The sequence below is a fragment of the Massilia sp. CMS3.1 genome (assembly GCF_051262535.1).
Lineage (GTDB): Bacteria > Pseudomonadota > Gammaproteobacteria > Burkholderiales > Burkholderiaceae_D > Telluria.
Genome location: NZ_JBIMES010000008.1, coordinates 1 through 227,598, shown reverse-complemented (window position 1 = coordinate 227,598; position 227,598 = coordinate 1). Strand labels below are relative to the sequence as shown.

General features: G+C 63.2%; 211 protein-coding genes, 2 tRNA genes and 2 pseudogenes (1 of these 215 only partly in view). 73 read left to right on the top strand and 142 right to left on the bottom strand.

The window, feature by feature from the left end:
• On the top strand, window positions 1-975 hold the 3' portion of the coding sequence (locus ACHAC9_RS15070) for an ATPase domain-containing protein (RefSeq protein ID WP_435760837.1). It extends 516 nt beyond the left edge of the window; 975 of the gene's 1,491 nt are visible here — the last part of the coding sequence; the start codon falls outside the window, past its left edge; it ends in the stop codon at window positions 973-975.
• Window positions 976-1,058: 83 nt separating this feature from the next.
• On the opposite strand, the gene ACHAC9_RS15065 is transcribed toward ACHAC9_RS15070, so the two are convergent.
• Both ACHAC9_RS15065 and ACHAC9_RS15060 read right to left on the bottom strand, forming a co-directional pair.
• Window positions 1,059-3,464, bottom strand: coding sequence for a PAS domain-containing protein (locus ACHAC9_RS15065; RefSeq protein WP_435760836.1), 2,406 nt, complete (start codon window positions 3,462-3,464; stop codon window positions 1,059-1,061).
• Window positions 3,465-3,743: 279 nt separating this feature from the next.
• A pseudogene (locus ACHAC9_RS15060) lies at window positions 3,744-3,911 on the bottom strand (cryptochrome/photolyase family protein); the annotation flags it as partial.
• 63 nt (window positions 3,912-3,974) lie between these two features.
• On the opposite strand from ACHAC9_RS15060, the gene ACHAC9_RS15055 reads away from it, so the two are divergent.
• The 6 genes from ACHAC9_RS15055 to ACHAC9_RS15030 all read left to right on the top strand — a co-directional run bounded on the left by ACHAC9_RS15055 (window position 3,975) and on the right by ACHAC9_RS15030 (window position 10,980).
• Window positions 3,975-4,667, top strand: a complete 693-nt coding sequence (locus tag ACHAC9_RS15055; RefSeq protein WP_435760835.1) for an SDR family NAD(P)-dependent oxidoreductase — start codon at window positions 3,975-3,977, stop codon at window positions 4,665-4,667.
• Between the two features lie 73 nt (window positions 4,668-4,740).
• Window positions 4,741-4,914: a DUF2256 domain-containing protein gene (locus ACHAC9_RS15050; protein WP_435760834.1), complete on the top strand. Its 174-nt coding sequence runs from the start codon at window positions 4,741-4,743 to the stop codon at window positions 4,912-4,914.
• Window positions 4,915-5,132: 218 nt separating this feature from the next.
• Window positions 5,133-7,610, top strand: coding sequence for a heavy metal translocating P-type ATPase (locus ACHAC9_RS15045; protein ID WP_435760894.1), 2,478 nt, complete (start codon window positions 5,133-5,135; stop codon window positions 7,608-7,610).
• The gene (gene cueR, locus ACHAC9_RS15040; RefSeq protein WP_435760833.1) at window positions 7,607-8,044 is read left to right on the top strand and encodes a Cu(I)-responsive transcriptional regulator; all 438 of its coding nucleotides are present in this window, start codon (window positions 7,607-7,609) and stop codon (window positions 8,042-8,044) included. The genes ACHAC9_RS15045 and cueR overlap by 4 nt, the downstream gene beginning before the upstream one ends.
• Before the next feature lie 105 nt (window positions 8,045-8,149).
• On the top strand, window positions 8,150-9,973 hold the full coding sequence (locus tag ACHAC9_RS15035) for a hypothetical protein (RefSeq protein ID WP_435760832.1): 1,824 nt from the start codon (window positions 8,150-8,152) through the stop codon (window positions 9,971-9,973).
• Between the two features lie 122 nt (window positions 9,974-10,095).
• Window positions 10,096-10,980, top strand: coding sequence for an alpha/beta fold hydrolase (locus ACHAC9_RS15030; RefSeq protein WP_435760831.1), 885 nt, complete (start codon window positions 10,096-10,098; stop codon window positions 10,978-10,980).
• Between the two features lie 95 nt (window positions 10,981-11,075).
• Here ACHAC9_RS15030 and katG read toward each other — a convergent pair whose 3' ends face one another.
• The 3 genes from katG to ACHAC9_RS15015 form a co-directional block, all read right to left on the bottom strand.
• Window positions 11,076-13,325, bottom strand: a complete 2,250-nt coding sequence (gene katG / locus ACHAC9_RS15025) for a catalase/peroxidase HPI (RefSeq protein WP_435760830.1) — start codon at window positions 13,323-13,325, stop codon at window positions 11,076-11,078.
• 214 nt (window positions 13,326-13,539) lie between these two features.
• Window positions 13,540-14,466, bottom strand: a complete 927-nt coding sequence (locus ACHAC9_RS15020; RefSeq protein WP_435760828.1) for an ornithine cyclodeaminase family protein — start codon at window positions 14,464-14,466, stop codon at window positions 13,540-13,542.
• A 7-nt stretch (window positions 14,467-14,473) separates the two neighbouring features.
• The gene (locus tag ACHAC9_RS15015; RefSeq protein ID WP_435760893.1) at window positions 14,474-15,706 is read right to left on the bottom strand and encodes a glutamate carboxypeptidase; all 1,233 of its coding nucleotides are present in this window, start codon (window positions 15,704-15,706) and stop codon (window positions 14,474-14,476) included.
• A gap of 423 nt (window positions 15,707-16,129) precedes the next feature.
• Between ACHAC9_RS15015 and ACHAC9_RS15010 the strand changes: the two genes are divergently transcribed.
• Entirely contained in the window at window positions 16,130-17,710 is a 1,581-nt protein-coding gene (locus ACHAC9_RS15010) for an isocitrate lyase (protein ID WP_435760827.1), read from the top strand.
• Between the two features lie 99 nt (window positions 17,711-17,809).
• Here the strand turns inward: ACHAC9_RS15010 and ACHAC9_RS15005 are convergent, their stop codons facing one another.
• Genes ACHAC9_RS15005 through ACHAC9_RS14990 form a run of 4 tightly spaced genes read right to left on the bottom strand, consistent with a single transcriptional unit; the run spans window position 17,810 to window position 21,559 of the window.
• On the bottom strand, window positions 17,810-18,850 hold the full coding sequence (locus tag ACHAC9_RS15005) for a glycosyltransferase family 2 protein (RefSeq protein WP_435760826.1): 1,041 nt from the start codon (window positions 18,848-18,850) through the stop codon (window positions 17,810-17,812).
• Window positions 18,847-19,248, bottom strand: coding sequence for a GtrA family protein (locus tag ACHAC9_RS15000; RefSeq protein WP_435760825.1), 402 nt, complete (start codon window positions 19,246-19,248; stop codon window positions 18,847-18,849). Before ACHAC9_RS15000 ends, ACHAC9_RS15005 begins: the two co-directional genes overlap by 4 nt.
• A 2-nt stretch (window positions 19,249-19,250) precedes the next feature.
• On the bottom strand, window positions 19,251-20,009 hold the full coding sequence (locus tag ACHAC9_RS14995) for a class I SAM-dependent methyltransferase (RefSeq protein ID WP_435760823.1): 759 nt from the start codon (window positions 20,007-20,009) through the stop codon (window positions 19,251-19,253).
• Window positions 20,010-20,017: 8 nt separating this feature from the next.
• Complete coding sequence (locus tag ACHAC9_RS14990; RefSeq protein ID WP_435760822.1) at window positions 20,018-21,559, bottom strand: hypothetical protein; 1,542 nt, start codon at window positions 21,557-21,559, stop codon at window positions 20,018-20,020.
• A gap of 196 nt (window positions 21,560-21,755) precedes the next feature.
• Here ACHAC9_RS14990 and ACHAC9_RS14985 point away from each other — a divergent pair, with 196 nt between their 5' ends.
• From ACHAC9_RS14985 to ACHAC9_RS14975, 3 genes are all read left to right on the top strand, one after another.
• Entirely contained in the window at window positions 21,756-22,217 is a 462-nt protein-coding gene (locus tag ACHAC9_RS14985) for a hypothetical protein (RefSeq protein ID WP_435760821.1), read from the top strand.
• Window positions 22,218-22,252: 35 nt separating this feature from the next.
• A complete protein-coding gene (locus ACHAC9_RS14980) occupies window positions 22,253-23,206 on the top strand; it encodes a CapA family protein (protein ID WP_435760892.1) in 954 nt (317 codons plus the stop codon).
• A gap of 176 nt (window positions 23,207-23,382) precedes the next feature.
• Window positions 23,383-25,683, top strand: coding sequence for a putative bifunctional diguanylate cyclase/phosphodiesterase (locus ACHAC9_RS14975; protein WP_435760819.1), 2,301 nt, complete (start codon window positions 23,383-23,385; stop codon window positions 25,681-25,683).
• 6 nt (window positions 25,684-25,689) lie between these two features.
• On the opposite strand, the gene ACHAC9_RS14970 is transcribed toward ACHAC9_RS14975, so the two are convergent.
• Entirely contained in the window at window positions 25,690-28,617 is a 2,928-nt protein-coding gene (locus ACHAC9_RS14970; protein WP_435760818.1) for an EAL domain-containing protein, read from the bottom strand.
• 171 nt (window positions 28,618-28,788) lie between these two features.
• Here ACHAC9_RS14970 and ACHAC9_RS14965 point away from each other — a divergent pair, with 171 nt between their 5' ends.
• Window positions 28,789-28,992, top strand: a complete 204-nt coding sequence (locus ACHAC9_RS14965; protein ID WP_435760817.1) for a hypothetical protein — start codon at window positions 28,789-28,791, stop codon at window positions 28,990-28,992.
• A 2-nt stretch (window positions 28,993-28,994) separates the two neighbouring features.
• On the opposite strand, the gene ACHAC9_RS14960 is transcribed toward ACHAC9_RS14965, so the two are convergent.
• Window positions 28,995-30,092, bottom strand: coding sequence for a diguanylate cyclase (locus tag ACHAC9_RS14960; protein WP_435760816.1), 1,098 nt, complete (start codon window positions 30,090-30,092; stop codon window positions 28,995-28,997).
• Window positions 30,093-30,401: 309 nt separating this feature from the next.
• Here ACHAC9_RS14960 and ACHAC9_RS14955 point away from each other — a divergent pair, with 309 nt between their 5' ends.
• Window positions 30,402-31,079, top strand: a complete 678-nt coding sequence (locus ACHAC9_RS14955) for a type 1 glutamine amidotransferase domain-containing protein (protein WP_435760814.1) — start codon at window positions 30,402-30,404, stop codon at window positions 31,077-31,079.
• A gap of 74 nt (window positions 31,080-31,153) precedes the next feature.
• Here ACHAC9_RS14955 and ACHAC9_RS14950 read toward each other — a convergent pair whose 3' ends face one another.
• The 4 genes from ACHAC9_RS14950 to ACHAC9_RS14935 form a co-directional block, all read right to left on the bottom strand.
• Complete coding sequence (locus tag ACHAC9_RS14950; RefSeq protein WP_435760813.1) at window positions 31,154-32,305, bottom strand: branched-chain amino acid ABC transporter substrate-binding protein; 1,152 nt, start codon at window positions 32,303-32,305, stop codon at window positions 31,154-31,156.
• Window positions 32,306-32,372: 67 nt separating this feature from the next.
• Window positions 32,373-33,632 (bottom strand): PQQ-dependent sugar dehydrogenase, encoded by a 1,260-nt coding sequence (locus ACHAC9_RS14945; protein ID WP_435760890.1) that lies wholly within the window; start codon window positions 33,630-33,632, stop codon window positions 32,373-32,375.
• Between the two features lie 29 nt (window positions 33,633-33,661).
• Window positions 33,662-34,126 carry a DUF2231 domain-containing protein gene (locus ACHAC9_RS14940; protein WP_435760811.1) on the bottom strand — a complete coding sequence of 155 codons (465 nt, stop codon included), beginning with the start codon at window positions 34,124-34,126 and terminating at the stop codon, window positions 33,662-33,664.
• Between the two features lie 118 nt (window positions 34,127-34,244).
• Entirely contained in the window at window positions 34,245-35,336 is a 1,092-nt protein-coding gene (locus ACHAC9_RS14935; RefSeq protein ID WP_435760809.1) for an alkene reductase, read from the bottom strand.
• Window positions 35,337-35,510: 174 nt separating this feature from the next.
• On the opposite strand from ACHAC9_RS14935, the gene ACHAC9_RS14930 reads away from it, so the two are divergent.
• From ACHAC9_RS14930 to ACHAC9_RS14905, 6 genes are all read left to right on the top strand, one after another.
• A complete protein-coding gene (locus ACHAC9_RS14930) occupies window positions 35,511-36,458 on the top strand; it encodes a LysR family transcriptional regulator (protein ID WP_435760808.1) in 948 nt (315 codons plus the stop codon).
• 203 nt (window positions 36,459-36,661) lie between these two features.
• Complete coding sequence (locus ACHAC9_RS14925; RefSeq protein WP_435760806.1) at window positions 36,662-37,072, top strand: hypothetical protein; 411 nt, start codon at window positions 36,662-36,664, stop codon at window positions 37,070-37,072.
• A 248-nt stretch (window positions 37,073-37,320) separates the two neighbouring features.
• Window positions 37,321-37,635, top strand: coding sequence for an EthD family reductase (locus ACHAC9_RS14920; protein ID WP_435760804.1), 315 nt, complete (start codon window positions 37,321-37,323; stop codon window positions 37,633-37,635).
• Window positions 37,636-37,802: 167 nt separating this feature from the next.
• Window positions 37,803-39,263, top strand: coding sequence for an ATPase domain-containing protein (locus ACHAC9_RS14915; RefSeq protein WP_435760802.1), 1,461 nt, complete (start codon window positions 37,803-37,805; stop codon window positions 39,261-39,263).
• Window positions 39,264-39,276: 13 nt separating this feature from the next.
• On the top strand, window positions 39,277-39,639 hold the full coding sequence (locus ACHAC9_RS14910) for a response regulator (protein ID WP_435760801.1): 363 nt from the start codon (window positions 39,277-39,279) through the stop codon (window positions 39,637-39,639).
• 115 nt (window positions 39,640-39,754) lie between these two features.
• A complete protein-coding gene (locus ACHAC9_RS14905) occupies window positions 39,755-40,654 on the top strand; it encodes a CAP domain-containing protein (protein WP_435760800.1) in 900 nt (299 codons plus the stop codon).
• Between the two features lie 58 nt (window positions 40,655-40,712).
• Here the strand turns inward: ACHAC9_RS14905 and ACHAC9_RS14900 are convergent, their stop codons facing one another.
• Both ACHAC9_RS14900 and ACHAC9_RS14895 read right to left on the bottom strand, forming a co-directional pair.
• Window positions 40,713-42,773, bottom strand: a complete 2,061-nt coding sequence (locus ACHAC9_RS14900) for a M13 family metallopeptidase (RefSeq protein WP_435760799.1) — start codon at window positions 42,771-42,773, stop codon at window positions 40,713-40,715.
• A gap of 124 nt (window positions 42,774-42,897) precedes the next feature.
• The gene (locus ACHAC9_RS14895) at window positions 42,898-43,098 is read right to left on the bottom strand and encodes a DUF2905 domain-containing protein (protein WP_435760797.1); all 201 of its coding nucleotides are present in this window, start codon (window positions 43,096-43,098) and stop codon (window positions 42,898-42,900) included.
• Window positions 43,099-43,554: 456 nt separating this feature from the next.
• On the opposite strand from ACHAC9_RS14895, the gene ACHAC9_RS14890 reads away from it, so the two are divergent.
• The 4 genes from ACHAC9_RS14890 (at window position 43,555) to ACHAC9_RS14875 (ending at window position 47,010) form a co-directional block, all read left to right on the top strand.
• Window positions 43,555-44,064, top strand: coding sequence for a host attachment protein (locus tag ACHAC9_RS14890; RefSeq protein ID WP_435760796.1), 510 nt, complete (start codon window positions 43,555-43,557; stop codon window positions 44,062-44,064).
• Between the two features lie 153 nt (window positions 44,065-44,217).
• Window positions 44,218-44,796, top strand: a complete 579-nt coding sequence (locus tag ACHAC9_RS14885; RefSeq protein ID WP_435760795.1) for a lipocalin family protein — start codon at window positions 44,218-44,220, stop codon at window positions 44,794-44,796.
• 183 nt (window positions 44,797-44,979) lie between these two features.
• Window positions 44,980-46,602, top strand: coding sequence for a methyl-accepting chemotaxis protein (locus tag ACHAC9_RS14880; RefSeq protein ID WP_435760794.1), 1,623 nt, complete (start codon window positions 44,980-44,982; stop codon window positions 46,600-46,602).
• 69 nt (window positions 46,603-46,671) lie between these two features.
• Entirely contained in the window at window positions 46,672-47,010 is a 339-nt protein-coding gene (locus ACHAC9_RS14875; protein WP_435760793.1) for a zinc ribbon domain-containing protein YjdM, read from the top strand.
• 78 nt (window positions 47,011-47,088) lie between these two features.
• Here the strand turns inward: ACHAC9_RS14875 and ACHAC9_RS14870 are convergent, their stop codons facing one another.
• Together ACHAC9_RS14870 and ACHAC9_RS14865 are read right to left on the bottom strand one after the other, a co-directional pair.
• Window positions 47,089-47,634: a hypothetical protein gene (locus ACHAC9_RS14870; RefSeq protein WP_435760792.1), complete on the bottom strand. Its 546-nt coding sequence runs from the start codon at window positions 47,632-47,634 to the stop codon at window positions 47,089-47,091.
• Between the two features lie 131 nt (window positions 47,635-47,765).
• A complete protein-coding gene (locus ACHAC9_RS14865; RefSeq protein ID WP_435760791.1) occupies window positions 47,766-49,007 on the bottom strand; it encodes a serine hydrolase domain-containing protein in 1,242 nt (413 codons plus the stop codon).
• Window positions 49,008-49,170: 163 nt separating this feature from the next.
• On the opposite strand from ACHAC9_RS14865, the gene ACHAC9_RS14860 reads away from it, so the two are divergent.
• The gene (locus ACHAC9_RS14860) at window positions 49,171-50,157 is read left to right on the top strand and encodes an LLM class flavin-dependent oxidoreductase (RefSeq protein ID WP_435760790.1); all 987 of its coding nucleotides are present in this window, start codon (window positions 49,171-49,173) and stop codon (window positions 50,155-50,157) included.
• 302 nt (window positions 50,158-50,459) lie between these two features.
• Here ACHAC9_RS14860 and ACHAC9_RS14855 read toward each other — a convergent pair whose 3' ends face one another.
• On the bottom strand, window positions 50,460-51,638 hold the full coding sequence (locus ACHAC9_RS14855) for a PQQ-dependent sugar dehydrogenase (protein WP_435760789.1): 1,179 nt from the start codon (window positions 51,636-51,638) through the stop codon (window positions 50,460-50,462).
• Window positions 51,639-51,757: 119 nt separating this feature from the next.
• Here ACHAC9_RS14855 and ACHAC9_RS14850 point away from each other — a divergent pair, with 119 nt between their 5' ends.
• The 5 genes from ACHAC9_RS14850 (at window position 51,758) to ACHAC9_RS14830 (ending at window position 55,415) form a co-directional block, all read left to right on the top strand.
• Window positions 51,758-52,294 (top strand): DUF882 domain-containing protein, encoded by a 537-nt coding sequence (locus ACHAC9_RS14850; protein WP_435760787.1) that lies wholly within the window; start codon window positions 51,758-51,760, stop codon window positions 52,292-52,294.
• A gap of 5 nt (window positions 52,295-52,299) precedes the next feature.
• The gene (locus tag ACHAC9_RS14845) at window positions 52,300-53,112 is read left to right on the top strand and encodes a hypothetical protein (protein ID WP_435760785.1); all 813 of its coding nucleotides are present in this window, start codon (window positions 52,300-52,302) and stop codon (window positions 53,110-53,112) included.
• On the top strand, window positions 53,109-53,411 hold the full coding sequence (locus ACHAC9_RS14840) for a hypothetical protein (RefSeq protein ID WP_435760783.1): 303 nt from the start codon (window positions 53,109-53,111) through the stop codon (window positions 53,409-53,411). The genes ACHAC9_RS14845 and ACHAC9_RS14840 overlap by 4 nt, the downstream gene beginning before the upstream one ends.
• 94 nt (window positions 53,412-53,505) lie before the next feature.
• Window positions 53,506-54,957 carry a PQQ-dependent sugar dehydrogenase gene (locus ACHAC9_RS14835; protein ID WP_435760782.1) on the top strand — a complete coding sequence of 484 codons (1,452 nt, stop codon included), beginning with the start codon at window positions 53,506-53,508 and terminating at the stop codon, window positions 54,955-54,957.
• Window positions 54,958-54,971: 14 nt separating this feature from the next.
• On the top strand, window positions 54,972-55,415 hold the full coding sequence (locus ACHAC9_RS14830; protein ID WP_435760781.1) for a thioesterase family protein: 444 nt from the start codon (window positions 54,972-54,974) through the stop codon (window positions 55,413-55,415).
• Between the two features lie 58 nt (window positions 55,416-55,473).
• On the opposite strand, the gene ACHAC9_RS14825 is transcribed toward ACHAC9_RS14830, so the two are convergent.
• The 4 genes from ACHAC9_RS14825 to ACHAC9_RS14810 all read right to left on the bottom strand — a co-directional run bounded on the left by ACHAC9_RS14825 (window position 55,474) and on the right by ACHAC9_RS14810 (window position 58,919).
• Window positions 55,474-56,280 (bottom strand): hypothetical protein, encoded by an 807-nt coding sequence (locus ACHAC9_RS14825; protein WP_435760779.1) that lies wholly within the window; start codon window positions 56,278-56,280, stop codon window positions 55,474-55,476.
• Window positions 56,270-57,004, bottom strand: a complete 735-nt coding sequence (locus tag ACHAC9_RS14820; RefSeq protein WP_435760778.1) for a hypothetical protein — start codon at window positions 57,002-57,004, stop codon at window positions 56,270-56,272. The genes ACHAC9_RS14825 and ACHAC9_RS14820 overlap by 11 nt, the downstream gene beginning before the upstream one ends.
• The gene (locus ACHAC9_RS14815; protein ID WP_435760777.1) at window positions 57,004-58,167 is read right to left on the bottom strand and encodes an exo-alpha-sialidase; all 1,164 of its coding nucleotides are present in this window, start codon (window positions 58,165-58,167) and stop codon (window positions 57,004-57,006) included. The genes ACHAC9_RS14820 and ACHAC9_RS14815 overlap by 1 nt, the downstream gene beginning before the upstream one ends.
• 254 nt (window positions 58,168-58,421) lie before the next feature.
• Window positions 58,422-58,919 (bottom strand): DUF3016 domain-containing protein, encoded by a 498-nt coding sequence (locus tag ACHAC9_RS14810; RefSeq protein ID WP_435760776.1) that lies wholly within the window; start codon window positions 58,917-58,919, stop codon window positions 58,422-58,424.
• A gap of 74 nt (window positions 58,920-58,993) precedes the next feature.
• On the opposite strand from ACHAC9_RS14810, the gene ACHAC9_RS14805 reads away from it, so the two are divergent.
• Together ACHAC9_RS14805 and ACHAC9_RS14800 are read left to right on the top strand one after the other, a co-directional pair.
• Complete coding sequence (locus tag ACHAC9_RS14805; protein WP_435760774.1) at window positions 58,994-59,701, top strand: endonuclease; 708 nt, start codon at window positions 58,994-58,996, stop codon at window positions 59,699-59,701.
• Window positions 59,702-59,864: 163 nt separating this feature from the next.
• Complete coding sequence (locus ACHAC9_RS14800) at window positions 59,865-61,367, top strand: HD domain-containing phosphohydrolase (RefSeq protein ID WP_435760772.1); 1,503 nt, start codon at window positions 59,865-59,867, stop codon at window positions 61,365-61,367.
• Between the two features lie 4 nt (window positions 61,368-61,371).
• Here the strand turns inward: ACHAC9_RS14800 and ACHAC9_RS14795 are convergent, their stop codons facing one another.
• Complete coding sequence (locus tag ACHAC9_RS14795) at window positions 61,372-63,315, bottom strand: GAF domain-containing sensor histidine kinase (protein WP_435760771.1); 1,944 nt, start codon at window positions 63,313-63,315, stop codon at window positions 61,372-61,374.
• Window positions 63,316-63,426: 111 nt separating this feature from the next.
• Window positions 63,427-63,930, bottom strand: a complete 504-nt coding sequence (locus ACHAC9_RS14790; RefSeq protein ID WP_435760769.1) for a hypothetical protein — start codon at window positions 63,928-63,930, stop codon at window positions 63,427-63,429.
• A 544-nt stretch (window positions 63,931-64,474) separates the two neighbouring features.
• Between ACHAC9_RS14790 and ACHAC9_RS14785 the strand changes: the two genes are divergently transcribed.
• Window positions 64,475-64,852, top strand: a complete 378-nt coding sequence (locus ACHAC9_RS14785) for a hypothetical protein (RefSeq protein WP_435760768.1) — start codon at window positions 64,475-64,477, stop codon at window positions 64,850-64,852.
• Here the strand turns inward: ACHAC9_RS14785 and queC are convergent.
• Entirely contained in the window at window positions 64,849-65,556 is a 708-nt protein-coding gene (queC, locus tag ACHAC9_RS14780) for a 7-cyano-7-deazaguanine synthase QueC (protein WP_435760766.1), read from the bottom strand. The two genes, ACHAC9_RS14785 and queC, sit on opposite strands and share 4 nt — an antisense overlap.
• Before the next feature lie 155 nt (window positions 65,557-65,711).
• Here queC and ACHAC9_RS14775 point away from each other — a divergent pair, with 155 nt between their 5' ends.
• Window positions 65,712-67,619, top strand: coding sequence for an autotransporter assembly complex protein TamA (locus ACHAC9_RS14775; protein ID WP_435760764.1), 1,908 nt, complete (start codon window positions 65,712-65,714; stop codon window positions 67,617-67,619).
• Window positions 67,619-72,052, top strand: coding sequence for a translocation/assembly module TamB domain-containing protein (locus ACHAC9_RS14770; RefSeq protein WP_435760762.1), 4,434 nt, complete (start codon window positions 67,619-67,621; stop codon window positions 72,050-72,052). The genes ACHAC9_RS14775 and ACHAC9_RS14770 overlap by 1 nt, the downstream gene beginning before the upstream one ends.
• Before the next feature lie 48 nt (window positions 72,053-72,100).
• Here the strand turns inward: ACHAC9_RS14770 and ACHAC9_RS14765 are convergent, their stop codons facing one another.
• Window positions 72,101-72,271 carry a hypothetical protein gene (locus tag ACHAC9_RS14765; RefSeq protein WP_435760761.1) on the bottom strand — a complete coding sequence of 57 codons (171 nt, stop codon included), beginning with the start codon at window positions 72,269-72,271 and terminating at the stop codon, window positions 72,101-72,103.
• A gap of 37 nt (window positions 72,272-72,308) precedes the next feature.
• Between ACHAC9_RS14765 and ACHAC9_RS14760 the strand changes: the two genes are divergently transcribed.
• Window positions 72,309-72,887, top strand: coding sequence for a hypothetical protein (locus ACHAC9_RS14760; protein WP_435760760.1), 579 nt, complete (start codon window positions 72,309-72,311; stop codon window positions 72,885-72,887).
• A gap of 39 nt (window positions 72,888-72,926) precedes the next feature.
• On the opposite strand, the gene ACHAC9_RS14755 is transcribed toward ACHAC9_RS14760, so the two are convergent.
• The 5 genes from ACHAC9_RS14755 to ACHAC9_RS14735 form a co-directional block, all read right to left on the bottom strand.
• On the bottom strand, window positions 72,927-75,749 hold the full coding sequence (locus ACHAC9_RS14755; protein ID WP_435760759.1) for an ATP-binding protein: 2,823 nt from the start codon (window positions 75,747-75,749) through the stop codon (window positions 72,927-72,929).
• A gap of 6 nt (window positions 75,750-75,755) precedes the next feature.
• Complete coding sequence (locus tag ACHAC9_RS14750) at window positions 75,756-76,460, bottom strand: hypothetical protein (protein ID WP_435760758.1); 705 nt, start codon at window positions 76,458-76,460, stop codon at window positions 75,756-75,758.
• Entirely contained in the window at window positions 76,453-77,823 is a 1,371-nt protein-coding gene (locus ACHAC9_RS14745; protein ID WP_435760756.1) for a hypothetical protein, read from the bottom strand. Before ACHAC9_RS14745 ends, ACHAC9_RS14750 begins: the two co-directional genes overlap by 8 nt.
• A 131-nt stretch (window positions 77,824-77,954) precedes the next feature.
• Window positions 77,955-78,698 (bottom strand): DUF3108 domain-containing protein, encoded by a 744-nt coding sequence (locus tag ACHAC9_RS14740; RefSeq protein ID WP_435760755.1) that lies wholly within the window; start codon window positions 78,696-78,698, stop codon window positions 77,955-77,957.
• Between the two features lie 2 nt (window positions 78,699-78,700).
• A complete protein-coding gene (locus ACHAC9_RS14735; RefSeq protein WP_435760754.1) occupies window positions 78,701-79,807 on the bottom strand; it encodes a DUF3108 domain-containing protein in 1,107 nt (368 codons plus the stop codon).
• A 112-nt stretch (window positions 79,808-79,919) separates the two neighbouring features.
• On the opposite strand from ACHAC9_RS14735, the gene ACHAC9_RS14730 reads away from it, so the two are divergent.
• Both ACHAC9_RS14730 and ACHAC9_RS14725 read left to right on the top strand, forming a co-directional pair.
• Window positions 79,920-80,645 carry a PhaM family polyhydroxyalkanoate granule multifunctional regulatory protein gene (locus tag ACHAC9_RS14730; protein WP_435760752.1) on the top strand — a complete coding sequence of 242 codons (726 nt, stop codon included), beginning with the start codon at window positions 79,920-79,922 and terminating at the stop codon, window positions 80,643-80,645.
• 130 nt (window positions 80,646-80,775) lie between these two features.
• Window positions 80,776-84,111: a patatin-like phospholipase family protein gene (locus tag ACHAC9_RS14725; protein WP_435760751.1), complete on the top strand. Its 3,336-nt coding sequence runs from the start codon at window positions 80,776-80,778 to the stop codon at window positions 84,109-84,111.
• Here the strand turns inward: ACHAC9_RS14725 and ACHAC9_RS14720 are convergent.
• The 5 genes from ACHAC9_RS14720 to ACHAC9_RS14700 form a co-directional block, all read right to left on the bottom strand.
• Window positions 84,108-85,781 carry a tetratricopeptide repeat protein gene (locus tag ACHAC9_RS14720; RefSeq protein WP_435760749.1) on the bottom strand — a complete coding sequence of 558 codons (1,674 nt, stop codon included), beginning with the start codon at window positions 85,779-85,781 and terminating at the stop codon, window positions 84,108-84,110. The genes ACHAC9_RS14725 and ACHAC9_RS14720 overlap by 4 nt on opposite strands.
• Window positions 85,778-86,485 (bottom strand): sensor histidine kinase, encoded by a 708-nt coding sequence (locus ACHAC9_RS14715; protein ID WP_435760748.1) that lies wholly within the window; start codon window positions 86,483-86,485, stop codon window positions 85,778-85,780. The genes ACHAC9_RS14720 and ACHAC9_RS14715 overlap by 4 nt, the downstream gene beginning before the upstream one ends.
• Before the next feature lie 122 nt (window positions 86,486-86,607).
• The gene (mnmC, locus tag ACHAC9_RS14710; RefSeq protein WP_435760747.1) at window positions 86,608-88,260 is read right to left on the bottom strand and encodes an FAD-dependent 5-carboxymethylaminomethyl-2-thiouridine(34) oxidoreductase MnmC; all 1,653 of its coding nucleotides are present in this window, start codon (window positions 88,258-88,260) and stop codon (window positions 86,608-86,610) included.
• On the bottom strand, window positions 88,233-88,799 hold the full coding sequence (locus ACHAC9_RS14705; RefSeq protein WP_435760746.1) for a DNA-3-methyladenine glycosylase I: 567 nt from the start codon (window positions 88,797-88,799) through the stop codon (window positions 88,233-88,235). The genes mnmC and ACHAC9_RS14705 overlap by 28 nt, the downstream gene beginning before the upstream one ends.
• A 139-nt stretch (window positions 88,800-88,938) precedes the next feature.
• Window positions 88,939-89,694, bottom strand: a complete 756-nt coding sequence (locus ACHAC9_RS14700) for a DUF4142 domain-containing protein (RefSeq protein ID WP_435760744.1) — start codon at window positions 89,692-89,694, stop codon at window positions 88,939-88,941.
• A 316-nt stretch (window positions 89,695-90,010) separates the two neighbouring features.
• Between ACHAC9_RS14700 and ACHAC9_RS14695 the strand changes: the two genes are divergently transcribed.
• On the top strand, window positions 90,011-90,292 hold the full coding sequence (locus ACHAC9_RS14695; RefSeq protein ID WP_435760742.1) for a hypothetical protein: 282 nt from the start codon (window positions 90,011-90,013) through the stop codon (window positions 90,290-90,292).
• Window positions 90,293-90,300: 8 nt separating this feature from the next.
• On the opposite strand, the gene ACHAC9_RS14690 is transcribed toward ACHAC9_RS14695, so the two are convergent.
• On the bottom strand, window positions 90,301-92,745 hold the full coding sequence (locus ACHAC9_RS14690; RefSeq protein ID WP_435760741.1) for a sensor domain-containing protein: 2,445 nt from the start codon (window positions 92,743-92,745) through the stop codon (window positions 90,301-90,303).
• 349 nt (window positions 92,746-93,094) lie between these two features.
• On the opposite strand from ACHAC9_RS14690, the gene ACHAC9_RS14685 reads away from it, so the two are divergent.
• The 3 genes from ACHAC9_RS14685 to ACHAC9_RS14675 all read left to right on the top strand — a co-directional run bounded on the left by ACHAC9_RS14685 (window position 93,095) and on the right by ACHAC9_RS14675 (window position 97,911).
• On the top strand, window positions 93,095-93,427 hold the full coding sequence (locus ACHAC9_RS14685; RefSeq protein ID WP_435760740.1) for a hypothetical protein: 333 nt from the start codon (window positions 93,095-93,097) through the stop codon (window positions 93,425-93,427).
• Window positions 93,428-93,628: 201 nt separating this feature from the next.
• On the top strand, window positions 93,629-95,632 hold the full coding sequence (locus ACHAC9_RS14680) for an MHYT domain-containing protein (RefSeq protein WP_435760739.1): 2,004 nt from the start codon (window positions 93,629-93,631) through the stop codon (window positions 95,630-95,632).
• Between the two features lie 323 nt (window positions 95,633-95,955).
• On the top strand, window positions 95,956-97,911 hold the full coding sequence (locus ACHAC9_RS14675) for a PKD domain-containing protein (RefSeq protein WP_435760738.1): 1,956 nt from the start codon (window positions 95,956-95,958) through the stop codon (window positions 97,909-97,911).
• Between the two features lie 66 nt (window positions 97,912-97,977).
• Here the strand turns inward: ACHAC9_RS14675 and ACHAC9_RS14670 are convergent, their stop codons facing one another.
• From ACHAC9_RS14670 to ubiE, 19 genes are all read right to left on the bottom strand, one after another.
• On the bottom strand, window positions 97,978-98,751 hold the full coding sequence (locus ACHAC9_RS14670) for an enoyl-CoA hydratase (protein ID WP_435760737.1): 774 nt from the start codon (window positions 98,749-98,751) through the stop codon (window positions 97,978-97,980).
• Window positions 98,752-98,901: 150 nt separating this feature from the next.
• Window positions 98,902-100,098, bottom strand: coding sequence for an acetyl-CoA C-acyltransferase (locus tag ACHAC9_RS14665; RefSeq protein WP_435760736.1), 1,197 nt, complete (start codon window positions 100,096-100,098; stop codon window positions 98,902-98,904).
• Between the two features lie 30 nt (window positions 100,099-100,128).
• Entirely contained in the window at window positions 100,129-102,525 is a 2,397-nt protein-coding gene (locus tag ACHAC9_RS14660; RefSeq protein WP_435760734.1) for a 3-hydroxyacyl-CoA dehydrogenase/enoyl-CoA hydratase family protein, read from the bottom strand.
• Window positions 102,526-102,543: 18 nt separating this feature from the next.
• Window positions 102,544-104,334 carry an acyl-CoA dehydrogenase C-terminal domain-containing protein gene (locus tag ACHAC9_RS14655; RefSeq protein WP_435760732.1) on the bottom strand — a complete coding sequence of 597 codons (1,791 nt, stop codon included), beginning with the start codon at window positions 104,332-104,334 and terminating at the stop codon, window positions 102,544-102,546.
• A gap of 55 nt (window positions 104,335-104,389) precedes the next feature.
• Window positions 104,390-104,992 carry a TetR/AcrR family transcriptional regulator gene (locus ACHAC9_RS14650; RefSeq protein ID WP_435760731.1) on the bottom strand — a complete coding sequence of 201 codons (603 nt, stop codon included), beginning with the start codon at window positions 104,990-104,992 and terminating at the stop codon, window positions 104,390-104,392.
• 282 nt (window positions 104,993-105,274) lie between these two features.
• The gene (locus ACHAC9_RS14645) at window positions 105,275-105,661 is read right to left on the bottom strand and encodes an RNA-binding S4 domain-containing protein (protein WP_435760729.1); all 387 of its coding nucleotides are present in this window, start codon (window positions 105,659-105,661) and stop codon (window positions 105,275-105,277) included.
• Window positions 105,662-105,674: 13 nt separating this feature from the next.
• A complete protein-coding gene (clsB, locus tag ACHAC9_RS14640; RefSeq protein WP_435760727.1) occupies window positions 105,675-106,835 on the bottom strand; it encodes a cardiolipin synthase ClsB in 1,161 nt (386 codons plus the stop codon).
• A 4-nt stretch (window positions 106,836-106,839) separates the two neighbouring features.
• Entirely contained in the window at window positions 106,840-107,658 is an 819-nt protein-coding gene (locus tag ACHAC9_RS14635; RefSeq protein WP_435760726.1) for an endonuclease/exonuclease/phosphatase family protein, read from the bottom strand.
• A gap of 101 nt (window positions 107,659-107,759) precedes the next feature.
• On the bottom strand, window positions 107,760-107,963 hold the full coding sequence (locus ACHAC9_RS14630; protein WP_435760724.1) for a hypothetical protein: 204 nt from the start codon (window positions 107,961-107,963) through the stop codon (window positions 107,760-107,762).
• A gap of 537 nt (window positions 107,964-108,500) precedes the next feature.
• Window positions 108,501-109,418, bottom strand: coding sequence for a serine O-acetyltransferase EpsC (gene epsC, locus ACHAC9_RS14625; RefSeq protein ID WP_435760723.1), 918 nt, complete (start codon window positions 109,416-109,418; stop codon window positions 108,501-108,503).
• 159 nt (window positions 109,419-109,577) lie between these two features.
• Complete coding sequence (gene nudB / locus ACHAC9_RS14620; RefSeq protein ID WP_435760721.1) at window positions 109,578-110,024, bottom strand: dihydroneopterin triphosphate diphosphatase; 447 nt, start codon at window positions 110,022-110,024, stop codon at window positions 109,578-109,580.
• Between the two features lie 96 nt (window positions 110,025-110,120).
• A complete protein-coding gene (gene aspS / locus ACHAC9_RS14615; RefSeq protein ID WP_435760719.1) occupies window positions 110,121-111,914 on the bottom strand; it encodes an aspartate--tRNA ligase in 1,794 nt (597 codons plus the stop codon).
• 100 nt (window positions 111,915-112,014) lie between these two features.
• Complete coding sequence (locus ACHAC9_RS14610; RefSeq protein WP_435760717.1) at window positions 112,015-112,602, bottom strand: DUF502 domain-containing protein; 588 nt, start codon at window positions 112,600-112,602, stop codon at window positions 112,015-112,017.
• A gap of 52 nt (window positions 112,603-112,654) precedes the next feature.
• Window positions 112,655-113,017 (bottom strand): FmdB family zinc ribbon protein, encoded by a 363-nt coding sequence (locus tag ACHAC9_RS14605; protein WP_435760715.1) that lies wholly within the window; start codon window positions 113,015-113,017, stop codon window positions 112,655-112,657.
• A 362-nt stretch (window positions 113,018-113,379) separates the two neighbouring features.
• Window positions 113,380-113,982 (bottom strand): methyltransferase domain-containing protein, encoded by a 603-nt coding sequence (locus ACHAC9_RS14600; protein WP_435760714.1) that lies wholly within the window; start codon window positions 113,980-113,982, stop codon window positions 113,380-113,382.
• A gap of 1 nt (window position 113,983) precedes the next feature.
• The gene (ubiB, locus tag ACHAC9_RS14595) at window positions 113,984-115,552 is read right to left on the bottom strand and encodes a ubiquinone biosynthesis regulatory protein kinase UbiB (RefSeq protein WP_435760713.1); all 1,569 of its coding nucleotides are present in this window, start codon (window positions 115,550-115,552) and stop codon (window positions 113,984-113,986) included.
• Window positions 115,552-116,247, bottom strand: coding sequence for a ubiquinone biosynthesis accessory factor UbiJ (locus ACHAC9_RS14590; protein ID WP_435760712.1), 696 nt, complete (start codon window positions 116,245-116,247; stop codon window positions 115,552-115,554). The genes ubiB and ACHAC9_RS14590 overlap by 1 nt, the downstream gene beginning before the upstream one ends.
• A gap of 120 nt (window positions 116,248-116,367) precedes the next feature.
• Window positions 116,368-117,348 carry a Tim44 domain-containing protein gene (locus ACHAC9_RS14585; RefSeq protein WP_435760711.1) on the bottom strand — a complete coding sequence of 327 codons (981 nt, stop codon included), beginning with the start codon at window positions 117,346-117,348 and terminating at the stop codon, window positions 116,368-116,370.
• 6 nt (window positions 117,349-117,354) lie between these two features.
• Window positions 117,355-118,089 carry a bifunctional demethylmenaquinone methyltransferase/2-methoxy-6-polyprenyl-1,4-benzoquinol methylase UbiE gene (gene ubiE / locus ACHAC9_RS14580; protein WP_435760710.1) on the bottom strand — a complete coding sequence of 245 codons (735 nt, stop codon included), beginning with the start codon at window positions 118,087-118,089 and terminating at the stop codon, window positions 117,355-117,357.
• A gap of 160 nt (window positions 118,090-118,249) precedes the next feature.
• Here ubiE and ACHAC9_RS14575 point away from each other — a divergent pair, with 160 nt between their 5' ends.
• The 5 genes from ACHAC9_RS14575 to ACHAC9_RS14555 all read left to right on the top strand — a co-directional run bounded on the left by ACHAC9_RS14575 (window position 118,250) and on the right by ACHAC9_RS14555 (window position 124,810).
• Window positions 118,250-120,460, top strand: a complete 2,211-nt coding sequence (locus ACHAC9_RS14575) for a response regulator (RefSeq protein WP_435760709.1) — start codon at window positions 118,250-118,252, stop codon at window positions 120,458-120,460.
• 133 nt (window positions 120,461-120,593) lie between these two features.
• Window positions 120,594-122,546 (top strand): M13 family metallopeptidase, encoded by a 1,953-nt coding sequence (locus ACHAC9_RS14570; RefSeq protein ID WP_435760708.1) that lies wholly within the window; start codon window positions 120,594-120,596, stop codon window positions 122,544-122,546.
• 40 nt (window positions 122,547-122,586) lie between these two features.
• A complete protein-coding gene (locus ACHAC9_RS14565) occupies window positions 122,587-123,684 on the top strand; it encodes a sensor histidine kinase (protein WP_435760707.1) in 1,098 nt (365 codons plus the stop codon).
• The gene (locus ACHAC9_RS14560; protein ID WP_435760706.1) at window positions 123,672-124,388 is read left to right on the top strand and encodes a LytR/AlgR family response regulator transcription factor; all 717 of its coding nucleotides are present in this window, start codon (window positions 123,672-123,674) and stop codon (window positions 124,386-124,388) included. Before ACHAC9_RS14565 ends, ACHAC9_RS14560 begins: the two co-directional genes overlap by 13 nt.
• 218 nt (window positions 124,389-124,606) lie before the next feature.
• Window positions 124,607-124,810: a cold-shock protein gene (locus ACHAC9_RS14555; protein WP_435760705.1), complete on the top strand. Its 204-nt coding sequence runs from the start codon at window positions 124,607-124,609 to the stop codon at window positions 124,808-124,810.
• A 127-nt stretch (window positions 124,811-124,937) separates the two neighbouring features.
• Here the strand turns inward: ACHAC9_RS14555 and ACHAC9_RS14550 are convergent, their stop codons facing one another.
• The 4 genes from ACHAC9_RS14550 to ACHAC9_RS14535 all read right to left on the bottom strand — a co-directional run bounded on the left by ACHAC9_RS14550 (window position 124,938) and on the right by ACHAC9_RS14535 (window position 130,524).
• Window positions 124,938-125,363: a gamma-butyrobetaine hydroxylase-like domain-containing protein gene (locus ACHAC9_RS14550; RefSeq protein WP_435760704.1), complete on the bottom strand. Its 426-nt coding sequence runs from the start codon at window positions 125,361-125,363 to the stop codon at window positions 124,938-124,940.
• A 9-nt stretch (window positions 125,364-125,372) separates the two neighbouring features.
• On the bottom strand, window positions 125,373-125,804 hold the full coding sequence (locus ACHAC9_RS14545; protein ID WP_435760703.1) for an HIT family protein: 432 nt from the start codon (window positions 125,802-125,804) through the stop codon (window positions 125,373-125,375).
• Window positions 125,801-129,811, bottom strand: coding sequence for a DUF3683 domain-containing protein (locus ACHAC9_RS14540; protein WP_435760702.1), 4,011 nt, complete (start codon window positions 129,809-129,811; stop codon window positions 125,801-125,803). The genes ACHAC9_RS14545 and ACHAC9_RS14540 overlap by 4 nt, the downstream gene beginning before the upstream one ends.
• Before the next feature lie 209 nt (window positions 129,812-130,020).
• Window positions 130,021-130,524, bottom strand: a complete 504-nt coding sequence (locus tag ACHAC9_RS14535) for a YqaA family protein (RefSeq protein WP_435760701.1) — start codon at window positions 130,522-130,524, stop codon at window positions 130,021-130,023.
• A 184-nt stretch (window positions 130,525-130,708) separates the two neighbouring features.
• On the opposite strand from ACHAC9_RS14535, the gene ilvA reads away from it, so the two are divergent.
• The 5 genes from ilvA to rapZ all read left to right on the top strand — a co-directional run bounded on the left by ilvA (window position 130,709) and on the right by rapZ (window position 135,871).
• Window positions 130,709-132,241 (top strand): threonine ammonia-lyase, biosynthetic, encoded by a 1,533-nt coding sequence (gene ilvA / locus ACHAC9_RS14530; protein WP_435760700.1) that lies wholly within the window; start codon window positions 130,709-130,711, stop codon window positions 132,239-132,241.
• A 123-nt stretch (window positions 132,242-132,364) separates the two neighbouring features.
• Entirely contained in the window at window positions 132,365-133,195 is an 831-nt protein-coding gene (gene queF, locus ACHAC9_RS14525; protein WP_435760699.1) for an NADPH-dependent 7-cyano-7-deazaguanine reductase QueF, read from the top strand.
• A gap of 341 nt (window positions 133,196-133,536) precedes the next feature.
• On the top strand, window positions 133,537-134,019 hold the full coding sequence (locus tag ACHAC9_RS14520) for a PTS sugar transporter subunit IIA (protein ID WP_435760698.1): 483 nt from the start codon (window positions 133,537-133,539) through the stop codon (window positions 134,017-134,019).
• A gap of 9 nt (window positions 134,020-134,028) precedes the next feature.
• Window positions 134,029-134,964 (top strand): HPr(Ser) kinase/phosphatase, encoded by a 936-nt coding sequence (hprK, locus tag ACHAC9_RS14515; protein ID WP_056345175.1) that lies wholly within the window; start codon window positions 134,029-134,031, stop codon window positions 134,962-134,964.
• Between the two features lie 46 nt (window positions 134,965-135,010).
• Window positions 135,011-135,871, top strand: a complete 861-nt coding sequence (rapZ, locus tag ACHAC9_RS14510) for an RNase adapter RapZ (protein ID WP_435760697.1) — start codon at window positions 135,011-135,013, stop codon at window positions 135,869-135,871.
• A gap of 30 nt (window positions 135,872-135,901) precedes the next feature.
• Here rapZ and ACHAC9_RS14505 read toward each other — a convergent pair whose 3' ends face one another.
• On the bottom strand, window positions 135,902-136,783 hold the full coding sequence (locus ACHAC9_RS14505) for a LysR family transcriptional regulator (protein WP_435760696.1): 882 nt from the start codon (window positions 136,781-136,783) through the stop codon (window positions 135,902-135,904).
• Window positions 136,784-136,914: 131 nt separating this feature from the next.
• On the opposite strand from ACHAC9_RS14505, the gene ACHAC9_RS14500 reads away from it, so the two are divergent.
• Complete coding sequence (locus ACHAC9_RS14500; RefSeq protein WP_435760695.1) at window positions 136,915-138,030, top strand: NADH:flavin oxidoreductase; 1,116 nt, start codon at window positions 136,915-136,917, stop codon at window positions 138,028-138,030.
• Between the two features lie 11 nt (window positions 138,031-138,041).
• Here ACHAC9_RS14500 and ACHAC9_RS14495 read toward each other — a convergent pair whose 3' ends face one another.
• From ACHAC9_RS14495 to ACHAC9_RS14460, 8 genes are all read right to left on the bottom strand, one after another.
• On the bottom strand, window positions 138,042-139,127 hold the full coding sequence (locus ACHAC9_RS14495) for an enoyl-CoA hydratase/isomerase family protein (protein ID WP_435760888.1): 1,086 nt from the start codon (window positions 139,125-139,127) through the stop codon (window positions 138,042-138,044).
• A 122-nt stretch (window positions 139,128-139,249) separates the two neighbouring features.
• Complete coding sequence (gene hpf / locus ACHAC9_RS14490) at window positions 139,250-139,606, bottom strand: ribosome hibernation-promoting factor, HPF/YfiA family (RefSeq protein WP_435760694.1); 357 nt, start codon at window positions 139,604-139,606, stop codon at window positions 139,250-139,252.
• A gap of 62 nt (window positions 139,607-139,668) precedes the next feature.
• On the bottom strand, window positions 139,669-141,135 hold the full coding sequence (locus ACHAC9_RS14485; RefSeq protein WP_435760693.1) for an RNA polymerase factor sigma-54: 1,467 nt from the start codon (window positions 141,133-141,135) through the stop codon (window positions 139,669-139,671).
• A gap of 15 nt (window positions 141,136-141,150) precedes the next feature.
• Entirely contained in the window at window positions 141,151-141,918 is a 768-nt protein-coding gene (gene lptB, locus ACHAC9_RS14480; protein WP_435760692.1) for an LPS export ABC transporter ATP-binding protein, read from the bottom strand.
• On the bottom strand, window positions 141,915-142,496 hold the full coding sequence (gene lptA / locus ACHAC9_RS14475; protein ID WP_435760691.1) for a lipopolysaccharide transport periplasmic protein LptA: 582 nt from the start codon (window positions 142,494-142,496) through the stop codon (window positions 141,915-141,917). Before lptA ends, lptB begins: the two co-directional genes overlap by 4 nt.
• A gap of 15 nt (window positions 142,497-142,511) precedes the next feature.
• Entirely contained in the window at window positions 142,512-143,114 is a 603-nt protein-coding gene (gene lptC / locus ACHAC9_RS14470) for an LPS export ABC transporter periplasmic protein LptC (RefSeq protein WP_435760690.1), read from the bottom strand.
• 25 nt (window positions 143,115-143,139) lie between these two features.
• Window positions 143,140-143,670, bottom strand: coding sequence for a KdsC family phosphatase (locus ACHAC9_RS14465; protein WP_435760689.1), 531 nt, complete (start codon window positions 143,668-143,670; stop codon window positions 143,140-143,142).
• Window positions 143,670-144,692, bottom strand: coding sequence for a KpsF/GutQ family sugar-phosphate isomerase (locus ACHAC9_RS14460; protein ID WP_435760688.1), 1,023 nt, complete (start codon window positions 144,690-144,692; stop codon window positions 143,670-143,672). Before ACHAC9_RS14460 ends, ACHAC9_RS14465 begins: the two co-directional genes overlap by 1 nt.
• 74 nt (window positions 144,693-144,766) lie before the next feature.
• On the opposite strand from ACHAC9_RS14460, the gene ACHAC9_RS14455 reads away from it, so the two are divergent.
• On the top strand, window positions 144,767-146,746 hold the full coding sequence (locus ACHAC9_RS14455; protein ID WP_435760687.1) for a cation:proton antiporter domain-containing protein: 1,980 nt from the start codon (window positions 144,767-144,769) through the stop codon (window positions 146,744-146,746).
• An 8-nt stretch (window positions 146,747-146,754) separates the two neighbouring features.
• On the opposite strand, the gene ACHAC9_RS14450 is transcribed toward ACHAC9_RS14455, so the two are convergent.
• The 6 genes from ACHAC9_RS14450 to ychF all read right to left on the bottom strand — a co-directional run bounded on the left by ACHAC9_RS14450 (window position 146,755) and on the right by ychF (window position 153,927).
• Complete coding sequence (locus ACHAC9_RS14450) at window positions 146,755-147,126, bottom strand: hypothetical protein (RefSeq protein WP_435760686.1); 372 nt, start codon at window positions 147,124-147,126, stop codon at window positions 146,755-146,757.
• A 607-nt stretch (window positions 147,127-147,733) separates the two neighbouring features.
• Window positions 147,734-148,855, bottom strand: a complete 1,122-nt coding sequence (locus tag ACHAC9_RS14445; RefSeq protein WP_435760685.1) for a DUF484 family protein — start codon at window positions 148,853-148,855, stop codon at window positions 147,734-147,736.
• A 98-nt stretch (window positions 148,856-148,953) separates the two neighbouring features.
• Window positions 148,954-149,799, bottom strand: a complete 846-nt coding sequence (locus tag ACHAC9_RS14440; protein ID WP_435760684.1) for an MOSC domain-containing protein — start codon at window positions 149,797-149,799, stop codon at window positions 148,954-148,956.
• 126 nt (window positions 149,800-149,925) lie between these two features.
• On the bottom strand, window positions 149,926-151,905 hold the full coding sequence (locus ACHAC9_RS14435) for a PhoX family protein (protein ID WP_435760887.1): 1,980 nt from the start codon (window positions 151,903-151,905) through the stop codon (window positions 149,926-149,928).
• A gap of 159 nt (window positions 151,906-152,064) precedes the next feature.
• On the bottom strand, window positions 152,065-152,685 hold the full coding sequence (locus ACHAC9_RS14430) for a DVUA0089 family protein (protein WP_435760683.1): 621 nt from the start codon (window positions 152,683-152,685) through the stop codon (window positions 152,065-152,067).
• A gap of 150 nt (window positions 152,686-152,835) precedes the next feature.
• Entirely contained in the window at window positions 152,836-153,927 is a 1,092-nt protein-coding gene (gene ychF, locus ACHAC9_RS14425; protein ID WP_435760682.1) for a redox-regulated ATPase YchF, read from the bottom strand.
• Between the two features lie 280 nt (window positions 153,928-154,207).
• Here ychF and ACHAC9_RS14420 point away from each other — a divergent pair, with 280 nt between their 5' ends.
• Entirely contained in the window at window positions 154,208-154,882 is a 675-nt protein-coding gene (locus ACHAC9_RS14420; RefSeq protein WP_435760681.1) for a PEP-CTERM sorting domain-containing protein, read from the top strand.
• 66 nt (window positions 154,883-154,948) lie between these two features.
• Here the strand turns inward: ACHAC9_RS14420 and ACHAC9_RS14415 are convergent, their stop codons facing one another.
• On the bottom strand, window positions 154,949-156,046 hold the full coding sequence (locus tag ACHAC9_RS14415; protein ID WP_435760680.1) for a patatin-like phospholipase family protein: 1,098 nt from the start codon (window positions 156,044-156,046) through the stop codon (window positions 154,949-154,951).
• On the opposite strand from ACHAC9_RS14415, the gene ACHAC9_RS14410 reads away from it, so the two are divergent.
• Window positions 156,045-156,494: a hypothetical protein gene (locus ACHAC9_RS14410; RefSeq protein ID WP_435760679.1), complete on the top strand. Its 450-nt coding sequence runs from the start codon at window positions 156,045-156,047 to the stop codon at window positions 156,492-156,494. The genes ACHAC9_RS14415 and ACHAC9_RS14410 overlap by 2 nt on opposite strands.
• Before the next feature lie 20 nt (window positions 156,495-156,514).
• On the opposite strand, the gene pth is transcribed toward ACHAC9_RS14410, so the two are convergent.
• The 7 genes from pth to ACHAC9_RS14375 form a co-directional block, all read right to left on the bottom strand.
• Window positions 156,515-157,099, bottom strand: a complete 585-nt coding sequence (gene pth, locus ACHAC9_RS14405; RefSeq protein ID WP_435760678.1) for an aminoacyl-tRNA hydrolase — start codon at window positions 157,097-157,099, stop codon at window positions 156,515-156,517.
• Between the two features lie 116 nt (window positions 157,100-157,215).
• Window positions 157,216-157,830 (bottom strand): 50S ribosomal protein L25/general stress protein Ctc, encoded by a 615-nt coding sequence (locus ACHAC9_RS14400; RefSeq protein WP_435760677.1) that lies wholly within the window; start codon window positions 157,828-157,830, stop codon window positions 157,216-157,218.
• Window positions 157,831-158,023: 193 nt separating this feature from the next.
• Complete coding sequence (locus ACHAC9_RS14395) at window positions 158,024-158,974, bottom strand: ribose-phosphate pyrophosphokinase (protein ID WP_435760676.1); 951 nt, start codon at window positions 158,972-158,974, stop codon at window positions 158,024-158,026.
• Between the two features lie 148 nt (window positions 158,975-159,122).
• A tRNA-Gln gene (locus tag ACHAC9_RS14390) sits at window positions 159,123-159,199 on the bottom strand.
• Between the two features lie 82 nt (window positions 159,200-159,281).
• The gene (gene ispE / locus ACHAC9_RS14385; protein WP_435760675.1) at window positions 159,282-160,163 is read right to left on the bottom strand and encodes a 4-(cytidine 5'-diphospho)-2-C-methyl-D-erythritol kinase; all 882 of its coding nucleotides are present in this window, start codon (window positions 160,161-160,163) and stop codon (window positions 159,282-159,284) included.
• Window positions 160,164-160,775 carry an outer membrane lipoprotein LolB gene (locus ACHAC9_RS14380; RefSeq protein ID WP_435760674.1) on the bottom strand — a complete coding sequence of 204 codons (612 nt, stop codon included), beginning with the start codon at window positions 160,773-160,775 and terminating at the stop codon, window positions 160,164-160,166.
• Between the two features lie 64 nt (window positions 160,776-160,839).
• Window positions 160,840-162,645, bottom strand: coding sequence for a tetratricopeptide repeat protein (locus ACHAC9_RS14375; protein WP_435760673.1), 1,806 nt, complete (start codon window positions 162,643-162,645; stop codon window positions 160,840-160,842).
• A 97-nt stretch (window positions 162,646-162,742) separates the two neighbouring features.
• Here ACHAC9_RS14375 and mutM point away from each other — a divergent pair, with 97 nt between their 5' ends.
• The 3 genes from mutM to mutY are packed head-to-tail and all read left to right on the top strand — an operon-like array spanning window position 162,743 to window position 166,621.
• Window positions 162,743-163,576: a bifunctional DNA-formamidopyrimidine glycosylase/DNA-(apurinic or apyrimidinic site) lyase gene (gene mutM / locus ACHAC9_RS14370; RefSeq protein WP_435760672.1), complete on the top strand. Its 834-nt coding sequence runs from the start codon at window positions 162,743-162,745 to the stop codon at window positions 163,574-163,576.
• Window positions 163,577-163,601: 25 nt separating this feature from the next.
• Window positions 163,602-165,521 (top strand): dynamin family protein, encoded by a 1,920-nt coding sequence (locus ACHAC9_RS14365; protein WP_435760671.1) that lies wholly within the window; start codon window positions 163,602-163,604, stop codon window positions 165,519-165,521.
• Window positions 165,518-166,621 carry an A/G-specific adenine glycosylase gene (mutY, locus tag ACHAC9_RS14360; protein ID WP_435760670.1) on the top strand — a complete coding sequence of 368 codons (1,104 nt, stop codon included), beginning with the start codon at window positions 165,518-165,520 and terminating at the stop codon, window positions 166,619-166,621. The genes ACHAC9_RS14365 and mutY overlap by 4 nt, the downstream gene beginning before the upstream one ends.
• Window positions 166,622-166,680: 59 nt before the next feature.
• On the opposite strand, the gene ACHAC9_RS14355 is transcribed toward mutY, so the two are convergent.
• The 8 genes from ACHAC9_RS14355 to ACHAC9_RS14320 form a co-directional block, all read right to left on the bottom strand.
• Window positions 166,681-167,820: a deoxyguanosinetriphosphate triphosphohydrolase gene (locus tag ACHAC9_RS14355; protein WP_435760669.1), complete on the bottom strand. Its 1,140-nt coding sequence runs from the start codon at window positions 167,818-167,820 to the stop codon at window positions 166,681-166,683.
• Window positions 167,821-167,830: 10 nt separating this feature from the next.
• A complete protein-coding gene (gene aroKB / locus ACHAC9_RS14350) occupies window positions 167,831-169,444 on the bottom strand; it encodes a bifunctional shikimate kinase/3-dehydroquinate synthase AroKB (protein ID WP_435760885.1) in 1,614 nt (537 codons plus the stop codon).
• Between the two features lie 34 nt (window positions 169,445-169,478).
• On the bottom strand, window positions 169,479-171,578 hold the full coding sequence (locus tag ACHAC9_RS14345; protein WP_435760668.1) for an Ig-like domain-containing protein: 2,100 nt from the start codon (window positions 171,576-171,578) through the stop codon (window positions 169,479-169,481).
• A gap of 149 nt (window positions 171,579-171,727) precedes the next feature.
• A complete protein-coding gene (gene pilQ / locus ACHAC9_RS14340; protein WP_435760667.1) occupies window positions 171,728-173,908 on the bottom strand; it encodes a type IV pilus secretin PilQ in 2,181 nt (726 codons plus the stop codon).
• On the bottom strand, window positions 173,905-174,441 hold the full coding sequence (locus ACHAC9_RS14335) for a pilus assembly protein PilP (protein WP_435760666.1): 537 nt from the start codon (window positions 174,439-174,441) through the stop codon (window positions 173,905-173,907). Before ACHAC9_RS14335 ends, pilQ begins: the two co-directional genes overlap by 4 nt.
• Window positions 174,438-175,112, bottom strand: a complete 675-nt coding sequence (locus ACHAC9_RS14330; protein ID WP_435760665.1) for a type 4a pilus biogenesis protein PilO — start codon at window positions 175,110-175,112, stop codon at window positions 174,438-174,440. The genes ACHAC9_RS14335 and ACHAC9_RS14330 overlap by 4 nt, the downstream gene beginning before the upstream one ends.
• Window positions 175,109-175,744 carry a PilN domain-containing protein gene (locus tag ACHAC9_RS14325; protein WP_435760664.1) on the bottom strand — a complete coding sequence of 212 codons (636 nt, stop codon included), beginning with the start codon at window positions 175,742-175,744 and terminating at the stop codon, window positions 175,109-175,111. The genes ACHAC9_RS14330 and ACHAC9_RS14325 overlap by 4 nt, the downstream gene beginning before the upstream one ends.
• A complete protein-coding gene (locus ACHAC9_RS14320; protein WP_435760663.1) occupies window positions 175,744-176,808 on the bottom strand; it encodes a pilus assembly protein PilM in 1,065 nt (354 codons plus the stop codon). Before ACHAC9_RS14320 ends, ACHAC9_RS14325 begins: the two co-directional genes overlap by 1 nt.
• A gap of 324 nt (window positions 176,809-177,132) precedes the next feature.
• Between ACHAC9_RS14320 and ACHAC9_RS14315 the strand changes: the two genes are divergently transcribed.
• Window positions 177,133-179,409: a penicillin-binding protein 1A gene (locus ACHAC9_RS14315; RefSeq protein ID WP_435760884.1), complete on the top strand. Its 2,277-nt coding sequence runs from the start codon at window positions 177,133-177,135 to the stop codon at window positions 179,407-179,409.
• Window positions 179,410-179,472: 63 nt separating this feature from the next.
• Here the strand turns inward: ACHAC9_RS14315 and cyaY are convergent, their stop codons facing one another.
• A complete protein-coding gene (cyaY, locus tag ACHAC9_RS14310; RefSeq protein WP_435760662.1) occupies window positions 179,473-179,802 on the bottom strand; it encodes an iron donor protein CyaY in 330 nt (109 codons plus the stop codon).
• 27 nt (window positions 179,803-179,829) lie between these two features.
• On the opposite strand from cyaY, the gene lptM reads away from it, so the two are divergent.
• Both lptM and lysA read left to right on the top strand, forming a co-directional pair.
• Window positions 179,830-180,063: an LPS translocon maturation chaperone LptM gene (lptM, locus tag ACHAC9_RS14305; protein ID WP_435760661.1), complete on the top strand. Its 234-nt coding sequence runs from the start codon at window positions 179,830-179,832 to the stop codon at window positions 180,061-180,063.
• 7 nt (window positions 180,064-180,070) lie between these two features.
• A complete protein-coding gene (lysA, locus tag ACHAC9_RS14300; protein ID WP_435760660.1) occupies window positions 180,071-181,348 on the top strand; it encodes a diaminopimelate decarboxylase in 1,278 nt (425 codons plus the stop codon).
• Between the two features lie 101 nt (window positions 181,349-181,449).
• Here lysA and ACHAC9_RS14295 read toward each other — a convergent pair whose 3' ends face one another.
• Both ACHAC9_RS14295 and ACHAC9_RS14290 read right to left on the bottom strand, forming a co-directional pair.
• Window positions 181,450-181,911, bottom strand: coding sequence for a hypothetical protein (locus ACHAC9_RS14295; protein WP_435760659.1), 462 nt, complete (start codon window positions 181,909-181,911; stop codon window positions 181,450-181,452).
• 11 nt (window positions 181,912-181,922) lie between these two features.
• A complete protein-coding gene (locus ACHAC9_RS14290; protein ID WP_435760658.1) occupies window positions 181,923-182,447 on the bottom strand; it encodes a lysozyme in 525 nt (174 codons plus the stop codon).
• A gap of 118 nt (window positions 182,448-182,565) precedes the next feature.
• Between ACHAC9_RS14290 and ACHAC9_RS14285 the strand changes: the two genes are divergently transcribed.
• Window positions 182,566-183,057, top strand: coding sequence for an Hcp family type VI secretion system effector (locus ACHAC9_RS14285; protein ID WP_435760657.1), 492 nt, complete (start codon window positions 182,566-182,568; stop codon window positions 183,055-183,057).
• Between the two features lie 257 nt (window positions 183,058-183,314).
• Window positions 183,315-183,466: pseudogene (locus ACHAC9_RS14280) on the top strand (diaminopimelate decarboxylase); the annotation flags it as partial.
• Window positions 183,467-183,539: 73 nt separating this feature from the next.
• Here the strand turns inward: ACHAC9_RS14280 and ACHAC9_RS14275 are convergent.
• The 6 genes from ACHAC9_RS14275 to ACHAC9_RS14250 form a co-directional block, all read right to left on the bottom strand.
• On the bottom strand, window positions 183,540-183,986 hold the full coding sequence (locus ACHAC9_RS14275; protein WP_435760656.1) for an RcnB family protein: 447 nt from the start codon (window positions 183,984-183,986) through the stop codon (window positions 183,540-183,542).
• A 131-nt stretch (window positions 183,987-184,117) separates the two neighbouring features.
• Entirely contained in the window at window positions 184,118-184,741 is a 624-nt protein-coding gene (locus ACHAC9_RS14270) for a sulfite oxidase heme-binding subunit YedZ (RefSeq protein ID WP_435760655.1), read from the bottom strand.
• 3 nt (window positions 184,742-184,744) lie between these two features.
• Window positions 184,745-185,725, bottom strand: coding sequence for a protein-methionine-sulfoxide reductase catalytic subunit MsrP (msrP, locus tag ACHAC9_RS14265; protein WP_435760654.1), 981 nt, complete (start codon window positions 185,723-185,725; stop codon window positions 184,745-184,747).
• A 70-nt stretch (window positions 185,726-185,795) separates the two neighbouring features.
• The gene (gene ccsB / locus ACHAC9_RS14260) at window positions 185,796-186,956 is read right to left on the bottom strand and encodes a c-type cytochrome biogenesis protein CcsB (RefSeq protein ID WP_435760653.1); all 1,161 of its coding nucleotides are present in this window, start codon (window positions 186,954-186,956) and stop codon (window positions 185,796-185,798) included.
• Window positions 186,957-186,996: 40 nt separating this feature from the next.
• Window positions 186,997-189,087: a cytochrome c biogenesis protein ResB gene (locus ACHAC9_RS14255; RefSeq protein ID WP_435760652.1), complete on the bottom strand. Its 2,091-nt coding sequence runs from the start codon at window positions 189,085-189,087 to the stop codon at window positions 186,997-186,999.
• A gap of 100 nt (window positions 189,088-189,187) precedes the next feature.
• Window positions 189,188-189,865: a c-type cytochrome gene (locus ACHAC9_RS14250; RefSeq protein WP_435760651.1), complete on the bottom strand. Its 678-nt coding sequence runs from the start codon at window positions 189,863-189,865 to the stop codon at window positions 189,188-189,190.
• A 129-nt stretch (window positions 189,866-189,994) separates the two neighbouring features.
• On the opposite strand from ACHAC9_RS14250, the gene yihA reads away from it, so the two are divergent.
• Together yihA and hemB are read left to right on the top strand one after the other, a co-directional pair.
• Complete coding sequence (gene yihA / locus ACHAC9_RS14245) at window positions 189,995-190,759, top strand: ribosome biogenesis GTP-binding protein YihA/YsxC (RefSeq protein WP_435760650.1); 765 nt, start codon at window positions 189,995-189,997, stop codon at window positions 190,757-190,759.
• A 14-nt stretch (window positions 190,760-190,773) separates the two neighbouring features.
• A complete protein-coding gene (hemB, locus tag ACHAC9_RS14240) occupies window positions 190,774-191,787 on the top strand; it encodes a porphobilinogen synthase (protein WP_435760649.1) in 1,014 nt (337 codons plus the stop codon).
• A 70-nt stretch (window positions 191,788-191,857) separates the two neighbouring features.
• Here the strand turns inward: hemB and ACHAC9_RS14235 are convergent, their stop codons facing one another.
• From ACHAC9_RS14235 to ACHAC9_RS14210, 6 genes are all read right to left on the bottom strand, one after another.
• A complete protein-coding gene (locus tag ACHAC9_RS14235; protein WP_435760648.1) occupies window positions 191,858-193,561 on the bottom strand; it encodes a tyrosinase family protein in 1,704 nt (567 codons plus the stop codon).
• 121 nt (window positions 193,562-193,682) lie between these two features.
• A complete protein-coding gene (locus ACHAC9_RS14230) occupies window positions 193,683-194,513 on the bottom strand; it encodes a hypothetical protein (RefSeq protein ID WP_435760647.1) in 831 nt (276 codons plus the stop codon).
• Between the two features lie 215 nt (window positions 194,514-194,728).
• Window positions 194,729-197,881 carry an efflux RND transporter permease subunit gene (locus ACHAC9_RS14225; protein ID WP_435760646.1) on the bottom strand — a complete coding sequence of 1,051 codons (3,153 nt, stop codon included), beginning with the start codon at window positions 197,879-197,881 and terminating at the stop codon, window positions 194,729-194,731.
• The gene (locus ACHAC9_RS14220) at window positions 197,878-199,044 is read right to left on the bottom strand and encodes an efflux RND transporter periplasmic adaptor subunit (protein WP_435760645.1); all 1,167 of its coding nucleotides are present in this window, start codon (window positions 199,042-199,044) and stop codon (window positions 197,878-197,880) included. Before ACHAC9_RS14220 ends, ACHAC9_RS14225 begins: the two co-directional genes overlap by 4 nt.
• Before the next feature lie 81 nt (window positions 199,045-199,125).
• On the bottom strand, window positions 199,126-200,484 hold the full coding sequence (locus tag ACHAC9_RS14215) for an ATP-binding protein (RefSeq protein ID WP_435760644.1): 1,359 nt from the start codon (window positions 200,482-200,484) through the stop codon (window positions 199,126-199,128).
• On the bottom strand, window positions 200,481-201,209 hold the full coding sequence (locus ACHAC9_RS14210; protein ID WP_435760643.1) for a response regulator: 729 nt from the start codon (window positions 201,207-201,209) through the stop codon (window positions 200,481-200,483). The genes ACHAC9_RS14215 and ACHAC9_RS14210 overlap by 4 nt, the downstream gene beginning before the upstream one ends.
• A gap of 211 nt (window positions 201,210-201,420) precedes the next feature.
• Between ACHAC9_RS14210 and ACHAC9_RS14205 the strand changes: the two genes are divergently transcribed.
• Window positions 201,421-201,963 carry a Spy/CpxP family protein refolding chaperone gene (locus ACHAC9_RS14205; protein ID WP_435760642.1) on the top strand — a complete coding sequence of 181 codons (543 nt, stop codon included), beginning with the start codon at window positions 201,421-201,423 and terminating at the stop codon, window positions 201,961-201,963.
• Window positions 201,964-202,033: 70 nt separating this feature from the next.
• Here the strand turns inward: ACHAC9_RS14205 and dsbD are convergent, their stop codons facing one another.
• From dsbD to ACHAC9_RS14055, 30 genes are all read right to left on the bottom strand, one after another.
• Window positions 202,034-203,914 carry a protein-disulfide reductase DsbD gene (gene dsbD / locus ACHAC9_RS14200; RefSeq protein WP_435760641.1) on the bottom strand — a complete coding sequence of 627 codons (1,881 nt, stop codon included), beginning with the start codon at window positions 203,912-203,914 and terminating at the stop codon, window positions 202,034-202,036.
• Window positions 203,915-204,060: 146 nt separating this feature from the next.
• Window positions 204,061-204,456, bottom strand: a complete 396-nt coding sequence (gene rplQ, locus ACHAC9_RS14195; protein WP_091877231.1) for a 50S ribosomal protein L17 — start codon at window positions 204,454-204,456, stop codon at window positions 204,061-204,063.
• A 124-nt stretch (window positions 204,457-204,580) separates the two neighbouring features.
• Window positions 204,581-205,558, bottom strand: coding sequence for a DNA-directed RNA polymerase subunit alpha (locus ACHAC9_RS14190; RefSeq protein ID WP_026354946.1), 978 nt, complete (start codon window positions 205,556-205,558; stop codon window positions 204,581-204,583).
• A gap of 120 nt (window positions 205,559-205,678) precedes the next feature.
• Window positions 205,679-206,302, bottom strand: coding sequence for a 30S ribosomal protein S4 (rpsD, locus tag ACHAC9_RS14185; protein ID WP_435760640.1), 624 nt, complete (start codon window positions 206,300-206,302; stop codon window positions 205,679-205,681).
• A 326-nt stretch (window positions 206,303-206,628) separates the two neighbouring features.
• On the bottom strand, window positions 206,629-207,033 hold the full coding sequence (rpsK, locus tag ACHAC9_RS14180; protein WP_005663404.1) for a 30S ribosomal protein S11: 405 nt from the start codon (window positions 207,031-207,033) through the stop codon (window positions 206,629-206,631).
• A 14-nt stretch (window positions 207,034-207,047) separates the two neighbouring features.
• Entirely contained in the window at window positions 207,048-207,413 is a 366-nt protein-coding gene (gene rpsM, locus ACHAC9_RS14175; RefSeq protein ID WP_056337616.1) for a 30S ribosomal protein S13, read from the bottom strand.
• 12 nt (window positions 207,414-207,425) lie between these two features.
• Window positions 207,426-207,539, bottom strand: a complete 114-nt coding sequence (gene rpmJ / locus ACHAC9_RS14170) for a 50S ribosomal protein L36 (RefSeq protein ID WP_005663407.1) — start codon at window positions 207,537-207,539, stop codon at window positions 207,426-207,428.
• A 36-nt stretch (window positions 207,540-207,575) separates the two neighbouring features.
• Complete coding sequence (gene infA, locus ACHAC9_RS14165) at window positions 207,576-207,794, bottom strand: translation initiation factor IF-1 (protein ID WP_005663428.1); 219 nt, start codon at window positions 207,792-207,794, stop codon at window positions 207,576-207,578.
• A gap of 22 nt (window positions 207,795-207,816) precedes the next feature.
• Window positions 207,817-209,151 (bottom strand): preprotein translocase subunit SecY, encoded by a 1,335-nt coding sequence (secY, locus tag ACHAC9_RS14160; protein ID WP_435760639.1) that lies wholly within the window; start codon window positions 209,149-209,151, stop codon window positions 207,817-207,819.
• Window positions 209,152-209,179: 28 nt separating this feature from the next.
• Complete coding sequence (rplO, locus tag ACHAC9_RS14155) at window positions 209,180-209,611, bottom strand: 50S ribosomal protein L15 (RefSeq protein ID WP_435760638.1); 432 nt, start codon at window positions 209,609-209,611, stop codon at window positions 209,180-209,182.
• A 29-nt stretch (window positions 209,612-209,640) separates the two neighbouring features.
• Window positions 209,641-209,820: a 50S ribosomal protein L30 gene (gene rpmD, locus ACHAC9_RS14150; protein ID WP_073222594.1), complete on the bottom strand. Its 180-nt coding sequence runs from the start codon at window positions 209,818-209,820 to the stop codon at window positions 209,641-209,643.
• 10 nt (window positions 209,821-209,830) lie between these two features.
• On the bottom strand, window positions 209,831-210,349 hold the full coding sequence (rpsE, locus tag ACHAC9_RS14145) for a 30S ribosomal protein S5 (RefSeq protein ID WP_435760637.1): 519 nt from the start codon (window positions 210,347-210,349) through the stop codon (window positions 209,831-209,833).
• A gap of 12 nt (window positions 210,350-210,361) precedes the next feature.
• On the bottom strand, window positions 210,362-210,724 hold the full coding sequence (rplR, locus tag ACHAC9_RS14140; protein WP_379724223.1) for a 50S ribosomal protein L18: 363 nt from the start codon (window positions 210,722-210,724) through the stop codon (window positions 210,362-210,364).
• Window positions 210,725-210,736: 12 nt separating this feature from the next.
• Window positions 210,737-211,270, bottom strand: coding sequence for a 50S ribosomal protein L6 (gene rplF / locus ACHAC9_RS14135; protein ID WP_435760636.1), 534 nt, complete (start codon window positions 211,268-211,270; stop codon window positions 210,737-210,739).
• Window positions 211,271-211,280: 10 nt separating this feature from the next.
• The gene (gene rpsH / locus ACHAC9_RS14130) at window positions 211,281-211,676 is read right to left on the bottom strand and encodes a 30S ribosomal protein S8 (protein WP_192056827.1); all 396 of its coding nucleotides are present in this window, start codon (window positions 211,674-211,676) and stop codon (window positions 211,281-211,283) included.
• A gap of 14 nt (window positions 211,677-211,690) precedes the next feature.
• Window positions 211,691-211,996, bottom strand: a complete 306-nt coding sequence (gene rpsN / locus ACHAC9_RS14125; RefSeq protein WP_435760635.1) for a 30S ribosomal protein S14 — start codon at window positions 211,994-211,996, stop codon at window positions 211,691-211,693.
• Window positions 211,997-212,002: 6 nt separating this feature from the next.
• On the bottom strand, window positions 212,003-212,542 hold the full coding sequence (gene rplE, locus ACHAC9_RS14120) for a 50S ribosomal protein L5 (protein WP_435760634.1): 540 nt from the start codon (window positions 212,540-212,542) through the stop codon (window positions 212,003-212,005).
• A gap of 4 nt (window positions 212,543-212,546) precedes the next feature.
• Complete coding sequence (gene rplX / locus ACHAC9_RS14115) at window positions 212,547-212,861, bottom strand: 50S ribosomal protein L24 (protein ID WP_379724236.1); 315 nt, start codon at window positions 212,859-212,861, stop codon at window positions 212,547-212,549.
• Window positions 212,862-212,870: 9 nt separating this feature from the next.
• The gene (gene rplN, locus ACHAC9_RS14110; RefSeq protein WP_182990707.1) at window positions 212,871-213,239 is read right to left on the bottom strand and encodes a 50S ribosomal protein L14; all 369 of its coding nucleotides are present in this window, start codon (window positions 213,237-213,239) and stop codon (window positions 212,871-212,873) included.
• A 231-nt stretch (window positions 213,240-213,470) separates the two neighbouring features.
• Window positions 213,471-213,743, bottom strand: coding sequence for a 30S ribosomal protein S17 (gene rpsQ, locus ACHAC9_RS14105; RefSeq protein WP_435760633.1), 273 nt, complete (start codon window positions 213,741-213,743; stop codon window positions 213,471-213,473).
• Window positions 213,740-213,931: a 50S ribosomal protein L29 gene (rpmC, locus tag ACHAC9_RS14100; protein WP_379724242.1), complete on the bottom strand. Its 192-nt coding sequence runs from the start codon at window positions 213,929-213,931 to the stop codon at window positions 213,740-213,742. Before rpmC ends, rpsQ begins: the two co-directional genes overlap by 4 nt.
• A 12-nt stretch (window positions 213,932-213,943) precedes the next feature.
• On the bottom strand, window positions 213,944-214,363 hold the full coding sequence (rplP, locus tag ACHAC9_RS14095; protein WP_435760632.1) for a 50S ribosomal protein L16: 420 nt from the start codon (window positions 214,361-214,363) through the stop codon (window positions 213,944-213,946).
• 2 nt (window positions 214,364-214,365) lie between these two features.
• Window positions 214,366-215,196 carry a 30S ribosomal protein S3 gene (rpsC, locus tag ACHAC9_RS14090; RefSeq protein ID WP_435760631.1) on the bottom strand — a complete coding sequence of 277 codons (831 nt, stop codon included), beginning with the start codon at window positions 215,194-215,196 and terminating at the stop codon, window positions 214,366-214,368.
• An 11-nt stretch (window positions 215,197-215,207) separates the two neighbouring features.
• The gene (gene rplV / locus ACHAC9_RS14085; protein ID WP_183555278.1) at window positions 215,208-215,540 is read right to left on the bottom strand and encodes a 50S ribosomal protein L22; all 333 of its coding nucleotides are present in this window, start codon (window positions 215,538-215,540) and stop codon (window positions 215,208-215,210) included.
• Window positions 215,537-215,812, bottom strand: coding sequence for a 30S ribosomal protein S19 (gene rpsS, locus ACHAC9_RS14080; protein ID WP_056337578.1), 276 nt, complete (start codon window positions 215,810-215,812; stop codon window positions 215,537-215,539). Before rpsS ends, rplV begins: the two co-directional genes overlap by 4 nt.
• Before the next feature lie 10 nt (window positions 215,813-215,822).
• Window positions 215,823-216,650: a 50S ribosomal protein L2 gene (rplB, locus tag ACHAC9_RS14075; RefSeq protein WP_435760630.1), complete on the bottom strand. Its 828-nt coding sequence runs from the start codon at window positions 216,648-216,650 to the stop codon at window positions 215,823-215,825.
• Entirely contained in the window at window positions 216,650-216,967 is a 318-nt protein-coding gene (gene rplW / locus ACHAC9_RS14070) for a 50S ribosomal protein L23 (RefSeq protein ID WP_182990702.1), read from the bottom strand. The genes rplB and rplW overlap by 1 nt, the downstream gene beginning before the upstream one ends.
• Window positions 216,964-217,584: a 50S ribosomal protein L4 gene (rplD, locus tag ACHAC9_RS14065; RefSeq protein ID WP_379724252.1), complete on the bottom strand. Its 621-nt coding sequence runs from the start codon at window positions 217,582-217,584 to the stop codon at window positions 216,964-216,966. Before rplD ends, rplW begins: the two co-directional genes overlap by 4 nt.
• 2 nt (window positions 217,585-217,586) lie before the next feature.
• Window positions 217,587-218,243 (bottom strand): 50S ribosomal protein L3, encoded by a 657-nt coding sequence (gene rplC, locus ACHAC9_RS14060; protein WP_435760629.1) that lies wholly within the window; start codon window positions 218,241-218,243, stop codon window positions 217,587-217,589.
• Window positions 218,244-218,520: 277 nt separating this feature from the next.
• Window positions 218,521-218,597: transfer RNA gene (locus ACHAC9_RS14055), tRNA-Val, on the bottom strand.
• 183 nt (window positions 218,598-218,780) lie between these two features.
• Between ACHAC9_RS14055 and ACHAC9_RS14050 the strand changes: the two genes are divergently transcribed.
• From ACHAC9_RS14050 to ACHAC9_RS14020, 7 genes are all read left to right on the top strand, one after another.
• Window positions 218,781-219,356, top strand: a complete 576-nt coding sequence (locus ACHAC9_RS14050) for a TerD family protein (protein ID WP_435760628.1) — start codon at window positions 218,781-218,783, stop codon at window positions 219,354-219,356.
• Between the two features lie 75 nt (window positions 219,357-219,431).
• Complete coding sequence (locus ACHAC9_RS14045; RefSeq protein WP_435760627.1) at window positions 219,432-220,451, top strand: ATP-grasp domain-containing protein; 1,020 nt, start codon at window positions 219,432-219,434, stop codon at window positions 220,449-220,451.
• Complete coding sequence (locus ACHAC9_RS14040; protein WP_435760626.1) at window positions 220,448-221,629, top strand: phosphoribosyltransferase domain-containing protein; 1,182 nt, start codon at window positions 220,448-220,450, stop codon at window positions 221,627-221,629. Before ACHAC9_RS14045 ends, ACHAC9_RS14040 begins: the two co-directional genes overlap by 4 nt.
• The gene (locus tag ACHAC9_RS14035; RefSeq protein ID WP_435760625.1) at window positions 221,604-222,359 is read left to right on the top strand and encodes a hypothetical protein; all 756 of its coding nucleotides are present in this window, start codon (window positions 221,604-221,606) and stop codon (window positions 222,357-222,359) included. Before ACHAC9_RS14040 ends, ACHAC9_RS14035 begins: the two co-directional genes overlap by 26 nt.
• Window positions 222,356-223,441, top strand: a complete 1,086-nt coding sequence (locus ACHAC9_RS14030; RefSeq protein WP_435760624.1) for a cysteine protease StiP family protein — start codon at window positions 222,356-222,358, stop codon at window positions 223,439-223,441. The genes ACHAC9_RS14035 and ACHAC9_RS14030 overlap by 4 nt, the downstream gene beginning before the upstream one ends.
• The gene (locus ACHAC9_RS14025) at window positions 223,434-224,342 is read left to right on the top strand and encodes an HpcH/HpaI aldolase/citrate lyase family protein (protein ID WP_435760623.1); all 909 of its coding nucleotides are present in this window, start codon (window positions 223,434-223,436) and stop codon (window positions 224,340-224,342) included. The genes ACHAC9_RS14030 and ACHAC9_RS14025 overlap by 8 nt, the downstream gene beginning before the upstream one ends.
• Window positions 224,339-225,625, top strand: coding sequence for a TerD family protein (locus tag ACHAC9_RS14020; protein WP_435760622.1), 1,287 nt, complete (start codon window positions 224,339-224,341; stop codon window positions 225,623-225,625). Before ACHAC9_RS14025 ends, ACHAC9_RS14020 begins: the two co-directional genes overlap by 4 nt.
• A gap of 30 nt (window positions 225,626-225,655) precedes the next feature.
• Here the strand turns inward: ACHAC9_RS14020 and ACHAC9_RS14015 are convergent, their stop codons facing one another.
• The 4 genes from ACHAC9_RS14015 to rpsJ form a co-directional block, all read right to left on the bottom strand.
• The gene (locus ACHAC9_RS14015) at window positions 225,656-225,934 is read right to left on the bottom strand and encodes a hypothetical protein (RefSeq protein ID WP_435760621.1); all 279 of its coding nucleotides are present in this window, start codon (window positions 225,932-225,934) and stop codon (window positions 225,656-225,658) included.
• Between the two features lie 15 nt (window positions 225,935-225,949).
• Complete coding sequence (locus ACHAC9_RS14010; protein WP_435760620.1) at window positions 225,950-226,327, bottom strand: hypothetical protein; 378 nt, start codon at window positions 226,325-226,327, stop codon at window positions 225,950-225,952.
• A gap of 180 nt (window positions 226,328-226,507) precedes the next feature.
• Entirely contained in the window at window positions 226,508-226,822 is a 315-nt protein-coding gene (locus ACHAC9_RS14005; protein ID WP_435760619.1) for a hypothetical protein, read from the bottom strand.
• A 280-nt stretch (window positions 226,823-227,102) separates the two neighbouring features.
• Window positions 227,103-227,417, bottom strand: a complete 315-nt coding sequence (gene rpsJ / locus ACHAC9_RS14000; RefSeq protein ID WP_259210908.1) for a 30S ribosomal protein S10 — start codon at window positions 227,415-227,417, stop codon at window positions 227,103-227,105.
• Between the last annotated feature and the right edge of the window lie 181 nt (window positions 227,418-227,598).

Genomic DNA, 227,598 nt, shown 5'->3' with positions numbered 1-227,598 from the left:
CAGCCTGAAGCGGAGTCCGGACCCGTATTTACGGTGGCCGATGGGATCATCTGGCTATCGCAATTGGCACAGGGCGACTCCATGGTGCGCAAGATACAGCTTGTGAAGATGCGTGGCGTAGCACAAAAGCTGGGGACGCACACCTTCCGCCTGGACGACAGCGGGGTCCTGGTTTTTCCACGTGCAGTGCTTCAGGCACCCGAAACAGAGCGGCCGAGTTTCACGACCGGGCATCGACTGGCGCTCGGCGTGCCCGAGCTCGACACGATGATGGGGGGAGGCATTCCCGCCGGCTATTCCGTGCTGCTGGTGGGCCCGTCCGGTTCCGGAAAAACGGTCCTGACCACGGAATTCCTCGCTGAAGGCGTACGGCTCGGCGAAAACGGCGTCATCGCAGCATTTGAGAAAAGCCCGAACCAGCTCTTGAGCCACAAACTTGCTCAACTGGTCGAAGGGGGCAGTGTCGGCATCATTAATACACGTACCCTTGACTTGTCGCTCGACGAAATCCTGCACGACCTGGTCGAGATGATCAAAGAGAAAAATGCGACGCGTGTCGTGATCGATTCTTTGTCGGGCTTCGAGCTCGCGCTATCGCCTATCTTCCGAGACAATTTTCGCGAATCTTTATACCGGCTGGTAGCAGTGCTGACCGGGATGGGGGCGACGGTACTCATGACCGCAGAATTGGAAGACCGCTATACGGTGCTGAGGTTCAGTTCATATGGGAACGCGTTTCTTGCCGACGCGATTATCATGCAGCGCTATGTCGAGTTGAGCGGACAGTTCAAGCGCGTCATTTCGGTGGTCAAAGTACGCGGCAGCGAACATAGCAAGGATGTGCGTTTCTTCGACATTGAGGGCGACACTGTCAAGATTGGCGGACGCCTGACTGGATATAGTGGAATTCTGTCGGGCCAGCCGATCCGACGAAAGCGTGCCGAACGGGTCAAAAAGAAGCTGACATTGTCCTGATTTACCGTAGCATCGCTGAGCTGGCAAAACCAGGGCATGCCGCGTCTGTTCCAGGCAGACGCGCACATTGTGAATAGTTCCGATCAGGAAGGTCCCACGCCGCTGGACTGGCGTGCAGCAGTGAAATCTGCAAATAAACTTTCAATGACCTGCATGTCGACGGGCTTGAGAAGGTGCCGATCGAAGCCAGCTTCCTGTGACAGGGCGCGGTCTTGTTCGCCACCCCAGCCGGTCAGTGCGACAAGCGTCATGTTAGCCAGGCTTGGAATTTGGCGTAGTGCCTTTGCGACTTCGTATCCATTCATACCTGGCATACCAATGTCGAGCAACGCGATATCAGGTTGGAAATCACGCGCAAGCTGGACCGCAGCATGTCCATTGTGTACAACTTCCGTGACGTGGCCTGAAACCTGCAACAGCATCGAAAGAATCTCGGCAGCGTCGACATTATCGTCAGCAACCATGATTTTCAGGGGTTTCGCTTCAGGCACCTCTGGTAGCATCTCCTTCAGGGTCAATGGTACGGGCGCGTCATTTACCACTCCCAGCCGGATTGTAAATGTACTTCCTCCACCCTGGCCTGCGCTGGTCGCAGATGCGGTTCCACCGTGTAATTCGACGAGCTGCCGAACGAGCGATAGTCCGATACCCAAGCCGCCCTGGGAACGTTCGAAGTCATGCCCGACCTGGCGAAATAAGCCGAAGATGGCGTCGATCGACTCAGGCGCGATGCCGATGCCGTTATCGGTCACAGAGACAACCACTTCCTCCTCGTCTCGCGTGACATCGAGTGCAATCACACCACCTTCGGGCGTGTATTTCGCGGCGTTGTTGAGCAAGTTGCTGATGACCTGAGAAATTCGTCCAGGATCGACGCAGACATGGATCGCTTCATCAGGAACGGTAACGATCAAGCGGTGCGCCAATGTATTGATAAGTGGCGAGCTGGTCTCAACGGCCATATTCACCAGATCGCCGACGTTCACATATTGCTTTCGCAGCTCGATTTTCCCGTTCGTAATGCGTGCGATATCGAGAAGATCATTTACCAAATGAACCATCTGATTGACCTGGCGATCGAGCATGTCTCGAATCTGGTTGACGGTCGCGACGTTTTCTTCTTGCATGCGCATCAACTGGAGGCCATGGCGGATCGGGGCCAGAGGATTGCGCAGCTCATGTGCCAGGGTGGCGAGGAATTCCGATTTTCGGCGATCCGCCTCGGACAGGTTGGCGGCCAGACACCGGAGTTCCTCCTCGCGGTCCTTGCCGGCAGTGATATCGGCTACCGTGCCGATGATGCGAAGAGGCTCGCCGTCCAGGCTCGACTGACGGTTGCCGAAAAATGCCACCCAGCGTAATTCGCCGTCGGTTCGCTTGATGCGACATTCGAAATGGAGATGCGCCCCGGTTTCGATCGTCGTGGCAATGGCATGACCGAAATCGGCAATGTGGTCCGGGTGGATGAAATCGGTGAGAAAGCGCCGTGCGCTGACGGGGGGCGCGTCCGGTGAAATGCCAAATATTTCATAGGGCCGTGCGTTTTCCCATACGACATGATCGGTAACGGGATACCACAGCCATAAACCAAGCTTGGCGGACTCGGTCGCGAGTCGAACACGTTCTTCATTATCATGACGGACAGCCTGGGCCGTCTTGAGATCGTCAATATCTGAATGAACGCCCACCCACTCGATGATATTGTCATCGGCAGCCCTGATGGGAACGGCACGTATGCTCATGTGGCGGAACTGGCCATCTGCCCGACGCAAACGGTGTTCAATTTCGTACATGGCGCCCGAGGCAATTCCGCTATGCCACAACGTGGCCGTTCTCTCCCTGTCATCGGGATGCACCGAGTCCAGCCACCCGAGGTCTGTCATCGATTCGAACAGTTGACCCGTGAACGCAGTCCAGCCTGGCTGCTCGACGTCGAATTTCCCTGTTCCTGAAGTGTTCCACACGATAGCCGCGGTTGCTGTGACAAGCGAACGAAAGCGCTCTTCGCTAACGCGCACCTTTTCATTTGCAAAACGGGCTTCAGTGATATCGCGTGATGTCGAAAGAATCTTCGTCACCTCGCCGGTGTGTCCAACAATGGGAGAAACGGTAACATCCCACCAACGCGGAGACCCTTTTGCAGTCGGACACGCGAGGCTCAAATGGTAGTGGCGCCCACCTCTTGCCGCAGCCACGGCTGCATTAATGGCATTCCTGTTTTCCTCTGTCCACAAGGTTGCCCAACTCACGCCCTTGATTGTCAGGAAGTCGTCAATCTCCATTGCGCACTGACCATTGCGATTCATTGCAAGAATATGGCCATGCGCATCCAGCAACTTGACGCAATCCGGGCTGCCTTCGAAGACCCCTCTGCCCAGTTCGGCGAGTTCGAACGTGATGCTGCCGGAGCGGGGATCGACAACAATGTCAGGAATGCTAGAAATGATGGCTCCTTCGGTTACTCGCGGGCGGCTATGGCGAATTCTCAATCCAGACTACTCGGACCATCGCTCACATCTACGCTGAAAGATGATTATTGTTAAGAAAAATTGAGGCGTGTCCCCGTAAGTATACATCATCAGCACAAAGAAAAATTTCCCAGGGGAACGAACTACTGGGACAATTGTGTCCTCACGTTGCCAATGTCGCAGGTGTCTGCTGGATCGCTCCCGCCAAGTACTTGACCGGAAAATAAATGTGAATTTTGGCAAACAGAACCGGATGCGGTGCAAGGCGGCGAGTGCTCCGCAGTGCGAGCACTGCGAGCCCCGTCGGTACACCATGCCAATGCGTGTATTCCTTGCCAAGGCGGCGTGTTGCGACGAAAAAATCCCAGTACAGCACGTTGAACGGACAGGCACGCTCGCGAATGCGGCTTTTTTATCGTAATGACAACCTTTGCAATAATCGCTCATCCGGTCGATGTAGGCGGCACTGTGTGCCGACCTGGCTCCGGTACACTCAACTCCCAATCCGATTAACAGGAGCGTTACATCATGATGAGCAGTCTTCCGAACCAGTTTCACGCATTGGTGATAGGAGCCTCGGGTACAATCGGAGCGGCCTTTGTCGACTTGCTCAGCAGTTCGCCGCGCTGCGCATCCGTGCGTGGCCTGCACCGCCACTCGACGCCCTGCCTCGACTTCACTGACGAAAATAGCATCGCTCAGGCAGCCCAGGCCCTCGGTAGCGACCGTTACCACCTGATCATCAATGCCGCAGGCGTGCTGCACAGCGACGCCTTCATGCCGGAGAAACGCCTGGCTGACCTGACTTACATGCAAATGCAGGCAACGTTTCAGGCGAATACCTTCGGTCCGGCGATGGTGATGCGCCATTTCGTCGCACTGCTGGACAGCGAGCGCGCCATCATGGCCATGTTGTCGGCAAAGGTGGGCAGCATCGGCGACAACCGGCTGGGCGGCTGGTACAGCTATCGCGCGTCCAAGGCCGCTCTCAACATGATGGTCAAAACAGCCGCAATCGAAGTCGCACGCAGCCAGAAAAACAGTGTGCTCGTTGCACTGCACCCGGGGACTGTCAGCTCACGCCTGTCGCAACCATTTCGGGGCGAAACCATCGGGCGCCCCGCACGTGACGCCGCCATCGACATGCTGGACGTTATCGATGCGCTGATGCCTGCCGACAGCGGCTCATTCCGGTCCTACAACGGCAGCGAATTGCCTTGGTAATTTTTCCGCCAATACAAGGCGGCCATCCAGCAGGAATGACCGCCTTGCGCATCACGGCTGTACAATTATTGCCATGAAAATGCGCAAGAAATCCGAGCTTCCATCCAAGAAATGCGCGCACTGCTCGCTTCCTTTTACCTGGCGCAAAAAGTGGGAACGCGACTGGGACCAGGTGAAATACTGCTCGGAACGCTGCCGCCGCGCCTCCAAGCCGGCAGTAGCAGAATGCCGAAATAACAAGTACTGAAACATCCTTTTGTAGTTCGTTCGATTCCGCCCTGGGCCAATAACGAACAGTGTTCACTGGACGCCAACCATCACAGGTTGAGGCCATCTCCGGTTCACCCTGCGACAGCTTCTGCTTGACCTTCCTACGATGGCAAGGTGTACGGTGAGAGCATATCGAGCACAATGAACAGGGATCACAGCGTGAATATCTCAAGCAAACAGCTATCCGGTGCCGGCATGCCGGTCATGAGCCTGCCGATCGAGGGCATGAGCTGCGCGTCCTGCGTCGGGCGGGTCGAAGCGGCGCTTCGGAAAGTAGAGGGCGTCGGCAGCGTCACGGTCAACCTCGCTACAGAACGGGCCGACGTCCGGGCCAGCGGCGACGGTGCGGTCGATCGCGCAGCCCTGGTCGAGGCAATCGTGAAGGCCGGTTACGATGTTCCTGCGCAGACCGTCGAGCTCTCTGTCGAGGGCATGACCTGCGCGTCCTGCGTCGGACGGGTCGAGCGTGCGCTCCAGGGCGTACCCGGCGTGGTCCAGGCCACGGTCAACCTGGCAACCGAACGCGCGACCGTGCGCGGCGTGGCTGCGCTTGACGCGCTGCTGGCGGCGATCGACAAGGCCGGCTATGAAGCCCGGCTGCTCGACGCTGTTGCAGGTCCCCTCGACGATGACGCCGCGCTCAGGAAGGAGGCGGAGCGGCTGGCGCTCAAGCGCGATGTGTTGCTCGCAACGGCGCTGGCCCTGCCGGTCTTCATCCTTGAAATGGGCGCTCACCTGGTGCCGGCCATGCACCACTGGGTCATTGAACACATCGGACAAGGACGGAGCTGGACGCTCCAGTTCGTACTGACCACGCTGGTGCTGATGGTTCCTGGCCGTCGCTTCTACACCACGGGTTTTCCGGCACTGCTGCGGCTCGCGCCGGACATGAATTCGCTCGTCGCGGTGGGCACGCTGGCAGCGTACGGGTACTCGGTCGTCGCCACCTTCTCCCCTGCCCTGCTGCCGTCCGGCACGGTCAACGTCTATTACGAGGCGGCCGCCGTCATCGTTGCGCTGATCCTGCTCGGACGGTTCCTGGAAGCCCAGGCAAAAGGCCGTACCTCACAAGCCATTGGGAGACTGGTGGGCCTGCAGGCAAAGGTGGCCCACGTGGTGCAGGGCGGACGCACAAGCGATATTCCGATCGGCGATGTCGCCGCCGGCGACCTGGTCGAGGTGCGGCCGGGCGAGCGCATCCCGGTCGACGGCGCGGTGCTCGAGGGGGACAGCTGGGTCGATGAATCCATGATCAGCGGAGAACCTGTACCGGTCAGGAAAACACAGGGCAGCGCGGTGGTCGGCGGGACCGTCAACCAGAAGGGCGCCCTTACCCTGCGCGCCACGGCCGTCGGCGGACATACCGTGCTCGCGCAGATCATCCGCCTGGTCGAGCAGGCGCAGGGCGCCAAGCTGCCGATCCAGGCGGTCGTCGACAAGATCACCATGTGGTTCGTTCCGGCGGTAATGCTTGCCGCGCTCATCACCTTCCTCGTCTGGCTTGCAGTCAAGCCCTCGCCGGCGCTGAGCTTTGCCCTGGTCAATGCCGTGGCGGTACTGATTATCGCCTGTCCCTGTGCGATGGGACTGGCGACGCCCACTTCCATCATGGTCGGGACCGGACGCGGTGCGGAGCTGGGCGTGCTGTTTCGCAAGGGCGAAGCCCTGCAGCTCCTGAAGGACGCCAGGGTCGTGGCAGTGGACAAGACCGGTACGCTGACCGAGGGACGGCCGGCGCTGACCGACCTCGATGTGGCTGCCGGATTCGAACGCACGCGCGTATTGGCAATGATTGCAGCGGCGGAATCGCGCTCCGAGCATCCGATTGCCCGCGCAATCGTCGAGGCCGCGCAGCGGGAGGGTATCGATCTGCCTGCGATCACCGGATTCGACTCCGTGACCGGCATGGGTGTGCGCGCCATGGTGGACGGCGCACGTGTGGAAGTGGGGGCTGACCGGTACATGCGCTCGCTTGGCCTGGATGTCGATCGTTTCAAGCATACGGCCGAGAAGCTGGGCCGGGAAGGCAAGTCCCCGCTGTATGCCGCGATCGATGGGCGCCTGGCCGCCATCGTTGCCGTGGCCGATCCGATCAAGGCGGCAACGCCGGCCGCCATCGCTGCCCTCCACCAGCTTGGCTTGAAGGTGGCAATGATTACCGGCGATAACGAGCGCACTGCAAGGGCAATCGCGGCCAGCCTCGGTATCGACGAGGTCATCGCCGAGGTGCTGCCCGAGGGGAAAGTAAAGACGATCAGGCGGCTCCGGGCCGAATATGGTTCCGTTGCGTTTGTTGGCGACGGCATCAATGACGCGCCGGCGCTGGCCGAGGCCGACGTTGGCCTGGCGATCGGCACCGGTACCGATGTCGCGATGGAAGCGGCGGACGTCGTGCTGATGTCGGGCAGCCTGCAGGGCGTCCCGAATGCGATCGCGCTATCGAAGGCCACCATCGGCAACATCCGGCAAAACCTGTTCTGGGCCTTCGCCTACAACGCCGCGCTCATTCCGGTCGCCGCGGGCGTGCTCTATCCGGCCTACGGCCTGCTGTTGTCGCCGGTTTTCGCTGCCGGCGCGATGGCATTGTCCAGCGTATTCGTGCTGGGTAACGCACTGCGCCTGCGCAGCTTTGCCCCCCCTTGCGTCACGCATGAAGCAGGAGGCCGGACATGAACATTGGTGAAGCATCGAAAGCGTCGGGCGTCTCGGCGAAGATGATTCGCTACTACGAGGAGATCGCACTCATTCCGCCCGCGGCGCGCAACACATCAGGCTACCGGACCTATGCCAGCAACGACGTGCATCGCTTGCGCTTCATCCGGCGCGCGCGCGACCTTGGCTTCTCAGTGGCGGAAATCGGTGAACTGCTCGGCTTGTGGAACGACCGGTCGCGCCAGAGCGCCGACGTGAAACGCCTGGCCCAGGCCCATATCGTGGAACTGCAGGACAGAATCCGGCATCTTCGCGAGATGGCGGACACCCTGCAGGAGCTGATCGGTTGTTGCGCCGGCGACGAACGGCCGGACTGTCCCATCCTGGCAACGCTGGGAGATCCTGCGGAAGACCCACGCCATCGCGAGGACAGAGAATTCGCGAAGAAAGCTTGATCTCGCGCAATCCAAAAGCTCGCCTACGAAACTGGGAATCCTGACCTACACTCCAATGACGATATCCGCATTAGCCACCATGGCAGCGATGCCGGGGGAAGCGTCATGAGACCGCGATTCGTATTGCTTTGCGCTGCCACTGGCGCAGCGTCCGTCCTCCTTGCCGTGCAGTCCACGCAGGCCCAGCGCGAGGCCAAGGCCGAACCCAGGCCCACCGCATTCGACCCGCTGTTTGCCGCAGGCAGCACGTGCTCACCGGCGCGGACGGGACGCCCATCCCTGCTCGACAACCTGGTGCTGGCGCAGGCGGAAACCCGGCCATTCCAGCCGGGCCAGCAAGTGTCCGGCACGGCGCCGCCGGCCAAGGCCGGGCCACCTCCACTGTATGACGACCTTGGCACCCTGCACGTGCCGATCACGACCAGGAATCCCAAGGCGCAGACCTTCTTCGACCAGGGTATGCGGCTGACCTTTGCGTTCAACCATGCCGAAGCGGCGCGCGCGTTCCGCGCCGCGCAGGCACTCGATGCGAGCTGCGCCATGTGCTACTGGGGCGAAGCCCTGGTGTTGGGCCCCAACATCAATGCGCCGATGTTCCCCGAGGCGGTCGCGCCGGCCGTCCAGGCCGCTGCCAGCGCAATGCGCCTTGCGAAGGGCGCCACGCCGGCCGAGCAGGCCCTGATCCGGGCCGTCTCCCGCCGCTACAGCGCCGCCCCGGGCGCCGAGCGGGCCGCGCTGGACAAGGCCTATGCCGACGCCATGACCGAGGCGGCGCATGCCCACCCCAACAACGACACCATCCAGGTGCTGTTCGCCGAAGCGCTGATGGACCTGGCGCCCTGGGATTACTGGGCCGCCGCCGGCACCCAGCCGAAGAACCGAACGCTTGAAGCGGTCGACGCACTCGAGCGCGTCCTCGAGCGCAACCCCAGTCATCCCGGCGCCGCGCACTATTACATCCACACGATGGAAGCCTCGGCCCAGCCCGACAAGGCCCTGCCCGCCGCGCGCGTGCTGGCGCGCCAGATCCCCGGGGCCGGGCATATCGTGCACATGCCTTCCCACATTTATTACCGGCTCGGCATGTACCGGGAAGCGCTGCAGTCGAATGTGGAAGCAGTCGCCATCGACGAAAAGTATTTCTCCGCGTCTCCCAGCGATCCCGTCTACCGCGGCGCCTACTACCCGCACAACATCCACTTCGTGATGGTGTCCGCGCTGATGGGCGGGGATGGCAAGACGACCCTGGATGCCGCAGGCAAGCTCGACAAGGCGGTCGGCGCCGATGTCGTCAAGGCCATCGGCGCGCTGCAACCGGTCAAGTCGGCGCCCTACTTCGCCCACGTCCAGTTCAGCAGTCCGGACGTGCTCGTGTCACTGCCCGACCCCGGCTCCGACTTCGTGCTGGTCAAGGCGATGTGGCACTACGCGCGCGCCATCGGCTACGTCCGCAAGGGCGCCCTTGATAGCGCGAACCGCGAGGTGGCCGCCATCGACCGCATCGAGCGCAGCGCCGACTTCAAGCCGCTCACCGACTGGGCCATACCGGGGCGCGAGATCGTCCAGACCGCAGAAGCGGTGGCGCGCGGCCGCGTCGCCGACCTGCAGGGCAAGCTGCCGGAGGCGATTGCCGCCTACCGCGAAGCCGTGGCGATCCAGGATGCCCTCCCCTACATGGAACCGCCCTACTGGTATTACCCGGTACGCCAGTCTCTCGGCGTGGCGCTGCTGCGCGCCGGCCAGCTCGACAAGGCCGAGCAGGTCTTCCGCACCTCGCTGGCGCGCACCCCGAGCAACGGCTGGGCGCTACGCGGGCTGATGGAGGTGTACCGCGTCCGTGGCGATACCGCCGCGCTGGCGGCCGCCCGGCAGCGCTTTGCGAAAACCTGGCTGGGCAAGCCGGATGGACCGGCCTTGTCGTCGCTCTAGCCCGCGATGCAAGCTGGCTTGCTGTTTTTTCGTACCGGTTGTGGCTTCCTAACGGACGCAGCCATTGCGCCGGCTGCGGTAGGCTGCAAGCTTAAGCACACTGTGTGCTGGGAGGATCGATCATGCACCACATCCGTCGCGGCGCCGGCAGGCCTTTGCTCCTGATTCACGGCCTCGGCGGCCATTGGCAGAGCTGGAATCCCATTCTGGACAGTCTCGCGGCGAGCCGCGAAGTCATCGCCGTAGACCTGCCCGGCTTTGGCCAGACGCCCAGGCTGGCTGGCGAGACCTCAATCCGCACGCTTGCGAACGAGGTCGCCAACTTCCTCCATGTTCATGGAGTGACCGGCATCGATGCAGTCGGCAGTTCGATGGGCGCGCGGCTGGTGCTGGAGCTGGCGCGCCGCGGTGGGATCGTGGGCGGTGTGGTATCGCTCAATCCAGGCGGTTTCTGGCGGGGGTGGGAGCGTCATGCGTTTTTCAGCTCGATCTACCTGTCGATCCGGCTGCTGCGGCTGCTGCGCCCGGTATTGCCGGCTGTCTGCGCCAGCCCGCTTGGTCGCGCCTTGTTGCTTGCACAATTTTCCGCCCGGCCGACCAAGCTGGCACCGGAGGTCGTGAGCGATGAATTGTGCAGCTATGTCGCGTCACACGCTTTCGACGAACTTCTGGCCCAGCTCGCCTACGGAGAAGAACAGCAAGGGGCAGCGCGCAACACCATCGCGCATCCGCTCGTCATTGGCTGGGGAAAACGTGACCGGGTCTGCTTCCCACGTCAGGCCGCGCGCGCGCTAGCCTTGTTCCCGGATGCGCAGCTGCACTGGTTCGATCGTTGCGGCCATTTTCCGCACTGGGATGCCCCTGCACAGACCGTGCAATTGATTCTGAGCGCCCTTGGCGGTGAGCGCGGCAAGGTTGCCGACGCTCTCTCGCACGCGGACGACAGGCCCGATCGCGCATTTTCTCCAGGCCTGCACTTGCCGCACTCCACGGACCCGGCCTGGTAGCCTGTTCATAGCGCCGTGGTTTAAACAAAAACGCCAACCCATGCAGGTTGGCGTTTTTTGCGTTGAAGGACACGGTTGTCGGGAGCAGCGCTCCGTTACGCGAGGTCGAAACGGTCGAGGTTCATCACCTTCGTCCAGGCGGCGCCGAAATCCTCGACAAACTTGTTCCCCGCGTCGGCGGCAGCATACACCTCGGATACGGCGCGCAACTGGGCGTTCGAGCCAAAGATCAGGTCGACACGCGAAGCCGTCCACTTTTCTTCGCCCGTCTTGCGGTCACGCCCTGTGAACTGATCCCGAGCGTTCGATGCGCTCTGCCACTGTGTGCCCATGTCGAGCAGATTGACGAAATAGTCGTTGCTCAAGGTGCCAGGCCGGTCGGTCAGGACGTCCTCTGGCGTCTGGCCGGCATGTACGCCCAGCATCCGCAGGCCGCCGATCAGTACCGTCATCTCCGGGGCCGTCAAGGTCAGCAGTTGGGCCCTGTCGATCAGCAGTGCCTCTGCCGGCACACTGTAGCGCGTCTTCTGGTAATTCCGGAAGCCGTCCGCGATCGGTTCGAGCGGGATAAACGCCAGCTCGTCGGTCTGCTCCTGCGAGGCATCCATGCGCCCGGGAGCGAAAGGGAGCTCGAGTTCGTGCCCGGCATTCCTGGCCGCTTGCTCGACACCGGCGTTACCGGCCAGCACGATCAAGTCGGCGATCGACACTTTCTTGCCACCGGACTGAGCCGCATTGAATTCGTGAGAAATCCGTTCCAGCACCTCGAGCACCCTGGCCAACTGGGCCGGCTGATTGACGGCCCAATCCTTTTGCGGCGCCAGGCGAATGCGCGCGCCGTTGGCACCGCCGCGCTTGTCGGAGCCGCGGAAGGTGGATGCCGACGCCCACGCCGTCGACACCAGCTCGGGCACCGTCAAGCCCGAGGCCAGCACCTTGCTCTTCAGAGCGGCGATATCCTGCGCATCGACGAGCGCATGGTCGACTGCGGGAACCGGGTCTTGCCAAATAAATACCTCGGCCGGCACCTCGGGCCCGAGATAGCGCGCACGCGGCCCCATGTCACGATGGGTCAGCTTGAACCAGGCCCGCGCGAAGGCATCGGCCAGCTGCTCGGGGTTTTCCAGGAAGCGCCGCGAAATTTTTTCGTATTCAGGGTCGACGCGAAGCGCAATATCCGTCGTCAGCATCGTCGGACGATGCCGCCGGGACGGATCGTGTGCATCCGGGATCAGTCCATCGCCACCTTTGGCCACCCATTGTTGCGCACCGGCGGGACTTTTCGTGAGTTCCCATTCAAATCCGAACAGATTCTCGAGGTAATTATTGCTCCACTGCGTAGGCGTGGTCGTCCAGGTCACTTCCAGGCCGCTGGTGATGGTGTCGCGGCCCTTGCCGGTACCGAAGCTGTTGTGCCAGCCAAAACCCTGGGCCTCGATACCCGCTGCCTCCGGCTCTTCGGCAACGTGCTCGGTTGGGCCCGCGCCGTGGGTTTTACCAAAACTGTGCCCGCCGGCAATCAGCGCCACCGTCTCCTCATCGTTCATCGCCATGCGTGAGAATGTTTCGCGAATGTCGATCGCGGCGGCAAGGGGATCGGGCTTGCCGTCCGGGCCTTCAGGATTGACGTAGATCAAGCCCATTTGGACGGCAGCCAATGGATTCTCGAGGTCACGCGAGTGAGGCACTTCGCTGTCATCGTCCTTCGAGATCACGCCGTGCCCTTCGACGCCGGGCGAACCTTGCGAATAGCGGATGTCGCCGCCGAGCCACTTGGTCTCGCGGCCCCAATACACATCATGGTCCGGCTCCCACACATCCGGACGGCCACCCCCGAAGCCCAGGGTCTTGAACCCCATGCTTTCCAGAGCAACATTACCCGTCAAGATAAGTAAATCGGCCCACGAAATCTTCTCACCATATTTTTGCTTGATCGGCCACAGAAGACGGCGGGCCTTGTCCAGGCTCACATTATCGGGCCAGCTGTTGAGCGGCGCGAAACGCTGCTGGCCGCGACCGGCGCCACCGCGCCCATCGCCGATGCGGTAGGTACCGGCACTGTGCCACGCCATGCGCACGAACAGGCCTCCATAGTGCCCGAAGTCCGCAGGCCACCACTCCTGCGAATCGGTCATCAAGGCAGTGAGATCCTGTTTTACGGCTGCCAGATCGAGGCTTTTGAATGCCTCAGCGTAATCGAAATCTGGTCCCATTGGATTCGATTTGGACGAATGCTGATGGAGCAGATCCAGGCGTAATTGCTGCGGCCACCAGTCACGGTTCGTTGTTCCGACGCCTGCAGCCGCACTAAACGGGCACTTCCCTTCGTTTTGTACTGTATCCATAGCGAGCTCCTGTTATAGTAAAAATTAGCGGATTGCTCGGCAGATTATAAAACTTTAGCTTCAGTGTGCGATTGACAATCCTTATCGCTGCAATAGCGTTACCGTGCAGGGATATATGCAATGACGTCGATAATGAATATCAATTGCCACCAATTAAAATGCGCGCTGCATGCATTTCGCCAGCCAAGAAAATAATTCAATTTATTTCGGCGTTCTATTGTTCGTACACCAGGATCGCGGCGGCCAGGTCTTCCAGCGCGGTACCGACCGACTTGAAGACGCTGCGTACCTGCTCCCCTTCCCGCCTGCCGGCCTGCGTGCGGCATAACGATTCCAGTGTGCCGGCGACATCCTGCGGGGCAAATACCCCGCGCGACATCGGGCCCAGCAGGTCGCCCGATTTTTGCAAGGCCTCCAGGGTGTCGACATACAAGCGGCTGCCGGCAAAACAGGCATCGTCCGCTTCGCGCATGGTTGGCGTAAATCCACCGATCAGGTCGAGATGGCTCCCCGCCGCAAGCCACTGCCCGTAAATGATTGGTTCTGTCGCCAGCGTCGCGCAGGACACCACGTCGGCCAGGCCGACAGCGTGCGCGAGGTCGGCGCTGGCCACCACGCTGCATCCTGTCAGGCTGAGCTGACCAGCCAGGCGGCGCGCTGCCTCATGGTTGCGGCTCCATACCGTGATGTCCTCGATCGGCAGCACTGCCCGGTACGCCTCTGGAATCAGGCTGGCAACGCGCCCGGAACCGGCGACGACAAGGCGCCGTGCGTCGCCCCGCGCCAGATAGCGCGCCGCCAGCGCAGACGAGGCAGCGGTGCGGCGCGATGTGATCTCGTTGCCATCCATCTGGGCCAGGGGCTCTCCGGTCGCGGCGCTGTACAGGATATAGGTGGAAAACAAGCCCGGCAGACCAACTGCGGCGTTGCCGGGAAAGATGTTGACGGTCTTGATACCCATGTAATTGCCATGCCACGCCGGCATGATGAGCACGGTGCCTTCTGCGCCCTTGGCGTCGCCGACCGTGTGGACATGACGCGGCGGCACCTGGCAGCCACTGACGAACATGCGTGCGATCGCGTCGATCAAGGCGTCAAACGGCAGCGCCTGCCGGGTGCTGGCGCGATCGAACATCTTCATGGCTGTCTTATCGCCCCAGCGGTTTGGTGCTGACATCCATGATCATGCGCGTCAACAAATACAGGCGCGGGGCGATGCTGTTCAGTTCCGCGTACTCTTCCTCGGAATGAATCGCGCCGCCGACGATGCCGAACCCATCGAGCGCAGCCGCGCCGACACCGCTGGCGAAATTGGCGTCGGCGGCGCCGCCCGATCCTTCCATCGTGAGCTTGAGACCGAGTTCGCCATAGATGGCTTGCGCACGCGCGGCCAGCGCCTCGGTGCGCGGCGTGACCGGCATCGGCGCCATGCCGCGCACCAGGCTGCTCTTGACCTCGGTACCGGGAATCGATGTCGTGCCCGCCATGCGCGCCATTTCCTTCTCCACCCGATCAAACTCGCTCAGGTCAGTGGCGCGCATATCTCCGCGCACGGTGGCCACGTTGGGAATCACGTTCGCACGCTCGCCCGACTTGATGACGGTGAAATTGACGGTGGTGAGCTTGGCGCTGTCGCCCAATTTGGCCATCTGCAGCATTTGGTGCGCCGCTTCCATCGCCGCGTTGCGGCCGGCCTCGGGCGCCACGCCGGCGTGCGAGGACTTGCCTTTGACGTCAATGAGCAGGTCAGCCGTTCCTTTACGCCAGACCACCAGGCCATCGGCGGCACGCCCCGACTCCATGCTCAGCGTGACGTCGTGCTGTTTTGCCAGCGACTCGATCAGGGGAAAGGTCCCTTTTGAGAACGTCTCCTCATTCGTGTTGACGAGCAAGGTAATCTGTTTGAAATCGGTGAATTTCATCTGCTGCAGCAGTTTGATGGCGAACAGCGCCGTGACAATGCCGCCCTTGTCGTCGACCACGCCCGGGCCGTAGGCACGCTCGCCCTGGATGCGAAACGGCCGCGCCGCAGCCGTACCGTCGGCGAAGACCGTATCCATGTGGGCCATCAGCAGGATGTTTGCTTTACCCTTCCCCTGCAGGGTGGCTACCAGGTTTTTCCCGGCGGCAGGCGCGGCCGACGAAAACTCCACACGCATGCCCAGTTTTTTCGCTTCGTCAGCGACCATGGCGCCGACCAGGTCCAGGCCTTTTTCGCTGCCGGTTCCGGAATCGATGTTGACCAGGTTTTCCAACAGCTTGAGCACCTCGGGCTTGGCCTGCGTCGCCCGGTCGAGCAGGTCCTTGTTGAGTGGCCCTGCAGCCAGCGCCGGACCGTTCAACATCAGCGCGGCGGCAATCGCCAGGCTGCATTTCTTCATCGTGTAGAGAGCGGAAATAGCCATGTCGATCCTTTAAGAATTATCAGAATAATATCGCCTGCGCTGAGGTTAGCACGATCTTTACCCGGCAAAACCGAAAAGTTAGGGCTGCTGCGGACTGGCACACCATTCCCACTGCTGGAACAGCATTTCACAATGTGGATCAGACCGTGAACAACAAAGGGAAGGCCGTTCCATTTTCCGAAAATTGATTCCACATCATGAAAAACTATTTGCAAGCCTTTGTTTATTCTTACAATTATCTAAGTCATATGTCTTATATAAGACATGACGAAGCCAGATAGATCGCGTATGATTTGTACAGGTCGTTGCGCTTTGTGTGGCCGCCTCGCCGTTCGGGCCAAGGCGGCCCCAGCTTTGAAACGGTATGATTTTTTATTTGCTTATTCCCGGGAGATTTACATGTCACAGTATCAAGACGATATCCAAGCCATCGCTGCACTCAAGGACAAGGAAGGCAGTGCCTGGAACGCCATCAACCCTGAGTCCGCTGCACGCATGCGTGCTCAGAACCGCTTCAAAACGGGTCTCGATATCGCCAAATATACGGCGAAGATCATGCGTGACGACATGGCGAACTACGACGCCGATTCGTCGAAATACACCCAGTCGCTCGGTTGCTGGCATGGATTCATCGGTCAGCAGAAGATGATTTCGATCAAGAAGCATTTCAACAGCACCGATCGCCGCTACCTCTACCTGTCCGGCTGGATGATCGCCGCCCTGCGTTCGGAGTTCGGCCCCCTGCCTGACCAGTCCATGCACGAGAAGACAGCCGTTGCCGACCTGATCCGCGAGCTGTACACCTTCCTGCGTCAAGCCGATGCGCGCGAACTGGGCGGTTTGTTCCGCCAGCTGGACGCGGCCGACGGCGCCGCCAAGGCAGCGATCCAGGAAAAGATCGACAATCACATTACCCACGTCGTGCCTATCATCGCGGACATCGATGCAGGTTTCGGCAATGCTGAAGCCACCTACCTGATGGCCAAGCAGATGATCGAGGCGGGCGCTTGCTGCATCCAGATCGAGAACCAGGTGTCCGATGAAAAGCAGTGCGGCCACCAGGACGGCAAAGTCACGGTTCCGCATGAAGACTTCCTCGCCAAAATTCGTGCTATCCGTTACGCGTTCCTCGAGCTCGGCGTGGATGACGGCCTGATCGTTGCACGTACCGACTCGCTGGGCGCCGGCCTGACCAAACAGATCGCCGTCACCCGCGAGCCAGGCGACCTGGGCGATCAGTACAACTCCTTCCTGGACGTGGAAGAAGTGTCGCTGGACGCGATGGGCAATGGCGATGTCGTCCTCAAGCGCGACGGCAAGCTGCTGCGTCCAAAGCGTTTGGCGAGCAACTTGTTCCAGTTCCGCCCAGACACGGGCGAAGCGCGTTGCGTGTTGGATTCCATCACGTCGCTGCAAAACGGCGCCGACCTGCTGTGGATCGAAACCGAAAAGCCGCATATTGCCCAAATCGGCGGCATGGTGCGCGAGATCCGCAAGGTCATTCCGAATGCAAAATTGGTGTACAACAACAGTCCATCGTTCAACTGGACCCTGAACTTCCGCCAGCAGATCTTCGACCAGATGAAGAGCGAAGGCAAAGATGTGTCGGCCTACGATCGCACGCAACTGATGAGCATCGACTACGACGCCACCGAACTTGCGATCGCCGCAGATGAAAAAATCCGCACCTTCCAGGCCGACGCGGCGCGCGAAGCCGGTATTTTCCATCATCTCATCACGCTGCCGACTTACCATACGGCGGCACTGTCGACGGATAACCTGGCCAAGGAATACTTCGGCGACCAGGGCATGCTGGGCTATGTCGCGGGCGTTCAACGCAAGGAAATCCGTCAGGGTATCGCTTGCGTCAAGCACCAGAACATGTCGGGTTCGGACATCGGCGACGATCACAAGGAATACTTCAGTGGCGACGCCGCCCTGAAAGCATCCGGCAAGCACAACACGATGAACCAGTTCTAAGACCTGGAATCGGCCGTCATTGGAAACAACAACGCCACCTTCGGGTGGCGTTGTTGTTTCCGCTGCAACCGGCAGGCGGGATTTACTCCCTGACCGCTTTCACCCCTCCGCGCATTCGCCCTGTTGCTCGAGCGCTGACACCGCCACGGGCGCGGCAAGCCCGAAGCGCGGCGCGCTACGGCCCGTCTTGAGAAAATACAGCGGCCGCTTCTTGCTTTCGTCGAACATACGCGCCAGGTATTCGCCGATGATGCCAATGCTGAGCAGTTGTATGCCGCCGAGGAACAGGACGATCACGATGAGGGATGGATAGCCGGGGACGGGATTGCCATACAAGAGGGTGCGCACGGCGAAATAGGCACCGTAGGTGAAGGCGCCCAGGGCGCTTGCCAGGCCGACGTAGGTGGCCACCTTCAGCGGGCCGCCGGTAAACGAGGTGATGCCTTCGAGCGCGAAATTCCACAGCTTCCAGTAATTCCATTTGGTGGTGCCGGCGAAGCGCCCCGCGCGCCGGTACGGCACGGCCTTTTGCGGATAGCCGATCCAGGCAAACAGGCCCTTCATGAAGCGGTGCTGCTCGCGCAGCTGTTTGATCGCGTCGACCGCACGCCTGCTCAGCAGACGAAAATCACCGGTGTCTTCCGGGATCGCGACCCGGCTCATCTTCTGTATCAGGCGGTAAAACAGGAATGCCGTCGCCCGCTTGACCACACCTTCGCCATCGCGCTGCGTGCGCTTGGCATACACCACATCGTAGCCGTCCAGCCAGTGGCTGACCAGTTCGGGGATCAGTTCCGGCGGGTCCTGCAGGTCGGCGTCGATGACGATGACGGCGTCGCTGTCGGCATGGTCGAGGCCAGCGGTGAGAGCGATCTCCTTGCCGAAATTGCGGCTCAGATCGACCAGTTGCACGCGCGCTCCCTGCGCATCGAGCGCGTGGATGACATCGATCGTTCCATCGCTACTGCCGTCGTTGACGTAGATGATCTCGCTGTTCATGTCGAGCGTGGCGAGTACCGCGCACACGCGCCGGTGGAATTCGGGCAGGACTTCCTGTTCGTTATAGACCGGCACAACGACCGACAGCGATCGCCTGGTGTCATGGCTCCTCAGTGTTTCCCGAATCGCATCCCGAATCATGCCGTGTCCTTTCCGTGAGAAAACGTCCGCCGCGCCCTGAAAATCCGCTGTGCGCCGACGAAATTGCACGCTACCACCGTGCCGATCGCCACCAGCTGAACCGCCAGGTAGTTCAGTCCGAGCCACTCCACGCCAAGCGCCATGACGACTCCGTTGACGCAGCAACCGGCTACGCTGACCAGAACGAATCCCGGCAGCGCCTGGCTATGCGGGGCCGTGCTGTGAAAAGTCCAGGCGCGGTGCAACAGGTAATTTTCGGCGACCACCAGCAGGAATGCAGAGCAGCTTGCCGGAATGACTGGCCAGTGCAGCAAGTCCACCATGCTCCAGAGCAGTGTGAAATAGACCAGGCTACCGGCCAGGCCCACCAGCGCGAACCTGGCCAGCGCGGCGTTCATCGCTATGCCGCGCTGGCAATGTAGTACTGCGTCCATAACAGGCCGGCACCGACCGTTCCGCGCAGCTGGCGCTCCAGCCATTGCTCCAGCCGCAAAGCGGTCGCGCCGCCAAACTCGGCAAGCAGCGGCAGGTACATGCCCGACTGATGCTGCTCGCGCAGCGCGAATCCGGCGCCCCGCAGCTGACGCTGCACCCTGCGCGCCGTCATCAGATTGATATGGCCGGTTTCAAGCACCGGCTCCTTGTAGATGCGCCGCACCAGCTCGATGACGCCGGGAAGAAACGCGATCCTGGCGGTCTGTTCAAGCGGACTGTAGCGCTGTGGGGTCGACAGCACCAGCACGCCATCCGGCCGCAGCAGGCGGCGCATGCCGCGCAGCGCCGCGGCCGAATCGGCGATGTGTTCGACCACCTCGGTGCAGAGGATGAGGTCGAAGCTCGCCGGCGGCAGCGCCGAGTCGCAGATGTTATCGCGTGCCAGTTGCAAGTTGGGCAGGCTGTGCCGCAAAGGCGCAGCGTGCTTCAGGAAGGCAGTTTCGATGTCGGTAGCCACCACTTCGTCGAACAGGCGCGCCAGCACCGGCAGGTAGATGCAGGACCCGGGGCCGACCTCCAGGGCACGCGCAGGCTTGGCCGGCGCATGACGGCGCAAGGCGTCGACGATCCAGTCGCGCCTGGTGCAGTGCAGCCAGCGACGGGTCGGATTGCTCGATCGGTACAGCGTTTCCTGCAGCGCGACCAGTTCAGTGTCGGAAGCCATGGCTTCTCCTAGTGACCCGACCTGCTCAGCAGGGCCGGCTGGCGCGGGACGGTACGCAACAGCACGGAATACCGCTTGTCGCGGAAGGCTTCCTTGAAACTGCCGCCGGCCAGCAGCAACTGCCGGATCGGCGCGTCCTTGTCGAGGATGGCGAAGTCGATCGCGAGCCGGTCGAATTTTTCTTTCCAGTCGGCCGTGCCGAAGTACATATCGTTGTAATCCTTGAAGAATTTGTCGCCATATACATCGACACGGCCGTCAATGAAAATCTTGCGCTCCGGCCCGAGCCGATAGATCAGATAGCCTCCGTCGCCGTAGACGTTGAACATATTTCCCTGAATCGCATTGGCGATCACATAGTCCGCCGCCGCGGCCGGCAGCCGTTCAGCCTGCTTTGCCGCCTTGGCACGCAGCAGCGGCTCGTAGAGCGACAGCCCAATGACGATGGCAAGCAGCATGATCCAATTGAGTATTCCTTCCGCCGCCTGGCCCAGTTGCTTGCCGCTCCCGGCCGCGCTGGCGTGCCTGCGCCCGAGCCTGGAGCCGTGCCACCTGGCGGCGCAGGCTGCCGTACTGCCGCGCGCGAGCGCGAGTGCGATGAAAGGCAGGACAGTCAGTACCGCAAGCGGAATGTGCCGGACCGAGACGAACCCGTTGAACAGGAAAAATCCCGGAATCAAGAGTTCGGTGATATCGGCCCGGGGCCTTGCGTAGATGTACGAAAGAAAGAACAAGCCGCACAGCAGCAAATAGATCCTGGGACTGATGTCGTGAAAATTCGGACTCTGCCATTCCTGGATCGCCCCGTTCGCCTCCATCCCGAGGACCTGGAACGGATACAACCAGTGCCCGACGAATTCGGGATTCACCAGGCTGGCAAGCAGGGTGGCGACGGCAATCAGGGTCAGTTCAACCAGGCGTTTCTTCTGCGCGGGCAGGCGCCCTGTGCCGGACCAGTCATTGAGCCATTCGGCGCCGGTGAACAGGAAAGTGAGCGCGATTCCGATCACGTAGCCGCCGTGGGCGTTCACCCACACCACCATCAGCAGCGGGAGCACGAACAGGGGGCGCCGGGCGTTGTCATATTTGTAGTGCAGAAGGATCGACAGGAACAGGGCAAACAACAGATACGTCACCAGTTGCGGGCGCGGCGCCCAGCCGCTGGCAAACACGAAGCCGCCGCACATGACGAGGACGAATGCGACGAATGGCGATTGTCCCATCCGCCGCGTCAGGGCAAACGTCACGCCGAGCGTGGCCACGATGAACAGCGCCGCCAGCAGTTTGACGCCGAACGCCCCCCAGCTTGCAAACGCTGCGAACAACACCACCTCGAACAGCCACTCGTGCAGTACCCAGGGCTGGCCGGCGTGCGTAAAGGAAAAGATGTCGCCTGCGGGCAGCGCGCGATGGGTGACGATGTATTCGCCCGCTTTCAAGTGCCAGAAGTAGTCTGGATCAGTCAGCGGCAGGACCAGGCTCAGCACCACGAACAGCGCCGCGAACACCAGCCTGGTCTTCGTGAGCAGTGCGGCAGCGTTGATTAACATTGGAAGTTCCGGGAGGAAAGTAACAAAGAGCAATGTACGTGGGGTGAGGTATTAAATAGTTGAAGTTACGCAACACTTCAGGACTCCTGCCGTCGGGGGCGGGAAGTAGAGAAAAAAACGCGCTTGATAGATGGTTTTTGCTCATGCAGATCAAGTACTATCCGGCCACCCACACACGCCTACCCATACAGCAGGAATGAACCTCCACCCTCCCCGCGCCAGCAATGCATCACCGCGCCGCTCCAGCAGCGCCCTGCGCGCAGCCTGCGCCATCGGCCTCTTCGCTGGCGGCCTGCTATCGACCGACCTGCGCGCCGCGCCGCTATTGCGCTGCCAGGTCGAAGGAAGCGGCACCACCCGGACCCTGGAGTTCAGTCCGGTCACCGATCCCTACAGCGTCGCCCCGATCGATATCAACGACCACTTCCGCTTCAAGGCTGTTGTCGTGGGCACGGCCACGCGTGTCGAGTACATCAAGCTGTATGTCTACGTCACCACCAAACGCGAGCCGATGCTGATTCACGCAACGAACTACCTGGCCCCTGAAGTCAGCCACGACACGCGGCCCGCCGCGCTCACCGGAATCAACCATGTGTACGCGCCCCGGCTGGAGCGCGAACTCCAGTATGGCTGCGCCCTGCTGGAGGCGAGGTCATGACCAGCCGTTTTGCTTGCACATTGGCCGGACTGGTGATGCTCCTGGCAGGCGGCGCAGCGGCGCAGGCGCGACAGGAGGAACCGGTTGTCTCGATCGCCTTTGTCGGCGACATCCTGCTGGACGACACGCCGGGCAAAGTCATCAGGAGCGGGCGCGATCCATTCGCGCCGACGGCGTCCATTCTCGATGCCGCCGACATTCGTGTCGGCAACCTCGAGTGCGTGGTGGCCACCGGGGGCACGGCGGTACCGGACAAGCCCTTTACCTTTCGCGCGCACCCGCGCACCTTGCCGGTACTGAAGCGTCATTTCGACGCGCTCGCGCTGGCCAACAACCACTCGGGCGACTTTGGCCCGGGTGCCTTCCGCGAAATGCTCGATCGCCTTGATAAGCAGGGAATTGCCTATTTCGGCGGTGGACGCACGCTCGCTGCGGCCCACCGCCCCCTGATCATCGAGCGCAAGGGCCTGCGCGTAGCGCTGCTCAGTTATAACGAATTTTTTCCGCGCAGTTTCGAAGCCGATGCCGACAAGCCCGGCATCGCCTGGAGCGAGGACGAGCAGGTGCGCCTCGATATCGTCACTGCACGCAGTACTCACCGTGCCGACCTGGTCATTCCGGTCATGCACTGGGGCTGGGAGCACGAACCCCTGGCAAGCGAACGCCAGCGCCAGCTGGCGCGGGTGATGATCGATGCCGGCGCCGATGCCGTGGTGGGCGGGCATCCGCACGTCACCCAGGATGTCGAGCAATATCGTGGCAAGCCCATCATCTACAGCCTGGGTAATTTTCTGTTCGATGGTTTCAGCGATGCGGACAACAATACCGGGTGGATTCTGCGCCTCGAGCTGGATCGCCGGGGCGCTCGCGCGTGGCGCACTTTTCCTGTGAGCATCGATCAAGAGGGAACGCCGCGTCCGGCGCCAACACTCGGGGCGGCATGCTGGACCCGGGGACAGAGCGAAGCGGCGATCTGCAAGGGCGACTAAGCGCCCAAGTACGCGCCGGGTCCACCTGCCGGGTGTAATGTTTTTTTCACGATGCCGTTATGCAACACCAGCGCGGTAACGGCGGGACAGCCGTGTTTCATTCCGCTATAGTCGTGCGTTGCAGCAATTAATGGTGCCAAGTTGCAAGGCGCCGCTGCTGCTACCCAAGGTATTGCGTGGCACCTCTCACCGACATTGCGCATTGGCGCGCTCATATTTTTTCCCGTCTGCTGACGATCGTGCTCGTGCTCGGCGTCGGCACGGCCATTCCCAGCATTGCCCTCGCTGCCAAGCAAGGGCTGTGGTCGCTGATCGTTGTCGACATCATCGCCATCGGCTGGCTGTGCGCGGTCTGGCGCCTGCGCGGCTGGTCTTACCGGGTCCGCGTATTCAATTTCATCACGATCATGTTTCTGGTCTCGGCGGGCATGCTGGTGAACGTCGGCCAGGTCGCTCAGATCTACCTGATCGCGCCGCCCGTGTTCGCGGCAGTGCTGCTGGGACCGCGTCCGGCGCTCGGCGCGCTCGCCATCAGCGGCTTGCTGATCCTCGGCCTCTCCGTCGGCGGCCATGTCAAATCGGCGGTCGGTGTCCCGGCCGATCACTCCTTCGTGCCCTCGCTGATCATTGCGCTCAATTTCATGTTCATCGGCGCCCTGATCACGGTCTCCTGCAGCACCCTGCTGCAGAAGCTGGCAACCTCGCTGGGCGACCTGCACGGTGTCGCGCAGTCGCTCGAGGAAGGCAAGGACGCCTTGCACAGCCTGAACACCACCTTGCGCCTGAGCGCCGCCGCCGTTGCCCAGCTCAACGACATGGTCCTGATCGCGGCGACGACCGGTACGCCTGACGTGCGCTGGCCGATCATCTTCGCCAACGACGCCTTTGTGCGAGGCACCGGCTATGCCCGCGAAGCGGTGCTCGGACGCGGCATGATGATGTTCAGCGGCGCCGAGACCGACCCGGCCGTGGTGGCGCGGCTGGTCGACGCCATGCGCCGCGGCGAAGCGGCCAGCGCCGAGATCGTGGCCTATACCAGCGCCGGCACGCGTTGCTGGATCGACATCGAGATCGTGCCCTTTCTCGACGAAAGCGGCGCCCATACTCACTGGGTCATCGTCGCGCGCGACATCGGCGAACGCAAGAAAGCGGCCACAGCGATTCACCGGCTTGCGTATTACGACGTGCTGACCGACCTGCCGAACCGGCGCTTCCTGACCGAGCGGCTCGACGTGCTGCTGGCCGAGGCACAGGCCGGGCAGGACTGGGGCGCCGTCGTCTTCATCGACCTCGACCATTTCAAATACGTGAACGACGCCAGAGGCCACGCGACCGGCGACGCCCTGCTGCGCAGTGTGGCCGGGCGCCTGTCGAACCTGATGCAGGGCGACGACACGGTGGCGCGCATCGGCGGCGACGAGTTTGTCGTGCTGCTGCCGCGCATCGGCCATGACATCGGGAGCGCCATGACGGCCGCACTCGCGCGCGCCGAGGGCTTGCGCCATGCGCTGCTTGACGCGGTCGAGGTGGATGGCAACCGTTACAACGCGTCGGCCAGCCTGGGCGTGACGCTGCTGCCCCCTTCCGGACAAAGCGCGCACGACCTGCTGCGCGAGGCGGACACCGCGATGTACCACGCCAAGGCGCGCGGCCGCAACGGCGTCGTCCTGTTCGAAGCGACCATGCGCGCCGAGGTCGAGCAGCGCCTGACCCTGGAACGCGAGCTGGCCGGCGCCATCGAACGCGGCGAACTGGCGATGCACCTGCAACTGCAATGCGATGCCGCCGGCACGCCGATTGGGGCGGAAACGCTGATGCGCTGGCAACGCGCCGATGGCCGCTTCGTGCCGCCGGACGTGTTCATCCCGATCGCCGAAGCGAGCGGCCTCATCGTGCGGCTGGGACAATGGGCCCTGCACCAGACCTGCCTGGCCTGGCTGCGCCTGGACGCGGCAGGCCACCCGATGCCGCTGTCGGTGAACGTCAGCCCATTGCAATTCGGCCAGGCCGATTTCGTGGAGCAAGTCGGCACCGTGCTGGCGCAGACCGGGGTGCCCGCCAATGGGCTGATCCTGGAACTGACCGAGGGCCTCCTGATCAAGGACCGCGATGCGACGATCGCCCGCATGCATGCGCTGGCCGCGACCGGGATCCGCTTTTCGATCGACGATTTCGGCACCGGCTATTCGAACCTGGGTTACCTGAAACGCATGCCGCTGTACGAACTGAAGATCGACAAAAGTTTTATTCGCGATACGCCGGACGGCGCCGATGGCGACGCCATCGTCTGCTCGATCCTGGCGATGGCCGCGCACCTGCGCCTGCGCGTCGTGGCCGAAGGCGTCGAGACGCGCGCGCAGGCCGATTTCCTGGCTGCCAACGGCTGCCCGTCCATGCAGGGCTACCTGTTCGCGCGCCCGCAGCCACTGGACCAGGTGCTCACCAGGCTGGGCGTGGCCCCGGTGCTGGCGGCCTGAACGAACTCAGGCGCTCAAGCGTATTTCCAGGCGTTCGATCACTTGCTGCACGTCTTCCGGCGGTACGGGTGGACTGAAGTAATATCCCTGGCCGATGTGGCAGCCATGGGCGAGCAGCCAATTCATCTGCTCCCTGGTTTCCACCCCTTCGGCCACGATGGTCATTTTCAACGCGATCCCCATCGCGACGATCGCCTGGGTCAGCTTCTCCGCATTCGGATCCTGCAGCATGGTGCGGGTGAAGGACTGATCGATCTTGAGACACTGCAGGGGCAACTGGCGCAGGTAACTCAGCGAGGAGAAGCCCGTGCCGAAATCGTCCAGCGCGGTGGAAATGCCGCTCTCGTTCAGGGCCCGCAAGACGCTCTGGGTCTCGCCGAGTTCGCGCATGAAGCAGGACTCGGTCACCTCGATTTCCAGGGCGGCCGCCGGCACCTGGTATTCCGCCAATAAATCGCTCAGGTAGGTGACCAGGTTGGGCGACAGGATATCGGCGATCGACAGGTTGATCGCGATCGGCAGCTCCGTCAATCCGTGAGTGCGCCACCTGGCCTGCTCCGCGATCGCACTGCGCATCACCCAGCGGTCGATGCGGATGATCTGGTCGCTGTTCTCGGCGATCGGAATGAACGTGCCGGGGCTGCTTTGCCCGCGGGTCGGGTGATTCCATCGGACCAGCGCCTCGAGGCCGACCACTTTACGGCTGGTGAGATCGACCTTGGGTTGAAACACCAGCGACAACTGATTGCGCTCGACTGCCTCGTCCAGGTCGCGCTCGATCAGGTAAATGTCGCGCTGGTTCGCCGCCATGTCCAGCTCGAACATCACGCTGCGCCCGCGCCCCTGCGACTTGGCCTGGTAGAGCGCCAGGTCGGCGTGGCGCAGCAATTCGCTCACTGTCCGGCCGTGTCCGGGTGGGATCGCGATGCCCACGGAAACCCCCAGGCGAAACTGTTGTCCCTTGATGTCGAACGGCGCGGCGACCGACTGGTGCAGACGCTCGGCAAAGGTCAGGGCCGTGGCGGCATTCGGATGCGGGATCTGCAACAGCAGCATGAATTCGTCCCCACCCAGGCGCGCCAGCAGGTCGAATTCCCGCATCACCGCCTTCAGTCTCAGGCTCAACTGTTGCAGCACCAGGTCGCCCGTTTCATGGCCGTAGGTGTCGTTGATCTTCTTGAAATGGTCCAGGTCGAGCAGCATGAGCGCGGTGTTGTACTGGCCATCGTCCAGGCGCCGTGCTACCTCATCCTCCATGGCCCGGCGGTTATACAGGCCGGTCAGATGATCGTGGTGGGCACGCCAGTGCAGGGTCTCCTGCATCTTGCGGTTCACTTGCAGCTTGTTCACCTCGCTCAAAATCCGCAGCAGGTTCTGCAAGGCTTCGGCATCCGTCGGCTGCCAGGGAGTCGAATGGCCCTGCACCGACTGCTGCCAGACGGCGAAGGAGCGGCGCGGCTCGAGCCGAATCCGGCCGTTGGGAAGGGCGACCAGGTCCTTGACCGGTTCACCGCCCCAGCGCACTTGCTGCACCACTTCCTGGCGCGTCATGAAGCAAAAAATGATGTCTTCGTCATGGCGTTGCGCCAGCAACAGGCCTGCTGCTTCCGGCAGAAACAGGAGCGAATGTTTTTTGGACGTCAGCAGATCGTCCCACATGTGGACATGCGGGACGGGGTCCTGGATGTTCAGCCGCGACCCGACCTCGTCGAGTATCTGGTGGGTCGAGCCCTGGCGTTTTCCGGGTCCCGCGACACAGGAGAGCGTACCGATCTGCACGCCCAGCGCGCTCGCGCCGAATGCCGACAACAGCTGGGGCAGCCATAATTCGAGTACCGCGGGAATGTCGCCATCCAGGATCAAGGCTTGATGAAACTGGTTCAGCAAACGGTCGAGTGTCAGGCGCTGGCCTACCGCTTCCAGATGGCTCAAGGCATCGATGCGCATGTTGGCGATTTCCGCCAGCAGTTCAGCGATCTGGCGCATGCCGTCCCTGATCTGGTGCGGCGGCGTCCTGGGGTGGTGGTGATGACAGGCGATCAGCCCCCACAGCTTGCCGTCGCACACGATCGACAAGCTCATCGTGGCGCGCACGCCCATGTTCCGCATATACGACAGGTGTACATCGGACAGGCCACGCAGCATGCAGTGGCTTTGGTCGAGCGCTTCCCCATTTGGAAGCCGAGGGGGAACCAGCGCATCCATCGCCGCCTCGACATCGGCCAGCACGCGCAGCCTGTTGGTCAGGTAGAGCGTGCGCGCCTGGGCCGGAATGTCGGAGGCGGGGAAACGCAGTCCCAGGTATTTTTGCTCGACATCCTGGGCGGTGTGTTCGGCGACGACCTCGCCGCATCCATCGGCCATGAAACGGTAGATCATGACACGGTCGTAAGCGCTCACTTCCTGGATGACCTTCACGCACTCGCCGAAGAATGCGTCGAGCCCTTCTGCGCGGCGCAAGCGGGCAATCACTTCCGCGAAATCGGCAAAAATCTGGTTTTGCCGCTGCAACTCGTCCGCGCTGGCGTTGACGGGCAGCCATTCGAGCACCACCACGTCAGCGCTGCGGTGGCCGAGGCATTCCCACTGCAAGGCCGCAGGGGGTGGCGGCAGGGCGCAGGTCTGCTCGAAGCGGGGGCGCCAGGGCAGGACCACGCGATGCGATGCGGGCAAGGACGCGATATCGAGGGTAGCGGGCCCCTCCACGGCAGCAACCCAGTCGGACAGCGGCCTGGAGAGAAGCGCGGCAGGATCGGGCAATCCGGACCAATGCGTCACGATGCCGGCAGAGACTTGCACAATGCACCGCCGCGCGATGTCGACGACCATCACGAAACCATAGCCCTGCACCGTGCCCAGCAGATGGATGGGTTCCTCTGCACAGGACTTCTCCAGTTCTACCGGAATGGTATCGTCACGCACACCCGGGCTCATGCTCGAACTCCTCGTATCCAGCGCCCGCCTGCCAACCCGACCATTCCAACATGCCGAAACGCACCGAGCCCGTATCGAAGCCAACAGGGTTGAGACCTGCGCAATGGAAGTTGGTTCCAGGGCTGCGTTGACGGGTGCCGCCCGGGCCTTGAACCTTGCGCAGCCTGGCGCATGCTGAAAGTCCAATCCTTGCGCCTGGAGCTCATCATGAACGGGCAGCAGAATATCGAGTTGGTCCAGCAAGCCTGGGCTGCCTACGGGCGTGGCCGGATCGCGGCCTTCCGTGAGTTCATGGATGTCCAGGTCGCAGTCGAAGCGTTCCAGTGCTATCCGCTGACGGCGGGGGCGGCGGCAGGAACGCCAGCCCCGCATTGACATCAAGCCAGCACGATGCGGTTGCGGCCGGTTTCCTTCGCCTGGTAGAGCGCGCTGTCGGCGCGGCTGATGACCTCGGCGCATGGCTCACCGAGGTGGCGCGTGGCCAGCCCGGCCGAGAAACTGATGTGGCCGCCCTCGAGACCCGGCACCTTCATTGCGTGAACGCGCTCAGCCATGCGTTCCAGCGCGGCGCGCGCATCGTCAGGGGCAGTGTCCGGCAGCAGCAGCAGGAATTCCTCGCCGCCCCAGCGCGCCAGCACGTCGCTGCCGCGCAGCGATGCGCGCGCGGCCGCCGAGAAGCAGCGCAGCACGGCGTCGCCGGTGGCATGGCCATAGCGGTCGTTGACCTGTTTGAAGAAGTCGATGTCGAGCAAGGCGATGCAGGTGTCAAGCGCGCATCCCTGACGCCGCTCCTCGGCCTCCAGTACTTCGTTCATGTGGCGGCGGTTCACCAGCGAGGTGAGTTCGTCGACCGTCGCCAGGACCCGGATGGTGTCGAGTGCGTCGGACAGTTCGCGCTTCTGCTGCTTCAGGCGCGAGCGCAGCTTGCTCATCTCCCCGCTCAGGAGCGCCGTCGACATCAGCGCGCCGGCGAGGTAACCGAAGGTGACGGCTTCGGTCATCGGCGGAAAGCGCACCGGGTCATGCGCCTGCAGCCACCACATGGTCGCGCCCATGCCGAGGGTGGCGCAGGCAGAGAGCATGAGCGTCTGGCGCGGGCGCAGCGCGAACATGCAGAACACGATGATCACGACCGCCATGGTCAGCATGGCCGCGCGCAGCGGTCCGCTGATGGCGTAGGCCCAGATGGCGCAAGTGAGCGAGAACACCGCCTGCCCTACCGCCAGCTGGTCGGGCGCCAGCCTGAGGCGTGCGTTCGTACGGATCAGCACATAAAACGCCAGTGCGCCGTACGCGCCAAAGGTCATCAGGCCGTAGGCTGCGCCGGCATTGCTCAAGTTGTGCTCGACCTGCACCAGCAACAGGCCGATGCAGACCACATACAGGATGCAGGTCGCCGCCCAGTACTGCAGCATCCGGTGCAGGCCGGGATCGGTACTGCACAGCAGGACGGCAAGGTGCCGCAGCAGGCTCATCGCAAAGCCCCGCAGGTAGTCAATCGAATCGGGATCCCCGGCAAGGCAATCGGCCTGTGTTGAAGAATCTGATGCGTCATCGTGGTCGAATAGTGGCCGGCCGTCCCTGGGAGGACAGGTGCGCGCAGAAACGCGCGACGGCTCAGACTTTACCGAAGAGCCATGGGCAAGTCGAGGCATTTACGCCTGGAAACTAAACGCTGAGGCCTGCGTTGCCTTGTGACAACGAAGTTCCTTCCCTACGGCGCGAGCCGAAACGCGCAGCTTTGCTACAGTGATGAACAATCACTGATTACAAGGAACCCCGACATGAACATCCTGATGGTACTGACCTCGCACGACCGGCTGGGCGACACCGGCAAGAAAACCGGCTTCTGGCTCGAAGAATTCGCCGCGCCCTATTACACGCTCAAGGATGCCGGAGCGCAGCTGACGCTGGTGTCGCCCCAGGGCGGCCAGCCGCCGCTCGACCCGAAAAGCGATGAACCCGATGCCCAGACCGAAGCGACGGATCGCTTCAAGGCCGATCCGCAAGCGCAGGCGGCGCTGGCCGCCACCGGCAAGCTAGCCGATGTGTCGGCAAGCGATTTTGACGCCGTCTTCTATCCGGGCGGTCACGGTCCGCTCTGGGACCTGGCAGACGACCAGGCCTCGATTTCGCTGATCGAAGCCATGATCGCCGCCGGCAAGCCGGTCGCGGCCGTATGCCACGCCCCGGGTGTGCTGCGCCATGTGAAAGCTGCCGATGGCAAGCCGCTGGTGAGCGGCAAGAAAGTGACCGGCTTTACGAATACCGAGGAAGAAGCGGTCGGGCTAACGAAGGTCGTCCCCTTCCTGGTCGAAGATATGCTCAAGGAAAACGGTGGCATGTATTCAAAAGTGGGCGACTGGCAGCCGTATGCGGTCACCGATGGCTTGCTGGTCACCGGCCAGAATCCGGCATCGTCGGAAGTGGCGGCACAAGCGCTGCTCAAACTGCTGGCTTGAAGCACGTCCGCGAGCTTGACGGTTGAATGAACGACGCCACCTTCGGGTGGCGTTGTCGTTTCCAGCTGCGCCTGTTAGCGCAGCACTGCCAGCTTGGCTTTCTTTCCCTTGCGAAAGGTATAGATCGTCATTGCCGCGTTGTGCAAATCTCCCTTCGGATCGAAGGCGATGCTGCCGGTAACGCCCTCATGCTTGACGGCGGCCAGCGCCGGCAGGAACTTGGCCGGATCGCTTGAATTTGCCGTCTGCATCGCCTTGGCGAACACCATCACCGCATCGTAGGCGTAGGGCGCATAGGTCTGCAGCGGGATCTTGTAGCGTTGCTGGTAACGCTGGGTAAATGCATTCAGGCCTGCTTCCTGCGCAGCGCCGACGCCGCCCGCCACGACGCAGTACACCTTGTCGTCGACCAGCGCGTCGCCGGCCAGCAGCGGCATTTTTTCCGAACAGACGCCGTCGCCCGACACCAGTTTTGCGCGCAATCCGAGCGCCTTCATTTGTTTCAGCATCGGGCCGGCCACCGCGTCCATGCCGCCATAAAAAATCACGTCCGGATCGCGCGCGCGGATCTGGGTCAGGATCGCGTTGAAGTCAGTTGCCTTGTCGTTGGTAAACTGGCGGCTGACGACGCTGGCGCCCCCACCGGCCGCCTTGACGCCCTTGACGAACTGGTCGGCGAGGCCCTGGCCAAAGGCGGTGCGGTCGTCGATCACGGCGATCTTCTTCGCCTTCAACGTGCCGATCGAATAGGTGGCCAGCGTGCGCCCGACCAAATTGTCATTGGCGACCACGCGGAATGCTGTCTTAAAACCCTGGTTGGTGTAGAGCGGCGTGGTGGCGGCCGGCGAAATTTGCGGGATCCCGGCATTCGCGTAGATTTTCGAGGCCGGCACCGTCGTGCCCGAATTCAGGTGCCCGACCACGGCCGCGACATTGGCATCAACCAGCTTTTGCGCAACTGCCGTGCCGGTCTTCGGATCGGCGGCGTCGTCTTCGGGCTGCAAGACCCATTGCACCTTGCTGCCGCCGAGCAGGATGCCCTTTGCGTTGAGTTCGTCGATCGCCATGCGGGCGCCGTTTTCGATGTCCTTGCCCGCGTGGGCGCTGGGACCGGACAGCGGCGAGACGGTGCCGATTTTGACTTGCAAGACTTTGCCGGCGGGCTGGGCGTGTGCGAGCGCTGTTGCAAGGAGCAGCAGGGCGGCGGTAATCGAGGCGCTATGCATAGTGGGTTTCCGTGGTTTGAACAAAACGCCAACCCTCGGGTTGGCGTTGAGCGATATACAGGGGGATTCAACGATTGCGGGTCACCCTCCACACCGTGTTTGCCAAATCATCCGCGACAATCAAGGCCCCGCGCGGGTCGACAGTGACGCCCACTGGCCGCCCGCGCGTCTTCCCGTCGGCATCACGGAAACCAGTCACGAAGTCGACTGGCTCGCCGGCAGGACGCCCGTTGTTGAACGGCACGAAGATCACTTTATAGCCCACAGGATTTTCGCGGTTCCAACTGCCGTGCTCCCCAACGAATGCGCCATTGGCATACTTTTCACCCATTGCCGGCAGCGAAAAGTGCAATCCAAGCGCGGCGACGTGCGACCCCAGGCTGTAATCGGGCTTGATGGCGGCCGCGACCTTCTTCGGATTTTCCGGCTTGACCCGCGGATCGACGTTCTGCCCCCAATAGCTGTACGGCCAGCCGTAGAATCCGCCTTCGCGCACCGAGGTCAGGTAGTCAGGCACCAGATCCGGTCCCAGCTCATCACGTTCGTTGACCACTGACCACAACTGCCCGGTTTCCGGATGCATCGCCAAGGCCGTCGGATTGCGCAGGCCCGTCGCATAGGGCTTATGCGCGCCCGTCGCAGCGTCAATCTGCCATACCAAAGCCCGGTCCAGTTCAGCTTCCATGCCGCGCTCGGTGATATTGCTGTTCGAGCCGATACCTACGTACAGAAAGCGCCCATCGGGACTGATGGTCATTGCCTTCGTCCAATGATGATTGATCTCGGAAGGCAGCTTCGCGATGCTGACCGGCGGGGCGCCGGCCTTCGTCTGGCCGTCCTGATAATCGAAGCTGACCAACTCATCCTGGTTGGCCACGTACAGTTTGTTATTGGCAAACGCCAAGCCGTAGGGGGCATTCAGGTTGTCGGCAAAGACTGTTTTTACCTCGTACCGACCGTCGCCGTCAGCATCGCGCAGCAATGTCAGGCGATTGCCACCTTTGACCTGGGTATTGCCTTTCGCCTTGATGTAGCCGGCAATCACATCTTTCGGCTTGAGCTTGGCCGCGCTGCCGCCACGACCTTCCGCCACCAGGATGTCGCCATTCGGAAGCACCAGGGTCTGTCGCGGAATTTTCAACTCGGTCGCGATCGCCGTGACGCTATAACCCTCGGGCACTGTCGGTTTTTGATCACCCCACGCTACCGGCTCGGCAATCTTCATGCTGGGTAACAAACCACGTTGCGGCTCCGGCAGCTTGGGATCCGGTCCGTGTGCCAGGGTACTCCCTCCTTCGTCACTGCATGCGCCGAGCAGCAGCGTCATGCCAACCAATGTCAGTGCGCGTAACCGGTTCATTTCGCACCTCCCGAACCTGCGCTGAGTCCTACCCAGGCTGTCATGCAGATCAAGAGGAACACGATCGCCGATAAAATCAGCCCGGAGGGCATAACGGCCCAGGCGTCCTTTGCGTGCTGGAAGGCATTGACCAGGCCAAGCACCCAGGTCGCCAGCAGCGCCACGAAGTACACCAGTGGACGTCCCGCCTTGTGCTGTGCCCGCATCAGATTTACTAGCGAAAACAACAGGGCGAGCCCACTGAAGAGCAAGCCGCCGGCAATCAGCCATGACGCGAAGTTACTCCACTGGATTTGATAAGACTCGGAGTAGGCAATATCACTCAGCAATGCCCCGAGAAACAGGGGAACGGACCCGGCGAGCAAGATTGCATGAAGCGGGCCTGGCGGGCTCCGATATGTCGGGCTGGCCGTGGCGAAAGATGACATTAAACAGTCCTTGATGGTGATTTTGATATTCAAATCATATCAACCATAGCAAGGGCTTGTCGCATCGTTGATTCCAGAGGGACAGACGCAGTTCAAATAAAAAAAACGCCAACCCTCGGGTTGGCGTTTTTTATTACCGCAACTCAGGCAATCAAGCCGCCTGCTCCAGCGTCGGATAGTCGATATATCCTGCTTCGCCCGGCACATAGAAGGTCTGCGGATTCGGCGTATTGAACGGCGCGTTCAGTTTCAGGCGCTGCACCAGGTCCGGATTGGCGATGTAGGCGCGGCCAAACGCCACCGCATCGGCACGGCCCGACTCCACCGCATCGAGCGCCATCTGGCGGTCATAACCATTGTTGGCGATATACGTTCCCTTGAAGGCCTGGCGGGCCCAGGCGAAGTCGAAACCTGGCACGTCACGCGGGCCGCCGGTGGCGCCCTCGACGAAGTGGATGAAGGCGATGCCGCGCTTGTTCAACTCTTCGACCAGGTAACCGAACACGGCTTGCGGGTTGCTATCGGCCAGGTCGTTTGCCGGCGTCACCGGCGACAGGCGAATGCCGACGCGGCCGGCGCCGATTTCAGCCACGACTGCGTCCACCACTTCCAGAGCGAAGCGGGCGCGGTTCTCGATCGAGCCGCCGTATTCGTCCGTGCGCTTGTTGGCGCCGTCGCGCAGGAACTGGTCGATCAGGTAGCCGTTGGCGCCATGCAGTTCGATGCCGTCGAAGCCGGCGCGGATCGCATTCGCGGCGCCGCGGCGGTATTCGGCGACGATCTCCTTGATTTCTTCAAACGCAATGGCGCGCGGTTCCGGCGCCTCGACCTTGCCGGCGTGGGTGTAGGCCGTCACTTTCGGCGCCACGGCCGACGGGGCGATCGGCTGCGCGCCGCCGGTCAGGTTCGGGTGCGTCACGCGGCCGACGTGCCAGATCTGGGCGACGATCTTCGAGCCGGCATCGTGCACGGCCTGGGTGATCGGCTTCCAGCCTTCGACCTGCGCGTCCGAATAGATGCCCGGCGTGGCCATGTAGCCTTTGCCCAGGGGCGAGACCTGGGTGCCTTCGCTGATGATCAGGCCGGCGTTGCTGCGCTGACGATAGTATTCGATGTTCATCGGGCTGCCCGGCACGTCGCCGGCGGCCTCGTCGGCGCGGCTGCGGGTCAGCGGCGCCATGACGACACGGTTGGCAACCTCGATGTCGCCGATACGGGTGGGCTGAAAGAGCTGATGGGTCATGTTCGGTCCGTTTCTGTTCTGAAGAGATTGGAATTATTTGGGCCGCCGGTCGAGGAGCTTTCACGGAGTCATCGCCGGCGGCCACCACACCAACCACTATAGGTATTCCTGCGACTCATGACTAGACCGCACCAATGATATGATTTATTCCTGGCAGGAATGGATGAAAGCATTATGGATCGACTGCGTTTGATGGAAACCTTTGTCCGGGTGGTCGAAACCGGGAACTTTTCGGCCGTTGCACGCGAGGGGCGCAGCAGCCAGTCGGCCATCAGCAAGCAGGTGCAGGCGCTGGAAACCATGCTGGGCGCCAAGCTGCTGGTGCGCTCGACACGCAGCCACGCCCTGACCGAGGCCGGCAAGCGCTACTACGAGCGCTGCCGCCAGGTGCTCGACACGCTGGAAGAAGCGCGGGTCGAAATCCAGCGCACCGAAAACGAGATCTCGGGCGTACTGCGCGTGGCAGCGCCCGTCTCGTTCGGCCGCCTGCACATCGTGCCGCGTTTGAAAGCCTTCTTTGCGCGCTACCCGCAGCTGAAAGTTGACCTGCAACTGGACGACAGTTTCGTCGACCTGGTCGTGGGCGGCATCGACGTCGCCTTCCGGGTGGGCGAGCTGAAGGACAGCCGCCTGATCGCGCGCCGCATCGGCACCGCGCACCGGGCCGCCCTCGCCTCGCACGACTACCTCGCGCAGCACGGAGAGCCACAGCATCCCCAGGAGCTGCGCGGGCACCAGTGCATCGTCTATACGGGACTGGCCAACCTGAACGAGTGGAACTTCCAGGACGAGGATGGCGTCCAGCACACGGTGCGCGTCAACGGCCACCTGCAGTCGAACAGTTCGGAGGCGATCCGCCAGGCCGTGGTCGAAGGCCTGGGCATCTGCTACACGCCGCAGTGGGTGTATGGCGACGACATCCGGGCCGGACGCGTCAAACCGATCCTGACGCGCTACCGGCTGCCGCCGCTGCCGCTGAATGTCGTGTTCCAGCCGGCGCGCCGGCCTTCACTGAAGATCAGCCATTTCGTCTCGTTCTTCGCCGACGAATTTGCGCGCGATCCGGATATCTCGCCAATGCTGGCTACGGACGGGGCAGTCAAAAGCTGGGGTCAGGTCTGACATTCGGACACAAGCTCAACCATACTTTCCTACCTGTCCGCCGCCTGCCAGGGTCGGCCATGCTTGTATGCTTACAGATTGAAACTTTACTTACAGCCAGCTGGCAGCTTCCAGCTCTTTTAGCTGACACACTGTGGTGGAGCGAACAGAGCAAACCGAGGTTTCCCGATAGCCTTGTCCAATGATTGAATAATGGAGAAAAAATGAGAATTGCTAAACAACAAATAATGCGCATCGCCGCCGTCCTGGCCTTCACTGCCGCGTCCACTTCCGCCTTTGCCCAGAGTGCCGATTATCGCCGTGGTTACGACGACGGTTATGCCGCTGGCCAGGCTGCCGCCCGCGACGACCGTGGTGGCGGCTCGGACAGGAACCGTCTACGTATCTTGGAAGCCGACTATGGCGTGCGCGGTTCTACGTGCGACGCGCGCCGGTCGGTACGCGATGGAGTCGAACGCAATCGCGGTGCCGTCGTCGCCAATGACCAACTGTGTGGCGATTCCGCTCCCGGTAAGGTCAAACGCCTGAGCGTTGTGTACCGTTGTGGCGATAGCGAGCCGCTGAGGGTTGTCGCGCGCCAGGGCGAAACCCTGCGCTTAAGCTGCCGCCGCTGATCGAGTGAGTAAGGCCGGGGTCAGGTCTGACATTCAGACACAACCCCAACCATACTTCCAGACTTGCTGGCAGTCTAGCAATAGCTGCTCTTGAGAAAGCAACTCTTGGGAACTAATGCAGAGGACGTGTCCGAATGTCAGACCCCGGCTATGCTTGTTTGAATCTCAACATGGCACTTGCAAAGCGGCCGACATCGGCGCACGATGAGTTCGACTATGTGAGCCAACCGTAACGAGGAGACAAACCCATGATCAAGGTGAGCGTGATGTATCCAAACGGCCCGGACGCCCGTTTCGACGAGGTTTATTATCGGGACCAGCATATGCCCATGGTGAAAAGCTTGATGGGCGACTATTGCAAGTACTACGCAGTCGACAGGGCGGTTTCCACCGGCTTGCCTGACTCGAATGCGCCGTATATCGCGATGGGCCACCTGTTCTGCGATTCGGTCGATGCCTTCCAGGCTGGCTTCGGTCCGCATTCAACGGCCATCATGGCCGACATACCCAACTACACCAACCAGACGCCGGTGATTCAAATCAGCGAAGTGCTGGTTGGATAGGCTCAGCCGAATCGTTCGGCCGACATCTGACGCGACATAGAGACCGGGGTCACTGCCAACGCCCACGCCAGGTGGTTGGTAGCCCGAGATGGGTTTACCTGTAATAATGCGGCATTTACAGTGCCCTCCAAGGTGAGTCTCTTGCTTGTCGTTACCCTAAGGATATGATGTCCGCCTCCCCCCACAAGGCCAAATCGTTTGGCTCGCAGTCGATGCTCGAATCCGGAGTAGCTGGACTCGACGTCGTACTCGGCGGCGGCTTGCCTGCTGGCGGCCTGTATCTGATCCAGGGTCTGGCCGGAAGCGGCAAAACCACCCTGGCATGCCAGATTGGGTTCAGCCATGCCCGCCAGGGAAAAAAGGTGCTCGTCCTTACCTTGCTGGGTGAATCGCACGCCAAGATGATCAACCACTTTGCCAACTTCAGCTTCTTCGATGACGCGTTGATTGGCAAGGAACTCGTGTTCTTTTCGGCCTACACAAGCATCAAGAAGGGCCTGCGCGAGTTGCTTCATCTGATCGTCGAGACGATGGTGGAGGAGAAGCCACACATTCTCATCATCGACGGCTTCCGCTCGATACGCAACGGCAATGCCACTGACCTGGCGTTGACGGAGTTTATGCATTCCCTGAACTCGCTGGTGTCGTCCATGGGTTGCACCACCTTCCTGCTGTCGCCGGTCGAGGGCAATGTCACAGACAACGAAAACACCCTGGTAGACGGGGTGATCGAGCTTGGCCAGTATCGCCAGGGCATGGGCGTGATTCGCGAACTGCAAATTTTTAAAATTCGTGGGGCAAAACACCTGCTGGGCAAGCACGTATTTGAAGTGCGTGACGATGGCGTGGTCGTTTATCCGAGATTTGAAGCGATCGCAGCCAGCGCCAAGGCGCCACCTGCCGACGCCGGCCGCCGCAGTGTCGGCATCCCGAGTTGGGACGAACGCATCGGCGGCGGCGTTGTCGCGGGCTCGATTACCTGTCTGCTCGGCAGCCCCGGCGTTGGCAAAACCCTGATGGGGCTGCATTTCATCGGGGAGGGATTGAAGCACGGTGAAAACTGTCTGATCGTGGGCTTCCATGAGTCACCGGAAACCATCGTGCAAAAGGCGCATCGTATCGGCATCGAGCTCCAGCCCCATGTCGCCAGCGGCAAGCTGCAGCTGATGTGGCAGTTGCCGCTAGAAATCCTTATCGACGACCTCGCGTCGCGGATGCTTGCCTGTATTCGCGAGCACAAGGTCAGCCGATTGCTGATCGACGGCGTGGAAGGCCTTGCCAACCTGATCATGCATCCCGAACGTTCGCGCTCGTTCCTGGTCGCGCTGACCAATCATTTGCGGATGCACGGCGTCACGGTCTACATGACCGAGCAGCTGCACTATTTCCGGAGGCTCGCGCCGGCGGCCGAGCCTTCCTCGTCTTCACTGTACGAAAACATCATGTTGCTCGAATACTTTACCGTCGGCGATATCAATCACCGCCAGGTGTCCGTAATGAAGCTGCGCGAAAATGAGTATGACGGCGCTAACCGCCTGATGACAATTTCGCGTGAAGGAATGGTTGTCGGCGATGTATCGTCTTCGATTAGTGGCAAACGGCCCAACGCCGACTGCGACGTCGCCTAAGGACGGTGGCCCCTTGAACAAACGACTTCTGATCCTCGTGGTGGACGATGAGCCGGACATCACCGAGACCTACGCCATGTTCCTTGAGTTGTACGGGTACGAGGTTCTTACAGCCAACGATCCGGTTGAAGCACTCGAAGTAATGACCGCGCGCCTGCCAGACCTGATCATCTCGGATTGCATGATGCCGCATATGGATGGCGTCGAATTTTCGGTACGGGTAAAGGCCAACCCGGATTCGCGGCCGATTCCCATCATCCTGATGAGCGGTGCGCACGAGCTGCACAACCTGGGCAGCCCGACTTACGAACTTTTCCTGCGCAAACCGGTGTTGTTCGATCGTCTGATGCCAGAAATTCGCCGGTTATTGGGGTAGCCGACCTCATGGATGGCCACGATGACGATCTTCCTATGTTCCATCCTCGCGCTTCTCCTTGTTGGCTGGGTGCTCTACACAAACGCGAACGACCGCAAGACCTTCGAGAAGCAACTTGAAGAAGACCTCGCGGACGATCCTGACAAGTAGCACGCTGACGATGCGCCGTTCCCGCTTCACACCCATCCTCGCCACCGCCGCCGTGCTCATTGCCGGCAGCGCGCAGGCCCAAACCGACACCCGCCTCGTCGCGCTGATCAATGCGTATCGCGCCGCACCGGGCGACTGCGAGGGTGCCCGTCCCGCGCCGGTGCCTGGCCTGACATCGAATACGGCCCTGGGACGCGTGCGCATCGGCCCCGGCACCTTTCCAGAATCCGCACTCGAACGCGTCGGCTATCACGCGGCCCAGGTCGAGATCATCTACACCCGCGGCGCGCAAGAGGCAGCGGGCGTGATGGACGTGATCCGCCAGCCCTACTGCCGTGTACTGCTGAATGCAGCCTACAGCGATATCGGCGCCAGCCGCCAGGCAGACGAGTGGACGATCGTGCTGGCCCGGCCGCTGCTGGCGATCGCCCTGCCCGACCCAGGCGTGGTCGGACGCGACATCCTGGACGCCGTCAATGCCGCACGCGCGGTTCCCCGTACCTGCGGCGAGCGTGCCTTCGGCGCCGCCCAGCCGCTGGCCTGGGACGATGCCCTGGGCGCCGCGGCACTGGCGCATAGCCGCGACATGGCGGCCCGCCGGCATATGGCGCACCAGGGATCGGACAGCAGCGAAGTGGGGACGCGCGCCACGCGCGCCGGCTACAGCTGGAGACTCATCGGCGAAAACATCGCGGCGGGACAACCAACGCCCAGGGAAGCGGTGAACGGCTGGATCGACAGCCCGGGCCACTGCGCCAACCTGATGAACCCGGGCTTCACCGAGATGGGCGCGGGCTACGCCATCAGCCGGGCGCGCATGCCGGGCTTTGTCTACTGGACCCAGGTGTTCGGCGTGCGGCGATAAAAAAGCGCATCCGGCACGGGTGCCGAATGCGCTTCGTTTTCTCGCGGGCGTTACCGCCTTACCAGAAGATCACGCGCTGCTCCGGCGCCAGGTACATCTTGTCGCCCGGTTTCACGTCATAGACTTCGTAGAAGCCCGGGTGGTTGCGCATGCTGCCGTTGACGCGGAATTCCGACGGCGAGTGCGGGTCCGATTTCACCTGCGAGATCAGGGCGGCGTCGCGTGCCTTGCCGCGCCGGGCCTGGGCCAGGCCCATGAACAGGCGCTGCTCGGCGGTGAAGCCGTCGATCACGGGCGCCGGTTGGCTGTTCAGCGAAATTTTATACGCGCGGCTGGCCATGATGGCGCCGGCGTTGTCGGCGATGTTCTCGCCCAGCGTCAGCTCGCCGTTCACGTTATAGCCCGGCAGCGGGCTGTAGGCGCCGTACTGGGCGACCAGCACCTTGCCGCGCGCGGCGAATTTTTCCGCGTCCTCTTTCGTCCACCAGTTGCGCAGGTTGCCGTCGCCGTCGAACTGCGAACCCTTGTCGTCGAACGCATGGCTGATCTCGTGGCCGATCGAGATGCCGACCGCGCCGTAATTGACCGCCGGCTCGGCCTTGGCGTCGTACAGCGGATACTGCAGGCGCGCGGCAGGGAACACGACTTCGTTCAGCGCCGCGCTGTAGTAGGCGTTCACGGTCTGCGGCGACATGCTCCAGGCGGCGCGGTCGACTGGTTTACCGAGCTTGTCGATGCTGTAGTTGTGCGCGAATTCGCGCGCACGCATCACGTTGCCGACCAGGTCATTGCGGGCGATCTTGAGCGACGCGTAATCGCGCCACTTGTCCGGGTAGCCGATCTTCGCCTTCATCTTCGACAGTTTCAACTGGGCCTGCTTCTTCGTCTCGTCGGTCATCCAGTCGAGCCTCTGGATGCCTTCGCGGAAGGCGATCACGAAATTCTTGACCATCGCTTCGACCTGCTGCTTGCGCTCGGCCGGGAAGTGCTGTTCGACATACACCTTGCCGACCACTTCGCTCAAATCCCGGTTGACCTGGGCGATCGCGCGCTTCGCCAAGGGGCGGTTCACCTTCGTCCCCGCCAGCACGGCGCCGCGGAAGGCGAAGCTTTCGTCGACAAACGCCTGCGACAGGAAAGGCGCGTAGGCGCTCAGCAGGCGGAACTCGAAATACGCACGCCAGACTTCCAGCGGCGTCGCGGCGATGATCTTGTCCAGGCCAGCGACGAAACTCGGTTGGCTGACGACCAGCGAATCGACCTTGCCTGCCACGCCCAGACCCTTCATCCAGGCGTTCCAGTCGAAGCCCGGCGCCAGTTCCTTCACTTGCGCGAAGCTCATCTTGTTGTAGCCCTTGACCGGATCGCGGTTCTCGACGGCGCTCCACTGCGCGCGCGCGATCTGCGTTTCCAGCGCCACGATCTGCGCCGCTTCCTGCGCAGCATGCGCGTGGCCGGCCAGCGCCAGCATCTTCTCGATGTGGGCCTGGTACTTGGTGCGGATGTCCTTCAGGTGCGCGTCGTCCTGCAGGTAGTAGTCGCGGTTCGGCAGGCCCAGGCCCGACTGGCTGACGTCGACGATCATGCGCGCCGAATCCTTCTCGTCCTGGTGCACCGACATGTCGATCGGCGCGCCGGCGTCGATGCGCGAGAAATGCGCCGACAGTTGCGCAATGCCGCGCTTGTCCTTCAATGCCGCCACGCGCGCCAGTTCTGCCTTCAGGGGCGTCAGTCCCAGTGCGTTGCGCCGCGCCTCGTCGATGTAGCTGGTGTAGTAGTCGCCCATCTTCTGCGCGCTCGAGCCGGCGCGCGCGCCCTTCTCTGCAGCGGCCCCTTCGATAATCGTGCGCACCTGGTTTTCGACCCGGTCCTGGGCGTCGTTGAAGGCGCCCCAGCTCGCACGGTCCGACGGGATCTCGACGTCCTTGAGCCACTTGCCCTGGCTGTAGCGGAAGAAGTCGTCCTGTGCGCGCACGCCGGTGTCGATCGCGGCGACGTCGACGCCCGAGGCCGCCGCCGCAACGGTCACCGATGCCTTCGGGTGATCGTCGGAAGCCCCGGCGTGGGAGGCGACGGCGAACAGCCCCGCAATCAGGGTGCTGCACAAGCTGCGCGTCATGGTTGCTCCGTATGTCGATGTTGTCATCGAACGATCGTAATGGAAAAGACGGGTACTGCCAAGGATGAGCGGAGCAATCCCATGTGCACGGGTTTTCCCGCCACGCCTGTCAATACAGGCGTGGTCAGCGCCGGAAGATCCAGAGAATGAGCGAGATGACGATCGAGATGACGATGCAGGTGACGACGGGGAAGCTGAAACTGAAGCCCTCGCGCACGACGTGGATGTCGCCCGGCAGGCGGCCGAGGGGAAGCCGGCGCCGCCAGGGCCAGGCGAGACCGATGGCCGCGATGACGAGGCCGATGACGATCAGCGTGCGCTGCATGAGGCGCTTTCCGCAGGGTGAAGCTTGGGCGCGCGGAACGCGTATTGGCGGGTCATGGTCGGTCTCCTGTGGGCGCCGGATGCGCACCTGCATTCTGCCCCAGGTGGCGGCCCGGGCGGCGCGCAAAAGGGGCGCGCACAGGGCGTGCAAGGGGCGTGCAAGGGGTGCGTCGGGGTAGCGAACCGCGGTGCTATACTCGATTTACGCGACGATTGAATGCAGATGAATCGCGTCACGCTGATCTGGTTTCATTCGTGTTCCGCCCTCCGTTACGACGGTCGGTTGGCTGCCGTCGTGCGCAGTGCCCATGCCGGGTGTGCGCAGGCATCGGCGGACCCTGACAGGGCTCATCTGTATGCAATCGTCGGTCTTTCGCGTTTGCGCCCGGACCAGGCCGAATAGTGCCTGGCCGCGGGATCTCACATCATTCATGATTCACTATTGACAGGGGGTAGCATGCCAACAACCTGGATTATCACGGCCAATGCAGGCCGCGCACGGTTCTTCTCCGAAGACGGTCCAGCCGAACCGCTGAAGGAAATGGAAGACATGGTCAACAACGGTGCGCGCCTGCGCGCCAATGAAGCCGAGACCGACCGCCTCGGAACGATGGCGGCGGGCAAGAGCGGCCACAACATTGGCGGTGCGCAGGGCGGCGGGGCACATCACAACGCCAACGCCGGTGCGCCAAGCAGCCAGTACGAACCGAACCAGACGCCCGCCGAGCACGAAACCGAACTGTTTGCGAAGGACCTCTCGCAATACCTGCTCAAAGCCCAGCAGGAAGGCCGTTACCAGCAACTGGTGATCTCGGCCTCGCCGCAGTTCCTCGGTACCCTGCGCAATAACCTCGACTCGCACGTCAAGGCGGTGATCAAGCAGGAATTCAACAAGGACTACACGCAGGTTCCCGTCCACCAGCTGCGCGAACAGTTGCAGGCGGCACAGGCCAAGTCCGCAGAATAAACGAATCGGGGTCAGCCCCCGTCACGCCAATCCGCACAGGTTGGCGTTTTTTTTTCGCCTGCGCGGCAGGCGCCATGGCGCGCAAGGGCGATTCGTGCGGCCGCGTTCCTCGTTGCGCCCTACCATGGTGATATCGATGAACAAGGACACACCATGAACAAGCGATTGACCCCGACCCTGATCAAGGGAACGCTGCTGGCATCCGTCGTGCTGCTCGGCATGAAGGCCTGGGCGGCCAGCAATGAGGCGAACCCGCGCAGCGACCTGGCGACGATTCCCTCGCTCGACCTGCCGCGCTACCTCGGCGAATGGTACGAGATCGCGAAGTTCCCGAACCGGTTCCAGCGCAAGTGCGCCGGTTTTACCAAAGCCACCTATACCGCCCTGCCCGACGGCCGGGTGCAGGTCGAGAACCGCTGCCGCCTGGCCGATGGCGGTACCGACGTCGCCATCGGCGTTGCGCGCCAGGTCGGCGCCGCGAACTCGCCGCGTCTGAAGGTGCGCTTCGCGCCGGCGCTGCTGTCCTTTATCCCGATGGTCTGGGGCGACTACTGGGTCATCGACCTTGACCGCAACTACGGCCTGGCGGCCGTCAGCGAACCGGGCCGCGAGTACCTGTGGATCCTGTCGCGCACGCCGACGGTCAGCAAACCGGCGTACGACGCGCTGGTGGCGCGCCTGTCGGGCCAGGGACTCGATGTGCGCAAACTGGTGCGCACGCCCCAGGAATAAGCCGTGCACTGACAGCAGTGTGGATTCCGTTGCCTTGAAGCTACACATGCATGCAAATTCGCCTGCCGACAGCGATTAAAAAGACGTAATCATCAGGAAGTGCAAGAATGTATCGGGGTTTCCACGTGGAAACTTTGGAAGTTTAACATTTTTGCCACGTCTGGCTGTGTGGTAAGGCGCTCCATGAAACTGAATGACTTCAAGATTCGTACCCTCCTCCTTGCCGGCTTCGGCACCGTCCTGAGCCTGATGCTGGTGCTGGCCGGCGTTGGCGTCATCCAGATGAACAAGGCCGACGCCCTCACCATGCGCCTGACGGGCGAGAGCATGCACCGCGCCGACCACTTGCAGGAATGGCTGTCGGTGGTCGAGACGAACGCCGCACGCACGCTCGCCGCGGCCAAGCTGGCCAATCCGGCCGACGAAAAATTCTTCCTCGACGCGATGACGGTCTCCTCGAAACGCGCCGACGAATTGCAGGCTGCGATCAAGGGCAGCGTGGCGAGCGATCCGGCTGCCGGCGCACTGTTTTCCGATGTGGTGAAGGCACGGGAAGCGTATCGCGCAGCGCGCAAGACGGCGTTCAAGCACAAGGCCGATGGCCAGCTGGACGCTGCCTCGGCCTTTTTCGACAGCGATATGGTGCCGAAGGTGAATGCCTATGTCGGCAGCCTGCGCGCCCTGCTCGACCACCAGCAAAAGGCAGTGCTGGACGACACGGCCCGGATCGCCGACAGCTTTGCCTCGGGACGGCGCCTGCTGGTCGGTCTCGCCGCCGTGGCGCTACTGGCCGGCATCGGCTTCGCCTTCTTCATCGGCCGCGCGATCGCGGTACCCCTGCGCGAGGCGCTCGGCGTGGCCCAGACCGTGGCCACGGGCGACTTGCGCAGCCGCATCGTCCAAACGGGCACGGGCGAGACCGGCGCCCTGATGGGTGCGCTCAAGGATATGAACGACAACCTGGTCGGCATCGTCAGCCAGGTGCGCAGCGGCACCGCGACGATCGCCGACGCCGCCGACCAGATCACGGCCGGCAACCTGGAACTGTCCTCGCGCACCGAGCAGCAGGCCAGCGCGCTCGAAGAAACCGCCTCCTCGATGGAAGAACTGACCTCGACCGTACGCCAGAATGCCGAGCATGCACGCGAAGCGAATGCCCTGGCCCAGTCGGCCTCGACCGTTGCCGGCCGCGGCGGCGCAACGGTCGGCCGCGTCGTCGAGACGATGGACGCGATCACGGCAGCGTCGAAAAAGATCGTCGATATCATCGGCGTGATCGACAGCATCGCCTTCCAGACGAATATCCTGGCCCTGAATGCCGCGGTGGAAGCGGCGCGCGCAGGTGAGCAGGGGCGCGGCTTTGCCGTCGTCGCCTCCGAAGTGCGGGTGCTGGCCCAGCGTTCGGCCGGCGCCGCGAAGGAAATCAAGGCCCTGATCGGCGACTCGGCCGGCAAGGTCGAGGAAGGCAGCCGCCTGGTCGCCGACGCCGGCGCCACGATGACTGACATCGTCGACAGCATCGGCCGCGTCACTGCCATCGTGTCGGGCATCGCCCTGGCCAGCCAGGAGCAGTCGATCGGCATCGAACAGGTGAACGTGGCAATCGCGCAGATGGACCAGGTCACCCAGCAGAACGCGGCCCTGGTCGAGGAAGCGGCGGCTGCCTCCGCAGCACTGCGCGAACAGTCGCACGCGCTCTCTTCCCTGGTGTCGACCTTCCGCTTCGATGACGGCGCGTCGCGTGTTGCCGCGGCACCGGCGCCGGCTGTACGGCGCGCGCCGTCGCTGGCCTTGCGCCACGCCTGATCGGGTCTGCTTCCACCGGGGCCGCACCCGGGGCGATATACTCGCCCCTTTCCCTATCCGCCCTCTCCCATGAACTCCCTGCCACCCTGCCCCGCCTGCCACTCCGCCTTCACCTACGAGGACGGCACGAATCTGGTCTGCCCCGAATGCGGCCACGAATGGGCGGCGCACACCGGCGCCGGCCTGGATGCGGCGCGCGTCTACCGCGACGCGTCAGGCACCATCCTGCAGGACGGCGACACGGTCACCGTCATCAAGGACCTGAAACCGAAGGGCTCGGGCGGCGTCATCAAGCAGGGCACGAAGGTCAAGAATATCCGCCTGGTCGACAGCGACCACGACATCGATTGCAAGATCGAGGGCTTCGGGGCGATGAGCCTGAAGACGGAGTTCGTGCGCAAGGTCTGAACCCTGACGCTACGCGCTGCATCAACGAAAACACCAGCCCGCGGGCTGGTGTTTTTACTAAGGCCCTGCGCAAAGGCATCAGCGGCCAGTGGTGCCGGTCGTCGTGGTGCCGGTGCCGGTGCCCGACGTCCCCGAAGTCCCGCTCGTGCCGGAAGTACCCGAGGTGCCGCTGGTGCCGGAGGTGCCGCTCGATCCGCTGGTGTCCGACGTTCCGCCCGTGCCGGTACCCGTCGAACCGCCCGTGCCGCTTGCGCCGCTGCCCATCGAACCGCTGGTGCCCGTGGCGCCGGTCGTGCCGCTTTCCATCGTGCCGCTGGTGCCGCTGGCGCTGCCGCTACCGCTGGTGCCCATCGAACCGGTGCTCGATGCGCCGCTGGAGCTGCTGCCGCTCGCATCGCTGCTGCCGGACTTGCTCTTGTGTTTCTTCTGCTTTTTGCTCGAACTCGTGGTGCCGCTTGTCGAGCTGCCCGAGGTCTGGTCACCCGCTTGCGAGCCGGTCTGGCCCGACGCGCTGCCGCTCTGGTCGGTGGTGCTGGTGGTTTGTGCGCTCACGTTGAACGAGGTCGCCATGGCAGCGGCAACCGAGGCGCCCAGCAGGCCTTTCAATAATTTATGCATTTTCATATTCATCTCCGAATGGTTGGGGCTTAAAAAAAAGCTCAACAATATCAATGACATAATTGAGAGGGCCGAGTCTAGTGAGGTCGACGTGGGAGCAGCGCACGCTAGCCTGCCGGAAAAATATCCGGCATGGGTCAGGGTGCGGCAGTATCGCGTTCTGCCGCTCGTGCCGACAGCGTGCCGAGCGCGTCGTACAGCTCCAGTACATTGGCCTTGTCGTCCGGGTAAACGCGGTTCGACAGCAAGACGTAAAAGCTGCGCGAACCGGGATCGATCCACAGGACGCAGCCGGTGAACCCGGTGTGGCCGTAGCTGCCGAGCGGGAACAAAGCGCCGCGCGGACGCTGGGCGAAGGGCGAGTCGATGTCCATGCCCAGGCCGCGCAGCGCGGCGATGCCGGGCGGGGTCTGCACAGTCGTGAGCAGGCGCACGCTCTCGGACGACAGCACCCGCACGCCATCGAGTTCGCCCCCGCCAAGCAGCATGCGTGCGAAGCGGGCGACGTCGCCCACGGTGCTGAATACGCCCGCCGAGCCCGCCACGCCGCCGATGCGGCGCACGGTCGGATCGTGGACCTCGCCCTGCATGGACGCCCCGGCACCCAGGTCGCTGTGCGGTGCGGGTGCGGCCTTGTCGACCGGTGCCCTGTGCGTCGGCGCGATGCCTGCGGCCGCCATGCGGCGCAGCGGCAGGTAGCCGGTGTGCTTCATGCGTAAGGGGGCGAACAGGCGCTGGCGGGCAAAGGCGTCGAGTTCCATGCCGGACACGCGCCGCACGAGTTGGCCGAGCAGGATGTAGTTGATATCCGAATAGCGAAAGAAGGTTCCCGGCACGTCGGTCACCGTTTGCGCGCAGGCTTTGGCGTAGGCAGATTCGGCGCCGCGCCAGGCCGGTTTCGCGGGCAGTCCGGCGGCCAGGCCCGAGGTATGGGTCAGCAGGTGGCGAATCGTGATCGCGTCCTTGCCGCCGCCGGCGCAGCCCGGAAAATAATCGGCCAGCTTCGCGTCCAGGTCGAGCTTGCCGTCCTCGGCCAGCAGCAGGATCGACGGCGCCGTCGCCAGCACCTTGGAGAGCGAGGCGGCGTCGAAGACGGTGGCCGTCGTGACAGCCGGGGCGTCCGGTTCGTACGTAAGACGGCCATAGCCGCGTTGATGAACAGCGCCGCCTCGCTCTAGGTGAAACACCGCGCCCGGCAGGCGGCGCCCGGCGATTGCCTCCTCGATGGCGGCGTCGATGTGCGCCAGTTGCGCGCTGTCGAGGTGAAACGCCGTGTCTTGCAGATGCGGCAATGGGGTGCAGCCGGCGGCCAGCACGGCAAGGCCGGCGGTGGCGAGCGCGCCCTGGCGCTGGAGGCGGCGGAAGAATCGGGGTCGCATGGAGAATCCGGGCAGAAGGAGGTGGCGCGCGCTGCGCGGCTGCACAAGGCGGCCATGATAGACAGGCAGGTTCTGGCGGTCAATCTTTACGCCGAGGCCCCGCAGCGCTCCGGTATGGAGGCGCGGCCAGCGGGAAAATATCCTTCGGCGTATCATAAAACCCATGATTCCATTCTCCATACTCGACCTGTCGCCCATTGCCGAAGGCAGCGATGCACGTGCTTCTTTCCACCATTCCCTCGACCTCGCCCAACATGGCGAGCGCTGGGCTTATAACCGTTTCTGGCTTGCCGAACACCACGGCATGCCGGGTATCGCGAGCGCCGCCACCTCGGTGCTGATGGGCTATGTTGCAGCCGGCACCTCGACCATCCGGGTCGGCGCCGGCGGCATCATGCTGCCGAACCACTCGCCGCTCGTGATTGCCGAGCAGTTCGGCACGCTCGAGTCGCTGTTCCCTGGCCGCATCGACCTGGGCCTGGGCCGCGCGCCCGGCTCGGACCACATCACCGCACGCGCCCTGCGCCGCAACCTGGCGTCGGATGCCGACGAATTCCCGCAGGACGTCCTCGAGTTGCAGGATTATTTCGCCGACTCGCCGCGGCGCCAGGTGCGCGCCATCCCCGGCGCCGGCCTGAACGTGCCGCTGTGGATCCTCGGCTCGAGCCTGTTCGGCGCCCAGCTCGCCGCCCACCTCGGCCTGCCGTATGCCTTCGCTTCGCACTTCGCGCCGCAAATGATGATGCAGGCAATCGAACTGTACCGCGCCAACTTCAAGCCCTCAAGCCAGCTCGATAAGCCCCACGTCATGCTCGGCTTTAACGTGTTCGCCGCCGACACCGACGAGGAAGCGCACTTCCAGGCCACCTCGATGCAGCAGGCCTTCGTCAACCTGCGCAGTGGCCGTCCATCGCGCCTGCAAGCGCCGGTACGCGGCTACCTCGATATCCTGGCGCCGCAGGAACGGGCGATGCTCGATTCGGTGCTGTCATGCTCGGCAATCGGCGCGCCACAGACGGTGGCGGCGCAATTGAAGGCCTTCGTTGCGCACACGAAGGCCGATGAGCTGATGATCACGTCGCAGATTTTCGATCATGCGGCGCGCTTGCGCTCGTACGAGATCACGGCGCAGATCCGGGAAGCGGCATAAGGGCGTTTTGATGTCGATCTTGGCAAATCGTCCGGTGGGCACTCGTGCCCACGGGGTTTACCGGTCGCACATCAATCGCCATGCACCGGGTTGGCAGCATTCGCATATGAATCGAAAGCCTCCGATAGGCGGCCGGTGCAGCCGCGTGGGCTCAAGAGCCCACCCGCCAGCGAGACATAAGTTGCCGAGCACGGTTTCGCTTGAATAGGGGGCCAGCGTGCACCCCATGTTGCCGTTTTGAAGGTCAAATCATCGGCGAAACGCCGGCGCCGCGGCGCACGGCCGCGGCAGCCGGGCAAGGCCTACGACTTGTCCGGCACGATGCGCAGCAGGCGCGAATTGCCCTCGTCGGTCAGCACGTACAAGTGGCCGTCCGGCCCCTGGCGCACGTCGCGCACGCGCTTGCCGATGTCGAGCTTTTCCTGGCGCACCACTTTACCGTCCTTGTCGAGTTCGACGCGGCGTAGATCCATGCCGGCCAGGCTTCCGCTGAACAGGCTGCCGCGCCATTGCGGGAAGGCCGTACCGGTGTACACCGCGAGGCCCGACGGCGCCGGCGACGGCGACCACACCACCAGCGGGTCGGCCATGCCCGGCACGCTGCCCTTGCCGACCGGCACGCGCGTGCTGTAGTCCAGGCCGAAACTCTGGAGCGGCCAGCCGTAGTTCTTGCCGCCCTCGACATGGTTGATCTCGTCGCCGCCGCGGGGCCCGTGCTCGCTCGCATACACGCGCCCGCCCGCATCGAGCACCATACCCTGCACATTGCGGTGGCCATACGACCAGATCTCCGGCAGCGCACCCGGGCGCGCGGCCAGCGGATTGCCGGGCGCCGGCTTGCCCTCGGCGTTCAAGCGAAGGATCGCACCGTTGTGGCTGCCCAGGTTCTGCGCCTGGTCGCGCGCCAGCATGTTGCCCACGCGCTGGGGCGGATTACCGCCGTCGCCAATGCTCATCAACAGCGTGCCGTCCGCCATCCATGCCAGGCGCGAACCGAAGTGCTGGCCGCCGCTTTTCGATGGGGAGGCGCTGAACAATGTCTTGATGCTTGAAACCTTTTTGCCATCAAAGCTGCCCTGCACCAGGATGGTCCGGTTGTCGCTGCTGCTGCCGTTGGCCATCGTCATGTAGACACGCAGGTTCGGCCCCTTGTCGGCCGGGTGGACCGTGATGTCGAGCAGGCCGCCCTGCCCGCTCGACATCAGGGTCGGCAAGCCTTCCATCGGCACGGCCTGTACCTTGCCTCCGGTGACGAGGTGCAGCGTTCCTTCCTTGCCGGTCACGAGCATGCGCCCATCCGGCAGCCAGGTCATGGCCCAGGCTTGCGGCAGCGCGTCGGTGACCGTCTCGGTGCGCCAGCCCTTCACCGACGGCGGCTCTCCCGTGGCCTGGACCTGAGCCAGTGCCGGCAGTGCGCTGCCGGCCAGCAAAGCCAGAGCTGACGTTGTGCGCCGGAGGCGCCCCTGTTGACTGAATTGCATGCAAATCTCCTGTAAAAGTTGTTAATCAACCGCCATCGTAGTGCAAAACCCGCGCATCGACTGCAAAGATAGCAAAATCGGGGTATACTCTTTTTTTGACCTTGCGTAAGGATGTTCCCATGAACCAGCGACGCTCTTTCCTCAAAAGCTCTGTTGTGCTCGCATCCGCGATCAGTGTGCCGGGCCTGGTAAAAGCAGCCCAGCCTGCTCCTGCCGAGCGCGCCTTACGCCTGTACAACACCCATACTGGTGAAAGCCTGCGTAGTGTTTTCTGGGCCGAAGGCAAGTTCATTCCTGATGCGCTGCAAGACATCAACAAACTGCTGCGCGACCATCGCAACGACAAGATTGCGGAAATGGACCCGAAACTGATCGTCCTGCTCAACGACGTCAGCGAAAAATTCGGCGACTCGCAAGTGCTGCACATCATTTCCGGCTACCGTTCGCCGGAATCGAACGCCAAGCTGGCGGCCGCTTCCGGCGGCGTGGCCAAGCACAGCATGCACATGGACGGCAAGGCCATCGACATCCGCGTGCCGGGCAAGAACCTGGCCCAGCTGCACAAGGCGGCCATGTCGATGCGCGGCGGCGGGGTCGGCTACTACCCGGACTCGCAGTTCGTGCACATGGACACCGGCCGGGTCCGTTACTGGTAAGCAGCATGCGCCCCCTCCTGCGTTGCCTCCCGCTCGTCTTCGCCGCATGCTCGGCAGCGGGCGCGGTTGCAGCGCAGGAACCAATTGCGAAGGTCAATGTCTCCACGACACGCGATCCGGTCGACAAATCCTACCGCAAGATGATCAACGGCATGGAACGCTTCGAACGCGAACATGCCTTCGCCCCCAACGCCTCCCTGCGTTTCCAGTTGCTGCCGCGCACGCCCGACGTGAAAATGGATGGCATCACGCTGCGTGTGGCGGGCGACACGGTCTCGGTCCCGGTCCCGATCGGCGCTGACCACAGTTTTGTCCTTCCCCGGAATGAGCAGGCCCTGCGCGAAGACGCAGCCGTGCTTGCCAACCGCACGACCACCAGCATGACCTGGCGCGCGATGATCCGCAGCCCTGGCTTGCCGCCCGCTGCGCGCCGCCTTGGCGACCTGCGCCTGGAGTGCCGCGTCGGCACCGAAGCCGGGTTGGTATCGAACAATTCGGAAATGTTCGCCTGGCTCTCGAATGCGCTGCTCAGCGCCGACCAGGTGTGCAACAGCCCCGACGGCAATTACCTGTTCTTCGCGGACCGCCCGCTGTTCGGCGTGCGCCTGCGGGCAGGCGCACGGGTCGAGGATCTGCCTTTTATCATGCTGTATGCCGGCGGCGATCAGACGCCCGAGATGCTGCGCTTCTGCGACTGCCAGGTGCTGCTCGACCGCACGTATTACGCGCCGCTCTGGGACAAGACCTGGCCCGACGATACCCTGGTCGAGTTCGAGTACATGACGGACGCGGCGCCGGCCGCGCAGGCAGTCCAATGAAGACCCGCGCCCTGCTCCTTGCAACGTTGGTCCTGGCCGGCTGCGCCACCGGCCAGAGCACGCCCGGCACCCAGGTAGCGGCCGAGCGCCTTGCCACCTCCATCGTGCCCGGCCGCACCACCAAGGCCGAGCTGCTCGCCAGCTTCGGCAAAACCAAAAGCATAGTGTTCGACAGCGGCTTCGAGGCCTGGCTCTACCAGTCGCCCGCAGGCAGCGGCCGCTTTGCCGAATTCGTCATCCTGATCGACCCAGCCGGGGTCGTCGTCAAAACCCGCCAGCGGCCGCCTTCCGCACCCTGATTCACGACCGGTCGCTGCGCTGGCGTGCGCGGCCCGTTCAACAACGCTGGCAGAATTGGCTCCACCGACGTTCCGTTTTCAGTGGAGACCCATCATGCTGGTCGATCGCGTGCGGATATTCATTTTTTCCCTGCTGCTCCTGCTCGCCGGTTGCAGCGGCGGGGGCGGCGATCCCGGCACCACCGCTACGCCGCCTCCGGCGGCCATCACCGGTTCGCTGCAGGTGGCGATCAATGCCCTGCCGGCCGGCGTCAACGCCGCCGTGCGCGTGACCGGCCCAAATAATTTTTCCCAAGACCTGACAAGCTCGCAAAGGCTGAGCAATCTCGCGCCCGGCAGCTACAGCGTGGCCGCCTCCAGCGTCACGCTGGGAACTGCCACCTATACGCCCGCGCCCGCCATCCAGAGCGTGGTCGTCACGTCCGGCGCCGGCGCCACGGCCAGCGTCGCCTACGGCAGCACTGCGCTCACGCTGGCGCTGTCGGACATCGGGCCCACCTTCACCGCTCCCACGTTCGTCACCGCCCCGCCGGGCGACGACCGCTTGTTCGTGCTCGAGCGGCGCGGCGTGATCCGCATCGTGCGGGGTGGCGCCGTGCTGACGCAACCCTGGCTCGACATCAGTGCGAATGTGTTTACCGGCGGCGAAGGCGGCCTGCTGTCGATGGCCTTCGACCCGAATTTCGCGACCAACGGCTACTTCTACCTGTATTACACGGACCCGGCGCAGAACATCGTCATCGAGCGTTTCGGCAGCTCGCCCACGCCGAACGTGGGTGACCCGACGTCAAGCCTGACGATCCTGCGCATTGCCCATCCGCAGTTCATCAACCACTTCGGCGGCCTGGTTGCATTCGGGCCGGACGGCATGCTGTATGCCGGCACGGGTGATGGCGGCGGTGCGGGCGATCCGTTCGGCAATGCACAGAACCCCAATTCGCTGTTGGGCAAACTCCTGCGTGTCGACGTGCGCACGGCTACCAGCGGCCAGCCGTACACGATTCCGGCCACCAACCCCTACCTGAACCAGCCGGGGCGGCGGCCCGAGATCTGGGCCTACGGTCTGCGCAATCCGTGGCGCTTCGCCTTCGATGGCGAGCAACTGTATATCGCCGACGTCGGCCAGGATGCACGCGAAGAAGTCAACCTGGCCGCGACCAGTCAGGGTGGCCTCAACTACGGCTGGGACATCATGGAAGGCACGGCCTGCTTTGGCGCCGCCACCTGCGACCGTACCGGCCTCACCTTGCCCGTCTTCGAATACGAGCAGGGTGCCGACAACGTGAATGGCTGCTCGATCACCGGCGGCTATGTGTACCGGGGAACCGCGATTCCGGAACTGACGGGCCGCTATTTCTATTCCGACTTCTGCCGCGGCTTCGTGAAGAGCTTCTTTGCCGGCGGCGCCGGCATCATCGAGCAGCGCGACTGGGGCCTGAGCGGCGCCGGCCAGGTGCTCTCCTTCGGGCGCGACGGGGCTGGCGAGCTGTATCTGGTCAGCGGCAGCGGGCGCATATTCCGCCTGGTGCGAGGCAGCGGGGGCTGAAGTAAAATGGCCGGATGGCACGCTTACAACTCCACTTCCCTGAAGACCAGTACTACTATTCCACGCCGCTGACGGTGCGCGTGACCGACATCAACGGTGCGAACCACCTCGGCAACGACTCGATGATCTCGATGATCTCCGAGGCACGCGCCCGCTTCCTGTTCGAGTTCGGCCTCCCCGAAACCGAGCGCGACGGCACTGGCATCATCGTCACCGACCTGGCCACCACTTACCGCGCCGAAGCGCACGCGCGCGACCAGCTGTTGTTCGAAGTCGGCGTCATGGATTTCAACAAGTACGGCGGCGACATCACCTTCCGCATTACCCGCCCGCGCGACAAGACCCTGATTGCGATGGCCAAGTCCGGCTTTGTGTTTTTCAATTACAAGACCAGCCAGGTCGTGGCGATGTCCGACGATTTTCGTAACAAGTTCGATCGCGTGAACTGGATCGACTGAGCATAAAAAAACCGGAATGCTATGCATTCCGGTTTTTTGCCCTCGCTCCTGAAGCTGCTCAGGCGCCCGTTGCGCCCACGCCAGCGCTCAGCATCCATGACACCAGCAGCAGGAAGCCCATTGCAAGCGCGAACAGCACCGATATCCTGCGGTTGGCAACGCCGTCCTCGAACAGCGCCGGTTTGTCGTAATTGAAGCCAACGTAATAGGCGTAGAACACGGTTGCCAGATAGTGCACGGCGCCGAACATTTCGCCCAGTTCACCCTTGCGCGGATGTTCGATCAGGAGGTGCGACAGCGCCACCAGCACGACGTAGACGACCGATGCCCCGAGCGGCGGCAGGTACAGCCCCATCCCCTCGATCCAGCGTTTCAGGCCCGGACGCGTGCGTGCCAGGAAAGGCAGCACCAGGTTGTGGGTCAGGCCGGCAATCAGGATCACTTTGAGCAGCACCGTCTTGTGCAGGCTGGCGCTGCCCAGCGCCAGGTTGTGCAGGTTTGTTTCCGCCTGGCGGTTATTTTCGAGGAAAAATTCCGGAGAAGCCACGTCCAGCACGCGCTGGAACCAGCTGATTTCCTCGAAACCGGCCACTGCCACCAGGGCCGTCAGGCCGCCCAGCACGAGCAGCTCGAATCTCGAGGTGCCGGCAAGCTTCAGGCGCTCCACGAACACAAAGCCCAGCATGCCCGCAATGACCATGAAGCACAGGAATTGCATCCATTCGACGATTCCGTCTTCACCCAGCAGGCGCCACAGCGGCTTGGGATCTGGACCGGACCAAACGAGGGCAAGTCCGAGGATGAAGACGTTGATGGCGATCGCCATGAGGATGACGGGGTGCGTCTGCCATTTGTTATTTGCCACTCACTTGCTCCTTGCTCATTGAAAACTTGTCGATCGATGCCGCCGAACCGGGCAGGGGCAGGCCAGGCGCCGGATCAGCGGCGGTACCGGAAGCGCCGGCGCGCTGCGACTTCATCCGGACAAGCCAGCGCACGCCGCGCCTGGCGAGCGAGGCCAGTGCCCAGGCCCACAGCAGGGGATCGAGCACGGCATCCCACAGATTTCCGCTCGGCAGGCGTAGCAGGCTGAACAGCAGGAGTGCTCCCAGCAATGCCAGGTGATGCCAGCCGCCGGACCCGCGCACCGCAACCAGCGCGCAGCCTGCCATGCCGGTCAGGACCAGCGCGGGTGCCGCCACCGGGCCGAAGCCCGCGTAATAAAATCCTTGCGCCAGCCATCCGATCGCGTCGAGGTAGAGCGCCGTGCCGGCGAGCGCGATCGCCACTGCCAGCGAAGGCGGGAGGAAGGCGCCCGGCGCCCTGCCCTGCCAGCGCGCCGCCAGGAAGAGCACGCACAAGCCCACCAGCAGGCCGCTCGGATACTGGAGGGCGAGGCCCAGCCACCAGGCGGGCGAGGCCTCGCCGGGCAGGGCCATCAGGAGGCCGATGCCGCCCAGTGCGGCGACGACCGCCGTGCGCGGGGAGCGCCATGCCTGCGGCCACAAGGCGAGGAGCAGCGCTGCCAGGACAAGGGTCCATGCCAGGCGGCCATAGGCGATTTGCGACGCGAGATCCGGCAGGGTCATCAGATTGCTTTCCCGAGCCCGATCCGGTAGGCGTGATACGCGATCGCCTTGCGCTGGTAGGTGTAGGTCACATGCAGTTCGTTGCCGACCTGGTGCATGGCCGGGTAGGAGAATTCGTCACCCGCCTTGCCGCTGACAATGTCGTCGATCGTGCGCCAGGTGTAGCCGTTCTTCGAGATCGACAGGCGCAGGATACTGCGCGCGGAACCTCCTTCAGCGACATGGTTGTGCAGCATGAGGATGTCGCCGCTCGTCAGGCGGATGGCAGCCAGCGAGGTGCTGTGGTTCGGCATATTCAAGGAGGGCAAATCCTCCCAACTGAGGCCGCTGTCGCGGCTGTATGCGTGCTGTACCCGTTGCTCGTCGCTCGCGTCGCGCATCCAGGCGCGTACTTCCGTGCCTGACACCGGCACGATGGCCGGCTGGAGGGTCGACATGCGCGCTCCAATGCGGCTGAGGCGGGTCGGCTCACCATGCGCATCGAAGGACATCATCATCGGGTACTTGATGCCGAGTTCAAAGTAGACCGGCAGCCACCAGCCGCCATCGGCCAGGGCGATCGGCGAGGTGCGCACCAGCACGCTGGTATTGAGCAAGGGCGACAGCGGAAGCAGGCGGCGGGTCTTGAAACTGGCGCCGGCATCAAGCGACACCATGTGCACGATGCGCGAAGCAGCCCAGCCACCCAGGCCGGTGGCGACGACATACAGGTGAACCACGCCGTCGGGGGCGGTCCATGCGACCGGATTGCCGATCCGCCGCACGCCAAAGCCGAGCGCACGGCCGAGCGAATCGCGGCTGGCGACTTCCCAGGGCGTGCTCCATTTGCCGCCCCGCGCGCGTGATGCGTAGACCTTGACGTCGGGACCGCTTTCGCGGCTGCCGGCCCACCAGAATGCCAGCATGCCCCCTGGCACGGTCGCCAGCGAACTCGCATGCGCCGAGGGCGTATTCTGCGGCATGGGAATGAACGACCGCGACAATTCGACCAGCGTTGCCGAGCCCTGCGCGTCGCGCTGGGCCAGCGCCGCCAGTGGCGCGACGGGTGGCGCTGCGCGCATCCACCGAACGCCTTCCGCACCGCAGGCAGCAAGCACCGCCACAACACAGGCGGCGTTGATCCAGGTGCGGCGACGCAGCGGTGATGTGTTCGGACTGTGCATGGTTGCGTGCTATCGGATGAAAAAGTAAGGGCATGTCCTGGCATGCGGCGTGTCGCGGACCGTGCCGATGCGGTGTGATGGGTAATCAGGGGAAATGCTGCCAATGATACCAAAGAGCCACATTTCTCACAGGAGGCCCATCCATTATGCGCCTGCAGGAGCGATAAAAAACAATGCCGGCAACAGCCGGCAATCATGAACGCCATGATGCGCCCTGCCCGGCGCATCGATGCGTCCGGGGGCAGGGACTGCGATCAGCGCCGCGCGGCGCCTTCGTTCGGCATGAACGTCGACTTGAACCAGTCATCGATCATGCGCCGCTCGTAGCGCAGGGTGTCGCCGTCGGCATAACGGCCGCGGCGGTCCATGAAACTCATGTCGCGCAGTTGCGCGTCGCCGCTGCGCAGCACCTGTCCGTTGCTCTCGATGGCGTAATGCAGGTCGATGCGCGGCCATTCGGCGCCATTCCTGATGACGCGAATGTCACGCACGCCGCGGCCCGGGTGAATGCGGCCGGCAAGGTCGACGTCCTGCACGTCGATGCGCAGATTCTGTCCGGGCGGCAGCTTCGCGCCAAGGCTGGTGAAATGCTCGGTCAGCTCCTCCAGCACTTCCTCGCGTTCCCACGGCGAGAACGGCAGGTCGGAAAAGCGATCCGGCTGGATATAGTTGACGGTCACTTGGGCAGAGGCGGCGCCGGCAGCCAATGCGAGCAGGCCACTGACGGCCAGTGTGCGAATCACGTTCTTCATGGCGATCCCTCTCTATCGATAATCCTGTGTTTTTACTTTTCGACTATACGCCGCTTTGTTACATAGCCACGTCTATGGCAAGTAAATTCTGTATCCGATTGTTAGTGGCTACTCGCCTGTTTCTTCTCGCCTTTGTTAGTCCTCGCACAGCGGGCCCGGTCACGGGAGGCCTGCCTTCGATCAAGGAAGAAACGCCCCGCTTTGTCGGGCAGCAGATCGTGGAAGCCGGCGGCAACACGACCATGATTGATCCGACGCGCCTGCTCGGCCAGAACATCGTGTCGCTGCGCACCTGGGGTAAGCACTTCCTCATCGAATTGCCGGACATGGCCATCCGCATTCATTTCCTGCTGTTCGGCACCTACCGTGTGAACGAGCAGCGTGAGGGGAAGCCGCCGCGCCCGTACCTGCGTACCGCGCAGGGTGACGAGCTCAATTTGTATGCCTGTTCGGTGCGCGAGATCGACGCCCCTGCTGGACCAGGACATCTTCTCGGGCGTCGGCAACGTCATCAAGAACGAAGTGCTGTTCCGGATTCGCGTGCATCCGCCTCGACCGTCGGCGCCCTGCCCGCGCCCAAACCGCGTGCCCTGGTTGAAGAAGCACGCCAATACAGCTTCGATTTCCTCGCGTGGAAAAAGCAGTGGGTCCTGAAAAAGAACTGGCTCGCGCACGCCAAGAAAATCTGTCCGCGCCGCGACATTCCTTTTACAAAAGCCCACTTGAGCCGCAGCAACCGGCGCAGTTTCTTTTGCGAACGTTGTCAGAAACGGTATGCCTGAGCGGGTCTTTTGACTCATCCGCCCAACACTTCCTTACTCGTTGCATTGCGCCCCAATCTATTGCCTGTTGTTAATGCCGCTTAGCCGTACTACAATCGATTCAAGCCTGAATGTTTAAGTACTTCCCCTTATTCGCTAGTCTCGACTCCGTATCGGAAGCATCATGTCTTTTCTTTCCCCCGCCACGCCCAAGCTCGCGCCCTGGAAGGTTTTGCTCGTCGATGACGAGCCGGATATCCACGACATCACCAAGCTCACGTTGAACCGCTTCCGCCTGGACGGCCGGGCGCTGACTTTCCTGCATGCCTACAGCGGTGCCGAGGCCAAGGAGATCCTGGCGCGCGAGCACGATATCGCGCTGGTGTTCCTCGACGTGGTGATGGAACGCGAAGACAGCGGCCTGGAAGTGGCGCGCTGGATGCGGCATGACTTGAAGAATGACTTCACCCGCATCGTGCTGCGCACCGGCCAGCCGGGCCAGGCGCCGGAAGAGCGCGTCATCGTCGACTACGACATCAACGATTACAAGGAAAAGACCGAGCTCGACCGCACGAAGCTGTTCACCACGACCTTCGCCGCGCTGCGCGCCTACCGCGACATCATGAAGGTCGAGGACGCCCGCCGCGTGCAGGTGAGCTACCGCGAGGGCCTCGAGCGCGTGCTGGCGGCCTCGTCGCATATTTTCAAGCAGCGCAATCTGAAAGATTTTGCGAGCGGCCTGCTGCAGCAAGTCGTCGCCCTGCTGCGCCTCGAACAAAGCATGCTGCTGCGTTTGAAAGGTGCGAGCATGATCAGCGGCGAGAGCCAGTACGAAGTGCTGGCCAAGATCGGCGAGTTCGGCGACGGCATCGACCCGGCCCTGCTGGCCCAGCTCGACGAGGCGCGGCATAACCGGATTTCGAAGCTGTATGGCGACACCTATGTCGGCTACTTCCCGAACAATAGCGGCAAGGCTTCGTTGCTGGTGCTGCAAGGTGTCGAGGAAATCTCGGACATCGATGCCCAACTGCTGGAAGTATTTTGTTCCGGCGTGGCGATCGCTTTCGATAACATCCTGCTGAACCAGGAAATCACCGATACCCAGGCCGAACTGATCCTGCGCTTGGGCGACGTGGTCGAATCGCGCTCGAACGAGGCCGGCAACCACGTGCGCCGCATGGCGCAAGTCTGCCACCTGCTGGCCCAGGCCTCGGGCCTGCCGGAAGACGAGACGGCCGTGCTGATGCACGCCGCGCCGATGCACGACATCGGCAAAATCGCCACGCCCGACGCGGTGCTGCTCAAACCCGGGCGCCTCACGCCCGAGGAATGGGAAGTCATGAAGCAGCATCCGACGGTCGGCCTGCAGATCCTGGACGGCTCGAGCCGGCCGATTTTGAAGGCTGCCGCCGTCATCGCCCACCAGCACCACGAGAAATACGACGGCACCGGCTACCCGCAAGGGCTGAAAGGCGAAGCGATCCACCCGTATGCGCGCATTGTCGCGGTGGCCGACGTGTTCGATGCCCTGAGCCACGCACGCTGCTACAAGGAAGCCTGGCCGACCCAGCAGGTGACCGACTACCTGCGCGAAGTGGCGGGACACCACCTCGATCCGCTGTACGTCGATTTGCTGATCAAGAATATGGACAAGGCGGTGGAGATCAATCGGCAGTGGCCGGATTGAGGTATTAAGCCGCCAGCTTCTCGGAGCGCCGGTTGCGCGGAAAATTCAAAGCGTAGCGCAAGCCCTCGCCCGGTGCACTTTCCACGTGCACGGTTCCGCCCAGGGGCCCCGTCACCAGGTTGTACAGGATGTGCGCGCCCAGTCCGCTGCCGCCACTCCCGCGCTTGGTCGTGAAGAACGGATCGAACAGTTTATCGAGCGTGTCCTTGTCCATGCCGGCGCCGTCGTCGGCATAGGTGAGCGAGACGACATCGCCCTCGCTGGATGCGCGGATCGCGATCGTCCCTGCCTGATCACGCTCCTCGAAACCGTGTACCAGCGAATTCATCAGCATGTTGGTGACGATCTGCGACACGGCGCCCGGATAGCTTTCCAGCACCAGGTCCGGCGGACAGTCGACTTCCACTTTCAGCGGCCGGCCTTTCAATTTGGGCTGCAGCGACAGCAGCACTTCATTCAAATAATTGCGCAGGTTGAAACTGCGGATGTCGTCCGAAGACTGGTCGACCGCCACCTGTTTGAAACTGCGCACCAGCGCGGCGGCGCGCTGGGTGTTGGTGGTCATGATGCGCAGCGACTGGTCGACGATGTCGAGGAATGAATGCAGGCTGTCCTCGGTCATTTCGCCGGCCGCCAGTTCGCCGCGCGTCAGGCGCAGTTCTTCGACCAGGTGGCTGGTCGCCGTCACGCAGATGCCGAGCGGCGTGTTGATCTCGTGCGCGACGCCGGCCACCAGGCGCCCCAGCGAGGCCAGCTTCTCCTGGCGCACCAGTTCGCCCTGGGCCTGCTGCAGCTGGGTCAGCGCCGTGTTCAGTGCGGCGTTCTGCTCTTGCAGCATGTCCTTCGTCGTGCGCAGGCGCTGGTCGGCCTGCATCCGTGCCAGGGCGACGGCCACGTGGCTGGCCATGAAGGCGAGCAGGTCGAGATCGGCTTTCGTGTACACCACGGCCGGATCGTAGCTCTGCACCACCAGCACGCCGTAGGGTTTCTCGTGCACCAGCATCGGCGCGCCCATCCAGCTGGCGATGTCGGCGTTGCCAAGCGGTTCTTGCACCAGGCCATACGCGACCAGGCGCGCAAAGCTGCCGGCGTCGTGCAATTGCGCCTGTTTCGACGCCAGCACGTACGAGCACATCGCTTTACCGTAGGGGAAGCGCGTGACCGGCGCCTCGGCATCCTTCTGGTCGACGAAATACGGGATGCTGATTTCCTGGGATTCGGGGTGGTACAGGCCGATCAGGAAGTTTTCCGCCACCATCAGTTCGCCGATGATGCGGTGCAGGCTGGTGGTCAGCACCCCGGTGTCGGCGGCGCTGGCGGACAGGTTGGCGATCTGGTACAGCGCATGCTGCACCTGCTCGGCGCGGCGCCGCTCGGCCACCTCGTGTGCCAGACGCGCGGTGCGCTCCTGCACGGCGCGCTCGAGCCGGTCCATGCTCTGCAGGCTCTGCAGCGCCACCGAGACGTGGTTCGCAATCACGCCGAACAGGGCCTGGTCCTCCATGCTATACGTGTGTCCGGGGGTATAGCTCTGGATCACGATCGCGCCCAGCGGCAGGTGCTGCTGGTCGAGCAGCGGGCAGCCCATCCAGTGCTCGGCCGCGCTGCCGGCGCCGAAATTCAGGCGTGCCTTGAAATCGGCGGCCGTCACGACCAGGGCTTGGCGGTTCAGGAGAACCCAGGCGGTGGGCGACTCGTCCGGCGAGGCGAGCTGGACCGGCTGATTCAGCGGCGGGCCGTCGTCCGATTCGTCGACGAAATACACGAAGCGCACGGTGCCTTCGTCGCGGTCGGACAGCGCCACATAGAAGTTCGCCGCATACATGATGCGGCCCAGCGCGCGGTGCACGGCGCGGATGAATTCGGTGATGTCGCTGCAACTGGTCGAGGTCTGCCCGATTTCGAGCAACATCGACTGGACCGCTTCGAGCCGGTCAAGACGTTCCATGGCTTCCCTTGAAATTAATTCCCAAGGGAAATATTAGCAGTGAGCGCGCTTTAACGCACGCGTTGTGACGGAAAACCTGCATCGAGCGCCGCAGGAAGCCGACGCAGACCCTTACCGCGGCGCCTTGAAATCGTTCTCGATCCAGGTCTGCGCCGAGCCCGGCGTCAGCTTGAAGCTCGCGGCCACGCGCACTTGCGCGATCTGCTCGCTCATCTGGTCGGTCGCGGTCAGGGTCGCATACGGGTCATCGTCGTCGGGCGTGATGTCGAGCGTGACCTTCAGCTCGCCGGTCCCTTCGGTCCAGACATAGAGGCTCTTGTGCAGGATCGCGTGCAGGTGCTGCTCGTGGCGGCGGATGACTTCCGAGGCCGTCTTGATCAGCGTATTAAAGGCATTCACGTCGAGCGGCTTCGGGTTCTTCTTGTCGCGGCCCATCGTCCACGGACCGACCAGCGCCGGCTCCGGTTCGCCATCCTTGTACATGGCGACGGCCCAGCCTTCGTCATCGTCGTTCTTGATCACGCGCGCGGTCCAGCCATTGCCTTGCCACAGGCGCGGTTCCTGCACCGGTCCATCGTTCTCTTCCGGTTCCAGGTCGGATACTTGGTCGTTCATCGCTCGTTGCTTCCATCTGCCGGGCTCTCGCCCAAAGACAAGATCATAGAGGAAATTGCAGGGACGATGCGATGGCAAACAAATAATAAGGCCCGATTGTCTTGCACAACTGCGTTGCAGGCGCCGGCACACTACATGCGCATGCTGGGCAGGCCGGGCGGGCGGACCGGCGGCGGTGGCGGCGTGCGGAACGGGTCGATGATCCGCTCCTTCGGTGCTTCCCGATTGAACGGGGTGATGATGATGGGCGGGATGGCAGGCGGGGCCGATGGCGGACCCTTCGGTCCACCGCCCGTCCTGCGTGGCGGTGGCGCAGTTCGATGCACCTTCATCGTTGAGCTGACGACATGCATGGAGATCCCTCCCACAACAGAGCAGGCTGTCAGTATAGGCGGCGCTGTGCGGTTTGCAAGGCCGGAAAAAGAGGAATGTTCGTCGGCGCCCGGTGCGCTCCGGCCTGTCAAAACCACCGCCCGTCGCACACGGCTGGCCCGGGGCGCTTCACATGCTTACAGTAAAGCCATCCCACACCCTGAGGCCCGCCATGAAAAAGATCGCCCCCTACCTTGTCCTGTTCCTGTGCGCCCTGCTGCTGTGGGACCTGCTGTTCACTGTTGGGGATGCCGGCTTCCACATCGACGGCGAAGAATTCGACGGCCCGCTCGGCGCCATGTTCGGCGTCCTGCTGGCTGGCGGCGGCACGCTGCTCGGGCTGCTGGTCACGCTGGTGGTGGGCGTGGTGCTGGCGGTGGTGTTCGCCGGTGTCGGCGTGGTCATCATCGGCGCGCTGGCGGTTGCGGGCGTTGCGGTGGCGGTCGCCATCGTGCCCTTCCTGGTTCCGCTGCTGCTGCCGCTGGCGCTGGTCTGGTACCTGGTCAGCCGTGCACGCCGCAATCGGGTCGTGCACAAGGTGGCACTCTAAGCTTTCTCCGCCGCGAACTGCGCGTAACCACGCGCACGCAGTTCGCAGGCCGGGCAGGTACCGCAGCCATAGCCCCAGTCGTGGCGCGCGCCGCGCTCGCCGAGATAACAGGTGTGGGTATCGAAGCGCACCAGGTCGACCAGCGCCGTGCCGCCCGCCTGTTCGGCCATTTCCCAGGTCTGCTTCTTGTCGATCCACATCAGCGGCGTCTCGACTTTCAGGCGCGTCGCCATGCCCAGGTTCAGGGCCACCTGCAGCGCCTTCATCGTGTCGTCCCGGCAATCCGGGTAGCCCGAGAAATCGGTCTCGCACATGCCGCCGACCAATACCGTCAAGCCGCGCCGGTAGGCGACCGTCGCCGCCACCGTCATGAACAGCAGATTGCGGCCCGGAACAAACGTATTCGGCAGGCCATTCGACTGCATGTCGATGGCCACATTGCTGGTCAGTGCCGTATCGGAAATGCGAGCGATCAGCGACAGGTCGATCAGGTGGTCTTCGCCCAGCCGCGCGTCCCAGCTTGGGGACAGCGCGCGCATTTTCTCCAATACGGTCGGGCGCACGGTGAGTTCGATCGCGTGGCGCTGGCCATAGTCGAAACCGATGGTTTCCACGCGCGCATACCGCTGCAGCGCCCACGCCAGGCAGGTGGTCGAATCCTGTCCTCCACTGAAGAGAACGAGGGCGGTATCGGTAGCGAGCATGTGTTGTTTTCCATTCAGTAAACGTTCGCCATCATTTTTGCAATTCCGTTAAGATTCGCTCAGCTTTTACACTAAGACGGAGAGACATGGTTCTCGCAACATCCCAACGGACCGCAAAGACGGGGCCAAGGCAATCACGAATTCTGGCACAAATCATGCTCTCCGTGTATGCCGTGCTGGGCGCACAGGGCGCATACGCCCAGGCGCCAGGCGCAAACGGAATCAACTACACCGTACGCATCGATGCGCCCGGCAATCTCGACGACCTGCTCGAAGAAAACCTCGACCTGCTGCGCTGGCGCGGCAACCCGCGCGTCGACCTCGAACAGCTGCAGCGCCTGGTCAAGGCCGCGCCGGAAGAAGCGAAGACCCTGATCGCCACCGAAGGCTATTATTCGCCACAGATCACTGCCGGGCTCGATACCAGCGGCGGTACGCCGGTCGCACGCATCGTCGTCGAACCCGGCCAGCCGGTGCTGGTGGGCGACCTCGATCTCGTGCTGCAGGGTTTTGTGCCCTTTGAACAAGGCGGCGCGCCCTATGATGCAGGTGCCCTGCGCAACCGCTGGTCGCTGCCGGTCGGCGCGCGTTTCCGCCAGGGCGACTGGGAAGCGGCCAAGCGTGATTTGCTGCGCGAAGTGATGCAATCGCGCTTCCCGCGCGCCCAGCTGGTCGAAACCAGCGCCACGGTCGACCCTGAAGCATATAAAGCCTCGCTGCGCGTGGTCATCGACAGCGGTCCGGAGATGCGCTTCGGCGAGCTGCGCATCCGCGGCATGAAACGTTATCCAGCCACCGTGGTGACCAACCTGAACAAGATCAGGCCGGGCGACATGTACAGCGAGGCCGCGTTGCAGGCCTTGCAGGCGCGGCTGCAGGAAACGGGCTACTTTGCCACCGTCGAGGTCAGCGCCGACATGCGCGCCGTTCTCAACGCCGAGCTGAAGGAACTCAAGGACGATGCCGGGGCGTCGCCGTCGGAGGATGACGACGACCCGGCTGCGCCAGCCGCCCAGGCTGCCGCGCAAGCCACCGCCACCGCCACCGGGGACACTGTTCCCGGCCAGGCCACGACCGGCGTCAAGCCGCCCAGCGCCCCCGGCCCGACCGTGCTGCCGGTGCTGGTGCGCGTGACCGAGAACAAGCAAAAGAATGCCGAGGTCGGCGTCGGCTTCTCGACCAATACGGGCGGGCGTGCTTCGGTGAGTTACGACGACCTGTTCGTGTTCGGCAAGCGCATGAAGAGCGACCTGATCTACGAACAGAAGCGCCAGTCGGCGCGCGTCGATTTCTACTGGCCGACCACGCCCGACGGCTACAACGACAGCGTCGGCGGCGGCATCGAACGCATCGACCTGCGCGGCGAACTGACGACAGTAGCCAGCGTGGCCGCGCGCCGTGCCTGGGGCACGCCGGAACTGGAACGCAGCCTGACGCTCGAAGCGCTGATCGAACAACGCGAAGTCGCGGGTATCGAAACGACACGCAGCAAGAGCGTGCCGCTGACCTATGCCGTCACGCGCCGCAAGCTCGACAACCTGCTCTCGCCAACCCGCGGCTATGCGCTCAACTGGCAGGTCGGGGTGGCGCCGCTGCCGCTGTTGACCGATGAAAAATTCATTCGCGGCTATACGCGCGGTGTCTATTACCGCCCGGTGGGCACAGGCGATACACTGATCCTGCGCGGCGAAGCCGGCGCCGTGCTCTCGAAAGAGAAAATTGGCGTGCCGAGCAGCTTCCTGTTCCGTGCCGGCGGCGACCAGTCGGTGCGCGGCTACGGCTACCAGCAACTGGGCGTGCGCGAAGGCGCAGCCGTCGTCGGCGGGCGCTACCTGCTGACGGCCGGCGCCGAGTACCAGTACTGGTTCCGTCCGCCATGGGGCGTGGCCTTCTTTGTCGACGCGGGTAACGCCGCCGACAAGGTCAAGGACCTGAAACCCGAAGTCGGCGTCGGCGTTGGCGCGCGCTGGCGCAGCCCGGTCGGACCGATCAATGTCGACCTTGCCTACGGCGAGGCGGTGCGCAAGGCGCGCCTGCACTTCTCACTTGGATTCACGTTCTGATGGACGATCACACCACCACTACTCCCACCCCGGCGACGACGCCCGCGCCGAAAACGCGGCGCTGGCCGCGCCGCGTCGCCATCGGCGTCGTTGTCACCGGCGTTGTCGTCGGCAGCGCGGCCTGGTACCTGGGCCGCGAAACGACGCTGCAAATGATCGCCGAGCGCGTCAGCCGTTCGACCGGCGGCAAACTGACCATGACCGGCATCCGCGGCTCGATCTACGGCGCCATGCACATCGACCGCATCGTCTGGCGCACCGACGCGCAGCTGGCAGTGGTTACGAATATCGACCTCGAATGGTCGCCGCGCCAGTTGCTCTCGAAAGGCATCGAGGTGAGCAAGCTGCACGCGGCCGACCTGCGCATGGAAACCCTGAAGGAGACCGACGAGCCGACCACGATGCCGGCCTCGCTCGCCCCACCGTTTCGCATCATGCTCGACGATGCGCGCCTGGCCAAGGCAAGCTTCGTGAACAAGGGCGCCACAACTGAAATTACCAATGTCCGCATGCGTCTGTTTGGCGACAAGGTCGAGTGGCAGCTGCGCGACGCGGTGGCGACCACGCCCTGGGGCAAGGTCGCGGCCGACGGCAAGATCGGCGCGACCCGTCCCTTCAAACTCGATGCGAATGCCAGCCTGTCGCAGGCGCAGGTCGGCCCGGGCGCGACGCCCGCAGCGTTAAAACTGCGCGCCGGCGGCGACTTGAACCTGACCACGCTGGACGCGACCGGCAACGCCGGCCGCGCCGGCGGCGAAGCGCGCATGACGCTGTCGCCCTTCGCGCCGATCCCGCTGCGCACGATGAACCTGAGTGCACGCAATATCGATCCCGGCTTCTTCAATCCATCGCTGCCGACGGCAGATCTGACCCTGACGGTGGCGGCAAAGCTGGACGACAAGCGCGCCATTTCCGGTAACGTGAACCTGGTCAACGATGGCCCGGAAGGCACCATCGACCAGCAGCGCCTGCCGCTGCGGGCGTTCCGCGGCCAGCTAGGGGGCGACCTGTCCGCCATGCGCATCAACGACGTGCTGCTCGACTTCGGCGCGGCCGGACGCTTTACCGGCAGCGGCAGCGTCCAGCGCGGGGAGAACGAAGAAGGCCCGGGCACCGCGAATTTCGCGCTGCACACCGACCGCTTCGATTTGAAAGGCATCCACGGCAGCATGAAGCCGACGAAGATTGCCGGCGACATCGCGGTGGCGAACGTCGGCAATGTCCAGTCGCTCGACGTGCGCCTGGTCGAAAGCGGCCTGCGCCTGACGGCCAAGGCGAAGCTCGAGAACAACGTGGTCGACATTTCCGAAGCGCGTCTTGCGGCCGGCAGCGGCATCGTGGCCCTCACCGGCAACATGAAGCTGGGCGAAGACAAGGCCTTCAAGGTCAACGCGAATGCCAGCCGATTCAATCCGGCGGCGCTGGGCGACTACCCGCAAGCCGACATCAATGCCGTCGTCAACGCCAGTGGCGTACTGGCCCCGGCGTGGAAAGTGAATACCGATTTCGCGCTGCGTCCGAGCCGCCTGTTCGACCAGCCGCTGTCGGGTAAAGGCAAGCTCGCTGCCGACGCCAAACACGTCACCGGCGTCGACGCGACCGTGGCGCTGGGCCAGAACACGGTCAAGCTGAGTGGCGCCTTCGGCGCCCCGGGCGAACGCATGGCCTGGCGCGTCGACGGGCGCGAACTGGCCACGCTCAAACGCGACCTGTACGGCGCGATCGTTGCCAGCGGCGTCGTCACCGGCACCATGGACAAGCCGCGCACCACCTTTGTCGCCGATGCGAATGGCCTCGGCTGGGTCGCGGCCCAGCGCAAGGGGAGCAACAGCAACCTGCATGTGAGCGGCGAAGCCTGGCTCGCGGGCACGAAAGAAGCACGCTTCGTCGAAGCCAAGGGCAGCGGCAACATGGCGCGCTTCAATCCGGCCGCCTTCGGCAGCCCGCTGCCGGGTTCGATCAACGGCGCGTTCGATGCGAGCGGGCGCTCAGGCGCCGACTGGCGCGGGGCACTGAATCTCAAGCTCGCCGAATCGACGCTTGCCAAGTCACCGCTGTGGGGCCATGCGCGCCTGGCGGTGGATAAACGTCACGTGTCCGGCGCCGACGTCGACCTGCACGTGGGCGCGAACGTCATTGCCGCCAAGGGCAGCTTCGGCGCCGGCGGCGACCGCCTCGACTGGCGCATCGATGCGCCCCAGCTGGCCGCACTTGGTCCCGACTATGGCGGCGCCTTGCGCGGCGCCGGCACCGCCAGCGGCACGATGGACACGCCGTCGCTGACCGCGAATCTCGACGGCCAGAACCTGCGCCTGCTCGGCACGCACAACCTGAAAACGCTGCGTGCGACTGCGAATCTCGGTTCCGGCCGCGGCGCAGCAGATCCGTTGGTGAGCGACATCCAGATCGCCGGGTATGCCAATGGCGAGACCCGCATTGCGGCCGCCAGCCTGCAAACAAACGGCACGCGCGGCGCGCACACCCTGCGCGCCGCCGCCCGTGGCGAAGACTTCGACGCCCTCACGGAAGTGCGTGGTGGCTGGAACGGGAATGCCTGGGCCGGCACCCTGGCCGCCCTGCAGAACAAGGGCCGCTATGCGATGACCCTGGCCCAGCCGGTGCCGCTGCGCATTGGCGTCGCGCCCGGCGCCGGCCTTGCCGGCCTGGCGAAACCGGAGTCGCTCGCGTTCAACGGCGCGCTGATCCGCCTGCCTGCCGGTACGGTACGGATCGACACGCTCACCAAAACCGGTTCGCGCTGGAACAGCCGTGGCGCAGCCGCCGGCGTACCGCTGAACTACCTGGCCCAGTTCTCGGAGGCGCTGCGCGACAACGTGCAGGGCAACCTGCTGCTCGGCGCCGACTGGGCGCTCGACCTGCGCAACGGCACCGGCGGCGCGCCTGCACTGGCCGGCAACGTGCACCTGTTCCGCGAAGGCGGCGACGCGCTGGTCGGCGCCAACACCCCGGTGGCGCTGGGACTGCGAACCTTTGACGTACGCGCCGATGTGCAGGGCAGTTCGCTGCGCACCCAGGTCGTGCTCGACGGCACCCGTACCGGTACGGCGCGCGTCGACGCCACCGTCCAGATGATCGGCGGCAAGGTCAACGGCGACAGTCCGCTGCGCATGACGGCCAACGCCGACATGGCCTCGATCGCCTGGCTGGCGCCATTCGCCGGCCAGCGCGACCTCGAACTCGACGGCAGCCTGAAGCTGGCAGTGACCGGCGGCGGCACCGTCGGCACGCCTTCCCTGAACGGCAGCATCAACGGCGACGCGATCGCCGTGCGCTGGCCCGAACAGGGCGTGCGCCTGCAGGGCGGCCAGTTGCGCGCCCAGCTCGCGGGCGACCGCATGGTGCTGCAGCGCCTCTACCTGCAAGGCCTGTCGGGTAGCGCAACCGCCGACGGTTCGATCCGCTTCGGCGGGGACATCCCGACGATGCAGTTGAACCTGGTGGCCGACAAGCTCGAAGCCTTGTCGCGGCCGGACCGCACCGTGATCGTCTCGGGTAACGCGGCCCTGGTGCGCGACGCCAGCCGCTTCTCGCTGGACGGCCGTGTCAAGGTCGACCGCGCCCTGATCGAATTCGCGCCGCAGGGCCGTCCGACAATCTCGGAAGACGTCATCGTGCTGGGCCGCGGCAAGCCGATGCCGCCCCAGAAGAAAGAAGCGGAAATGCCGTTGACGGTCGACCTGCGGGCAGATCTGGGCGACAATTTCCACCTGCGCGGCCTCGGCATCGACGCCATGCTCGAAGGTAGCGCCCGGGTACGCATGGTCGGCAATGCTGCGCCGCGCGTGAACGGCTCGATTCGCGTAGCTAGTGGCAACTACGCCGCCTATGGCCAGAAGCTGGCGATCGAGCGCGGCGTCATTACGTTTGCAGGTCCCTACGACAATCCGACCCTCGACGTCCTGGCGGTGCGCAAGCAGCCCGAGGGCGAGCAGCTGAGCGAGACGAATGTCGAAGCCGGCGTGCAGGTGCGCGGCACGGCGCGCTCGCCGCAGGCGCGCCTGGTATCGACGCCGAACGTTCCAGACAGCGAGAAGCTGTCCTGGCTGGTGCTCGGCCACGGCATGGAAGGCACGAGCGGCAACGAGAAGGACGTGCTGAGCGCGGCGGCCGGCGCCCTGCTGGGCGGCAAAGGCGGCACCGGCGGCATCCAGTCGAAGCTGGCGAACTCGCTCGGCGTCGATGAACTGGGCATTGGCCAAGGCCGCAACGGCGAGGCCGAAGGACTGGCCAACACCGTGGTCACGGTCGGCAAGCGGATTTCCTCGCGCGCCTATGTCAGCTTCGAACAGGGTGCGACGACGGCCTCGAGCCTGGTGCGCCTGCGCTACAAGCTGACGCCGAAGTTCACGCTGCAGTTCCAGGCGGGGACGAATACGGCACTCGACGTGCTGTATGCATGGGCGTTCGATTAACAAGTTCGGCCAGAAAAAATTCGAGGTCCCCGCGGGGACCTCTTTTTTTTAATGCAGGCTCGGCTTCGGATCCGGCACCGGGTCTTCGCTTTGCGGCGTGTGCCCTGGCTGGTGCAGCGGATGATGCGGCGCGTCGAACGGGTCTTGTAAGGGCTCGTCGGCCGGCACGGGATCGGGTGCACGGTGGGCGCGCAGTGGGATGGGGATGGCTGCAAACATGGGTCTGGTCTCCTGAAAACGGTGTTGTCACCTTACCATGAGCCGCGCGCATCCGACGCCCGGTTACAATGCCGGCTCCATCTCAACCAGCGCTTTCCGCCCGATGACCATCACCACGCTCGCCCTGCTCCTGCTCACGCCGATCCTCGTCTGGCGCATCTACACGCGCCTCAAAACGCAGATGGCGCGCCAGCGCTCGATCCTGTCGCGCCACTACACGGGCGTGCTGGTGTTCCTCGGGATGATCCTGGTGTCGCTGTCGGAAGTGCTCACGCGTCCCTACGCGCTCGGCGCGCTGGCGGCCGGCACGGCGCTGGGCGTGTTCTGGGGCGTGTTCGCGCTGCGCCGCACGGTGTACGACGATACCGAGATCGGCTACTTCTTCACGCCGCCGACGCGGCTCGGGATCATCATGGCCATGGTGCTGGTGGCGCGCGTGCTGTACCTTGGCGTCGAGATCTATGCCAGCCAGGGCAGCGGCGTGCCGGCGCCGCGCTTCACGGATAGTCCGCTGACCATGCTGTGCGTGGGGCTGACCGGCGGATATTTCGGCACGTATTCGGTGGGCTTGCTTCTTTGGCGCCGTAAATTACGCCAAGCGATCGAGAAGGCGTAATTGGTTTCGTAGAGTGGGCACTTGTGCCCACTCTACGTATTAAGCGGCTTTCGCCGCTTCCTTGCGTCGCTGCAGCACGAAAATCGGCTGCGCCCACTGCGTGTCCTTCTTCTTCTTGCTCGTGATGAGCGTCAGTTCCGAAGGGTCGTAGACGTCGGTGTTGTGCGTCAGCGGGGTCGTCATCAGGTACTGGGCGTCGGTGTTCTTCAGGAACTCGCCGACCAGCTGGATGTTGCGGATATCCAGGTGCGCGAACGGTTCGTCGATGAACACGAAGCCGCCCGAGCCTTCTTCCGATTTCAACAAGCCAATCAAGAGCACCAGCGACTTCATCACCTGCTGGCCACCCGAGGCTTCGCCGTCGTTCATGCCGATCTGGTCCTTGCCGTCGAATTTGAAACGCACGTGCAGGCCGGCTTGCGCCAGTTGCACGTCGTCGTTTTCGAGGCGCACCGGGTCGGCTTGTACGTCGATACCGGCCAGTGCGCCCAGGTCCTTGATGTTCTTCGAATAGGTCTTGATCGTGTAGCGCAGGCGCTCGATATAGGCGCCGCGCGCGTTGCCCGTCGCTTCGATCGCGCGGTTGTTCTGGTAACGGCGTTCTTCCGTTTCCACCTGGCGTCCCGACAGCTGGTCGTTCAGGCGTGCGTACTGGTCGATCACGGTGGCGTCTAACTCCCAGTCGTCGCGCGCCAGCGCATGCTCGAGCGAGGAGACGCGCAGGTTGACCTGGTGCGCGTTCTGGTGCTGGGCGACCAGCGCGGCACGCCGTGCCGTACGCTTCCAGGCGGCCGGAATGCTGCGCCAGCCGCGGCGCAGCGCCAGCAGTGCCTTGGCGTGCTCGCCGCGCTGCTCGATCTGGCGCCGGTAGTTCAGGCGCAAGCCCGCTTCGGCTTCCGACAGCGCCATGCGCGCGTTCTGCCACACGGTGTCGGCACGGGTGCGCGCAACCGTTGCGTTCTTGGTGAGCGTCTGCAGCTCGCCCAAGCGGGCGCCCACTTCCAGGCGCTCGGCCTTGATCGGGGCGATCGAGCGCGCCGCTTCCTCGAACTCAGCCTGGCGTGCAGCCAATTCCTTGGCCGCATCCACACCGGCGATGCGCGTCTTCAGGGCGCCCACCTCGGAAGCCAGTTTGCTGATCGTGAGCGTGAGCGCGTCTTCTTTCGCTTCCAGGCTTGGGAGCGACTTCTGGATCGCCTCGAGGCGCTGGGTCTTGCCGGCGGCGCCGAAACGGTAGCGCGACGGCTCGACGAACAGCGAGCGGCCGCCACGGCGTTCGCGGTGGTAGGCGTCCGGCGTGATCCATTCTTCGGTGCCCGATTTAAAGCCGGCATCGACCGAGTCGACACGATCGATGCGCGCCAATTGATCGATCAGCCAGCCAGGCGCCGGCGCCGAGAAATTCACCACCGACAGCAGGCTGTCGTCCTTCTTCTTCGGCGCTTCGATGCAGTCCGGGACGATGAAGTGGCGATAGCGCTCCTTCTCCGCCAGGCGGTACGCCGCCGGCGCATCCTTGGCGCGTTCGAGCAGCACGACCGAGGCGTAACCACCCAAAACACCTTCCACCGCGCCCTGCCACTTCGGATCCGTCACTTCGACGATATCGGACAGCATCGCATGCGGGATGCCTTCGTCGCGCAGTGCGCGGCGCATCAGGCGCTGGGCTTCCGGTTCCGGCATTGCGCTCTTGCCCTGCAGCGCGGAGATGGTCGCCATCTCGGCGGCAATCCTTGCACCCAGCGCTTCGCGTGCGGCCTTCTGGCGCGCCAACTCCGCTTCCTTTTCTTCCAGTTGCGAAGCTACTTCAGCCAGGTCGGCGCCCGCCTCCGCCGCCAGCTTTTGCAGGCGTTCCTTTTGCTCGACCAGGTTTTCCAGCGGCTTGATGCGGCTGTTGATCTGGGTGAGACGGCTGGCCAGCACGGTGCCTTCCTGTTCCAGCAAGGTTTCCTGCTGCTGGGCTTCGGTGAGGGCGCGCTGTTGAAGGGCCAGCGCCTGGCGCCTTTCGGCCAGCACGCTATCGACCTGCGCCATGGGTTTTCTCTGCTCGTGCAGTGCGCGGCTGATGGTGGCGGCCTTTTCGCGTGCCTCGTGGTACTCGAGGCTCGGCAGCACTTCTTCCTTCAGGTCGCGCCGTTCCTGGTGCAGGGCTTCCCATTGATGATAGTTCGCCACGCGCAGGCGCAGGCCCTCGAGGTTGACGCGCGAGGTCTCCAGTTCCGCCTCAAAACGCTTGAGTTCCGTCTCGGTGTCGCGCTGGTGGCGCTTCGCTTCGTCGTAGGCGTCCAGCACTTCCTTGTCGCCGAACACCTGGAATACCAGGTCCAGCAGCTGGCGCGGCGCGTATTCGCACAGTTTATCGGTCTCGCCCTGCTCCAGCGCCAGCACCTTCGACATCGCCGGCGACAGCCCCGCTGACGCCAAGCGTTTCCTGTAGTTCTCGACGCCCATCCAGTCGGTCGCCTCGGTGACTTCCTCGATGTCGACATTGCCCGGGCGCATCAGGTACTGGCGCTTCCAGTCGCCGCCGTTCTTTTGCACTTGGCAAAACAGCGTGACTTCGTCGTCGGCGAAAAAGCCGGAATGGCGGAACGGACGGTTCGACAGCTGGCGTCCGACCGGCTTATTGTCGACCACGGCGCGAATCCAGGCGCTTTGCTGGCCCGAGTGGCGCGCATAGTGTTTATAGGTGCGGCCCATCGAGCAGTCGAGGCCGAACAGGGTACGTAGTGCGTCGAGCAGCGTGGTCTTGCCGGAGCCGTTCTGGCCGGCGATGGTGATGATCTTGGCGTCGAGCGGAATGTTCTTGATCCGCTGCCAGTAATCCCAGTGGACCAGCTCGAGTGATTTAATGTGGAACATAGTGTCTCAGTTCGGGGTATCTGGAGGCTCGACGGCGTCGGCGTCGTTGGCGGCATCGAGCGCGCCGCGGCGCGGCGCGGCGGCCAGCGGCGCGCGTTTAAACACGTCGGACAGGGCGCCGTTGATGATGCGCTCCTTGAGCACGTCGGTGTCCATCATCAGGTCGAGCAAGGGCCCCTCCAGGATCACGTCGCCGCGGCGCTCGATGAAGCCGAGTTTCGACAGCTGGCCCAGGTTCATGTCCATGCGCGTCTTCTTGCCGAGCTTATCGCCGAAGTCCGACAGCAGCGCCGTGTAGGAGATGCCGATCGAGGTGTCTTCGGCGCGCGGGATCGGGCTGTCCTTGTCGAACAGGTCGTTCTGGTCGTCCGCTACCGTGACGTGGGTTTCCTGGCGTTCGCGCTTGGGCAGAATGATCTGCGCCCACAGCACCACGAGTAAGGCCACGCCATCGCGCGTCAGGCCGAAATTATTGTTCTGCCAGATGTCTTTCGCGCCGAAGATCTTCGGCTCGACATTGCGGTGCAGCGCGATCGTCACGTGGTCGGCATACACGTTATCGAGCAGTTTCAGGCCGCATTCAAGCAAGCGTTTGTCGACCTCGATGCGGAACTGCTCGTCCGACAGCGCGCGCTTGACCATCTTGTCGTCGCGGCGCAGGGTCTGGTGCGTCAGCAGGCGCGCGATCAGGATTTGTGCATCGTCATTCATGTTCCGGTCCTGCTTCTGGATTCAGTGAGAGGGTGGCAAACGACATGGCCGCCACTTCCGGATCGTCCAGCTGGACCATCTCGTCGGTGGGTTCGAAGCGGATCGGCAAGCGCGCCAGTTCGGCGGTGGCGCCCTGCAGGCTCGCCTCGCTGGCGTCGCCCAGCAGCGGCAGCAGCGACGCGCGATACGAGGCGACGGCAAAACCGGCCGGCAGCAGCGACTCGTGCAGCTGCACCTTCTTGGGCCCGGTTTCCGAGAATTCCGGGAAGTTGCCGAGGTTGGCGAAGTCGGCCAGCTTGTTGATCCAGTCGGTCAGTTCGGCCTGCGTCGCCGGATTGTCGTTGACCGTCAGGGGCGCGTCTTCGCCTGATGGCAGGCCCTTCGGCCCAACGGCAATCGCGCGCTCGGTCAGGAGTTCGGTCTCGGCGACGTCGATCATCTCGGCCGGCGTGCCGAACAGCGGCACCACCGGACGGTCGATCGCGCCTTCGGCCAGGCTTGCCAGGTCGTCGTGCGCCAGCAGCCAGCGTTTCACATCGGTCGTGGACAGGCCGGACTGGCCCAGGTGCACGCGCTGGCGCTCGATCTGGTTCAGCGCACGCGAAAACATGCCTTGCATGTTCAAGAGCGCGCTTTGTGCCCTGCCGATCGCCTGCGCCGCCTTGTGGGTCGCCGCGTCGGCGCGTTCGTCCGAGGTGATCGCGCGCAGGATGAAGGAACCCTTCTCGACCCAGTCGCAGGCCATGTGCCACTTCGCCTGCGAGGTGCGCAGCTTGAATTCGGAGCCGGAGGCGATCGCGTCGCGGAACTCCTCGGTCAGTTCGACCAGGCGTCCCAGCAGGTGCCGCAATTGTTCGACCGTGATGCCGCCGACCGCCTGGGCGCCGGCCACCTGCGACAGCAGGAAGCCCATTTCGGCATCGTCTTCCTCGGGTTTCGCCAGCGCGATCAGGGTGTCGAGCGCGGACAGGACATTCCTCGCGAGCGGCGTGATGCGGTAGACCGCAGCGGGCGCATCCCAGGCCAGCAAGCCATGGGTGCGCAGGCGGTTGAGCACCGTTTCCAGGCTTTCCGGGATCAGGTAAGCGAGCTTGGTGTTGATGTCGCCGCGCGAAAACGCCGAGCTGCCGGTGTCGGCCGCCAGCTCGCGCAGGACCAGCAGGCGCACCAGCACGCCATCCTGGCTGCCGTGGAACAGCGCCGAAAACGCGGACAGCATCGGCTGCGCGCGTTTCAGGTGGAAGACCTGCTCGATTTCGTCCGGCGCGATGCCGTGCTGGAAGTGCGCGGCGAGTGGATCCTCGTCGGGCGCCAATCCATGGGGTTCCGCGGCGAGGGCCGCGCCTGCCTGTATGTCGATCATGTGGGATACCAGTTTTGCGAGCGCGGAAGGTGTGGCAGCCTGTGGCGGCCCGGTCGTTTCCGCGGGGGCGCCAGTATAACAGTTAAGAACCGGCAACTAGGAGGGGAAAGCGGCTGCCGGCGTGTTCCAAATTACTTGCGTGTGATTTTTGTCACTGTCTGCTCGATCGTTTCGCGCTCGTCATCGCGGAAACGCAATTTGACGGGATACCACTCCTGCGCAGGTGCCAGCCAAATGTCGACGCCTTCGCTCTTGCCCTCGCCGCGCGGCTCGCGCGTCACGAGCAAGGTATCGAGTTCGCCCATGGCGGTCTGGATCTTCTCGCGTTTTACAACTTTAAAAGTCCAGGGCTCGGCATCGCGCCGTCCCGCGACAATAAAGCTCCACTCGCTGCCCGGCTTGAAGCGCGCTTCGCCGGCCGCGCGCGCCACCGAGGCCAGCTGCCAGGTGACCGAGGCGCGGTCCTGCTCGCCGCCTTTGAGCGCGAGCGGTTCCTTGGCATCGGACAAGGTGACGGTTTTATTCTCGCGGTTGAAGACGGTCGTGGTCGCATCCTTGCGGTAGCGCTTTTCGTAGAACTCGGCGGGCGCCAGGCCGAAGCTGTCGACCGCGCCGCGGCTGCGGTATTCGGTGAGCTTGCCGAGCAGTGCCGCGCTCGCTTCCACGTTCACCTCGTACTTGCCGTCGCCACCGCGCCAGGCGATCAGCGCCTCGCCCTTCAGGCCGAAGCCGCGATGCTGGGCGTTCATTTCATAGGCCAGGTCGGCCGGCGGCGGCAACTCGACCGCGCGTTTTGCCGGCGCGGCGGCCTGGGCAGCGGAACCGGACGCCAGCAACAGCGCCAGCAGGCTGCCCTTCAGAAGATTGCTTCGCATTATCATTTTCCTGGTTCAGTAAGGGCTATATTATTCACGGTTTGCGTGGTCACTGCACCGTTGGCCTCCGTATTGCGAATCTGCACCGGATACCAGCCTCGGCCTGGAGCCAGCCAGACGTCCAGGCGCGAGCGGTAAGAACCCTCTTTCGGCGGGCGCGACAGGTGCACCGTCTGCAGCTTGCCCAGCTTCGTATCGATCTCTTCCGGGCCGAGCACGACGAAACGGAACACGGCCGCGTCGCGGTCTTCACCGACCTGGATGTCGATGTCGCCGGTCAATTGGCCCGGGTCGCCGCGCGCGATCGCCGCCAGTTGCAGCGGCACGCTGGCCTTGTCCTGGGCGCCCGGGTTCAGGGGGATGGTCTTTTGCGAGGACGAAAACGTGATCCTGTCGTGCTGCCAGTCGAAATGGGTGGCGGTCAGCGCCCGTCCGCGCCGCTTTTCCGTCATTTTGACGGGCGCGAACCCGGTCGCGGCGAGTGCCCCTTCGCTGGTCAGCACGGCAAGATTCACGCGCGTAAAGACGATGCGGATGCCGGCCTCGAACTCGATCCGGTAACTGTCGTCGCGGAAGGTCCAGGCCAGCTGCGCTTCGCCACTCCAGCGCGTGCCGTCGGCGTCGACCCGGGCCACGTCCATCGTGATGCTTGCCGGCGGAGGCATGTCGACCTTGTAGCGGCGCGCCTCGGGTAGCGGCGGCGCGACCGCTTCGGCCGCTGCGGCGGGCACGGGCGCCGGATCGGCGGCGGCGATCTCCAGTGGCGCTTGCGGTGCCGTCTCCTCCCCCAGGCCGCCACTGCCCGGCTCCACCACGGGTCCGGCGGCATCCTCGCTCAACAGCGGCGCACTGTCCTGGACCAGCTTCGGCAAGGGCGGAGGCGGCAGGGGTTCGGGTTCCGGCAGCGGCAGCGGGTCGGACGCAACTGGCGGCGGCGCCGGTTGGGGCAGCAACTGCGCCTGCACGAAGTCGATGCCGTCCGTCGCAGGAAGGCGCGGCAGCGCGACCGTCCCGGCAACGAAGGAGAACAGCGCGGCGTGCAGGAGGAGGATCAGTGCGCCGAGCAGGACGGCACGGCGATGCCTGGCAATGGTGGAAGCGATACCCATGCCCCTAGTGTACCCGGCCAGGTGCACGCCTGCTGCCCAGCAGTGTCGCGGCAGCGCTTTGTGCAGTGTTATTTATCTGCTACGCTAGGACGACAACCTATTGGAGACCACCATGCACAAACCCCCTTCGCAGAATGTGCCCGGCATGACGGATACGCTCGAGTTCGTCAAGAATCTCTGGGGCGGCATGGGTGTGCCCGGCGTGTCCGCGCTGAACACGCCCGGCCTCGGCGCCCCCTCGCTCTCGACGGACGACCTCGACAAGCGCATCACCGACCTGAAGACCGTCGAAACCTGGCTCAACCTGAACCTGACAATGCTGCGCACCACGATTCAGGCGCTCGAAGTGCAGCGCGGCACCCTTGTCGCCCTGAAATCAATGAGCGACAGCATGGCCCAGGCGATGGGCCAGAAAGGCGACCAGACAGCGTCCCTGCCGCCCTTCGCCGCCTTCTTCAACGCGATCGGCACCCAGCAGGCGGGCACGCAGCCGGCCGCCCCGCCGCCGCCAAGCGCCCAGCCTGGTTCCGACGGCGCCGCAGCGGACCCGGCAATGCCGGCTGCCGTCGCCTGGTGGAATGTGTTGCAGGACCAGTTCAGCAAAGCAGTGGCCAGCACGATGCCGGTCGATGGAGGATCACCTGACAAGCCTGTCACCGACAAGACGGCGAGCGACAAGGGGGCGGCGAGCAGGACGCCTGGTGACAAAGGGCCGGCGGACACGGCACCAACCGCCGTACCGGATCCGGCACAGCGCGCGACGGGCGGCGGCGATACCGGAGGCACGCCTGGTACTTCCTCGCAGAAACCTCCGCGGACAAAATCCGATAAAGCGTGATCCCAGCGCAAATAAACTGCTCTGCCGAGCCCATGTATTGATTTGACGGGCATCACACCCGCCCCCGCCGTGTTGAACTTGACAACCCGGCCGGGGCATCCGGCCGCCGTGTTCCATGTTGGAGGCCGGCATGTCCACCATCGATTTTTCCCGCCTTAAACCGGAGCAGATCGCCGACGTGCGGCGCAAGCTCGAGAGCGCCGGCTGCCCGGTGCCGCCCAGCGCGCACCACCTCGAAGAACTGGCCGGCGCGATCGCCGCCTTTCGCAAGGCGCACAATCTTCCCGGCGGCGTTCCGCTCGACGAAGCGACCTGGCGCCGCCTGAACGCCTGCAGCGGCAGCGTCTTCAGCGAAGTCTTCCAGAACGAACTGGGCCTGCTGCGCCCGGGTCTTGACGCCCCCAGCGGCGGTCCCGAGGATGTGCAACCGGCCGCCACCTGCGCCCTGCTCACGCGCGCCCACGAGGCGCACCTGGCCGGTCTCGCCCTGTCGGGCGGCGGCGTGCGCAGCGCCACCTTCAACCTCGGCGCGCTGCAGGCGCTGGCCGAACTGCGCCTGCTGCGCGACTTCGATTACCTGTCCACCGTCTCGGGCGGCGGTTTCATCGGCGGCTGGCTGTCCAAATGCATCCGCGAACGGCGCGGCGACGTCGGCGCCGTGGAAGCCTTGCTGACGCCCGGCACGGCCGGCCAGGCAGTGGCGGCCGAAGCGGTCGAAATCCAGTTTCTGCGCCAGTACAGTAACTACCTGTCGCCGAAAAGCGGCACCTTCAGCGCCGACACCTGGACCCTGATCGGGACCTACGTGCGCAATACCTGCCTGAACCTGGCCATGCTGGTGGCCTGGCTGTGCGCGCTCCTGATCCTGCCGCGCTTTGCCGTCTGGGCCGTGCACCGCGTGATTGGGCCGGACGGCCCGTGGGCGGCCTGGTCGGACGCGATCTGGCTGGGCGGCACGGCGCTGTTCCTGTTTGCCGTGTTCTGCATTGCGCTCTCCATCTCGAGCAAACCGGAAAGTTCAAACGGCCTGCGCCGCTTCCCGCTGGAGCAAGGCGCGGTCCTGCGCTGCATTAATTTGCCGCTGCTGGTTGCGGGCTTTTTGGTCAGCATCGGCCTGTGGCGCCACGGCGGCGCCTTGCCGGTGCTGTGGGAAGATGGCTTGCCGGCGCGCTTTCACGGCTGGGGCGCGGCCTGGCTGCTGGTGCCGGGCCTGGTGTATTTCATCGTCTGGGCCAGCGGCTGGTACCTGGCGCACGACCGCACCAGCGCCTATCGCGGCGCCGGCTATGTGCTGTGCGGCGCCGGCACGGCATTTGTCGCCAGCATGTCGCTGTCGGCGGCGCTCGAGTTCGCACCGGGTGCGGTTGACCACCTGGCGTCGATCGAGATCGCGCAGCTGCTGGCCTGGCGCATCTGCCCGGGCCTGGCCGGCGCCCTGGTCGTGTACGGCGCCGCGCTGGCGCTCGAGCAGCGCTTGCGCCGCCACCGCCCGATTCCCGACATCTCGCGTGCCGAATTGGTCGAGGGCCTGAGCCACTTCGTCTGCGCGATCGGGGCGCTGGCCGCCGGCACCCTGCTGCTGCTGGCGGGCCTGGCGCTGCTGCCCAACCCGAAAGAACACCCGATCCTGAACAATGCCATTGCGCTGGGCACCTTCGGCATGCCGCTGATGATGACGCTGTTCTCGGTGACGATGACGCTGATGATCGGCCTGATCGGCCCCCTGTACAGCGACGCCAGCCGCGAATGGTGGAGCCGGCAAGGCGCCTGGTCCTCGATCTTTTCGCTGGCCTGGCTGATCATGTTCGGCGTGGCCTTCTTTTGCGCGCCGCTCTTGCATTGGGCCTGGCTGACCTACAATCCGATCGCCAACGCCGGCACCGCGATCGGCTGGCTGATGATGACCTGGATCGGCCTGAAAGCCGGCAGCGGCAGCGCCACCGGTTCGCGCGAAGGCAACTGCGCCAAGCGCGAGATCGCCGCGCGCCTGGCGCCGTATTTTTTCACGATCGGCATCTTCGCCCTGTTATCGAGCCTGGTGCAGCTTGTGGTCGCCATGCCGCGCGTGGCCTGCCCGGCCCCGGTCTCGCTGCCCTGCGTCTATGCCGCCCACGCCAACGCGACCCTGGCCACAAGCGGCAGCACACTGGCGATCGCCTTTGCCTGTTTCCTGGGCGCCGCGCTGCTGCTCGGCTGGCGCGTCGACATCAACAAGTTTTCGCTCTACATGCTGTACCGGAACCGCCTGGTGCGCGCCTATTTCGGCGCCAGCAGCGCACACCGCAAACCGCATCCCTTCACCGGCTTCGATCCGAACGACGACCCGCAACTGGCCGAGATGGAAAACCAGCGGCCCTACCACATCGTCAACACTTCCCTGAACCTGGTCAGCGGCGAGGAACTGGCTTGGCAGACGCGAAAAGCCGCCTCGTTTGCCTTCACGCCGCGCTTTTGCGGCTTCGAGATGCCGCTGATGCCGGCGCAAGGCGCAAACGGCGGCTTGCGCGACGCCCAGCGCGGCGTCTACCGGCCCACGCGCGAGTATGCGTCGGGCTCGCGTCTTGGCGACGACGACGCTACCGTGCGCCTGGGCATGGCCGTGGCCCTGTCGGGCGCCGCGGCCAGCCCGAACATGGGCACCCACTCGTCGCCCCCCTTGAATTTTTTGATGACGATGTTTAACGTACGTCTCGGGCGCTGGTGCCCGAACCCCTTGAAATCTGCGTGGACCCGGTCCTCGCCCGGTATCGGCCTGTTCAGCCTCATCGCCGAACTGTTCGGCATGACGAATGCGGAGGCCAACTACGTCTACCTGTCCGACGGCGGCCACTTCGAGAACCTGGGCATCTATGAACTGGTGCGCCGGCGCTGCCGCCTGGTCATCGCGGTCGATGTCGCCAGCGACAAGGAGATGGCGTTCGAGGACCTCGGCAATGCAATCCGCAAATGCGCCACCGACCTGCACGTGGGCATCGACCTGGACGTCTCCAACATGGACCTGGTCAAGGACACAGGCCTGTGCGGGGCCAGCTGCGCGGTGGGCGCGATCCGCTACAGCCATGTCGACCCGGACGGCCAGGACGGCACGCTCCTGTACATCAAGCCGGCCATCGTCGGCCTTGAGAACGCGGACGTCCTCAACTACCGCAAGGCGAATCCAGCCTACCCGCACCAGAGCACCGCCGACCAGTGGTTCGACGAAGCCCAGTTCGAAAGCTACCGCGCGCTCGGGTACCACATCACGAAAGCGGCATTGGCGAAGGCGGCTGCGGCCTCGGCCAAGGCTGGCGGGGGGCATGATGTCGTGAAGCTGTGCGAGTCGCTGCTGCGCGGGCATGGGTTGGCAGCGGCAACGGAGGCGGCAGCACCAGCACCTGTCACGCCCGCGGCGCCGGCAACCGTGCTGTCATGCGGATGCGAGGCCGTGTGCGCGGGCGGCCACGAGGTGCGCGATCAGTTTCGTTAGGCTGCGGGCAGCGCCGCTTCGGACACCTGCGCCTTCGGCGCCAATGCCGCCAGCTGCTCCATCAACTGCGCGAAGCGCTGCTGCCCCGGCTGCAGGCGGTCGACGTGGCTCAGGACGGCGTGCGCTTCCAGCGCCAGGGCTTCGTCGTAACCCTGCTCGCGCATGTGCGACACCAGCACCTGGGCGGCGTTGAACAGGATGCGCTGGTTGTTCGGCAGCTTCGCGCGCGCTTCGCGCATCCAGTCGACGGCTTGCGTCAGCTTGCCGGTCTTCCAGAGCAACACGCCGCCGTTCATCAGGTCCGCCGCTTCCTTTTTCGCGGTGCGGATCAGGTCCCCGCCCTCGTCGGCCAGGCGCGCCTTGTCGAAGATTGCCTGCACTTCGCCCTGCAGCAGGGTGTTGTCGTGGTTGTTGCGGATGACGTAGCAGAGCAGCTCGCTTGGTGCTTCCTTGACGCCGACCGCGAACAGCAAGGTCGCCATCTCGAGGCAGGTCGGCGTGTCGGGACGCTCTTCGCGCTCGCCCAGCAAGGCTTCGAGCTCGTCGCCGGCCTTGCGCGCGCGGCGGTAGTCGCCGCTCTCGTGGTACACCAGGCCCTCGGTGATCTTGGCGCGCAGGTCGATGTCAGGGTGCGCCTCGCCGAAGTCGCGCTGCGCCGCCTGCAGCAAGGCCTGCGCTTCCTTCGGATCGTTCTTCAGGCCGCAGACGCGCGCCAGGCCCAGGTAGGCATCGGGCGTGCGCCGCACCGAAAACTCGCCGACCGCGATGCACTTGCGGAAGGCCTTCTCGGCCATGCCGATGTTCCCCAGCTTCAGGCAAACCTGCCCCAGGTTGCGCTGGCGCGGCACGGAATTGGGCGAGAGTTTGGCGGCGCGCTCGAGGATCGAGCAGGCTTCCTCGAGCTTGCCCATGCCCTGGTACACCAGCGCCAGCTGGTCGTAGGCGTCGATGTAATAGCGGTTCTCGGCGATCACGCCCTGGAACATCTGGCGCGCCGCTTCGAATTCGCCATTCGCGAGGCGGATCTTGGCCAGCCCCGCGCGCGCCCACTGGTATTCGCGCTGGGCCAGCACGCGCTCGTAGGCTTCGCGCGCCTTTTCCGGCTCGCCGCTCTTTTCCATCAGGCGCGCCTTCATGCGCAGCAGTTCGACTTCGTGCACCCTGCTCGCCGCGATCTGCTCGTCGCACAGGCGCGCCGCGCGCAGGTAGTCCTTTTCGGCATACGCCAGGTCGATCGGACGAAACACCTGCTTGCGGTGCCAGGCGCGGTTCAGGCGCGTGAGCAGCACGCCTTCGGTGATCGGTTTCACCAGGTAGGCATCGGGCTGGTGTTCGGCCGCGCCCATCACCGATTCGACACTCTTCTCGGCCGACACCATCATCCACACGCTCGACGGCAGCAGCAGGTTGCGCACGCGCGCTTCTTCCAGCACCTGCTGGCCGTTCTTGCCGTCGCCGAGATTGAAATCGCACAGCACCACGTCGTAGCGGGTCTTGGCGAGCAGGCCGATCGCTTCGCCGCCGCTGGCCGCCTGGTCGATGTTGCGCGCGCCGAGGCTGCGCAGGCTCTCGCGCAGCAGCTGGCGCACGCCGATGAAATCGTCGACCACCAGATAGTTCTTGGCGGCCCAGTCAATCGGCTCGGCCTTCGATTGATTGAGCCCGTTCATGGCAGGCTCAGGATGAAACAGCCGCCGCCCAGCGCCCCGCCATTCTCGAGGCGTACTGACCCGTTGCGGCCGCGGTGACGGTGCATGCGCGCCACTTCGCGCGAGAAGTACAGGCCGAGGCCCGCGCTGTTGGTGCGAAAGTCGATGCCGCTGGCGGTGTCCGACAGGCCCGCCGCGCCGGCCTCGAGCAGCGCCTGCGGATAGCCCGTGCCATTGTCTTCGACCCGGATCTCGAGCAGTCCATCGGCCTCGCACAGCGACAGCCTGATGCGGTCGCGCGTGTAGTGGACGGCGTTGTTGACGGCATGCGAGACGACGCCGACGATCAGGTCTTCGTCGAGGTGCCAGATCAGGTCAGGCTGCGCCTCGACCTCGAGCGCGATCCCCCTGGCGTCGAGCAGCACGCGCCCCAGCGCCACCACCTGTTCGAACAGCTGGCCCGCTTCGATCGGCTGCACGTCGAAAGGATAGTCAAGCGTGCCGACCCGTTTATACAGGGCCAGCAGCTGCATCAGGTTGTCGTTCAGGCGGCGCGTCTGGTACAGCATCTGCGCCATCTGCGGATAGGCCGCGTCGTCACGAGGCGAAGCATCCACCAACAGGCGCTCCAGGGTTCCGGAGAGCACGCTGATCGAATTCTTCATGTCGTGGGCGGTCGAGGCCAGAAACAGGAGCAAGTCCTGGGAGTGTGCGGTGTCGTCCATGCGCCGGCGCCATCGGGTGGCGCAAAAAGTTGCCGTTCGTTAATTATACGCAGGTCGGGGCTGATGGCTTGGCTTGCGCAGCACGAATGTGGCTATTCAAGCGCAAATGGCGTTTCAACACGTCAAGTGCGGCGTGCGCGCAACACGAAGCGCGCCGGATCGAGGGCGTCGACCAGGCTTGCCTCCAGCGGCAGCGGCGCGTTTTCCAGGCGCGAGACCAGCAGTTCGGCGCACAGCGGCGCCCAGATCAGGCCGCGCGACGCATAGCCGAGCAAGCCATACAGCCCCGGATGGCGGGGCAGCTCGCGCAGGCGCTCGGTACTGCCCGCGGCATCGACATCGGGCAGCGCGCCGACCAGCGGCAGCCGGTCCGGCGCCACGCAGCGGAAACCCACGCGCCCGGCAAGCGGCGCACCGGCGCCTGCTTCCGGGCTTGAAATGAGCGCCTGTAAACGTTCCAGGTTTTCCTGCTGGCTGGACGCGCGCAGGCCCGGGTCGGCGTCGAGGTCGTAGGTCGCGCCGGCGCAGGCGATGCCACCCGCCGCCGGCGTCAGGTAGGCTTCGCGGCACAGCACGAACGGCAGCTGCGGCAGCGTGGCCGCATCGAGGTGCGTCACCTGGCCGCGCAGGCTGGACAAGGGCAGGCGCGACGCTTGTGCGAGCTCGGTGGATGCCGCGCCGCCGGCCAGCACCACGGTGGCCGCGCGTGCAATCGCCGCCCCGTCGGCGCCACGGACGTCCCACTCGTCGCCGACGCGCTGCACCGTCACGCTGCCGGCGCCGAAACGGCGCGTCAGGCGGGTGCCGCAAGCGGCCAGCATCGCCTCGCAGACGCTGCCCGGCCGTGCCCAGCCGCCCTGGCGGAACAGCCAGCCGCCATCCGGCGCCGGCAAGCCGAGCAAGTGCGCTGCCTGCGGCGCTTCCAGCCATTCGGCATACTCGCGCCGATACTGTCCGCTGGCGGCAATCGCGCGCGACGCGCTCGCGTGGGCCGCGTCGCGCGCCAGTTGTATCACGCCGCAGGCTTCGCCTTCGATGGCGCGGCCGATGCCGCCCAGGGTCTCCCAGTAGCGCAGCGCGTACAGGTAGGCGGCACGCGTCAGGCGGGTCGGGATATTGTCGTCTTTCGACAGCAGCGGCATGAAGATGCCGGCCAGGTTGCCCGATGCCTCGACCGCCGGACGGGCATGGCGCTCGACCAGCGTCACCTCCCAGCCGCGCGCGCACAGGCGCTCGGCTGCCGCGCAGCCGGCAAGACCGGCGCCGATCACGACCGCCTGGCGCGGCGGCACTGGCGGCAAAGGCTGGCGCGGCTTGCGGCTGGCGAAGCGCGCGGCGCCGCCCTCGAACACGAAGCCTTGCGCCATCAGTGCCGCGACCTGTTCGGCCTCGAGCCAATCGAAGGCGAGCCGCGCGTCAACTGCCGCCAATCGTGCCAGAGCGCGCGCGAAACCGGTGTTCGGTCCGCGCAAACCCTGCAGTTGCACGAAGTCGATGCGCGCGCTCAGCCCGGCCAGCGCGACGTCGAGCGGCGCGCAGATGAGGTCGAGCGTGACGCCGGCGTCGGGCTGCGGGATGCGGTGAAAGCCCGGCAGCAGGCCGTCGGCGAGTGCCACGATGTGCAGGCTCGCGCTCTGCTGCGGATCCTGCCGCCAGGCGTCGATCAGCGCAGCCGCGCGCGTGCCGTCGCCATACGCGGTGTCGAACACCGTATAGCGTTCGCGTCCCTGCCAGAAGCGTGCCGGGTTCACGCCGCGCCCGCGTAGCGAAAACACTGCGGATCGTGGTCGTCGACCATGCCGATGCCCTGCATGTAGGCATAGACAATGGTTGAGCCGACGAACTTGAAGCCGCGTTTGGACAGGTCTTTCGAGAGCCGGTCCGACAGCGCCGTCTTCGTGGGACGGGTACCATCCGGCCAATGCACCACCAGCGGTCGGCCGTCGACCCAGGCCCACAGATAACTGCCCAAGGTCTGGCCTTCGGCGCGCAGCGCCAGGTAGGCGCGCGCATTGCCGATGGCCGCCGCCACTTTCAGGCGGTTGCGCACGATGCCGGAATCGGCCAGCAGCGCGGCCACTTTCGCATCGTCATAACGCGCGATTTTTTCCGCGTCCCAGTCGTCGAACGCGGCGCGGTAAGTGGCACGCTTGTTGAGGATGGTTTCCCAGGACAGGCCGGCCTGGGCGCCCTCGAGATTGAGCATCTCGAACAGGCGCCGCTCGTCATGGCAGGGCACGCCCCATTCATGGTCATGGTAATCGAGGTAGCGGGGATTGGCCGGGTTGGCCCAGCTGCAGCGGTGGGTCGTCATGGGGTGAAGTATACGTCAAGCGCGCAACGAAAAAGCGCGCCCCGGGATCGCTCCCGGCGCGCGCTTTCGAGGCGCTCGAAGCGCCACCGCTGTCACAAGCGCTGTCTGTCAACGCTTGCGACAACGCATTTACTGAGAATTACTTGCCCGACATGGTGCCCGACTTAGCGGCCGGCATTTGCTGGGCAGACTTCAGGTGCTGTTCAACCGCCGGCTTCATCTTCATTGCCAGGCCCTTGACGTCGGCATCCTTGGCATTCTTTTCGTTCTTCATCAGCATCGCATGGGCAGCCTTGTGCGACGCCACGCCACCGACCTTCATGTACTCGCGGTCGAACTTCTCGCCGTCGAGCTTGGCCAGCTTGGCGGCCATGGCCTTGTGCTTGGCATCGAGCTCGGTTGGCAGGGTCACGCCCTTGGCTTGCGCCACGGCTTGCACTTCCGCCATGGCCTTGGTGTGATCGTCGATCATCTGCTGGGCGTAGGTCTTCACTTCGGCATTCTGGCTCTTGCTCTGTGCCAGCTTGCCCATTTCGACCTCGGCCATGTTCACCATTGCCATGTCCATGATGGCCTTGCTGTCGGCCTTGTTCATCTTCATGGTGCCCGACGCGGTGGCCCCTGCGGTGCCCGACTGACCCGCTGCCGACTCCGACATGCCGGTCGCGCCGGTGCCGGTGCTGCCGCTCATGCCGGCGCCGCTCTGGCCATGGCCCGTGTGCCCCGCCATGCCCGCGCCGGTGGTGCCGACCTTGGTCGACGGATTCGCATCCGTCATTTTCTGCGTGCTCGGATTCGCGGGGGCGGCGGTCTGTGCCTGGACGCCAAAGGTGGCGAACATGGCGGCTGCAGCCGAAACGGCGAGCAGTCCTTTCAACGCTTTATTCTTTTGCATGGTGCTCTCCTGGGGGTTGGGGAAGGAGCCGGCATCATGTCTCCGATGCGCCGCTCCTGTTCAATATGACATCGGCTAGGCTGCGCGCCGGCTGCGCCCTGTCTACGGCGGCAATCCCACTACGCATGCATGAGCCAACAACCAGTGTATCGCCGCGTTAAGGAACGCAGCGCGCGGTAGCCTTTTAGCAACATTTCCGACGAGACGAGTCATGCGAGCCCGCTGCACGGCCGGACTGTTGACGCGCGCCTGCTCCCGTCGAATGGGCGTAAATTCGCAGCTACGGGTAGGGCAATCGGAACAGCAGGAGACCAGCATGTTGAATGAGTCGAATCCGGGCACCGCGTTTCGCGGCCTGCCCCTGAGCGTGCAACAGGAACGCGAAATCACCCACTTCATCGAAGCGCGCCAGCGCGCCGGCCAGGAATGGGATACGCCCGAGCTGGCCGCACTGATCCGCGACATGCTCGATCCGCCCGAGCTGGGCGAGGAAGACGGGCTCGATCTGGTTGACAGCACCGCGGCGGAACGCTTCACGGCCTCGCACGAAGAAGCAAACGACGACGAGCGCGAGCACGACGTCGGCGGCGCGCCCTGACCTGTTACTTAGTCCCGACCAGTGAGCGGTGGTGCAGGCAGCGCCCTTGCGACACCCCTATCGGCAGCCAGCCGTTCACGCAATTGCGCCAGCGGCAAGGGCTGCGCAAAATAATAACCCTGGGCCTCGTCGCAGGCGGCCGCACGCAGGAACTCGACGGCGTCGGCCGTCTCCACCCCTTCGGCCACCACTGCCAGGTTCAGTGCGTGCGCCATGTCCACGAACGCCTTGACGAAATCGAAGGTGCTGATGCCCTCGTCGTCCTCGAGCATGAAAGAGCGGTCGAGTTTCAGCACGTCGATCGGGAAGCGGCGCAGGTAGGTCAGGCCCGAGTAGCCGGTGCCGAAGTCGTCGACCGCCAGCTTCACGCCCAGTGCGTGCAGTTCGCGCAGCATCAGCGCGGTGCGCTCGATGTCGGCAATGAGCGCGCTTTCCGTCAATTCCAGCTCCAGGCAATGCGGCGGGATGCCCGATTCGCGCAAGGCTTGCCGGACTTCTCCGACGAAGGTCTGGTGCGCCAGCTGGCGCGCCGAGACGTTGACGGAGACGCAGATCTCGCGGTCGAATTCCGTCATCAGGCGCCGCGTCTGCATGCATGCCTCAAACAGCACCCAGCGCCCGATCGGCGCGATCAGGCCGGTTTCTTCGGCGATCGGAATGAATTGCGCCGGCGAGACCAGTCCGCGCTCGGGATGGTTCCAGCGGATCAGCGCTTCCATGCCGACCATCGCCATGCTGCGCAGGTCGATGCGCGGCTGGTAATGCAGTTCGAACTCGCCGCGCGCCAGGGCCGGGCGCAGGGAGGTTTCGAGCGCCATGCGTTCGCGCGTGGCGACGGCCATCTCCGGCTCGAAGAAGCGGTAGCGGTTGCGCCCGGCCGCCTTGGCGCGGTACATTGCCGTGTCAGCCGCCTGGAACAATTGCTCCTTGTTTTTGCCATCGAAGGGAAACAGGCTGATGCCGATCGAGGCGCCGATGATCACGTCCTGCCCGGCGATCGTGATCGGCGTGGTCAGCACCTCGAGCAGTTTCTCGCCGATGCGCGCCGCCGCGCCCTTGCCAATCGCACAGTGCGCCGCGATCACGAATTCGTCGCCGCCGAGGCGGGCAATGACGTCGCCCGGACGGAGCACGCGGCGCAGGCGCGCCGCCACTTCGCACAGCAGGATATCGCCGAACTCGTGCCCGAAGGAGTCGTTCACTTCCTTGAAGCGGTCAAGGTCGAGAAACATCGCCGCCACCGTCGCGCCGCGCGGACAGGTGTCGAGCAGGCGCTGGAAGCCCTCGCCCAGCAGCGCGCGGTTCGGCAAACCCGTCAGCGTGTCGTGGGTGGCCAGCTCGCGCAGGCGGTTCTGGGTCTCTTCGCGCTCGGTGACGTCGCGGATGATGGCCTGGAAGAATTCATTGCCACCATCCTCGAAACGCGAGATGTGGACGTCGGCCGGGAAGGTGCTGCCATCCTTGCGTCGCTTGTTCATCCGCAGCAGCTGCGTCTGGCCATCGTCGAGCGCCAGCGACAGGTCGGGCGAATAAGTGAATCCGCTGTCGATGTCGGGCACGCGCAGGCGCAGGAATTCCTCTTCGGTATAGCCGAAGTTGCTGCAGGCGCGGCCGTTGGCGGCGACGATGCACAGGTCACGGTCGGCAATCACGATGCTGTCGGCGGCCTGCTGGAACAGGCTGCGAAAGCGCTGCTCGCTCTCCTTCAGCGCCTGCCCGGCCTGGTGCTTGAAGGTGATGTCGTGGAAATACACCGACAAGCCATCCTCGCTCGGATAGGCACGCACTTCGACCCAGACGTTGGACGGCTCCCAGTAGGTCTCGAAGGTGCAGGCTTCGCCGCTTTCCATGGCATCGCGGTAGTAGACGAGCGAAGGCGAATCGTGGAGGTCGGGCGCGACCTCGAGCAGGTTTTTGCCGATCACCAGGGAGGCATCGACGTTGACAAAATGTCCGGCCTTGCGATTCGCGAACGTGATGCGCCACTCCCGGTCGACGGCAAAGAAGGCGTCGCCAATGCTTTCCAACATGACCTGCAGTTGTTGCTGCGATTTGTCCAGCGCTTCGCGCGCAGCATGCCGTTCGGTCACGTCGCGTGCCGTCGCATAGGTCACCTGGTTCAATGCACACCAGCGCACCGAGACCGACATCATGATCGGGCGGCCATCCTTGCGCATCCAGCGGTGCTCGAGGTCGCGCCGGATCGACACGCCCGCCCGCAGGTCCGCGCGCAAGGCCTGGAAGGACGCGCGCTCCTGCTCGCCCAGCAGTTCGTTGTAGTGGCGACCCACCAGTTCTTCGGGCCGGTAGCCAAGGATGTCGAAGGTCGCCGCATTCAGGCGCAGGAAGCGGCCGTCGGCATCGATCAGGGCGATCATGTCCAGGGAATTTTCGATCAGGGCAGTGTTTTCCTCAGCCAGCCGCGCCAGGTCCGCCATATTTGTGCTGTTCAAATCAGTTCGCATGTGCTGCCGTATTCGCCTGTTGTCTGCCTGTGCCTGTCTGCCAATCTGTTCGCCTTATGTGGCGAGCCGTTCAGGTTATCGCACTTGCCTACCTAAACTAAATGGCGATTTGATAATCAAGGCGAAATATATATTTCTTTGTAGAAATTTTGAGACGCTTTGCGTCGCAGGCTTGTCAATTTGATCGCGAAGCAGAAGCCAAGTGTGTTGGCACCTAGGCGGACGGCGGCGTAGACTGCCCATTCAGATGTAATGCCGAGAGAGACCGCACGTGCAAGCCGACAGACGAAGCGTTGAACGACCCAGGATCGCGCTGTCCGCCATTACGCGCGAGACTGTGCGCGAACTGGTCGAAACTGAAGCCGAGCACCTGCGCAAGGCGGTGGTTGCCGGACGCAACCGTTACCAGGTAAGGCTCGACCAGCACGACCAGATCGTCGCTTACATGGCCACGCTCAATCCGCTCGACCTCGAACGTTTCTCGACCCTCTACGAACATGAATCCGCCGCCGCACGGGCCGCTGCCGCCAGACACGACGAATGGCGCCCGCTATCGGGCCCGCTCGCCGTGCAGGACGGGCAATCGGGCGACATCATGCGCATCGGTCCCTGGGCACTGGTGGCGACCGGTGTCGTCGCGGCAATGGCGGCCTTGATCCTGAAGCGGTAGTCCCCTGTTACGCGCCGTTCCGGGCGTGCATATCCCATCAAGATAGCTCAAACCTGTTCCACACCTGTTGCGTCCTTGCGCCATGGTTAAGTTGCTGTTTGGAAATCTAATGCGGGCTGAGCTGCTGCCGTGTAGACTGGCTCACGTGTATTTTTCTCCAACCTACCCGGGGGGTTTCTCCGGCGAGCTAGCGGATTTACCATGTCTCTCGGCCATTACGAACCAACCCTTGTCGTGGTGTCCATCGTGGTCGCGATCTACGCCTCCTACACCGCACTGAGCCTGGCCGAACGCGTGCGCTACTCGCATGGACGGGCCACCTGCTGGTGGATGGCCGGCGGCGCCGTTGCCATGGGCAGCGGCATCTGGGCCATGCACTTCATCGGCATGCAGGCGTTCCGCCTGCCCTTCCCGGTCGGCTACGACACGGCGATCACGTTTGTTTCCTGGCTGCTGCCGGTACTGGCGTCCCTGCTGGCGCTGTCGCAGATCAGCCGTCCGGCGCCTCAGGCCAGCCATTTCATCGTCAGCGCGGTCGTGATGGGTATCGGCATCAACGCCATGCACTACACCGGCATGGCCGCCATGCGCATGCGTCCCGGCATCGAATACGACCCGCTGCTGTTTGGGATTTCGGTCCTGATCGCGATCGGCGCCTCGGCCGGCGCGCTCTGGCTCGCCTTCCACCTGCGCCATCGCATGCAGCATGGCAAGCTGACCCAGGTGGCGGCCGCCATCGTGATGGGCGGCGCCATTGTCGGCATGCACTACACCGCCATGGAAGCGGCGCATTTCTCGCCGGGCAGCATCTGCCTGGAAGCGAACGTCGGCATCAGCCAGGATTTATTGGCCGGGATGGTGACGGTCACGGCGCTGCTGCTCCTGACCATCGCGACCCTGGTCGCCGTCTACGATTCGCGCCTGGAAGACCGCTCGCGCATCCTGGCGGCCTCGCTCGCCACCTCGGCCGAACGCCAGACGCTGTACCTGCACGAGCAAAAGGCGCGTGTCGAGGCCGAGCGCCTTTCCGACATGAAGGACGAATTCCTGTCCACCCTCTCGCACGAACTGCGCACCCCGCTCAACGCCATGCTCGGCTGGGCGCAATTGCTGATGGACGGCGGCAAGGATGAAAAAATGCTGCGCCGCGGCTTGCAGACGATCGAACGCAACGCGCGCGCCCAGTCGCAGCTGATCGAAGACATGCTCGACATGAGCCGCCTGATCGCCGGCAAGGTGCGCATCGAGGTCGACCGTACCTGGCCGTCGGACTTCATCGCCGCCGCCGTCGAAACGGTGCGCCCCGCCGCCATGGCCAAGAACGTACGCCTGGACATGCTGATCGAAAGCCACGCCGGCCCGCTGGCCGCCGACGCCGGCCGCTTGCAGCAGGTCATGACGAACTTGCTGTCGAACGCCATCAAGTTCACGCCGAACGGCGGCAGCGTGCGCATCAGCTCCAAGCGCGTCCATGACGCCATCGTGATCGAGGTGAGCGATAACGGGATCGGCATCGGGCCCGACTTCCTGCCCCATGTATTCGACCGTTTCCGCCAGGCCGATTCCTCCTCGACCCGGCGCCATGGAGGCCTGGGCCTGGGCTTGTCGATTGCCCAGCAACTGGTCGAACTGCAAGGCGGCCAGCTGACGGCGGCCAGTCGTGGCGAAGGCGAAGGCGCGACGTTTACCCTGAGCATGCCGCTCTCAAGCATCGACGCCGACGCGCCCCTCACCCCCGACTGCCTGGTCAAGCCGCACGACCTCGATGGCGTGCGCGCCAGCAGCGGCGCACTGGCGGGCCTGACGATCCTGGTGGTGGACGACGAACGCGATTCGCTCGATATCGTGCAGTACGTGCTGGCCGACATGGCCGCCACCATCGTCTCCGCCTCGACCGCCTACGAGGCGCTGCAGATGATCGACGGCTTGAAACCGGACCTGATGGTCAGCGACATCGGCATGCCCGGCATGGACGGGCTGGAACTGGTGCGCCGCGTGCGCGCCTCGAGCAACCCGCAGGTGGCAAGCGTGCGCTGCCTGGCGCTGACCGCTTTTTCGCGCGGCGAGGACCGCCTGCGTTCGCTGGAAGCGGGGTTCGATGACTACCTGTCGAAACCAGTGGCGCCTGCGGAGCTGGCGCGCGCGGTGCTCACGCTGTGCGACAGCAAGCTGCACAAGCCGCTACCTGTGCCCAAGCGGGTCTAGCAGTCAGCAATTTGTCACACAGCGGTCAAACGCCTGTCACATTCATGCGCGAAGATGGCCTCGTTCGCAAGGACACGGCAGCTTCGCTGCCCTACCGGCGCCGGCGGTCGGGAAACATACCGGCACCACATTCCCTCATCACGTCAAGCAAGACAGCCGGGCCGTGGGCCGGCTGTCTTGCCTCCCCTTTGACTCCTCAATCCCTTGACCTGAACCAGTACTTACCTCGGCAGCGCTGACTAAGCTGAGGTGAATGCGCGCATCTACCACCTATTGCTGTGTGGCATGTTGATCGAGCGCACAAACTGAATTAGGAGTAACAAATGCAAATGAGAACTGCAAGCAGCGCGGCCCGTGGCCAGCAGCGCTGGCGGCTGACTTCCCTTTTCGCTGCGGCATGTACGACCGTTGTGCTGGCCGGCGCCTCTGCCGCCCACCCCACCAAGGCGCCTGTACCCGCCACCACCTACCGGGTCATCCCGCTGGCGCCCAACGGGTTTACTGCCGGTATCAATGCAAAAGGCCAGGTAGCGTTCACCGAATTCTTCGGCCCTCTTTCGCGCGCCAGGTTCTACGATGGAACGGGCGTACGCGACCTGGGGGCCCTCGGCGGGCCGAACTCCGTCGCCAACGCCCTCAACGACCTGGGCCAGGTTGTCGGCAGTGCGGTGATCGACCCCGACCAGGGGGCCTTCCGCGCATTTCGCTGGAGCAAGCAAACCGGCCTGGTCGACCTCAACCCGCCAGGCGTCGGCGACGCGATCGCCACCGACATCAACAACAAGGGCCAGGTTGTGGGGGTCGCACGCTTCAACGCCGCAACGGGGCTGGACACCGCGTTCCGCTGGAGCCCGCGTACCGGCATGGTCAATCTCGGCTCCCTCGGCCCCACCTCGCGTTCGGTGGCTTTCGGGATCAACGACGCGGGAACCGCCACCGGCTCCTCGGATGGGGCCGATGGCCCCATCCTGACCCAGGTCGTCAAGTGGCCGGCCAGCGGTGGACTGCTGCCTCTCAACAACTTCCCCAGCATCGCCTCGGTCGCGAACGACATCAACAACGCGGGCCAGATCGTCGGCAGCGCCGCGTTCGACGGCAGGCTGAACGACCAGGCTTTCATCTGGACGCGGGAAGGCGGACTGCAGGGAATGGGCACCGAGCCCTCTGTCCACTCCTTTGCCGAACGCGTCAACGAGAAGGGACTTGTGACCGGCACCCTGATTACGGCCCCGACCGACGACAATGGCTTCATCTGGAGCCGCGAGAATGGGCTGCTCGTGCTCGGCACGCCCTCCGTGGACTTCTCCGATGCGGCCGACCTCAACGACCAGGGCCAGGTCGTCGGCCACATCAACGGCCGCGCCTTCGTCTGGACCCGCGCCGGCGGCTTTGTCGACCTGAATACCCGCATCCCGGGTGCGCCGGCAGGGCTGGAGCTGTTCTCGGCCGAGGCCATTTCGAACAACGGTACCATCGTCGCGGGCACCAATGCCGGCAACCTGGTGCTGCTGGTGCCGCAGTCCGGCCACGCCCAGCCGCCGGTGACCGCTCCGGTCAAGTTCACGGGATTGGGGCGCGTGAATGCCCTGCTCTCGTTCTCGGCCGGCTTCACGGACGTCGATGTGCGCGACACGCACAAGGCCGTCTGGTCCTGGGGCGACGGCAGCAAGACGGTCGGCACCGTCAGCGAAAGGAAGGGCACGGGCAGCGTCAGCGCCCAGCACGCCTTCCGCGCCGCCGGCATCTATACGGTGCGCCTGACCGTCACCGACAGCAGCGGCAAGAGCAGCACGGTGGAGCGCAAGGTCGTCGTCTGCGGCGCCAAGGCTGCGATCACCGGCGAAGGGGCCTTCGCCTCGCCTGGCAATGCGGCAAGGTCCGGCGCCCGCCGCGGCGCGATCGGCCGTTTCGCCTTCCTGTCCGAAGGAGCCGATGGGCGCAAGGCCGCCGTCGAAGTGAACGTGGCGGGCCTGGCACTGCGCAGCAGCCAGGTCGACGCGGTCACGCTTGATGGCGGGCGCGTCCAGTACAGCGGACGCGGCAGCGTCAACGGCAGGGGCAACTACCGGTTCACGCTGATGGCAACGAGTGGCGCGAAGTCGGGCGCCAAGGACCGCATCCATGTGCGCATCGCGCATACCGATCCGAGGTCGAAAGTTGAGGTTGTCGACTACGACAACGGTGCGCTTACCAAAGGCGCCGCGCAGAAGGCGGCAACGGCCGGTGTCGAAGGCAGTGTAGTGATTGGTGAAGGGAAGTTCGAGTTCGGCACCCGCTAAGGGGCAAGCGGGATAAAGCAGGCTTGCAGCCGCGCTGCTTGGTGCACAGGCAGCGCGGTGTTTACATCAATCGAACTTCGAAAAATCCGGTTTGCGCTTCTGGAAGAAGGCGGTAAACGCCTCTTTCGCTTCGCCGCCAACGAGCATCGCGCCGAACTGTTTATTTTCGACGCCCATCGTCTCGGCAACCAGCGCCGCGCGTGGACGGCGCATCAGCGCTTTGGTGGCACGGATCGAGGCGGCCGGCAGGGCAACCAGCTTGGCGGCCTGGCCTTGGGCGAACGCCAGCAGTTCGGCCGCCGGCAATACGCGGGCCACTAAGCCCATCTCGAAGGCTTCCTGCGCCGTAAACGCTTCGCCCAGCATCAGCTTTTCGGCGGCGCGGGTGTAGCCGGCGCTTTGCGCGACCAGCAGCGACGAGGCGAATTCCGGGCACAGGCCGAGCTGGGTGAAGGGCATCGAGAATTTGGCATTGTCGGCGGCATAGACCAGGTCGCAATGCATCAGCATCGTGGTGCCGATGCCGACCGCGGCGCCGGCCACTGCCGCGACGACCGGCTTAGTGCAGCCCTCGAGGGCGCGCATGAACTGGAATACCGGACGGTCTTCGGTCATGGCGCCGTCGCCGGCATTGTTCAGGAAGTCGTCGAGATCGTTACCGGCGGTGAAGATTTCCGGCTTGCCGGTGATCAGGACGGCGCGGATCGCCGGGTCTTGCTCGGCCTCGATGAGTGCGTCGGCCATCGTCGAATACATGGCGCTGGTGATGGCGTTCTTGCGTTCGAGGCGGTTGAATTCGATGCTGAGGATGCCGTTTTGTTTGTTGGTCTGAATGGTCATTTCAAGTCTCCGATTATTCTGGGGCACGAAAGACCGCGTGGGCACGAGTGCCCACCCTACCGAAGCGAAGTCCGTAGGGTGAGCACTTGTGCCCACGCGGTGATAGGTAGAGGCAGCATCAACGCGACGGCTGACACGGCCCTATCAACATTAAACGCGCTCGATGATTCCGGCCGCGCCCATGCCGGCGCCGACGCACATCGTCACCATGCCGTACTTCAGGTTATTCCGGCGCAGTGCGTGCACCACGGTCGCGGCGCGGATGGCGCCGGTGGCGCCCAGCGGGTGGCCGAGGGCAATCGCGCCACCCATCGGGTTCACCTTCGAGGTGTCCAGGCCCAGGTCGCGGATCACGGCCAGTGCCTGCGCGGCAAACGCTTCGTTCAGCTCGATCCAGTCCAGCTGGTCCTGGGTGATGCCGGCGGCGGCCAGCGCTGCAGGAATCGCGACCTTCGGGCCGATGCCCATGATCTCCGGCGGCACGCCGCGCACGGCGAACGAGGAGAACTTGGCCAGCGGGGTCAGATTGTGCTCGCGCAGGATCTTTTCGCTGACGACGATCAGGGCGCCGGCGCCGTCCGACATCTGCGACGAGGTCGCGGCGGTGACGGTGCCCTTGGCGGCGAAGACCGGCTTCAGCTTGGCCATGCCTTCCATGCTGGCGTCGGCGCGCGGGCCTTCGTCAGCGTCGACGGTGCGGCGCTTGACCGAGATCTCGCCGGTTGCCAGGTTCGGCGTGCGGGTAATGATCTCGACCGGGGTGATCTCGTCCTTGAAGTAGCCTGCCTGCTGGGCGGCAATCGCCCGGCGGTGCGACTCCAGGCCGAAGGCATCCTGGTCTTCGCGCGACACTTTCCACTGCTGCGCGACTTTTTCAGCCGTCAAACCCATGCCATAGGCCAGGCCCACGTTCTCGTCTTTAAACGTGTCCATGTTGATCGATGGGTGGTGGCCCATCATCGGCACCATCGACATCGATTCGACGCCACCGGCGATCATCACGTCGGCTTCGCCGACGCGGATGCGGTCCGCCGCCATGGCGAGCGCCGTGATGCCCGAGGCGCAGTAGCGGTTGACGGTGACACCGCCGACCGTGTTCGGCAGGCCGGCCAGGATCACCGAATTACGGGCGATATTGAAACCCTGCTCGGCTTCCGGGAACGAGCAGCCGACGATCGCGTCGATGATCAGTGCCGGGTCCAGGTTCGGCACGGCGGCCATCGCACCGCGGATCGCGGCGACCAGCAGGTCGTCCGGGCGGGTCGTCTTGAACATGCCGCGCGGCGCCTTGCCGATTGGGGTGCGGGTCGCTGCGACGATGTATGCGTCTTGAAGTTGTTTGCTCATGTCATTCGTCCTTGGTTAGTTCCGCACCGCTCAGTTACGGACCGGTTTACCGGTCTGCATCATGCCCATGATCCGCTCTTGCGTCTTCGGGTTGTTCAGCAGTTCGATGAAGGCTTTACGTTCCATGTCGAGCAGCCACTGCTCGGACACAACGCTACCCTGGTCGACGTCGCCGCCGGTCACGATCTCGGCGATCATGTCGCCGAGCTTGTAGTCGTGCGCGGAGATGAAGCCGCCGTCACGCATGTTGACCAGCTGGCCACGGATCGTCGCCCAGCCGTAACGGCCGGTGACGGTCACCGGGCGCTGCAAAGGTGCGCGGTAGCCGGCGTCGAACATCGCGCGCGCCTGCACCTTCGCCACGTGCAGCAGCTCGTAGGTGTTGAAGACGATGATGTCGTCTTCCTTCAGGTAGCCCATGGCCTTCGCTTCGAGCGCTGACTTCGACACCTGCGCGGTGGCCGCGTTGGTGAAACCGGTCTTCAGGAATTGCAGGATGTCGTTGCCCTGGGCTTGCGTGAAGGCGCGCACAGCCGCTTCCTTCAGGCCGCCGCCGGCCGGCACCAGGCCGACGCCCACTTCGACCAGGCCGATATACGACTCGATCGACGCCACACGCTTCGATGCGTGCAGGGCCATCTCGCAGCCGCCGCCCAGCGCCAGGCCGGCAACCGCGGCGACGACCGGGACGTTCGAGTACTTCATCTGCATGAAGCAGTCTTGCAGTTCCTTGACGATCGGGTCCATTGCTTTCGCGCCGCCGGCCATGAAGGCTGGCAGTGCCGATTGCAGGTCGGCGCCGGCCGAGAAGGCGCCGCCTTCGGTGGCGTCGGTATTCCAGATCACCAGGCCCTTGAAGTTCTTTTCGGCTTCCGCCAGGCCGCGCTTCAGGCCCTGGATCACGCCATCGCCGATCACGTGCATCTTGGTTTTCAGGGAGATGACCAGCACCTCGTCGCCCGAGTGCCACAGGCGCACCGAGTCGTCCTCGAATACGGTGGTACCGGCCGTCTTGGCGTCGACGCCGCCAGCGCCCAGCACCGGTGCGCGGAAGGCCTGGCGCTCGTAGACAGCCAGGGTCGAACGCGGAACATAGCTGTTCGAGGAAGCCGAATACGAACCTTCGGCAGTGTGCACGCCCTTCTCGGCGACTTGTCCCTCGAAGACCCAGCTTGGGAGCGGGGTGTTCGTCAGCGCCTTGCCGGCGTCGATGTCTTCCTTGACCCACTGCGCGATCTGCGTCCAGCCCGCGGCTTGCCAGGTCTCGAACGGGCCGACGCTCCAGCCGAAGCCCCAGCGCATCGCGAAGTCGATGTCGCGCGCGTTGTCGGCGATGGTGCCCAAGTGGACGGCGATGTAGTGGAAGGCATCGCGGTAGATCGCCCACAGGAACTGTGCCTGCGGGTTGGTCGATTCGCGCAGCGCCTTGAACTTCTTGACCGGGTCCTTTTCTTTCAGGATGCGCGCGACGATGTCGGCAGTCTTGGCGCCGCCGGCAACGTATTCGCCGGTGGCGAAATCGAGGCGCTGGATGTCCTTGCCGACCTTTTTATAAAAGCCGCCGCCGGTCTTCTGGCCCAGGGCGCCCTTCTCGATCAGTTTCGCCAGCACCTCAGGCGTCTTGTACAGGCTGAAGAACGGGTCGTCCTGCAGGGTGTCCTGCATGGTCTTGATGACGTGGCCCATCGTGTCCAGGCCGACGACGTCGGCGGTACGGAAGGTACCCGACTTGGCACGGCCAAGTTTTGCGCCGGTCAGGTCGTCGACCACGTCCACCGACAGGCCGAATTTTTCGGCTTCGTGGATCGTGGCCAGCATGCCGAAGATGCCGACGCGGTTGGCGATGAAGTTCGGCGTGTCTTTCGCGCGCACGACGCCCTTGCCCAGCACGGAGGTCAGGAAGGTCTCGAGCTGGTCGAGAATTTCAGGACGGGTGCCCGCGGTCGGGATCAGCTCGACCAGGTGCATGTAGCGTGGCGGGTTGAAGAAGTGCACGCCGCAGAAGCGCGCCTTCAGTTCATCATCAAAACCTTCGGCCAGCTTGTTGATCGACAGGCCCGAGGTGTTCGAGGCGAAGATGGCATTTGGCGCGATGTGCGGCGCGACCTTGGCGTACAGGTCGTGCTTCCAGTCCATGCGCTCGGCGATCGCCTCGATGATCAGGTCGCACCCAAGCAGCACGTCGAGGTTGTCTTCGTAGTTGGCCACTTCGATCAGGGACGCGTCATCCTTGTTGCCCAGCGGGGCCGGCGACAGCTTTTTCAGGTTCTCGATGGCGCGCAGGACGATCCCGTTCTTTGGTCCTTCCTTGGCCGGCAAATCGAACAGCACGACAGGCACCTTGGCGTTGACGCAGTGCGCAGCGATCTGCGCGCCCATCACGCCCGCGCCCAGCACGGCGACTTTCTTGACGGTGAAATTGGTCATGGTTTTATCCTTGGGTTCTTAGAACAGGTCGGCGTCGAGCGCCATCAGGTTGCTTGATCCCGAACGCGCCTGGCGGATCAGCATCGCGGTTTCCGGGTACAGGCGGGCAAAGTAGAAGCGTGCGGTCGCCAGCTTGGACTCGTAGAACTTGTCGTCCGAATCCTTCTTGGCCAGCGCGATCTTCGCCATCTGCGCGAAGAAGTAGCTGAATACCAAGTGGCCGACAACGCGCAGGTAAGGCACGGCAGCGGCGCCGACTTCGTCCTGGTTGGTAAAGGCCTTCATGCCGATTTCCATGGTCAGCTTGCCGACCTTTTCGCCCAGCTCGCCCAGCGGGGTCACGAACTCGGACATCGACTCGTCCAGGCCGTTTTCTTCGACGAAGGCTTTGATTTTTTCGCCGAACGCGCGCAGCTTGGCGCCGTTGTCCATCAGGATCTTGCGGCCCAGCAGGTCCAGCGACTGGATCGTGTTGGTGCCTTCGTAGATCATGTTGATGCGCGCGTCACGCACGTACTGCTCCATGCCCCACTCGCTGATGTAGCCGTGGCCGCCGTAGACCTGCATCGCTTCCGAGGTCGCGATCCAGCCGTTGTCGGTGATGAAGGCTTTCACGATTGGGGTCAACAGCGTGATCTCGCCCAGCGCTTCCTTGCGCACTTCTTCGTCCGGGTGGTTCAGTTCGCGGTCGATCTGCAGCGCGACATACGAGCAGACGGCGCGCGCGCCTTCGGCATAGGCTTTCGCCGTCAACAGCATGCGCCGCACGTCCGGGTGCACGATGATCGGATCGGCTGGCTTGTCCGGTGCCTTCACGCCCGACAGGCTGCGCATCTGGATGCGGTCTTTTGCATAGACCAGCGCGTTCTGGTATGCCACTTCGGTAAGACCCAGCGACTGCATGCCCACGCCGAGGCGGGCGGCGTTCATGAACACGAACATCGCGTTCAGGCCTTTATGGGGCTGGCCGATCAGGGTGGCGACGGCGCCGTCCAGGTTCATCTGGCAGGTGGCGTTACCGTGGATGCCCATCTTTTCTTCGATGGCGCCGCAGAAGATCGGGTTGCGTTCGCCGAGCGAGCCATCTGCATTCGGCAGGAACTTCGGCACCAGGAACAGCGAGATGCCTTTCGAGCCTTCCGGTGCGTCCGGCAGGCGCGCCAGCACCAGGTGGATGATGTTCTCGGCCACGTCGTGCTCGCCGGCCGAGATGAAGATCTTCGAGCCGGTGATTTTGTAGGTGCCGTCGCCCTGTGGCTCGGCCTTCGAGCGCAGCAGGCCCAGGTCGGTGCCGCAATGCGCTTCGGTCAGGCACATGGTGCCGGTCCACTCGCCCGAGACCAGCTTCGGCAGGTACTGGGACTTCTGCTCGTCGCTGCCGTGTTCCTTCAGGCACTCGTAGGCGCCGTGCGACAGGCCCGGGTACATGGTCCAGGCCTGGTTGGCCGAGTTCAGCATTTCGTAGAACGAATTGTTCAGCGAGACAGGCAGGCCTTGGCCGCCGAATTCCGGATCGCAGCCCAGCGCCGGCCAGCCGCCAGCGACATACTGTTTATACGCTTCCTTGAAACCCTTCGGCGTGGTCACGGTCTTGGTGGCGGCGTCGTAATGGCAGCCTTCGCGGTCGCCGGAGTGGTTCAGCGGGAACAGCACTTCCTGCGTGAATTTCGCGCCTTCTTCCAACACCTGGTTGATGATGTCGGCGTCGATTTCCTGGTAGGCCGGCAGGTTCTTGAACTCTTCGGTGACGTTGAGGAACTCGTGCAGCACAAACTGCATATCCCGGATTGGCGCGACGTACTGACCCATGGTTTTCTCCTGAAGAAGGTGAGAGGTATTTTTAAGAGCAGGCTGTGGTGCCGGCTTAATTGCTTTGAACGGGATTGCGGTAATTCTCGATCAGCCGCGCGAAGCCGCGGTTGGCGCGTTCGAGCGCGCCAGGGGAGCGCAGGAATCGTGCGTCGTGGTGCAGGGCCAAAATCAGCCCGTACATCTCGTAGACCAGCTGGTCCGGGTCGGTACCGGGCTGCAGCGCGCCGCTATCGACACTCTGCTGCACGGCACGCAGCAGCGCGCCTTGCCAGGCACGCACCATCGACACCAGCGATTCGCGGATCGGGCCTGGCCGGTCATCGTACTCCACCGCGCCGCTGATATAGATACAGCCCGACGCGATTTCGACCGATACCCGCTTTACCCAGCGCGCGAACATCGATTCCAGACGCGGCAAGCCGCGTGGCTCCTTCACGCTGGGAAAGAACACTTCCTGCTCGAAACGGTGGTGGTACAGCTTCAGCACTTCCATCTGCAAGTCTTCGCGCGAACCGAAGTGGGCAAACACGCCCGACTTGCTCATGTTCATGCGATCCGCAAGCAAGCCGATGGTCAGGCCTTCGAGGCCGTTACGGCTGGCCAGCTCGAGCGCAACGTCGAGAATTGCCGCCCGGGTTTGCTCGCCCTTGCGCATGAATTTTGCTGAAGTGTTGATATGTTTCCCCTGCGTGAATCGAAAAATCCGAACGAGCGTACTATTATCTATCGGCAGTCGAATGTCAAACGGGAACTTAGAGGTGGGGTTCTATTGTGGGACAGGTGATGGCGCGGCGATGCGCCGGCTGGTTGAACCGAACGACAACGTCGCTCGCATGGGCCTAGGGTGGTCGGCTCGACCCGGCAACATGCATCCCCGCGCCGTTTGCGCCGCCCACGCGTTCAACCGGTGCCGGCACAGCCGCGACCTGACACTGCCCTAGCCAGCCGCCTTCGAAATCGCCCGCCGATCCCGCTTGGTCGGCCGACCCTTGATCGTACTGCCCGGCTCCGGAAACAAGCGCCGCGCCTCCGAATCGTTCTCGCGCTTTGCAACGCTCTCCTGGGTCTCGCTGTAGAGCGCACGCGCAATCGGCGCCGCGCCACGCTTGTCCGCAATACCGAGCACCACGACTTCCCAGCGGTCCGAGCCGTTGTCGATGGCAATCTTGTCGTTCACTTTTACGGCGCGCGCCGGTTTCACCGGCTCGCCGCCAATACGAACGCGCCCGCGCTCGACTGCGTCGGCCGCCATCGAACGGGTTTTAAAGAAACGCGCAGCCCACAGCCACTTGTCGATCCGCACACTACCGTTGTCGTTCTCCATACCCTGCCCTTCCTTATGCATAGCCAATCGCGAAGATTCGCATGGTCAGTTTATATAGAAGGTAAGCCATTTCATAGCGCATGCGGCGCACCCAACCGATGCCTTCGAAATCCTCCATGCGCACGTCTTCGCCATCGGCAATACCGCGTTCGATGTGGGCGCGCACGGCGCGGGCAAACTCAGTGTTGCGCACGACAATATTCGCTTCCTGGTTCAGGAACAGCGACAGGCCGTCGCAATTGCTCGACCCCACGGTCGCCCAGTCGTCGTCGACCACGGCGATCTTCGCGTGCAGCTGGGTCTTGCGGTATTCGACGACCTTGATCCCGTCGGCCAGCAGCTTTGGATAGAAGGAACGCGCCACTGCGTCCTGCATGCGAAATTCCCCGACACCGATCAAGAGCGTCACGTCGACGCCGCGCCGTGCAGCACGCGCCAGCGCTTCGCGGAACTTGCGGCCCGGAGCAAAATACGGATTGGCCAGCAGCACGCTGTGCCTGGCCTGGCCGATCGCCTGCAGGTAGGCGCGCTGGATGGTTCTTCGGTTGCGCAGGTTGTCGCGCACGACAAAGGCCGCGCGCATCGGCCGCGCGCCTTCGGTCGGCGGCGTGCGCCGCGTCTCGCGGTACAGCCCGATGCGGCTGAACAGGTCGAGGCGCCCGGCGCGCATCCATTGGGCCCGCGCCTCGAAGTGGATCTGCGCCACGAGCGGTCCGCGAACGCACACCGCGAAATCCCAGCGCGGCGCCGGCAACGGCAAGTAGGGCTCGTAATCATGCCGCATGTCATCGTTGATATTGATGCCGCCGACAAAGGCGACTTCCGCGTCGACGACCGTGATCTTGCGGTGCGTGCGGGCAATGCCACGCTTGAACCAGGGATTGAAGACGCGGTAGTGCACCCCCGCCTCGGCAAACGCCTGGGCACGGCGGCAGCAGGTACGGTGGCCGGTGCCGAACCAGTCGACCAGCACCCGCACCTTCACACCGCGCCGGGCGGCACCGATCAGGGCCGCCTCGATACTGCGGGCGACCTCGTCCTCGGCAAAGATATAGGTTTCAAACAGGACCTCGTGCCGGGCAGCATCGATGGCCTCGATCATCGCCGGGAACAGCTCTTGCCCGGTTTCCAGCAAGGTGATGTCGTTGTTCGCTACGTAAGTAACGTTGCGCATCGCATCAGGCCAGCTGTAATTCGGCGACGATGGGCGCGTGGTCGGACAGCTTGGCCCAGATTGGACCGGCCATCACCTGGGCGTTGTCGATCTTGAAACCGCGCACATAGATGCGGTCGAGGCGGAACCACGGCAGCGCGGCCGGGAAGGTACGTGCGGGCGCCAGGCGCGGCTGGCGGCCAGCCCAGCCACGCACCATGTCGCCCAGGGCCGATTTTGGCCCGAGTTCATCAAATACCTCGGTCACGCCGAGCGCATTGCGCAGGCGGTCGCTGAGGGTATTTCGCCAGTCGTTGAAGTCGCCGGCAATGATCACCGGCTCGCCATGCGGCGCGGACTTGTTGACCGCCTCGATCAGCTGCTCGGCCTGCCGGCCGCGCCCGCCTTCGAACAAGCCCAGGTGCACGACATAGCAGTGGATATTGCCGGCAGGCGTTTCCAGCACACAGTGCAAGATGCCGCGCTGCTCGTAGGCATGATCAGAAACGTCGTGGTTATGGCTATTTTCGATGGGAAAACAGCTGAGCAGCGCGTTGCCGTGGTGGCCATGGTCGTACACCGCATTCATGCCATAGGCGGAATGGGAGTGGTGCGACTCGCCGGCGAAATACTCGTACTGGGTCGTTTCCGGCCAGATGCGGGTTTCATGCTTGTGCTGACCATAGCGTGCGTGATGGCGGTCATGCCGTCCCTGAACTTCTTGCAGGAAAACGATATCAGCGTGGAATTCGGCAATCGCCTTCTTCAGCGCGAGCACCCGGGGGGTACTGCGTAATGAGGTGACACCCTTGTGGATATTATAAGTTGCGACACGAATCTTCATGGGAACATTCTAACCCCATCAGTCCGTGTTCATTTTTTTATCAGCTTGCCAATCGTGCGGCACGGGGCGCAGCCTCTGGGAGCCGTTACCCCGCGTGCAGCTTATTCGAACGCAGGAGCCGCTTCCCACTGCGCACGCAATGTACCATTGCGGGGCGAGGCCATATTTTCCGCTTCGGATAAGGGAACGGAGACCAGACGCGGGCCGGCCAGGCGCAGTCCGCAGAGCAGATCGATATAAAAGCAATCATCATCGACGCTGACTGCTTTCACTTTTTCCCCGTGCTTCAGTTCGAATTGTTCCATGTGTTTTTTCTCCCAGAATCCATTGGTTGGACGTGTTGCAGTTGGTGGACTCGCTTTCGCGAACTGCTGAAGATAGGCGACAGGTTTCCGATTGTCAAACGCAGTTTCTATTGTGCGCTACCTAACATATCGAATTTCCTTTAGTAATTTTCCCGTGTGGAACTTGTTTATAGTTTCCACAGAGAATGTTGCCGTATATAATTTGTTTAGGCTGTCGGGGTATTTGTATCAATTTGTATGCACGTTAGACGAGGTTTCCTGAAAGTCCAACGAACTTTCACTGGGTCATTAACCACTCTTGGTGGCGAAACCTTTGTTTGCATACTTGATGGAAATCATTTGTACGCCTTTAGGAGAAAGTTTTGTAGGAAAAAAGGAAGTTGAACGTTGTATCTACGCTTACAAAGAAAAATTCCTTGACACTTCATTAATTCAAATTCAGGGCTTGGAAAGCCTGGTTGAGTGGCGCAGAGGTCGAAAAGGCGCCCCGGGTTTGACCCGGTTTTATTCAAAATACGCCCTGAGTACCCTCGCGCGCTACACGTTGCGCATCTGCGCCTGCGTCACATTACTGCCCGGTTCCACGCTTTGCGTGAGCCACACATTGCCGCCGATGGTCGAACCGGCCCCCACCGTGATGCGCCCGAGAATGGTGGCGCCTGCGTAGATGACAACGTCGTCCTCGACGATCGGATGACGGGGTGCACCTTTTACGAGTGCCCCGCTCTCGTCTGTCGGGAAGCGCCGTGCGCCGAGCGTGACGGCCTGGTACAGGCGCACATGGCGGCCGATGATGGCCGTTTCTCCGATCACGACGCCGGTGCCATGGTCGATGAAGAAGCTGGGGCCGATCTGCGCGGCCGGGTGGATGTCGATGCCGGTCAGCGTATGGGCGATATCGGCGGCCAGGCGTGCCAGGAAAGGCGCGCCGAGGCGGTGCAGGCAGTGCGCCAGCCGGTGGTAGAGCACGGCGATGGTGCCGGGATAGCACAGCATGATCTCGGCCACCGAACTGGCGGCCGGGTCGCCCGCCAGCGCCGCCTGCACGTCCGACACCAGCAAGCCGCGAATCTCGGGCAGGCTGGCGGCGAACTTGCGCGTGACGGCGCGCGCCCGTTCGCCCAAGTCAAGCTCGGCGATGTTTTCGAGCTCGGGATTGAAACGCAGCGCACGCCGCACCTGTTCGACCAGCCGGTCGAGCGCAACGTTCAAGGTATCGCCGACGAAATAATCGATGCTCTCGTCGTTCAGGTCCGGACGGCCGTAGTGCGTCGGGAACAGCGCTGCACAGACGCCTTCGATCACCTGGCGCAGCACTTCGCGCGAAGGCAGCTCGCGAACGCGACCCTGGTGGCGGATGTTGTGGGTCGATTCGCGCGAGGTGCGCAGCGCGTCGATGATGGGGCCGAGGTGCCAGTGGCTGGAGCCGGCCTGCTCCGTGAGATCGTTGTTCATTTGATCAGCCTAACCGAAGGTGGGACGAAAGCGAACGATTTAAATCACACTTCTTTATGTCAGAACAATGCCTCGACTCCTTCTTGAGTGTAAGCAATTTCCTTGACGCAAATCTAAGGCGCGCAGACAGTGGGCAAGACTGGGGTCAGCTGGCCCCAGCTATGTCGCATGGCGCGGCAGCTGCAAGACCGCTTCCGCATTCGACGATGAAAAACACCGGTCCGCCGCTTCCAGCAGCGGCAGCCAGGCGTACTGCACATGCTCGCGCGGGCTGAGGGTAATCGGAATATCGCGTGGCACGCACACTGAAAAGACGTGTTCGGTATTGTGCGTGACACCGGGCGCATAGCGGTGGCGCCAGGTTGGATAGATCTCGTAGATATTCGACAGGCCCCAATCGTGCAAGCGAATTTCTACACCGTCGGCCACGATCCCCGTTTCCTCGAACAGTTCACGGGCAGCAGTCGCCAGCAGCGGCTCATCGGGCGCATCAAGCGAACCGGTCACCGATTGCCAGAAACCCGGCCGGTCGGCGCGCTCGATCAGCAGCACATCCATCTCAAGCGTGTGAATAACGACGAGGACCGACTCAGGAATCTTGTGCACGCTAGGCTTCTCCGTGGAGCAAACAAAAAGGGGCCGGAGCGCTCAATGACAACGCGCTCCGGCCCCTATTCTACCCAGCCATCCGTCTGAGCGTACTTAGCCGACTTTCGGCTCGTTACGCAGACGAATATGCAGCTCTTTCAATTGCTTCTCGTCCACTTCCGACGGTGCATTGGTCAGCAGACACTGCGCGCGCTGGGTCTTCGGGAAGGCGATCACGTCGCGGATCGATTCCGAACCGGTCATCAGCGTCACCAGGCGGTCCAGGCCGAAGGCCAGGCCACCGTGCGGCGGCGCGCCGTATTGCAGGGCGTCGAGCAGGAAGCCGAATTTCAGCTGCGCTTCTTCGGCGTCGATCTTCAGCGCGCGGAACACTTTACTTTGCACTTCTTCGCGGTGGATACGGATCGAACCGCCGCCCATTTCCCAGCCGTTCAAGACCATGTCGTAGGCCTTGGCGATGCAGGCGCCCGGATTGGTTTCCAGCATGTCTTCATGGCCGTCTTTCGGGGCCGTGAACGGATGGTGGGTCGCGGTCCAGCGGTCCGCTTCTTCGTCGTGCTCAAACATCGGGAAGTCGATGACCCACAGCGGCGCCCAGGTGTCGTCGAACAGGCCGGCCTTCTTGCCGAATTCCGAGTGGCCGATTTTCACGCGCAGTGCGCCGATGGCGTCGTTGACGACCTTCGCCTTGTCGGCGCCGAAGAAGATCAGGTCGCCATCCTGCGCGCCCGTCAGCTCCAGGATCTGGGCCAGGACTTCGTCCGAGAGGTTCTTCACGATCGGCGACTGCAGGCCGTCACGGCCCTTGGCCTTCTCGTTGACCTTGATGTAGGCCAGGCCCTTGGCGCCATAGATCGCGACGAACTGGGTGTAGGCGTCGATTTCCGAACGCGGCATCGAGCCGCCCTGCGGCACGCGCAGGCCGACCACACGGCCGCCGGTCATGTTGGCGGCGCTGTTGAAGACCTTGAATTCGACCGACTTCATCAGCTCGGTCAGTTCGGTGAACTCGAGTTTCACGCGCATGTCTGGCTTGTCCGAACCGTACATGCCCATCGCGGTAGCAAAATCCATCACCGGGAACGGGTTCGGCAAGTCGATGCCGGCGGCGTTCTTAAACACGACACGCATCATGTCCTCGAACAGGTCGCGGATTTCCTGTTCGGTCAGGAACGAGGTTTCGCAGTCGATCTGCGTGAATTCCGGCTGGCGGTCGGCGCGCAGGTCTTCGTCGCGGAAGCACTTGGTGATCTGGTAGTAACGGTCGAAGTTGGCGACCATCAGCAGCTGCTTGAACAACTGCGGCGACTGCGGCAGCGCGAAGAAGTTGCCCGGGTTGACGCGCGACGGCACCAGGTAGTCGCGGGCGCCTTCCGGGGTCGACTTGGTCAGCATCGGGGTTTCGATGTCGATGAAGCCCAGGTTGTCGAGGTACTTGCGCACTTCCATCGACACCTTGTAGCGCAGGCGCAGGTTGCGCTGCATCTGGCCGCGCCGCAGGTCGAGCACGCGGTGCGTCAGGCGCGTCGTTTCCGACAGGTTGTCGTCGTCCAGCTGGAACGGCACCGGCACCGACGCGTTCAGCACTTCGACGGCGCTGGCGTTGATTTCGATCTTGCCCGACTTCAGGTTGGCGTTGACCGTGCCTTCGAGGCGGTTGGTCACGGTGCCGGTGATGCGCAGGCAGTACTCGTTACGCACGTGCTCGGCGGCCTTGAACACATCCGCATTGTCCGGATGGCAGACGACCTGCACCAGGCCTTCACGGTCGCGCAGGTCGATGAAGATGACCCCGCCGTGATCGCGGCGGCGGTGTACCCAGCCGCACAGGCTGACGGTTTGGCCCAGCAGTTCTTCGGTGACGAGGCCGCAGTAGTGAGTACGCATGGAGGACATATTTTTCTCTATTCCAGGTTGGTTTCGGTTGCACCGCCCAGTTGCGGCGGCCTTGATGCATGCTTGTATTGTAGTCCGCTTAGGACTGGCTTTAATTCGGCGCGACGACGCCCATCGAGACGATGTACTTGAGGGCCGCGTCGACCGACATGTCCAGCTCGACGACCTTGCTGCGTTCCATCATCAGGAAAAAGCCCGAGGTCGGGTTCGGTGTCGTCGGCACGTAGACGCTGACGTATTCGCCGACCAGGTGGTTCTTCACGTCGCCGCCGGGTACGCCTGTGAGAAAAGCGATGGTGTACGAATCTGCATGCGGATAGGGAATCAGCACCGCCTGGCGGAACGCATTGCCGGACGACGAGAACAGGGTATCGGACACCTGCTTCACGCTGCCGTACAGCGAGCTGACGACCGGGATGCGTTTCAGCAGCCGTTCGCCGATGCGCACCACGTACTTGCCGACCAGGTTATTCGTCAGCAGGCCCGTGATGAAGACGATGGCGATCGTCAGGATCGCGCCGATGCCCGGGATGTCGACGCCGATCAGCCGGCGCGGCTGCCAGCGTTCAGGAACGAACAGCAGCGACTGGTCGAGCGTGCCGATGATCATGCTCAGCACCCATGCCGTGATCGCGAGGGGAACGAGGATCAGCAAGCCAGTCAGAAAATATTTGCGCATCAAGTTCTCATTGTTCTTATTGCTGCGGCCCGACAGGGCCGCAGGGAGCGCATCAGGAGGCGCTCGTGCCACTCTTGGGTGCCGGGGCCGGGGCTGCCGGCGTGCTGCTCTCGGTGGAGGCAGTTGACGCGGCCGGGGCGGCAGTGGCGGCAGTGGCGGCAGCGCCGTCAGTTGCTGCAGCATTGGCTGCCGCCGCACCGGCTGGCGGCACAACACCTTTCGCCGGTGCATTGCCACCACGGAAGTCGGTCACATACCACCCGGAACCCTTGAGCTGGAAACCGGCTGCCGTGACTTGCTTCTTGAACGCGGGTTTGCCGCAGGACAGGCAGGTCGTCAGGACAGGGTCGGAAATTTTTTGCAGTACATCTTTGGAAAAACCGCATTCATCGCAGCGGTAAGCGTAAATCGGCATTGTGATACTCCGCAAAAATCTTCAAAACCCTGAATTATAAAGGTTTTGGCGGGCTCTGACGGATTGATGGCCCGCCCCGTCTTGACGGGGGTTGCCTGCGAAACTAGCAAGGTGCTGAAGTGTTGTTTTTAATCAGCCGTCATGCGCATTTAACTTGCCGATAATCAACATACCTGCTTAAATAGCATCTTCGACTGTGCAAGCTGCCGCGGGTGAAAGCCCAGCGGGACCAAGTCAAAAGAAACAGAAGTTGGCGCGATGGCTCATCGCCGCATGGCCGTACAAGAATGCTGTAGTTAAAAGCCCGCTGCTGCGGGCTTTTTTTTCGACCGCTCCACCCGAGCGGCTAACAACGCGCGTTGTTAGCCGCGCCGACGGCGCCAAACCATCCAGCGTTCCAGTCCGGCAAACACCGGGAGTGAATCGACCACTTCCCCTTCCTCGATCAGCGCGAAGTCGGGATGCAACAAATCTTCGAGCGCCGTACGCGCGATGCCGAACGGCGGCCCTTTCGGCGCGCTGCCAAAGAAGAAGAAACCGGCCAGCAGCGCGCCGGGCGGCAGCAACTCAGCCCAACGCGCCACTACCCGTGGCCACATTGCCGGCGGCATCGCGCACAGGAAAGCCCGTTCGTAGATCAGGTCGAGGGCGTGCACCGGCTGCCAGCTGAAAAAGTCGGCTTCCAGCACACGCTGCGCCCATGGTCCCACCTGCGCACGCGCACGGCTGACGGCGGCCGGCGAAAAATCGATGGCGATTGCATCCCAGCCCGCATCAGCAAGGTAAGCCAGTTCGTAGCCATTGCCGCAGCCGGGAATCAGGACCGTGCGCGGCTTGGCGTCACGCGCCACAAATGCGTGCAGCGCCTGCGGCACGCCGCCCAGATCCCAGGGCGTGAACGCGCGATCGAAGCGTTCGTCCCAGAACGCCGGCGCAAGCGGATCGCGGCTGGCAAACTCCGGCATGTCAGAGCGTGTGGCCGTAACGCGCCAGCACGGCCGCGAAGATGATACCCGAGGCAATGCCCCCGGCCAGCCAGGCGACAAAGCCGATCAGGCGATTCGTGCGACGCTGCTCCATGACCAGCATGGTCAGCAAATCCTGGGTCGCGGCATGCGGCTGGGCCTGCTGCTCGAGCGCGCGGTGCGCCAGGCGCGGTAGTTGCGGGAAGATGTGGGCGTAGCGCGGCGCCTCGGCCTTCAGCCGTTCGACCAGCCCGCGCCAGCCGATCTGCTCGCCCATCCAGCTCTCCAGGTAGGGTTTCGCCGTCTTCCACAGATCCAGGTCGGGATCGAGCTGGCGCCCGAGTCCTTCAATGTTGAGCAAGGTTTTTTGCAGCAGCACCAGTTGCGGCTGCACCTCGACATTGAAGCGGCGCGAGGTCTGGAACAGGCGCAACAGAATCTGGCCGAACGAGATGTCTTTCAAAGGGCGATCAAAAATCGGCTCGCAGCAGGCGCGCACCGCGGACTCGAGTTCGTCGACACGGGTATTGCGCGGCGCCCAGCCCGATTCGATGTGGGCTTCGGCCACGCGCTTGTAGTCGCGCCGGAAGAAGGCCAGGAAATTCTGCGACAGGTAATCCTTGTCGAAGTCATTCAGGGTGCCGACGATGCCGAAGTCGAGCGCGATGTAGCGCCCAAACGTTTCCGGCTCGACCGAGACCAGGATGTTACCGGGGTGCATATCCGCGTGGAAGAAGCCGTCGCGGAAGACCTGGGTGAAGAAAATTTCGACGCCATCGCGGGAGAGCTTTTTCAGGTCGACGCCTTCGGCCGCCAGGCGGTCGATCTGCGAAACCGGGATGCCTTTCATCCGCTCCATCACGATCACGCTGCTGGAGCAATAGTCCCAGTACATTTCCGGGACCATCAATAAATCCGAATCGGCGAAATTGCGGCGCAGCTGGCTGGCATTCGCCGCCTCGCGCATCAGGTCGAGTTCGTCGTGCAGGTATTTGTCGAACTCCGCCACGACTTCGCGCGGTTTCAAACGCCGGCTTTCGGCCCAGACTTTTTCCAGCAGCGCGGTCGCCACGTGCATCAGCGCGACGTCTTCGTCGATCAGCTTCTTCATGCCCGGACGCAACACCTTGACCGCGACCTCCTTACCGTTTTTCAGCGTGGCGAAGTGGACCTGGGCGATCGAGGCCGAGGCCACCGGCACCGGGTCGAAGGCGGCGAACAGCTGGTCGGGATGGGCGCCGAGCGAAAGTTTAATTTGGGCAATCGCGAGATCCGAGGGAAACGGCGGCACGCGGTCTTGCAGCAGCGCCAGCTCGTCGGCGATGTCTTGCGGCATCAGGTCACGCCGGGTCGACAGCACCTGGCCGAATTTCACGAAGATGGGGCCGAGCTCCTCGAGCGCGAGGCGCAGGCGGATGGCGCGCGGCGTCGTGATCCGGCGCCAGAAAAACATGCCGTTGATGATGCGGGCGGTGCGCGGCACGCCCAGGCTGGACATTGCGATTTCATCGAGGCCGTACTTGGTTGCGACCGTGAAGATTTTAAGCAGGCGCAGGAATTTCAATATCATCAGCTATCCAGGGTGGGATCCCCGCTCGGGCGGGTTGTCGGAATAAGGGCAGTAGGCTGCGCCAATTGCGGGGCCGGCTTTTGCGCCAGGACTTGCTCGATCCGGGCGATGCGCTTGGCGGTGCGTTCGACATCGTCGCGCAGGCGCACCACGTCAGCGCCGAAGGCATCGACGTCGCTCGGCCGCGTCAACACCGGGCGTTCCTCGACCAGGAATTCGGCCAGGTTTTCGGCCAGGCGGCGCCCGCCTGCATTCACGTTGGCAAATAGTGAACGCGCACCGCCGGCAAGGCGCGTCGCGCCGATCGGCCCAAACAGGCGTTCCAGGTCGTGCTCGGGTTCCCAGCGCAGGGCTCGGCTCAATTGGGAGACCGTGTTGGCGAACTCGGCATCGCCTTCGATGCGCACATATGAAAACGCCCGCTCGCGGTTTTGCGCGATCAGCGGCAGGTCTGCCAGCTTGACGTGGATGGTGACGTGCGGCACGGACTCGGGCAACCCTGCTTCGAGCAGGCCGTCGGCGGCCACACGCAGGCGCAGCGCCAGGTGGCCGGTGTCGATGACGGCCAGCTTGCCGGCATGGCGCTGCAGCGAGGCACGCGCCCAGGCCTCGTCCGCCAGCAAGTGGTTGATCGTGGCAACGGCGGAGGTCGTCAGGGCGCGTTGCGGCGCCAGGAATGCGGGGCTTGGGAACATGAAATAGGGTCGCTAAAAAACAAAACCGCCCGTTGTGACGCGGGCGGTTTCGATCTTACCAGTTTGCCGGGCACACACCCCAGCGCACGGAAAGTTTGCAGGAAATTATTAAAGACCTGGTTACGCCAGCTGCTGGATGCCAGAGAGCACCCAACCTGTGTTGCCCGACAGCGGCTTTTCCATGTTCCAGACTTCGGCGAACGGCTCGGCCAGCGCATCCTTGGCCGGCCGGATCATGCCGTTGAACTGGACGCTGGCGAGGTAGTCGCTGGCGCTCGTTTCGATGCCGAGCAACTGGGCGTCGATCGACACGACGTCGGTGAAGTCGGCATTCGGGCCGCGTTCGGCGATCTGCATTTTCAGTTCGGCGAAGATTTCCGGCGTGGTGAATTCGCGCAGGTCGGCGACATCGCCTTTATCCCAGGCCGCTTGCATGCGGATGAAGGAGGTCTTGGCATGACGCAGGAAGGCGTCGGTATCGAAGTCGCCCGGCACGCCCCATGGGGTGTGCGCTGCCGCGGCAGGGGCCACAGGAGCGCCCTTGTTCAGCAAGCCGCCCGTGGCGGTGCCCTGGTAAGCCTGCGGCTGCTGCAGGCCGGAACCGATGTCCGGCGTGCTCCCGGCAGGCACCGGCTGATTGAAACCGCCCTTGAACTGGGCATTGGCCGGGGTGTCCTTGCGGCGGAACATGCGCACGATGAACATCACGGCCAGTGCCAGCAGGGCAATCATCAGGATGGTCGACAGCACCGACGCCATGGCGCCGCCGATACCCAGGTGCGAGAACAGAGCGCCCAGGCCCAGGCCCAGCAGCGCGCCGCCCAGCAAACCTTTCCACATGCTTGGCTTGGCGGCCTGCGCGGCACGCGCACCGGCGGCGCCGGCGGCGGCACCTGCGACGGGCGCTGCCGGCGACGGCGTTGCCGCCTGGCGGTTCATCGGTGTCATCGGGGCCGGCGCCGGTGCCGGCATCTGGCGTACCGACTGCGACTGGCGGCCGATCGAACGCTTGCCGCCCATCGGGCGCGCGAATGCTTCTGCAACCATTGCCGTGGTGCTCAATGCCAGCACCATCGTGACCAGGAATTTCTTCATTACCATGTCCCCTTAAAGTTTGATACCCGTATGCAAAGCTGCCACGCCTGCCGTCAGGTTGAAATACTGTACCCGCTCGAGACCGGCGGTTTCCATCATGTTCTTCAGCGTTTCCTGGTCCGGGTGCATGCGGATCGACTCGGCCAGGTAACGGTAGCTTTCGGCGTCGCCCGCGATGCGCTGGCCCAGCCATGGCAGCACCGAGAACGAATACACGTCGTACGGCTTTTGCAGCGGCGTCGCCACTTTCGAAAATTCCAGCACCAGCAGCTTGCCGCCAGGTTTCAGCACACGGCGCATTTCCGCCAGTGCCGCATCCTTGTGCGTCATGTTGCGCAAGCCGAAAGCGACGCTGACCCGGTCGAAATAATTGTCCGGAAACGGTAACTTTTCGGCATCACACAGCAAGGTGGGGGTTACCAGACCCTTATTCAATAGGCGGTCGCGGCCAACGCGCAGCATCGACTCGTTAATGTCGGTCAGCCAGACTTCCCCGCTCGGCCCCGCCTGCTTCGCGAAGGCTTTCGACAAGTCGCCGGTACCGCCGGCGATGTCGAGCACCTTGAAGCCCGGACGCACGCCGGCCTGGGCGATCGTGAAGGTCTTCCAGATGCGGTGCAGGCCGCCGGACATGAGGTCGTTCATGACGTCGTACTTGGCAGCGACGGAATGGAAAACCTTGGCGACCTCGTGGACCTTCTCGTCCTCGGAAACGGTCTTGTAGCCGAAATGGGTGGTGTTGGTCATAAGTTGGCGACTGATTGATCTTGTTGCATTATACAAGCGGCCCGAATCCGCGCGTCACGCGCACGGCACCGGGCGCGGCGCAGCGGTGCGGCGTCATTTTGTTGACTCTCGTATAATCAACGTCGCTTCTCGAATTTTCCTACTGGAAACTACTCTTCCCATGCGAACCAGGACCCGCTTCCTGCTGCTAGTCCTTTCCGTACTGGTTCCCTCGTTCATCGCGTCGGCGCTGGCCGTTGCCTATGTCTACCGCGATGCGCAAGACGCCCAGAACCGCAGCATGGCGGAAACCGCCCGTGCCATGGCCCTGCTGGTCGACAGCGAACTCGAGAAGAAAGAAGAAGTACTGCGCGCGCTCGCGGCCTCGCCCGCCCTTGCCGGCGGCGACCTGGCCAGCTTCTACGAACACGCCAGGACGGTGGTGCCGCCGCCCGAGTCGACCGTCATCCTGTTCGACCTGCGGTCCCACCAGCTGCTCAACACGCGGCGTCCCCTCGGCACCGACCTGCCGAAACGCAATGGCTCGAACGTCGACCAATTGAGGGCGAAATATGGGGAAGAGCGCGCCCTGGTGTCCGACTTGTTCATAGGCCAAGTGGCGAAACGCAAGGATTTCGCGATTCAGGTGCCAGTCAAGGTCGACAATGTCCTGCGCTACAGGCTGACGATGGGAGTGGGCGCCAGCTCGCTGCAGAGCCTGCTGCTGCGCCAGCACCTGCCCGAGGGCTGGCTGGCGACCATTGTCGATCGCAATGGCATTGTCGTTGCGCGTACCCGCCAGCCCGAGCGCTTTGTCGGCACACCCATGTTGGCGACCTCGCGCAAGCTCATGGGCAACGCCAGGGAAACCATATATGAGGCGCGCACCCTCGACGGCACCCACTCGCGCGTATTCGTCAGCACGGTCCCGGCGGCCGACTGGAAAATCCTGCTCAGCATGCCAACGAGCGAACTACGCGAAGCGCCGCTGCGTGCCGCGGCCCTGCTCGGCGGCCTGATGGCGGTGCTGCTGATCATCGGCCTGGCCGCCGCGCACCGTTTCGCCAACCGCGCCATCGGGCCGATCGAGGCGCTCGGCCAAAGCGCGAAGGCGCTGGGCGAAGGCGCCGAAGTGCGCTACGCCGCGGCCGGCTGGGCCGAACTCGACAGCGTGGCGCACTACCTGGCCGACGCCAGCACCCGCATCCGCCACAACCAGTCCGAGATGGAATCGCGCGTCGCCGCCGCGATTGCCGCCACGGAACGCGCCCAGAGCGCGCTGCTGAAGAACCAGAAACTGGAAGCACTCGGGCGCCTCACCGGCGGCATCGCCCACGAATACAACAACCTGCTGCAAACGCTGACCACGGCGCTGCAACTGGCCGCGTTTTCCACGCGCGAGGAAAAAGTCAAAAGCCTGATCCAGACTTGCCAGCGCACGGTGGCACGCGCCACTACCCTGACCGGCCAGCTCGGTTCCTTCGGCCGCCTGCAGGAAGCGCGCATGACCACGGTCGACGTCTGCGAGCAGCTGCGCAGCGCCGTGCAGCTGATGAAGGGCTCGCTGCGCGGCGACGTCGCGGTCGAGGTGCATTGTCCAGACGGCGTCTGGCCGGTCACGCTCGAACCGCTGCAGTTCGACGTCGCGCTGCTGAACCTGGCGCTGAATGCGCGCGACGCCATGCCGAACGGCGGCTCGCTGCGCCTGGAAGCGAGAAACGTCGCGCAGGAGGGCGCCGATGCCAGCTTGCAGCGCGGCGACTACGTCCTGGTGAGCATGGTCGACAGCGGCAGCGGCATGACACCGGCCATCATGGCGCGCGCCCTCGACCCCTTCTTCACGACCAAACCGCCGGGCCAGGGCACGGGGCTGGGCCTGCCGCAAGCCTATGCGTTCGCGGCGCAGGCCGGTGGCACCTTGACCCTCGACAGCATTCCCGGCATCGGCACCCGCGTCGACATGTACCTGGCGCGCGCGCAAGCTGAAGTGACGGCGGCGCCCGGGATCGAAGGCGACGCGCTGCCGGCGCAAGGCAGCGGCAGCGTCCTGTTCGTGGAGGACGACGCCCTTGTGCGCGAAGCGGTCATGCGCGCCCTGACGGAGTCCGGCTTCGAGGTAATGGTCGCGGAAGACGGCGAAGCGGCGCTGCGCCTGCTGGAAAACAGCGCGCGCCGTCCGGACGTCGTGTTTTCCGACATCGTCATGCCGGGCCAGGTCAGCGGCATCGACCTGGCCGGTATCCTGCGCCAGCGCTATCCGGGCCTGCCGGTCATCCTCGCGACCGGCTACACCGAGCAGCAGATCGCCGTGCCCGATGTGCAGGTGCTGGCCAAGCCGTATGCGATCGAGCAGCTGGTGGGGATCCTCTCGAAAGCGACGGCGAACGCCTGACGGCCCACACCGCTCATCCCCGCCAGGTACCGCTCGGCACCTTTTTTGAAGAACCCCGTTGCGCATCGCGATACTGCCCGGGCGTCGGAGCATTTGCCGGCCGGCGCGTCCGAGCAACCAACCTTCGCGCGCCATGACCCTTCGCCCATTTCGTCTCGCCTGCCTGCTTGTCCCTTTCCTCCTCCTGCCTGCCGCCGCCGATCCAGGCGTGCGTCCGCAGGACGATCTTTACCTCGCCGCCAACGGCGCCTGGCTCGCCAGGACAACGATCCCCGCAGACAAGAGCGAGGTGTATGGAGCCGACCTGCCGGCCATCGTCAACGCCCGCGTGCGCGGCCTGGTCGACGGCTTGCGCCGGCAGCCGCGGGCGCCGGGCAGTGTGGAGCGCAAGCTGATCGACTACCACGACAGCTATCTCGACACAGAGGCGATCGACAGCGCTGGCCTGGCGCCGCTGCTGCCGCTGCTGGCCGAGGTCGACGCGGTCAAAGACCACGCCGCGCTGGCGCGCTGGCAGGGAAGCATCCAGGGTGTCTTCAAGACGCCGCTGTGGTTCTGGGGCGGCTTCGCCGACTTCAAGGATCCGACGCTTAACCGCGCGCTGCTGATGCAGGGTGGGCTTGGCTTGCCGGACCGCGACTACTACCTGAAGAATGAAGAACGCATGCTGCAGGCGCGTACTGCCTACCTCGAGTATCTGACCACGCTGGCACGTTTCGCCGGCGACCCTGCTCCCGCACAGAGCGCGCGCGCCGTGCTGGCGCTGGAGACGAAGCTGGCGGCGGCCCACCTGCCCGTGTCTGAAGCCATGAACCCGGCGCAGGTACGCTCGCTCGACGCGGCCCGGCTCGGGCGTGACGCGCCCGGCCTCGACTGGCGCGCCTTCCTGCTTGGCGCCGGCTTTCCGGACAGCGCCGTGGTGAATGTCGTGCAGCCGCCGGCAGCGGTCGCCAGCGCGCGCCTGATGGCCGAACTGCCGCTGGCCGACTGGAAGGCGTATTTCAGGCTGCGCCTGATCGATGCCATGGCGCAGGTGTTGCCAGGCGCCGTGCGCGATGCCCATTTCGCCTTCCATGGCAAGGCCATCAGCGGCCAGTCCCGGCCCGCGCCGCGCGCCGAGCGGGCAATCGACAACCTGACCGATGCCGTGGGCGACGGCTTGAGCGCGATGTACATGGCGCGCTACTTCCCGCCCGCACAAAAGGCCCGGGTCGAACGCATGGCGGCGCGCATCCTGGCCGCCGCGCAGGAAGCGGCCGGCCGCATCGCCTGGATGAGTCCAGCGACGAGGCGCGAAGCGCGGGCGAAAATCGCGCGCAGCACGATGCGGGTCGGCTACCCGGCGCGCTGGCGCGACTACAGCGCGCTCGAGATTCGTCCAGGGGATGCATTCGGCAACCGCATGCGCGCGCGCCGTCACGAATGGCTGCGCCTGGCGGCCCTGTCCGGCACGCCGGTCGACCGCGGCCTGTGGACCATGAGCCCCCTGGAGGCGAACGCATATTACGATCCGGTGCTCAATGAAATCAACCTGCCGGCCGGGATCCTGCAGGCGCCCTTCTTTGACGCGCAAGCGAGCGACGCCGCCAACTATGGCGGCATCGGCGCCCTGATCGGGCACGAGATCAGCCACGCCTTCGACACGACCGGTTCGCAGTTCGACAGCCGCGGTGCACAACGCGACTGGTGGACGGCGGCCGATCACGCGGCCTTCAAGGCCTTTGGCAGGGAGCTTGCCGCACGCTTCGATGCCGAGGAAGTGCTGCCGGGCGTGCATGTGAACGGCAAGCTGACGCTGTCCGAAAACATCGCCGACCTGATGGGACTGCAGCTGGCCTGGCGCGCTTTTAAAGGCGAGGCCCGCGCCGGCGACAGCCGCGAATTCTTCCTCGCCTATGCGCGCCAGTGGGCAGTCAAGCGGCGCGACGAACGCGTGCTGCAGCTGCTGGCAAGCGACCAGCACGCACCCGGTGCGCTACGCGCCAACTTCCCGGCGATGCAGCTCGACGCCTTCCACGACACCTATACGACCCGGCCGGGCGAGCGCATGTACCTGGCGCCGGAGGCGCGGCTGCGCGCCTGGTGAGCCGGTATACTTTGGGCCAACATCAACCACACTCCCATCGATGAGCATCCGCTTCCTGCCGCGCGAGCGCCAGTTCTGGTTCTATCACCTGGGCGCGAGCGCCTTCTGCCTCGTGCTGACGCTGCTGCCGATTTTCCTGTGGAGTCCACTGGTGGCGCAGGACAGCGTCGCCACGCTCGTCTGGCCGCTGCCGTTTACCCTCGCGGTGCTGGTGTTTCGCTGGCTGTACAAGACGCGCCGCTGGCAGCGCCTGCCGATGAACCGGCTGATCCTGCTGGTGGTCATGCATGGCGCGCTGTGCGCGCTGCTGGTCTCTGGCTTCACCGCCGCCGTCACGCTGCCTTTTTTCTGGGAACCGCTGGCCGCCTACTACGCCGCGGCCGGCATTCCCTTGGCAGCGGGGCGGTACCTGGTGCGCTCGATCAGCAGCGCCAGCCTGCAGGCGCACGTCTTCATCTGCGCCTGGAGTTTCATCTACATCAGCTTTACCGGTAGCCGCGACGCGCGCGAACAGGCGCTGGCCAACGCGCAGTTGCAGGCGTCGCTGAAGGACGCCCAGCTGCGCAGCCTGTCGAACCAATTGAATCCGCACTTCCTGTTCAATGCCCTGAACGACATCCGCTTCATGATCCACGAAGACGGGCGGCGCGCCGACATGATGCTGGTCGGCCTGTCGGAGATGCTGCGCTACACCCTGGCGGGCGACACCCGCCCCAAGGTGCGCCTGGCCGAGGAAGTCGAGATCATCGAACGCTACATCGCGATCGTCGGCGTGCAGCTGGAGGAGCGCCTGCGCTTCGTGCTGGCGATTCCCGAACAGCTGCACGATTGCCTGGTGCCGCCGCTGCTGCTGCAGATCCTGGTCGAGAACGCGGTCAAGCACGGCATCGAACCGCTGCGCGCCGGCGGGGCGCTGTCGGTCACCGCACTGGACGCCGGCAGCCACTTGCGCTTTCTCGTCGTCAACGACAAGCCGTCCGCGCAGGACGCGGCCGCCGGCCTGGGCATCGGCATGCGCAACATCGCCGGGCGTCTGGACCTGCTGTATGGCGCGGACGCCACGCATGAAGTGCGTGAGGCGCCCGGCCGCCACGAAGTCATCCTCACCCTGCCGAAGGAGCACGCATGCGTGCCCTGATCGTCGACGATTCGCGCCTGGCGCGCGCGGGCCTGGCGCGCATGCTGGCCGAATTCCCGGAAATCGAACTGGTCGGCGAAGCCGACCATCCGGATACGGCGCTGCCGCTGATCCGCGACCTGGAGCCCGACCTGCTGTTTCTCGATATCCGCATGGCAGGCGCCGATGCCTTCGATCTGCTGGCCAGGCTCGAACTCCACCCGCGCATCATCTTCACCACGGCCCATGCCGAGTATGCGATCCGCTCGTTCGACTTCGACACCGTCGATTACCTGTTGAAACCGGTCAGTCCCGAACGGCTGGCGCAGGCGATCCGCAAACTGGCGCCGCGCGATGCCGCACCCGCACTCGCGCCGGTACAAGCGCCACTCGAGCCGGACAGCAGGATCTTCATCAAGGACGGCGAGCGCTGCCACATGGTCAGCCTGGCAGCGATCCGCTGCTTCGAGAGCTGCAAGAATTACGTGCAAGTGTTTTTCGACGACCAGCGCGCGTATGTCAAAAAGTCGCTGGGCAGTGTCGAAGAACGGTTGCCGCGCCAAATGTTCTTCCGCGTCAGCCGCCAGCACATCGTCAATTTGAACGCGGTGGTGGCGATCGAGGAAGCGCTGGGCGCCGGCTACCTGGTTACGCTCGACAACGGCCAAAAACTCGAGATTTCACGCCGGAATGCGGCGCAATTGAAGGATACGCTGAGTCTTTGACAATTTTTATTGCAACGGGGAACGAAGTTGTGACCTCGTGCAGCAGTTGCTGTCGTGTCAAGCCAACTCAACAGTAAATACTCCGTTTAATTGTGCTTCACACACGCAAATTTGTGCCTATAATAATTTCGCTTTGTTAAGACCGTCGCTGGCGTCATTCGTTTTCTTCACCGACAAACCCTAACAAGGCACATTAAAATAACTTTTGGGGAATAAAAATGACGACTGGCACTGTTAAGTGGTTCAACGATGCAAAAGGTTTCGGTTTCATCACGCCTGACGGCGGCGGTGAAGACCTGTTCGCGCACTTCTCGGCAATCAACGCGCCCGGCTTCAAGTCGCTGGCGGAGAATCAGCGTGTGAGCTTCGAGATTACCACTGGCCCGAAGGGCAAACAGGCTGCCAACATCCAGCCACAGTGATGTTCGGACTGCGCGGCCGCTTCGGCGGTTGATGCGATCTGATCAATAAAAAAGCGCCTTTCGGGGCGCTTTTTTATTGATGTTCGTGGCGCTGTTGCGTGGGACGACGGGCCGCGCGGCCCTGAAATTAATGGCTGTGGCCGCTACCGCAAACGCCACCGCGCACCAGCGCACCAGGCAACACCGTCCCCGTTTCGCGTCCGCTGTCACCCGCGAAGCCGGCCGCATGCAGCCGCGCCAGGTAGTCCTGCCACAGCGCGCTCTGTTCGCTGCCCAGCTTGTACAAATAATCCCAGGTAAAAATGCCGCTGTCGTGGCCATCGGTGAACAGCGGTTTGACCGCGTAATTCCCGACCGGTTCGACGTCCTTGATGCCGACCTCGCGTTTGCCGACTTGCAGCGTTTCCTGGCCCGGACCGTGGCCCTTCACTTCGGCCGAAGGCGAGTACACGCGCATCAGCTCGAAAGGAATCGAGAAGGCGCTGCCGTCATCGAAAGCGAGCTCGAGCAGGCGGGATTTCTGGTGGACGGTCAGTTCGGTTGGAATCGGCATGGTGACTCTTTATCCTTGGTTCATGCGCCGCGCGATGGCGTCGGCGAGTTGCGGTAACAGCGCCCGGCGCGCGTCGAGCACGGCGGGATCAGGCTCGCGCACGGCCGCCGCCCAGACGGGCGCCGGGAACTGCGCGTCGTCAGTGTAGCGCGGGATGACGTGCCAGTGCAGATGCGGCACGACATTGCCCAGGCTGGCGACGTTGATCTTGGTCGGCGCCATGACTTCGCGCACGGCCTGCTCTACTTCGTACACGGCTTCGTTGAGCAGCAGGCGGTCGTCACGCGACAAGTCGCTCATCTCGCGCACGTGGTCGCGCCAGATGACGCGGCAAAAGCCTGGGTAATTCGGCTCGTCGGCCAGGATCACCGAAAATTTCTCGTTCGCGTGCACCGTCGACGCGGCGAACTGGCACAGTTCGCAACCCTGGACGATGGTCATACCAGCACCCGCTCGATCCCGCCGTTGTTGGCACGGGCGACGTAATCGGGCAGCCAGTTCTCGCCCAGCAGGTGCTTCGCGATTTCGACGACGATGTAATCGCTTGACGTATTCGCGTCGCCGTCGTAGCGCGACAGGCCCTGCAGGCAGGATGGGCAGCTGGTCAGGATTTTGACTTCGCCTGCGAAACCGTCTTCGCGCAGTTTGGCCGCGCCCTTCTCGACTTCGCTCTCCTTGCGGTAGCGGACCTGGGTCGCGATGTCCGGACGCGTCACGGCAAAGGTGCCCGACTCGCCGCAGCAGCGCTCGTTCTTCTCGATTTTCACGTTATCGATCGTCGAGACCAGGGCATTCACGGTCTTCACCGAATCCTGCATCTTCATCGGCGTGTGGCAAGGGTCGTGGTACATGTAGCGCGTACCTTCCACGCCCTCGAGCTTCACGCCCTTCTCGAGCAGGTATTCATGGATGTCCATGATGCGGCAGCCCGGGAAGATCTTATCGAATTCGTAGGTCGCCAGCTGGTCGTAGCAGGTGCCGCACGAGACCAGCACGGTCTTGATATCCAGATAATTCAGGGTATTGGCCATGCGGTGGAACAGCACGCGGTTATCCGTCATCATCTTGTCGGCCTTGTCGTACTGGCCGGCGCCGCGCTGGGGATAGCCGCAGCACAGGTAACCCGGCGGCAGCACGGTCTGCACGCCCACTTCCCACAGCATCGCTTGCGTGGCGAGACCCACCTGCGAAAACAGGCGCTCGGAGCCGCAGCCAGGGAAGTAGAACACCGCTTCGCTGTCGGCATTGGTCGCCTTCGGATTGCGGATGATCGGGATGACCTTGTCGTCCTCGATGTCGAGCAGCGCGCGCGCAGTCTTCTTCGGCAAATTGCCCGGCATCTTCTTGTTGATGAAGTGGATCACCTGCTCGCGCACCGGCGCCTTGCCGGTGGTCGGTGGCGGCGCGGCGGTCTGCTCTTTCGCGAACTTGCGCAGCAGCTGATTGCCCAGGCGCTGGGCTTTAAAACCGACGCCGACCATCGCCTTGCGGGTGGCGTTGATCGTGGTCGGATCGGTCGCATTCAGGAAGAACATCGCCGCGCGATTGGCCGGCTTGAAGCTGCGCTTGTCCATCTTGCGCAGGAGATTACGCATGTTCATCGAGACGTCGCCGAAGTCGATGTCCACCGGGCAGGGCGTGAGGCACTTGTGGCAGACGGTGCAGTGGTCGGCGACATCCTCGAACTCTTCCCAGTGGCGGATCGAGACGCCGCGGCGGGTCTGCTCTTCGTACAGGAAGGCTTCGATCAGGGCCGAGGTGGCGAGGATCTTGTCGCGCGGCGAATACAGCAGGTTCGCTTGCGGCACGTGGGTCGTGCAGACCGGTTTGCACTTCCCGCAGCGCAGGCAGTCCTTGATGCTGTTGGCGATCTCGCCGATATCGCTCTGCTGCATGATCAGCGACTCGTGGCCCATCAGGCCGAAGGACGGCGTGTAGGCGTTGCGCAGGTCGGCGTGCGCATCCTTTAAATTGAGCAGCTTGCCCTTGTTGAAGCGGCCTTCCGGGTCGACCCGCAGTTTGTAGTCGCGGAAATCCTTCATCTCGTCGTCCGTGAGGAATTCGAGCTTGGTGATGCCGATGCCGTGTTCGCCCGAAATAACCCCATCGAGCGAGCGCGCCAGTTTCATGATGCGCTCGACCGCTTTATGGGCGTCCTGCAGCATCGCGTAATCGTCCGAGTTGACCGGCAAATTCGTGTGGACGTTGCCGTCGCCCGCGTGCATGTGCAGCGCTACGAACACGCGCGAGCGCAGCACCCGCTTGTGGATGACGGTCGTCTCGTCGAGGATGCATTTATAGGCGGCGCCGTTGAAAATCTGGCGCAGCGGCGCGCGCAGGTCCTGCTTCCAGGAGACGCGCAGCGTGTGGTCCTGCACCACGTCGAACAGGGTCGCCTGCGGCTGGTTGCCGATGCGCAGATCGAAGGTGCTGGAGAGGTGACCCAGGCCGAGTTCATCGAGCTTGTGGTGGACGTCCACCAGCTTCTGGTCGAGGTTCGCCAGCACATAGGTCCAGCGCGCCTGCACGGCGTCGACCAGGGCTACTGCCTGCGCCGGTCGGTCGCCCATGATTTCGTCGCGCGCGACCGTGTCGCCGCTGGCGTCGTCGCTCTTCTCGAGCGGCAGGTGGCTACCCGAAAAATAGGTACGCAGTTCGCCGGCCAGCTGCAGTTTGTTTTTGATCGACAGCTCGATGTTGATGCGCTCGATGCCGTCGGTGTATTCGCCCATCCGGTTCAACGGAATGACGACGTCTTCATTGATTTTAAACGCGTTGGTGTGGCGCGCGATGGCCGCGGTGCGAGCGCGATCGAGCCAGAATTTTTTACGCGCTTCGGCACTGACGGCAACGAAACCTTCGCCGACACGCGTGTTCGCGATGCGCACGACTTCGGAGGCGGCAATGGCCACGGCGTTCTCGTCGTCGCCCACGATATCGCCAAACAAGGCCATTTTCGGCAGCGTGCCGCGTTTCGATTTGGTGGCATAGCCGACCGCGCGCAGATAGCGTTCGTCGAGGTGCTCGAGGCCCGCCAGGCGCAGGGTCTCGAATTCCGGTTTGCCGCTCTTCGGCAGCCCATCGAGATAATCCTTGATCTCGACGATCGATGGAATCGCGTCGCGCGCCTGGCCGAAAAATTCCAGCGCCACGGTGCGCGTAAACTTCGGCATCTTGTGCAGGATCCAGCGGCCCGAGGTAATCAAGCCATCGGTGCCCTCTTTCTGGATGCCCGGCAGGCCCGAGAGGAATTTGTCGGTGACGTCCTTCCCTAAACCCTCCTTGCGGAACTTGCGGCCCTCAATGGTCAGGGTCTCGGTGCGGAACGGCGCGCCTTTTGGCGCGCCCTTGGTCGCCGGATGGGTCCATTCCAGTGTAAAGACGGCGGTCGGCGCGTCGTGGATCTTGCCCAGGTTGTGGTCGATGCGCGTGACCTCTAACCAGTCGCCGTTCGGGTCGACCATGCGCCAGGAGGCCAGGTTGTCGAGCGCAGTGCCCCACAGGACGGCCTTCTTGCCACCCGCGTTCATGGCGATGTTGCCGCCGATGCAGGACGCGTGCGCCGAGGTCGGGTCGACCGCGAACACGAAGCCGGCCTGCTCGGCCGCCTGCGAGACGCGCTGGGTGACGACGCCGGCGCCGGTGTGGATGGTCGCGTAGTCGCGGTCCAGGCCCGGCAGGCGCGTCATTTCGACCTCGCCTAATCCGATCAGCTTTTCCGTATTGATGACGGCCGACTGGCTGGTCAGCGGAATGGCGCCGCCCGTATAACCGGTGCCGCCGCCGCGCGGGATGATGGTCAGACCGAGTTCGATGCAGCCTTTCACCAGGCCCGCCATCTCTTCTTCGCTGTCGGGCACCAGCACCAGGAACGGGTATTCGACGCGCCAGTCGGTGGCGTCGGTCACGTGCGAGACGCGGTGCATGCCGTCGAAACGGATGTTGCGTTTATCGGTGTAGGCCCCGAGCACGGTGCGAGCCTTCTTGCGCAGGTCGTACATCTCGCGGAACTCGCGGCCGAAGTCGTCGACGGCCTGGGTTGCCGCGGCAAGCAGTTGTTCGACCGCGCTGCTGCGCGCGGCGACCGTGGCGGCGTCGCCGCCATCGGAGGTGTCGACCGTCAGGCGGCGTTTATCCACTTCAGCCAGGCGGTGATGCAGCGCATCGATCAGCTTTTGTCTGCGCTTCGGGTTGTCCAGCATGTCGTCCTGCAGGTAGGGATTCCTGCGCACCACCCAGATGTCGCCCAGCACCTCGTACAGCATGCGCGCGGAGCGCCCGGTCTGGCGCGCGCCGCGCAGCTGGTCGAGCAGCTGCCAGGACGCTTCGCCGAGCAGGCGGATCACGATTTCGCGGTCCGAAAACGAGGTGTAGTTGTAGGGGATTTCGCGCAGGCGCGCCGGTGCGTTATCGGCAAGCAGGGTCTGGATGTGTACTGGGGCGTTCATGGATGATCGACGTTTGGACTGGCCCGAAGGATGACCATTCTAGCTTATTGCGCCGCACAACGCTGGGTCGGGCGAATTTCCAAAGGCTTGCCAAGCAACAAAATTTGCATCGGGGGCCTCTTGTGCAAATTACGTTTGCAAAAAGGCTTGTCCAGGCACAGAAAATCTTTCTGTAGGCGAACCCCGCCGAATTGGCTGACCTGCGTGCGCTAGCCGGTGACGCGCGTGATCATCTCACCCAGGTGACGCCAGAAACTGTCGGGCACATACAGCAGCACCAGCGTCATCGTCAGGTAGCGCCCGAACTTCCCGATCGCCATGTACATCACGCTCGGCCAGAACGGCATGTGCAGCCAGCCTGCGAGCGTGCACAGCGGATCGCCAACGCCCGGCAGCCAGGACAGCAGCATGGTCTTGGCGCCGTATTTCGCGAGCCAGCCGAACCAGCGGCTCTGGCGCTCTTTCGCGAACGCGATTTTGGCGCGGTAGCCGAGCAGGTAGTCGACTGCCCCGCCGATCGTGTTGCCGAGGGTGGCGACCAGGATCGCCGGCCAGAACATGGCCGGGTTGGCCTTGATGACGGCGAACACGGCCGGCTCGGAGCCGAGCGGGACCAGGGTGGCGGAGACGAATGCGATAACGAAGACCGACGTAAGCCCGACTGTGGGAGCGGCGAGGACCTTGAGCAGCCAGAGGACAGCGGTTTCGATCATCGAGTCATTTCGGTCAGTGGGAGGCGTCCATTATAATGATGAAAACCCATCGCCCCGACACGATACGCCGAGCTGCAACCCAGCGCCCCGTCTCGTACTGCAGAGCCCAGGTCATCCGCCAAGGTAAACAGTCTCGCGTCACAGGAACCAGGACACTGGCCACACATTTTCCTTTTCCCCGACCATGACCATCGACTACCTGAAAAAAATCCTGACCGCGCGCGTCTACGACGTCGCCGAGGAAACGCCGCTCGAACTCGCCCCCACCCTGTCGCAGCGCTTCGGCAACCGCATCTATTTCAAGCGCGAAGACATGCAGAGCGTGTTCAGTTTTAAACTGCGCGGCGCCTACAACAAGATGGCGCACCTGCCGCAGGAGGCGCTGAACCGCGGCGTGATCTGCGCCTCGGCCGGCAACCACGCGCAAGGCGTGGCCCTGTCGGCCGCGCGCCTCGGCTGCCGCGCGCTGATCGTGATGCCGACCACGACCCCGCAAGTGAAAATCGATGCGGTCAAGGCGCGCGGCGGCATTGCGGTCGAGGTCGTGCTGCATGGCGACTCCTACACCGATGCCTATAACCACGCCCTGACGCTCGAGCGCGAACAGAAGCTGGCCTTCGTGCACCCGTTCGACGACCCGGACGTGATCGCCGGCCAGGGCACGATCGGCATGGAGATCCTGCGCCAGCACTCGGGACCGATCCACGCGATCTTCGTCGCCATCGGCGGCGGCGGCCTGATCGCGGGCATCGGCTCTTATGTGAAGGCGGTGCGGCCGGACATTCGCATCATCGGCGTGCAGTCGATCGATTCGGATGCGATGGCCAAGAGTTTGAAAGCGGGCGAACGGGTCACGCTGGCCGATGTCGGCCTGTTCTCGGACGGCACCGCGGTGCGCCTGGTGGGCGAGGAAACCTTCCGCATCGCGAAGGAAGTGGTGGACGAGATCATCCTGGTCGACACCGACGCCATTTGCGCGGCGATCCAGGACGTGTTCCAGGACACGCGCAGCATTCTCGAGCCGGCCGGCGCGCTGGCCATTGCCGGCGCCAAGGCCTATGTCGAACGCTCGCAGTCGCAGCGCCAGCCGATCAAGAACGAAACCCTGGTGGCGGTCGCCTGCGGCGCCAACATGAATTTCGACCGGCTGCGCTTTGTCGCCGAACGGGCCGAACTGGGCGAAGCGCGCGAGGCCGTGTTCGCGGTGACGATTCCCGAGCAGCGCGGCAGCTTCAAACGATTCTGTTCGCTGGTCGGTGCCCGCAACGTCACCGAGTTCAACTACCGCATCAGCGATGCGCGCCAGGCGCACGTGTTCGTCGGTATCCAGGTCGGCAGCCGCGGCGAGTCAAGCTTGCTCGCCCACACCTTCGAGCAGCACGACTTCCCGACGCTCGACCTCACCCACGACGAACTGGCCAAGCTCCACATCCGCCACCTGGTCGGCGGCAAAAGCACGCTGGCGCAGGACGAGCTGCTGTACCGCTTCGAATTTCCCGAGCGTCCCGGCGCGCTGATGCGCTTCCTGGACAGCATGGCGCCGAACTGGAATATCTCGCTGTTTCACTATCGGAACCAGGGCGGGGATGTGGGGCGCATTCTGGTCGGCTTGCAGGTGCCGGGTGGAGAGATGGATGCGTTCCGCCAGTTTTTGGCGACGCTGGGGTATAGGTATTGGGATGAGACTGCGAACCCGGTGTACAAATTGTTTTTGTGATGGCGTTGTCCGCTTGGCGGCCCTACGCCTGCCAAGCGGACCGGACACGCAAGCCACTCCGGAAAGGTGTACGATACGCCGCTTTGCCGCTGTCGCGCAGCGCCGGCGCTTCCAGACGAGATCATGAACAACACTCCCGATCAATCGCCACTTGGCAAATCCTCCGCCTACCAGACCCAGTACGCGCCGGAGTTGCTGTTCCCGATTCCGCGCCAGCAGAAGCGTGACGAGCTGGCCATCACGGGTACGCTCCCCTTCTTCGGCCTGGATATCTGGAACGCCTACGAATTGTCGTGGCTGAACATGCGCGGTAAACCCCAGGTAGCGATCGCGACCATCAGCGCGCCGGCCGATTCGCCGAACATCGTCGAGTCGAAGTCGTTCAAGCTGTACCTCAATTCGTTCAACCAGACGCGCGTGGCCGGCATCGAGGCCCTCCAGTCACTGCTGCGCGAAGACCTGTCGAACGCCTTCGGCGCGCCGGTCCACATCACGATCCTTGAACCGGAGAATTTCGGCAAACTCAAGATGGGCGAACTCGAGGGCCGGTCGCTCGACCGCCTCGACATCGAGGTCGACGATTATTCGCCGGCGCCGCATTTGCTCACTGCCAGTTTCGACGAAGCGCCGGTCGAGGAAACCCTGGTGTCGAACCTGCTGAAATCGAATTGCCTCGTCACCGGCCAGCCGGACTGGGGCAGCGTGCAGATCGACTACGTCGGGCCGCAAATCGACCAGGAAGGCTTGCTGCGCTACCTGATCGGCTTCCGCGAGCACAACGAATTTCATGAGCAATGTGTCGAGCGCATCTTTATCGACATCCTGCGCCAGTGCAAGCCGACCAAGCTGGCGGTGTACGCGCGCTATACGCGCCGGGGCGGCCTCGATATCAATCCCTGGCGCGCAAATTTCAGCACGGGACGCCCGCACAATCTGCGCGGCGCGCGCCAGTGACCGGGCTGGTCCTGTACCTTTACAGCCACAGCTACTAACGAAAAAACAACAGTGAACGCAGCCCGTCAGAGTGCATCAATTTTAAGCAACGACGGGGAAAGCACGGTCAATACGCCTTGTCTCCCACGTTTCATTCATCGTGCATCGATTTTCGAAACGGAAATTGCGTTAACGCTTGTGGAGGCGCAAACAGCGCTCGCGACACTGCTGGACGAAAGACTGAAACGGGTAGGCGACAGGCGTAGGATACCGACGCGAAATCGAATTACGCGGCCTACAAACAGGCCTATAATTCTGCTCGGCAAGTCGGCTGTTGTACGCCGCAATATGAAAAGCGTGAAATGACTAATCTCAGCAAAATCCTTTCTCTCGAAAACGTTCAGCTCGACATCGAAGTGTCGAGTAAAAAACGCGCCTTTGAACAGGCCGGACTGATTTTCGAGAACAACTGCGGGATCGCACGTTCGACCGTATCCGAGAACCTGTTCGCACGCGAGCGCCTCGGTTCGACCGGTCTGGGACATGGTGTCGCGGTGCCGCACGGGCGTATCAAGGGCAGCAAGAGCCTGAAGCAGCCGATCGCCGCCTTCGTCCGCCTGAAAGCGCCGATTCCGTTCGAGTCCCCGGACGGCCAGCCGGTCAATCTGCTGTTCTTCCTCTTGATTCCGGACCACGTGACCCAGCAGCACCTGGAAATTTTGTCGGAAATCGCCGAGCTGTTTTCGGACCAAGCGATCCGCACCGCGCTTGCCACCGATACCGATCCGCGCTCGATCCACGAACGTATTATCAACTGGCAACCTAGCTTGCAGGCCTTGGGTTAAACTCGGGCCATGCTCCAGACTCCGCTTACCATCCAACGGCTGTACGACGATAACCGCGACAGCCTGCAACTCGGCTGGTTCGCCGGTTTTCCGGGCGGCGAACGGCTGATCTCGGGCGACGTCGCCTCGGCCGCCGACCAGGTCGGTCACCTGAACCTGATCCACCCGGGCCGCATCCAAGTCTTCGGGCATCAGGAACTGAATTACTACCACCGCCTGAAATCGAGTTCGCGCAGCCACGTGATCGGCGAACTGATCGGCGGCGGGCCGCCGGCGCTGATCATCGCGCAAGGGCTGGAAACGCCGCCTGACATCCTCGCCATCTGCGACGAGCAAAATATTCCGCTGTTCTCGACCCCGCTGCCCGCGGCGCAGGTGATCGACTTCCTGCGCGTCTATTTATCCAAAAAGCTGGCGCAGCGCGTGATCATGCACGGCGTCTTCATGGACGTGCTCGGCGTCGGCGTGCTGATTACCGGCGACTCCGGCCTTGGTAAAAGCGAACTCGGCCTGGAACTGATCTCGCGCTCGCACGGCCTGGTGGCCGACGACGCGGTGGAATTCTCGCGCATCGCGCCAAACATGATTGAAGGCCGTTGCCCGCCGCTGCTGCAAAACCTGCTGGAGGTGCGCGGCCTCGGTCTGCTCGACATCAAGGCGATCTTTGGCGAGACGGCGGTGCGGCGAAAAATGCGCTTGAAACTGATCGTGCACCTGGTGAAACGGGGCGTGCTCGACGAAGAGGTCGAGCGCCTGCCATTCCACTTCCCGACCGAAGAGGTGCTGGGTCTGCCGATCCGCAAGGTCGTGATCCCGGTCGCGGCCGGCCGCAACATCGCGGTGTTGCTCGAGGCCGCGGTGAGGAATACGATCCTGCAGCTGCGCGGGATCGATACGCTGCAGGAGTTCATGGAGCGGCAGAGACAAGCCATGAGCGGGGATTGAGATCTCAGCGACGACAAAGAAGGCCCTGTTACGGTATCATCGCGTCATGCACATCGTTCTTATCACCGGTATCTCCGGCTCGGGCAAATCGGTTGCCCTGAATGTCCTGGAAGACGCAGGTTACTACTGCGTCGACAACCTGCCGCCGCCCTTGTTGCCGCAGATGGTGAAGACCGTTTCCGGCAGCACGGCCAAGCTGGCCGTCGCGGTCGATGCACGCAGCGCCGAATCGCTGGCCGAACTGCCCGTCACCGTGCGTATGCTCAAGGAAGAAGGCCACCAGGTCAAGGTGCTGTTCCTCACCGCGAGCACCCATTCGCTGGTCGCACGGTTCTCCGAAACACGGCGCAGCCACCCGCTGTCGCACATGCTGATGCCGGGTGAAAACCCGGCCTCGCGCCGCACCCTGATCGAATGCATCGCCGAAGAGCGCGAACGCCTGGCCGCCATCGAGCAGCTGGGCCATGTGATCGATACCTCGGAAGCGTCGGCGAATAAACTGCGCGCCTGGATCAAGGAACTGGCCGAGGTCCAGCACGCACCGTTGACGCTGTTCTTCGAGTCCTTCGCCTTCAAGGTCGGCGTCCCGCTCGACGCCGACTTCGTCTTCGACGTACGGGCAATCCCGAATCCATATTACGACCTCGCCCTGCGCCCGCTGACGGGCAAGGATGCGCCGGTGATCGCCTTCCTCGACGCCCAGCCGAGCGCCACCGAGATGCTGCACGATATCTGCAAGTTCGTGGAAAAGTGGCTGCCTTCGTTCAAGACCGACAACCGCAGTTACCTGACGGTGGCGGTGGGTTGTACAGGTGGACAGCATCGCTCGGTGTACATGGCGGAGCGGCTGGCCGCGTATTTCAACGACAGCGAACGCGTGGTGTTGCGGCATCGCGAGCAATCGTAAGGGGAGCGACCCCGTGCGTCCTGCCTCGGGTCACATCCCTTGGCGCAGCTCGCTGTCCAGGGCGTCGAGGAAGACTTTCACGCGTGTCGGCACATAGCGCCGCGTCGGCATGACGGCCCATACCGACAGCTCTTCCATGAGCGCGTCCTCCAGCTCGATCCTGACCAGCGTGCCATCGGCAAGCTGCTGGCGGACATCCCAATAGGTCAACATCGTCACGCCCATGCCCAGCAGCGCCGCCGTCCGTGCCGCGTCCACGCTGCTCGTGAGCACCCTCCCCCCCATGCGCCGGCGCTGCAGTTCCCCATTGACCAGCAAGGGCCATTTCGGCACTGCCTGCAGGACGATGCAGTGATGGCGCTCCAGCTGCGCCAGGGTGGCAGGGCGGCCATGCCGGGCGAGATAGCCAGGCGCCGCGCAGATGATCCTGGGATTGGGTGCCATCTTGCGGGCGACAAGTTCCGAGTCCGCCAGCGGCGCGATACGTAGCGCCAGATCGAAGCCCTGGCCGACGATGTCCAGCACGCGGTCCGACAGGTCGAGATCGATCCGAAGCCCGGGAAGCTGTTCCATCAGCCGTGCCATGAGCGGCAAGACAATGGTCTGCCCGAACACACTGGGGGCCGTCATCCGCAGCACGCCCGACACGCTGGCGGCCGAAGGGCTCAACTGGCCGCGTGCGCTCTCTTCGGCATCCGTCATCGTGTGGGCGAAGGGAAGGAAAGCCTCGCCTTCGGCCGTCAACGACAGCGAGCGTGTGGTCCGGTGGAACAGGCGCACGCCGAGCTCTGCTTCAAGCGCCGCCAGGCGGCGCGACACTTGCATCGGGCCGAGGTCGAGCTGCCTGGCAGCGGCGGACAGATTGGAGGCGGAGGCTACCGCGAGGAAAATCCTGAGGTCTGAAGTCTGCACTTTATAACTTAATTTGTTAAGGCGGCTTCACTTGCTCATGGCTTGGTCTAAGGTCAGGCCTGCACCATAATGCCCTCTTTCCCGCGAGCGCGGACAAGAACATGATGGCATTGAGAAAAGGAAGCAGCAGAATGAGCAGCCCGTCCGCACAAATTTTATCCGCATACGATATGAAAGGCGCACTGCTGCGCAACCGCCTGGCCGTTGCACCGATGACCCGGGTAACGGCGAGCGAGACTGGCGCGCCGACCCCTGCCATGCACGACTACTACGTCCGGTTTGCCAAGGGCGGGTTTGGTATGGTGATTTCCGAGGGGCTGTATACCGACCAGGCCTTCGCGCAGGGTTACCGCAACCAGGCCGGCATGGCCGACGATGTCCACGCGCACGGATGGGCAGCCATCACGCGCGAGATCACGGCGCACGGGAGCCTTGCCATTGCCCAGCTGATGCATGCCGGTGCGCTGAGCCAGGAGAACCCGTTCCGCTCCCACACGGTGGGGCCATCGGCGCTCCGGCCCAAGGGCGAACAGATGGGCTTCTACCATGGCGCCGGGCCGTATGCCGAGCCGGTCCAAATCGATGAACACGAGATCGCCGAGGTGGTCGCGGGCTTCGTCTCGGCAGCGGCGCGCGCGGTGCGGATCGGCGGATTCGGCGGGATCGAGATCCACGGGGCGAACGGCTATCTCCTCGATCAATTCCTGACTGCGGAAACCAACCGCCGCACCGACCGCTGGGGCGGCGACACCGGTGCCCGTGTGTCGCTGCTGGTCGAGGTGCTGGAAGCCGTCAAGGCCGAGATCGGCGGCGAAGTCCCTGTCGGTATCCGCATTTCGCAGGGCAAGGTGAACGACTTCACGAGCAAGTGGGCCGGGCGCGAAGCGGATGCGCAAGCGACCTTCTCTGCACTGGCGGCGGCAGGCGCGGACTTCATCCACGTCACCGAATTCGAAGCATGGCAGCCGGCATTCGAAGGCGGCACCGACAGCCTGGTTGCGCTGGCGCGTCGCTACGCGCCGGGCGTACCGATTATCGCCAACGGCAGCCTGCACAGCGTCGAACGCGCGGCCCAGGCGCTGGAACTGGGTGCCGACGTGGTTGCGCTTGGGCGCGGCGCACTGGCCAATCCGGACCTGCCCGCCTTGTTCGCGCAAGGACGGGCGCCACGCGAGTTCGACGGCGCGATCCTGGGACCGATCGCGAATATCAAGGAGAGCGAGCTCGCCTTCGACAAGATGGACTGAGGCCGGCGACCCTAGACCAGATGTCGCAGCGGATGCGCGTGCTCCGGCCACACCGGCGCGAAGAAGTGTTCCACCATCTCCGGCGTTACCTCGCCCAGCGTCGGTGGATTCCACTGCGGCGCATTGTCCTTGTCGATCACCAGCGCGCGCACGCCTTCGAGCACTTCGCCGTGCTCGAAATTGCGGCGCACCAGCGAGCGCTCCATGCGCAGGCAATCGGCCACGTTCATCGATGCGCCGCGCAGCAGCATCTCGCGCGTCACGCACATCATCAAGGGTGAGCGCTGGCGCATCGCAACCAATGCCTTTTGCGCGAAGGGATTGTCGTCGCCTTCCAGCGAGGCCATGATCGCGGCCACCGAAGCGGCGCCGAAGTGAAGGTCGATCGCGGCGCGCTGCGCTTTCAATGGACTGTCGCCGGCATCCGCAGCGAAACGCGCACCGAGCGCGCGGATGGCGCCTGCCAGCTGCGCGCCCGGCGTGTTCCCGATCAGGGCGTTCAGTTCGCCCAACTGCGCACCCGGCACGAACACGTCGGCCAGTCCGACATACAAGGCGTCGGCCGCACCCATCGTCAAGCCCGTCAGGCCCAGGTAATTGCCCAGCTGACCCGGCGCGTGCGACAGGAAATGGCTGCCGCCGACATCCGGGAACAAGCCGATGTTCACTTCCGGCATGGCCATTTTGGTGCGCTCGGTGACGATGCGCAGGCCGCTCTCGGGACCTCCCTGGGCGATGCCCATGCCGCCGCCCATCACCACGCCATCCATGATCGAGATATACGGTTTCCGATAGAAGTAGATGAGGTGGTTCAGCGCGTATTCTTCGGTGAAAAAATCTTCCAGCAGCGCGCTGCCCCCTGGCGGGGTGGCGTGGCCGGCTTCATGGAAGAAGCGGATGTCGCCGCCGGCGCACAGTGCTTTTTCGCTGCTGCTGGTGAGCACGACCGCGGCGACCGATGCATCGTCGCGCCAGGCCAGCAGGATGGCGGTGAGGCGCCGCACCATCGCCAGCGAGAGAGAATTCAAGGTCTTCGGACGGTCGAGCGTAATCACGCCGGTGCCGTTGGCAACGCGGGTCAGGACATGGTCGGTCATGGTGGTCGGCTTACGGAAAAACATGCATTTTACCGAAGCGCGTGCGTCGCGGGTGCATGCGCCCACGCCCAATTGAAAAGGGCGCCTTTCGGCGCCCTCGTTCAGACGGTGCTCAGTGCTGATCAGAACGCAGCAGTGGCCTCTCCGCCTTCAGGACGGCGCTTGAGCGCCTCGTGACCATGGTCTTTCAGTATCGATTTGTACTTCATCACCTGGCGATCCAGCCTGTCCATCAACAGGTCGATCGCGGCATACAAGTCGTGCGCCACACTCTCCACGTGCACCATCTTGCCGGACAGGCGCAAGTTGATCTCGGCCTTTTGCCGTTTGTCTTTTTCAGTGAGATTGTCGATCGCGAGGATCACGTGGGAATCGATGACTTGATCGAAATGGCGGGTGATGCGTTCGAGCTTGTTCTGTACGTATTCACGGATGGCGGGGGTGACGTCGAGGTGGTGGCCACTGATGGTGAGATTCATACACACTCCTTAGATAAATGCGCGGACTCCGCTACCGCGCCTGGGACGCGTGGGTGCCGCTGTTACAAGGATTTGCGGAGACTGACGGGAGGAATCTTGAGTGCCTCGCGGTATTTTGCAACCGTGCGGCGCGCAATGACCATACCTTGTTCACCGAGCATTTCCGCGATCTTGCTATCGGATAATGGGTTCTTTGGGTCTTCTGCTCCTGTCAGCTGCGCAATAAGCGCCCGTATCGCCGTTGACGATGCTTCGCCCCCCGCTTCGGTGGCGACGTGGCTTCCGAAAAAATACTTCAGCTCAAACATGCCGTGCGGGGTCAGCATGAATTTTTGAGTTGTTACACGAGAAATGGTGCTCTCGTGCAGACCTAGTGTATCAGCTATCTCGCGAAGCACAAGGGGACGCATGGCAACCGCGCCATGGCTAAAAAAGTTGCGCTGGCGTTCCACAATTGCCTGCGAAACACGCAGGATCGTGTCGAAGCGCTGGCGCATATTTTTAATCAACCACTTCGCTTCCTGCAGCTGCGCGCCCATTTGCCCTTCGCCTTTTCCCTGCTTGAGCAAGGTGGCGTAGACGTTGTTGACGCGCAGGCGCGGCATCACTTCGTTGTTCAGCGTGACGGCCCAGCCGCCCTTCGATTTGCGGACAATAACGTCCGGAACGACGTAATCCGACACGCTCGACGCGAACGCCGCGCCGGGGTGCGGATTGCACTGGCGGATCACGGCTTGCGCTTCGCGCAGGTCTTCGTCGTCGCAGTCGAGCGCTTTTTTCAGCTTGGTGAATTCGCGCTGCGCGAACCAGGTCAGATAACCCTCGACGATTTTCAAGGCCATGCGTCGCGTCACCAGCGGCACGCCGCGCATGCTGCGGATCTGCAGCGCCAGGCACTCGGCCGCGCTGCGCGCACCGACGCCGGTCGGATCGAGGCTTTGCACCAGCGCCAGCGCGCAGCGCAATTCATCCATCTCGATGTCCAGCTCGTCCGGCAAGCGCGCGTGGATCTCATCCAACTGCTCTTCGAGGTAGCCGTTGTCGTCGATCGCGTCGATCACCAGTTCGGCCAGTACGCGGTCGCGGTCCGTCACGCCCGTCACCCGCACCTGTTCCGTCAGGTGCTCGCGCAGCGTCACGCCGATGGCGCCGAGCTGCGGACGGCCATCGTCGTCGCCGTCGCCGCCCGAGCTGCGCCCGAGCTCACCCCAGTCGCCGTCGGTCTCTCCGCGCTCGACCTCGGCGCCGCCTTCCCCATCGGCCGATTCCGGGGCCGGCGCGCCCTCCTCGGCACCCGGGGCCGGCGCCTCGGCTTGTGGCGGCGAATCGTTGATCGCACCGTCGGCCAGCAGGCGCACCGAATGGTCGAGCGGATCGTCGAGCCGCTCGAGCAGCGGATTATCGGACAGGATTTGCTCGAGCTCCTGGTGCAGTTCGAGCGTGGACAGCTGCAACAGCCGGATCGACTGCTGAAGCTGCGGCGTGAGCGCCAGGTGCTGCGAAGTCCGGAGTTGCAGGGATTGTTTCATGGCGCCGTTTCAATCCTACATTCTGAAATGTTCGCCCAGGTAGACGCGTCGTACCGACTCGTCGGCGATGATGTCGTCGGGACGTCCCGACGCCAGCACCGCGCCCTGGTTGATGATGTAGGCGCGGTCGCAGATGCCGAGCGTCTCGCGCACATTGTGGTCCGTGATCAAGACGCCGATGCCGCGCTCCTTCAGGAAGCGCACGATGCGCTGGATCTCGATCACCGCGATCGGATCGACGCCGGCAAAGGGCTCGTCGAGCAGCACGAAGCGCGGGTTGGTGGCCAGCGCGCGTGCGATCTCGACGCGGCGCCGTTCGCCGCCCGACAGTGAGAGCGCCGGATTCTCGCGCAGCTTCTCGATTTGAAGTTCGCCTAACAGGGAGTCCAGGCGGGTGTTGATGGCGTCTTTCGTGAGCGCCTTGCCATTGTCGTCGCGCTGCAGTTCGAGCACGGCGCGGATATTGTCTTCCACCGTCAGCTTGCGAAACACCGACGCTTCCTGCGGCAGGTAGGACAGGCCCATCACCGCGCGCCGGTGGATCGGCAGGCTCGAGATGTCGGCGCCGTTGATCTCGATGGTGCCGGCGTCCGACGGCACCAGGCCCACGATCATGTAGAACGAGGTGGTCTTGCCGGCGCCGTTCGGGCCCAGCAGGCCGACGACTTCGCCGCAGCCCACCTCGAGCGAGACGTCGCGCACGACCAGGCGCTTGCCGTAGCTTTTCTGCAGTCCCCGCACGACCAGGGTGCTGCGGCTGTCGGGCATATCCTTCATCATCATGGCTTTCCCGGCGCCGGTGCGGGCGCGGCCCCAGGCGCCGCGCGGCGCGGCGCGATGATCAGGGTGCCGCGTCCGCCGCCAACACGGCTTTCGCCGCTGACGTCGTTACGTACGGTCGCCACTTCGCGCCGGCTGTCGTAGGAGATGTAGGCGCCATCGAGTTCGTTCGTCAGGCGTCCGTTTTCGAGCTGCTTGACGATCGCCTTCGAAAACAGTTTCACCAGTTCCTGGCGCTCGTCGTATTCGATGCGCTCGGCCTGGCCTTCCATCCACAGGTCGGGACCGCCGTCGCGCTTCTGGCGGAAGGTCGCCACGCGGCCCGGACCCGAGGTCAGCGTCACGCTCATATAGCCTTCCGGGCTTTCCTTGACCAGGGCGCGGTCCGATTTCAGGGTCAATGTGCCGCGTGTGACGATGACATTTCCCGTCAGGATGCGCGTCTGCGTGACTTCGTCGACGTCGAGCGAATCGAAGTTGATGACGGCCTGCTTGAGCGAGTCCGCGCGCTCGGCGGAAGCCGACAGCGAGAGCAGGGAAAGAAAGGCGGCGGCGATCACGTTATGGAAACTGTTTTTCATGGGTGCTCGTTCCTGTTATTGGGGTGGTGCGGCGTTCTGGCGCGGCGGATAGACGATCTGGCCGCGCCCGCCGAGGTGCAGCTTCTGGGTCGGGTTGTCGGCCACCATGCCGATCCCGTTCATCGTTGACGCGCCCAGCGTCATCTGCACCGGCAGCGCCGTCTTGAGGATCTCGTCGTCGGCCAGCACGGTGAGGGCCTCGGTGCGCGCGTGCAGGGCTTCGCTGGTCGGCGTGGCCGGGCGCTTGATGTCGACCTTGCCGATCAACTCGACGCGGTTTTCGCCATGGTAGACCTGGCCCCGTTCGGCGTGCATGGTCATGCGCGGGCGGCCAGGGTCCATGCTCTCGACGATCGGCCTGGATATCTCCGACACGTCGTTCTCGGGATGGTGCGCCAGGCGCGCGCCGGACATCACGTAGCGCGGCGCGCCCTGTTCGGTCATGCGCACGAAACTGAAATTCTCGACGATGTAATCCGGCTCGTTCAGGACGTTGCCGGCGGTGGCGCTGTCATCGGTCTGGATCGCCTGCAGCAGCCAGAAGCTGCCGAAGGCGAAGAAGACAGCCGTCAGCATCAGCGCCAGTGTGCGCCAGCGGTGTGCGGTACGTTTATTCACGTGGGGGCCATGCCTTCACGCCAACTCATTGGAAATAAGGCGCCAGCGCCTCGTCGTAGCTGCCCTGGGCCCGCATCACCATGTCGCACACCTCGCGCACGGCGCCACGCCCGCCGCCGGCTTTGGTAACGTAGTGCGCGCGGTGCTGCACCTCCGGGTGCCCGGTCGGCACCGTGACGGCAAACCCTACCTTGGTCAGCAGCGGCAGGTCGATCACGTCGTCGCCGATATAGCCGCACTGCTGGGCCGTCAGGTTCAATTGCGCCAGCAGCTCGGCAAACGCGATGCGCTTGTCGTGAAAGCCTTGCCAGACATGGGTAATGCCCAGGTCTTTCGCACGTGCGACCACGATCGGCGATTTTCTCGCGCTGATGATGGCGGTGGCCACGCCCGTCTTTTGCAGCAGCTGGATGCCCAGGCCATCGAGGACATTGAACGTCTTGGTGATCTCTCCCTCGGGGCCATACGTCAGGCTGCCGTCGGTCAGGATGCCGTCGACATCGAAGATCATCACTTTTACACGGGCGGCGCGCGTCATGTGGTCGAGCGGGGTCATCAGATCACCTTGGCACGGGTCAGGTCGTGGATATGCAGGGCGCCGACCAGGATGCCGTCCTCGTCGATTACCAGCATCTGGTTGATGCGGAATTCTTCCATGATCGCCACCGCGTCCACCGCCAGCTGCTCGGGGTGCACGGTGCGCGCGCCGATGTGCATGACGTCGCGGATGGTGAGGTTCGAGAAGTCCTGCAGGCGTTCGATCAGGCGGCGCAGGTCGCCGTCGGTGAAGACGCCGAGCGGCTTGAAATCGGCGTCGACCACGGCGGTCATGCCCATGCCCTTCTGGCTCACCTCCAACAAGGCGCGCGTCAGCGGCATGTCCGGCGTGACCGATGGAATCGCGTCGCCGCTGCGCATTACGTCGCGCACGTGCGTGAGCAAGCGACGCCCCAGCGCGCCGCCCGGATGCGAACGCGCGAAGTCTTCCTCGCGAAAGCCCCGCACATCGAGCAATGCCACGGCCAGCGCATCGCCCAGGGCCAGCGTGACGGTGGTGCTGGCGGTCGGCGCCAGGTTCAGCGGGCAGGCTTCCCTGGCCACCGAAATGTCGAGGTGGACGTCGCTCAACTGCGCCAGGCTTGAATGCGGTTTGCCGGTCATCGCGATCAGGGGCGCGCCCATGCGTTTTACCACCGGCAGGATATCCATCAGCTCCGACGATTCGCCGGAATACGAGATGGCGATGAACACGTCCTGCGGGGTGACCATGCCGAGGTCGCCGTGGGCGGCTTCGCCCGGATGCACGAACATGGCCGGGGTGCCGGTCGAGGCCAGCGTGGCCGCGATCTTGCGCGCGATATGGCCGGACTTGCCCATGCCCGACACGACCACGCGGCCGGTGCAGCGGTACAGTACGCCGACCGCGCGCACCAGGCTGTCGTCGGCATCGAGCCGCGCATGCACGGCCTGGATCGCCTCGGCCTCGATGGCAAGGGTCTCGCGCGCCAGTTCGAGCACGCGCCGCGACTGGTTCTCGTCAAAACTGTTCAGCATTGTTTTTTCATCGGGTACACTCATCACCGAAGTATAAACGAATTGAGAAAGCAAAAAACTTGCCAGACGTATCAAACAACGCATAAAGACACTTACGTATGGCATCCGGCCTTGAACTGACCCTGCTGCTGCTTTTTAGCGCCGTGCTCGGCGTCGTTGTATTTCGCAGCCTGCACCTGCCGCCGATGCTGGGCTACCTGGCGGTCGGCGTGCTGATCGGTCCGCATGCGCTCGGCCTGGCCGCCGAAACCGGCTCGACCCATGCGCTGGCCGAATTCGGCGTCGTCTTCCTGATGTTCTCGATCGGCCTCGAATTCTCGCTGGCCCAATTGCGCGCGATGCGCCGCATCGTGTTCGGGCTGGGGCTGGCCCAGGTGGTGCTGACGATCGTCGCCACCATGCTGGGGGGACTGTTCATCTCGATGTGGGCGCCGCAGCTGCATATCAGCTGGCAGGCCGCCTTTGCGCTGGGCGGCGCGCTGGCCATGTCGTCGACGGCGATCGTGGTGAAACTGCTGACCGAACGGCTGGAGCTGGAAAGCGAGCATGGTCGGCGCATCATCGGCATCCTGCTGTTCCAGGACCTGGCCGTGGTGCCGCTCCTGATCCTGATTCCCGCGCTGGCGAAGGACCCGGAAAACCTGGTGAAAACGCTGGCCTGGGCCGGGGTGAAAGCGGCGGCCGTGCTGGCCCTGCTGCTGTTCTTCGGCCAGAAGCTGATGCGCGGCTGGTTCACGATCGTCGCCAAGCGCCGCTCGCAGGAGCTGTTCATGCTGAACCTCTTGCTGGTGACATTGGGCGCGGCCTGGATCACGGAGCGCGCCGGCCTGTCGCTGGCGCTGGGGGCGTTTGTCGCCGGCATGCTGATCTCCGAAACCCAGTTCAAGCACCAGGTCGAGGAAGACATCAAGCCCTTCCGCGACGTGCTGCTGGGCCTGTTCTTCATCACCATCGGCATGCTGCTGAACGTGCCGATGGTGCTGCAGCACTGGTGGCTGGTGCTGATCCTGCTGGCCGTGCCGGTGCTGATGAAATTCGCGCTCATCGCCGCGCTGGCCAAGCTGTTCGGCTCGTCGGACGGCGTGGCGATGCGCACCGGTCTCGCCCTCGCGCAGGCCGGCGAATTCGGCTTCGTACTGCTGAACATGGCGTCGGGCTCGAAACTCATCGACCCGTTCCTGATGCAGCTCGTATTGGCGTCGATGGTGCTGTCGATGCTGGTCGCGCCCTTCGTGATCGCGAAATCGGACCAGATCGTGATGAAGGTGGCATCCAACGAATGGATGATGCAGTCCTTGCAACTGACCCAGCTGGCGAGCCGCACGATGGCCGCGCAAAAGCACGTGATCATCGCCGGCTTCGGGCGCAGCGGCCAGAGCGTGGCGACCTTGCTGTCGGACGAAAAGCTGCCGTGGTATGCGCTGGACCTGGATCCGGAGCGGGTGCAGGAAGCGCAGTCGGCGGGCTCGCACGTCTCCTACGGCGACGCCGGGCGGCGCGAATCCCTGATCGCGGCCGGCATCAACCGCGCGAGTGCCATGGTCATCACGTTTGCCGACACGCGCGCGGCGTTAAAGGTGCTGCACCTGGTGCACGAGCTGGCGCCCTCGCTGCCGGTGATCGTGCGCAGCCACGACGACAGCGACCTCGAACTCCTGCGCCAGGCCGGGGCCACCGAGGTGGTGCCGGAAGCGCTCGAGAGCAGCCTGATGCTCGCCTCGCACGCGCTGGTCGTGGTCGGCGTGCCGCTGCGCCGCGTCGTGCACCGCGTGCAGAGCGCGCGCGACGAACGCTACGCTTCCCTGCGCGGCTATTTTCATGGGGCCAGCGACCTGATCGACGATCCGGAACACACGTACGTGCGCCTGCATTCGGTGGTACTGGGGGCCGATGCGCAGGCGGTCGGACGGCGCATCGACGAACTCGGGCTGGACGAATTGCAGGCCGAAGTGAGCGGCATCCGGCGCGCACGGGTGCGCATCGAGCCGATGCCGGAGACGGTGCTGCAGGCGGGGGATGTGGTGGTGCTGCGCGGGTCGGGCGACGCGGTGACGCGGGCGGAGGGACGATTGTTGTAAGTGCTGTGTTACTCGGGCTTGGGGGTGACATTCCGAGTCGGCGCAGATCCCGTCATTGGATTGTTTTGATTCGTTGTAGCGGTACCAAGCCCTGCCCTATTCTCGGCACCCTGCTGGAGCTCGCCACTGAATTTGTACCCAAGGACAAGCGCCCCTAACACAAATATCGACACCAAATTAACCAAGAGGTTGCCTGCTATATCACGGCCCCATCCCCAAAAAGTCCGTTTCGCGTCCAAGGTGCCATGAATGGTTAAAAGCTTGCTTTCCAAGCCAGCTTTGACCGTTTCTATTTGGGTATAGAGGATATCCTGGCGCGTTTCAGTTTCAGTACGTTCTACCAACTCGTCAAGACTGGCATTGAGGAAAGCTTGAGCCATCGCCTCTCCCTAAGCTCGATAGGCGGTAATCGATGTGTCGAGGGAGGCTATCGCATGAAAGGTATTCAACTCGTCCCGAGTAAGATCCCGCCCGCCGAAAGACTTGCAGTAGTCAACCTTCTGCTGCTTATAGATGATGTAGGCGAACGCACCGACCGGGTCGTTTGGATCAGCAGTGAGTTTCTCGTAGATGGTATTGTGTGCCACTACCAGACGGGCCTATTTTTTTGCGACGACGGACGTCTTTGCGAAGCGGTAAGCTTGATGCATCTTTTCACGCGACACGCCTACCTCACGCATGACTTTGGCGGCGACCGGCGAGGCTGGCGCATGCGACAGAGCGGAAGAGGTCACGCTATAAACCGCATTGTTCGACATCCGAGTGCTGATAGCAGCCAGATCGCCGCGAGAGAAGGCAGGCCTTGTGCTCATACTGTCCCTCTTTTCCTAAATTAAGTTGATTAATAAACTACAACAACGACCCAGGATTATACACCTGGCTGTTTGCCCGACGCGCCTCGCATCCGGCAGCGACCACTACCAAAGGTCAAATATGGAAGCAGCTTGACTTACCTCAAAAGTAAAAGCGCAGAAAGTGAAATTTATTTCATTGCGCCATGACGACGCGATTGCGCCCAGCTTCCTTCGCCTGGTACAGCGCCCCGTCGGCCGAGGCCACCAGTTGCTGCGCCACGCCCTCGATCGCATGATCGCGCGCGTCTGTGTCGAGGGCGGCGACGCCGATCGAGACCGAGACGTTCAAATACTGCCCGCCCGCGAGATCGAATGGCTTGTCGGCCACGCCGGCGCGGATGCGGTCGGCCACCAGGGCCGCTGCCCGCAGGTCGGCATTGATCAGCAGGACGACAAATTCCTCGCCCCCAAACCGCGCCAGGGCGTCGGACAGGCGCAATTCCATCTTGATACGCGCCGCCACTTCGCGCAGCACGTCGTCGCCGGCCTGGTGGCCGACCTTGTCGTTGACCTGCTTGAAGTGGTCGACGTCGATGAACATGAAGGAAAGCTGGTAGTCCTGACGGCGCGCGCGCGCGATTTCCTCGATCAGGCGCCGGTCGATGTAGCGCCGGTTATAGATGCCCGTCAGCGGGTCGGTCAGCCCGATGTACTTCAGCATTTCGTTGCTGATCACGTTTTCCAGGCAGATCGCGATAATCGAGGCCATGTGCTCGACGAAATCGGTGCCGAGCGCCGGCGTGAAGCGTTCGATGTCGCAGCTGGCCAGGTTCAGGCTGCCGATCAGGCGCTTATTGCGCAGCAGCGGCACCAGCGCCACGCTTTGCAGCCCCTCGGGCGGATGCGGGAACATCGCCCCGTGCTCGGCGCGCGAGTAGGGACCCAGGCGCGGACGCGGGCGATCGCCGGCATCGAAACCGAGTTCCACCGCCTGCTCGCAGAACAGCAGGTCCGGCAGCGATTCGAAATCCACGCCCAGCTTGTGCATGACCGTGTAGATGTCGGCGTCGGTGTCGACCAGCGACAGGGTCACGCTGTCGAGATCGGAAATGATGGGCAGCAGGCGAAAGATCGTGCCGACCAGTTGCGGAAAGTTCGCCGCACCGACGATTTCCAGGTCAAAGGCCTGGTGGCGGCACATGATCTCGTGGTTGCGCTGCGCCTGCTCCATCACATGGCTGATCCGCGCGCGCAGGGCTTCATTCTCGGCAACGAGGTTGCGCAGGTCGGGCAACACGGCGTCCGGCTGGTGCATGGGGATTCCTTTTAGCAATACCCGTTACATTACGTGATCTTTACACGCTTGAAAACGGGATTGAAGGTTTTTTCGTCCCTGGCCTCCCGGGCGCGACCTTAAAACGACAGGCTGACCTCGAACGCCTGGCCCACGCGCAGGGTGCCCCCTGCCCCGCCGGCGACGATGCAGTTCATGCCGACGCAGACGGCGCCCGCCAGGATCGCCTTGGCGCGCCAGGATTGCAGGATGTCCAGCGGATCCGGCCCGGGAATCCCGGTCGCCTGGTCGATCGCAGGGATCGGGCAGCGCGCGCAGGGTTTGACCGGTGCGATGACGATGTCCCCGGCCGTGAATGAGGCGGTGTAGTCCTCCTCGAACGGGTCGGTGCCTGTGACTACCAGGTTCGGGCGGAAGCGGTCCATCGGCAGGGCTTCCCGTCCGGCGGACAGCATGCGTCCGTTGATCTCTGCGAGGGACGATTCCCCGATCAGGAGCAGCGGGTAGGCGTCGGCGAAGCGGGCGCAAGACGGCGCGCCGCCGGTCCATTTTTCGCTCGTCGGGCGCGCCGCATCGGGCTTGAAACGCACCAGGCGGCAGGGGGCGTTCAAGGTGAGCGAGAACCAGGCGGCAGCCGCGTCGCCGCAGTCGATGGCGTCGACCAGGTCGTCCCAGATCTGCACGCGCATGGTGTTGCCGGACGGTTGCGGTGCCAGGGGCATGCGCAGCGGCGGCATGGCGGGGGCCCTCACCAGCAAGGTAGTGCCGTCGACGCGCGGCACGATCGTCGCCATGTGCGGGAATTCGCGCTGGGTCAGGAACTGGCCGGTTGCGGTCACCAGCATCCACTCGCGGTCGTGCACGCCGTGCGCGGACAGGCCGGAGACGGTGGCAAACGCTTCCTCGACCGGCATGGCGGCGCAGGATTTGATCGGGTACAGGATGAGGTGGGAGAGCGTGGCCATTGCATGCGTGCGGGTCGGAGGGGCCGACAGTATCGCATCAATCGGGGCGCGTGGATGCGAGTTGCGAGACCGCGTGGGCACGAGTGCCCACGCGGTCTCGCCATCAATGACGACGCGCCTTCAACATCACGCCTTGGCCAACTTCGTCTGGCTCAACTCCGCCGTCAAATACCCCACCGCCGCCCCGAACTTGTCCTTGTAGTTCGCCCGCACCAGCGGGTCGAGGACGGGCTTGACGACGTTGTGGATCCCACCCCAGTCCCCCGCGTGCTGGAAGTTGCTCATGATGTAGGTCCAGCCATTGAGTTCATCGACCGCATGCAGCCCGGTCGATTCGCCGCCGGCCGGAATCGACATCACGCGCGACAGCACCTTGGTGTCGACGTTGTAGGCCCACAGGAAGTTATTCACGTGCTGGCCGCTGTCTTCGCCGATGAACAGGGTACGCATCTTTTCCGAGAATTTCAGGTTGTCCGGGTTGCCGATGCGGTCCGGATTGGCCGTGTTGCCGAGGGCGTCGGCGGCGATGTCTTCGCCGGTCAGCAGCGCCTTCAAATCGACCGGCATCCATTCGCTGGCGATCGTCCCGCCCGATGTATCCTTCTGCCCGCCTGCCAGCCTCAATGCCATCACCGCGCCGGCATTGACCGCCTTCGGGATCGACACGCCGTTGCCGGGCACGTTCAGGGCGTTACCGGCCACCATCGAACTCTGGCAGTTCTGCAGCGCCGAGTAGGCGATCTTGTCCTTCGCGTTGACGGTCGTGCCTTCCATCTTGGTAAAGCCCATCGAGGCGCCGATCAGCGCCGCGTAGCGGTGCGTCTCGAGGAAGGCGGCGGCCTTTTCCATGCCGGGCTTGAGCTTGATCCATTCGATGGCGCCGTTGGCCGCCACCTTCGTGAAGGTCGGGTCCTGCGGATCGGTCGTGCGCACATCCATGATGTCGAGCGGCTTGAGCGAGGCGGCCAGCGCGCGAATCTCGGCACTGGTGGCCGAACCGAGCTTCATCCAGCTGAGCGGCGCGGCGCTGGCGCTTGGGTCGAGCGAGAAGCCGGCGCCGACCTTCGCCACGTACAGCGTGCCCGACGACAGGTCCTTCTCTTTGTCGGCCACGAACACGAAATACCCGCTGTTGGTGGCGTCGTCGCCCATCAGCACGGTGCGCTGGTCCGGCATCACCTGCACCAGTTCGTGCGAGATGCGGCCCATGCAGTAATGTTTTTTAATGGAGGCGCTGCCGTCCGGGTTGACCGTCACTTCCGGCATATGGCCGTAGTTGTACGGGTTCGCCGTCGTCTCGTTGCCATACAAATTCTTGCTGAAGGCCTTGAACTGGGCGTCGCCCGCGGCCGTAAAGGCGTTCGGCTCGTATTCCTCGCTCGAGAGGTGGGTGCCCCAGGGCGACAGGCTGGCGCCGCAGGTGATCCACAGTCCCTCGACACTGGACGTGTCGACGTTGTGGTACTTCACGAGGGTGAGTTTACCGGTGGCCTGGTCCTGGTCCAGCGTCAGTACGCCGATCGGCGACGGCAGGCGGCCGTACATGCCGGTCTTGCCGTCCTGGGCGAAGGTCGCGTACTCGAACTGCACCACGGCGAACACGGGTTTGCCTTTTACACCCGGCACGCTCGCGTTCGGCACCGAAAGCAGCGAAGTGCCGTCCGGCGCGTCGGAAAAGAACTGGCGCTCCTTCCCTGGCACGGTGGTGTCGACGATCGGCTGGTTGCGGATGTTGTAGTAGCCACCGGCCAGGGTCGTGCCGCCGCTGCCATTCGGGACTGCGTCGCCCGTGATGAAGAAGGCTTGGTAGGCCAGCTTGAAATCGAGCTTGCTGCTGTCGCTGAAGTTCACGCTCATGGTCGAGCCGACGGTGGTGGTGGCCATCGCGGCGGCATTGGCCAGGGTCGGCGCGGCCATCGAGCTGAAGGTGACGGAACCGAGGGTGGCCACGGGTGCGACCGGCGCCAGTACGTCGGCCACGGCATCGTTGTCGCCGCCGCAAGCGGAGAGCAGCGAGGCACCGGCAACGCCTGCGATCGGCAGCATCGGGGCGGCGCCCAGCATGCGCAGCAAGCGGCGGCGGGACAGTTCAGGGGTCGGGTTCATGCGTGGCTCCAGGTCGGGGGCGTGCGCGACGGTTGCCGCGTTCATGGAGGCGCAGAATAATGGACGCGTGTGTCAGCTTGATGACGGCCGGCGGCGGCGTCACAAGCCGGACGCAAAAAAGCCCGCACGCGGCGGGCTGTCGGGAAGTCAAGCGTGCGATCAGCGGCGCCGGCGGCGCAGCAGTCCGGCACCCAGCAGCCCTGCGCCGAACAGCGCCAGCGTGCCCGGTTCCGGCACGTCGTTGGTGATTTCATGGACGTTGCTGACGCTGCCGGTCAGGGCAGCGAGGCTTAGGCGCCAGGCGCCGAAATTCTCGAATCCGACGAGCGGTCGGTAGATTCTTCCTGCCTGGTAGCCCTGCAGCGCATCGGCGTTGCCGTATGCGTGCACGCCGAGGGTGACGAGGTAGGTGCCGGCCTGCTCGAAGCGCCACTCGAAGGCCGAATCGAACGGATACTCCGAGCCGTCGCCATAGGTCTGGCCCGAGTCGTCATTCACATGGAGCACGGTTCCCCGGTCGAACAGGTGCATCTCGCTGTCGAAACCGGTGATGAAGCCGTCGCCGTTGAGGTCGCGCGTCAGCTCCAACACGAGCGAGTCGAAGGACAAACGGGTATCGGCGCTGACGGTGAAGGCGATACGCGCCACCTTCAGCTCCTGCTGCTTGCCGTCGCGATCCGCATCGATGGTCCCGATCGTGCCGTTGATGACGGCAGCGCTTGCGCCATTGCACAGCGCAAGCGTGGCGGATACCAGCAACACGCGGAGAAACTTGCTCATTTGAACCCCATTCTTGAACTGAAATGGCTCTAAAGCAAGTTTTATGCCGCAGTGTAATTACGTTTAGGAATCAACGGCTTGGTGGCCGCGCCCCGCGCACCCCGCAACCAGGTGTAAAGTCTGTCGACACACCTCTGGTTGCAATTTTGATCAGACGTTGAACAGGAAGTTCAGCACGTCACCATCCTTGACGACGTATTCCTTGCCTTCGGCGCGCATCTTGCCTGCTTCCTTGGCGCCGGCTTCTCCCTTGAAGGCGATGTAGTCGTCGTAGGCAATCGTCTGCGCGCGAATGAAGCCGCGCTCGAAGTCGGTGTGGATCACGCCGGCCGCCTGGGGGGCGGTGGCGCCGATGCGCACGGTCCAGGCACGCACTTCCTTCACGCCGGCGGTGAAATAGGTCTGCAGGCCGAGCAGGTTATAGGCGGCGCGGATCAGGCGGTCCAGGCCCGGCTCGTCCATGCCCATGTCGCCCAGGAAGGCGGCCTTGTCGGCATCATCGAGGTCGGCGATTTCGGCTTCGATGGCGGCGGAAATCGCCACGATCGGCGCGTTCTGCGCGTTGGCGTAGGCCGTCAACTGGTCGAGCATCGGGTTATTCTTGAAACCGGTGTCCGAGACGTTGGCCACGAACATGGCCGGTTTCGCCGTGATCAGGCACAGCGGCTTGATCAGTTCCATCTCGTCGGCATCAAAACCCATGGCGCGCACCGGCTTGGCTTCATTGAGTTGCGGCAGCATGCGCTCGAGGATGGCGACCAGCTTGGCGGCATCCTTGTCGCCCGAACGCGCTTTCTTGTTTTCGCGGTGGACGGCTTTTTCGACGGTGCCCATGTCGGCCAGTGCCAGCTCGGTCTGGATGACTTCGATATCGTCCAGCGGGCTGACCTTGCCGGCCACGTGGATCACGTTGTCGTCCTCGAAGCAGCGCACGACGTTGACGATGGCATCGGTCTCGCGGATGTGCGACAGGAACTGGTTGCCCAGGCCCTCGCCTTTCGAGGCGCCCGCCACCAGACCTGCGATGTCGACAAATTCGACGATCGCATTGACCATGCGCTCAGGCTTGACGATGTCGGCCAGCGCCTGCATGCGCGGGTCCGGCACCTCGACCACGCCGACGTTCGGCTCGATGGTGCAGAACGGGTAGTTCTCAGCCGGGATGCCGGCCTTGGTCAGCGCATTGAACAGGGTGGACTTGCCGACGTTGGGCAGGCCGACGATGCCGCATTTGAGACTCATGGGAATTCTTTCTTTCGATAGTGGTGAGCCAGGGTGCGCGGCTCGTAACCCGATATTGTAACCGGGGACGGGTTTGGATGCCGCAAAAACAGGCGCGGCAGGAAGGGACCGCCCTGCTCCATGCCATACCAAAACGGCCGTGTTCGCCTGTCGACGCTTTTTACATGTGCACGTTCATCATCTTTGCCACGAAAATATTTCTCTTTCCTATCAATAACTTATTTCTGTGGAACGAAAATTGCTTTGAAAAAAGAATAAAACATCCAACCAGGAAATTGTCATGAAACGTGTTCTGTTCGCTCTCCTCACCGCGACCGCATTGCTGGCCGGTTCCGCCCACGGCGCCAGCGTGCGCACGACCGGCCTCGCCGGGTCCGACCTCACGGATCCGGAGAACGACGGCCGTGCAAACGAATACGCCAACTACAACGCGGTCTTCCGTTCGTCGTTCGCCGCAGGTTACGCCAACGAAGGCGCCTTCAACGTGTTCGACAACGTCGTGGGCGGGGGCAGCGACAAGTGGTGCTGCATGATGAATGGCTGGGTCGAAGCCGACTTCGGCAGCAAGCGCTATCAGCTGACCAGCTTCACCGCGGCGTCGGCGAACGATGCGGCGGGCCGCGATTCGGATATCTGGCAGATTCTCGGCTCGAACGACGGCATGAACTATACGACGATCTTCTCGTACAACCGCGACGGCGTCTCGCCATGGGGCGCGAACCGCAACCAGGTCATCGAATATGTTGCCGGCACCGACTTCACGCTGCCGGCGGCCTACAGCATCTTCCGCTACCAGACCTTCTCGGTGGTCAGCGGCGGCTTGCACCAGCTGGCCGAACTCGAATTCTTCGGCGAGGAACCCGTCGCGGTAGCCGAGGTGCCGGAGCCGGGCAGCCTCGCGCTGCTGGGTCTGGGCATACTGGCTGCACTGGGCCTGCGTCGCAAGCGTGCCTGAAGCGGCCTGAATGAAGATAAAAGAAACCGCTGCCGGCAGCGGTTTTTTTTCGTCCCGACCAGCCGCTCAGATCGGGCGCAAGCGCGATACATCGGGCCGCTCGATGAAGGCGGCCAGTTCGTCGCGCAGGCGCTGCCCTTCCCGCATCGCCTGCGACCAGGCTTTGATGCGCGCGTCGTGGTCGAGCCCGTGAAACTTGAAATCGCTCCGGTCCGGCAGCTTGGCGCGCGGCAGCGTTTTGATGAAAGCCGGCGTGGGCGCGACGATCAGGACGTTGTCGAGCCACCCGCGGTTCGGCCCGCGCGCACAGCGCCGCCACGGCATCGCCTTGTCCAGCCAGCCCGGCACGATGTGTTCGTTAAAGTGCGGATACAGCACGATCGCGTCCGGTTCGGCGCGCTCGAGGCGCGCATACGGCAGCGCGAGGTGGTAATCGATGATGCCGCCATCCCAGTAATGCCCCGCCGGCACGCCCTCGATGGCGGTGACCGGCTGCATGATCAGCGGCAGCGTGCCAGAAGCGAGCAGGCTGGCGGCCAGGTTGCCGCGCGTGAGGGTCGAAAAGTGCGTCGTGAAACTGTCGAACTCCTCGCGCAGCCAGGCGGCCGGAGCGCGCGCATCGCCGATCACGACCCGTTCCAGCAATTGTCCCAGACGCGCACGCGAAGCGAAGTTGGTGAGCGCGGCGGCCGCGAAGCCGCGCATCTCGGCGCGCCGGTGCGCCGGCTCGGCCAGCACACCCTTGCCGCGCACGGCCAGCAGGTGCAGGTGATTGTGCGGATGGCTGAGGATAGCGTCTTCGTGACCGTTCACGAATTCGTGCAGGAATCCTCCCACGACCTCGTTGATTTGTTGCGGGCTGGGCTTGGTGGTGGTGTAGCGCTGGCCCGTGTACAGGCTGCCGAGGCGCTCGAAGGCGCGCGCCGGGTCGCGCTGGCAGGCCGCCGCCATGCGCCAGGCGCCGATCGAGGAACCGATCAGGGTGCGCGGGCGCGCATTGGTGGGCAGCCACTCGCCGAACACGTACTGGTCGAGGGCCTGGAAGATCAGGCCCTTGGGACCGCCGGCGGCGGCAGGAATGACGGCGATGTCGGCGGCGCGCAAGCCCTGCGCGCGGATACGGGCCAGCGCGCGCGGGCCGGCGTGAAAGGAAAGTGCACTCATGCGTGGAATTATCGCAGGACGGACGGCGCCGTGCTGGCGGTCGCGTTGCACCGCAACGGTGCGCTGCCAAAAAAATTGCGCGGGGCACTTTAATGCAGAGCAGAACTCAGGCTGGGCGATATCAAGTCTGGCTTATGTTTCAGGTCACGCGGGACTGGGCGGCGCCGCCTTCCACATGCTGCGCCGCCGGTACGGCGACCGGGTGCCGTTCACCTTCGTTTCCGACGAATACAACGGGGTCACGCGCGATAACGACGGCCGGGTACGGCCGCGCCTGCCGCGCAGCTTCGCCACGCTGTCGCAGGCGGAAGACGAAAATGGACAGAGCCGGATCTATCTCGGCGTTCACTGGCAGTTCGACAAGACCGCGGGCCTGGCGCCGAGTCACCGAATCGTCGATTACGTCTTCCAGCGGGGGCTGGTGCGACCGCCTGCCACGACGCCCTGAGGATGCGTGCGGCGCGCCCGTCAGGCGGTATGCAGCTGCATCGTCGCCGTATCGAACTTGCCGTCGATCGCCAGCGGGATGATGCGCAGCGCCTTGTCGATCGATTCCTCGATCAGGCTTTGTTCGTCCTTGCGCGGGCGGTGCAGCACGAAGTCGGCCACGCCCTGCTGCAGGTTCAATGTGCGCGGGTGGCCGATGCCGATGCGCAGGCGCCAGTATTCCTGGGTGCCGAGCGCGGCGGTGATGTCCTTCAGGCCGTTGTGGCCGCCCGAGGAGCCGCCTTTTTTGAGTTTCGCCACGCCCGGCATCAGGTCGAGTTCGTCGTGCACGACCAGTACTTCGTCCGGATTGATTTTATAAAAACGCGCCAGGGCACCGACCGACTGGCCGGAACGGTTCATGAAGGTCAGCGGCTCGAGCAGCCAGACTTCGTTGCCGCCGATCGAAGTCCTGGCCATCAGCGCCTGAAAGCGGCTTTCGCGCTGCAGGCGGCAGCCCGGCAGGCTGTTGGCGAGGTTGTCGACCAGCCAGAAGCCGGCGTTGTGGCGGGTTTGTTCGTAGTCGGGGCCAGGGTTGCCGAGGCCGACGATGAGGCGGATGGACATAGCGGTCGCGTCAGGAAAAGGGGGATTATCGCTTAAATGGAGTTTGGGAAATGAAAAAACCCGCCGGCTTGCGCGCGGCGGGTCTCGTTCCAACTACCGCATGCGCGGCGGCGGAATTACTTCTTCTCTTCGGTTCCGGTTGCGGCTTCGGCTTCAGCTTCAGCGGCAAGGGCGCCACGTGGGATCGACGAGGTCACGATGGTCAGGTTCTGGCCGTGGGTCAGCGCGGTCACGCCTTCTGGCATGGTCAGGTCGTCGGTGTGGATCGACTGGCCGGCTTCCAGGTTAGCCAGGTCGACTTCGATGAACTCAGGCAGCTTGCCTGGCAGGCAGGACACGTCCAGCTCGTTGAGCACGTGCGAGATGACAGCCGCGTTCAGCTTGACGCCTGGCGAGGTATCGGCGTTGATGAAGTGCAGGGCGACCTTGGTGTGGATCGGCTGCGAATTGTCGACGCGCTGGAAGTCAGCGTGCAGAACCAGTTGCTTGAATGCGTGCATCTGGAAGTCACGCAGCAGGACTTGCTGGGTCGCGCCTTCGATTTCGAGGTCCAGCACGGAACCGTGGAAAGCTTCTTTCTTGAGCGCGTGCCACAGGGCGTTGCCGTCCAGGGCGATCAGGACCGGGGCTTCTGCGCCACCGTAGATGATGCCTGGCGTCTGGCCAGCCTTGCGCAGGCGGCGGCTCGCTCCGGTGCCCTGCAGGGTGCGGTTGAATGCAACTACTTTCATGTGAAACTCCATAAGTTTGGGATCGAATGCAGGATATTTCCTGCCCGATTTCCCGGTTGGGCCCGCCCCCGCGACCAGGGGCTGGCTTGGCTGAGCGCCAAACACGCGCTCGAGAAAATTCTTAATTCTTAAAACGGTACAACGGCGCGCCGGGCTCGAAGCCGGGCGCGCCGCTTGCTGAAGCTGCTACTGCTCAGTCGACGAACAGCGACATGACCGAGTCGCCCTTGACGATACGTTTAAAGGTTTCGGCCAGCAGCGGAGCACAGGTCAGCTGGCGGATCTTCTTGCAGGCGGCACCCTCGGCCGACAGCGGGATCGTGTCGGTGACGACCAGTTCGTCCAGCGGCGAGTTCGAGATGCGCTCGATGGCCGGACCGGACAGGACCGGGTGCGTGCAGTAAGCGACAACCTTCTTGGCGCCCCGCTCCTTGAGCACTTCGGCGGCCTTGCACAACGTGCCGGCGGTATCGACCATGTCATCCATGATGACGCAGTTGCGGCCTTCGACTTCGCCGATGATGTTCATGACTTCCGACACGTTCGCCTTCGGGCGGCGCTTGTCGATGATCGCCAGGTCGCAACCGAGGCGCTTGGCCAGCGCACGCGCACGCACCACGCCGCCGACGTCCGGCGAGACGACCAGCAAGTCGTCGTAGTTGCGCTTTTGCAGGTCACCCAGCAGCAGCGGCGATGCGTAGATATTGTCGACCGGGATGTCGAAGAAGCCCTGGATCTGGTCAGCGTGCAAGTCCATGATCAGGACGCGCTCGACGCCGGCTTCTTCGAGCATGTTGGCAACGACCTTGGCCGAGATCGCGACACGCGCCGAGCGTGGGCGGCGGTCCTGGCGGGCGTAACCGAAATAAGGAATGGCGGCGGTGATGCGCCCGGCCGAGGCGCGCTTGAGGGCGTCGACCATCAGCATGATTTCCATCAGGCTGTCGTTGGTCGGAGCGCACGTCGATTGCAGGACGAAGACATCCTTGCCACGCACGTTCTCATTGATTTCGACCATGACTTCGCCGTCCGAGAATTTCGAGACGACTGCCTTACCGAGAGGAATACCGAGGCTTTTTGCGACCCCTTCTGCTAGCGCCGGATTAGCGTTGCCGGTAAAAACCATCAGGTTTTCGTAAGCCATGGGAGTCCCGAGAGAAGAGCGTTGATACTTTGAAAAACAATCAGCCGGATGTACCGGCTGACTATGCGATTAAAAGGCTGGACCGCTAGGGCGGCTCGCCCAATTCATCCGCTGGACACATGCGTATCGACAGGCCGGATAAAATGAATGGCAGGGGAACAAGGATTCGAACCTTGGTATGCTGGAATCAAAATCCAGTGCCTTAACCAGCTTGGCGATTCCCCTACGCAACTTACAGCTTGCTGCACTACTTGCCGACTTATCTTGAGGACTCATCGTCAAATGCTGCAACAGGCAAAATTTTATTCTACAACTCATTGTTTTGCAAGAGCGATTTTATCGGATGTCGCTGCAAGGACCGGGCTTTCCACGCTCTCCAGTAGTCAGGAACTTGCCCCAACACCAGGTTTGCCTGTGCCTCATCCGGTACCGCGCAAAACACGCACGCTCCCGAACCAGTCATCCTTGCCGCACCGTATTGACCCAGCCATTCGATCGCCTGTGCTACCGGCGGAAATAAACGGGACGCCACTGCTTGCAAATCATTTTTCCCGAACTCAGTTAATAAGTGTGCTGCAGGAAAGTCCGCTATTTTAACGGGCTTCGTGTCACGCGTCAAATCCTCAGCAGTAAAAATTGCAGGCGTTGGCACAGAGACACCCGGCTCGATCACGACATACCAGCATTGGGGCCCATCGACCGCCTGCATCGCCTCCCCCACGCCCTCGACGAATGCCGTCTGGCCATAGATGAAAAACGGAATGTCGGCGCCCAGCGGCAGGCCGATCTGCATCAGTTCGGCGTCGCTGAATCCGGCATTCCATAAACGGTTTGCCACCATCAGCGCTGTGGCCGCATCCGAGGAACCGCCGCCCAATCCCCCTCCCATCGGCAGGATCTTTTCGACGGCGACATCGATGCCGGGTGCGGCGCGGCCATGGCGCTGCCGGAAAGCGTCGGCCAGGCGACCCAGTGCACGCACGATCAGGTCGGATGCTTCCGGCACGCCGGGCACATCGGTGGTGCGATTGACGCGGCCGTCGTCGCGCAGGTCGAAATGCAGGGTGTCGCCGCGCTCGATCAGTTGGAACACGCTTTGCAGGGAGTGGTAACCGTCAGCGCGGCGGCCGATGACGTGCAGGAAAAGATTGAGCTTGGCCGGGGCCGGGCAACCGTGCAGCGAACGCATTTACGCCGCCGGATCGAGGATGATCTGGATCGCCAGTTCGTCGCTGGTCGCCGTTGCGCTGCGTTCTGCAACGATATTCTTCGGCATCTGCGCGCCGTTCTGCCCGTTCTGCCAGGACACGAAGCGCAGGCGCCAGCCATCTTGCGTAAAGACGCTGTTGTTGCCTGGGGTGGCGGCGAAGCGCTTGCCGGCAGCATCGGTGGCATATCCCTGCAGCCAGTCGCGCAAGCCCGATACCGGCAGCGACCAGCCGAGCGCCTGGCGCGTCAGGGCGTCGATATCGCCCGCGCTGCGCGGCGCGCGCCCGGCCTCGGTCAAGGTCGCCTGCTGCGGCGTGACGCTGATCGTGGCCACGGTTTGCTTGAGCGGACTGAGGAAGGCGACGTCGATCTGGCCCGGACGCTGCGCCCACTCGAAGCCGCCGTTCATCGAACCGGGCTGCCCATCCTTCTGGTAAGTCACTTGCAGGCGGCCGGTGAGCTCGACGGTGTCGCGGTAAGGGGTAGCAGCCGCCTGGACGCCCGGGGCGCCTGTCGATTGGGTAGCGGTGCTGGCGCAGCCGGCCAGCGCGGCGGCGAGAACGAACAGGGATAAGCGGTGGATGATCGGCATCGGTCTGGAAAAGAAAATTTTAAAAGGCGGACGTCGCGCCCGCCCGTGCTGTTCACACATTATTTCACAGCGACAGGCGCAGGCGCGCCAGCGTGCTGCGCAGCGTGTCGTTCTGCGGGTCTTTCGCGCGCGCTTCGCGCCACAGCTTCTGGGCGTCGGCCTGCTTGCCCTTCTGCCACAGCACTTCGCCCAGGTGGACGGCGATCTCGGGATCGCGGCGCAGGCTATAAGCGCGGCGCAGGTGGGCTTCGGCGGCGTCCAGATTACCGAGGCGGTACTCCACCCAGCCCATGCTGTCCATGATGAAGGGATCTTCGGGCGCCATTCCCAATGCCTTTTCGATCAGCGCGCGCGCCTCGACCAGGCGGATGTTGCGCTCGGCCAGCGAATAGCCGAGGGCGTTATACGCCTGGTGGTTCTCGGGCGCCAGGCGCATCACTTCACGCAGGGTCGTTTCCATGACCTCGAGCCGGCCGCTCTTCTCGGCCAGCAGCGCGAAGTCGTACAGCAAGTCCGGGTTGGTCGGAAAACGCCTCGTTGCGGCCTGCATCAGGGTGAACGCTCCCTCGACCTGGCCGGCGTCGCGCAATACTTGCGCTTCGGTGGCGGCGAGCTGGGCCTGGGCAACCGGTTCGGCAGGCTTCAGGGAAGCGAGCAGGCGGCGGGCGGCCGGCAGGTCGCCGCCCTTGCCGAGCAGCTGGGCGCGCCGCAGCTGGGCGCCGAATGCCGCCTTTTCGTCGCCCTCGGGCAATTTATCGAGCCAGTTGACGGCAGCCTTGATGTCGCCCCGCTCCTCGGCCAGCTGCGACAGGATCAGCAGTGCCTTCGACGGGTCGCGCTCATCCTCGGGATTGCGTCCCAGCACATCGATGAAGCGCGTGAAATAGCGTTCAGCGCCGCTCGGGTCGTTCAGCTGGGTCGCCAGCACGCCGAGCGCGTACAGGGTCGTTACGTTGTCGGGTTGCTGCTTGTCGAGCAGCAGGAATTCGGTGCGCGCGGCCTCGAACTGCTTGGCATTGACGAGGATGCGCGCGTGGGCGGCGCGTACTTCGCGCGCATTCGGATGGGCGGCGAGGAATTTTTCAAGTAATGCGCGCACCTGCGCTTCGTTCTCGCCGGCCTGGGCCAGGGTGAGGACGGCAATCTCGGAATCAGGTTTGAGGCTGAGGGCCGCGCGCGCTTCTCGGCTTGCCGCTGCCTTGTCGCCGCGTGCAAGCGCGCCCTGCGCCAGCACCACATGGCCTTCGAGCGTGCCGCGGTAAGGCGCGACGAGGCGCCCGAGCATGGCGTTGGCCGCTTCCTTGTCCTTGGCGCGCGCGAGCAATTGCTGCACCTGGTAAAGAACGACGCCGCGCACCGGCGCCGGCGCGCCCTCGAGGCGCTTGCGGAAAATGCCTTCTGCGTCCGAGATATTGTCGGACAGGATGACCATCCCCAGATAGTACTGCGTCGCTTCGTCCGATTCCGGGTCGAGCTGGCGCCACTGGCGTACGGCGGCCAGGGTGTCTTCCGGCTGGCGCGCGGCCAGCGCCATCTCGGCGGCGCGGCGTGCCAGGCGCGGATCGCGCGTCTGCTGGGCCAGGCTCAGCATAGTGATGTAAGGGCCTTGCCAGTCGCCGCCACGAAACGCGAATTCGGCGCGCAGCAACTGGTTCAGCAAGTTGCCCGTCAGTGCGACTTTCGGCAGGCGTGCCCGCTCGGCATCGAGCTCGGCTTTCGCGTCGAGCTCGGCTTTTGCATGCGCCTGCTCCCTGGCCTCGGCCTGTTCTGCCGCCGCCTGCGCCGATTGCGCGACCGGCTGCTCTTGTGGCGCCACGGCACACGCCGACAGCAGGCCGGAGAGAGTTACAATGACGAAAGCGTTTTTCAAGGCAAGTCCATGTGTGGAATGATGTTCGATTCTACGCCCAAGCCCTGTTGCGCGTGCGAGAGCGCAACACGATTTACACGAATTTTGTCAGATTTTCATGCCTGAACTCCCTGAAGTAGAAGTGACCCGGCGCGGCGTTGCGCCGCACCTCGAAGGCCGCATTGTCGAGCAGCTCGTGTTCCGGCGCGAGGGCCTGCGCTGGCCGTTTCCAGCCCATCTGGTGCAGTCCCTGGTCGGCCAGCGCATCACCCAGGTCGGCCGCCGCGGCAAGTATTTATTGATCGGCTTCGACAGCGGCACGCTCATCATCCACCTGGGCATGTCCGGCCATTTGCGCGTGCTGCCGCCTGGCACCGAGCTGAAAAAGCACGACCATGTCGACCTGGTCGTGAGCGACGGCGCGCAGTCGCAGGTGCTGCGCCTGCACGACCCGCGCCGCTTCGGCGCCGTTCTCTGGCATGCGAACGACGAGGGCGACCTCCATCAGCACGTACTGCTGCGCGGCCTCGGCGTCGAGCCTCTGGAAGCGTCCTTCTCTGCCGCGCTCCTGCACAAGGCGACGCGAAAGCGCAGCGCGCCGATCAAGCAGGTGCTGCTGGCAGGCGACATCGTCGTCGGCGTGGGCAATATCTACGCCTGCGAAAGCCTGTTCAAGGCCGGGATCAGTCCGAAAACGCCGGCCTCGCGCATCAGCCGCGCGCGTTATGAGAAGCTGGCCCTTGCCATCCGCGAGATCCTGGCCGACGCCATCGTGCAGGGCGGCAGCACGCTGCGCGACTTTATTGCCGTGAATGGTCAATCTGGCTATTTCCAGCAGACTTATTTCGTCTATGATCGTGCAGGAGTGCCTTGCAGAAACTGTGGCGCGCCGGTGCGCCAGATCAAGCAGGGGCAGCGGTCGACCTTCTACTGCGCCACCTGCCAGCGCTAGGCCAATTTCATACGCGGGCGGAACCATGCAAGACATTCAAGAATACGGCGCCTGGCGCGCCGGCATTGCAGCGGCGCTGGACGAGTACCGCGCGGCGCTGGACAGCTTCGACGTGCTGGATGCGGCGACCACGCAGCGCGCGGCCCAGGCGGCGGCGCGGGTGCGCGACGACCGCCTGTCGGTGGCCTTCGTCGCCGAATTCTCGCGCGGCAAATCCGAGCTGATCAACGCGATTTTCTTTGCCGACTACGGCCAGCGCATCCTGCCCTCGGCCGCCGGCCGCACCACGATGTGCCCGACCGAGCTGCTCTACGATGCCGCCTGGGAGCCCTGCATCCGCCTGCTGCCGATCGAAACCCGCGCCAGCCAGCTGTCGACGGGCGACTATCGCGAGATCGAGTCCGCCTGGACCGTGCTGGCGCTCGACCTCGACGCCCCCGAACGCATGGCCGAAGCCTTCCGCCAGGTCAGCAGGACGCGCCGCGTGTCTCCCGAGGAAGCGCAGCGCTACGGCCTGTACGATCCGGAAGACCCGGAACTGGCCGACGCCCTCGGGCTGGACGGCCTGGTCGACATCTCGCAATGGCGCCACGCGATCATCAACCTGCCGCACCCGCTCTTGAAACAGGGCCTGGTGATCCTCGACACGCCGGGCCTGAACGCGATCGGCACCGAACCGGAACTGACGCTGAACCTGATCCCGAACGCGCACGCGGTGCTGTTCGTGCTGGCCGCCGAAACGGGCGTCACGCGCAGCGACATCGAGGTCTGGCGCACCCATATCGGCGCGGGACCGGGACGCATCGTCGTGCTCAACAAGATCGACGCGATGTGGGATCCACTGCGCAGCAGCGCCGAAAACGATACCGAGATCGCGCGCCAGCAAGACAGCGTGGCGCAGCAGCTGGGGCTCACGCCGGACCAGGTCTATCCGGTGTCGGCGCAAAAGGCGCTGGTCGGACGCATCCAGGGCGACATGGATTTGTTTGAGCGCAGCCGCCTGGGCGCGCTGGAAGCGGCCCTGCTGCATGGCCTGATCCCGCAAAAGCGCGCGATCCTCGGCAGCGCGCTGCGCGAAGACCTGGCGGCATTGGACGCCGGCCAATCGAGCGCCCTGGCGTCGCGCGCGCGCGGCCTGGTCGAACAGCTGCAGGAACTGAAAAGCCTGCGCGGCAAGAACCAGAACGTGCTGGCGCACATGATGCGCCGCATCGAAGCCGAGCGAAAGGATTTCGATGCGGGCCTCGGCCGCCTGCAGGAGGCGCGCACGCGCTTTGCAAGGCTCTCGACCGAGCTGTATTCGACGCTCGACATGGATGCCGTGGCGCGCCAGGCCGAGACCGTGCGCCTGGCGCTGCAGGCCTCGCGCTTTGCCACCGGCATGCGCGCGCCGGTACGCGCGTTTTTCGAGAATGCCCGCGTCGGCCTGGAGACCGCCAGCGAGCAGGTGAGCGCGATCGGCATCCTGATGGACGCGATGGTGCGCGGCTTCGCCGCCGAACACGGCCTCACGATGTCGCCGCCGGTGCCGCTGTCCCTGGCGCGCTACCGCGACGAAGTCGAGGCGATCGAGGCGCTGTACGTCAAACAGTTCGGCACCGCGACCCTGTTCATGACCAGCCGCAGCACCCTGCTCGAGCGCTTTTTTGACTCCATCGTGTCGAATGTGCGCCGTACCTACCGCGCTGCGAATGCCGATGTCGAGGCCTGGCTGAAGGTGATCATGGTGCCGCTCGAGACCCAGATCCGCCAGCACAAGGAGCAATTGCGCCACCGCCTGTCCTCGATCCAGCGCATTCACGATGCGACCGACAGCCTGGAACAGAAGATCGGCGCCTTCGAAGCGAGCCAGGTCGCGCTCGACGGGCAGCGGGCCCGCCTGCTCCTGCTGAACGGCGCCGTCGCGGCTGCGCTGGGCGAGCCGGCATTGCGGGAGGCTGCATGAAGCGCCTGACCGAGTTCGACGATGCAATCGACCCGAGCTTTTCGCAGGCCGTGATCGACTGGCAGCGCACGCACGGACGCCATTGCCTACCCTGGCAGAACACGCGCGATGCCTACCGCGTCTGGCTGTCGGAGATCATGCTGCAGCAGACCCAGGTCGCCGCGGTGCTCGGCTATTACGCGCGCTTCCTGGAACGCTTCCCGACCCTGCAGGATCTCGCTGGCGCGCCCATCGAGGACGTGATGGCGCACTGGAGCGGGCTCGGTTATTACACCCGTGCCCGCAACCTGCACGCTTGCGCGATCCGCGTGGTGAACGAGTATGGCGGCGTTTTCCCGGCTGACCCGGCGCTGCTGGCGGACCTGCCCGGCATCGGGCGCTCGACCGCGGCGGCGATCACCGCGTTCTCGAACGGCACCCGCGCCGCCATCCTCGACGGAAATGTGAAGCGCGTGTTCGCACGCGTGTTCGGGGTCGAGGGTTATCCGGGCGAGAAGCGTATCGAAGATGGCTTGTGGCGGCGCGCCGAGGCGCTGCTGCCGGAAAATGGCATGGAGTCGTACACGCAGGGGCTGATGGATCTGGGTGCAACGCTGTGCACGCGCTCCAAGCCCGATTGCCCGCGCTGCCCGCTGCAGGCACGCTGCGTGGCGTATGCCACCGGCCGCACCGAGGAACTGCCGGTGCGCAAACCGAAGAAGACCTCGCCCGAGAAGCGCGCCGAGATGCTGGTGGTCGTGCACGATGGCGATGTGCTGCTCGAGCAGCGCCCCGGCAGCGGGATCTGGGGCGGCTTGTTGTCGCTGCCCGAAGTCGATGGCCACGTCGGCATCGAGGCGGCGCGCGATGGCGGCATTGCGCTGGCGGCTTCTTTACACATGTTTGGCGAGGTCGAGGAAGTGCAGGCCTTGCTGCCGCTGGTCCACGTGTTCACGCATTACAAGCTGCATATGTATCCGCACAAGGTGACGCTGGCGGCGCGCGGGGCGACGCGGGATGGATACGTGTGGGTCAAGCTGGCGGAGATCGGCGCTGCCGCCCTGCCGGCGCCGGTAAAGAAGTTATTGATCGACCTGGCGCGGCCAAGTTTGTTCGGATAATCCCCGGTCGTCGCGTAACGTAGTGTGGGCTCTCGAGCCCACACTACAACGACAATCCCTTACAGCTCGTCGAGCGAGAAAATCCGCTTGTGCTCGCGGATCGCATAGCGGTCCGTCATGCCGGCGATGTAATCGGCGATCTTGCGCGCCTGTTTGAATGTGTCGCCGGACGCCACTTGGTAATCGGGCGGCAGCAGCACCGGGTCGGTCATGAAGGCGTCGAACAGTTCGCGCACGATGCGGCTCGCTTTTACCCGCATGCGGTTGACCTTGAAGTGGCGGTACAGGTTCGCGTACAGGAAGCGTTTCAATGCGGTCGTTTCGGCGCGCATCGTGTCCGAGAAGCGGATCAGCGGCGGCGCTGCGCGCACGTCGTCGATGTGCTTCGGCGCGGCGTCCCGCAGCAGCGCGGCCGAGGTGCCGACCAGGTCGGCCGTCATCGCGGTGATCATCAGGCGGATCGTCTCGTACAGCGCGCGCCGGCCCGGCAGGCCCGGATACTGGGCCTCCACGGCATGCCGATGGCGCGCGAACAGGTCCACTTCGTCCATCTGCGCCATCGTGAGCAGGCCGGAACGCAGGCCGTCGTCGATGTCATGGTTGTTGTACGCAATCTCGTCGGCGAGATTGGTCAGCTGCGCTTCCAGGCCCGGCTGGGTCTTGTCGATGAAGCGCTGTCCCAGCTCGCCAAGCGTGCGCGCATTGTTCAGCGAGCAGTGCTTCAGGATGCCTTCGCGCGTCTCGAAGGTCAGGTTCAGCCCGTCGAAGGCGCCGTAGTGCTCTTCCAGGTGATCCACCACGCGCAGGCTTTGCAGGTTGTGTTCAAAACCGCCGTAGTCCTTCATGCAGTCGTTGAGCACGTCCTGGCCGACGTGCCCAAAAGGCGTGTGACCGAGGTCGTGCGCCAGCGCGGTCGCTTCGACCAGGTCTTCGTTCAGGCGCAGGCTGCGCGCCAGCGTGCGGCCAATTTGCGCGACTTCGATCGAGTGCGTCAGGCGCGTGCGGAACAGGTCTCCCTCGTGGTTCAGGAAAACCTGCGTCTTGTATTCGAGGCGGCGAAACGCGGTGGAGTGGATGATGCGGTCGCGGTCGCGCTGGAATTGGCTGCGCGAGCCGGGCGCCGGCTCGTCGAAACGGCGCCCGCGCGACGTGGCCGAATGCGCCGCGTACGGGGCCAGGTTGCAGTCGAAATCGATCATGCGCGCTTCCTCATTGTTGTACGCAGGCGCTCAGCGTCTCGAGCAGCAGCGCCGAGGGCACACTCATGATGCTCGGGCTGCCCAGGGGTTTCAGGAGGATGAACTTGATCGCCCCGCCCTCGTTCTTCTTGTCCACTTCCATCAGCTCGATCCAGCGCTCGATGCCGAGGTCCGGCGCGGCCACGGGCAAACCGGCGGCCAACACCAGCGCGCGCACGCGCTCGAACGTGGCGTCGTCGATGAAACCGAGGCGGCGCGACAGATCCGCCGCCATCACCATGCCGCAACCAACCGCTTCGCCATGCAGCCAGGCGCCGTAGCCGAGGCCCGCCTCGATCGCGTGACCGAAGGTGTGGCCGAAGTTGAGCACCGCCCGCAGGCCGCCCTCGCGCTCGTCCTTGCGCACCACGTCGGCCTTGATTTCGCAGGAGCGCGCGATCGCATGCGACAGCGCGGCCGGGTCGCGCGCCATCAGGCGCCCGATGTTCGCTTCGATCCAGTCGAAAAATTCGGCGTCCAGGATGGCGCCATGCTTGATGACTTCGGCCAGGCCCGCCGACAGTTCGCGCGCCGGCAAGGTCGACAAGGTGCTGGTATCGGCCAGCACCGCGCGCGGCTGGTAAAACGCGCCGATCATGTTCTTGCCGAGCGGGTGGTTGATGCCGGTCTTGCCGCCGACCGAGGAATCGACCTGGGCAAGCAAGGTAGTCGGGATCTGCACGAACGGCACGCCGCGCATGTAGCTGGCCGCGGCATAACCGGTCAGGTCGCCGATCACGCCGCCACCCAAGGCGATCAAGGTGGTTTTGCGATCGCATTTGTTTGCCAGCAGCGCGTCGAACACCGTCATCAGGGAGCCCCACACCTTGTGCTCTTCGCCGTCCGGCAGGATGATTTCGACGACTTCGCGTCCGGCCGCGCGCAGGGGCGCGGCGATTTTTTCCAGGTACAGCGGCGCGACAGTCGTGTTGGTGACGATCGCCGCCTTATGCCCGCCGACCTGGCGCAGCAGCGCAGCGCCGTCGTCGATCACGCCGGGGCCGATCGCGATCGGGTAGCTGCGCTCGCCCAGGTCGACGTTGAGATTGATGTGTGCTGTTTGATTCATCGATGCCGCCCTTGCGCGCCGCGAGCGCGCCGTGTTGAGCGCGTCGAGCTGGTCCAAAATGGTCTGAACCATCGATTGTACGTTAGGTCGGCCGGTATCGATGACGAGGTCGGCGATCTCGCGGTACAGCGGCTCGCGCTCGGCCAGCAAGGCCTCGAGCTTCTTGCGCGGGTCGGCGGTCTGGAGCAGCGGACGGTTCTTGTCGTGCGAGGTGCGTTGCAGGATGCTGCCGATGCCGACACGCAGGTAGATCACGGTGCCGCGTTCGGCGAGATGGGCGCGGCTGGCGGCGTCGAGCACGGCGCCGCCGCCGGTGGCCAGCACGATGCCGCGCTGGGACGTCAATTCGCGGATCATGTCCGCTTCGCGCCGCCGAAAGCTCGCTTCCCCTTCGATTTCAAAGATCCACGGGATCGTGGCGCCGGTGCGCGCCTCGATCGCATGGTCGGAATCGACGAAGCGCTTGCCCAGCCGGCGCGCCAGCAGCCGGCCGATGGTGGTCTTGCCGGACCCCATCAGTCCGACAAGAAACACATTTTCGGATTTCACATCAGTTTACGGTGAACTTGAATTCCGTAATCTTACCCTGTGGCGTCGTCGCCTGGAGCGTGAAATCTCCTCGCACGCAGGCAGCGTCCGGTGTCACCGTCATCAGGTGGAACGTACCGCCCGTGGCGCCGGTTGATGGAATTTTGGCTGGCGACGGTGTCGTCACCGTTACCATATTCGCTGACAGCACCGCCAACTGGGTATCGAACGGCAGCGGATTGTTGTTCGAGTCAGCCAGGCGCACTGACAGCGAACGCGACGCCGAACAGGCCGTCGCAGCCGGGAACGGCACGGGGATCGTGGCGCCGTTGCTGTAGATGCTGCCGTCGCAGGTGGAGCCGACGCACACCTGGCTCAACTTCCCGAACGAACCGCTGAAAACGATCTCGGTCGAGTCGCGCAGGTAGTTCAGGCCCCAGGCGCCGTTGCCGCTTGCCTTGTATGACGTGCTGTTGAATGGAAATGGCAGGTCGCGATCGCCCGACTCGTACGCACCATTGCGGTTAGTGTCGAGGAATGGGTCGGGCATGTCCTCAAACGGTTCGCCGCCACTCGGGCAGGCGTCGACCAGCGGCCGGTAGGTGCCGGGGGCGCCGGTAAAGCCCATGCAGCTGTACTGGCCGTCGCCGTTGGTGTCGGTGAAGTTCTCGACGCCCTGGACGAAGGCCAGCACTGTCACACGGCCGTCGACCGGACGGTAGTTTTGGCTGACTAGCTCGACCGAGCAGCCGCCGTCCGTGGTGACGCAGCCGCCCTGGGCCGCGGTACCGATGGCGCCGCCCTCCGTGACGAGGTTGACCGCGGTGCCGTTCGATACCGGATTGCCGTACTGGTCGGCCAAGCGCACCGTGATGCCGACCTTGATACCGTCAGTATTACCGCCTTCGATGTTGTGATGCTCGGCGCTCAAGGACATCGAACGCTGGATCGGCAGGCCGGTCGAAATAGTCAGAGCGTCGGACAGGCCAGTCATCGTGCTGCCGTTGCGGCTGGCGGTGGCGAGCACGCGCACCGGGGTCGGGATCGTGCCCGACGAGACCATGGTACTGACGTTGCCTGAGGCGTCGGTGGTGGCGCGGGTCGGGCTGACGGCCAGGCCGCCAGTGTAGGTGGTCGCGCTGAAGTCGACGTCGACGCCCGCCAGGCCATTACCCTGCTGGTCGACAACGCGGTAGGTCAGCTGCGCCGATTCGGAGCGGCCCTGGCCACCCGAGCCCTTGAGCACGATCGAAGTGCCGCTTTGGCTGGTGCCACTGAACTGGATCGCGCCGATGTTCGCCGCGCTGACATCGATCCCGATGGTCTGACTCGAGTTGCCGATTGCTGCGGTGATGGTGTCGCGCCCGCGCAGACAGCCATTGTTGGTATAGGTTGCCGCCTGCACGCCGTTGCTGATCGCCCCCGGCACCAGGGTGGCGGTGCCGTCGCCGACACACAGCGAATTCAAGGTCAATCCGGTCGATGCCGTTGCCGGCTGTCCTGCGCTGGTCACGGGGATGTTCAGGGCAAGTGTGCTGAAGGCTGGCAGGCGGCCGGCAGGCGCCGCCGAGAAAGACAGCGTGCCCACCGTCAGCGGTGCGGCGCCGATCGAAATATTCACGCCGCTGCTGCCGGTCTTACCCTCCACGACCGCGGTCGCGTTCACGGCAACCGCGCCCGCGGTGGTGAAGCTGGCCGGCTTCACCGTCACCACGGCCACGCCGTTGGCGTCGGTCAGTGACGAGCCTGTGTCGGGGGTGAATACAACGAGGCCATCGGTCCCCGCAGCGAACTGGACGATCGCGCCCACGGCCGGCTTGCCGGCCGGGGTCAGGACGGTTGCCTTGAGCGTGGCCGTCTGGCCGCCGGACAGGCTGGTCACTGGATTGCCGGAGCCGTCGACCATGGCCAGGCTCACCCGGGTCTCGGTGGCGACCGGCGTCGTCGGCGTGGTCGGCGTGGTACCAGCGCCGGTGCCAGCGCCCGGGTTGCCGGAAGCGGCCGGCACCGAGCCGGGATCGCCGCCACCGCCGCCGCAGGCGGACAATACCGCCGCGGCGATCAGGGTCAGGGCCGTGCGCTTGAAGATGGCGGGCGAAATGCGTGTCGAGGTCTGCTGCATGATGGTCCAGTTCTTGTTGGTTGTTTGAGCCGCCCTTGATGCAGACGGCATGGTTCGGGAGTTCTGAAACGACACAGCGACGCGCCTTTCGGCGCGTCGCTGTCTGTATCCGGTCATGGGTAGCCGTTGGTCGCCTGTCCTGGTGGGGCTCAGCGCCCTGCCGAGACGCGGTCGGCGACGATCTTCGGCGTGATGAAGACCAGCAGTTCGGTCTTCGTATTCTCGCGGCCCTCGGTCTTGAACAGGTAGCCGAGCACCGGGACGTCGCCCAGCAGCGGCACCTTGGAGACGTTGGTGCGTTCGGTCTGCTGGTAGATACCGCCCAACACCACCGTACCGCCGTTCTCGACCATGACCTTGGTCTTCACGTGCTGGGTGTTGATCGCAAAGCCGGCGCGCGTTTCTTCGCCCTTCGAATCCTTGCTGACGTCCACTTCCAGCACCACGTTGCCGTCCGGCGTGATCTGCGGCGTGACTTCCAGGCGCAGGTTCGCCTTCTTAAATTCGATCGAGGTCGCGCCGCTCGAGGATGCCACCTGGTACGGCAGCTCGATACCCTGCTCGATCACGGCCACCATCTTGTCTTCGGTGACCACGCGCGGGCTGGAAATGATCTTGCCCTTGCCGTCCGCTTCCAGCGCCGACAGCTCCAGGTTCAGGAAGCGGTTGTCGGCCGACGAGAAGAGGGAAAACGCAATGCTCGCAGGCGAGATGCCGCCGAGCGCGGCGGCGGGCAGGTTCACCATCGTGGTGTTGTTGTAGGACGAGCCGTCTTCCGGCGTTTGCAGCGTGTCCTGGCCGACACCGGTCAGGTTGCCGCCGATGGCGACCCGGTTGTTGCCGCCGATGCCATAGCCCTGGTTGCCGCCGCGCAGGGCGCGCATGTCGTTAAAACCGATCTTGGCGCCCAGGTTGCGCGAGAAGCCATCGTTCGCTTCGACCAGGCGCGCTTCGATCAGCACCTGCTTCGAGGCGACGTCGGTCTTCTGGATCAGCATCCGGATGTCTTCGATCTTCGAGACGATGTCGGTCACGAACAGCTGGTTCGTGCGCGGATCGATGATCGCACTGCCGCGTTTCGACAGCACGCGGTTACCGGTATTGCTGGTCGCGCCGCCCGCGGCATCCAGGCCAAACACGGTGCGGAAGGATTCGGCCTTCTGGTAGTTCAGCTGGAAGATTTCCGAGCGCAGCGGTTCCAGGTCCGAAATCTGCGCGCGCTGCTCGAGTTCCAGCTTTTCCTTGGTCAGCAGCTCTTCTTTCGGCGCGATCCAGATGACGGTGCCGTTCTTGCGCATGTCGAGGCCCTTCGATTGCAGGATCACGTCCAGCGCCTGGTCCCACGGCACGTCCTTCAGGCGCAGCGTCAGGCTGCCGGCGACCGAATCGCTGGCGATGATGTTCAGGCCCGAGATGTCGGCCACCGCCTGCAGCGCGGCGCGCACTTCGATGTTCTGGAAATCGAAACTGATCTTCTCGCCGCGGTAGCCTTGCGTGCCCCGGGTCAGCTTGTTCGGGTCTTCCTTCACCGGACGCACGGCCACCACCAGCTGGGTGTCGCTCTGGAACACCGACTGCTCCCACTGACCCTGTGCGTCGATGATCATGCGCACGTTGGCGCCATTGCTGCTCGTCGTCACGCGCGACACCGGCGTGCCGAAATCGGTGACGTCCAGGCGGCGGCGCAGCGTTTCCGGCAGGCCGACATTCATGAAGTCGACCTGCACCTTGTTGCCTAGCTGGCGCACGTCGACCGCGACGGCATTGTTCGGCAGGTCGACCACGACGCGGCCTTCGCCGTCGTTACCGCGGCGGAAGTCGAGGTTGCGCAAGACCTGGCGGATGGCCGGGATGTTGGGGCTTGTCTGTGCTGGCGCGGCTTGCGGGGGAGCGCTTGACGCCGCCGCACCGCCGCCGGCCACCGTCACCAGGATCGACTTGCCGTCGATGGCGGTGGAATAGCTGGCCGCGCGCTTGAGGTTCATCACCAGGCGCGTGCGCTCGCCGGCCTGCACCAGGTTCACGCCACGCACTTCGCCCAGGTTGATCTCTTGCACGCTCTTGCCGGTGGCATTCGTGGTAGCGCCGAAGTCGAGCGCGATGCGCGCCGGATTGGTGATCGCAAAGCCGAGCGGCAGTTTGGTCGGGGCGGTCTTCATCGCGATGTTGACCACCACGTTCGCGCCCTGCTGGTTGGCGCTGATGGCTTCGATCGCGTTCTCGGGCGACTGCGCCTGTGCCTGCGCGGCGCCGGCGCCGAGCGCCAGCAATACCGGCAGCAGCAGCGTGCGCACGCCCTGCTTCAGGTGGTTGATTGCGAATGGGGTCATTTACCGATCTCCTTACTTTCCTGCAATTCCAGCTTCGATATCCGCTCGACCCAATCGCCGCCTGCGTCCTGTACCATTTCCCGGATCTCCACGGCGGCCGGGGTCACGCGCGTCACCTGGCCGAAGTTCTGGCCCAGGCGTTGTCTTGCCCGCACGCGGTAGACACTGCGTTCGATCTGCACCAATGCAAAGCTGACACCGGCCTTCTGCATCATACCCACCATCCGCATAGTGTCGAGAGGATAGTTCTCCAATGCTTCACGCGGACGGTTCAGGTCCGGCTGCACCGCATTCGGTTGCGCCGCCATCGTTCCCGGACCGGCCAGCTTGGCGTCGCTGAACGGATCGGGCGCCTGCGCCTGGTGATAGGCATACGGCACGAATTCTTTCGGTGCCGGCAGCGGTTTGACGTTCGGTCTGGTTTGCGCCCTGGTTTCTTCCATCCAGGTGCGCACTTCGCGCACGTCGCTGTCGCCGCAGCCCGCCAGGACCAGGGCCGCCAGCGCCAGCACCGCACTGTTCGTCTTCATCATGGCGCGCCCTCCGCTTTCTTGTTCTTCTTCGCCTTCAGGCGTGCCGCTTTCTGCGTCGCCAGTTCGTCGGCGTCGAGGTAACGGAAGGTTTTTGCGATCGCTTCCAGGGTCAGGGTGCCGTCCTTGCCGGTCTTCAGGCGCATGCCGTTGAGCGTGACGATGCGCGGCAGGTGGGCCATGTCGGCGGCAAAGGCGCCCAGGTCATGGTAGCTGCCGGTGATTTCGATTGCGATCGGCAGTTCGGCGTAGTAATCGCGCACCACGATCTGGTCGGGGCGGAACAACTGGAACGCGAGGCCGCGGCCGACGCCGGCCTGGTTGATGTCCGACAGCAGCGCAGCCATCTCGGATTTGCTCGGCAGTTGCTTTTCCAGGCGCTCGACCGACTGGTCGACCTGGATCTTTTGCGCCTGCAGCGCTTCCAGGTTGACCGCTTGCGTCACCTTGGTCCGGTATTCGTCGCGCAGCGTCGATTCCTGGGTGGCCAGCGACTCCTGGGTCTCGAACTGCCCGCTCCAGTACAGGAAATAGCCGAGCACGATGACGGCCGCCATCACGCCGGCCGCGCACAACAGGCGCGGCGCCAGCGGCCACAGGCCCGGCGCGCGCCCTTGCAAATCCTGGAATTGGGCCGACAGGTCGGCCCCGAGTTGTTTCAGGTCGATGTTCATGGCTTGTTTTCTCCCGCCCTGGCGATGCCGCCCAACGGGGCTTTCCCTTTGCCGTCTTCGCTTTCTTCGCTCTCGCGGGCGCGCTTGATGGCGACGGCCAGCCTGAACTCGACCGCCTTGCGCACGACCTTGTTCTGGGTCAGCGTCGCGGCCTTCACTTCGGTGAGATCGGGACGCTCGAGCCAGGGCGAATTGCCCGACAGGTTGCGCAGCAGCTCGGCCACGCGTTCCTGCGACTGGGCGTAGCCGCTCAAAATGACGCGCTGGCCATCCTGCTCGAAGGACTTCAGGTACACGCCTTCGGGCGTCTGACGCACCAGTTCGTCGAACAGGTAGACCGGCTGGTTGCGGTCGCCCTGCAAATCTTCGACTGCCTGCTGGCGCGATTTGAGCGCGTTGATTTCTTCCTTCAGCGTGGCGATGTCCTTGATCTTCTTGTCGAGTTCAGCGTTCTCGGTGGAGAGCACGGCATTGCGCTGTTCCTGGATCGCGATGCGGCTGGCGTTCCAGCCGCCCACCAGCAGCACGATGGCCACGCCCAGCAGGCCGCCGAGCACCAGCATGGCAATGAAGGCCGCCTGCTTCTGTTTGCGTTTCGCTTCCCGGTGCGGGAGCAAATTTATACGGATCATCAGCCAAACCTCCGCAGGCCGAGGCCGCAGGCAACCAGGTAGGACGGGCCCTCGGCGCGCAGTGGCGCTTCGCGCAGGCCGGGTGCCAGCAGCATGTTGTCGAACGGCGCCGCCTGCGCAGTCGGGATGCGCGTGCGTCCGCCAATGAGCTCGGTCAGGCCGGGCAGCTGGGCGCTGCCGCCGGCGAGCCAGATCTGGTCGATGCGGGTGTAAGGCGTCGAGGTAAAGAAGAACTGGATCGCGCGCGTCACTTCCATCGCCGCGCTTTCGAGGAAGGGTGTGAGCACGTCGGCGCGGAAGTTTTCCGGCAGGTCTCCGGATTTCTTGCGCGTTTCCGCTTCCTCGTAGGCCATGCCATAGGTGCGCACGATGTCCTGGGTCAGGGTGTTGCCGCCGAACGGCTGCTCGCGCTCGTAAATCGTGTCGCCGTTCTGCAGCACCGACACATGGGTCATGCCGGCGCCGATCTGGAACAGGGCGACGATCTTGTCCTGGCCGCCTGGCGACGCGCGTTCCAATGCGGCGCGTGCGGCGTAGGATTCGATGTCCATCACGGTAGCAATCAGGCCGGCCGCTTCGGCCAGCGCCACGCGGTCCTCGACCTTTTCGCGGCGCGCCGCGGCCAGCATCACTTCCATGTCGTCCGGCGAATTCGGGGCAGGACCGACGACGTCGAAGTCCAGGCTCACTTCATCGAGCGCGAACGGGATGTACTGGCTGGCTTCGGATTCGACCTGCACTTCGAGTTGGTCTTCGGCCATGCCTGCCGGCAGGATGATCTTCTTGGTGATGACCGCGGCCGGCGGCATGCCGAGCGCGACGTTACGAGCCCGGGTGCCGCTTTTCTTCCAGATGCGGCGCACGGCCTCGGCCACCTGGTCGAAATTCTCGATATTCCCGTCGACCACGGCGCCGCGTGGCAGCGCTTCGAACGCGTGGCGCTCCAGGCGCAGCACACCCTTGCCGACATCGGCCACCTCGACCAGGCGCAGACCCGACGTGCTGATGTCGAGTCCGGCAAGCGGAGGGCTCGACTTTCCGAACAAGGAACCTAGATTGATCACGCGCGTACTCCTCGAATTCTTCTGCAAAAAACTTAACTTGCTGCACATATATGAGGCAGTACATTAAATCGTAGCGACAATAGTGCGCCCCGACAAGATATTTCTACACTGGAACATTACAATCCGACGGGGACGCCACACTCTGATATTCCCTTACTAATACCCCTTGTCAGGCATGCCACACACCGCTTGTGGATGAGTCCGTACCACCACGGAAGGGGGTGCCTTATAATGAGGCGGATCAACACTGTGAATCCCAGCATGAAATCTTCCCAAACGACGAATACGCCAGTCCCCCACAAATTCAGCCCCAAGCGCCTGTTCATGTGGGCCTTTGCCGGGCTCGCCGGCCTGGCCCTGGTCGGGGTGCTGCTGGTGGTGTTCGCGCTGGCCATGGCCTACCCAAACCTGCCGGCGCTCGACACCATCACCGACTACCGCCCGAAGATGCCGCTGCGGATTTTTACCGCCGATAACGTCCTGATCGGCGAATTCGGCGAGGAGCGTCGCACTCTGGTGCGCTTCAAGGACATCCCGGACGTGATGAAGAAGGCGGTGCTCTCGATCGAGGACGACCGCTTTTATCAGCACGGCGGCGTCGACTACTGGGGCGTGCTGCGCGCGGCCCTGCACAACGCCACCAGCGGCTCGCGCCAGGGCGCCTCGACCATCACGCAGCAGGTGGCGCGCAACTTCTTCCTGTCTTCCGAACAGACCATGAAGCGCAAGGCCTACGAAGCGCTCCTGGCCTGGAAGATCGAAAAGAACCTGACCAAGGACCAGATCCTCGAGGTCTACATGAACCAGATCTACCTGGGCCAGCGCGCCTTCGGCTTCCAGTCGGCGGCCCAGATCTATTTCGGCAAAGACCTGCGCGACATCACGGTGGCCGAAGCGGCGATGCTGGCCGGCCTGCCGAAAGCGCCGTCGGCCTACAACCCGGTGGTCAATCCGACGCGCGCGAAAACGCGCCAGCAGTACATCCTGCAGCGCATGCATTCGCTCGGCTACCTCACGGACGCGCAATTCGAAACGGCCAAGAACGAAGAACTGGTCATCAAGACCGACAGCACCGCCTTTGGCGTGCACGCCGAGTACGTGGCCGAGATGGCGCGCCAACTGGTGTACGAACAGTTCAAGGAAGACACGTATACGCGCGGCCTGAACGTGTTTACCACGATCACGAAGGCCGACCAGGACGCGGCCTACCTCGCCGTGCGCCGCGGCGTGATGGATTACGAACGGCGCCACCCGTACCGCGGCCCGGAATCGTATATCGAGATCCCGAAGGACAAGACCGAAGCCGACGAAGCCATCGAAGCGGAACTGGCGGAAAAGCCCGACAGCGACGACATCGTGGCCGCCGTCGTGCTGCAGGCATCAAGCTCGAGCGTGACCGCGGTGCTGGCCTCGGGCGAAGAAATCAAGATCACCGGCCCGGGCTTGTCGTTCGCATCGAACTGGTTGTCGGCGAAAGCCGCGCCGAACCGCCGCATCCGCCGTGGCGCGCTGATTCGCGTCATGCAGGACAGCGGCGCCGACTGGAAGATCACGCAGATGCCGCTGGTCGAATCGGCCTTCGTGTCGGCCAGCACCGAAGACGGCGCGATCCGCGCGCTGGTCGGCGGCTTCGATTACAACCGGAATAAATTCAACCACGTGACGCAAGCCTGGCGCCAGCCGGGCTCCTCGTTCAAGCCGTTCATCTATTCCGCTTCCCTCGAGCGCGGCCTGTCGCCGGCCACGATGATCAACGACGCGCCGATCTCGTTCGATGCCGGCCAGACCGGCGGCCAGGCCTGGGAGCCGAAGAACTACGACGCAAAGTATGAAGGCCCGATGTCGATGCGGCGCGGCTTGACGAAATCGAAGAACATGGTCTCGATCCGCATCCTGAACCGCATCGGTGCGCGCTACGGCCAGGAATACGCGACCCGCTTCGGCTTCGATCCGGACAAGAACCCGCCCTACCTGACCCTGGCTCTGGGCGCCGGCGCGACCACGCCGCTGCAGATGGCCGGCGCGTATGCCGTGTTCGCCAACGGCGGCTACCGCATCAGCCCGTATTTGATCTCGAAGGTCACCGACAGCGCCGGCAAGGTGTTGTCGGAAGCGCGTCCGGACCGTGCCGGAACGGAAGCGAACCGGGTGATCGACGCCCGCAATGCCTTCCTGATGGACAGCATGCTGCGCGACGTGGCGCGCTACGGCACCGCGGCGAAAGCCTCCGCCACGTTGAAGCGCACCGATATCGCGGGTAAAACCGGCACCACCAACGATTCGATCGACGCCTGGTTCGCCGGCTACCAGCCGAAGGTAGTGGGGATCGCCTGGATGGGCTATGACCAGCCCAAGAACCTGGGCAACAAGGAGACCGGCGGCGGCCTGGCGCTACCGATCTGGATCGGCTACATGCAGACCGTGTTGAAGGACATGCCGGTCGAGGAACGTACGGTGCCGCCGGGGTTGATCATGGCCAATGGCGAGTATTACTATGCCGAGAATCCACCGGGGACCGGGGTGCAGTCGCTGGATGTGGGAACGACGCCGGCGCCGGCAGAGCAGAAGGCGCAGGACGCGGTGAGAAACGAGTTGTTTTAAGGCGGGCTTGAAAGAATATTTCACGGCAGGCCTGCCGATGAAATATTCTTTCATCTCTTTATATCACCCCAGCCTCACCGGCGCCCCGCCCTGCTGCGTGGCGATCTCCGACAGCGCCGCAAAGAACTCGCTGTTGTCACGGGTATTACGCCACTCGTCGCCGACGCGCTTGTAGTGGAAGCCGCCCGAACGCGCCGCCATCCACATTTCCTGCAGCGGCGCCTGGCTGTTGACGATGATCTTCGAGCCGTTGGCGATGAACTCGATCTCGAGCACGTTGCCGTTGCGCTTGCACTCGACGTCGACCACGTCCTGGTCGTTCAGGTTGTCGAAACAGGTCTCGATGCGACTCAGCGTCGAATCGGCCAGGTCCAAGAATTCGGATTCGGTCATGCTACACTCCAATGTCTTAATCAAACCGTGATTCTAATCGTGAAGTCACCTTCCGCGCTTCCCTTTGCTGCCGCGCTCGTCCTTGTCCTCGCCGGATGCGGTCAGACCGGCCCGCTGTACATGCCGACACCGCCTGCAAAACCTGCCGCAGCGCCGATCCAGCCGGTCACACCGGTGGTCGCACCTGCCTCGCAAGCCGCGCCCGCGGCGGCCCAGACCGCGAATCCCGTGCCTGTTTCCGCTCCCGTCCCCGTCCAATAAGAGATTCATGTCGCACTTTTCGTACCAAGACGGCGTCCTGCACGCCGAAAGCACCCCTTTGCCCGACATCGCCGCAGCCTTCGGCACGCCGACCTATGTCTACTCGAAAGCGGCGCTGCTGGAAAACTTCGCGGCCTATAGCGACGCCTGCCGGGGCCGCGACGCCCTGGTCTGCTATGCGATGAAGGCCAATTCGAACCTGGCCATCCTCGACCTGCTGGCACGCGAAGGCGCGGGCTTCGACATCGTCTCGGGCGGCGAACTGCTGCGCGTGATGGCCGCCGGCGGCGACCCGGGCAAGGTGATTTTCTCGGGCGTAGGCAAGACGGAGCGCGAGATGCGCCTGGCGCTGGAGAAGGGCATCCTCTGCTTCAACGTCGAGTCGATTCCCGAACTGCACCGCCTGAACGACGTCGCCGCCAGCATGGGCAAGCGCGCACCGGTCTCGCTGCGCGTAAACCCGAACGTCGACGCCAAGACCCACCCGTATATCGCGACTGGCCTGAAAGCAAATAAATTCGGCGTCGCTTTTGATGATGCGCTCGAGACCTACCGCGCAGCCGCCTCCCTGCCCAATCTGGATGTAGTTGGCATCGACTGCCATATCGGTTCCCAGCTGCTGGACGACGCGCCGCTGCTCGAAGCGCTGGATAAACTGATCGAACTGATCGACGCGCTCGATAACGAAGGCGTCCACATCCACCACCTCGACATCGGCGGCGGCATCGGCGTCGACTATGGCGCGGCCGGCGACGCGCCGCCGGTTCCGGTCGGCGACTATTTGACACGCCTGTTCGCGCGCATCGACGCCTGGCGCGCCGAACGTCACGGCGGCCGCGCCATCAAAGTCATTTTCGAGCCGGGCCGCTCGATCGTCGCCAGCACCGGTGTACTGGTCACGAAAGTCGAATTCCTCAAGCCAGGCGCCGAGAAAAACTTCTGCATCATCGACGCCGCCATGAACGACATGATGCGCCCGACCCTGTACGGCGCCTGGATGGACATGAAGGCGGTTCAGCCCAGCAGCGATGTACCGGTCCTGTACGACATCGTCGGTCCCGTCTGCGAATCGGGCGACTGGCTGGCGCGCGAGCGTGCGCTGGCAGTGCAGCCCGGAGATTTGCTGGCGATGATGAGTGCCGGCGCGTATGGCATGACGATGGCCTCGAACTACAACACGCGCGGACGCGCCGCCGAAGTCATGGTCGATGGCGAGCAGGGGCACCTGATTCGCCGGCGCGAGAATCCAGCTGAACTGTTTGCGCTGGAATCGATGCTGAAGTAAGGGCTTTGCTACGGCCGCTTAGGGTTAAACCGTTAAGCGCTGATAGACTGAAAAAAATGCTCTGGGTTAGCTACCGGAGCATTTTTTTATGCGCGCAGCCACTACGGCATGCGCCGAGCGTTGAAGAACCAGCCGCCCCAGTGGATGACCAAGTGATTGCGGTTCTTGACGAACGCGACAGTACAGCCGAGATTTACAACCGTTACCGGGTTCGGCAGACCAAGTTTTGATGCGCTTGCATGGGCTTTCTCACGGACGTATAGCCGCGGCTCGACGCGTTCCGCATCTAAGTCAGGGGGTAAGCACTTGCGCTTACCGAACTGTACTCGATCGTCAGTTATCGTCATCACTTGCCCCACAAGCTGCTCTGCCTCACCCTCATCAAGAGATGTTATCTCGGAAGAATCAAGAGCCGCGGTCAGCCGCCATTTTCCAATAACTCTACGGTCTTGATTCTCAACAGCGTAAGCGTAAAACGGGGCGAAACCATTTAGAGCAAGCGCGACAATGACTGGCAATGCCCACGCACGGTGAGGCAATGTAGGCCAGCTAAAAAAAGGCATAATTCCTCCTATTAACTTTCGTTCTTTATACGGAAAGGGCCGCTTTCTTCTTCGCGGCGCTTGATCAACCCCGGAGCAATAACCAATTTCTTTCTCCCCTTCGCCTTGATTTCAACTTTAATCATTTTCGATATGTTTGTAGCTGCACCTGCAAAATCATTTTCGTTCACATAACCGTACGTGCCACTTGCTCCAGTTGCTCCAACGTTATACGTAAGACTGCACAGCGCATCGAACTGAGCTTGGTTAATTAAAACTTTAATATTGCGACGAACCGACCGTTCAGCATCAGCAACACGGCGTTCAAACTCCTGATCAACCGACTTAACCGAAACTTTCCTTCCCAATTCTTCATTTGTGCAAACGCCTTTATGTGCAAGAATACCTGCACCCCAAGTACAATGCCCTTTGTTCTTACCCATATCGTTATAATATTTATAGACGTTCTTTTCGACAGCACGCATCCGCGCCCTTGCTTCGGGACTCATCTTCATATTCGCATTTGGGCTAAGGACTGCTAACTGGCCGGTCATCATAACTTCATCGTTGAGCTAAACTTTGAATCTATCATCGAGAGACGGCGACTCCTTGAGCTGACACAATCGGTCTCGTCCATAGTGTTCCAAGATAGATTTCTTACTCACAGGAGGATCCATGGCAATCGAGGTGTACCTGCAAATCGATGGAATTAAAGGTGAATCGCAAGACGACAAGCATAAAGACTGGATTGAATGCGAGTCCGTAAATTGGGGGCTTGTACAACCCCGAAGCGCAACAGCTTCTACTGGCGGTGGTCATACGGCGGAACGAGTGGAACTGGAAGACGTCACATTCAGCAAATTGGCGGATGTGTCGTCGCCGATTCTAATGCAGACTTGCGCGATGGGAAAAACCATCCCGAAAGCGAAATTTGAATTCATGCGCGCAGATGGCAACGGAACGCCAATCAAGTACTTCGAAATTGAGCTTGAAAACGTGCTGATCGGAGCGATTTCTCCCGGCATTGAAGCCGGCTCTATTCTCGCCGAGCATGTCAGCCTGAAATTCTCCAAAGTAAAATGGAAATATACTCAGCAAAAGATTGCCGGTGGAGGAGGAGGCTCGACTGTCGGCGGCTGGGACTTGGCAGCCAATAAAGTTGCATAAGCAGAAAACCATATTAAAAAGCTCCGAATCTTCGGGGCTTTTTTAACTTGCCCCAAAGATCGCCTGCCAAGTGAATTACCGTGAGCATCATCATGTTCAGGCGAGCATCGCCGCGCGCGACTTGACCGGCTTCAGTGAAACCGCATCCCGGCAGCAGTGCCACCATGGCTGCAAAAGCTGCTGGCTGCCAAGTTGTTCTTGGCCACATTTATTTACCAAAGATGCAGCACGGCGGGCGGCGCGATTATGTAGTAAAGATGCGTGCCGGCGCGTGTGGCATGACGATGCCTCGAACTACAACATGCGCGGACGTGCCGCCGAAGTCATGGTCGATGGCGAACAGGTGCACCTGATTCGCCGGCGCGAGAATCCAGCTGAACTGTTTGCGCTGGAATCGATGCTGAAGTAAGGAGCTCACTGCCCTGACGAAAAAAACCGCACCCTCTTTCCGAGGGTGCGGTTTTTGTATTCTCAGCCTTGGATTAATTGCTCAGCAAGACTTGGGCAATGATGCCGGTGGCAATCGCTGCGAGCACGTAATCGTTGCCGGTGCGGACCCAGTGATGGCCACGCGGTGGCGCGCTCAGCCGGCGCGCGCGCCAGTCGCTGACGACGTAACGGTTGTTGCGGTATTCCTGGTTCAGGCGCTGGCCGCGGCGCAAATCGTGACGCGGGCCGCCGCCGCGCTTGTCGTCGCGACGAAAGTTCTGCGCATTGTAGTAACGGTCATTACGGTTGTTGCGGTCGAAACGGTCGTTGCGGCCATTGTCGTTGCGGTCGTTGTTGTAGCTGTCATTGCGCTGCTCCGCCCTGCCATTCCGGTCGTTATCGTAACGATCGTTGCCGTGGTCACCGCGTTGCGCCAAAGCGCTGCCGCTGGCGGCGACGCTCAGAGCGAAAAGTGCTGATGCGATCACAGTGGTTTTCATGGTCATTCCTCTCGGTGTAACGGTGGGACTGCTTTAGTGAACCCATTACACCGTGAATCGGACCGAACAGGTGAGGCAGACCGGTAAGGAACGCTACCAAACGTTTCAGGACGTAAATACCATCAGTGCACTCAAGCGCGCACCGCCGCGCGCGCCTTGACCCGGCTCCAGTACACGCGCATCCCCAGCAGCACGACCACGATCGCCAGGAACAAGGCTGGCTGGGCCAGGTTGTTCTTGGCTGCCTTCATCCACCAGAAATGCAGCACCGCGAGCGGCGCGATCAGGTAAATGAGCCGGTGCAGCCACTGCCAGCGTTGACCGCCCAGGCGCTTGATCATGGCGTTGGTGCTGGTCGCGGCCAACGGAATGAGCAGCACGAAGGCGGTGAAGCCCACCAGGATGAACGGCCGCTTGGCCACATCGCGCAGCATCGCGCTGACGTCGAAGAAATGATCGAACCAGAGGAAAGCGATGAAGTGCAGCAGCGCATAGAAAAAGGTGAACAGGCCCAGCATGCGCCGCAATTTGACCAGCCAGTTCCAGCCGGTCAAACGCCGCAGCGGCGTGACCGCCAGTGAAATGCACAGCAGGTAGAGCGCCCAGTCGCCCGTCTCGTGCGTGATGTATTCGAGCGGATCGACCGGCACTTGCCGCAGCACGAGCCAGAGACCCCAGAGAAACGGCAGCAGCGCCGCGACAAAAACCAGGCCCTTGATGCTTGACAGCTGTTTGGCCGAAGGAGTAAACGCCATCGTTCAGAAGAGTTTTTTCAGGTCCATGCCAGCGTACAGCGACGCGACTTCCGGGTAGCCGTTGAACATGAGCGTCTCGCGCTTCTTCTTGAAGAAGCCGTCTTCGCCAATTCTCCGTTCGGTTGCCTGCGACCAGCGCGGGTGATCGACCTTCGGGTTCACGTTCGAATAGAAACCGTATTCCGATGGCGCCGAGACGTTCCAGGCCGTTTTCGGCTGGTCGCGCGTAAACCGAATGCGCACGATCGACTTGGCCGATTTGAAACCGTACTTCCAAGGCACGACGAGGCGCACAGGGGCACCGTTCTGGTTCGGCAGCACCTGACCATACATGCCGACGGTGAGCAGCGCCAGCGGGTGCATGGCTTCGTCCAGGCGCAAGCCCTCGACATACGGCCAGTCGAGCACACCGCTGCGCAAGCCGGGCATCTGCTTCGGATCGGCCAGCGTCGTGAATTCGACAAATTTCGCGTTGCCGTTCGGCTCGACGTGCTTGATCAGATTCGACAGCGAATAGCCGACCCAGGGAATGACCATCGACCAGCCTTCGACGCAGCGCAGGCGGTAGACACGCTCTTCCAGCGGCGCGAGTTTGGTCAGGCTGTCGATATCGAGCCGCATCGGCTTCTTGATCTCGCCGTCGATCAGCACCGTCCAGGGACGCGTCTTGAGCGTGTGGGCGTTGTCGGCAGGGTCGCCCTTATCTAAACCGAACTCATAGAAATTGTTGTAGCCGGTCGCATCCTTGAAGGCGGTACGCGGCTCGGTCGTGGAGAGCGCCGGATTGGCGCGCGCGGCCAGTTTCTGGCCTGCCGGCGCCTGAGCAAACGCTTCGCGGTTCGCCATCTCCCACAAGGCGCTGCCGGCGACGGCACCGGCCGCCATGCGGGCAATAAAGGTGCGGCGCTCTTCGTAGACCTCACGCGGCGTGATTTCGGATGACAGCGGTGGATTGCTACCCTCGCGGTTAGATTTGATGAGCATCGCTTACTCCAGGCAATTGAATCATGACGATACACGATTTCGTCAAATTGGTTTGCCGTGTTGCGAAGTTTTACAGTTCTCCGTAGGAATGCAGACCCGACAGGAACATGTTCACGCCCAGGAAGGCAAACGTGGTCACGAGCAAGCCCACCACCGACCACCAGGCCGCCACGCGTCCGCGCAGGCCGGACATCAAACGCATGTGCAGCCAGGCCGCGTAATTGAGCCAGACGATCAGGGCCCAGGTCTCTTTCGGGTCCCACGACCAGTAGCCGCCCCAGGCCTCGGCCGCCCACAGCGCGCCGAGGATGGTGGCCACCGTGAAGAAGGCGAAACCGACCGAAATCGACTTGTACATGACGTCGTCCAGCACTTCCAGCGGCGGCAAGCGGTCGGCCAGGATGCCGTGCGATTTCAGCAGATAGGCGGTGCCGACCATCGCGGCCAGTGCGAAGGTGCCGTAGCCGATGAAATTGGCCGGCACGTGGATCTTCATCCACCAGCTTTGCAGCGCCGGCACCAGCGGCTGGATGGTGGCCGCGTCGCGCGTGACCGTGTACCAGAGGAGGAAAATGACGGCCGCGCCGATGATCAGCAGGACGAAGGCGCCCAGCTGGCGCGTGGCATAGCGCTCCTCGTAATACAGGTAAAAGAGCGCCGTGATCATCGCGAACAGGATGAACACTTCGTACAGGTTCGATACCGGGATGTGACCGACGTCGGCACCGATCAGGTAACTTTCGAACCAGCGCACCATCATGCCGGTAAAGCCGAGCACGACGGCGGCCCAGCACAGCCGCGAACCGATCGCCCCACCCGACTCAGAGCGGGCCAGCAGGCCGATCCAGTAGAACACGGTCGAAAACATGAACAGCGCGCTCATCCAGAGGATGGCCGACTGGCTCGACAGCATGTACTTGAGGAAGAATTTCTGTTCGGCGTTTGCCAGCGCGCCGTCGTACAGAGAAATCGCCCAGAGCGACAGTAAAGCGATGACCGGCATCAGCCAGCGCACCGGTTTCCAGTGCCAGCCCAGGGCGGCGAAGGTCGGCGCACTCAAGAGCAGGATGGCGCGCTCGTAGCCATCCATGTAGCCGGCATAGCGGCTCAGTGCGAACAGCGTCGCGGCCATCAGGCCGGCACCGAAGATCCAGTCAACGATGCTCAAGCGGCGAAAATAGCCGGGCGTTTCCTTGTAGATCACGCCAGGGTTCGGTCGGGATGCTTCCATGCTTAGTCTCCAGTGCCTGTTTTTCGGCAACGCTGCCAGCTTACGCCGATTGCGGCAGCGTGGCTGCCAACTCGGCGAACTCTTTTTCGAAATCCAGCGTCTTGCGCTGGGTGCTCATTGCCATCAGGGCGTGGGCCCCGCCCTCATTGTTCTTCACCCAGATCCACAGGCGCCGCTCGCGAATGTAGAACATCGCGAAGATGCCCGCGACCAGCAGCACGCAGCCGAGATAGACGATCTTCTTGCCGGGCGAACGCGTTACCTGCAGCACCGACGCTTTGACTTCGACGAATTCGTCCAGCTGCAAATACACCGGGGCGCCGTAGAAGAAGCTGTCGGACAAGGCATTCGTGGCCAGCTGCAGGAAGCGCGCATGGCTGTCCTTGCCATCGAGCGGGGCTTGCCCGTCTGTTACGCGCGCCGCCTGCCACAGTTCCCACAACACGCCGTTGAGCATCTTGATGAAGACCGCCGCCGCCTTCTCCTGCTCGGCCGCCGGGATCTTTTCCAGGAACTGGGCCACCGCGACGAAGCCGCCCGGCGTGCCGTCGCCGGCGAACATGCCCAGCGTGCGCTGCGCCGACTCGCGCAACTGGTCGGCGAACTGCGCCCCGCCCGGCTGGCCCTGCGCCATGGTGCGCGCGGCATAGCGGCGCGCCGCCTCGGCACGCAGCGCAGGGTCGGCCAGCGCCGCGCGCAGGCGCATCCATTCGCGCACGCTGTAGGCCTCGTCGGCGGGAATGCGCAGGAAGCGGAAGGATTCGGACGGACTGGCGCGCACGCCGGCCAGGTAGACCTGGCTGCCTTCGAGCGTCACCGGCTGCATGTAGTTCAGGAATTCGCGTGCCTGCCCGGTCTGGTCGCGCAATTTGTATTGCACGCTCGGGCCGACATTTTTGAGATCCTTGTTCTCGGCGTTCTTGCCGGCCGAGCCCGAGGCTTTACCCAGTGTCGCCGCGAATTGCTCGTTGAGCGATTGGCCCTTCGTCACCGCGCGCACGTCGGTACCGGCAATGTTCTCGACGTTGAACGGTCGGAAACCCGACCATTCGACCGAGTAGGTCGTACCCGCGGCCTTCAGTTCGGTGGCGCCATTGACTTCGCCGGCGATCGGGAAGGCACGCGCCTCGCCGCCCGCCATCGGGAAGCCGGTCAGTTTCAGGCGGCTGCCGCCATCCTCGAAGCTCGACTGGTAGACGGCCACGCCCTTGTAGATCAGCGGCTCGTTGACCTTGATCGTCGCCGGAAAGGTCTTGCCCAGTTCGCGGTCGTGCACGACGACGTCGCTGGCAAACAGCTTGGGCATCCCGGTCGAATAGAACTCGATGTGGAATTTCTTCAGCTCGAGGTCGAACGGCAGCTCTTGCAGCAATGTGCCGCTCGCTTGTGCGATGGAGGCGACGCGCCCGGTCTGCCCTTCCGCCAGCAGGATGTTGCCGCGGTAAGTCGGGTTCGATACGGAGAGGCGGTGCCGGGCCGGCACGTCGGCAATCAGGCCGCCACCTGCGTACGGGGTCTTGCCGAGGAACCACTGCTGCAAGCGGATCGGCAATTCGGAGTCGAGCATGCCGCCCAGCAGGATCACGATGATGGCCGTGTGCGCGAAGATATAGCCGAACTTGTTGCCGGCGCCCTTCTTTGCCGCCAGCAGCGTGCCGTGGTCCTTCTCGACGATTTTTACCTTGTAGCCGGCGTGGCCGAGGCGCAGCGCGCTCTGCCGGGCGAGTGCGCCAGCATCGAGCGCTGCCGTCCACTCGCTTTTATGGTGAAAATTGCGCAGGGAATCTTCGCGCACTGACTCGCGCCAGCTGCGCATGTCGCGCATCATTTTTGGCGCGTTGCGGATCAGGCACAGGCTGGTCGAGACGATCAGCACCAGCAGGATCAGGAGGAACCACCAGCTGGTGTAGACGGTATACAGGCCGAGCTTGCGGAACACTTCGTACCAGAACGGGCCGAACTGGTTCACATAGTTCGGCATGATGTCGTTCTGGCGCAGCACGGTGCCGATGATGGCCGCGATCGACAGGATCATCAGGAGGCTGATCGCAAAGCGCATCGACGACACGAGCTCGACGGTATCGGCCAGCGCGCGGCGCCGCGTGTTCAGTTCAATTCCGGTGGTGCTCATGGTTCTGCCAACTTCCTCGTGCGGTCAATGCGCCGCGAGCTTACAGCAAAAAGGGCGCCAGCTTGCGCTGCCGCCCTTTCAATACGTGGTCAATCGTCGCTTAACGTAGACCCGCGATGTAATCGGCCACCGCTTTCATTTCGGCGTCCGAGAGGCGCTGTGCCAGCGTCGTCATTTGCGGGCTGTTGCTGCGCGCGCCGGTGCGGAAAGCGACCAGCTGGGCCGTCGTGTAATCCTGATGCTGGCCGGCCAGGCGCGGATACTGGATCGGGATACCGCCGGCGGCGGCGCCATGGCAGCTGGCGCAGGCGGCGACGCCCTTCTCGGCGATGCCGCCACGGTAGATCTTGCGGCCCAGCTCGACCGTGTCCTTGCTTTTCGCTGCACCCTGCTTGGTTTTCTGGATGGCGAGGTAGGCGGCGACGTTGCGCTTTTCCTCGTCGGTGAGCATCTTGGCGTAGGTGGTCATGACCGGATTGACGCGTTGCGGCGTCGTGAAGTCGACCAGCTGCTTGTGGGTATAGGCTTCGATCTGGTTCGACAGCTTCGGATTGGCTGCCATGGTCGAATTGCCGTTCGCGCCGTGGCAGGACAGGCAGGCCGGCAACCCGCGCGCGGTATCGCCGCTGTCGTACAGGGTGGCGCCTTTGGCGGCGTCGGGTTTGACGGCGGGGCGCTGCGCTTCGGCTGCGCCGGCAACACTGCTGAGCGCCAGGCTTGCAACCAACAACGTTTTCACGAACACCGCATTAGCGGACGGTACAGACACACGATTCATTCGAGCACCCTGAAAAAGTCGACAACAGTTTGATATATAGCGGCCTACTAACGCCCTTGACAACCCCTTATTGTACAATAGCTTTGTTTCCCTATTGCTTCATTTCATTGCATTTTTCATCTCTCCCCCATGTCCAAACTCTGGCAAGCCCGCTTCTTCACGACCGTCAACCAACTGCGCGATCTCCCCAACACCGTGGTGCCCGAGATCGCCTTTGCCGGCCGTTCCAACGCGGGCAAGTCGACCGCGATCAATATCCTGACCAACCAGAAGGGCCTGGCGTTCGCGTCGAAGACCCCTGGCCGCACCCAGCACATCAATTATTTCTCGATCGGCGGCGCCCACGTCGCCCAGCACCGCAAGGACCCCACCATCGTCGAGGAAATCCGCTGCATGCTGGTCGACTTGCCCGGTTACGGCTATGCCGAAGTGTCGGGCACGGCCAAGCTGCATTGGCAAAAGCTGCTGGGCGACTACGTGCAGCGGCGCGAGCAGCTCGCCGCGCTGGTACTGATCATGGATTCGCGCCGCCCGTTCACCGACCTCGACACGCAGATGCTCGAATGGTTCGCCCCGACCGGCAAACCGATCCACTGCATCCTGACCAAGGCCGATAAACTCAACCGCAACGAGCAGGCCAACGTGCTGCGCGAGGCGAAGGGCGTGCTCGAGAGCTATGTCGACGAAGATGGCGAAGGCTTCCCGTTCACGGTCCAGCTGTTCTCGGCCCTGAAACGCATCGGCATCGAGGAGGCGGACGCCAAGATCCAGCAGCTGGTCGGCCTGGACATCGAACCCGAAGCAGCAGACGAAGAAGATGCCGGCGACGAAGGCACAGACGACGATAACAACGAAGGCACCGACGACAGCGCCAAGGCTCCCGACCAATCCTGAAGAAAGCGATCACGATGAGTTCCATCATTACCGGCCAGTACCCAGCCACGCGCATGCGCCGCATGCGCCGCGATCCGTTCTCGCGCGCCATGATGCGCGAAAACACCCTTACCGCGTCGGACCTGATCTATCCGGTCTTCATCCTCGACGGCGAGAACCAGCGCCAGCAGGTCATGTCGATGCCGGGTGTGGAACGGGTCTCGGTCGATATTTTGATGGGGGTGGCCGAGGAATGCGTGGCGCTCGGCATTCCGGTGCTGGCGCTGTTCCCGGTGATCGATGCATCGCTGAAAACCTATGATGGCGTGGAAGCGACCAATCCGGACGGCCTGGTGCCGCGCGCGGTGCGGGCGCTGAAAAAGAATTTCCCGCAACTGGGCATCCTGACCGACGTCGCACTCGACCCGTTCACGACCCACGGTCAGGATGGCTTGCCGGACGAAAACGGTTATATCGTCAACGAAAAGACGATCGACATGCTGGTGAAACAGGCGCTGGCCCAGGCCGAAGCCGGCGTCGACATCGTCGCGCCATCGGACATGATGGACGGGCGCATGGGCGCGATCCGCAACGCGCTCGAAGAACACGGCTTCATCCACACTCGCCTGATGGCCTATTCCGCCAAGTATGCGTCGGCCTTCTACGGGCCCTTCCGCGACGCGGTCGGTTCGGCCGCAAATCTCGGCAAGGCCGACAAGAACACCTACCAGATGGACCCGGCCAACAGCGACGAAGCCTTGCGCGAAGTGGCGCTCGACCTGGCTGAAGGCGCCGACATGGTGATGGTGAAACCAGGCATGCCCTACCTGGACGTGGTGCGCCGGGTAAAAGACGAGTTCAAGGTCCCGACCTTCGCTTACCAGGTCAGCGGCGAGTACGCGATGATCAAGGCGGCCGCGCAGAACGGCTGGCTCGATCACGACAAGGTCATGATGGAATCGATGATGGCCTTCAAACGCGCCGGCGCCGATGGCGTGCTGACCTATTTTGCGCTGGACGTGGCGAGAAAACTGAAGGCCGGTGGATAAGTTCTGCGGCGTCGAATGAAAAAACCGTGCCGAGGCACGGTTTTTTTACGCCCGAGCGGCCGGGTATGGCTCAATACACCTCGACGTCCACCCCCAGCAGTTCGACCGCGCCGGCGTCGCCCATGCCGTGGTGCCCCATCGCCGCATGCAGCGGCACCACACGTACCCGTAGCGTGCCGTCGCTGCTGGTTCGCTGGCTGGCGCCTGCCGCGCCCAGCTTCTCGCCCAGCGGCAGCGCGAACGTCAGGGCGCCGCTATGGCGATGCTTGCCGAACATCATGATAGTGCCGAGGTAGAAAGGGCTGTTCGCGTCGATCATGGCGATGTCGTCGGGGCCGTTGAGCACCACCACATAGGGATCGTGGGCCATGTTGTTGAAGTTCAGGGTAATGTTGGCGACCAGCGTGGTCCCGGAGGACACTGCGGCCTCGATCGTCGCAGCGGGCACCGCCACGGCGGCGCTGGCCGGCTTTTCACCAGTTACCCGACGGCTGAGGACCGTCCCCGGGAAGGAGCGCGGGCCCGCGGGCCGCGCGCGCGGCCGGGTATTCGTGCGCGGCACCGCCTCTTCGCCCGAACCGGGCTCGTAGTCGTAGCTGAAAGCCGCCATCGAGGCATACGCGCCGGCTGTAGTGGCCGTTACCGGCGCGCCCTGCTGGTCGACGAAGAACAGCAGCGGTTCGCGCGCCCAGCGGTAGTAGTCGGTCGCCTTCTCCGCCGCGGACTTGTGCTCGTCCGGCAGGTCGGTGCGCAGTTCCACACCGTCGGGCAGCGTCGGCAGCCCAAGGCGCTTCTGCTTGCGTTCCCACACATCCCAGAGGCGATCCATGTTGCCATGGTGGAGGAAGAAGATCGGGTCGACCGGAGAGAGCATGTCGGTCATGAAGCCCCGGGCCTCGACAAAGTTGCAGTCGCGCGAGCCGACGCAGCGGTGCACCGAATTGTGCGGCTTGGCCTCCAGGATGCCGAAGCCGGCCGCCGTGAAATGATTGGAACTTTTCGGGCTGCCGAAGGTCGCGTAGTCCGGCGCGGCGAGCGCGGCGAGGATCGTGGCCTTCGACACCGAATCGGTGGTGGCGGCATTGAACTCGGGGCGCTCGCGGCGCAGGCCGCGCGCGCCCGGCTGCTCGTAGAACATCCGTCCCGACGGGTCGGTCAGGATGTCGAACATCAGGTCCTGCTCGAAACGCATGCTGCGCGCGAGCAGCTGACCATACTGCGAATTGCGGTTGAAGACGCCGCCGGGCGAGGTCCAGTAGCCGGCATTGGCGATCGCCGCGCGCAGGCGGTTGTCGAAGTCGGAGGCGGTCGGGATATACGCCTCGTGGTTGGGGTCGAGCACGTCGTCGAACATACCGTCGGGCAGCTTCGGCTCCGCGGTCCAGTCCCAGTAAGGCAAGGCAAAATGCGGGTAGCCGCTCAGGTCGCGGCAGATCTGCTCGAACCAGCCAAGATAGGCGCGGTGCCAGGGCAGGAACCACCAGTTGCCGTGCGGGCAATCGAGGGTGTGGATGATGGCGTGGCGGTACCAGTTGCGTGGGTCCTCCGGCGGCAGCGCCAGCATCGCGCGCACGGCCTTCGCGTAGAACTTGAGCATCCGCTTGCCTGCAGGACTCGATGCGTTGGGGCGGCGATAGGTACGTGAATGGGGGCCGGGAGTGAATGACGGTGCCGCCGCCAACCCGAGCGGCATCAAGCCCCCGAGGAGGGCAGCGCCAGTTTTCTTCAGGGTATCGCGGCGTGACGGATTAAAGGCGGGCGGCTTTTTGTTCATGGCATGCTCCGACGAGTCGCCCGCCTGCACCCGGAATAGGCACGAACCGGCTGGGCATGGTGCCAGCCTAACTCGTCCGTAAATCTTGTCGATGGTGCACCGCAAAGGTGCATGCCGCATGTCAGCGCGCCGGCGGCCTCTGTTCCGGGAACATTTCCTTCATCAGGAAGGCGTGCAATTCCGCCGTATCCTTCTGCCGCGCGCTCATCGTGATCACTTTCCCGAGACGATGCGAATCCCATTCGAAGTCGCCCGTCTTTTCGCGCCGGATCAGTTCGATCATCTTCTTGACCACGGCGGTCTCGACATCCGGCTCGCTGCCCTGCTCCACCGTGACCGAGGTCAGCCAGCGGCGTTTGAAGTTCGGGTTCCAGCCGCGGAATTTCAAATCCATGCTGTGGAAGGTCTTGTTCGAGATCGAGAAGACGCCCCCGCTTTCATTCGCGTCGTCGGTGCCGCGCTTGTTGACCGCGGCGATGTTGGCCAGCGCATTGCGGGTGCCGCGCGCGGCTTCGCTTTCTTCGGTCGAAGTGCTTGGATCGGTGGCGCCTCTGGCCTGGCGGCGCTTGGCGATGTATTCCGCCATGTCCATCTCGGGCGGAATTTCCTCGCGCTTCGCCTCAGGCACCGGTTCCTTCTTGGCGACCTCGACCGGTTTTTCGTCGGGAATGGTAATCGTGTCGGGCAAGCGTTCGACACGCGGTGTCGTTGGACGCGGGCGCGGGGTATTCGTCGGTTTGGTGGGCGTGCGCACCGCCGATTTTTGCGGCGGCGGCGGTTTCGAAGGCGTCGACAGGGGCGCTACGTAGACGACCTCGCCGCCATCGGGCGGCCGGGCTTTTTTCTCGGTCTTTTCCGGCTGATAGAAATACAGCGCGACCAGCAGCAAGTGCAGCAGGACCGTGACGACGAGACCGGTGCGGTTCGTACGCCGATCGCCATACTGCGGCACGACACGGTCAGGCAGGGGCTGCCCGCAATGCTGGCACACATCGCCGTGGTCTACGCAGGAATGGGAATGGTCACGCAAAATCGATAGCACTTTCCGGAAAGCCGAGTCAGCGAAATGCGGCGAATGCGAAGTCTACCCGGTTTGGGTCTTCCTCGCACGGCCGCCTTTTGCCTGAGCTTACAGGTGCATCAGCCTGATGGTTGTTACAGGATGTTTCAGCCTGCCCGCGCCGGATGGTGTTTCACCGGCTCGTGAAGCTGCGGTTCGTGCTGCTGGACGTGGCCGGCTTCCGCCGCGGCCACGTCGTCGTCGGTCATCGGGCCGGTGCCGCTGTACTTGTCGAGGTACAGGTAGATGACCGGCGTGATGTAGAGCGTGATCACCTGCGAGAAGATCAGGCCGCCCACCACGGCGAGACCGAGCGGCTGGCGCAGCTCGGCGCCGGCGCCGATGCCCAGCGCGATCGGCAGCGCGCCCATCATCGCCGCCAGCGTCGTCATCAGGATCGGACGGAAGCGCAAGATACACGCTTCGCGGATCGCCTCTTCCGGCGTCATGCCGGCATTCCTCTGGGCGTCCAGCGCGAAGTCGATCATCATGATCGCGTTCTTCTTCACAATACCGATCAGCATCAGGATGCCGATCATCGCAATCAAGGTCAGGTCCATGTCGAAAATCCACAACGTGAGCAGCGCGCCCACCGCCGCCGACGGCAGGCCGGCAAGAATCGTCAACGGGTGGATATAGCTTTCGTACAGCACGCCGAGCAGCACGTAGATCACGCCGATGGCGGTGATGATCAGGATCAGCTGGCTCGACTGGGTGTCCTGGAACACGGCCGCGTCGCCACCGTACTGGGTGATGACGGAAGCGGGCAGCTTCATCTCGCGGCCCATCTCGGTGATCGCTTCGGTGGCGTCGCCCAGCGGCACGTCCGGCGCCAGGTTAAACGACAGCGTGATTGCCTGCAATTGTCCCTGGTGGTTGATCGCGATCGGGCCGACCGTGCGGCGCACGCTGGCAAAGCTCGACAGTTTCACGAGCTGGCCCGAGTTCGAACGGACCGAGACCTTGCCCAGCGCATCGTCGTAATAGCGGTCGGCTTCGGCCGCTTCGAGGATCACGTAATAGCTGGCCGCGCTCGAATAGATGGTCGAGACCTGGCGCTCGCCGAAAGCGGCGTACAGCACCGTGCGCACGTCGGCCATCTCGACGCCGAGCAGTGCCGCCTTGTCGCGGTCGATGTCCAATGTCGCTTGCAGGCCGCGGTTCTGCGAATCGCTGGTGACGTCGCGGAATTTCGGATTGGCACGCATGCGCTCGAGGAACTGGTCTGCCCAGCCGCCGATTTCGCCGCCCGATACGCTTTGCAGCGTGTACTGGTAGCGGCTCTTGCTCTGGCGCCCGCCCAGCTGCAGGTTCTGCACCGGCGACATGTAGACCTGCACGCCGGCAATGTTGCGCGTTGCCTTGCGCAATTCGTCAAGCACCACTGGCATTGCCGGACGTTCACTCCTCGGCACCAGCACCAGGAACATGCGGCCGGTATTGCCGCCGCCGGTGAACGAGGTGACGTCCTGCACCGCCTTGTTGGCGCGCATCGCATCGACGACCTGGCCTTGTAATTCCATCAGCTTGGCCGACGAGGTGTCTTCCGCCGCTTCGACCGTGATCCGCAATTGGCCCAGGTCTTCCTCGGGGAAGAAGCCTTTCGGCATCGTCGAGTACAGGATGCCGGTCAGCACCAGCGTACCGAAGGCCAGCATCAGCACCAGGAAGCGAAAGCGCAGCGCATGCTCCAGGCTGCGCGCGTAACCGTTGCGCACACGCAGGAACCCGGCTTCGAAACGGCGCCCGATCCACGACATCTCGTGCGGCTCGACATGGCCGCCGCCCTTGAGCAGGCGCGAGCACAGCATCGGCACCAGGGTCAGCGACACGACCGCCGATACCAGCACGGCAAGGCCGACGACGACGGCAAATTCGCGGAACAGTAAACCAATCACGCCCGGCATGAAGAAGATCGGGATGAACACGGCCACCAGCGAGATCGAGATCGAGATGATGGTAAAGCCCATTTCGCGCGAGCCGACCAACGCTGCGTGGAAGGGTTTCTTGCCCAGCTCCATGTGGCGCACGATATTTTCCAGCACCACGATCGCATCGTCGACCACCAGGCCGACGGCCAGCGTAATACCGAGCAAACTGATGTTATCCAAACTGTAGCCGAACGCGTACAGCAGCGAGAGCGCACCGAGCAGCGAAATCGGCACCGTCACTGCCGGAATCAGGGTCGCTGTCAGGCGGTGCAGGAACAGGAAGATCACCAGGATGACCAGCACGATGGTGCCGGCCAGGGTCAGGTTGACGTCGTGGATCGCTTCGCGAATCGAGATCGAGCGGTCGTTCACCAGGTGGATCTTGATCGAGGCCGGCAATTGCTGCTCGAATTTCGGCATCAGCGCGCGCACCGAATCGACCACCTGCACGGTATTCGCGTTCGGCTGGCGCTGCACCATCAGCACGATCGAGCGTTCGCCGTTCAGGCTGCCGGCCGCTTTCACGGACTGGTAGCTGTCTTCGACATGGGCCACGTCCTGCAGGCGCACCGGCAAGCCGTCGCGCGTGGCGACGATCAGTTTGGCGAAATCGGCCGCTTTCATGAGCTGGGCGCCACCCTGGATCGTCAGGGTCTGGGCCGGGCCGTCGAGCACGCCCAGCGGTGCATTCGAGTTGGCGGCGCGCAGCGCGGTCGCCAGTTCATCCATCGAGATATTGCGCGCGTTCATCAGGTCGGAACGGGCACGCACGCGCACCGCGAAACGCTTCTGGCCGTTGACCGTGACCTGGGCGATGCCCGGCAAGGTCGAGATGGCCGGCGAGACCATGTTTTCGGCGTAATCGTTCAGCTCGGCCAAGCCCATCGAAGGCGAGGTCATGTGCATGAACAGGATCGGCGAGTCGGCCGGATTGACTTTGCGGTAGGACGGCAAGTCGGTCATTTCCAGCGGCAACTGGCGCTGGGCGGCCAGCAGCGCCGCCTGGACATCCACCGCCGCCTTGTCGACGTCGATCGAGGTGTCGAATTCGAGCGTCAGATTGGTGTTGCCCTGGGTACTGGTCGAGGTGATGAGCTTGATACCGGCGATGGTCGAGAACTGCTTTTCCAGCGGCAAGGCGACCGACGAGGCCATCGTCTCGGGGCTGGCGCCCGGCAGGTTGGCACCGACGTTGATGACCGGAGTGTTATAGCTGGGGAGCGCGGCCACCGGGATGTGCATGTAGGCCAGAATGCCGACCAGCACCAGGCTGATCGACAGCAGCACGGCCATCACGGGACGGCGGATACACAGTTCGGACAAGTTCATGCGGCTTTATCCTTTCCGCCTGCAGGCGCAGCTGGCGTGCCTTGCGGCTTGGCGCCCGCGAGGCGCACTTTGCCGCCCGGACGCAGGTTCTGCTTGCCTTCGGTAATCACCTGCTCGTTGCCCGCCAGACCGGTGACGGCCGCATTCAGGCCGAATCCATGCTGGCGTGCAATTGGCACCTGGCGTGCGGTGCCATCCTTTTCGACCACGTAGACGAAAGTGCCCTGGGCGTTGATGATAATCGCATTTTGCGGAATCACCACCGCGTCCTTGATCGTGCGCACGGTAATGCGCGTATTCACGTATTGGCCAGGCCACAGCAGGCCGTCGCTGTTGCCGAACTGCGCTTTCACGCGGATCGTGCCGCTGGTCGCATCGACCGTATTGTCGACAAAGCTGAGCTCGCCGGTGACCGGTTTCGCTTCAACGCCAGTGGTCGCTTCGACCGCGACCTTGCCCTGCCTCTGGGCGGCCAGGACCGAACCGAGGCTGGACTCCGGCAGGGTGAAGGAGACGTCGATCGGGTCGAGCTGGGTGACGGTGGTGAGCGAAGTCGCCGGCTGCACCAGGCTGCCCGGATAGACGTTGATCGCGCCCACGCGCCCCGCCATCGGTGCGCGGATCGACGTATAGCTGGCGCTCACCTGGCTGGCGCGCGCGGCGGCGCTGTTGGCGGCCAGCGAAGCGCGCGCCGCATCGACCTGGCTGCGCAGGGTATCGACGGCGCTCTGGGCGAGGAATTTTTGGGCAACCAGTTCCTGGCTGCGCTTGTACTGGCGCTCGAGGTCGGCCAGGGTGGCGCGACCACGCTGGACCTCGGCCTGGGCCTGCGCCACGCTGGCCTGGTCGCTGCGGTCGTCCAGCGAGAACATCAACTGGCCGGATTTCACGAACTGGCCCTCCTTGATGTGAACGGTGCGGATGGTGCTGGTGGTCTGCGGGCGCAGGTCGACGGTGCGCTGGGGCGTGACGGTGCCGTTCGCGGCGACGTCGACGCCGACATCCTGGCGTGTCGGGGCGACCACGTTGACGGTGGTGGGCGGCTGGGCGCCACCCTTGCCGCCCTGCGCGTCTTGCGCTTCGGCGCCGCGGTTCAGGTACCAGGCCCCGGCGACGGCTGCGGCCACGACGATGGCGATGGTGACGAGCGTATTTTTTTTCATTCGTGTCCCTGGCCGCGTACCGGCGGCTGTATCAGTCAATAATAAATTAAGTGGCAAGTATGGCAGCTGCGTGTGACAGCGTCATTTCCCGGGATAGTACGCCGGCAGCATCAGCGTGACTTCCAGGCCGCCGTCAAGGTGGTTCGCCAGCGCGATGCTGCCGCCGTGCTGTTCAGCGATGTTGCGGGCAATCGTCAGGCCGAGGCCCGTGCCGCCGGATTCGCGCGAACGCGAGGTCTCGACGCGGTAAAACGGATCGAACACGCGGGTTTGCTCCGACTGTGGAATGCCAGGGCCGCTGTCGCGCACGCGGATGCGCGCCGCGCCATTCACCCGGTCGGCCGCCACTTGTGCCTGGTGACCGTATTTCACCGCATTGTCGATCAGGTTACCGAGGCAGCGCTGCAAATCGAGCGGACGGCCCAGCAGCGCCATGCCCGAACGGCCGTTGAGCGTGACCGGCTGGTTGGCGTCGGCGGCATCGTCGCAGACCGCGTCGAGCAGCGAATCGAGGTCGAGCAATTGCATGCTTTCGGTGGCGTCCATGCTGCGCGCCAGGTCGAGTCCTTCACGCACCATCGCCTGCATTGCCGACAGGTCGCCGATGAGGCGCTCCTGGAGCTCGTGATCGGAGACTTTTTCCAGGCGCAGGCGCATGCGCGTGAGCGGCGTTTGCAGGTCGTGGGTGATCGCGGCCAGCATCTGGGTGCGCTGGAAAATGTACTGGCGGATGCGCGCCTGCATGGCGTTGAAGGCGGCGCTGGCCTGGCGGATTTCGCTCGCGCCCGTCAGGTCAAGCGGCGCGCGGTTGATGTCGTTGCCCAGGTCTTGCGCGGCCTGGGCCAGCTGCTTGAGTGGACGCGTCGTCATGCGTGCAACCAGGTAGGCCAGCACGGCGATGCTCAGGAAAAACAGCGCGAGGACGGCGCGGTAATCGGTCCCGGCCGCCACCAGCGTACGCGGCGGCAAGACGGACAGGTGCAATTGTTCGCCGTCGCGCAGGCGCACGTTCAGGTTTTCGCAGGCGCCGCGCCATTCGGCGCTGAGCAGGCCGTACAGCAGCGGCATGCGCGGCGGATTGGCACAGGCGGCCGGCCCCTCGGCAGCGGAAGAAATCTGGTATTGCTTGCCGAGCCGGTCGGACAAGGTCCTGGTGAAGCTGGTCGTCTGCGCTGCGACGGTATGCAGCGGACCGGCTTCAAGCTGCAGGCCGGGCCGGTTGGCCACGCCCAGGTAGGCACGCCGCGCCGATGCCGGAACAATCTCGGTTGCCATGATGAGTTGCTCGGCGCGTTCGATCAGGGTCTGGTCGCGCTGCCGCTCGAACACGCGCTGGCGTTCGACGTCGGCCAGCCACTGGGTCAGCGCCGCCGAAATCAATATACCGAGGAGCAGGGTCGCAAAGACACGGCCCGTCATCGAGCCGAGGAAGGCTTTCACGCTGCGGGCTCCACGGTGACCTGGCCGGCCAGCACATAGCCGCCGTTGCGCACGGTTTTGATGATTTGCGGCATCCGCGCGTCTTCGCCCAGCTTCTGGCGCAGGCGGCTGATCTGGATGTCGATCGAGCGGTCGAACGGATCGGCGTCGCGCCCTTGCGTCAGGTTCAGCAGCTGGTCGCGGTTCAGCACGCGGTTCGGGTGCTCGAGGAACACGCGCAGCAAGCGGAATTCCGCCCCCGAGAGCATGATCACCATGCCGTCGGGATTGAGCAGGTGGCGCGCGGTGAGGTCGAGCGTCCAGCCGGAAAAGCGCATTTGCTGCACGTTTTCGGCCGGCGCGTTGGACGGCATCGCATGCGAGCGGCGCAGCACGCTGCGGATGCGCGCCAGCAGTTCGCGCGGTTCGAACGGTTTCGGCAGGTAGTCGTCGGCGCCCATCTCCAGGCCCAGGATGCGGTCGAGCGGCTCGTTTCTCGCCGTGAGCATGATCACCGGCAAGCTGGAACTGGCGCGCAACTTGCGGCACAGCGTCAGGCCGTCGTCGCCCGGCAGGTTCAGGTCGAGCACGATCAGGTCGGGGCGCGACTCGTCGAGGATTTTCCACATGGCGACGCCGTCGGCGGCAGCGAGCGCACGGTAGCCGTTCGCCTCGAGGTAATCGGCCAGCAACTGGCGGATGTCGCGGTCGTCGTCAACGATGAGAATAGTAGATGGATTGTCCATGGCGCCGATTATCCTTGCTTACAAAGGGCGTGAACAGCGCATTTGTATCTGTATGTATATGGAATAAGGAAGGAAACAAACTGATACAAAGATCGTGGCAGGGGACACGCTACGCTTACACTTTTCCGCCATGATGAGTCCTGTGCAGCGAGCAGTGGATGCACGCGCAACCGGCACACACCCGACTGACTCACACACTTAAGGACATCACATGCACACCCTTCACAAGAAGCTCTTCATCGCCCTGACCGCGCTTGGCATCGCCGGCACGGCCGTCGCCCAGACCGCTGCGGTGCAGGCCTCCGAAGGCCGCCATGGCCAGGCGGTCAGCCTTGAACAGCGTGCCGCCCACAAGGCCGAGCGCCACGCCAAGCGTGCCGAACGCCAGGCAAAGCATGCGGCGAAACTGCGTGCGGAACTCAAGCTGACGGCGCAACAGGAACCGGCCTTCGCCGCCTTCATGGCTGCCGGCAAGCCGGCCGGGCGCCAGGATGCACGGATGGGTGGCGAGCGCGCCAGTCTGGCCGCCCTGCCCGCGCCACAGCGCATGCAGCAGCGCATCGAGCGCCAGAAGCAGCGTACCGCGCGCATGGAAGCGCGCCTGACAGCCCTGACCAACCTGTACGCCGTGCTGACGCCGGAGCAGAAGCAGGTGCTTGACAGCAAAGCGATGCGCCTGGGCGGCAAGCACCGTGGCCAGCGCGGCGACCACGGCGGCCATCGTGGCGAGCGCGGTGCCGCGCTGCAAAGCTAAATCGTTTAGGTAGTAAAACGACAAGGGATGCCGCGGCATCCCTTTTTGTATTCGCGGAGGCGCGGCGTTGCTACTCCAGCTTCTGCAACGCGCCCAGGAACTTGGCGGCGTTCTGGTAGCCGATCACGCGGCTGTCGGGAATCTCGGCGCCCTTGCGGTCAAAAAAGATGATGCCCGGCGGTCCGAACAGGCCGAAGCGCTTGAGCATGGCCTTGTCGTGGACGTCGTTGGCGGTGACGTCGACCTGCAGCAGCACGGTGTTGGCCAGCTTCGCCTGCACGGCCGGATCGGTGAAGGTCAGCTTTTCCATTTCCTTGCACGAGACGCACCAGTCGGCATAAAAGTCGAGCATGGCCGTCTTGCCGGCGTTGGCGGCGAGCGCCGCGTCGAGGTCGGCCACCGTTTTCACGCGCGTGAAGGTCAGGCCATGCTGGGGCGTGCCGGTGAGGTGCGCCAGCGGCGCCAGTGGATCGCGCCCGCCCGTGGCTGCACCAACGAGCTGCAGCGCGCCGAGAATGCCGAATGCGGCGCCGAACGCAATGGCCGCCCAATGCCCGCGCCGGCTCAGCAAGTACGCGCCATAGCCCAGCAGCAGGGCGGCCCACAAGAGCATCTGCACGAGTGGCGGCAACACCGGCGACACCAGCCACAGGGCCATGGCCAGCATCAGCACGCCGAAGAAGCGTTTCACGGCGTCCATCCAGGCACCCGCGCGCGGCAGCAGCGAGCCGGCCGAGACGCCGACCAGCAGCAGCGGAATGCTCATCCCGACCGCCATCGAGAACAGCGCCGCCCCGCCGACGAGCACATCGCGCGTCTGGCTGATGTAGACCAGGGCGCCGGCCAGCGGCGCGGCCACGCACGGCCCGACGATCAGGGCCGAGATCGCGCCCATGGCGAACACGCCTGCCAGCTTGCCCGAAGCCTGGCGGCTGGAGGCGCCGGCCAGTTTCGTCTGCAGCGAGGCCGGCACTTGCAGCGCATAGAAGCCGAACATCGACATCGACATCGCCACGATCAGCACGGCAAACGCACCCAGCACCCATGGGTTCTGCAAGGCCGCGGCGAGCCCTTCTCCGATCAGGCCGGCGGCGACGCCCAGGGCCGTGTAGACGATCGCCATCCCGAGCGAATACGTTACCGACAGCACCAGGCCGCGCGAGCGTTTCGTTTTGCCGCCCTCGCCGACGATGATCGACGACAGGATAGGCACCATTGGCAGCACGCATGGGGTGAAAGCCAGGCCCAGGCCGAGCAGCGCGAAAGCGGGAACGATGGCGAGCAGGCGGCCGCCTTGCAGGATGGCGTCGATGCCGGCCAGTTCGGAGGGCGCGCTTCCGCCGTTCGCGGCGGCCGCAGCCGAAGGCGCGTTGGGGGACGTGCCGTTCTGGCCGGAGCGCGCGACGCTCACCGCGCCTTCGCTCTGCGGCGTCGACGACAGTACGATCGAGGACGCCCCCTGTGCGTTCGCGCCGAGCGGCAGGCTTGGCTCCGACCTTGCGCCGCCAGCCGTCAGGCGCGCGCTGTGTTCCTGTGGTGGATAGCACAGGCCGGCGTCCGCGCAGCCCTGGCTGGTCGCGTTCAGGGTGAAGACGGTCCCGCTTTCGACAGGAATGCGGATCGTTACAACGCCCTTGTAGGTCTCGACATCCTTCTCGAAGGTCTGGTCGTACTTCACCTTCCCTGGCGGGATCTGCGGCTCGCCCAGCTTCGCACCGGTTGCCGTAAATTTAAAACGTTCGCGGTACATGTAGTACTTGTCGGCGATCGTGTAGGTGACCACTGCCGTGCGCTCGCCCTCCATGCGCGCCGCGAATGTGAAGGCGACCGCCGGGTCGAGGAATTCCTCGGCGGCCCGGCCGGGCGCGGCCAGCAGCATGGTGGCAATAAACAGCAGTGTCAGCGCGGCCAGCAGGCGCGTGGACATTTCGCGAAAACGAGTGATGAACATGACTTCCTTTGATGGATACTGCGCAGCCGAATGGTACACCGGCTGTGCGCCGCTAGGCTATGTCCGGCGCATCCCCGGGCCGCTGCTTTTCTCCGGGCGAAAAAAAACCAGGCACGCGGCCTGGTTTTTTCATTCTCACGAAGCGATTACTCAGCCGTTGGAGCGTCGTCAGCCGAGGTGACTTCCGGACGGTCCAGCAGTTCGACATACGCCATTGGCGCGTTGTCGCCCACGCGGAAACCCATTTTCAGGATGCGCAGGTAGCCGCCGTTACGGTTGGCGTAACGTGGGCCGAGTTCAGCGAACAGCTTCAGCACCATTTCGCGGTCGCGCAGGCGGGCAAATGCCAGGCGCTTGTTGGCCAGCGTGTCGGTCTTGCCCAGGGTCAGGATCGGCTCGATGACGCGACGCAGTTCCTTGGCCTTTGGCACGGTGGTCTTGATGGCTTCATGACGCAGCAGGGAAACGGTCATGTTGCGCAGCATGGCGAGACGGTGGGACGAAGTACGGTTCAGCTTGCGAAGGCCGTGACGGTGACGCATGGTAATTCCTTTCGAGTGTATAAAATCCAGTTCTTCGATCGTTCACGCAATGACGCATGACCGCGGACCGGTTGATAAGGGTTTTAAAGCCGCCCGGGCAACATTGTCCGGGCAGGTACAACAATTACTTTTCCAGGCCGGCAGGCGGCCAGTTTTCCAGTTTCATACCCAGGGTCAGGCCACGCGAAGCAAGGACTTCCTTGATTTCGTTGAGCGACTTGCGGCCCAGGTTCGGCGTCTTGAGCAGTTCGTTTTCCGAACGCTGGATCAGGTCGCCGATGTAGTAGATGTTCTCTGCCTTCAGGCAGTTTGCCGAACGGACCGTGAGTTCCAGGTCGTCGACCGGACGCAGCAGGATCGGATCGACCAACGGAGCACGCGATGGCGCTTCAGCGGCGGCTTCCGTGCCTTCCAGGGCAGCGAACACGTTCAACTGGTCAACCAGCACGCGTGCCGACTGGCGAATCGCCTCTTCCGGGGTGATGACGCCGTTGGTTTCGATGTTGATGATCAGCTTGTCCAGGTCGGTACGCTGCTCGACGCGTGCCGATTCGACCGCGTACGACACGCGGCGCACTGGCGAGAACGAAGCGTCCAGGATAATCCGGCCAATCGTCTTGTTCGTGTCTTCCGACAGGCGACGGACGTTACCAGGCACATAGCCACGGCCTTTTTCGACCTTGATCTGCATGTCCAACTTGCCACCGGCAGTCAGGTGAGCGATCACGTGATCCGGGTTGATCAGTTCCACGTCATGCGGCAGATCGATGTCCGATGCCAGGACGGCGCCTTCGCCTTCCTTCTTCAGGGTCAACGTCACGGAGTCACGATTATGCACCTTGAACACGACGCCCTTCAGGTTCAGCAGCAGGTCGACGACGTCTTCCTGCACGCCATCGAGCGACGAGTACTCGTGCACGACGCCGGCGATGGTGACTTCGGTCGGCGCGTAGCCGATCATCGACGACAGCAGGACGCGGCGCAGTGCGTTGCCCAGCGTGTGGCCATAGCCACGCTCGAACGGCTCCATCACGACTTTGGCGTGGCCGGCGCCGAGTGCTTCGACATCGATGATACGTGGCTTCAACAAACTATTTTGCATGAAATGTCCTTTTCAATACCCTCGGCTCGTTACACCGATAAGGCTGATGGCATGGTGTTAAATTCTTGGGAAGTGCAAACGCCCGCTCGGTGAGGAGCGGGCGTGATTACCGACTAACGATTAACGCGAGTACAGTTCGACGATCAGTGCTTCGTTGACGTCGGCGGCGATCTCGTTACGCTCTGGGAACGAACGGAAGGTGCCTTCCATCTTCTTGGCGTCAACCGACACCCAGCTCGGCATGCCGATCTGTTCTGCCAGCGACAGCGCTTCGACGATACGCACTTGCTTCTTCGCCTTTTCGCGAACGGCGATGACGTCGCCGGTCTTGACAGCGTACGAAGCGATGTTCACGACGTTACCGTTCACGGTGAACGCTTTGTGGCTTACCAGCTGACGCGCTTCAGCGCGGGTCGAGCCGAAGCCCATGCGGTAGGTGACGTTGTCCAGGCGCGATTCCAGCAGCTTCAGCAGGGTTTCGCCAGTGTTGCCCTTGCGGCGCGACGCTTCTGCGAAATAGCGGCGGAACTGGCGCTCGAGGATGCCGTACATGCGCTTGACCTTCTGCTTTTCACGCAGCTGGTTGCCGTAGTCCGAGGTGCGAGCACCCGACTTGACGCCGTGCTGGCCTGGCTTGACGTCGAGTTTGCACTTCGAGTCGAGTGAGCGGCGTGCGCTCTTGAGGAACAGGTCAGTGCCTTCACGGCGCGACAGTTTTGCTTTTGGTCCGATATAACGTGCCACGTTGAATCCTTTGATGTATTAATCACGCCCCAGAGGCATCATTGAAGATGCGGCAGGCGCTAGTCCGACCCATTGTTGAGCGGACGTGGCTAAAAAAAATGACGCCGCGAGGAGCGTCTAACAAAGCCCTCAGGGCAAGGCGCATCGTCGAAGACAGTACGCCAGTACGGCGAGACGAATGCAATGCCGCCATGAGGGTTTTGTTAGGCGCTCCAGGCCGAGGCGACAACAGCCGGGCAGTATACCCGAATTCGGGTAACGGCACCGGCATTTACTTCTACGACGGCATATCCGTACAACAGGGCGGCAAACGCCGCCCGGCTGCATTAGATACGACGACGCTTTGGAGGACGGCAGCCGTTGTGCGGCACTGGCGTCACGTCCTGGATCTCGGTGATCTTGATACCCAGGTTGTTCAGTGCGCGGACAGCCGATTCACGGCCTGGGCCTGGGCCCTTGATGCGCACTTCCAGGTTCTTCACGCCGCTCTCTTGGGCGACCTTGCCGGCTGCTTCAGCAGCGACCTGAGCTGCGAAAGGAGTCGATTTACGCGAGCCTTTGAAACCTGCGCCACCCGACGTCGCCCACGACAGGGCATTGCCCTGGCGATCGGTGATCGTGATGATGGTGTTGTTGAACGAAGCGTGGACGTGGGCGATGCCCTCAGCCACGTTCTTCTTGACTTTCTTACGGACGCGCGCTGCTGCTGCGCTGCTTTGTTGCTTGGCCATGGTCGGTTCCTAGATTATTTCTTCAACGATTGAGCGGCCTTGCGTGGACCTTTGCGGGTCCGTGCATTGGTGCGGGTACGCTGACCGCGCACTGGCAGACCCTTACGGTGACGCATGCCGCGGTAGCAGCCCAGATCCATCAGACGCTTGATGTTCATGGACAGTTCGCGGCGCAGGTCGCCTTCCACGACAAACTTCGCGACTTCGTCACGCAGCTTCTCGAGTTCGTTATCGTCGAGGTCCTTGACCTTCTTGTTGGTCGCGATTCCAGTCGCATCGCAAATCTTCTGCGAGCGTGGGCGGCCAACACCGTAAATCGCCGTGAGGCCGATAACAGTGTGCTGATGATTTGGGATGTTAACCCCTGCAATACGTGCCATTCGTTATTCCTCTTAACCTTGACGCTGCTTGTGACGCGGCTCGACGCAGATCACGCGGACCACGCCCTTGCGCTTGATGATCTTGCAGTTGCGGCAGATCCGCTTGACTGAAGCATTAACTTTCATTTTGCACTCTCTTCCTGGTGAGTTTACTTAGATTTTTTACTTGGTGCGGAATACGATGCGCGCCCGGGACAAGTCGTACGGTGTCAATTCAACCGTTACCTTGTCGCCCGGGAGGATGCGGATATAGTTCATCCGCATTTTACCCGAGATATGCCCCAGGACCACATGCCCGTTTTCCAGCTTTACACGAAATGTCGCATTTGGGAGATTCTCGAGAATCTCACCCTGCATTTGGATGACGTCGTCTTTTGCCATTTTCGGTTTCTGCACCTTCCGCTTATCGCGTCGGAATTCCGCCCTTGAAATTCGCCTTGCGCAGCAGTGATTCGTATTGCTGCGACATGACGTAGTTCTGCACTTGTGCCATGAAGTCCATCGTAACTACCACGATGATCAGGAGGGACGTACCGCCGAAGTAGAAAGGAACTTTCCACACCGACTGCAGGAACTCCGGCACCAGGCACACGAGGGTGATGTACACCGCACCCGCGAGGGTCAGGCGCATCAGGATCTTGTCGATATAGCGTGCGGTCTGATCACCTGGACGGATGCCCGGGACAAACGCGCCGCTCTTCTTCAAGTTGTCCGCTGTTTCCTTGCTGTTGAACACCAGCGCGGTATAGAAGAAGCAGAAGAAAATGATCGCCACCGCATACAGCAACGCGTGGATCGGCTCACCGGTCGTCAGCGAGGCAGCCAGGTCCTTCAGGAACCCGATGAACGGGCCGCTGGAGTCCTTGCCCCGCGTGTACCAGTCGACGATCGTCGCCGGGAACAGGATGATCGAGGACGCGAAGATCGGTGGAATCACGCCGGCCATGTTCAGCTTCAACGGCAGGTGGCTGGTTTGGCCACCGTACACTTTGTTGCCGACTTGACGCTTGGCGTAGTTCACCAGGATCTTGCGCTGTCCACGCTCCACGAACACGACGATGTACGTAACCAGAGCCACCAGGATGACGATGAAGATCGCGGCAAAGCTAGGGATCGAACCGTTCGAGACCAGAGTGAACAAGCCACCCAGTGCCGACGGCAGACCGGCTGCGATACCGGCAAAAATGATGATCGAGATACCGTTGCCGAGGCCACGTTCAGTGATCTGCTCGCCCAGCCACATAAGGAACATGGTGCCGGTCAAGAGGGTCACGACCGTGACGAAACGGAAGGCCATGCCAGGATCGAGCACGAGACCCGGCTGGGCTTCGAGCGCGACGGCAATGCCGAACGCCTGGAACAGCGCCAGTGCCACCGTGAAATAACGGGTGTACTGGGTGATCTTGCGACGCCCTGCTTCGCCTTCCTTCTTCAGCGCTTCCAGCTGCGGCGAGACGATCGACCCCAGCTGCATGATGATCGAAGCCGAAATATAGGGCATGATCCCGAGTGCGAACACGGTAAAGCGGGACAACGCGCCACCCGAGAACATGTTGAACATGCCCAGGATGCCGCCTTCGTTCTGCTTGAACAGTGCCGCTAACGCGACCGGGTCAATCCCGGGAACCGGGATGTGAGCACCGATGCGGTACACGACCAACGCGCCAAGCAAAAACCACAACCGACCCCAGGGGAAGCCGGCAGCGGCGCTTTTACCAAGTTGTGAATTAGTCGCCAATTTTTGCTCCGATCAGGCAGCGATCGCTTTAAGCGACCGAACCGCCAGCTGCTTCGATGGCCGCTTTCGCGCCCGCGCTCGCCTTCAGGCCCTTGAGGTTCACCGCTTTGGTGATCTCGCCCGACAGGATGACACGCACGTCGCGCGCCAGCACCGGCAGGATGCCTGCTTGCTTGAGCACCAGGATGTCGACATCGCCGACGGCCAGGTTGTTCAGGTCCGACAGGCGAATCTCAGCCTTGAACGTAGCGTTCAGCGACTTGAAGCCACGCTTTGGCAGACGACGCTGCAGAGGCATCTGACCGCCTTCGAAGCCGACTTTGTGGAAACCGCCCGAACGCGACTTCTGACCCTTGTGACCGCGACCGGCAGTCTTGCCGATGCCTGAGCCGATGCCCCGGCCGACGCGACGCTTGTAATGCTTGGCGCCGTCAGCTGGTTGAATGGTATTCAATTCCATTGTTTTCTCCGTTACGTAAGCCCGAAGGCTTACGCGACTACTTTAACGAGGTACGAGACTTTGTTGATCATGCCACGCACCGACGGGGTGTCCTGCAACTCGGAAACCGAGTTGACGCGGCGCAGACCCAGACCACGCACAGTTGCGCGGTGATCTTGACGGGTGCCGATCAGGCCCTTGACCAGTTGTACTTTGATGGTGTTTGCCATTGTATTCACCTTAGCCCATGATCTCTTCGACCGACTTGCCGCGCTTGGCGGCGATGTCGGACGCGGTGCTCATCTTCGACAGACCGTCGAGGGTAGCGCGCACCAGGTTGTACGGGTTCGACGAACCGGTCGATTTAGCGACCACGTCAGTCACGCCCATCACTTCGAAGATAGCGCGCATTGCGCCACCAGCGATGACGCCGGTACCAGGCTTGGCTGGCGACATCATGACTTTCGAGGCGCCGTGACGACCGGTAACCGTGTGGTGCAGGGTACCGTTCTTGAGGGGCACCTTGATCAGGTTGCGGCGGGCTTCTTCCATCGCTTTTTGCACGCCGACTGGAACTTCCTTCGACTTGCCTTTACCCATGCCGATGCGGCCATCGCCGTCACCGACAACGGTCAGCGCTGCAAAACCCATGATACGACCACCCTTGACCACTTTGGTCACGCGGTTGATCGCGATCATTTTTTCGCGCATGCCATCATCCGGCTTGTCGCTTGCCATTTTCGCTTGCATTTTTGCCATGACGATTCTTCCTTAGAACTTCAGACCGGCTTCACGCGCGGCTTCCGCCAGCGCCTTCACACGGCCGTGGTAACGGAAACCGGAGCGATCGAACGCTACTTCGGTGATCCCTGCTTGCAGTGCTTTCTCTGCGACGCGCTTGCCAACCAGGGCAGCGGCAGCAGCGTTGCCGCCTTTGCCAGTCTGACCCGCCAGTTCAGCACGCACGTCTGCTTCCAGCGTCGATGCCGAAACCAGGACCTTCGCATCCGGGCTGATCAGGTTCGCATAGATGTGCAGGTTGGTGCGGTGAACCGACAAACGGTTCACGCCCAGCTGCGCGATCTTGATGCGGGTTTGGCGTCCGCGGCGTAGACGCGATTCTTTCTTGTCCATCGTCAGCTCCGATTATTTCTTCTTGGTTTCTTTAAGCTTCACCACTTCGTCCGAATAACGGACACCCTTGCCTTTGTAAGGCTCAGGGGAGCGGTAAGCGCGCACTTCTGCAGCAACCTGACCAACCTTTTGACGATCGATACCCTTGATCAGGATCTCGGTCGGGGTCGGGGTCACTGCAGTGATACCTTCAGGCATCGCGTGCAGTACCGGGTGTGAGAAGCCCAGGGACAGGTTCAGGGCGTTGCCCTGCACTGCTGCCTTGTAGCCCACGCCGACCAGGTTCAGCTTCTTTTCGAAGCCCTTGGTCACGCCGGTCACCATGTTGTTGACCAGAGCACGCAGGGTACCCGACATGGCGTTCGATTCACGGGAATCGTCCGCCACGACGAAGGTCAGCGTGCCGTCGTTGTTTTCTACTTTGACCTGGCCGGTCAACGGCTGGATCAAGGTGCCCAATGGGCCTTTTACCGTGATCGCTGCTGCAGTGATCGCCACTTCGGCGCCAGCTGGTACAGCGATTGGCATCTTAGCTACTCGAGACATCGTCTACTCCTTAAGCTACGTAGCAGATAACTTCGCCGCCGACGCCAGTGGCGCGGGCTTTGCGGTCAGTCATCACGCCTTGCGGGGTCGAGACAATCGCCACGCCCAGGCCGTTCATCACGGTTGGGATCTCGTCTTTGCCTTTGTAAACACGCAGGCCAGGACGGGACACGCGCTCGATGCGCTCGATAACCGGACGGCCGGTGTAATACTTCAAACCGATTTTCAGTTCCGACTTGCCACCTTCGGTGGACACGGCGAAATCTTCAATGTAACCCTCGTCCTTGAGGACGTTGGCAATGGCAACCTTGACTTTCGACGACGGCATTGCGACCGTGGTCTTCTGAACAGTTTGTGCGTTGCGAATGCGGGTCAGCATATCGGCGATAGGATCGCTCATACTCATTGCATATTCTCCTATTACCAGCTGGCTTTGGTCATACCCGGAATTTCGCCCTTCATGGCGAATTCACGGAGTTTGGTACGGGCGAGGCCGAATTTACGGAACGTGCCACGTGGACGGCCGGTGATCGCGCAGCGGTTACGCTGGCGGGTCGGCGCCGAGTTACGTGGCAGTGCCTGCAGTGCAAGGCGCGCCGTGTAACGTTCTTCGTCGGTCTTCGACTGGTCGTCGATCGTCGCTTTCAGAGCTGCACGCTTTGCGGCGAATTTCTCCACCAGGTCTGCACGCTTCTGTTCGCGGTTAATCAGTGCAAGTTTTGCCATTTGCTCTTAGTTCCTGAACGGGAATTTGAAGGCGGCGAGCAGCGCTTTGGCTTCATCGTCGGTCTTAGCAGTCGTGGTGATCGAGATGTTCATGCCACGCAGCGCGTCGATCTTGTCGTAATCGATTTCAGGGAAGATGATCTGTTCCTTGACACCGATGTTGTAGTTGCCACGACCATCGAACGAGCGGCCATTCACGCCACGGAAGTCACGCACGCGCGGCAGAGCCACGGTGATGAAACGGTCCAGGAACTCGTACATACGGTTGCCACGCAGAGTGACCATCGTACCGATCGGGTAGCCTTCACGAATCTTGAAACCTGCGATTGCCTTGCGCGACTTGGTGGTCACTGGCTTCTGGCCGGCGATCTTGGTCAGGTCGCTGACAGCGTGCTCGAGCACTTTCTTGTCCGCGATCGCCTCACCAACACCCATGTTCAGGGTGATCTTGGTCAGACGCGGCACTTCCATCACCGACTTGTAGCCGAATTTCTCGGTCAGGTTGGCGACGACGGTATCTTTGTAAAACTGTTGTAGACGGGCCATGATCTTAAACCTTCACTTCTTCGCCGGAAGACTTGTAGACGCGGACTTTCTTGCCGTCCTGGTCTTTGAAGCCTACGCGGTCAGCCTTGCCGGTCGCGGCGTTGAACAACGCGACGTTGGAGACGTGAATCGGCATCGTCTTATCGACGATACCACCTTGAACGCCAGTCATCGGGTTAGGCTTGACAGCCTTCTTAGCCACGTTCACGCCATCAACGATGACGTGCTCGGCGTCGACGCGACGCGAAACCACGCCACGCTTGCCCTTGTCTTTACCGGCCAAGACGATGACTTCGTCGTTTTTACGAATCTTATCCATTGCGACTCCTTACAGTACTTCAGGTGCCAGGGACACGATCTTCATGAACTTTTCAGTGCGCAGTTCGCGGGTCACTGGTCCGAAGATACGGGTGCCGATCGGTTCCAGCTTGGCGTTGAGCAGAACTGCGGCATTGCCGTCGAACTTCACCAGGGAGCCGTCTTGGCGGCGCACACCTTTAGCGGTACGCACAACCACAGCGTTATAAATTTCACCTTTTTTGACACGGCCACGTGGCGCAGCAACCTTGATGGTTACTTTGATGATGTCGCCAATGCTCGCATAACGGCGCTTGGAACCGCCCAACACCTTGATGCACAAAACTTCTTTTGCACCAGTGTTGTCGGCCACTTCGAGCCGGCTTTCAGTTTGAATCATAGTATTTTCTTTCCCAACTTAAGCCGAAGAAATCCCACGGTGAACCGTAGGCCTGCGGTCAGTCTTGGTCCCGCCAGACACTTCATGCAGAAGCACCTGATTGGGTGATTGGACTTTCCAATTGCTTCGTACAGGCCGCAGTTACCGAGGAACACAAACTGCGGCAACACATGAACGAAGCCCGCTAGTATCTCAGATACAAGCGGGCCACGCAAGACAAATTTTTAGTGCTTACAGTACCTGTGCAACCGTTACAACGCGCGTCACAGTCCAAGCTTTCGTCTTCGAAATCGGGCGACCTTCCGCGATCTCGACCGTGTCACCGGTCTTGGCCTGGTTGGTCTCATCATGCGCGTGATACTTGTTCGAACGCACGATGATTTTGCCGTACAGCGGGTGCTTCACGTGACGTTCAATCAGTACGGTTACCGTCTTGTCCATTTTGTCGGACACGACTTTGCCGACCAGCGTACGCTTCAGCGCCGTTTTAGTGGTGTCGTTCATTTGGCTTCCTTCTGGTTCATCACAGTCTTCACACGCGCGATGTCGCGACGTACTTTCTTGAGCTGCGCGGTGTTGCCCAGCTGCTGGGTAGCGATTTGCATGCGCAGGCCAAACTGGGCCTTCAGCAGCTCACTCAGCTCCTTTTGCAGCGCTTCCTGGTCCTTGCCGCGGAGTTCCGTTGCTTTCATATTCAACTCCTGTTATTGGCCGACCTGGCGCACGACGAACGTGGTAGCCAGTGGCAGTTTGGAAGCGGCCAGGCGGAATGCTTCGCGCGCCAGTGCTTCGTCGACGCCGTCCATCTCATACAGGACTTTGCCTGGCTGGATTTCAGCGACGTAGTATTCCGGATTACCTTTACCGTTACCCATACGAACTTCGGCCGGCTTGTTCGAAATCGGCTTGTCCGGGAAGATACGGATCCAGATACGACCGCCACGCTTGATGTGGCGGGTCATGGCGCGACGTGCCGCTTCGATCTGGCGCGCGGTGATACGGCCGCGGGCGACTGCCTTCAGACCGAATTCACCGAACGAGACCGCGGTGCCGCGGGCGTGCGAAATGCCGGTGTTACGGCCTTTCTGCTCTTTACGATACTTCCTGCGTGCTGGTTGCAGCATGGTTATTCTCCTGCTTTCTCAGCTGGCGCAGCAGCAGCCGGGGTCGCCAGCTTGACAGCCGGACGCGCACGGACGGTTGGCGCAGCAGTGGTTGGACGGGCGCCGCCAGCTGGACGTGGGCCGCGCGACGGCTTGCCGTCGTCGCGACGTGGGCCGCGTGGCTTCTTCTCATCCGGCGGGGTGTCGATGACCGGTGCTTCGCCGGTGACCGAACGGTCGCCCTTGTAGACCCAGACCTTGACGCCGATGATGCCGTACGTGGTCGATGCTTCGCTGGTGCCGTAGTCGATATCGGCGCGCAGGGTGTGCAGAGGCACACGGCCTTCGCGGTACCATTCGGTACGTGCGATTTCGATGCCGTTCAGGCGGCCCGACGACATGATCTTGATGCCGACGGCACCCAGACGCATGGCGTTTTGCATGGCACGCTTCATCGCGCGGCGGAACATGATGCGCTTTTCGAGCTGTTGCGAGATCGAATCGGCGATCAGCTGCGAGTCGATTTCCGGCTTGCGGATCTCTTCGATATTGACGTGCACAGGCACGCCCATGATCTTCGTCAGCGCCGTCTTCAGCACTTCGATGTCTTCGCCTTTTTTACCGATCACGACACCAGGACGCGACGAGTAGATGGTGAAGCGCGCGTTCTTGGCTGGACGCTCGATGACGATGCGGCCGACCGAAGCGTTCTTCAGCTTCTTCTTCAGGTAAGCGCGTGCCTTCAAGTCTTCGTTGAGCATTTCAGCGAAGTTACCGTTGCCGGCGTACCAGCGCGACGCCCAGTTACGGGTGACGGACAGGCGGAAGCCTGTTGGGTGAATCTTCTGTCCCATCGTGTGACTCCTTAGTTACCGACAGTCACGTAGATGTGACAGGATTGTTTAGAAATGCGATCGCCGCGGCCTTTGGCACGTGCCGTAAAGCGCTTCAGGATCGGACCTTTTTCAACGTAGATCTGAACGATCTTCAGCTCGTCGATATCAGCGCCGTCATTGTGTTCCGCGTTGGCAATGGCCGACTCGAGAACCTTCTTGATGATGGTGGCGCCCTTCTTCGGGCTGAACTGCAGAATGTTGAGTGCTGCATCAACTTTCTTGCCGCGGATCAGGTCCGCAACGAGGCGGCCCTTTTGTTCCGACAGGCGTACGCCTTTGAGGATAGCTTTAGTTTCCATTATTTTTTCGCCTTCTTGTCAGCGGCGTGGCCCTTGAACGTACGGGTCAGCGCGAATTCGCCGAGCTTGTGGCCGACCATATTCTCGGAGACGTACACTGGCACGTGCAGCTTGCCGTTGTGCACAGCGATCGTCAGACCGATGAAGTCAGGCGTGATCGTCGAGCGGCGCGACCAGGTTTTTACTGGCTTTTTGTCTTTGTTCGCTTGCGCGGCTTCGACTTTTTTCACCAGGTGGGCGTCAACGAACGGCCCTTTTTTCAATGAACGAGTCATGTGTTATCCCTTATTTCTTGCCGCGGCGCGAAACGATCATCGAAGAAGTGCGCTTGTTCGAACGCGTCTTCTTACCCTTCGTCTGTTGGCCCCAAGGCGACACTGGATGGCGACCAGCTGCGGTTTTACCTTCACCACCACCGTGCGGGTGATCGACCGGGTTCATGACCACACCGCGAACGGTAGGACGAACACCGCGCCAGCGCATCGCGCCGGCTTTACCGATCTTGCGCAGGCTGTGTTCGGCATTGCCGACTTCGCCAACGGTAGCGCGGCACTCGATGTGCACGCGACGGACTTCACCCGAGCGCAGGCGAACCTGGGCGTAGGTGCCCTCGCGGGCCATCAGCACGACGCCGGCGCCGGCGGTACGGGCCATCTGGGCACCCTTACCTGGCAGCATTTCGACGCAGTTCATGATGGTACCGACCGGGATGTTGCGGATCGGCAGGCAGTTACCCGACTTGATCGGCGCTTCCGAGCCATTCATGATGCTGTCGCCGACAGCCATGCCTTTGGTGGCGATGACATACTGACGCTCGCCGTCCGCGTAGCACAGCAGTGCAATGTGCGCGGTACGGTTCGGGTCGTATTCGATACGCTCGACCTTGGCAGGAATGCCGTCCTTCTGGCGCTTGAAGTCGACCAGACGGTAGTGTTGCTTGTGACCGCCGCCCATGTGGCGGGTGGTGATGTGGCCGTTGTTGTTACGACCAGCAGTCTTCGATTTCTTCTCAACCAGTGCTGCGAGCGGACGACCTTTGTACAGGCCTTCGGTCACAACTTTCACCATGCCACGGCGGCCTGGGGAGGTTGGCTTCATCTTAACGAGTGCCATTATTTAGCCTCCTCGACAAAATTGATTTCCTGGCCTGGCTTCAGGCACACGAAAGCACGCTTGGTGTGGTTGCGACGACCGTTGAAACGGCCCGAACGCTTTTGTTTGCCTTCGCGGTTCACGGTTTGCACCGATTCCACTTCGACCTTGAACAGCAGTTCGACGGCAGCCTTGATTTCCGGCTTGGTCGCGTCTGGCAAGACCTTGAAGACGATCTGCTCGTTCTTTTCCGCGACGAAGGTAGCTTTCTCGGAAATGACCGGAGCCATCAGCACCTTCATCAGGCGCTCTTCGCTAAATTTGATTGCGGTGCTCATGCGTACATCTCCTCGATCTTGGCCAGTGCAGCTTTGGTGACCAGGACTTTCTTGTAGAACACCAGCGACATCGGGTCAGCTGCTTTCGGCTCGACAACCAGCACGTTCGGCAGGTTACGCGATGCCAGCAACAGGTTTTCTTCGATGGTGTCGGTGATCACCAGGACCGATTCCAGACCCATGCCCTGCAGCTTTTGCGACAGCAGCTTGGTCTTCGGTGCGTCGATCGACAGGTTCTCGATCACGACCAGACGGCCTTCACGTGCCAGTTGCGAGAAGATCGAGCAGATACCTGCACGGAACATCTTCTTGTTGACTTTGTGGGTGAAGTTCTCGTCAGGCGAGTTCGGGAAGATACGACCACCGCCGCGCCACAGTGGCGACGACGACATACCAGCACGAGCGCGGCCGGTACCTTTTTGGCGCCATGGCTTCTTCGTGGTGTGGCTGACTTCTTCACGGTCTTTTTGCTTGCGATTGCCGCTACGTGCGTTAGCAGCGTAGGCAACCACGACCTGGTGAATCAGGGCTTCGTTGTACTCGCGGCCGAACACTTCGTCGGTAGCTGCAACGTTGGCGCCGGCTTGACCTTGCTCATTCAGGAGCTGAAGTTCCATAATTAAGCTCCTTTCTGTGCTTTGGTTTTGACGGCTGGCTTGACGATCACTTGACCGTTTTTCGCGCCAGGAACTGCACCCTTGACGAGCAGCAGTTGACGCTCAGCGTCGATGCGGGCGATTTCCAGGTTCTGGGTGGTGACGGTGACGTCGCCCATGTGACCGGTCATGCGCTTGCCTGGGAACACGCGGCCTGGATCCTGCGCCATACCGATGGAGCCTGGAACGTTGTGCGAACGCGAGTTACCGTGGGTTGCACGGCCCGATGCGAAGTTGTGACGCTTGATGGTACCGGCGTAGCCTTTACCGATCGAGGTGCCTTGCACGTCGATTTTCTGACCCACTTCGAACAGCGACACGTTGACGGCGTCGCCGGCTTTCATTTCGGCTGCCTGAGCAGCTTCGACGCGGAATTCGCGCAGCATGGTGCCAGCTTCGACGCCTGCTTTAGCGTGGTGACCCGCAACTGCCATAGTCACGCGGGAAGCGCGACGTTGACCGAATGCGACCTGGACTGCGGCGTAGCCGTCAGTTTCAGGAGTTTTGATTTGTGCGACACGGTTGTTCGACACGTCGAGCACGGTAACTGGGATCGAGTCCCCGTCATCCGTGAAGATGCGCATCATGCCAACCTTGCGACCGAGAAGGCCCAAGCTCATTTTTTCTCCATTCCCACCTACGATTGGGCGGGGGTAGTTGAACTACTAAAACGTATGGACTATGAAACGACGAGTCCATACCGAAGCCGGCTAGTATAGCGCGCAAAAGGGCTTGACGCAACAAGTTAATCGGGGGTATGTCGAACCCTGTTGCGCGTTGATCGCAGTGTCGTGGAGAGGTAGGAATCTGACCTGGCTGGCCAGCACAGAAAAGGCACTGTTGCGCCTTTTCTCTACGCAATCCTTGAGGACTGCGCGAATGTTTGAAGTGTGTCTTTGGTGGGCGGTGCAGGATTCGAACCTGCGACCCCTTGGATGTCGACCAAGTATTCTAACCAACTGAACTAACCGCCCGGGGAGCCGCATTATGCCAAGGGTTTGCGCGGTTTGCAATAGCTGAGTTGGATCGCCCCTTCTAAGTCTTGCATAAGCCCCCCTGTGTAAAATTCGTCAATTAGCGCTATATTCGCTGCAGTGCATCCGCCGCGGCAACCAGCCGCGCCACAACGACCCGTTTCTTTCACGAGAGGAGCTGTAATGGCAATCAGTCTGCAAAAAGGTGGCAACGTCAATCTGAGCAAGGAAGCACCGAATCTCACCAAGGTCATCATCGGCCTGGGCTGGGACCCGCGTTCGACCGACGGTGCCGCCTTCGACCTCGACGGCTCCGCCTTCATGCTCAAGTCCGATGCCAAGGTACGCGCCGACAATGACTTCATCTTCTATAACAACCTGAAATCGTCCGACGGTTCGGTCGTCCACAATGGCGACAACACCACCGGCCAGGGCGAAGGCGACGACGAAACGGTCACGGTCGACCTCGCTCGCGTCCCGGACAACATCGACAAGATCTCGTTTTGCGTCACCATCCACGAAGCGGACAGCCGGCGCCAGAGCTTCGGCATGGTCGGCAAGGCCTTCATTCGCTGCCTGAACGCCAATGGCAACACCGAGCTCGCGCGTTACGACCTGTCCGAAGACAGCTCGACCGAGACGGCCATGATCTTCGGCGAACTGTATCGGGCCGGCACCGACTGGAAGTTCCGCGCCGTCGGCCAGGGCTATAACGGCGGCCTCGGCCCCCTCGCTCGCTCCTTCGGCGTCAACGTCTGACCCGCTGTACGCCAGACCCCGGTCCCGCCGCACCGTCGGCGGGACTGCCCCCTACCCTGCAACAGAAGAATTTTCATGCGCGTCTGGTTCAACCGTAGCTTTTCCTCCGTCCATACCGCGATCGACCTGATCCGCCAGGCCGACCGCGATGGGCGTTTCACCATCCTCCACACCAATCCGAATCCGAAGTCGCCCGTCGCCCGGCTGGCCCACGAATTCCACCTTGAGCCGACCGGCCTGGCATCAAGCGACTACATCGACTGGTGCGTGGACTTCTGCCTCGAGCACAAGGTCGACATCTTCGTGCCCGGCCGCGAAGCGACCGCCATCGCCGGTGCGCACGCGCGCTTCGAGGCGATCGGCACGCGGGTCCAGAGCGCCGGCTCCGAGGCCGCCCTGCTGCTCATCCACGACAAGGCCCGCTTTTATGCGGAAACCGATTTGCCCGGCGCGCCGGTGGCCGAGTTTCGCCAGTTCGAGGACGCGGCCGGTTTCGAAGCGGCCTACGATGCGCTGCGCCGGCGCCACCGGACACTGTGCGTGAAACCTGCGCATTCGATCTACGGCCTCGGTTTCGCCGTACTCGACGAGAAACGCAACAGCGCCGAACTCCTGATGGCCGGGGCCGAATACTACGTCTCCCTTGACGACTTCCGCGCGGGGCTGGAAAAACTCGGCAGCTTCCGCAGCATGCTGCTGATGGAATACCTGGAAGGACGCGAATACAGCGTCGACTGCGTGGGAGACTCCGGTCGCCTGGTCACGGCCGTGGTGCGCCGCAAATCGAGCCAGGCCGGTGCCGGCCAGCGCATCGACCAGCGCGCCGATATCCTGGAAGCGACCGCGCAGCTGTGCCGCACGCATGGCCTGAACGGCATCTTCAATGTCCAGTTCCGCGAAGCGGGCGGCCAGCCGCGCATCCTCGAAATCAACCCGCGCATGTCGGGCGGGATCGGCATGGCCTGCGTGGCCGGCCCGAACCTGCCGTATATCGCCCTGTGCGGCTTTGCCGACGGCTTCGATCACGTGGACATCCCCCCGGTCCGCAACGGCATCCGTGTCGCCGAACTGGCCCGCGCCGTGGAGCTGGCATGAACGCGCGCGGCGACAGCCTGCCGCTGTGCTTGAACCAGCAGCTGCCGACCGGCCTGCTGGAAGTCGAGCTGCATGAAGGCGCCGCCGAGCTCGACGCGCTGCTCGGCTTTGCCGCGCGTGCCAACGCCAAGCGCGGCTTCCTGTTCGTCAGCAAGGTGCTCGGCAAGCACTGGCCGGTGCGCCCCCAGCGCATGCTGGCGATCCACGAGCGCCTGGCGGCAGGTGTCCCCGCAGCACCGGGTCCGGTGCTCTTCATTGCCATGGCGGAAACAGCCGTCGGTCTCGGCCAGGGCGTGTTCGAAGCCTGGCTGCGCGCGCATCCGGGCCAGCAAGCGCTGTTCTTGCAGACGACGCGCTACCGCGTCGGCACAGGGCCCATCATCGAGTTCGAGGAAGCGCACAGCCACGCGCCGCGCCAGTTCCTGCACATGCCCGGGACGGCGCACGAACAGGCGCTCCTGCGCAGCGCACGCACCATCGTGCTGGTCGACGACGAAGCCAGTACCGGCAACACCTTCCTCAACCTGACGCAGGCCTGCCGGCGCCTCAATCCCCTGCTGGAACGCGTGCACCTGGCGGTGCTTGCCAACTTCATGGGCGCGGCCGCGACGAACGCCTTGACGGCGCGCTTTGGCCTGCCTGCGACCATGGGCGCGCTGCTGGCCGGCGAATACCGTTTTACTCCCGCCGATTGCCCGGTCGATGCGGCGCCGGCCCAACGCTACGATGAAGGGGCCGAGCGCGGCGCCGGCACGGCCTTCGGGCGCCTCGGCCTGGCGCGCGCGCTGCGTACGCCCGACGCCCTGGCGGACCGGCTGGCGGCCACCATCGCGCCGCAGGACAAGGTGCTGGTGCTCGGTACCGGCGAATTCATGCACGTATCGACGCTGCTGGGCGCGGCACTCGAACGGCGTGGCCTGGATGTCGTCGTGCAATCGACCACGCGCTCGCCCATCCTCACCTGGGGCGCGGTGCGGCACGCCCTCACCTTCCCGGATAACTACGGCGAAGGCATCCCGAATTTTATCTACAATGTGGCGCCCGGCCAGTACCAGCACGTGCTGGTCTGCCACGAGACCCCTGCGGGCGACGCCCTGCACGGCCTTGCCCGTACGCTGGGTGCACGCCTGTTCCACTACCATACCGAGGACGATGTTGAAGAAGTTCCTGTTCGCTGACCTGGACGACACGCTGTTCCAGACGCTTGAAAAATGCGCCGTGCGCGACGCCCTTGAGCCGGCCGCCTATTACAGCGACGGCAGCATCTGTTCGTTCACCACACCCGCCCAGCGCGCCTTTTTCACGTTCGCCAGCGAGGGCATGACCGTGATCCCGACGACGGCGCGCAGCCTGGACGCGTTCTCGCGCGTCAATCTCGGTTTTACCAGCTACGTGGTGCTCAATTTCGGCGGCATCATCCTGCAGCCCGACGGCAGCATCGAGCGCGACTGGCAGGGCCGCATGCATGGCCTGATGACGGCGGCCTTGCCCGGCCTGCAGGCTCTGGCCGCACGCATCGACGCCTGGAGCGCGCAGACGGGCTACGCCGGCCGCACGCGCCTGGTGGAAGACGCCGGCACGCCCTTCTTCATCGTGGTGAAGGACCCGGGCAAGATCGCGGCCAATCTCGTGACGATCGAACGCGAGGTGGTGCTGCCCTGGATCGCCGATGGCAATGAAGGCTATTGCGTGCACCGCAACGGCAACAATCTCGCAATCCTGCCCACCAGCCTGGACAAGGCGAATGCCGTGGCCTGGGTCAGCGAACGCCTGCGCCGCGAACACGGCGAGATCGTCACCTTCGGTATGGGTGACAGCCGCTCGGACGCGCGCTTCATGGCCGACTGCGACTACGCGATCATCCCGCGCCGCACCCAGCTTTCAAGCCTCACCGTGGAGACGCTGTGAGCTTCGCCGGCAGCTATCTGGACAGCGATGTCCGGTTCCTGCTCAAGCGCCTGCCCCTGGCCGATTTCGTCGAGGTGCTCGACAAGGAGGCGCTGATCCAGTCGGGCCGGCGCCACTACAGCGAGATGCTCTCGCCCGAGCGCGCGCCATCGACGCGCTACCTGGCGCTGTTCGACGAAGCCTGCCGCGTCAATGGCGAGCGCATGGCGCGCGACTGCCTGCGCCTGGCGAGCCTGATCGTGGGGCGTCGTAGCGGACCCGTGACGATCGTGTCGCTGGCGCGCGGCGGCACGCCGGTCGGGGTCGTCCTGAAACGCCTGATCGAAGGCAGATATATGCGCGCGGTGACGCATTATTCGGTCTCGATCGTGCGTGACCGCGGCATCGACGCGAATGCCCTGCGCCATATCCTGACGCAGGGGCACGCACCGGAGTCGATCTGTTTTGTCGACGGCTGGACCGGCAAGGGTGTGATCGCACGCGAGCTGGCCAGCTCGATCGCCAGCTTCAATGCGGACAATGGCGTCGCGCTTGATGCCGGCCTGTACGTGCTGTCGGACCTGGCCGGTGCCGCCGCTTGCGCGGCCTCCTGCGAGGATTACCTGATCCCGTCAAGCATCCTGAATGCGACGGTGTCGGGCCTGATCAGCCGCTCGGTGCTGAACGAGCAGATCGGCCCGGAGGACTTCCACGGCTGCGTGCTGTATGACGAATTCGCACGCGAAGACCGCTCACGCGCCTTTGTCGACACGCTCGAACGCCTGGCGCTGGCACAGGTCGACGATGGCCAGCCAGTCGACGCCGCGGACACGCTCGCCGCTGCAGAGCGCTCGCGCGCGTATATCGACGCGGCCAGGAAGCGCTATGACATCGCGGACGTCAACCTGGTAAAACCCGGCATCGGCGAAGCCACGCGCGTGCTGCTGCGGCGCGTGCCGCGCATGCTGCTGCTGCGCGACCCACACAATCCGGCCGTGGCGCACCTGCGCCTGCTGGCCGACGAAAAAGAAGTGCCGGTCGAGATCGACCCGGCGCTACCCTACCAAGCTGTATCGCTGATCAGGAGTGCATCGGATGCATAAATCGATGGGCGCGTCTCTGTACGTGCCGGCCAACCATAAAGACCTGCTGGAAGTGGCAAATGGCGAGAAACTGCCGCAGGCACGCTCGCTGATCTTGTGTACCGAAGATTCGGTCGCCGACCGCGACCTCGGATGGGCGCTGTTCAACCTGTCGGTGGTGCTGGAGAACATGCTGCCGGAGGTGGCAGCGGAGCGTTTTGTGCGCGTGCGCAGCCCCGAAGTGCTGGCGCGCGTGTTGGCCATGCCGGGCGCGCACAAGCTGACCGGCTTCGTGATCCCGAAGGCGACCCGCCATAATTTCGAGACTTACTATCGGCTGGTGCGCGACACCGATCATGTCCTGATGCCGACCCTGGAGACAGCCGACGTGTTCAGCGAGCGCGAGATGGAAGCCTTTCGCGACCTGCTGCAGTCGCCAGGCGTGCGCAGCCGCATCCTGGCGCTGCGCATCGGCGGCAACGATTTACTCGCCCTGCTCGGCCTGCGCCGCCCGCGCGGCATGACCATCTACCGCACCCCGCTCGGGCCCGTGATCGCACGTTTGGTGACGATCTTCCGCCCGCACGGGTTCATGCTCACCGCCCCGGTCTTCGAACACCTCGACCTGCCCGAACTGCTGGACCAGGAGGTGCTGGAGGATATCGCCTACGGCATGGTCGGCAAGACGGCAATCCACCCGAGCCAGATCGTGGCGATCGAAGAGCACTACAAAGTGAAGCCGCAGGACCTGGCGGTGGCGCGTGCGATTCTGGACGCGAACAGCCCCGCGGTCTTCAAGATGCACGAGTCGATGTGTGAAGTTGCCACGCACCGCGCCTGGGCCGAACGCCTGGTCGCACAGTCGCATATCTTCGGCGCGCACGGCGCCGCTCTGTTAAACGTTGAAAGGGAAAATACATGAACAATTTCGCACGCGGACAGAAGGGCAAATTGTCAGACCTTGGCGTCGGCACCAGTTTCGCGGTCGACCTCGACGTCCAGGCCCCGGGCATGTCGCTCGACGTCTCCTGCTTTGGCCTCGACAGCGCTGACAAGCTTTCCGATGACCGCTACATGGTCTTCTACAACCAGCTGGCCAGCCCCGGCGACGCCGTGCGCCTCGAACTGCGCTCAAGCGGCGCGCGCTTCAACGTCAACCTCGATGCGCTGCCGGCCTCGATCGCGAAACTCGTGTTCGTGGCCGCCATCGACGGCGCCCAGACCATGCGCGCGCTCGGCGCTTCCAGCTTGAGCCTGGGCAGCGCCCTGCGCTTTTCCTGGTCGGGCGCCGACTTCGGCGACGAGAAGGCGGTGATCGTCGCCGAGATCTACCGGAAAGACGGCCAGTGGCGCTTCGGCGCCGTCGGCCAGGGTTTCAATGGCGGCCTGGCCAAACTGCTGGAACACTTCGGCGGCTCCCAGGCCGCGCCGGCGTCGTCCAACGCGCCGGCGCCGGCCCAGGCTGCGCCCGCGCCAAGCGCGTCGAGCGCGCCCAAGATCTCGCTCTCCAAAGTCACACTCGAAAAGCGCGGCGACAAGGTCTCGCTCGACAAGCGCGGCAGCGCAGGCTTCGGGCGTATCCACGTCAACCTGAACTGGAACCGGTCGAGCGTGGCGCCGGCACCGGCGCCGGCGCCGGTGCCCGAAAAGACGGGCCTCCTCGGGCGCCTGAGTGGCGTGGTGAGCGGGGCCATGGGCGGCGCGATGGGCGGGCGGCGTCGCTCGGGCGGCATCGACCTCGATCTCGGCTGCATGTTCGAGCTGAGCGATGGCCGCAAGGGCCTGGTGCAGGCGCTGGGCAATTCCTGGGGCGAATACGAAGGCGCGCCCTACATGAAGCTCGATGCGGACGATCGCACCGGCGCCTCGAACAACGGCGAGAACCTGTACATCAACGGCGACCAGTTCGCGCAGATCCGGCGCGCGATCATTTTTACCTTCATCTACGAAGGCGTGCCGAACTGGTCGGCGACCGACGGCGTGGTCACGATCGCGGTGCCGAACCAGGCGCCGATCGAGGTGCGCCTCGATGGCGGCGGCAGCCAGATGATGTGCGCGATCGCCATGATCGAGAACCAGGGCGGCCAGCTGCAGGTGACGAAAATGGCCGAGTATTTCGAGCAGCAAGGCCGCACCAGCGCGCACGAGATGATGGACCGGCGCTTTAACTTTGGTTTGCGCTGGAAGACGGGCTCGAAGGATTGATGGTTCGCGACCGACCGGACGCCCCTCCGGTCAGGTCATGGAAACGGTATTGAAATAGTGTTGCAACACCATGATCATCGCTGCGAAAAACGAGCCAGCGGCACAGAAATTCAAGACCTTCACGAGTTTGTTGGCGATCCGCCGGTCTGGCCAAGTGGCACTGATGAACGTGACCAGGAAACATAGCCCCATTGCAACTGAGCCAAGTTTCATCGGCAAGGGTTTGGTGGTGACAAACGCGAATCCGAAGATCATCAGCACCAGCAGAAGCAACAGGAACGAAACAAAAGTCGACCAGATCGTTTTCATATACACCTTCGTCGTTCAGGCTGCCAGGGCCCGCAGCAACTGCTGCGGGCAGTCGAGGTACAGGAACACGTAACGCACGCCGCTGCGCTCGACCCCGTGATGTGTCATCGTGCAAAGCGCACCGGCGCGCAGGCGCAGGACCAGGTTCGGCTTGTCGAAGGGCGTGATGTTGACCGCTTCCCGGTCTCGGTATGGATGCGCGCGGCGCCATTCCAGGACCGGCTGGCGCAGGGGCTGCGCCTCCTCGATCGCATCGCGTGGAATGCAGGCGCTGGCGCGTGCGCCGACCTGCAGGTCGAGATGGGTGCTGGTGAGCACGTGGTGCCCGCCGCGCAAGAGCCAGCGGTCGCCGAGCAGCCACACAAGGGTATAGACGCTGCCTGCGGCAAACACGACGTGAAGCTTGCGGACGGTGGCTGCATCGTCGACCAGCAGCGGCAGGATCGCGGCGTTGATTGGCAGTTCGACGATGATGGAAAACAGGCCGAAAGCGATGGCCGCAGAATAGGCGCCCTGCTTGTGGAAGGTAAGGGGCAGGCCCGCCGGGCGCGCCGCTTGCGGCTGCCGGCACAGTTAGCAAAAGAAGCCGCGCCAGATGGCCCGATCCAGGCGCATCAGGCCGATCAATCCGGGAGGCAGGCAGGCCGCCAGCCAATGCCCCCAGCCGGCGCCTTGCCGGCGCAGCGTGCGCAGGCGCGCCACGACATCGGGAAGTGAAGCCAGGTCCTTGGCGGCCAGCAGCATCAGCGGCAGCGCGAGCGCCTTGACCGATGCGCGCCACGCTTCGGGTGTGACTGTCGGCAGCAGCGCCAGGGTCATGAAGAGCACCCAGGCGTATCCCAGCACCGTCAGCCAGTTAGTCTCGTTCAGTTGCCTTGCGTATCCCATTACTGCGCACCGTGCCGCTCTCATGCCGCCCTCGCCTGTCGCGTTAACAAAAAAACCACGACACCAATCATAGCATGGTTGACATCAGGCAACGAGATGACCCATGCCCTGACTGACCGATAAACTCCCTCGGCGAATCGCCCGGCAGGCAGCTCGATCGCCTCACGCATTCATCGAGCGACCAAAAGCATCAGGGCCGGGAAAGGTTCGCCAGATGGCGGCCCTTCCCGGCCCTGATTGTATTTCGGCGCGCGGATGACTCCGCGTCAGCCCGAAAAAATTACTGCAGCTTGATTTCGACGTCGACGCCAGCTGGCAAGTCCAGCTTCATCAGTGCGTCGACGGTCTTGTCGGTTGGGTCCACGATGTCCATCAGACGCTGGTGCGTACGGATCTCGAACTGGTCGCGCGAGGTCTTGTTAACGTGCGGCGAACGCAGGATGTCGAAACGCTGGATGCGGGTCGGCAGTGGGACTGGGCCCTTGACGACGGCGCCGGTGCGCTTGGCGGTCTCGACGATTTCCAGTGCGGACTGGTCGATCAGCTTGTAGTCGAACGCTTTCAGGCGGATACGGATTTTTTGATTTGCGGACATGCGATTTCCTTGGAAAAGAGCGAACCGGTTTTAGGCCGGCAATGATTTGTCAGGTACTACGTGCTGCAAAGGAGCGGAAGTATATCACCGTTTCCTCGTTAAACAGAGGGGCAGAACGGAAGTTCTGCCCCTCTTGTTGTGCCGGCGGGACGCTGCCCGCCGGCGACCGATGCTTAATTAA

Coding starts and splice junctions, on each gene's coding strand:
- ACHAC9_RS15055 (WP_435760835.1), top strand. CDS start 3,975: ATGAGCAGTCTTCCGAACCAGTTTCACGCATTGGTGATAGGAGCCTCG.
- ACHAC9_RS15050 (WP_435760834.1), top strand. CDS start 4,741: ATGAAAATGCGCAAGAAATCCGAGCTTCCATCCAAGAAATGCGCGCAC.
- ACHAC9_RS15045 (WP_435760894.1), top strand. CDS start 5,133: ATGCCGGTCATGAGCCTGCCGATCGAGGGCATGAGCTGCGCGTCCTGC.
- cueR (WP_435760833.1), top strand. CDS start 7,607: ATGAACATTGGTGAAGCATCGAAAGCGTCGGGCGTCTCGGCGAAGATG.
- ACHAC9_RS15035 (WP_435760832.1), top strand. CDS start 8,150: ATGAGACCGCGATTCGTATTGCTTTGCGCTGCCACTGGCGCAGCGTCC.
- ACHAC9_RS15030 (WP_435760831.1), top strand. CDS start 10,096: ATGCACCACATCCGTCGCGGCGCCGGCAGGCCTTTGCTCCTGATTCAC.
- katG (WP_435760830.1), bottom strand. CDS start 13,325: ATGGATACAGTACAAAACGAAGGGAAGTGCCCGTTTAGTGCGGCTGCA.
- ACHAC9_RS15020 (WP_435760828.1), bottom strand. CDS start 14,466: ATGAAGATGTTCGATCGCGCCAGCACCCGGCAGGCGCTGCCGTTTGAC.
- ACHAC9_RS15015 (WP_435760893.1), bottom strand. CDS start 15,706: ATGAAGAAATGCAGCCTGGCGATTGCCGCCGCGCTGATGTTGAACGGT.
- ACHAC9_RS15010 (WP_435760827.1), top strand. CDS start 16,130: ATGTCACAGTATCAAGACGATATCCAAGCCATCGCTGCACTCAAGGAC.
- ACHAC9_RS15005 (WP_435760826.1), bottom strand. CDS start 18,850: ATGATTCGGGATGCGATTCGGGAAACACTGAGGAGCCATGACACCAGG.
- ACHAC9_RS15000 (WP_435760825.1), bottom strand. CDS start 19,248: ATGAACGCCGCGCTGGCCAGGTTCGCGCTGGTGGGCCTGGCCGGTAGC.
- ACHAC9_RS14995 (WP_435760823.1), bottom strand. CDS start 20,009: ATGGCTTCCGACACTGAACTGGTCGCGCTGCAGGAAACGCTGTACCGA.
- ACHAC9_RS14990 (WP_435760822.1), bottom strand. CDS start 21,559: ATGTTAATCAACGCTGCCGCACTGCTCACGAAGACCAGGCTGGTGTTC.
- ACHAC9_RS14985 (WP_435760821.1), top strand. CDS start 21,756: ATGAACCTCCACCCTCCCCGCGCCAGCAATGCATCACCGCGCCGCTCC.
- ACHAC9_RS14980 (WP_435760892.1), top strand. CDS start 22,253: ATGCTCCTGGCAGGCGGCGCAGCGGCGCAGGCGCGACAGGAGGAACCG.
- ACHAC9_RS14970 (WP_435760818.1), bottom strand. CDS start 28,617: ATGAGCCCGGGTGTGCGTGACGATACCATTCCGGTAGAACTGGAGAAG.
- ACHAC9_RS14965 (WP_435760817.1), top strand. CDS start 28,789: ATGCTGAAAGTCCAATCCTTGCGCCTGGAGCTCATCATGAACGGGCAG.
- ACHAC9_RS14960 (WP_435760816.1), bottom strand. CDS start 30,092: ATGAGCCTGCTGCGGCACCTTGCCGTCCTGCTGTGCAGTACCGATCCC.
- ACHAC9_RS14955 (WP_435760814.1), top strand. CDS start 30,402: ATGAACATCCTGATGGTACTGACCTCGCACGACCGGCTGGGCGACACC.
- ACHAC9_RS14950 (WP_435760813.1), bottom strand. CDS start 32,305: ATGCATAGCGCCTCGATTACCGCCGCCCTGCTGCTCCTTGCAACAGCG.
- ACHAC9_RS14945 (WP_435760890.1), bottom strand. CDS start 33,632: ATGACGCTGCTGCTCGGCGCATGCAGTGACGAAGGAGGGAGTACCCTG.
- ACHAC9_RS14935 (WP_435760809.1), bottom strand. CDS start 35,336: ATGACCCATCAGCTCTTTCAGCCCACCCGTATCGGCGACATCGAGGTT.
- ACHAC9_RS14930 (WP_435760808.1), top strand. CDS start 35,511: ATGGATCGACTGCGTTTGATGGAAACCTTTGTCCGGGTGGTCGAAACC.
- ACHAC9_RS14925 (WP_435760806.1), top strand. CDS start 36,662: ATGAGAATTGCTAAACAACAAATAATGCGCATCGCCGCCGTCCTGGCC.
- ACHAC9_RS14920 (WP_435760804.1), top strand. CDS start 37,321: ATGATCAAGGTGAGCGTGATGTATCCAAACGGCCCGGACGCCCGTTTC.
- ACHAC9_RS14915 (WP_435760802.1), top strand. CDS start 37,803: ATGTCCGCCTCCCCCCACAAGGCCAAATCGTTTGGCTCGCAGTCGATG.
- ACHAC9_RS14900 (WP_435760799.1), bottom strand. CDS start 42,773: ATGACGCGCAGCTTGTGCAGCACCCTGATTGCGGGGCTGTTCGCCGTC.
- ACHAC9_RS14895 (WP_435760797.1), bottom strand. CDS start 43,098: ATGCAGCGCACGCTGATCGTCATCGGCCTCGTCATCGCGGCCATCGGT.
- ACHAC9_RS14890 (WP_435760796.1), top strand. CDS start 43,555: ATGCCAACAACCTGGATTATCACGGCCAATGCAGGCCGCGCACGGTTC.
- ACHAC9_RS14885 (WP_435760795.1), top strand. CDS start 44,218: ATGAACAAGCGATTGACCCCGACCCTGATCAAGGGAACGCTGCTGGCA.
- ACHAC9_RS14880 (WP_435760794.1), top strand. CDS start 44,980: ATGAAACTGAATGACTTCAAGATTCGTACCCTCCTCCTTGCCGGCTTC.
- ACHAC9_RS14875 (WP_435760793.1), top strand. CDS start 46,672: ATGAACTCCCTGCCACCCTGCCCCGCCTGCCACTCCGCCTTCACCTAC.
- ACHAC9_RS14870 (WP_435760792.1), bottom strand. CDS start 47,634: ATGAAAATGCATAAATTATTGAAAGGCCTGCTGGGCGCCTCGGTTGCC.
- ACHAC9_RS14865 (WP_435760791.1), bottom strand. CDS start 49,007: ATGCGACCCCGATTCTTCCGCCGCCTCCAGCGCCAGGGCGCGCTCGCC.
- ACHAC9_RS14860 (WP_435760790.1), top strand. CDS start 49,171: ATGATTCCATTCTCCATACTCGACCTGTCGCCCATTGCCGAAGGCAGC.
- ACHAC9_RS14855 (WP_435760789.1), bottom strand. CDS start 51,638: ATGCAATTCAGTCAACAGGGGCGCCTCCGGCGCACAACGTCAGCTCTG.
- ACHAC9_RS14850 (WP_435760787.1), top strand. CDS start 51,758: ATGAACCAGCGACGCTCTTTCCTCAAAAGCTCTGTTGTGCTCGCATCC.
- ACHAC9_RS14845 (WP_435760785.1), top strand. CDS start 52,300: ATGCGCCCCCTCCTGCGTTGCCTCCCGCTCGTCTTCGCCGCATGCTCG.
- ACHAC9_RS14840 (WP_435760783.1), top strand. CDS start 53,109: ATGAAGACCCGCGCCCTGCTCCTTGCAACGTTGGTCCTGGCCGGCTGC.
- ACHAC9_RS14835 (WP_435760782.1), top strand. CDS start 53,506: ATGCTGGTCGATCGCGTGCGGATATTCATTTTTTCCCTGCTGCTCCTG.
- ACHAC9_RS14830 (WP_435760781.1), top strand. CDS start 54,972: ATGGCACGCTTACAACTCCACTTCCCTGAAGACCAGTACTACTATTCC.
- ACHAC9_RS14820 (WP_435760778.1), bottom strand. CDS start 57,004: ATGACCCTGCCGGATCTCGCGTCGCAAATCGCCTATGGCCGCCTGGCA.
- ACHAC9_RS14815 (WP_435760777.1), bottom strand. CDS start 58,167: ATGCACAGTCCGAACACATCACCGCTGCGTCGCCGCACCTGGATCAAC.
- ACHAC9_RS14810 (WP_435760776.1), bottom strand. CDS start 58,919: ATGAAGAACGTGATTCGCACACTGGCCGTCAGTGGCCTGCTCGCATTG.
- ACHAC9_RS14805 (WP_435760774.1), top strand. CDS start 58,994: ATGGCAAGTAAATTCTGTATCCGATTGTTAGTGGCTACTCGCCTGTTT.
- ACHAC9_RS14800 (WP_435760772.1), top strand. CDS start 59,865: ATGTCTTTTCTTTCCCCCGCCACGCCCAAGCTCGCGCCCTGGAAGGTT.
- ACHAC9_RS14795 (WP_435760771.1), bottom strand. CDS start 63,315: ATGGAACGTCTTGACCGGCTCGAAGCGGTCCAGTCGATGTTGCTCGAA.
- ACHAC9_RS14790 (WP_435760769.1), bottom strand. CDS start 63,930: ATGAACGACCAAGTATCCGACCTGGAACCGGAAGAGAACGATGGACCG.
- ACHAC9_RS14785 (WP_435760768.1), top strand. CDS start 64,475: ATGAAAAAGATCGCCCCCTACCTTGTCCTGTTCCTGTGCGCCCTGCTG.
- queC (WP_435760766.1), bottom strand. CDS start 65,556: ATGCTCGCTACCGATACCGCCCTCGTTCTCTTCAGTGGAGGACAGGAT.
- ACHAC9_RS14775 (WP_435760764.1), top strand. CDS start 65,712: ATGCTCTCCGTGTATGCCGTGCTGGGCGCACAGGGCGCATACGCCCAG.
- ACHAC9_RS14770 (WP_435760762.1), top strand. CDS start 67,619: ATGGACGATCACACCACCACTACTCCCACCCCGGCGACGACGCCCGCG.
- ACHAC9_RS14765 (WP_435760761.1), bottom strand. CDS start 72,271: ATGTTTGCAGCCATCCCCATCCCACTGCGCGCCCACCGTGCACCCGAT.
- ACHAC9_RS14760 (WP_435760760.1), top strand. CDS start 72,309: ATGAGCCGCGCGCATCCGACGCCCGGTTACAATGCCGGCTCCATCTCA.
- ACHAC9_RS14755 (WP_435760759.1), bottom strand. CDS start 75,749: ATGTTCCACATTAAATCACTCGAGCTGGTCCACTGGGATTACTGGCAG.
- ACHAC9_RS14750 (WP_435760758.1), bottom strand. CDS start 76,460: ATGAATGACGATGCACAAATCCTGATCGCGCGCCTGCTGACGCACCAG.
- ACHAC9_RS14745 (WP_435760756.1), bottom strand. CDS start 77,823: ATGATCGACATACAGGCAGGCGCGGCCCTCGCCGCGGAACCCCATGGA.
- ACHAC9_RS14740 (WP_435760755.1), bottom strand. CDS start 78,698: ATGCGAAGCAATCTTCTGAAGGGCAGCCTGCTGGCGCTGTTGCTGGCG.
- ACHAC9_RS14735 (WP_435760754.1), bottom strand. CDS start 79,807: ATGGGTATCGCTTCCACCATTGCCAGGCATCGCCGTGCCGTCCTGCTC.
- ACHAC9_RS14730 (WP_435760752.1), top strand. CDS start 79,920: ATGCACAAACCCCCTTCGCAGAATGTGCCCGGCATGACGGATACGCTC.
- ACHAC9_RS14725 (WP_435760751.1), top strand. CDS start 80,776: ATGTCCACCATCGATTTTTCCCGCCTTAAACCGGAGCAGATCGCCGAC.
- ACHAC9_RS14720 (WP_435760749.1), bottom strand. CDS start 85,781: ATGAACGGGCTCAATCAATCGAAGGCCGAGCCGATTGACTGGGCCGCC.
- ACHAC9_RS14715 (WP_435760748.1), bottom strand. CDS start 86,485: ATGGACGACACCGCACACTCCCAGGACTTGCTCCTGTTTCTGGCCTCG.
- ACHAC9_RS14705 (WP_435760746.1), bottom strand. CDS start 88,799: ATGACGACCCACCGCTGCAGCTGGGCCAACCCGGCCAATCCCCGCTAC.
- ACHAC9_RS14700 (WP_435760744.1), bottom strand. CDS start 89,694: ATGCAAAAGAATAAAGCGTTGAAAGGACTGCTCGCCGTTTCGGCTGCA.
- ACHAC9_RS14695 (WP_435760742.1), top strand. CDS start 90,011: ATGTTGAATGAGTCGAATCCGGGCACCGCGTTTCGCGGCCTGCCCCTG.
- ACHAC9_RS14680 (WP_435760739.1), top strand. CDS start 93,629: ATGTCTCTCGGCCATTACGAACCAACCCTTGTCGTGGTGTCCATCGTG.
- ACHAC9_RS14675 (WP_435760738.1), top strand. CDS start 95,956: ATGCAAATGAGAACTGCAAGCAGCGCGGCCCGTGGCCAGCAGCGCTGG.
- ACHAC9_RS14670 (WP_435760737.1), bottom strand. CDS start 98,751: ATGACCATTCAGACCAACAAACAAAACGGCATCCTCAGCATCGAATTC.
- ACHAC9_RS14665 (WP_435760736.1), bottom strand. CDS start 100,098: ATGAGCAAACAACTTCAAGACGCATACATCGTCGCAGCGACCCGCACC.
- ACHAC9_RS14660 (WP_435760734.1), bottom strand. CDS start 102,525: ATGACCAATTTCACCGTCAAGAAAGTCGCCGTGCTGGGCGCGGGCGTG.
- ACHAC9_RS14655 (WP_435760732.1), bottom strand. CDS start 104,334: ATGGGTCAGTACGTCGCGCCAATCCGGGATATGCAGTTTGTGCTGCAC.
- ACHAC9_RS14650 (WP_435760731.1), bottom strand. CDS start 104,992: ATGCGCAAGGGCGAGCAAACCCGGGCGGCAATTCTCGACGTTGCGCTC.
- ACHAC9_RS14645 (WP_435760729.1), bottom strand. CDS start 105,661: ATGGAGAACGACAACGGTAGTGTGCGGATCGACAAGTGGCTGTGGGCT.
- clsB (WP_435760727.1), bottom strand. CDS start 106,835: ATGCGCAACGTTACTTACGTAGCGAACAACGACATCACCTTGCTGGAA.
- ACHAC9_RS14635 (WP_435760726.1), bottom strand. CDS start 107,658: ATGAAGATTCGTGTCGCAACTTATAATATCCACAAGGGTGTCACCTCA.
- ACHAC9_RS14630 (WP_435760724.1), bottom strand. CDS start 107,963: ATGGAACAATTCGAACTGAAGCACGGGGAAAAAGTGAAAGCAGTCAGC.
- epsC (WP_435760723.1), bottom strand. CDS start 109,418: ATGAACAACGATCTCACGGAGCAGGCCGGCTCCAGCCACTGGCACCTC.
- aspS (WP_435760719.1), bottom strand. CDS start 111,914: ATGCGTACTCACTACTGCGGCCTCGTCACCGAAGAACTGCTGGGCCAA.
- ACHAC9_RS14610 (WP_435760717.1), bottom strand. CDS start 112,602: ATGCGCAAATATTTTCTGACTGGCTTGCTGATCCTCGTTCCCCTCGCG.
- ACHAC9_RS14605 (WP_435760715.1), bottom strand. CDS start 113,017: ATGCCGATTTACGCTTACCGCTGCGATGAATGCGGTTTTTCCAAAGAT.
- ACHAC9_RS14600 (WP_435760714.1), bottom strand. CDS start 113,982: ATGCCGGAGTTTGCCAGCCGCGATCCGCTTGCGCCGGCGTTCTGGGAC.
- ubiB (WP_435760713.1), bottom strand. CDS start 115,552: ATGATATTGAAATTCCTGCGCCTGCTTAAAATCTTCACGGTCGCAACC.
- ACHAC9_RS14590 (WP_435760712.1), bottom strand. CDS start 116,247: ATGTTCCCAAGCCCCGCATTCCTGGCGCCGCAACGCGCCCTGACGACC.
- ACHAC9_RS14585 (WP_435760711.1), bottom strand. CDS start 117,348: ATGGTAATGAAGAAATTCCTGGTCACGATGGTGCTGGCATTGAGCACC.
- ubiE (WP_435760710.1), bottom strand. CDS start 118,089: ATGACCAACACCACCCATTTCGGCTACAAGACCGTTTCCGAGGACGAG.
- ACHAC9_RS14575 (WP_435760709.1), top strand. CDS start 118,250: ATGCGAACCAGGACCCGCTTCCTGCTGCTAGTCCTTTCCGTACTGGTT.
- ACHAC9_RS14570 (WP_435760708.1), top strand. CDS start 120,594: ATGACCCTTCGCCCATTTCGTCTCGCCTGCCTGCTTGTCCCTTTCCTC.
- ACHAC9_RS14565 (WP_435760707.1), top strand. CDS start 122,587: ATGAGCATCCGCTTCCTGCCGCGCGAGCGCCAGTTCTGGTTCTATCAC.
- ACHAC9_RS14560 (WP_435760706.1), top strand. CDS start 123,672: ATGCGTGCCCTGATCGTCGACGATTCGCGCCTGGCGCGCGCGGGCCTG.
- ACHAC9_RS14555 (WP_435760705.1), top strand. CDS start 124,607: ATGACGACTGGCACTGTTAAGTGGTTCAACGATGCAAAAGGTTTCGGT.
- ACHAC9_RS14550 (WP_435760704.1), bottom strand. CDS start 125,363: ATGCCGATTCCAACCGAACTGACCGTCCACCAGAAATCCCGCCTGCTC.
- ACHAC9_RS14545 (WP_435760703.1), bottom strand. CDS start 125,804: ATGACCATCGTCCAGGGTTGCGAACTGTGCCAGTTCGCCGCGTCGACG.
- ACHAC9_RS14540 (WP_435760702.1), bottom strand. CDS start 129,811: ATGAACGCCCCAGTACACATCCAGACCCTGCTTGCCGATAACGCACCG.
- ACHAC9_RS14535 (WP_435760701.1), bottom strand. CDS start 130,524: ATGATCGAAACCGCTGTCCTCTGGCTGCTCAAGGTCCTCGCCGCTCCC.
- ilvA (WP_435760700.1), top strand. CDS start 130,709: ATGACCATCGACTACCTGAAAAAAATCCTGACCGCGCGCGTCTACGAC.
- queF (WP_435760699.1), top strand. CDS start 132,365: ATGAACAACACTCCCGATCAATCGCCACTTGGCAAATCCTCCGCCTAC.
- ACHAC9_RS14520 (WP_435760698.1), top strand. CDS start 133,537: ATGACTAATCTCAGCAAAATCCTTTCTCTCGAAAACGTTCAGCTCGAC.
- hprK (WP_056345175.1), top strand. CDS start 134,029: ATGCTCCAGACTCCGCTTACCATCCAACGGCTGTACGACGATAACCGC.
- rapZ (WP_435760697.1), top strand. CDS start 135,011: ATGCACATCGTTCTTATCACCGGTATCTCCGGCTCGGGCAAATCGGTT.
- ACHAC9_RS14500 (WP_435760695.1), top strand. CDS start 136,915: ATGAGCAGCCCGTCCGCACAAATTTTATCCGCATACGATATGAAAGGC.
- ACHAC9_RS14495 (WP_435760888.1), bottom strand. CDS start 139,127: ATGACCGACCATGTCCTGACCCGCGTTGCCAACGGCACCGGCGTGATT.
- hpf (WP_435760694.1), bottom strand. CDS start 139,606: ATGAATCTCACCATCAGTGGCCACCACCTCGACGTCACCCCCGCCATC.
- ACHAC9_RS14485 (WP_435760693.1), bottom strand. CDS start 141,135: ATGAAACAATCCCTGCAACTCCGGACTTCGCAGCACCTGGCGCTCACG.
- lptB (WP_435760692.1), bottom strand. CDS start 141,918: ATGATGATGAAGGATATGCCCGACAGCCGCAGCACCCTGGTCGTGCGG.
- lptA (WP_435760691.1), bottom strand. CDS start 142,496: ATGAAAAACAGTTTCCATAACGTGATCGCCGCCGCCTTTCTTTCCCTG.
- ACHAC9_RS14465 (WP_435760689.1), bottom strand. CDS start 143,670: ATGACCCCGCTCGACCACATGACGCGCGCCGCCCGTGTAAAAGTGATG.
- ACHAC9_RS14460 (WP_435760688.1), bottom strand. CDS start 144,692: ATGAGTGTACCCGATGAAAAAACAATGCTGAACAGTTTTGACGAGAAC.
- ACHAC9_RS14455 (WP_435760687.1), top strand. CDS start 144,767: ATGGCATCCGGCCTTGAACTGACCCTGCTGCTGCTTTTTAGCGCCGTG.
- ACHAC9_RS14450 (WP_435760686.1), bottom strand. CDS start 147,126: ATGGCTCAAGCTTTCCTCAATGCCAGTCTTGACGAGTTGGTAGAACGT.
- ACHAC9_RS14445 (WP_435760685.1), bottom strand. CDS start 148,855: ATGCACCAGCCGGACGCCGTGTTGCCCGACCTGCGCAACCTCGTTGCC.
- ACHAC9_RS14440 (WP_435760684.1), bottom strand. CDS start 149,799: ATGGCCACGCTCTCCCACCTCATCCTGTACCCGATCAAATCCTGCGCC.
- ACHAC9_RS14435 (WP_435760887.1), bottom strand. CDS start 151,905: ATGAACCCGACCCCTGAACTGTCCCGCCGCCGCTTGCTGCGCATGCTG.
- ACHAC9_RS14430 (WP_435760683.1), bottom strand. CDS start 152,685: ATGAGCAAGTTTCTCCGCGTGTTGCTGGTATCCGCCACGCTTGCGCTG.
- ychF (WP_435760682.1), bottom strand. CDS start 153,927: ATGAGTCTCAAATGCGGCATCGTCGGCCTGCCCAACGTCGGCAAGTCC.
- ACHAC9_RS14420 (WP_435760681.1), top strand. CDS start 154,208: ATGAAACGTGTTCTGTTCGCTCTCCTCACCGCGACCGCATTGCTGGCC.
- ACHAC9_RS14410 (WP_435760679.1), top strand. CDS start 156,045: ATGCGTGGAATTATCGCAGGACGGACGGCGCCGTGCTGGCGGTCGCGT.
- ACHAC9_RS14415 (WP_435760680.1), bottom strand. CDS start 156,046: ATGAGTGCACTTTCCTTTCACGCCGGCCCGCGCGCGCTGGCCCGTATC.
- pth (WP_435760678.1), bottom strand. CDS start 157,099: ATGTCCATCCGCCTCATCGTCGGCCTCGGCAACCCTGGCCCCGACTAC.
- ACHAC9_RS14400 (WP_435760677.1), bottom strand. CDS start 157,830: ATGAAAGTAGTTGCATTCAACCGCACCCTGCAGGGCACCGGAGCGAGC.
- ACHAC9_RS14395 (WP_435760676.1), bottom strand. CDS start 158,974: ATGGCTTACGAAAACCTGATGGTTTTTACCGGCAACGCTAATCCGGCG.
- ispE (WP_435760675.1), bottom strand. CDS start 160,163: ATGCGTTCGCTGCACGGTTGCCCGGCCCCGGCCAAGCTCAATCTTTTC.
- ACHAC9_RS14380 (WP_435760674.1), bottom strand. CDS start 160,775: ATGCCGATCATCCACCGCTTATCCCTGTTCGTTCTCGCCGCCGCGCTG.
- mutM (WP_435760672.1), top strand. CDS start 162,743: ATGCCTGAACTCCCTGAAGTAGAAGTGACCCGGCGCGGCGTTGCGCCG.
- ACHAC9_RS14365 (WP_435760671.1), top strand. CDS start 163,602: ATGCAAGACATTCAAGAATACGGCGCCTGGCGCGCCGGCATTGCAGCG.
- mutY (WP_435760670.1), top strand. CDS start 165,518: ATGAAGCGCCTGACCGAGTTCGACGATGCAATCGACCCGAGCTTTTCG.
- ACHAC9_RS14355 (WP_435760669.1), bottom strand. CDS start 167,820: ATGATCGATTTCGACTGCAACCTGGCCCCGTACGCGGCGCATTCGGCC.
- aroKB (WP_435760885.1), bottom strand. CDS start 169,444: ATGGGGTCCGGCAAGACCACCATCGGCCGGCTGCTGGCGCGCCGGCTG.
- ACHAC9_RS14345 (WP_435760668.1), bottom strand. CDS start 171,578: ATGCAGCAGACCTCGACACGCATTTCGCCCGCCATCTTCAAGCGCACG.
- pilQ (WP_435760667.1), bottom strand. CDS start 173,908: ATGACCCCATTCGCAATCAACCACCTGAAGCAGGGCGTGCGCACGCTG.
- ACHAC9_RS14335 (WP_435760666.1), bottom strand. CDS start 174,441: ATGATGAAGACGAACAGTGCGGTGCTGGCGCTGGCGGCCCTGGTCCTG.
- ACHAC9_RS14330 (WP_435760665.1), bottom strand. CDS start 175,112: ATGAACATCGACCTGAAACAACTCGGGGCCGACCTGTCGGCCCAATTC.
- ACHAC9_RS14325 (WP_435760664.1), bottom strand. CDS start 175,744: ATGATCCGTATAAATTTGCTCCCGCACCGGGAAGCGAAACGCAAACAG.
- ACHAC9_RS14315 (WP_435760884.1), top strand. CDS start 177,133: ATGTGGGCCTTTGCCGGGCTCGCCGGCCTGGCCCTGGTCGGGGTGCTG.
- cyaY (WP_435760662.1), bottom strand. CDS start 179,802: ATGACCGAATCCGAATTCTTGGACCTGGCCGATTCGACGCTGAGTCGC.
- lysA (WP_435760660.1), top strand. CDS start 180,071: ATGTCGCACTTTTCGTACCAAGACGGCGTCCTGCACGCCGAAAGCACC.
- ACHAC9_RS14295 (WP_435760659.1), bottom strand. CDS start 181,911: ATGCCTTTTTTTAGCTGGCCTACATTGCCTCACCGTGCGTGGGCATTG.
- ACHAC9_RS14290 (WP_435760658.1), bottom strand. CDS start 182,447: ATGATGACCGGCCAGTTAGCAGTCCTTAGCCCAAATGCGAATATGAAG.
- ACHAC9_RS14285 (WP_435760657.1), top strand. CDS start 182,566: ATGGCAATCGAGGTGTACCTGCAAATCGATGGAATTAAAGGTGAATCG.
- ACHAC9_RS14275 (WP_435760656.1), bottom strand. CDS start 183,986: ATGAAAACCACTGTGATCGCATCAGCACTTTTCGCTCTGAGCGTCGCC.
- ACHAC9_RS14270 (WP_435760655.1), bottom strand. CDS start 184,741: ATGGCGTTTACTCCTTCGGCCAAACAGCTGTCAAGCATCAAGGGCCTG.
- msrP (WP_435760654.1), bottom strand. CDS start 185,725: ATGCTCATCAAATCTAACCGCGAGGGTAGCAATCCACCGCTGTCATCC.
- ccsB (WP_435760653.1), bottom strand. CDS start 186,956: ATGGAAGCATCCCGACCGAACCCTGGCGTGATCTACAAGGAAACGCCC.
- ACHAC9_RS14255 (WP_435760652.1), bottom strand. CDS start 189,087: ATGAGCACCACCGGAATTGAACTGAACACGCGGCGCCGCGCGCTGGCC.
- ACHAC9_RS14250 (WP_435760651.1), bottom strand. CDS start 189,865: ATGAATCGTGTGTCTGTACCGTCCGCTAATGCGGTGTTCGTGAAAACG.
- yihA (WP_435760650.1), top strand. CDS start 189,995: ATGTCCAAACTCTGGCAAGCCCGCTTCTTCACGACCGTCAACCAACTG.
- hemB (WP_435760649.1), top strand. CDS start 190,774: ATGAGTTCCATCATTACCGGCCAGTACCCAGCCACGCGCATGCGCCGC.
- ACHAC9_RS14235 (WP_435760648.1), bottom strand. CDS start 193,561: ATGAACAAAAAGCCGCCCGCCTTTAATCCGTCACGCCGCGATACCCTG.
- ACHAC9_RS14225 (WP_435760646.1), bottom strand. CDS start 197,881: ATGAACTTGTCCGAACTGTGTATCCGCCGTCCCGTGATGGCCGTGCTG.
- ACHAC9_RS14220 (WP_435760645.1), bottom strand. CDS start 199,044: ATGAAAAAAAATACGCTCGTCACCATCGCCATCGTCGTGGCCGCAGCC.
- ACHAC9_RS14210 (WP_435760643.1), bottom strand. CDS start 201,209: ATGGACAATCCATCTACTATTCTCATCGTTGACGACGACCGCGACATC.
- ACHAC9_RS14205 (WP_435760642.1), top strand. CDS start 201,421: ATGCACACCCTTCACAAGAAGCTCTTCATCGCCCTGACCGCGCTTGGC.
- dsbD (WP_435760641.1), bottom strand. CDS start 203,914: ATGTTCATCACTCGTTTTCGCGAAATGTCCACGCGCCTGCTGGCCGCG.
- rplQ (WP_091877231.1), bottom strand. CDS start 204,456: ATGCGTCACCGTCACGGCCTTCGCAAGCTGAACCGTACTTCGTCCCAC.
- ACHAC9_RS14190 (WP_026354946.1), bottom strand. CDS start 205,558: ATGCAAAATAGTTTGTTGAAGCCACGTATCATCGATGTCGAAGCACTC.
- rpsK (WP_005663404.1), bottom strand. CDS start 207,033: ATGGCCAAGCAACAAAGCAGCGCAGCAGCAGCGCGCGTCCGTAAGAAA.
- rpsM (WP_056337616.1), bottom strand. CDS start 207,413: ATGGCACGTATTGCAGGGGTTAACATCCCAAATCATCAGCACACTGTT.
- rpmJ (WP_005663407.1), bottom strand. CDS start 207,539: ATGAAAGTTAATGCTTCAGTCAAGCGGATCTGCCGCAACTGCAAGATC.
- infA (WP_005663428.1), bottom strand. CDS start 207,794: ATGGCAAAAGACGACGTCATCCAAATGCAGGGTGAGATTCTCGAGAAT.
- rplO (WP_435760638.1), bottom strand. CDS start 209,611: ATGGAATTGAATACCATTCAACCAGCTGACGGCGCCAAGCATTACAAG.
- rpmD (WP_073222594.1), bottom strand. CDS start 209,820: ATGGCAAACACCATCAAAGTACAACTGGTCAAGGGCCTGATCGGCACC.
- rpsE (WP_435760637.1), bottom strand. CDS start 210,349: ATGGCAAAAATGCAAGCGAAAATGGCAAGCGACAAGCCGGATGATGGC.
- rplR (WP_379724223.1), bottom strand. CDS start 210,724: ATGGACAAGAAAGAATCGCGTCTACGCCGCGGACGCCAAACCCGCATC.
- rplF (WP_435760636.1), bottom strand. CDS start 211,270: ATGTCTCGAGTAGCTAAGATGCCAATCGCTGTACCAGCTGGCGCCGAA.
- rpsH (WP_192056827.1), bottom strand. CDS start 211,676: ATGAGTATGAGCGATCCTATCGCCGATATGCTGACCCGCATTCGCAAC.
- rpsN (WP_435760635.1), bottom strand. CDS start 211,996: ATGGCAAAACTTGCACTGATTAACCGCGAACAGAAGCGTGCAGACCTG.
- rplE (WP_435760634.1), bottom strand. CDS start 212,542: ATGGCCCGTCTACAACAGTTTTACAAAGATACCGTCGTCGCCAACCTG.
- rplX (WP_379724236.1), bottom strand. CDS start 212,861: ATGGATAAGATTCGTAAAAACGACGAAGTCATCGTCTTGGCCGGTAAA.
- rplN (WP_182990707.1), bottom strand. CDS start 213,239: ATGATTCAAACTGAAAGCCGGCTCGAAGTGGCCGACAACACTGGTGCA.
- rpsQ (WP_435760633.1), bottom strand. CDS start 213,743: ATGAACGACACCACTAAAACGGCGCTGAAGCGTACGCTGGTCGGCAAA.
- rpmC (WP_379724242.1), bottom strand. CDS start 213,931: ATGAAAGCAACGGAACTCCGCGGCAAGGACCAGGAAGCGCTGCAAAAG.
- rplP (WP_435760632.1), bottom strand. CDS start 214,363: ATGCTGCAACCAGCACGCAGGAAGTATCGTAAAGAGCAGAAAGGCCGT.
- rpsC (WP_435760631.1), bottom strand. CDS start 215,196: ATGGGACAGAAGATTCACCCAACAGGCTTCCGCCTGTCCGTCACCCGT.
- rpsS (WP_056337578.1), bottom strand. CDS start 215,812: ATGACTCGTTCATTGAAAAAAGGGCCGTTCGTTGACGCCCACCTGGTG.
- rplB (WP_435760630.1), bottom strand. CDS start 216,650: ATGGCACTCGTTAAGATGAAGCCAACCTCCCCAGGCCGCCGTGGCATG.
- rplW (WP_182990702.1), bottom strand. CDS start 216,967: ATGAGCACCGCAATCAAATTTAGCGAAGAGCGCCTGATGAAGGTGCTG.
- rplD (WP_379724252.1), bottom strand. CDS start 217,584: ATGGAACTTCAGCTCCTGAATGAGCAAGGTCAAGCCGGCGCCAACGTT.
- rplC (WP_435760629.1), bottom strand. CDS start 218,243: ATGAGCTTGGGCCTTCTCGGTCGCAAGGTTGGCATGATGCGCATCTTC.
- ACHAC9_RS14050 (WP_435760628.1), top strand. CDS start 218,781: ATGGCAATCAGTCTGCAAAAAGGTGGCAACGTCAATCTGAGCAAGGAA.
- ACHAC9_RS14045 (WP_435760627.1), top strand. CDS start 219,432: ATGCGCGTCTGGTTCAACCGTAGCTTTTCCTCCGTCCATACCGCGATC.
- ACHAC9_RS14040 (WP_435760626.1), top strand. CDS start 220,448: ATGAACGCGCGCGGCGACAGCCTGCCGCTGTGCTTGAACCAGCAGCTG.
- ACHAC9_RS14035 (WP_435760625.1), top strand. CDS start 221,604: ATGTTGAAGAAGTTCCTGTTCGCTGACCTGGACGACACGCTGTTCCAG.
- ACHAC9_RS14025 (WP_435760623.1), top strand. CDS start 223,434: ATGCATAAATCGATGGGCGCGTCTCTGTACGTGCCGGCCAACCATAAA.
- ACHAC9_RS14020 (WP_435760622.1), top strand. CDS start 224,339: ATGAACAATTTCGCACGCGGACAGAAGGGCAAATTGTCAGACCTTGGC.
- ACHAC9_RS14015 (WP_435760621.1), bottom strand. CDS start 225,934: ATGAAAACGATCTGGTCGACTTTTGTTTCGTTCCTGTTGCTTCTGCTG.
- ACHAC9_RS14005 (WP_435760619.1), bottom strand. CDS start 226,822: ATGGGATACGCAAGGCAACTGAACGAGACTAACTGGCTGACGGTGCTG.
- rpsJ (WP_259210908.1), bottom strand. CDS start 227,417: ATGTCCGCAAATCAAAAAATCCGTATCCGCCTGAAAGCGTTCGACTAC.